The sequence below is a fragment of the Shewanella sp. 10N.261.52.F9 genome (assembly GCF_041471165.1).
In the GTDB taxonomy this organism is placed as follows: Bacteria; Pseudomonadota; Gammaproteobacteria; order Enterobacterales; family Shewanellaceae; genus Shewanella; species Shewanella marinintestina.
The window spans coordinates 57,136-287,821 of the sequence record NZ_JBFRNX010000012.1; the positions used below are offsets into that span (position 1 = coordinate 57,136).

Sequence of the window (230,686 nt, forward strand, 5' to 3'; positions counted from 1 at the left end):
CCTGTTGGTTATTAGGTTGATTAGGTGAAAATGCATCACTTCCACGCGCTACTACTGGTTTTTTAAGGTATTGCTCTAGCCAAGCTTCTTGTTCCCATAACATGTGCATAATCGACTCTTTGGCTTTATAGCTATGGCTCTCGTAAGGGAAAGTCACTAAACGTGCTTGACCACCTAAGCCACGTATCGCCTTAAATAGTCTTGCAGACTGCATCGGGTAAGTGCCAGAGTTTGCATCCATTTCGCCATGCATTAATAGTAGTGGTTCATCTATTTTGTCGGCATGGGTAAAAGGTGATATTTGTTGATAAAGACTCGGTGCTTCCCAAAAGTTACGTTTTTCGTGCTGGAAACCAAAGGGAGTTAAAGTACGATTATATGCACCGCTGCGGGCAATACCTGCTGCAAATAGATCAGAGTGCGCCAGTAGATTTGCTACCATAAAGGCACCATAAGAGTGACCGCCAATGGCGACGCGCTCTCTATCTGCAACGCCCATATCGACGAGTGTATCTATGGCCGCGCTTGCATTAGCGATCAACTGATGCCTAAAGCTATCATTGGGTTTTTCATTACCTTCACCGACAATGGGCATGGCGACTTTATCGAAAACGGCAAAACCATTGGCAACAAAAGGAACCGGTCCCTTACTACTTATTTGACTATATTGATTGGTTGAATAATTAACCTGACTAGCAACTTCCGCATTTTTGTATTCTCTTGGGTAAGCCCACATGAGCACAGGTAAAGGGCCGTCTTCTTTTGAGTAACCTGCTGGTAAGTAAAGAACGCCAGATAGAGGTAAACCATCATCTCGAGTGTAGTTGACTAATTGTCTTGTCATGCCTTGGTAGGCTTTTAGTGAGTGTTGGTTTTGATAGAGCACTCGTTCTTTACCTGTACCAACATCAATTTTCACTAGATGAGCAGGGGTATCTGCCGACTGCCGGCTAATAATCAGAGTGAGTGGCTCAAGGTTGGTGATGTACTTTACATTTTCAAGCTGTGTGGTCGATGATTGCCATAAAATGTTACTGCTAGTGCTACTTATTTCGGTTAAGCCTGCTTCTAGTGGCTGCGACTTTACAAATGGGCGATAACCATCTGCAGACGCACCTAAACCATAGTGTAATAGGCTGTTGTTATGTATTTGAAAAACATTACCAAGTGCTTTTCCATTAAGTGTTGCAGCAGTGCGGTGCACTTTTCCTGGATCTTTATAGGTATCGCGTATCGCTTTTTGATACCAAGTCGATAATGTTTTGGAGCTGGTTGCTGAGGCGTCGAGCAAACTCACTCGCATCTGTTTTTTCCCGGAATGACGCTCAGTTATTAACGCTGTGCTTTGTTCGCCCCATTGCACGCTTTTTATGCGCCATGGAGTTTGGGTTAGTGGGGTTGCTGATTGACTGAATGGTGCTGATAGCGTGAGTAATTCATCGCGGAATTCCGCTTTAATACGGCTATCGCCGTTGTCTAGCGCTTTTACAAATGCCAGTGTATTAGGTTTGTCGCTGCGCCAATGGATCATGCGTGGCCCTTTTCTTACTGAATCGCTGCCTGGTGCTCGATATTCACTACTTTCAAGGTGGGCTAAGGTTTTTATTTTGCGACCTGTTTGACTAAAAAGCTCCACTTGTTGGGCAAAGTCGTAGTACTTGACCATGTAGGAAAATGGCGCAGAAATACGCTTTACTAACAAGTATTGGTCATCCGGTGACAGGCTATAGCTAATGTTGATAGCAGGTTTACCAATTGGAGTAATGCCACCATCTAAGGCGATAAAACTTAATTGACTGGTGGTTAGGGCGGAGAACTCAGCTTCGTCTTGTGGATTTTTTAATAGGTCTTGATAGGTGCGACGTGGTGCTTTTTGACCATAAGCTTCACTGATATTGGGCCCGATGTTGATTTTAAGAGATTGGCCTAAGTCTGCTGCTATAGCCAAGTTGGTGTAAACGCCTTGACTGTCGTTTTGCCAAATATATTTAAGGCCTAATGTTGCGTTAAGTGCTTTAGGGTTGAGCTTATAACTTTGTTTTTTGCTGATATCGTAAAGGTAAAGATTGGCGCTACCTTCACTTAGTCCAAAATAGCTTAAAAATTGGCTATTGGGAGAAAAACTGATTTTGGCTGCTAGCATGCCCTCTGGTAAGTCGATGCTGATGGCTTTTGAGTTGTCGTTAGTTAAACTTATTAACTCAAGTTTTTGATAAGTGTATTTAATACGACTTGGCGTTAATCGCTCGGGAGAGACTCGTAGGCCTGCGAGTTTGCGTTCGCTTTGCGCCAAGGTTGCAATAGATAAGTGTTTTCGTGGAGTTAATACGGCTAGCCACTGTTTATTATGAGATAAGCGAGTACTTACATTTTTACTCTGTTGTACAACGTCTTGTACTGCTGGACTTGGAATTTGATAGCTGCTACCAATTGCGTTTGAGCTAAATATTAGCTGACTACAAAAAGTTATCAGGGCATACATTAAGAGCGAATTTCGAGACATTCTTATCTCCTGATATAGAAGTGATTACTTGGAAAATAAGCGCCCATTAGATGGGCGCTTCAGAGCTCGTTATTAAGGGAGATTTATACGAGTTTAAAACTTCTGTGAATAGCCAACGAAGAAGCTACGACCAGTATTTGAATAGCTACTGTTGTCATCTTCGTAGAAAGGCCAGTCATTGTGCTTGTCATTACGAACGTCATACAAAGGTGGCATTTCATCAGTTAGGTTTTTTACGCCAGCGGTGAACTTACCATCCCAAGGTGCATAATAGGACAAGGTAATGTTGACTACTTGGTATGCATCTAGCGTATCGGTTTCCATAGATTCAATATCGTCACCGTTTTCGTCTTGATATTCGAATAAATCGATACCCTTAGCTTCGCCTGTATAGTAATAGGCAACGGTTGCTCTGAAATCTTCATAGCTCCAGCTTAGGCTGGCATTACCTTTCCATTTCGGGAAGTAATCTGTTTCAGTTTGCTCTTCAATTTCGCTATCAACACGTTCTTGGTATTCTTTCTTGATTAAGTATGAGGCAGCAACTTTAAACTTAAAATCACCTACAGCAGTTTCTGGGAACTGATAATTAAAGCTAGTATCAATACCTTCAGAGGCTTCATAAGCACTGTTAATAGGACCTTTACGCATACACGCAATGTTCTCAATACCATCATCATCGTACTCCGTTAGGTAGCCGACTACATCCATTTCTTCACAGCTGTTGTAGTTACCAGTTTGGTAGTAAGAAGGATCATCTAACATTTCGTCGGTAGAGATCGTTTTTACAGCGCCTTCAAGTTCAATGTTCCACCAGTCAACGGTGATATCGGCATTGTCAGTAATATTAGCGACAAATCCGACATTCCAGAACTCACCTTCTTCTTCCTCAAGGTTTAAGTTTCCTTGCGTTATAGAGCGATAATCATCTTCGTAGATTTCATCTGGAATAGTTGGATGCGGGTAATCTGTGCCACCAAAACCAATAGTACGACCTGCATAGAGGCGGTGCATATCTGGTGCTCTAAAGCTCTTACCCCAGTTAGCACGTAACATGACTTCTTCAATTGGACGATATGAAATACCAACTTGCGGTGTAGTAGCGCCGCCAACGTCTGAATCATCTAAGTATTGGTCATAACGTAGCGCTGCAGAAAGATCTAATGATTTAACGCCGGTCATATTGGCTAGAATAGGTACTTGGATCTCACCAGCAACCGCAACACGGTCACGATCGCCTTTACCACCGGTACCACCCATACCAATTAAACCACCGTTAGATGTCACTTCATCTAGGGTATCTTCATAGCTTTCACGTGCCCATTCTGCTGTTGTTGCAAAGCCTACGGTGCCAGCAGGTAGTTCCATTAAATCACCGGTGAACACTGCTTGGAATTGGTGCATGCTTGAATCTGAGTTCTTGGTTGAATCAGCGATAAGCATATTAGCTTGTTCAGTCGTTAATTGACGATTCGGATACCACTTAGAAGGATCTGCATCGTTTGGATCAAAAGTCACAATATCAAGTAGTGCGTCAGCTCTGACCATGTGATGGTTTTGCTTTTCGTACTTGTTGTAGCTGCTTGACCAAGATAGATCTAATTCATAATCACCTATGGTGCCATCTGCACCAAATGAGATAGCCGCTTTAGTATTTTGAGTATCGTAAGTACGTGGCCCTGGATACTCTTCCATTCTGCGAGCTAGGTAGAAGCGGTTGTTATCTTCAAATTCATATTTATCGTAACTTAAGGCGCCAGTAGCTTCATCCTGGTATATGCTAGTGCCAAAGCCTTTTTCATCTTTATATTTAGTCGATTCTTTATATGAAGCATTGATCATGCCGTAGATCTGCCAGTCATCATTTAAATCATAAGTGGAGTTAAGTACTAAGTTAACACGATCGTAAGCAGACTTTAGGCCACGGTCAGCATACTTGTCATAATAACAATCATATTTCCCAACAGGCGTGTAAATTCCTTTGTCACCGAATAGTTCATTACATTGCTGCTCATTAAGGTTAACGTATTTATCTTCGTGATAAACCTTACTGTAATCGGTGATTCTAGATGACCAACTAGAAGCTGATGCATCGCCATAAGGGCCTGCGCCCCAGCGTAGATCGCCATCTTCATCTTCATAGTAAGCTGGGCTGTATAGATCGTCACGCTGATAAGTTTGAATCGATTCAACTTTTTTGTATTCGAGCATTAATAAAGTTTGGCTTCTATCGGTATTAAAGCCTTGTAGGTAGGACAGATCTAGCTGCTCTCCGCCACCTTGAGTTGGCTCGGTATACTTAGCGGCAACTTTAGCGCCTTCAAATTTTTGCTTTAAGATAATGTTAACTACACCACCTACAGCATCTGAACCGTAAATAGCAGATGCGCCGCCAGTAAGAATTTCAATACGATCTACAGCCGCTGTTGGAATATCTGATACGTCAACGAAGTTTGAAGTACCGCCTGCAGCACTAGGGAAGGAAGCTTGGCGGCGACCATTAATCAAGACTAAGGTACGGTTAGCGCCCATACCACGTAGGTTAACTGAGCTAGCGCTGTCAGTGTAACCGTCGCTTTCACCGTTTAGAGAGCCGCCAGTGTTGGCAACTGATGATTGTAGTACTTCTGAGATAGAGTTGAGGCCGCTATTAGCAATGTCATCAGCGGTAATCACTGTCACTGGTGCAACGCCTTCAAAGTCAGCACGCTTAATGCGCGAGCCAGTGACTTCGATTTTTTCCATTTCTTCTTTAGCTTCAGACTTACCTGCTGCTTCGGCTGCAAACAAGGTATTTGGTGTTAGCGCTGCCATAGTAATGGCCAAGCTAATAGCGGATAGGTTCATCTTTGGTTTCATTGATTGCAGTCCTTATTTTTATAATTTTCCAACGCTTTAATCGTGTTAGCCCACAACGTCACTTGATAAAAGCGGGTCATTCCTAGGTTAATACTGTCGAGTTTCCAATTTGAACACGCTTGGTTGTCAACTGAGGTTAGTTGTAAATATTTTGTTTATTGCCAGCAATCAATCTTGAGTCGTTTCTTTGTTGTTTATATGTCTATTTAATGTCTATTGTTTTATTTTTCATTGCTTTGCTGTATCTTTCTTTAAGGGGAGGAATGATTTATCTATGTTGAATAGATGTAAATTGTGGCTGCGGGGTTGAGGTTGGTAGTCGTTAAATCTTGGATGAGTGGTGAATGAATTGGTAGAGATAAGAAAAGAAGCTGTTTTTAGATTAAATCACTGCGAAGTTAACCCTAATGATAATAGCCTAAGTTTTTTAAACGCTGACAATGATGAAGCCAAAGCTGAATCTGTTTCTGTTCAACCTAAGTTTATTGAGGTGCTTAGCTATCTTGCACGGCATTACCCGAAAGTTGTTACTCGCGAAGAACTCATAGAAAATATTTGGGACGGTAATAGCTATGTAGGTAGTAAAGCATTAACCAATGCAATTTGGCATTTACGTAAACATCTCAATCAAAGCCAGAGTGATGAGCTTGCTATTGAAACTGTGCGTAAGATGGGCTACCGCCTCCTGATAGAGCCTTGTTTTAATGAAGCCGATTTAGTTGATGATCTTGACTTGTTTCAACAGGCGCAATTAAAGATAACGCAGTTAACTCGACTAAATTTAAGATTGATGCTCGCAGGAGGAGTGGCGTTACTCATTATGGTTACAGGGTGGGGCTATCATTTATATCAAGATAGTATTCGTTACGTACCTACATTAAAGAAAAACCTAACTACGGCAGCCGGTTCAGAGTTGTATCCTGCTGTTTCTCCCGATGGTCGCTGGCTAGTTTACGGCAGCCGTAGCAATAACAAATACTCTAGCCTTTATCTGAAAGATTTACATAATCCAACAAAAACACCTAAACGACTAACTTCAACGAAAACTGCCGAAATAAGGGCGGTTTGGAGCCCAGACGGAGCGGCACTCTATTACGGTTCTGAGCATCGCGGTGAAGATAGGTGTTATTTAACTAAGCTAAATCTCGATAGTAATGAAGCCAGTAAACTCGGTGCATGCTATAGCTATAGCTCTGCCATCGATATTGCGCCGGATAGCAGCCGCCTTGTCTATATTTGGGATGCGGGCGAAGGTTATGGCTCCGGTTTATATGAGCTGCCCTTAACCGATGAGCTGGCAAGGCCTAAACGGTTATCCTGTACCGAAAATTGTAGCTATCGAGACCGAGATCTTGCCTTTAGCCCTGATGGTAGTTGGCTCGCTGTAGCCAGACGCTTTGGTAATATTTCTGAAGATATTTTTATTATCAATACCAAAACGGCACAAGAGCAGCGCTTAAGTTTTGGCTTAGAAGATATTCGAGGTTTAAGTTGGCACCAAGATAGCCAACGGCTTATTTTTAGCACTGAGAACTCAGGGGTTAGAAATGGCTTTATTGTGGGGATCGATGATAAGAATATTCTGCCATTAGATGTTGAAGGTTTAAGTTATCCCCGTTCAATTCCTAACAGTGATGAGTTAGTGTACTCCAATTATATGCGGGACTATCAAGTGGCCTCGTTTGCGTTAGAGCAATCCATTCCAACAGCGACTTTCCCACTACTGCAAGTTGAGTATAGTTATCGTAACCCTGATTATTCAGCCGTTACTCAGCGTATTGTTTATGTGTCTAATGAAACAGGTTTTAATGAGATTTGGACTAGTGATATGGATGGTAAACAAAGGCGTCAGCATACTGATCTCAAGCGTAGAGTTGCTTACCCTAGTTGGTCTCATGACGGATCTAAGGTAGCTTTCTTAGCCCCTGATGATAAAAACGAAGGCAATAAAATTCATGTATTGGATTTGAAAACGGCTAATATAAGCATCTTGGCAACGCCATACTTAGATCATAATCGGCCAAGTTGGGGCTGGAATGATGATATGGTGCTAGCACGCAGCAAAGACGGTATAACAGAGTTTTACCTTGATAACCGGCTACCTAAGGTTATTAACTCATTTGATATGCGCCTGGGTAAGGTCATTAGCGAAGATAAGTTAGTGTTTACTCGGCTTGAAGAGCCAGGACTGTGGATGTTGTCGTTATCAGATCCATTAGAGCCAACTGAAATCATTAATGGTAAAGATTTTGGTGAAGGTTATAACTGGGTTGCGACTGATAAAGGAATTTACTTTAGACAAATTCATCGAGGCTATCAGCTGATAAACTTTTGGCGTTTCAATACTGGACTTATTACGCCAATTTTAAAGCTGCCTTCAGGCAGTATTCCTCGCTCAGGGGCGATGACCTATATTCATAATAACAACAGCTTGCTGATGACTCTATCGCAAAACTATAAGCGAGATGTGATAAAGCTACAGCACAAGCTGTTGTATTAAGCATAAGTTGATTAGAGTTTAGTCCGCTGGATAGAAGGAGCCGAGAACCGCTTCTCTTGACGCGCCAGTTACCGCGGGAAGGTTGCCCGGTAAACCAAGGTGGTGGCGCATTGCAAGCCAAGCAAAGGCGATGCCTTCTACCCATTGAGGATCCATGCCTAACTCGGCGGTGGTGACCACTTTATAGTTTGGTAACAGTTTATGCAGGCGGTGCATTAGCTCACAGTTATAGGCGCCGCCGCCGCACACATAAAGCTCACCATTTTCTGACAATTTAAGCGCATCATTAGCGATACTGTAGCAGGTTAAATCCAGCAGTGTTGACTGAATGTCAGCTTCGCTTAAGTAGCTAAATTCAGATAATTGCTGCTCAGCCCATGCTTGATTAAATAACTCTCTGCCGGTGCTTTTAGGTGCCTCAAGTGCAAAGTAAGGGTGTGACAATAGATGTTGTAGCATTTTTTGATCTGTGGTGCCTGATTTCGCCCACTCGCCATCTTTATCAAAAGGTAGGCCGAGTTGATGTTGGATCCACGCATCACTTAAGCCGTTTCCTGGCCCAGTATCAAAGCCGGTTACATCTTGTGTATTGCCTGGTAAATAAGTGACGTTGGCGATACCACCAATATTAAGAATAATGCGCTGGTGGTTTGGGCTGGTAAAGACATGCTGATGAAACGCGGGTACCAAAGGTGCGCCTTGACCACCAAGGGCAACGTCTTTACGCCTAAAGTCTGCGATGACATCAATACCCGTTTCAACGGCAATGGTATTGGGATCACCAATTTGTAAGGTAAAGCCCATATCAAGATTTGGCATATGGCGCACTGTTTGGCCATGGCTGCCAATAGCAATGACTTGTGATTTATCCACTTGGGCTTTTTCTAGCAAAGCATTGGTTGCCTTGGCAAACAATTTTCCCATGCTACGGTCGAGGTGACCTAAACGGTTTACCTCATCATTTCCCGGTAAACAAAGCTTTTGCAGACTAGAGAGTAATGCTGTTGGCAGTGCTTCGGTATGCGTAGCAATAAGCCTTGGTTGTTGCTGGTTAAAATCCACCAAAACAGCATCGATGCCGTCCATACTGGTACCTGACATCAAGCCTATATAATACTTTTTATCCATGATTTAAGCCTATAAACCTACTGGGTGGGTCAGTGAGTTAACTGTACTGGTGCGATAAAGGTGCTACAGCGCTAATGCGCTGCAATTTGTATCTGTTTATTGTGCTCAAGCTCTGCCATCATCGTTTGGCTAAGTTTAGCGAATTGGGCCTTTTCTTTTTTGGCTATCGGCTCTGATTTTGGCAGCTTAATGGTACGTGGGTTACGGTGTACACCGTTAACGATAAATTCATAGTGTAAGTGCGCTCCAGTTACTCGCCCAGTAGAACCTAAGGTACCAATGATTTGCCCTTGCTTGACTGACTGGCCTGTTTTGACCTTACGTTTAGTTAGGTGAAGGTATTTGGTTGTATAGGTGTCGTTATGCTTAATAAATACGTAGTTACCATTGTATTGGTTGTAGCTTGACTTAATGACCCGGCCATTACCTGCAGCTTTAATTGGGGTACCGACGGCTGCCACATAGTCAACACCACGATGAGCTCGTACTTGCCCCGTTACCGGGTGAAGTCTGCGTGGGTTAAAGCTTGAGCTAACATATTTAAAGTCGACTGGTGAGCGTAAGAAGGCTTTACGCATACTACGGCCTTCTTCTGAATAATAATTACCGTCTTTATAACGAACTGCCGTGTATCGGTCACCTTGGTTAGTAAACTCAGCGGCTAAAATATTACCGTTTTTCAAAAATTCACCATCGGCAAACTCTTCTTCAAATATCATCGCAAATTCATCGCCTTTACGCAGATCTAAAGCGAAATCGATATCCCAGCCAAAAATAGTGGCTAACTGCATAATCTGATTTGGTGTCAAACCGGCATTTACGCCAGCATTCCAGAAGTTATTTTCAATGGTTGCACTAGCAAACTTCGAACGAGCTTCAACTGTTTTAGTGACAATATGCTCTTGGTAACCGTCTACGCTGTTATCAACAATAAGGGTGGTGATTTTGTCGAGATGGTATCTGAGCTGAACAAGTTTACCGTCTTCACCTTTCGCAATAACTAAGTTATCGCCAGGCATGATTTTTAGTAGGTTTTTCTTAGCTTTGGGCAGTTGAGTTACATCGTAAACATCTTTAGCTGTTAATCCAGCACGCTCAAATAGAGCGGCAAGTGTGTCACCACTTTTAACTTGGAAGCGTTTTTCGTTGAGTTTAGGAGTTTTGTTTTTTTGTGCTAAAACTTCTGCTTTAGCGTTGTCTGGAACTTGTTGCTCGACAGTTTTAGTGGATGCAGGTGCAAGTTGAGTTGGGCGGCTGCGTTGTTTTGGTTCGGTTTCACTTAATGACGCTGCGGGAGGCGTAGGATTTCCGAAAGCCAATGGCACGCTATAGCGTTTATTGACATCGTATTCGCCATCCACAGAAGAAGTTTGCTTAGATGCTTGCACATCGTCAGATGGCATAAAGATAATAATTACCGTGACAAAAACTAAACCGCATAAGAGCATTTGATGTAATTTTGGCAGTAATTTAAATAAAGTTATAACCTTTCCCATTGACCTTGATACCAAATTAACCCTTTCTTAGTGATCCCTTTAGTGTACACACTTTCATTTGTGCTTGCTAACAAGTAACATGAGTGCCCATATTTTTTTGATTAGGCTCCCAGGAGTAAGCGCCAATATGGCTGATTTAGAGCAAGCATTAGCAGAAATAAAACGTGGCACCGACGAGATTTTACTCGAAGCGGATCTGCTGGAGAAGTTGAAAGAAGGTCGCCCGTTAAAAATTAAACTCGGCGCTGACCCAACCGCTCCTGATATTCACCTTGGTCATACCGTTATTTTGAACAAGATGCGTACCTTCCAAGAGCTAGGTCATGAAGTGATCTTCTTGATTGGTGACTTCACCGGTATGGTCGGCGACCCAAGCGGTAAAAACAGTACCCGTCCGCCATTGACTCGTGAGCAAGTTCTAGCTAACGCTGAGACTTATAAGCAACAGGTTTATAAAATCTTGGACCCTGCGAAAACCCGTATTGAGTTTAACTCGACTTGGTTAGAGCCATTAGGCGCTGCAGGTATGATCCGTCTAGCTTCACAGCAAACGGTTGCGCGTATGATGGAACGTGACGACTTTAAGAAGCGTTATGGTTCAGGTCAATCAATTGCTATTCATGAGTTCATGTATCCATTGCTACAAGGCTATGATTCAGTTGCATTAGAGGCTGACGTTGAGCTGGGTGGTACTGACCAGAAGTTTAACCTATTGATGGGGCGTGAATTACAAAAGTCTGCAGGCCAAAAGCCACAGACAGTGATCATGATGCCACTGCTTGAAGGCCTAGATGGCGTTAAAAAAATGTCTAAGTCTGCGCACAACTATATCGGTGTGAGTGAGCCTGCTGGTGAAATGTTCGGTAAGATCATGTCAATTTCTGACGTTTTGATGTGGCGCTACTTTGAGCTGCTATCTTTCCGTCCATTGAGCGAGATTGAACAGTTTAAAGCTGACGTTGAAGCGGGTGCTAACCCACGCGATATCAAAATTGCGCTAGCAAAAGAAATCATCGCACGTTTCCACGATGAAGCTGCTGCAGAAGCTGCGCATCAAGAGTTTATTAGCCGTTTCCAGAAAGGCAATATCCCAGACGATATTGAAGAGTTAGAGATTGCTGCTGGCGAGGGTATTGCGATTGCTAACCTGCTTAAAGAAGCGGGTCTGGTAAACTCTACATCTGATGCTATGCGTATGATCAAGCAAGGCGCAGCTAAGATTGACGGCGATAAAATTGAAGACACGCGTCTGCAACTGAATGCTGGCACTACAGGCGTATTTCAAGTTGGTAAGCGTAAGTTTGCTAAAATTACACTGGTTTAAGAACTATAATAAGTTGGCTTGTACGACTTTACTAAGCCAACCTAAGAATCGTTATTAACAAGTTGTGCTAATGACTGTTTGAGCAACGGTCTGTACCAAAGTGCAGGCCGTTTTCACATCTCCAAGTTAATCTTGCTGCATCAAGCTGCCAATTACTTCGCTGTTTCTCCATCGATAAAATCAAGAGCATTTTAGGATGTTCAGCACTTTCTGTACTGACGTTATAAGTGACAATCTTATCTTGATACTGTTTGACTCTCGCTACTCGAAAACGTTTACCTGCATAGTGGGCTGAAATTGTTTCAGGTTGCTTGCTCCAGCTACGCTTTTGCTGCTGAGCTTGTTTGAGTTGCTGATTAAACTGGTTAATGGGTTGATCGGCAAATGACACCACTATTGGCTGCTCTAACGCAAAAGCAGAGCTACAAAAAATAGGGGTTAACACAAGGATGACGCGAATAGCATTAATAAAACTCATAACAACCTACAGCATGCAAAGTTCTTAATACTTTGACAGAGCTTAAGTGAAAAGTTTCCCTAGCTATGGTTGTTTTGTGATCTAAGTAGGTTTGTTATTTCGGATAAAATAGCAGTATTAAGCAATGGTTATTGCACTGACAGCTGATCCGCCATAGTTTGGTAGTCCATTAGATCTTGGTGCTCTTTTACGCGTTCATGGGTCATATCTAAACTGAGAGTGGTGACACCTGGGATGGCAATATCAATAATACGTCCAGGTTTACCAAACAACTCGCCAGGGCCTTTATAGCGATAATTCCCAATTAGTACTACTAGTGAGCCAGAATTGAACATGTGTTCGATATTAAAGTTATATTCCAGTACGCCGCGATGAGCGCGTTTGAGAAACTGAAGAATATGGCGCTTACCTGTGTATTTACGTCCGGCAGTTCGATCGTTAAAGATGCTTTCTCGATTATAAAACCCGCTTAAGTTTGCATAGTCTTGATGGGTTAAAGCTTGGATGTATTTAATCGCAAGTTGCTGCTCCTTGGGCATATCACCAATGTTCGCCAAACTTGGCAAACTAAAAAATATAAGCAGTAAACCTAAAAATTTTAATCTCATTATTGCGGTGTCTTTAAATCAAAAGCTGGTAAGGATAAGTGCCAACGAATAGCGGCTAATCTAATCACAAGGGCGGTACTCATTGCAAATAACAATGCGAACATATCGGCGGCTCCCCAATGTAAGCTTACGGTATAACAGATCCCGCCGACAATGGATGCAGTGGCATAGATTTCTGTGCGTAGCACCATAGGGACTTGCTGACAGAGTAAATCACGAATAATACCACCACCAACGCCGGTGATTAAGCCCATCACTACTGCAATCATGCCACTGAGTTCTACACTGAGAGCTTTCTCTACACCAATTACTGTAAACAATGCTAAACCCAATGCATCGGCCACCGGCAAAATATAACGTGGAACACGTTTAGGTTTGCGGACAAAGATAAATGTGACTAATACAGTGGCTAAAATCACCGTAATATAATTAGGGTCTTGGATCCAAAATACAGGGGTAGTGCCAAGCAAAGCGTCACGAATACTACCACCGCCAATAGCTGTAACGGAGGCGAGTACCAAGACACCAAATGGATCCATTTTATGACGACCTGCAGCTAGCGCACCAGAAAGTGCAAAAACGGCGGTACCACAGAGATCGAAGAAATAGATCCAATCAATCATTTATCCATCTCTTCCAGATGAATATTTAATGCGTCAACAGAAATGCGAATTTCAATTACTGACAAAAGTAGTGAATACAGCAACAAAAATAAACTACAGCCAAAAATAAATGAGCCGGTTTTGTTAAAGCCGATATAAATAAAAATCATACAGAGCACGCATAGGGCAAAGCTTAAAACGCCTGATTCTTGCATACGTCTAATGATACTAATGCGTTGACGTAGGTTTTTTAGCTGGTCGGTGTGTATAGGTTTACCATCAGCACTAAGATTACGAATAAGCGCCGCTAGGGAAAAGAAACGATTTGTGTAGGCTAATAGCAACAATGAAATTGCAGGGAAAAGTAACGCAGGCGTTGTTAGTGAAACATGAATATTATCGAACAAAGGAATCAGCCTTAAAACGAGATAACATAGTGTGTAAGGGATGATACCAATGCCAACAATTTATACAAGATGATTACAATGGCTGAAACGCCTAATTAGCGACATTTTAACCAAATATAGACATGCTTTCAGCTGTGCAACAATATGCTTGCTTTCAGTTGTTGCGGTTTGTGAATAAATGGTTGGAAATTAGGGCTTGCAGTAGCTGTTAACCTTGTATTACTCGCAGTAATGCCCAGATACTCGGTAACACTATAATTGCTATTGCCCATAAGCTAAAAGCAATAGAGTTAAGTTTGAGTGCACTGCGGATACTGTTTTCATTAGGATGATTACCGTAGCAAAGTTTAGGCATATTAACTTTTACGTCATTAAACTTAACCGGTCCCCCCAGTTCAATAGTTAAAGCGCAAGCAACAACTTCATTGGTTTGGTACTCATTCATTGGCGTAGCAGTCGTTTTGGGGTTGACCAGTGCCACTATACTTTTAGGACCGCCTTGTATAGCGATACTCAGAGTCCATAACTTGGCCGGAATAAAATGCAGCAGAGTGCTTAGAGCATAAATGGGGAGGCCAAAGTATTTAAATTGTGGATTGTATATCGGCCAGCTAAATTCTAATTGTTTCACCATCCGGGCGATAATCAATAGCGGTACGCCACCGATAGCATAAAACAAAATAGCTGACACAGTGCCATAAATTGAAGTGGTCGAAAGACGCTCGATGGTTGCTTTGCATAAGCCAACACTCGATAAAGAGTGAGTACTTCTATTAAGCCAAGGTTCTAATAAGCTTCGGGCACGAATAGTATTGTCGCGTTTAATTGAGATCGCGACTTCATTAGCAATATAGCGAAAATGGTCATCTTGCAAACATAGGTAAATGAAGACCGCTTCAAAGAACCAAGGAAACTCTGCAAGCTCTATAAGAAAGCTCAAAATCGCCCAAAAAGGGACAATCAGTAATATACTGGCTAACACACCTGCAATGATTTGCTGAGACGGTGCGCGGTTGGTGTGATTAACTTTAAAACTTAGGTTTTTAGCCACTTGAGATAGCCATTCAAGTGGCTGTAGGCTGCGCGGTAATGGGGCTATTCTTGCCAATAAAATTGACACTAATAACACTAAGGCTCCAGTGTAAAGATGACTATCTTGAGAAAAGATCTTCGTAAACTCTGGAACCATATTGTTGCGCTACCCTTGTATTACTTTAGGTGATGCTTAAAGCTGCTTAAGTAAAGCAATAACCATTAATGCTGAGTGGTGACCCGCTTTAACAATGTACTCGTCAAAATCAACAGGAGAATCATTGTTAGCATTGTCAGACAGAGAACGAATAACTACGAATGGTACGTTAAACTGATGACAAACTTGAGCGATTGCGGCGCCTTCCATTTCGCAGGCAGCCATAGTTGGGAAGTTTTCAAGCATAGTCTTAGTACGCACTGGATCGCAAATAAAGCTATCGCCAGTGCAAATTAGACCTTCAATTGTTTTTACTTCACCAAGGCTAGCAACCGCTTTTTGCGCAGCACTCACAAGCTTTGCATCAGGTATAAATGCAGCTGGTTGTTGTGCCATTTGGCCAATCTCGTAACCAAATGCCGTCACGTCTACATCGTGATGGCGAACTTCAGATGAAATAACGATATCGCCAATAGCTAAGTCATCAACAAAACCGCCAGCAGAGCCAGTATTAATAATGGCATCTGGTGCGTATTTTTCGATAAGTAGCGTCGTCGCAATGCTCGCTGTCACTTTACCAATACCTGAGCGTGTCACAATAACGTCTTTGCCAGCTAATTGACCGGCAACAAATTCGATACCCGCGATGGTTGCAGAGCTTGGGTTTTCCATTGACTCAATTAAGTGTGCAACTTCTGGCTCCATAGCGCCAATAATACCGATTTTCATGAAATGACCTTTTTAACTACCTAAATGAATATGGGCGCTAATATACCACGGCATTTGGTGTTAGTGAAAAAGCCTTGTGGATAAGATGAGAGATAAGCCGAGCATAGATACTTGTTATCTAGTAAAACCTGTAACACACTTGCTGGCGGTGGAGATTCAGTTGTTTTACTTAGAACTGTTTAACTTAGGCAGAAGAATAATATGCAAGAACAGATAAAGCAGAATATTGGTGCTATCGCGTTGGTTGTGGAAGATTATGATGAGGCGATTGCGTTTTATACTCAAAAATTGCGTTTCGAATTGGTTGAAGATACCGATTTAGGCGATGGTAAGCGCTGGGTGCTAATTACACCCCCTAACTCAAATGGAACAAATTTGTTGTTGGCGCAAGCAAGTACCTATGAGCAAAAACTCTCAGTAGGGAATCAGACCGGCGGTAGAGTTTTTATGTTTTTGCATACCAATGACTTTTGGCGAGATTATGAAATTATGCAGTCTCAAGGTGTAATTTTCAAAGAAGAACCAAGAGTCGAAGAATATGGCACTGTAGTTGTTTTTGAAGATCTTTACGGTACGAAGTGGGATCTGCTGCAGCTAAATTAAGCCTATTATTTGCAGTTCAGAGGCGAAGACTTATTAACTTAATGGAATGCTAATGCAAATAAAAGCTGGGCAATTAGACAACGTACAAGTGCTTGAACTTTTGAAATCGCACCATGAGGATATGGCGTCCCATTCGCCGCCAGAAAGTGTGCATGCATTGGATGTATCAGGGCTAGAAGGTGAGGCCGTAACATTTTGGAGTCTGTGGACTTCGCAGCAACAAAGCGAGCGATTAGCAGGCTGCGGCGCACTGAAACAGCTAGACCTTAAGCATGGTGAAATTAAGTCTATGCGCACATCCGCTGACTTTTTACGTCAAGGTGTGGCACAGCAGCTATTAACCCATATTATTGTTGAAGCGAAGGCGCGTGGTTATCAAAGATTGAGCCTTGAAACAGGCACTATGGCGGCTTTTTTACCTGCAAAGAAACTTTATCAGCAGTTTGGTTTTAAAGAGTGTCTACCTTTTGCTGATTATCAGCTCGATCCCTATAGCTGTTTTATGACCCTCTATTTGGCTAGCGATTGATACTGGATTAAATCCAGGATCAATTTACGGTATGCTGGATTCAACCTGTTTTTGCTTCACCTAAATCTGCACTTCTGCAACTAAACCTAAACCTCTGCATCAGAGCCTACTCTATCTGCTTACTTAAGGTCTAAATCGGTTCATCTGTATTGTCTTTACATAAGTAAATTTTGTCTTTGCTATTTGAGCCCATTTTCTGCCTATGATACTTTAAATGAGAATTATTCGTATTTAATACTTTTTGAATGTACTACTTCATTACGTATTTTAATAACGCATTAAAGCCTACGAGCATTTAGCGGCTAATACGCTGGAACAATGCTTGGAGATTAACCTTGTATAACTACAGTGGTGGTGAAATGAAAGATTGGCAACAACTCATGAGCTCTGGCAATCAACACTTTAGAGATGCATCTTGGATAGATGCGCAATGTTGCTATCAGCAAGCGGTTTCTATGATTGAAAGTCAGTGGTCACATAAGGTGGATGATAGAGAGTTACTGTTTGCCTGGGTCGCGGGTATGCATAATTTAGCGCATTTATATGAGTGCCAAAATCAAAGCGACATAGCGCTGCATTATTTAAAGAATGCTCACCAAGAAGTGCAAAGCTTATCGACCAATGAAACGGTTTGCGAAGAGGTACGCAGTTCGGCTTTTCAAAGCTTAAGTATCACTATCCCGCCATTATTGGATTTTGCTAAGCGGCATCCTATGTGTGAAGACTGCGTGTCAGCGCTAGAGCAAACGGCAGATGTTATTGGTATGCGCAGCAGTGCCATACATTAACGCTATTTTTGCTAAATCAATGTAGTAACTCAATTGCAGCGGTAGAAGTTTAAACAAGCTTGATAGGTATCAGTGTTAAAACCGTTATCGCTAAATATTCGCCATCATTATTAGTGATTATATAAAGGACTATTCATGAACAAATTATACCTAAGCAGCGCGATTGGCGCTGCACTCACGATTTTTTCAACGTCGGTACTAGCCCATCCTGGGCATGACCATAGCGCTGAGTCAGCTAATCTAATCCACCTTTTATGGGCGGCGCCAATATTGGTCGCGGCAGTATTAAGCTACAAATTAGTCAAGCATACGTTAGCGAAGAAATCATCAGCGAAAGATCATGCATAGCAAACCGTTAATTAAAGATTGTGAGTAGGAGTGAGTATGTTAGCTAAATTACTGAATAAAATAGACAGTAAACGACCTTTTGTTGAGGTGTCAGCACATTGCGATATCCCATGTAAGATCTACGATCCGATAACGGCTCAGCTTGCGGTACTGACCATGATAAGAATGATTGATTTGCTTGCAGAGTTACCAGAGCCTGCGGTAATGACAGCTAATCAATTAGCGCAGTTCAATCGTTTGGTGAGTGAAAAAGAGCTCCATGGCCGTAAAGTTAAAGATGAAGTGCAGGTTATTTGGGGTGACTACATTAAGCAGCCGCAGCTGGATGCGTACCCTGAATTACATCAACTTAGTCATAGCATTATGTTGGCCGCTTCTAAGGCTAAACAACATATCGATCGGGCTGCCACCTTAGATTTGCTTACTAAAGTTAATCGCTTCGCTGAGATTTTTTGGTTGTCTAAGGGCATTGAAGTATATTGTGCTCCATGCCCTTATCCGCCTGCCGAAGTGGTGACATATCCAAAGTTGGCGCAGTAAGACTGCAACATGTTTGGTTTGAGTTTTAATAAGGTCGCAGGGAACAGCATGTTCCCCCGACTAAAAAGCGGCAATTTTGTCTTATTATCAGAGCACTTTGATAGAAGAGGCTTAAAAGCGGGTGATATTATTAAGCTATTGCATCCACGCTATGGCTACATAGTCAAAACGTTAGTGGGAGTTGATCATGCTGGTCGATTTTGGTTTAAAGGCGAAAACAAGCAGAGCGTAGGCATTGACGATATTGGCCCAATAGAAGCTTCGCAAATTAAGAGCAAGGTGATTTTTGTGTTGGGCTAATGCTGCGCTAGTTTTGTTCATCTGCTTGAATTTGTCCGACTAAAAGTACCGGTGCAGCATCTAGCTCATTGGCGTCCATCATGGCTGCAATACGTTCAACTGACGATAACAGCTGGCTTTGTTCCCACTGCTCAAGATTTTGATAACGGGTAATAAAGTGTTCTTGCAGTGGCTTAGGCGAATCGCTTAACAGTGCTAGACCTGTGTCACTGAGTGATAAATGGACTTTGCGTTTATCGGTTTCGCTACGAGTTCTAATCACTAAGTTACGACTTTCTAGTCTATCGATAATGGTGGTGACTGTTGCTGGGCTCAAGGCAACTTCCTTAGCGATATCCTTAGCGAGCGGAGAGTCTAGCTGAGCAATATTTTGCATTACCATTAACTGGGGGCCTGTTAAGCCTGATTGCTTGTTGAGTTGTCGAGAATGAATATCAATCGCTCGGATCACTCGGCGCAGTGAAATTAATAATTGTTCGTACTTTTCCATGTCTGCTCCGTGATTAACAGCTTATTGCCCTTAAAAGAAGGTGCTTTTAGTGACAGCGGTTAAACGTGATAAAAAATAGTGCGGCATAACGTTTGAGCGTTATACCGCACTATTTATATCAGGTGCAAGTCTCTATGACTGATAGCGTCGTTTAGAAATTAAAGGTTCTTGCAACTGAAAATACCGCACGAGTATCAGCTGTGTCGATATCCATGCTGGTGTCTTCAACCGCTAAATTAAAGTCAAAACCTTTCCAGCTAGTCATATATTCGGCGCGGTAATGGTTATAGGCTTTGTCGCCATCCCAAGACGCCTTGTCTATATCGGTGGATGTTGAACGGTCAAAGCTAATGCGGATGTCATGGCCTTCGGCAATCGTAAATGTATGCGCTGCCATCATAATGTAATGGCCTGCACCGCCGCCGAAGTAGTCCCATGTGTACCAAAAATTCAGCTCTGTTTGACCAACTGAAGAGCCATAACCAAATTTAGTGTAAACCTCTGGGTATTGGTATTCGTCAGAGAATGAATCGCCATGGTAGGTGTAATAGGCGATCCCCGCGTCAAGTGACACACTTTCACTAAGCTGATAGAACATACCGCCATAAAAATCGAGTTCTAACCAAGTGTCATCTGCTGAGCCGTAATCCACGTTCGATGCCCAGGTTCCTACATACCAGCCTGCGTCAGCAGCGTAATCTAGGCTCGCTTGAAGTGCTGGGCCGTTGTCTGTTTGGCTAACACCATTAAAGGTGTAATCTGAGGTTGCTTTTACTGTTGAGCTTACGCCAGCCATAGAGGTCATTGGTAATGAGATAAGGCCTAGTAATGCAAGGTTTTTAATTGTTGTTTTCATCATTTCTCTTTTCTTATTAGTTAGCTAATTCAATTTTACTAAAATCAATTTTGTTCTCTGTTGGTGAGCGCTCTATCGCGGCAACTTTGCTATATTTAGTCGCGAAGATGTAGCCAAAACAGCCTAAAATTAGGCCGATAGCAAGGGCGCCAACCCATTGGATCTCGAGGAAGTTTAATTGGAACAATAAAGTGAGGCTGCTCATCAATACGATGTTACCAACGATATACTTAACCTTACCAAAGCGTTCTACAGTGAGGTTTAGGTTGTCGGTATAAAGACGAATTAACGAGTCGAGCGAGTTAACTACGAAGGTAATACCAACCATGACCATGGCTAAGTTATAAAAGCCTGTGGTGGCGATTTCGTTAGCACTGTAGTAATACAGAACCGTAAACCACACCGCGATTGGCAAAGATGGGAATACCATCATGGCAATCAAGACTTGATAAGTCTTCATTCCACCAACAAAGCGTGCAGTAAACTGACCAATCATGATGCTCCAAGCAAACCACCAGAATAGGTAGAATTCATGGTAATCGTTGATAGGTAGTACAAAGTGATGGATATTGCCAAAGTAGTCGCCGAGTAGTGCAAAGGTGTTAACGAATTCTCCCATACCAGATTCTTCTGACATAAATGCACCGGCCCACATGAGTACGATAAGTCCCAAGAATAACCAAGTGCTGGCTAAGCTTAATAAGCGTACGTAACGTATACTGGTGCTTGAATACACCGCCGCTGCAATAATTACGAATACGATAAGATAGAAACTACTTACAATCGTTTCGCCATCGCCCATCTCTGGCAAGTACCAAGGTAGATTGGTTAATAACAAATAAGCAGTAAAGGCACAGGTGCCGATAATGACTAAGTTATTAATGAACTTGATAAGCGGAATTTCAAAGAATTTAACTCTTGGTTCTATTACGCAAAAATAGAAACAGGTTAAAAAGTAAAATGCCCAAATTAAAAATGCCCAGAACCCAAACTCAATTGCTAATGGGTTAGTGAACCCATACTCAGGACTGGCTCCTAAATCCGCATAGCCTGCAAACTCTGTAAGCGGGAACATGATTAAGCCTACGTCTAAGCCTGAGGTAAATAAAATCGCAATAAAAGTAAAAGTGCGTACAGGTGTAACGCCAATACATTCGACATTACCCCAGCGGTAAATAACAAAGGCAATAGCAGCAAACGTAAATAAAATCCCTATTGTTAGCCAAGTGGTCATGAGTGAGCTCCTAGCTGTTTATTAGTGTTTTTCTTTTCTAAATAAAACATGAAATGGGTCCTTTTCGGTCCTTTTTTTATTGTTGTTTTGCCTGCTTGTTGCCAAATTTTGGCCGCAAAAATCCCTCAAGCCTTAATTGCCGCTTTAACGAGAGTTAAGGTTTGATAAATTAAACATGGCGATTAAAACCATTTAGCCTTAAGGCCTAGGCTGGTAGGGCCTATACCCTGATCGTTTTTGGGTATATGTCCAAACAGTTTGAAAAAGCGACAGTTAGATTGCCGTACATCTTCATCTCGTTTGTGGAGGGCTCGGCTTACCTTAGAGAAGGTAAGCCGGACAACTATCTAACTGCAGGTCTTTGTCGCTGCTGTTTTTGCCAGTTATCACTGACAATGGCTACAGCTTGACTCGGTGCTAATGGCGTATTGCCCATAATTAAATCGGCGGCACGCTCTGCGACCATAATTGTTGGCGAATTTAGATTCCCGTTAGGAATGGTGGGGAAAATCGAAGAGTCCACCACTCTGAGGTTTTGTATACCATGCACTCGAGTTTGCGAGTCTACTACTGACAGGGCATCTTCGCCCATTTTGCAAGTGCAAGAGGGGTGATAGGCACTTTCTACCGCACTTCTTACAAAGCTATCTATTTGTTCATCTGTTTGGATATCGGTGCCAGGCTGGATCTCTTCACCGCGATACTCATCTAATCCAGGTTGATTAATAATTTCGCGAGTTAAGCGTACACAAGCGCGGAAACCTTCGATATCTTCTTGATGAGATAAATAATTGAATTGAATGCTTGGTGCTTGTTTTGGATCATTGGAAACGGCTTTAACACTGCCACGGCTCTTTGGTTTATTGTGACCAATATGCACTTGAAAACCGTGACCAGAGAAAGCTTCTTTACCGTCGTAGCGAATAGCGGCTGGTAAAAAATGATACTGTAAATCAGGCCATTCAAGCCCTGCTTTTGAGCGGATAAAACCACAAGACTCGAAGTGATTAGTCGCACCAAGACCTGATTTATTTAGGATCCAACGACTTCCAATAAAGAGTTTATTTAACGGGTCTAACTTGCCATTAAGCGTAATGGGCTTGAGGCACTTAAATTGGAAGTAAAACTCTAGATGATCTTGTAGGTTCTCACCCACGCCTGGTAAGTCATGGGTTTGCTGTATACCTGCTTTTGCCAAAGTGTCTGCAGCGCCAATCCCTGAAAGCTGCAAAATGTGTGGTGAGCCAATTGACCCTGCTGAAAGGATGACTTCTTTGTTTGCGTTTAAATCAACCATTTTGCCTTTGCGCTCAAAGCGAACACCTACCACTTTCTTGCTCTCGCCTTGTTTCGTTGAAAATAGTACTTTGTGGACTTGAGCATGGGTAATAACAGTTAAGTTTGTACGTTTTATTACTGGTCTGAGGTAAGCATTAGCGGTTGACCAGCGCACGCCATTTTTAATCGTCATGTGCATTGGTCCAAAACCTTCTTGCTGTGCACCATTGTAGTCATCAGTGGCTAGGTAACCGGCATCAATACCTGCAGCAACAAAGGCTTTGTAGAGCGGGTTCTTCATATTATTGCCGTTGTTAACCCCCAATGGGCCATCGGCGCCGCGATAGTCATCTCCACCAAAAGCCCAAGTCTCGGCTTTCTTGAAATATGGCAAGCAATGAGCATAATCCCAATCTTTAGCACCTTGTTGTTGCCATTCATCAAAGTCGCGAGCATGGCCTCGTACGTAAACCATACCGTTAATTGATGATGAACCACCAAGCACTTTGCCTCGAGGGCAGTGCATTCGGCGATTATCTAAAAAAGGTTCAGCTTCTGTTTCAAATTGCCATGCATATTTAGCTGTATTCATTGGAATCGATAACGCAGTTGGCATTTGGATAAAAATGCTCTTATCGCTACCACCAGTTTCTAACAGTAGTACGCGGTTATTGGCATCAGCTGACAAGCGATTAGCTAGAACGCAGCCTGCACTACCTGCACCGACAATGATGTAGTCGTATTGTGGATTTGTTACAGTCATATCAGCTCCTTAAAATGGACTTTCAAGAGGCTGCATACCAACGTATACGGCTTTGATTTGAGTGTAAGCTTTTAGGGTCTCACTACCGTTTTCACGGCCAATCCCTGACATTTTGTAACCACCAACAGGCATTTCTGCTGGTGAGGCGCCATAGGCGTTGATCCAGCAAATACCGGCTTGCATCTGATGAATAACTCGGTGAGCGCGGGTAATGTCTTGAGTAAATACACCAGCAGCAAGCCCTAAACGCGTGTCGTTAGCGCGGTGAATAACTTCTTCTTCATCGCTAAATGGCAGTACACACATTACCGGACCAAAGATCTCTTCTTTACTTATGGTCATTTCATCGGTGCACTGACCAAAAATGGTAGGTGCAACAAAAAAGCCATTAGGACTATTTTCTGGAATTAAAGCATGGCCGCCAGCTAATAACTCAGCGCCTTGTTGTTTACCTATGTCGATGTAGTTGAGTACTTTTTGTTGGTGGTCTTGGGATATTAGCGCGCCAAAATTTGTTTCAGGATCCATAGGATCGCCACAGACGATATTGTTTTGAGTACGGCTTACCAACTTTTCGATAAATTGTGGATAGATATCTTTCTGCACAAATACGCGTGTGCCATTAGTGCAGATCTCACCTTGGGTATAGAAGTTACCTAACATAGCGGCAGATACAGCATTGTCGATATCGGCATCATTAAAAATGATAAGTGGCGACTTTCCGCCTAGCTCCATAGTGACTTCTTTAAGTGAGCTTGAAGCTGCTGCCATCACTTTCTTGCCGGTGCCGACTTCGCCCGTGAAGGATACTTTGGCGATCTCGTCATTGTTGGTTAACCAAGCGCCGACTTGGCCATCACCTTGAATGACATTAAACACGCCATTAGGTAGGCCTGCTTCGGTAAAAATCTCAGCAAGTTTTAGTGCTCCAAGCGGGGTTTCTTCTGATGGCTTAAACAACATCACATTACCACAAGCTAATGCCGGTGCTGATTTCCAACAGGCGATTTGTAATGGGTAGTTCCAAGCACCTATGCCTGCACAAATACCTAATGGCTCACGGCGAGTATAGTAAAAATCATCACCAATAGTTTGCTGGTTGCCTTCAATACTGGGAGCAAGACCTGCAAAAAATTCAATTGAGTCAGCTCCAGTTACGACATCAACTACTGACGCTTCCTGCCAGGGTTTTCCTGTATCTTGTACTTCAATAGTAGCCAGCTCGTCGTTGCGTTCACGCAACAGCGCAACGGCCTTAAGCAGGATACGGCTTCTTTCCATTGCGGTCATCTTTGACCAAGTAGCAAAGCCCTCTTTAGCGCTGTCGATAGCTGCTTTTTGGATTTTTTCATCGGCAACCTCAACTAAATAGCTGACTTCTCCATTTGCTGGATTGATGACTTCAAAGGTTTCGCCGCTGCTATTTTGCAAAGCTTGGCCATGGATATAATTTTTGTAGACAACTAGTGACATCGGTTTTCTCCGTACTGCATGATCACTGCCTCGATAAAGGCCTTACATAAAATTTGTGCCTGTTCGAACTCTTTCTCCGGTACACCGCTTAGAGCGCTTCGTAGCCAGAAACCATCAATCATTGCAGCAGCTTGTTTAGCTGCTGTTATTGCTGCGGCTTTAGGTAGTATCTTTTTGAATGAAAACAGAAGGTTGCTATAAAGGCGTTGGCTATTTATGTGCTGTAGTCTGGCAAGTCCGGGTTCGTGCATTGCTTGCGACCAGAAACTTAACCAAGTTTTTGTGGCCGGTCTTGAACGTTGAACCTCAGTAAAGTTAGCTTCTACGATGGCATGTAATCGTTCTAACGGGATCATGCTTTTGTTTTGAGTGCGACTAAGTAATGCTTGTTTTAACTGGTCGAGTAAATATTTTTGGGTTGCTTCAATCAACCCCTGTTTGCCACCGAAATAATGACTAATTAAACCGGAAGATAACCCTGCTAAACCACTAATGGTATTGATGGTGGTGTTGTGTAAACCGTGACGTTCAACAGAGATAAGAGTGGCGTCGATGAGCTGTTGTTGTCGGACCGTTTTCATTGGTGGGCGTGGCATTAAAAGCAACCTCCAGAGTCTTATAATTCTTGTTGTCTTGCTTGTTAAGTGGAACGTTAAATTTGTTGTTATTTTTATAAAATTAATAGTTAATTGAACGCTCAATTAATAACAACTCTAATGGTTAGTGATGTAACTATCAAGCTTTGTTGAATAGTGTGACGCGCCTCACGGAAAAATCTTGTGAAATTAAATTGAATAAGAGGTGGCGGTAAGCTGTTGTTTATTATAAGCAAAAGCGAGTGGTTTAAAATTGTGCAGCTCAGCCATATTAGGCTTAAATAAATTTAGAATTAAAATTAGTTTTAACCGTAACCTTTAATTTACTGCAAGCAAACAGAGATAAAAGCGCTAGAGGGAAGAAGCGAGAAATAGCTGTTGTAGCAGGCGAGTTATTACGATCTGCAAGCCTAATTATAGGATTCGCTTAGGAAGTAATATAAGTACTAATATTTGGAGCTATATTAAGTGCTATTGATAGCGGCATTTTCAATAGAGTAAAAAAATGCGCCCCTTTCGGAGCGCAAGTCACAAGTAACTGATATAAGGAACCACTCAGTTATTAGTTATTACATTAGTCTTCTAAGTAATTTAATATTCCCATCGCAGCATCACGGCCTTCAGCTATTGCAGTAACCACTAGGTCAGAACCACGCACCATGTCTCCGCCTGCGAACACTTTAGGGTTGCTGGTTTGGAATGGGTTATCGGCAACTTTTGGCGCTTTAACTAAGCCCCAGTCATTCAGTTCAATATTGTAATCAGCTAACCAATTAGCGGGACTAGGTTGAAAACCAAAGGCGATGATAACTGCATCGGCCTCCAATACCTGCTCACTACCTGCGATAGGTTCTGGACGGCGACGACCACTCTCATCTGCTTCACCTAATTGGGTTTCGATACACTCAATCCCGACCACTTTATTATCGACGGTTTTAATCTCACTGGGTTGGCGGTTAAATAGAAACTCGACACCTTCTTCGCGAGCATTTTGTACTTCACGTCGAGAGCCCGGCATATTCTGTTCATCACGTCGGTATGCACAAGTGACCTGAGTTGCGCCTTGACGAACAGCGGTACGTACACAGTCCATTGCCGTGTCACCTCCACCTAGGACAACAACGCGTTTGCCTGCAAGACTTAGATAAGGATTCTCAAGACACTCAGTACCCATTACATTGTGTGTATTGCCAATAAGGTAAGGCAGTGCTTGGTGCACACCGTCGGCGTCTTCACCCTGCAAATTAGCCTTCATGGCGGTATAGGTGCCCATACCAAGGAAGACGGCATCGTATTGTACTATTAGGTCTTTAAAGTCGATATCTTTGCCGACAGTGACACCTAGCTTAAATTCGATGCCCATACCTTCAAGTACGTTACGGCGAATTTGCATCACTTCTTTATCAAGCTTAAATGACGGGATCCCGTAGGTGAGGAGGCCACCTATCTGCACATTTTTATCAAACACCACGGCATTAACGCCATTACGGGCCAATATGTCGGCGCAGCCAAGACCGGCAGGGCCAGCCCCGACTATCGCAACTCGCTCTTTACGTTGCGTCACTTTTGACATATCAGGGCGCCAGCCCTGAGAAATAGCCGTATCGGTGATGTACTTCTCGACATTACCAATAGTCACAGCTCCAAACTCTTCATTCAGGGTGCAGGCACCTTCACAAAGTCGATCTTGTGGACAAACGCGGCCACAGATCTCTGGCAGAGTATTGGTCTCATGAACCAGATCTGCTGCTTCCATAATCCGCCCTTGCTTGGCTAATTGAAGCCAATTTGGGATGTAATTATGCAGTGGACATTTCCACTCGCAATAAGGGTTACCGCAATCAAGACAGCGATCAGCTTGTTCTTTTACCTGTGGTTGGGCAAAAGGTTGATAAATCTCAATAAACTGTGTTGCACGTTGTTTAGCTGCATGTTTAGTCGGATCTTTGCGCCCCACTTCAATAAACTGGAAATCATTGCTCATTTTGTCTTACCCCGCTCTGACTGCAAGTGCAGGTTCTGATTGTTCTAATTTTAATAAATCGCTTAGCTCTACATTCTTAGGCTTAACTAGAATGAAGCAATCTAACCAGTTCTCGAAATCACTTAAGATCATTTTGCCATGGTCACTGTTAGTTTCTTTGACATGTTGTTCAATCAAATCACGTAAGTGTTGCTGCTGAATAGGCGACTGCACCTTGTGAGTATCAACCATCTCGGTATTCACTCTTGGGGTAAAGTGACCATATTGGTCAAATACGTAGGCAAAGCCGCCAGTCATGCCAGCGCCAAAGTTAACTCCGGTTTTACCTAGTACCACAACAATGCCGCCAGTCATATATTCACAGCCGTTATCGCCTAAGCCTTCAACAACGGCTATTGCGCCTGAGTTACGGACTGCAAAGCGCTCTCCAGCCTGACCTGACGCAAATAACTTGCCGCCTGACGCACCATACAAACAGGTGTTACCTAAAATAGTAGAGCGTTCTGCTTTAAACGGGCTCCCCAGTTGTGGATAAACACAGATCTTGCCGCCTGACATGCCTTTACCTACATAGTCATTGGCATCACCACAGAGCATCAGTTCAAGGCCTGGCGCGTTCCATACGCCAAAGCTCTGGCCTGCACTGCCATTAAACTTTAAGGTGATTGGTGCCTTAGCACCATCTCGCCCTACATGGGTAGCAATATATCCAGATAGACTCGCGCCAACAGAACGGTCAGTGTTATTAATGCTAAACATTTCACAGATAGGTACGCCAGCTAATACAGCTTCTTTGCAATCTTCAACTAAGCGTTGGTTCAATTGGCCAGGATCTGACGGTGGATTGATTTCACGCCAAGTGATTGCCGAGGTTTCTGGTACAGTAGGACGGTATAGAATAGGTGCTAAGTCTAGCGCTTGTTGTTTAGCGGTTTCACCTTCGATAGCTGCTAACCAATCACTGCGACCCACGAGCTGTTCAAATTCGGTGACACCCAAAGTGGCCATATATTCACGGATCTCGCGTGCAACAAACTCAAAATAAGTCATTACACGTTCTGGTAAACCGTGATAGTGCTCGTTACGTAGCTTTTGGTTTTGGGTGGCAACACCTGTTGCACAGTTATTAAGGTGGCAAATACGTAAGTATTTACAACCAAGAGCGATCATAGGCACGGTACCAAAGCCAAAGCTCTCTGCACCGAGCAGGGCTGCTTTAATAACATCCTTACCAGTTTTTAATCCGCCGTCGACTTGTAAACGAATTTTATGGCGTAGGCCATTTTCAACCAGTGATTGATGCACTTCTGCAAGGCCTAGCTCCCACGGACTACCAGCATACTTAACTGAAGTAATTGGACTTGCGCCGGTACCACCGTCGTAACCAGATATGGTGATCATATCAGCGTAGGCTTTAGCTACACCGGTAGCGATAGTACCAACCCCCGGCTCTGAAACGAGCTTGACTGATACCAGTGCCTTAGGATTAATCTGCTTTAAATCAAAAATAAGCTGAGCTAAATCTTCAATTGAATAGATATCATGGTGTGGCGGTGGTGAAATCAGAGTGACCCCAGGACGTGCGTTACGCAATGCAGCAATTTCGACACTGACTTTATCACCGGGTAGCTGACCACCTTCACCAGGTTTTGCACCTTGAGCGACTTTAATCTGCAATACTTCAGCGTTAACTAAGTAATGGGCAGTAACACCAAAGCGACCCGATGCAATTTGTTTAATTGCTGAGTTGCCTTCAGTGTCAAAGCGACGCGGATCTTCTCCACCTTCACCAGAGTTTGAACGGCCACCTAAACGATTCATTGCGACCGCTAGTGCTTCATGTGCCTCAGGGCTTAATGCGCCGATGCTCATCGCTGCACTGTCAAAGCGCGGATATAAGGCTTTAGCTGCTTCAACTTTGTCGATTGTTACTGCAGGAAGCTCGCCCTTTACCTCAATTAAATCGCGCAAAGTTGCGACAGGTCGGTCATCAACAAGTTCAGTAAAACGCTTGTAACTTGGGTAATCTTGGTCGCGCAAACTTGACTGTAGTGTATTAACTACATCTGGGTTAAAGCAGTGATATTCTCCGCCCTCTACATATTTAAGAAGGCCACCTTGTGATAACGGCTGATGTGCTCTAAAGGCATGCTTGTGCAGCAATTGTTGATCTTGTTCAATTAGCTCAAAGGTTGCACCTTGAATACGACTTATAACGCCATTAAAGCACAGCTCTACCACTTCATCTGCAAGGCCAACAGCTTCAAATTGCTGACTACAACGATAAGAGGCAACCGTACTAATACCCATTTTTGACATGATCTTTCGCAGGCCTTTATCGATACCCTGACGGAAGTTGAGCATTAGATCTCGGGTATTGGTAACACCATTACGCTGAGCGAGATCTGAGATGCATTCATAGACAAGGTAAGGGTAAATCGCCGTTGCGCCAAAACCAAGCAATACAGCAAAGTGATGCGGATCGCGCGCAGATGCAGTTTCGACAATGATGTTGGTATCACAGCGTAAGCTGTTATTTACCAGCACTTGCTGCACTGCACCTACTGCCATAGCAGCAGGGATCACTTGCTTGGATTTTGCTGTTGCACGATCTGATAGGACTAAAAGTGTTGTACCAGAGCGAGCTAAACGTTCAGCTTCATCACAAATGCGTTTAACCGCAGACTCTAGGCCTTCGCTGAGGTCGTAGTTTAAATCAACGGTATTCGCGCGGTAATAAGTGCTATCAAGCGCCATTAACTGATTAAAGTCACTAAACAGTAGTACTGGTGAATTAAACATTACGCGGTAAGCGTGGCCCGTGGTTTCATTAAATAGGTTTTGCTCTCGACCAGCGCAGGTCGTTAACGACATTACGTGTTTTTCACGTAATGGATCTATTGGTGGGTTGGTCACCTGGGCAAACTTTTGGCGGAAATAGTCGTAAATAGTACGCGATTTTTTCGACAGTACAGCCATAGGTGTGTCATCGCCCATAGAGCCCGTTGCTTCTTCGCCTTTTTGCGCGAGAACCCAAATGACTTGCTCTAGTTCTTCACGCGAGTAACCAAAGTGTTTTTGGTACTGTAGCAGTTGGGTACTATCAAACTCACGCTTACCTTGCTCGTTGGCGCCAAACTCTTCAGCTGGCTTGAGTATCTTGCTGTTTTTTGCCATCCATTGCTTGTAAGGGTGGCGACGTTTCAAGTCGTTATCGATCTCAAATGACGAATACAATTGACCGTTTAACGTATCGAGTACTAGTAGTTCACCTGGTCCCACGCGGCCTTTTTCGATGACTTCATCTGGAGCGTAATCCCAAATACCTACTTCAGAAGCAAGAGTTAAGATACGGTCTTTGGTAATCACATAACGTGACGGACGCAGACCATTACGGTCAACGGCACAGGCGGCATGTCGGCCATTGGTCATCACGATACCAGCAGGTCCATCCCATGGCTCCATATGCATCGAGTTAAAGTCATAAAAGGCTTTTAACTCGGGATCCATTTCTGGGTTACTTTGCCATGCTGGTGGAATAAGTAACCGCATCGCTCGGTAAAGGTCCATACCGCCAGCCAATAGCATTTCTAGCATATTGTCTAACGATGATGAGTCTGAGCCGGTCTCATTCACAAAGGGAGCTGCTTGCTGTAAATCAGGTAAAAGCGGCGCATGGAACTTGTAGGCACGTGCTCGAGCCCACTGACGGTTACCAGTAATCGTATTAATTTCACCGTTGTGAGCGAGATATCTAAACGGCTGCGCTAGAGGCCATTTAGGTGAAGTATTAGTTGAAAAGCGCTGGTGGAATAAACAAATAGCACTTTGTAGACGGATATCAGCTAAGTCGCTATAAAACGCCGGCAGATCGGCTGGCATCATTAGCCCTTTATATACTATGACTTGGCCTGATAGGCTTGCCACGTAAAAATCTTTATCGTGGGTTAGTTGTTGCTCGACTCTGCGCCTCGCCATATACAAGCGGCGTTCTAAATCTTTTTCACGCCACCCAATAGGAGCATTAATCAAAACTTGTACAATTTGCGGTTGACTGGCTTTACCTATAGGACCCAGTACATCGGTATTGACTGGCACATCGCGCCAGCCTGCAACACTAAGGGTTTCTTTCTGTAGTTCTTGCTCAAGCAGTTGCTTAGTTTGTGCAGCTAAGATGGCATCTTGGCTAAGGAATAGCATGCCTACGGCAAAACGACGACTCAAGTGCCAGTCGTTTTCTTCGGCAATAGCTTTAAAGAATTCAATAGGTAACTGCATTAATAGACCACAGCCGTCACCGGTGCGACCATCTGCTGCGATTCCACCACGATGTTTCATTCGGTCTAGGCCGTGAATCGCGGTACGTACAATACGGTGACTCGCTTCACCGTCCATTTGGGCGATTAACCCAAATCCACAATTGTCCCGCTCAAAACTTGGATGATATAAGCTCATTACTACACTCCCTAACCTCAACTGATACAACTCGGGAGATAAAGCAAAAAATCTCTATAGATATGCACCCGAATCAATCAAATTAACCTCATGCTAGTCAAAGGTCAAACCAAATTGTTGCATAAAAAATAACTAAAAGTCGCTGTTTTATACACTTGCAAACCAAAGTTTACCTTAACGTAAGCTGCTAAATGCTTCGTATAACCTTATGAATAAAAAGAATTTTAAAAATTAGTGAGAATGAAGAAATGATAAATGTAACGAGAATGTTGATTGTATCTGTTTTGCGTAAAGTGATTTTTATTGCATATACAGTGAAATGATAATCACTTTTGGTTGTGAGTATTTATGCATAAGCACATCGTAATGTAGTTACACTAGAATCTTATGGCAGTGAAAAGTCTTGGCCGCACACAGGGTCTTTACGGTTATTTGAGCTAGCGCTAATTAATGATTTTCAGAACTGGTTAAAATAGCGCAAATTTTTTAGTTGGGTAGATAGAGCAGTTGGGACTGGACAGTTACGTTAATACCTTTGGTGGTGTGTGCAAACAAAAGTACGGAGAGCGGATCCGTAAATTGACAATTGATGCAAAATTCACTTGTCCTAATCGCGACGGTACCTTAGGTAAAGGCGGGTGTACTTATTGTAATGTGGCGTCTTTTAGTCACGAACATAAAACCGAGCTTTCTATTCAAGAGCAATTAGCACAAGGCCGCGAGCGGTTATCGTCTAAATCTTCTAAATATATTGCTTATTTTCAAGCTTACACTAGTACTTATGATGAGTATTTAGTGTTGAAGCAAAAGTATGATGAAGCTATTCAAGATAACGACATTGTCGGGCTTTGCGTAGGAACGCGCCCTGATTGTGTTCCAGACGAAGTACTTGAGTTGTTAGTTGGCTACCAAAATGATGGTGTCGATGTTTGGCTTGAGTTAGGCTTGCAGTCAGCCAATGATAAGACCCTCAAGAAAATCAATCGCGGTCATACGTTTGCAGCTTATGAAGATACAGTCACACGTGCTCGCAGTTTAGGTATTAAAGTTTGTACTCATTTGATTTTAGGTCTGCCTGGAGAAAGCCATTCAGATTACCTTGAGACATTAGATAAGGTACTTGCTGTTGGCATCGATGGTTTAAAGATACACCCACTACATATAGTAGAAGGTAGTACTATGGCAAAAGCATGGCGGGCTAATAAAATGAACCTGCTTGAGCTGGAAAGTTATGCTTATAGTGTAGGTGAGCTAATACGCTATACTCCTGAAGATGTTATATTTCATCGTGTTACTGCGTATGCTAAAAAGCCTATGTTGTTAGGTCCTGATTGGTGCGCCTATCGCTGGAATGGATTAGTCGCCATCGTTGATGATCTTAAAGCGAAAGGTGGTCAGGGCGCCTATTTGAAAAATGCTTGTTAATTTGCTAGGTAGCGTGATTAAAAAGCAACTAAAGTGGCTATAAGTAAGTCATTAATGAGTAACTTTGTTTAACGGTAGGTTGCTAAATGGTTAAAAAGTTAGGATTTTTAACCCTATGTGACACTAGTTGTTGCGCCCACGATTTTAGCGGGTATTATGTGGTAAAATCGTCTTTTGTATATACGGCAATATTTGAGAGGTGCCTAGATGGCAACAGCTGAATTAGAATCAATCTTGGATCTTAATACACTGGAGCAGTACTGCAGTGCAATTGGTGCAGGTACGCTACTTAAAAGCGTCGTTTTATTTGAACAATTAATGCCTGAATATGTAGGCAATCTAGTCAGTGCATACGAAGCAAATGATAAAGATACTCTTTGCTCTGAAGCGCATAAGTTCAAAGGTGCCGCAGGTTCAGTTGGTTTAAAGCGTATTCAGCAATATGCTCAACTACTGCAACACGGCGAAGAAGCTGCTTGGAATGCTGGCCATAAAGAATGGTTAGATCAAATTGCAGAGTTTGCAGCTAAAGATTTGCAGCAGTTAAAAGAATACCTAGAGTCTAAAGCTTAATTAGTTTTACTCTGGAAAATAGCGCAGTTTGGATAATTCCACTGCGCTATTTTTTTGCCTGTTTATCAATGAAAATACGATTATCGTGTACATTTTTGATTCACTTCACATTCTAACCTTTGCTAACCGCGGTTATTTTAGCAATCTATGATAGAGTGATTAGATAAATTCTGTCATTGGTAATCTGTTTTATGAAACACCTACCTAGCCTAAAAAATCTGTTCTATCTGGTGAATTTACATCAAGAACAGAACTTCAACAGAGCAGCTAAAATCTGTCATGTAAGTCAGTCGACTCTTTCAAGCGGCATTCAAAACCTTGAAGAACAATTAGGTCACCAACTTATTGAACGAGACCACAAGTCATTTATCTTTACCGCTATTGGAGAAGAAGTGGTAATGCGTTCGCGTAAGTTGCTAACCGATGTCGATGATTTAGTCGAACTGGTTAAGCATCAAGGTGAGCCAATGACTGGTGAGATCCGTTTAGGTTGTATCCCTACTATTGCGCCATTTTTGTTAAGCAATGTAGTGCAGCACTGTAAACACACTTATCCTGATTTAACACTGTTCTTGAAAGAAGATACGACTGACCGTCTAATTGATGCGTTAGGGAAGGGCGAACTTGATCTGTTATTACTTGCGCTGCCAGTGGATACAAGTGGATTTCATAGTATGAAGGTAGGTATTGATCCGTTTAAAATGGTGGTTCATAGAGACCTAACTGATGAGATCCATGAGCCGATTGATTACCAAGACTTGCCAGATGAGAGTATTTTTTTACTTCAAGCTGAGCACTGTATTACCGGCCATGCGATTACTGCCTGCCAGTTAGGTGAAAGTGAAAAGATTAATCCCTTTGCAGCAACGAGTTTGCATACGCTAGTGCAGATGGTTAATTGTAAATTAGGAACCACTTTTTTACCACAAATGGCTATCGATGCAGGTATTTTGAATAATACTGATTTGACGACAATGGCACCGCCTGGCGAGACACCTTATCGAGATATTGGCTTAGTATGGAGACAAACGTCGAGTCGAATTTTGACCTTTAGAACATTAGGTCTTGAGATCCAAAAGTTATTGGAACAATCACTAGAACAGAATTAGTTGCTTATTGATTAATCTTGCATGAGGCACAAAGCCGATAATGCTATCGGCTTTGTTACTTATTCTACAGAAGTGGCTTTAGGCGAAACACCAAACACTTCAATTGAGTGCTGCTTCCCCTTTAGTTTGATAGGGCCTAGGCTGTTTAGATTGTACTGAGAGTCGCTATATTCTAGGCGTGACTGCAAAGAGCCTGAGATCAACATACGTTGACCTAATGGGTTACACTGATCTTGCAGTCTAGCTAAGGTGTTTAGCACATCACTAAAGAAGCTAATCTCTTGCTTTTGTACACCAACAACGGCAGCGACAACTTGTCCACAGTGAGCGGCTGCCTTAAATTTAGGTACAAAGCCATACTGTTCTTCAAAATATTGTCTTTGCCAGCTAAGTTGCTGACTGAACTCATGATAAATATTGAAGCATCGATCTTCTTTAATACCATCTTTCAGCGGCCAATGAATTAACACTGCGTCGCCCATATATCGATAAATCTCAGCTTCATTATTGGTTACTGTATCGGCCAATAAGCTGAAGCTGTCTTGAATTAAACGGCTAAAACGGTAGTCACCTAAAGACTCTGCATGTGTAGTAGATGCGACCATATCAAGATAAAGGAATAAGCGCTGTTCATATCTTGGCTTATGATATTTACCTAAACCGATATTAAATAACACTCTAGGGCCAACAAGAAGCGCCATTTGCTCTATAAAGGCAAGGCCCACTCGGACTACAACTAGGTACACAATAAGTGCTTGGAATGACGGGCTATATAAAATGTGCGCGGTTAGCATTTGGCGCAAGGTCGTCATATGGTTCTCAATTGCCCACATATTTAGGTATTGAGTGATATAAGCTAATGTTGTGGCACCCAGTAGCAGGAATAATCCTTTAAAGACGACTGAAAAAACATAAGGTAAGCGATTAATTGCGCTAAAGTCAGCAATTAGGTTCGACATCCAATGCAGGCTGCCAAAAATAATCCCCATGTAAATTGAAAGCGTCGCTAAATCAGCGGAGCCAATAGCCCACTGTGGAAGTTCCGGAGTTTGCGCGTATCGAAAGAATACGAAAGCCGCCATGGCCGAAGTCCAAGCGAATATAGCAAAGGTCAATTTCTTTGCTTGTATACGTGCTTTCACTATTAAAGGGGTATCCAAATACTACTTGTTTTTAGGAGGCGCTAGTTTATAGAAAATCCCCCTACTTTTACCAGTAGTATTTGTGATCTAAGTCAAATGAGTGTCTGTTTTGGTACAAAAATACCTCAAAGTAGCCTAGAAAGTATTTTTTGAGTAAATTGCGTCTTCAAATAGAAGCCTCTAGGGTTGGTTTGAGTCAGTTCTCCATCACGACCAATACTGTCTGTTAGTACCTGACTATTTGCAGCTTTTGGTCGTAGTTGCAAAACTTCCCCGTGACGAGCAGTGACTTTATCTACCTGTCCTATTGCAATAAATTCCATTATCTCTTCCCAGTCTTGCTTCAGTAACTGGCTTTCCTCAAATGATGGTTGCCACAAAATAGGCGAACCTATTTGTCTTTGTACAAGTGGGATATCGCGATCTCCTTGTACTGGTATCCACAGAACTTGTTGTAATTTATGGTAAACGACACTAGTTTCCCATGTTAGGCCTTGAATATCAGTTAGTGGTGCCACTGTTACATAGGTGGTTTCTAACGCTTTACCGCTGCGACTAATCGGTATAGTTTTAAGTTCAACACCTAAATGGACAAAATCTTGTTCAGGTTTTGAGCCTGCGAGCGCACCTAGCTCTAGTTCAATCAATTGACCTACCCAGCCTTTATGTCTCTTTAGATCCTTAGGCATTTCAATTTCATGATAATGAGCTAACTGACCTAAGGTTAGGCCTGCCATTGATTCTGCGCGTTGCATCAATTCGTCGATGCTATTTGGGGAGGTTAATGCTTTCTTCATAATGTGATTTTACCTCAGCAGCGGTACAAATTAAATGCGGGTAAAAAATGTACTACAAAAAAACAGCTGAGTGATAACCGTCTTCTACATCTCTAAGTTTATGAATTAAGTAATGATCTTTAACCATGACGGCATTAGCTTTTGTTGTTTTATTAAGTTACACCAGTTCTTTCCCTATTTTTCCAACATAGTTATCCACAGAATTATTGGATAACTATGGTTATATCTGCAGCTACTGCAATAAATGTGATCTGTCAATGCTATAAGACTGGGATTATTTGCTTTTTTTAAAGCAAAAATAGTTGCACTTGTGAATAACCCTATTTGGCTACGGGCCAACTTATCAGTTTTAAATGGGGCGGTTAAATAGTGAGCGTTTTTGTGAGGGGTAGTATATTGGTTATCTTTAATGTTTAATTATTCATTGTTTTATAAGGTTTTTAATTGTTTTTCTTGGCTAAGGTAAAATTAATAAACCAATGGGAAATACCTAAGTTATTAGACTTTAATTGAGTTTCCAACAGAGATATCCACAGTTTTTGTGGATATCATTGCTTATGCATTGTTGTTGCTGTTGATAAGGTTGGTGAAAAAGCTGACTTTATCCCATGATTTGTGGGTAACTGATATTTGCCGCCGGACACGCTTTGTGAAACAATCAAAAGATTAATAGTTAATAGTTCGGAGTCCATGTGATTGATAGTGACGGCTTTCGCGCAAATGTGGGCATCATTATCTGTAATCGCTTTGGGCAGGTTATGTGGGCAAGAAGATTTGGCCAACATTCCTGGCAATTTCCTCAAGGTGGCGTTGACGATGGAGAGTCAGCAGAAGAAGCCATGTATCGTGAGTTATACGAAGAAGTAGGATTAAAGCCAGAACATGTGCAAATTCTAACATCGACGCGATCATGGTTACGCTATAGGCTACCTAAGCGGTTAATCAGACAAGATAGTAAACCCGTGTGTATCGGGCAAAAACAGAAGTGGTTTTTGCTACAATTGAAAAGTGCCGAAAATGCCATTGACCTTAACGCTAGTGGTCATCCTGAATTTGATGATTGGCGATGGGTGAGTTATTGGTATCCAGTAAGACAAGTCGTTTCTTTTAAAAGGGACGTTTACCGAAAAGTCATGAAAGAGTTTGCATCGACCACTTTACCTTTACAGGTTAAAGAGTCGAATACTAAAAGACGAGGTATGCGTAGAAACTAATTAGAGAGGTTTGCGTTAGTGCTTAAAACACTGAGAGATATTACCCAAGCTGTCGCTCAAGCACATGATCTTGAATACGCGTTAGCGCAGCTGGTAACGCAAACCAAAAAAGCGATGAATACCGAGTGTTGCTCTATCTATATAATAGAGGAGCAACAACTTGTATTGTCTGCAACTGATGGCCTTGCGCTTGCGGCTGTTAATGCTGCTAGACTTCCCATAACACAAGGCTTAGTTGGCCTTGTTGCTCAGCGTGAAGAAGCGATTAATCTCGCAGATGCGCCTTCTCATCCAAGATTTAAACTCCTTCCTGAAGTTGCCGAAGAAGCCTACAGTGCTTTTTTAGCCGTTCCTATTGTTTATCAAAAGACTGTAATTGGTGTGTTAGTTGTTCAACAAGTTAAGGCCCGCCAATTTAGTGAAGGCGAAGAAGCCTTCTTGATGACGTTGGCAGCGCAGCTTGCGGTCGCAATTAAAGGTTTAACCCATAGAGCGCAGTTAAGTGCAGGATTACAGCAGCGCTATTACACTGGAAGCCAAGCCTCAAAAGGTATTGCGATTGCCCAAGCTCTAGTGTTGGGAGGGCAAATATCATTTGAGCGTGATGAAATTATAGCGGCTTCAGTTACAGTAGAAGAAAAGCGTCTGAATGATGCCATGGGTCGTTGTAAGGACTTACTCATCAGTTTGTCTCAACGCTTTGATCGTGAGAAAGATGAAGAAGCTGCCTCCATTTTTAAAGCTTTATTATTGCTGCTTGAAAAATCCAGTTTAGGCGGTGAGTACATAAAAGAAGTTCGCTCCGGTTGGAACGCTGAAACTGCTGTCTGTTTAGTGTCTAAGCGTTATATTGAACACTTTGACGCTATGACTGACTTGTATTTAAAAGAGCGTGCCAGTGATATTCGAGATCTTGGTCAGCGCGTTTTAAGGCAGTTGATAGAGCCGGATAAAATATTCTTAGAGCCTGAAACACCGGTTATTTTAATTGCTAAAGAGGCAAGTACTACTTTACTCGCAGAATTTCCCAGACAAAAGCTAGCGGGGATTGTTACCGAATTTGGCGGGGCTAACTCCCATGCTGCTATTTTGGCTAGAGCTATGGGTGTTCCTGCGATTATAGGCGTTGAAGGTATTCTTAACGCCAATATTGAAAAGTCTAAGCTGATTATTAATGCTAATCGTGGCCAAGTGATTGTCGAGCCATCTGCGCTGGTGTTAGCTGAGTATCAAAGTTTGATTGCTGCGCAAGAAGAGCAGCAAAGGCAATATGCTCAAGAGTCATCACTAAAGACTGTGACGCTTGATGGTAAACGGATCTACCTTTACATCAATAGTGGTTTATTGAGTAGCGTTGATTCTGAAACTGGCGCAGATTCTGATGGTATAGGCCTGTATAGAACAGAAATTTTGTTCATGCTTAAGCAGTGTTTTCCAGGGGAAATTGAGCAGCTTGAAATATACCGCAAAGTGTTAAAAGCTGCTGGGAGCAAGCCAGTGGTGATGCGAACATTAGACGTTGGCGGTGATAAACCCTTAGATTACTTCCCTATTATTGAAGATAACCCATTTCTTGGCTGGCGTGGGATCCGCCTTTCACTTGATCATCCAGAGCTATTTTTAATTCAATTACGTGCCATGCTTCAAGCGGCTATTGATACAGAGCAGTTACATATTCTGCTACCTATGGTAAGTAATCTAGAAGAGATAGATTTATCACTTATATACTTAGAGCAAGCTTGTCACGAGCTAACAGCTGAACTCGGTAAAATTATCACTATGCCTAAAGTAGGCATTATGCTTGAAGTACCAGTGCTGTTATATCAATTAGATGAAGTGGCGCAACGAGTTGACTTTGTTTCTGTTGGCTCTAATGATTTGACTCAATATTTGCTAGCAGTGGATCGTAATAATCCAAGCGTTAGCCCCTTATTTGATAGTTTTCATCCCGGTGTACTAAGGGCACTTAAATTTGCTGTTGAAAGTTGCAATCAGCACCAACTACCCATTAGTGTGTGCGGCGAGCTAGCTGGTGAACCTATTGGCGCAATTTTGCTTATTGCTATGGGCTATGAGCAGTTAAGTATGAACCAAGCAAGTTTAGCGCGAATTAACTACTTATTAAGACGTGTATCAAAGCAAGAACTAAGCCTATTACTAGCTCAAGCGCTGTGCCTTAATAGTGGCGATGAAGTAAGAGACTTAGTCACTCATTACTGCGAGCAACGCGGTTTATTAGCTGTCATCAGTTAAAACTGTCCATAGGCTTGTTATCGTATCGACAAATAATTTAAGCTTTAATCATAATAACAATCAAAGGTCGTACTTGTGGAAAGCTGGCTCTATATATTGTGTATTTGCCTCGTATTAGGGGCTGGCATCGGCTTTATGGCTGGTCTATTGGGGATTGGTGGTGGCTTGATTGCGGTTCCTGCGTTATTACATATTTTGCCTCAGGTCGGGATAGCAGCTGAAAAACTTCCTCATGTCGCCATAGCAACTTCATTGGCCGCCATTATTTTAACCTCACTTTCATCTGCACGAGCTCATCATAAAAGAGCTAATATTCCTTGGCCATTATTTAAGTCTATGCTGCCAGGGTTTGTTTTAGGTGCATTATGTTCTGGTTTTATTTCTGAAATGATTGCAGCTAAATCGCTACAGCAGATCTTTGCTGTGTTTGTTATTTTGATGGCATTGCAGATGGCGTTTCCGTTTAAGGCTGAGTCCAACAGGGCTATGCCAGCACCAATGAACTTATTCTTTGCCGCAACAGCAATTGCGATTATTGCAGCGCTGATGGGAATTGGCGGTGGCGTGTTATTAGTCCCTTTTTTAACTTGGTGCGGATTACAGATGCGCTTTGCGGTTGGATTCTCGGCCGCGACAGGACTTTTAATTGCCTTGTTTGGTAGCATTGGTTATACCTTAGCGGGCTGGGACGCTGCGGGCTTGCCTGAATGGACCTTAGGCTATATTTATTTACCAGCCTTGATTGGTATTGTTTCAACATCGATGTTGATGGCACCTGTTGGTGCCAAAGCCGCTACAAGTTTACCAACCGCAAAACTTAAAAAGATATTTGCTGTTTTCCTTACCCTTGTAGGTCTTAAACTTGTTTTTGCATAATGCTCTAGCGAATTAATTTCGGTAGTATGTCTTCGTTTTAGGCTGAGTTATTACTCAGTCGTTTTTTATATAGGTAAATAATCATGAAGCAGTATTTAGATCTTTGTCAGCGAATTATTGACGAAGGCACTTGGGTTGAAAATAGCCGCACAGGTAAACGTTGTCTTACCGTGATTAATGCTGACTTAGTTTACCATGTCGATAATAATGAATTCCCGCTAATTACCACGCGTAAGAGCTTTTATAAAGCTGCTATTGCTGAAATGTTAGGTTATATCCGTGGGTACGATAATGCTGCTGATTTTCGTGCTATAGGCTGTAATACATGGAACGCCAACGCTAATGACAACCAAGCCTGGCTTGATAATCCGCATCGTAAAGGTGCTGATGATATGGGACGGGTTTATGGTGTGCAGGGACGTGCATGGAGTAAGCCTGATGGGGGGAGTATCGATCAGTTACGTAAAATTGTTGATGATTTATCACAAGGGATTGACGATAGAGGCGAGATTTTAAGTTTTTACAACCCTGGCGAATTTCATATGGGCTGTTTAAGACCTTGTATGCATACTCACAACTTCTCGTTAGTTGGCGACACTTTACACCTTACAAGCTTCCAACGCTCTTGTGATGTACCGCTAGGACTTAACTTTAATCAAGTGCAGGTATTTACACTGTTGGCGTTAATGGCGCAAATTACGGGTTATAAAGCAGGTAAAGCTTATCATAAGATTGTAAACGCCCATATTTATGAAGACCAAGTAGAGTTGATGCAAACTGTGCAGCTAAAGCGTCAACCTTTTGCATCGCCAACCTTGGTAATAAATCCAGCAATTAAGTCTCTTGAAGATCTTGAAACTTGGGTTACTGTCGACGACTTTGAAGTGACCGGCTATGAACACCATGAAGCGATAAGTTATCCGTTCTCGGTGTGATTTTTGCCTATTCTTGCAATTAGAAAGCTCGCCTAACGGCGAGTTTTTGATTTAACATTTCACTAACCCCTATTTTTTGAACCCCACCCTAAAAATCAAGCCCAAGTTAATTTTACCTGCTATAAAATCACTGTTACGTTAGTGGTTTAAGCTTGTTTTAATACTATTTTCAGCGTTTGCTAATTGATAATTTGAGTAAATGCTCGTTATTTTCGAGTCGTAAAAAGTTTGTTTTTTTAATTGTTACTTTGTGTAAATAATAGGCTTGTAATATAGATCACCGTTTTAGTTCCCAAAAAAGTGTGATCCTTAGCACTTTATTGTTAATGTGGATTTTTAAAGCGTGATTATTCTATTGAGGTTTGATATTTATTCATATTAGGATTAAATTCAATACTTCGGATATTCCGAGGTTTATGGCTGACGCAAACGATTATTCAGGTTAATCGTATTCAGCTACACTCGAAGTATTGAGATTTTATGGAGCGTATTAATGGAACGGGCAATTAGGAATTTTCTAAGCCAAGAATCGGCAGGTGGCATCTTATTGATGGCTTCTGTCGTGATAGCGATGATTTTTGCAAACTCACCTTTATCGGGTATGTACCACGGCTTTCTAGAAACAGAAATGCAAGTTAGGCTTGGTAGCCTTGATATCGACAAGACTTTGATTCACTGGATCAATGACGGGTTAATGGCTATCTTCTTCATGCTTATTGGCTTAGAAGTAAAAAGAGAATTGCTTGAAGGGGCTTTATCAAGCCGTGCACAGGCTTCGTTGCCTACGTTTGCGGCAATTGGTGGCATGGTTTTCCCTGCAGCCGTTTATCTAATATTTAACTATTCAGACCCTATTACCCAAGTGGGTTGGGCTATTCCAGCTGCAACCGATATTGCGTTTGCACTTGGTATTATGGCGTTACTAGGTAGCCGTGTACCTGTAGCACTAAAAGTGTTCTTGTTAGCGCTAGCAATTATTGATGATCTTGGCGTCGTTGTCATTATTGCACTCTTTTACAGTACTGATTTATCAACAATTAGCTTGATTGTTGCTGCTGTAGCAATTATGGGGTTGATCGGATTAAACCTCAAAGGTGTTACCGCACTTGGACCATATGGTGTTGTAGGTTTGATTTTGTGGATAGCCGTACTTAAGTCAGGCGTTCATGCGACATTAGCCGGTGTTATTATTGCGTTCTGTATTCCGCTGAGAGCAAAAGATGGCTCGTCTCCTTCAGAGAGTTTAGAGCACAGCCTACATCCTTGGAGCACGTTTATTATTTTACCGATATTTGCTTTTGCCAACGCTGGCGTTGACCTAAGTGGTATGAGTTTGAGTTCACTATTGTCTCCGGTACCTATCGGTATTGCTCTTGGATTACTGCTAGGTAAGCCACTTGGTATTATGTTGTTTAGCTTTATTGCAGTGAAACTAAAACTTGCTGTATTGCCAGAAGGTATGGGCTGGAGACATATTACCCCTGTAGCGGTGATGTGTGGTATTGGTTTCACAATGTCTATGTTCATTTCTTCTTTAGCCTTTACAGGCGACAGTCAAATGTACGGTGACTACGCAAGATTAGGGATTTTATTGGGATCACTAGCATCGGCACTAATTGGTTATTTCTGGTTGTCTAAGGTGCTACCTGAAAAAGGAGAGAAAGCATGAGAATCACGTTATTAGCATTAGTCGTTGGACTGGGTTTTAGCTCTGTAGCATCGGCAAATCAAATTGAAGTTTGTAATCAAGAGATTGATAGTGTCGTTTGTCAGAACTATCTTGAGGGCGTGGTTGACGGTGCTTTAATGTATAAAGCAGCAGCTGTTGGCCAGAGGTTAGAAAGTGACGGTTATGAGTCACGTGCACTGAAATATCGTGGTGGTAAGCGTTTTCAAGAGGCAAACCGTACTTTTTGCCAAGACAACCTGCCAGATAGGGATGCGTTGGTCGCAGGTTTAGCTGAGGCTTTTTCTGCTAAAGAAATTAAAACCACCGATGATTTAACGACAGCAATGACCGGATTATTAGACTGTCAACGTCTTAAGTAATCCTAAATGAAATAACGAGGCAACTATATTGGTTGCCTCTTTTTTTATCCAAACGGCCGTGTTTACCATGTCAAATTTAAACTACAACCATCTCTATTACTTCTGGATGATCCAAAAGAAAGGCACTGTTGCCAAAGCGGCTGAAGCGCTCTGTTTAACTCCACAAACAGTGACAGGGCAGATACGAGTGCTTGAAGCGAGTTTAAAAGGCAGCTTATTTAAGCGTGTGGGTCGCTCTCTTGAGCCAACAGAGCTTGGAGAGTTGGTATTTCGCTATGCTGATAAAATGTTTAGCTTAAGCTATGAAATGCTAGACTTACTGAATTATCAAAAAGATGAAAATATCCTATTTGAAGTGGGTATTGCAGCTGCTTTATCAAAAGCCTTGACTAGCAGGGTACTGCTATCTGTAGTACCTACTGACGGCTCTATGCATTTAGCCTGTTATGAGTCTACTCACGAAGATTTAATGACACGTTTACGCGAGCATAAATTAGATATGATTTTGTCTGATTGTGCTGGTGAAAGCTTGAAATACCCTGAAATTCTATCCAAACAGTTAGGTGAGTCGGGTGTTGCCTTTTTTTCAGCGGAGAAATACTCAAAACCATTTCCGCAATGTTTAGAGCAAGGTAAGCTGCTTATTCCTGGAAGGCGCAGCTCTCTGGGGCAACAGTTAGTGCGTTGGTTTGATGAAAAGGCATTGAATGTAAGCATTTTGGGCGAGTTTGATGACGCTGCAATGATGAAAACATTTGGATTCTTTAAGCAAGGCATCTTTGTAGCGCCTTCAATTTATAAGCAAGATATTCTAGCTCATGGTATGACGCTTCTAGGTGAGACCTCTGAAATAAAAGAGGTTTACCATGTTATGTTTGCCGAGCGAATGATCCAGCACCCTGCGGTAAAGCGCTTATTGGAAACCGATTTCAGTGAGTTGTTTGCAGGTAAAGATTTAACTGTTCAACAGTTTTAATACTTGATAAGCAAAGCCCCCCTAGCTTTAATTGATTAGCTGTCTTGACTCAGCGGCGGTGCGGAGTCAATATCGACACAAATACTTGCCAGCTGGTACACTAAAGCGAGTATAAAACCCTATAAAATTGGAGCGTTCACTTTGTCTGAATCAAGCCAAGAGCCGATGAAGTTACCTAGAGTTAAGTGGGCATGCCGCAGAGGTATGCTTGAACTAGATGTATTGTTTCAACCTTTTGTTGAAGAGCAATATGAAGGGATGTCTATAGAAGATAAAGCAACGTTTGTTAGCCTGCTAGAATGTGAAGACCCTGAGTTATTTGCATGGTTTATGGGGCATGAAGTTTGCTCAAATCCTGCATTCGCTGAAATGATCATCAGAGTTCGTGGACGCCCAGCAGCATAGTTTTGATGTGAGCTCTTCTCTCGGTCAATGCCTTTCATTGGCCGTTATTTCCCTTGTCTGTTTAAGTTCGTTTGTTTTCTGGCCCTATTCAGAAAGCCTAATTTATCTGTGTTTTAAATATTTACTCCTCACAGTTTGCATGAGCTTTTTTACTTGGCAATTATGGCACTTACGAACATGGCGTTGCCGATTTGTGTTGAAAAGCGATGGACAGGGGAAGTTAGAGGGACAAACTGAGTTTATGGTTGTAGCAAGACCCGTTATCACGCCGTTTGCGGTGATGTTTGATATTAAGCTTGCAACGGAAACTCGGAGAATAGTGATTTGGGCGGATATGTTAGACGACATAAATTACCGACATTTATGTCGTCTATTACAGTTGGCTACTCAATAACAAGAATTGTAGCTAATTAGTCCGGTTGTAGAATGGTTGGCTTTGGTGACGCATCTTTATTGGGATGATCAATATTGTAGTGTAAGCCTCGGCTTTCTTTACGTTCCATTGCACAACGAATAATTAGCTCGGCAACTTGAACCAAATTACGCAGTTCAAGTAAGTTATTACTTACTCTAAAGTTGCTGTAATACTCTTGGATCTCTTGTTGTAGCATAGCGCAGCGGCGAAGGGCACGTTCAAGACGTTTATCTGAACGCACAATCCCTACGTAATCCCACATAAATAAGCGTAGCTCATGCCAGTTATGGGCAATAACCACTTCTTCGTCTGAGTTAGATACTTGGCTTTCATCCCAAGCTGGCAAAATGCCAGGCATAGGAATTTTGTTTAGCTGGCTTTCAATATCTTCTGCAGCAGCTCTGGCAAACACCAAACACTCAAGCAGCGAATTACTGGCTAAACGGTTAGCGCCATGAAGACCTGTATAAGCAACTTCACCAATAGCATATAAGCCATTGAGGTCAGTTTGACCATGTAAGTCTGTCATCACACCGCCGCAGGTATAATGAGCAGCAGGTACCACAGGGATTGGGTCAGTAGTGATATCAATACCTAACTCTAAACAACGTTTATGGATAGTTGGGAAATGCTTGATAATAAAGTCAGCTGGCTTATGCGTAATATCAAGATAGACACAGTCAGAGCCTAAACGCTTCATTTCATAATCTATTGCGCGGGCAACAATATCGCGCGGCGCAAGTTCCGCTCGCTCATCAAAGTCTGGCATAAAACGAGTACCATCAGGGCGACGCAAAAATGCGCCTTCACCTCTAAGTGCTTCGGTGAGCAAGAAGTTGCGTGCATCTGCATGGTATAGACAAGTCGGGTGAAATTGATTGAATTCCATATTTGCTACGCGGCAACCTGAACGCCATGCCATCGCAATGCCGTCTCCAGATGCGATATCCGGGTTAGAGGTATACTGATAAACCTTGGAGCTACCGCCAGTCGCTAAAGCGACAAAGCGCGCCTTAACTGTTTCAACATGTTCAGCGTCTCTGTTCCATATATAAGCACCTTGAACTCGGTTACCCGGGCGATTTAATTTACGTGTAGTAATCAAATCGATGGCGTTGTATCTTTCAAGTACTTGAATATTAGGGTGGTTGCGAGCGCGGTCTTGCAAGGTGACTTGCACTTCTTTACCCGTTGCATCTGCGGCGTGCAAAATACGGCGATGACTATGTCCACCTTCACGGGTTAAGTGATAAGGCGCTTCAGCGGTACTACCTGCCGGTACTTCTTCTTTATCGAAGGCGACTCCGCAAGTGATTAACCATTGCATTGCTGCCTTGGCATTTTCAGCGGTAAATTTGACCACAGGCTCATCGCAAAGCCCTGCTCCAGCAACTAGAGTGTCGGCTACATGGGACTCAATGGTGTCCTCTTCATCAAAGACTGAGGCTATTCCGCCCTGGGCGTAATAGGTTGAGCCCTCGCTGAGAGGCCCTTTTGAAAGCAAAATAACTTTTGATTTTTCAGCAAGATGCAAAGCTAATGTGAGACCGGCGGCACCGCTGCCGATAACCAAAACATCAGATTGGTGTTCAACTACTTGTTTCATCAGGTATCATAGCGTTATCAGGAAGTCCGACTATGGTAAACCATGACGCTGAATATGGATACTTTCATTGGTCGCATATAAATAAATCAACGCCTGCAGAAAATAATTTAAGATCTTTGCGAAATTAATTAGAACTTTTTTGAAACGCGCTAGTCTACATAAGTGAATATGATTCGAGCGGCTGAGAAATCAGTATTAGATTTAGGAGTAGTCGGCTCGGATGAGTGGACAAATAAGTGATCAACAGTTAGTTGAGCGCGTACAGCGTGGAGACAAAAACGCTTTTAACCTTTTGGTACAAAAGTACCAAAATAAGGTTGCCAACCTGATATCTCGTTATGTACGAAATCAGGCTGATGTTGCTGATGTTTCGCAAGAAGCTTTTATTAAAGCTTATCGAGCATTACCCAACTTTCGCGGCGAGAGTGCGTTTTATACTTGGTTGTACCGTATCGCAGTCAACACTGCGAAGAACCATCTGGTTGCACAGGGCCGACGTGCCCCTGCGAATGATGTCGATGCTGAAGAAGCGGAATACTATGATGGCAGTGATGCGTTAAAAGAGTTTGCCTCACCTGAGCGACTCGTACTGTCAGAAGAGATTCAACAGGTGGTTTTTGACACCTTAGACACATTGCCAGAAGAATTAAAGATGGCTATCTCACTGCGAGAACTCGATGGTATGAGTTACGAAGAGATTGCCAATGTCATGGATTGCCCAGTGGGAACCGTAAGGTCACGGATCTTTAGAGCCCGAGAAGCAATCGATAAAAAGCTTAAGCCGTTGCTAGAACGTTAGCATCTTAAATAAAGATAGGTGAATAATGGATAAGTTAGGTCAGGAATGGGTATCTGCTGCCGTTGATGGTGAAATTGACGAGCACACGTTAGCTGAATTAGCGGCTGACGCAGATTCACATGAGCAGTGGCGTGATTATCATATGATTGGTGATGCGATGCGCGGTGAGCTTCCAAAGACTATGTCTTTAGATCTTAGTGCAAGCATTATGGCGGCTATTGAAGATGAGCCTGCGATTGTAGCGCCTCAACCAGTAGTAACTAAAGAGCCAAAAGTCGCTGAGACAAAGGTTGCATCTGCGGGCAAGATTATTCCGTTATTTAAGCAATTTGGTCAATATGCTATTGCTGCATCCGTCGCTTTGGTTGCTGTCGTTGGTGTGCAAAATTATAATCAAGAAACTTTGGTTGAAAGCTCTCCACTGCCGGTGCTGAATACACGCCCATTAATTGGTAGCGCGTCTCCTGTAAGTTTACAAACAGGTGCAGTACAACAGAACCAAAGTTACACTAATGATCAGGTTGCTGACCAGCGTCGCCGTATTAATGCCTATATTCAAGATCATATGTTGCAACAAAGATTGAATAATGGAGTGAATATCGACGACAATAGCGAGGTCGATACTACACCCGTTGCTCAATAATGAGGAGTTAGCTTGCGTCTAATCCTATTGGCTATCATAGCCATGAGTTTTCCCGCTATGGCGCGGGAAGACATGCCCGCCAAAGCTTGGCTAGAAAATATGAGCCAAGCCCTGCGAGAACAAGAATTTAAAATTTCCCTTATTCAACTTCAAGCCGATCATATCCGCCCTTTGGTTTATATCCATGGTAAAGTGAATGATGAGGAAGTTGCCTTTTTAGAACACCTCAATGGACCGCCAAAGAATGCTGTAAGAGTTGGAAATACTGTAACTTTTATCGAGCATGACCAGCCGGCTTACAGTGTGCATGCAAATCGAATCCAAGGCGTTATTCCTGGAGCATTTGCTGATGACGTATCTAAATTAGAAGACGGTTATCAATTTGTATTGGGCGGTCGCAGCCGTATTGCAGGTCGTCCGGGGCAGTTAGTTCGTATTATTCCAATTGACAATAATCGTTATGGTTATCAAGTTTGGTTGGACATGGATACCTACTTGCCACTGCGTTTTGATATGGTAAGCGGTGATAAACAGCTTTTGGAGCAACTTTTAGTTGTAGAATTGCTTGTGCTTGATGAAGTACCAGCAATCTTAAAAGAGGCTTATAAGCAAGAATGGCCAGCAGTAATGTCACAATCTGATCGTGATGGTGGTGAAAATTGGCAGTTTAGTTGGTTACCCGCAGGTTTTAAGGTGTTGATTAAAGATCAGCATCGTTTGATTGGCAGTAAAGAAGCTGTTGAGTACATTGCCATCAGCGACGGTCTTGCCAGTATTTCTGTTTATGTCGCTAAAGCGGGTGATAAACCATTACCTGACGAATTAGTGACCCGTAATGGCTTGTCACTTGCGACTGAGCGAGTTGGCAATGCTGAGGTGGTCGCTGTAGGAAAGGTGCCTGCAGAGACGCTGAGTCGTATTGCCAAGAGCATCATGCTGCAGTGATGAAGGTTTTCTCATGATGGAAGAAATTGCTAGAGTTGTCGCGAATGGCAACTCTGGTTGGGTGGTCGTTGAAGTTGAACTCAAAAGTGCTTGCAATCACTGCGACAGTGGGGATTCGTGTGGCACTTCTGCTGTATCTAAAGCTTTCTCACCCAAGGTACAACGCTTTTCACTTCAAACTGAACAAGTATTTGTAAAAGGTGAGCGTTTAAAATTGGGGTTGCCCGAAAGTGTTATCTTAAAAGCAGCTGCATTAGTGTATATAATGCCTCTTAGTGGTCTTTTTATCGGGGCTTTTATTGGTAATCAATTAGCAGTATTGGTAGGAACGCATCAAGATTTATTCTCAATTATTGCAGCTCTCATTGGTGCTCTGGGCTTTTGGAACATAGGAAAGAGAGCTGCTAAGAAGTTAGAATCAGATGCACAACCTGTGATAATCAAGTCTTTAGGTAAACCGATTGAGATAGCCTCATAGTGGCAGCATTCGTGCTGCCGTTATCTTTTCCGCAGTAATTGCACTATATAAATTGGTATTAAAGCTGCAATCGGGTACAATTCTGCACTTTAAAATTTTTATCAACTTCGAGTTAAGTCATCCCAGCATAATGAAGCATATTAGAAACTTTTCAATTATTGCCCATATTGACCACGGCAAATCAACACTATCAGATCGCCTTATTCAAGAATGCGGTGGCTTAACCGATCGTGAAATGGCTGCGCAAGTTCTTGACTCAATGGATATTGAGCGTGAACGCGGTATTACGATTAAAGCGCAAAGCGTGACCTTAGACTACAAGGCTAATGATGGTGAAACTTACCAGTTAAACTTCATTGATACGCCCGGTCACGTTGACTTCTCTTATGAAGTATCGCGCTCATTAGCGGCGTGTGAAGGTGCTTTATTAGTCGTTGATGCGGGTCAAGGCGTTGAAGCGCAAACTCTAGCAAACTGTTATACCGCATTAGAAATGGATATGGACGTTGTCCCTGTTCTAAATAAAATCGATTTACCACAGGCCGATCCAGATCGTGTGGCTGAAGAGATTGAAGATATCGTTGGTATTGAAGCAACTGATGCTGTGCGTTGCTCTGCTAAGACCGGTATCGGTATTAAAGATGTACTCGAAGTTATCGTTGCTGATATTCCGCCACCAGAAGGTGATAAAGAAGGGCCTCTGCAGGCACTGATTATCGACTCTTGGTTCGATAGCTACTTAGGCGTTGTTTCTTTGGTACGTATTAAAAATGGTGTACTGAAAAAAGGCGATAAGTTTAAGGTGATGTCTACTGGACAAAACTATAACGCTGATCGCGTAGGTATTTTTACACCAAAGCAAACCGATACTACCGAGCTTAAAACCGGTGAAGTAGGTTTTGTTATTGCGGGTATCAAAGAGATCCATGGTGCACCTGTTGGTGATACCTTAACGCACTCTAAGCACGGTGCTGAAAAACCACTAGGTGGTTTTAAAAAGGTGAAGCCGCAGGTTTATGCGGGTCTATTCCCAATTTCTACCGACGATTACGAGAACTTCCGTGAAGCATTAAACAAGCTAAGCTTGAACGATGCGTCATTGTTCTTTGAGCCAGAAACGTCTTCTGCACTGGGTTTTGGTTTCCGTATTGGCTTCTTGGGCCTACTCCACATGGAAATCATCCAAGAGCGTCTAGAGCGTGAATACAACCTAGAGCTAATTACTACAGCGCCGACCGTAGTCTATGAAATCGTTCAGACTAATGGTGAGATTATCTACGTTGATAACCCATCAGATCTGCCAGCAGTTAATAACATTGCTGAAATGCGTGAGCCAATCGTAGAAACCAATATTTTGGTTCCAAAAGAATACTTAGGTAACGTTATTACTCTATGTATTGAAAAACGTGGCGTACAAACAAACTTGGTCTACCACGGTAACCAAGTTGCATTGACTTACGAGTTGCCAATGGCTGAAGTGGTTATGGACTTCTTCGACCGTCTAAAATCAACCAGTCGTGGTTATGCATCGCTTGAGTATAACTTCATCCGCTTTGAGCCTGCAGACATGGTACGTCTAGACATCTTGATTAATGGCGATAGAGTTGATGCATTAGCTATGATTATTCATAAAGGTTTGATCCGTACTAAGGGTCTAGCACTTGTGAATAAGATGAAGGAGCTTATTCCTCGTCAAATGTTCGATATTGCTGTTCAAGCTGCAGTGGGTAGCCAGATTATTGCCCGCTCATCGATTAAAGCAATGCGTAAAGACGTAACTGCTAAATGTTATGGCGGCGACGTATCGCGTAAGAAGAAGCTACTGAACAAGCAGAAAGAAGGTAAAAAGCGTATGAAGCAAGTCGGTAACGTTGAAGTGCCACAAGAGGCATTCTTAGCGGTACTGAAGCTTAACGATTAAGCAAACTCGTTAAGAATTGTTAATATATCGCTAGACTGAGCGCCGCAATTTGCGGCGCTTTCATTACTGGCGTATAACCTTAAAGACAATGGCATTTTCGCTATGCCCCGACTATGTTTGGCAGGAGTTAATTAATAATGGCAGCCCATTTTTCTCTAATATTAGTATTGGTGACCTTAGGTAGTGGCTTAATTTGGATGGCTGATGCACTATTTTTTGCACCTAAGCGCCGTGAGAAGCTGGCAATAGCACAAGCTGCGCAGGCAGATTTGAGTGAAGAAAGTGTAGATAACATCATGCGCGAATCTGCAGTTGTTGAAACATCAAAGTCTATCTTTCCTGTTATCGCATTCGTGTTGATTTTACGTTCTTTTATTTATGAGCCATTCCAAATTCCATCAGGCTCAATGATGCCAACACTATTGGTTGGTGACTTCATCTTGGTTGAAAAGTTTAGCTACGGAATAAAAGATCCTGTTTGGCGTTCAACCTTGGTTGAAACTGGCAAGCCTGAGCGTGGTGATGTGGCGGTATTTAAATATCCCATGAATCCGCAGATTGACTATATTAAACGTATTATTGGTTTACCGGGCGACCGCATTGTTTACCGCAATAAAGACCTATATATCCAACCAGCTTGCGCAGAAGGACAAAGTCCTTGTCCGGAGCTTAAGCAGGTTGATAGAGCAGAAGTTAATCGCGGTGAATTCTCTCAAAGTGGTATGCCTCTAGTTCGTTATAAAGAGCAGTTAGGTGATATTAGCCACGATATTTTGGTGAACCCTGCAATTCCTGACAGAATTAACCATTTCTTCCGCCAAGAAAACGTACCATTGACGGAGTTCATCGTGCCAGAAGGGCAGTACTTTGCCATGGGCGACAATCGTGACAATAGTACTGACAGCCGTTTTTGGGGCTTTGTTCCCGAAGAGAATTTAGTGGGAAAGGCCGTAGCAATTTGGATTAGCTTTGAATTTGATAGAACGCCTTCAGACTTTTTACCGACTTGGATCCCAACAGGTGTTCGTTTTAACCGTGTAGGCGGAATAGTTTAATATGGAACCAATTAAGAACATTCCACGTTTGTGCCGAACGTTAGGGTATGAATTTAGTGAACAAGGCTATTTAGACCAAGCGTTAACTCATCGTAGCGCGTCTAATAAGCATAATGAAAGATTAGAGTTTCTTGGAGACTCTATTTTATCTATCGTGATTTCTGATGCGCTATACCATCAGTTTCCTGCGGCGACAGAGGGTGACCTTAGCCGTATGAGAGCCACCCTAGTTTGTGGAAAAATGCTCGCTGAAATAGCTATTGAGTTTAAGTTAGGTGATTACCTAAAGCTTGGTCCAGGCGAGCTGAAAAGCGGTGGCTTTAGACGAGAGTCTATTTTAGCCGATGCTGTAGAAGCGATTATTGGCGCTATCTATCTCGATTCTAATATCGAAAAGTGCCGTGGACTTGTGCTTAGTTGGTATGAATCACGTTTAAAAGTGATTGAACCAATTAACCAAAAGGATCCGAAAACTTTACTGCAAGAACATTTGCAGAAGTTTAGAAAACCGCTGCCTATTTATAAAGTGGTTCATACTGAAGGTGATGCTCACGAGCAGACTTTCACCGTTGAATGTATTGTTGAAGACTTGAGCCAAGCCGTTGTTGGAGTAGCCAGTTCCCGTAGAAAAGCGGAACAAAGTGCTGCAGCTCAAGTGTTGGAGTTAATTAAGAAATGAGTGACAACAAAGATTTACCTGAAAGCCACGAGCCAAGTTTAGACGAACTATTGGCAAACATGAACAACCCGTCATCAGCGGTTAAATACGCTGTGACCTATTGTGGCATGGTTGCTATTGTTGGTCGTCCAAACGTCGGTAAATCAACATTATTGAATAAGCTCTTAGGGCAAAAGATCAGTATTACCTCTAAGAAGCCGCAAACAACGCGTCACCGTATTATGGGGATCCATACTGACGGTCCACGTCAGGTGGTGTTTATTGACACCCCTGGTTTGCATATCGAAGAAAAACGCGCCATTAACCGTTTAATGAACCGTGCTGCAGCGAGCTCGCTAGCTGAAGTGGCGCTAGTGGTATTTGTTGTTGACGGTATGAACTGGACGCCAGATGACGAAATGGTATTGCGTAAATTGCAAAGCCGTGACGATGGTCGTAAGACAATTCTAGCGATTAACAAAGTCGATAATATCAAAGATAAAGAAGCGTTATTCCCGCATCTTGAAGAGTTATCGAAGAAGTTTCCGTTCGATGAGATTTTACCTATCTCTGCAACCCAAGGCACTAACGTACAGCGTATTTTAGATATGTCAGTTGCTTCAGTGCCAGAGTCACCACATTACTTCCCTGAAGATTATGTGACTGACCGTTCACAAAAGTTTATGGCATCTGAAATCGTACGTGAAAAGCTAATGCGCTTTTTAGGTGACGAATTACCATACGATTGTACGGTAGAGATCGAACAGTTTAAGATGATGGAAAATGGTGTTTACCAGATCAACGCTTTAGTGCTGGTTGAGCGTGAAACGCAAAAGCGTATGGTGATTGGTAATAAAGGCGAACGCATCAAAAAGATCAGTTCTGCCGCGCGTGTAGATATGGAAACGTTGTTTGATAACAAGGTTTTCTTGGAAATGTGGGTTAAGGTTAAATCTGGTTGGGCTGATGACGAACGTGCACTGCGCAGCTTAGGTTATGGCGACGAATAGCCCTTATTGACTTAATCGCGAATGATGCCTCTTTTTAGTAATAAGAAGGGGCATTTTTATTGGTTATAATTGAATTTTGTATTACGTTTTTATTGTCTTATATTGCTCATAGCAAAATGGGCTTATTGAATTGGAATAATCAGTATGGAACGTGGCTACGTTCTTCATAGCAGGCATTTTCGTGATGGTAGCGTTATCGTTAATTTACTGGTCGATGGTAAGGGACGAGTTGATGCTGTTGCACGCTTAGGCGGCGCTAAAAACTCTATTCGTAGCATTATCCAACCTTTCCAGCCGATTATCTTTATGTTGCAGGGGAAAACCGATCTTAAGAATCTCAAACAAGTTGAAGCGGCAAGTCCTGCTGTTCCGTTAACGGGTGACTGTTTGTATTCTGGGTTGTACCTTAATGAACTGTTAATTCGTTGTTTAAGCGTGCAGCATAGCGCTGAAAACTTATTTTTTGACTACCATCGCACCTTGATTGCCATGGCGACAGAGTTCAACCAAAGCCAACTTAGATACTTTGAACACGCACTTTTAAAAGAGCTAGGTACTATGCCATCACTCGATTTTGACCCAAGTGATGCACCGATCACTGCAAGTGGTTTTTATCGTTTAGAGCCTGATCATGGTTTTACGCCAGTTATAGCTACCGCTTACAACCAGCATCGATTTTTTACTGGCGAAATGTTGGTTGCCTTGAATCAGCGGACATTGACTGCAGAGCACTATCTAGAAGCCAAGAAATTAATGCGACAATTATTAGCGCCAGTACTTGGCGATAAGCCACTGCATTCAAGAAACTTATTTGCCAAGAAACCGAAGATTTAGCTTATTCCTGTCAAGACTCAGCAACAACAAATTAAATACTGTTTAGCTCTCGATACTGGCTAAACCGCAACCCTATCAGTACAATATCGTCTTTTATTACTGCTTATTTTTTAAGGAACAAACATGGGCCGGATCTTATTGGGCGTTAACATCGATCATATTGCGACTTTACGTCAGGCACGCGGTACAAATTATCCCGATCCAGTTCATGCTGCAGCCGTTGCGGAGCACGCTGGCGCAGAAGGCATTACTATTCATTTGCGTGAAGATCGCCGTCATATTATTGATCGCGATGTGTACACTCTGGCAAAAACCTTAAAGACGCGTATGAACTTTGAGATGGCTGTTACCGAAGAGATGCTTAATATTGCCTGTGAAATTAAGCCTGCTTACGTTTGTTTAGTACCAGAAAAGCGCGAAGAGCTAACCACCGAAGGTGGCCTTGACGTAGCCGGGCAGCAAGACAAGATCGCTGCGGCTGTGGCTCGCTTAAGCAAAGAAGGCATTAAGGTGTCGTTATTTATTGATGCAGATAGCACGCAAATTGACGCGGCTGTGGCAGTCGGCGCGCCGGTTATTGAAATTCACACCGGTTGCTATGCGGATGCTGAAACTGATAGCGAGCAAGCTGCAGAACTTAAGCGCATTACCGAAATGGCGAGCTATGCTCACAATAAAGGTCTAGTGGTTAATGCGGGTCATGGTTTGCATTATCATAACGTTAAAGCTATTGCTGCTATCCCTGAGCTATATGAGCTTAACATCGGCCATGCCATTATTGCTCGTGCGGCAATCGATGGTTTGGATAAAGCTGTGCGTGACATGAAACAGTTAATGTTAGAAGGCCGTCGCGGCGACTAAAGCCAGTATCTAATTGTTATTAATAGCCGAGGCCTTTGCTCTCGGCTTTTGTTTATTCTAGCTGGTTGTTTGCAAACAACCGCCACATAGCTTGTTATAAAGGCTCAAAATGATTGTAGGTTTAGGCACTGATATTGTTGAAATAGCGCGGATTGAAGAGCGGATCCCTGCTGTAGGAGATGAGGCATTGCTAAGTTGCCGTTTAGCCAAGCGAGTATTAACAGCTGCTGAGTTTAGCATATTTGTCAGCAGTGCTCAGCCTGGACGCTATCTTGCTAAGCGTTTTGCAGCGAAAGAAGCTGCAGCTAAGGCGTTAGGCACAGGCATTGGCCGCGGAGTATCATTCCAGCATATTGAGATCAGTAACAACGCGAATGGCGCACCGCTAATAGCGTTTACTGACGGTGCAGCGAAAAGGCTAGTAGAGATTGGCGCTAAGCATGCGCATATTTCTATTGCAGATGAGCAGCGTTATGCCACTGCAACGGTGATTTTAGAATCTTAGATTGTTATCGCGCGGCAGTTAATGCAGCTGAATAGCTGCATTAAAAGAGGCTTTTAAAGCTAACTGTTTGTGTTAAATACATCGAATTGACAGCTCATCACCTGTTCTCCCTTACAAACGAGTTCGCCAGTAAACTCAAAACCAAGCTGCTGATAAAGGGCAATAGCATTAACGTTGTTGGGATATACACTTAGGTGTATTTGCTTGCACTTAAAGCGGTCAAAAAGAGCTGTGAGTAATAGTTTAGCGAAGCCTTTGCCTAACCCTTTTCCTTGAAATCGCTTATCAATCAAAAATCGGTCAAACCACACTCTGCTTGACGGATTTTTATTGGCTTGTGTTGTTTGCTCATCAACCGTTAATTGTTCGCATTCTTCAAATTGACCGAACATGGCAAATCCAGCGATATCTTCGCCATAATAAAGGGCTACCGGGGTGAAGCGTGGATCTTCTTTGGCTTCAAGTAAACAGTCGGAGATGGATTCAATAAAGTCGTTTTGGTCTTTATTAAGTTCTAGTGCTAGAACGGTTTGTCGATTGGTTATGTCAATAGTTTGGATACTGAGGGCTGGGAAGTTCATGTTGAGATTGCTGGCAATTATTTATCCCGAGTGTAATCGAACTAAGACTTAAGTTAAATAACTCGCTTAAGCCTTAGTTCGTTAAGTCGCAGGTAGCGTATTGTTACGCTTTGTTAAAAGTGTTCAGTTAAAGGCAATTTAGATGAATAAGTGCTCTATTCATCGTCAAACTGGTCTAAAAAAGCTTTTGAGGGCATAAAGAACAAGCAGCCAGTCTTAGCTTCAACAAAGTCTAATAGGCGGTCATAGTGACCATTATCATCGGCATTAATCATCTGAGTCAGTGAAGTGTTAATAATCGACGGTGTGGCAGCAAAACCTACAAACATAGTGCCATGTTCCATTGCATTACCGTAGGGACGGTTTTGCCTGAGCATTTTTATCTCTTCGCCATCAATTTCAACTTTGCTCTTAGCGTTGTGCGCCCATGCAGGCTTTTTTTCATCACTTAGCTCAATGTTGTCCATCTTAGTGCGCCCAACGACTTGCTCTTGATATTCAGTTGTCTGCTTGTCCCATAAACCTTGGCGATCGATATAGCGTTGCACATGTAAATAGCTGCCACCGCGATGGATTTCAATATCATCGGCAACCAATACCGCTTCAATTCTTTCATCACCATCAGGGTTTTCTGTGCCATCGACAAAATCAATCATGTCACGATTATCTAAGTATTTATAACCTTGTATGTCTTCTGTTAAGCAGGCTATCTCGCTAAAGCTATTGCGAATGTACTTAGCGGCTTGGAAGTTGAGATCGATCCTTTCAGACTTGATCATCACGAAGATATCGCCAGGTGTTGACGGGAAGTGGCGCTCGCCATTACGCATTTCTGGAAATACCTGCAATTCAGCAGGCATTGGAGAGTCTGGGAACAACTGTGGCCATGCATTGGATGAAAAACCGATTGAGATATTTAGATCTGCGGTTAGATCTTTATGATTGATTGATTTCTCTATCCCAGCAATAGCACTAATGCCATCGGTTATGACAGTGGCTAATTCTGCTGTCGGGATCAATGAAAACGTCAAGTATTCAACGTGAGAACTAGGATTAGATAATACGCCAGGTTGGGCAAGTGAGCATAACTGTGTCATTTACGGTGTCTCCATACAATAAATTAGGAGTAATTAAGTTCTTCATTAAAGTGTAGTGGAACTCATCAATAGCTTTAAAAAACTATACGCCTTTAATTAAGAATGTGAAATTAACTCCAGTTAATATTTATGATTGGCTTTCATAAGTTTGCTGGCTGTTTATTTTGCGTAAAAGCGTTTTTTAATTGATTTAAGTGAGCTTGCTTATGAATTTACGGATTATCGACGCTGTGGGTTTGTTAATCATTGTTGCTCTGTGTATTCTGCAGCTGTTTGATTGCCTGCATGTCCTCAAGCGAGGCTCTAAGTGCTGATATTGGCGAAAATTACTTAGGTTGGCCGATGGGGTCTTTATCCAAATATAAGAGTCGTTGTTATGTTGTTTTATGTAAATAAAAACCGATACCCACTGATTGTACTATTGAGTTTTTGGCTGTTGTCAGCGTGTAGCGGCAATGTGCAGCTTCCAGTTAATGAGGATGACCTAGATCAACCTCGCTGCAGTAAGCAGTATCAAAGCGATTGTCCTGAGTATTATCGAGGTGAGTTATTTACCGGCATTGCGACTAATTATGCTTATGGTAAGGCGTTTTATAGAGTGACTCAGTATCAAGATGGACTCGAACACGGCTATAGCTTCTCGACGCTAAACAATCAACTCAATGAAACGGCTTGGTATAAGGCGGGTAAGTTAGATGGAAAGCAGATTAGTTATCACTTTTCCACCACTGGAAAGCCGCAGTGGGTGCGACTTTATCAAGCTGGCGTAAAAATGGATCATTGGCTTTATGATGAGCAGGGCGTAATCCTCAGCTATAAGCGATTCGAAGGCGACAAAGAAGTCGAGAGCATTAGTTATGAAAAAGGCCGAGAATGGCGTCTGTACTATTTTGTTGATGGTGAAAAGCGCCAACGTCACAAGGACTATTATGCAGATGGCCTGCTTGAGAGCGAGAGTGAATTTATTTATGCCGATTATAAAAAGCTCAATGAGAAAACTTACTATCGTAATGGTCGCTTAAGAAGCAAATTTACCTACAACAGGGTAACCAATACCGGCATATTAGAAACATACCGCTCCGATGGCAAACGACGCTCAGAGCAACATTATGGCTATAACCCACTCAATACCCTTCATGGGGTGCAGTTAACCTTTTGTGGTGAAAATGGTCGAGTTGATTCTCGCGAACATTACAATATGGGCGTGGAAGATGGCGAGTTTACTAAATATCACTGCAATGGCCAGTTAATATCCAAGCGTACTTATGTAAACGGCGTGGTGACAGATAAACAGATTAAAATCTATGATGAGAATGGCCTGGCAGTGGTGATAAAAAAGCTTGATGGCAAAGGTAAGATCATCCAAGAAAGCTACTTTGATGATGACTTATCTAAATGGGTGACTTATTCAACAACAGACTAGTCACTAGTGGACAATCCTTTTGCGAAGAGGGCGGCGGTGACTTAGCATAAGCTGTTTTATTGCAGAGTAATGCAGCTTAAAGGGCTAATTTGAATTTTTACTCTATTAAAATGCGACAAGATCCATTAGGTTAATATTTAGTTAAATTTGGCTAGTGTTAATGGGGCATTGAAAATACGCCTATCGAGAGATTAGTGCGATTTATGCCCCGCTGAGCCAAATACAGTCGCCATGTTAGAAACGTTTGCGAATACAAACCCTAGCAATGTTTCTATACTGGCAAGCCTATATGGAGAAGAGCAGATGAAATCCGCCGAAGAGCAGTTATCAACCTACAAGAGTGTGCATTTAAATCCTAAAAATATTCGGACTCACTTTGTGGGCGTACCTTTGATTATTTGGTCACTATTTTTATTACTGAATTTAATACCTGTTAATTTTGCCGTGTCTAATGAGCCCGTCATCACGTTTAATGTTGCCACGATTTTTACAGTCGGCGTGCTTCTCTATTATTTCCTATTACATGCAAGACTTGCCATTGGTTTAACGATTTTTATTATTCCCGTGCTTTATACATCAAGCCTTGTGGCGCAAATACCCCATGCATTTTGGATTGCGGTCGTGGTATTTTTTGTTGGTTGGGTGATCCAATTTATTGGCCATCATTACGAGAAAGCCAAGCCAGCTTTTGTCGATGATTTAAATCAATTGTTAATAGGACCGTTCTTTTTGATGGCAGAGGTTTACTTTATGTTCGGGCTAGAAAAGCAGTTACTCGCAGATATTACGCCTCTAGCTCGAGATAAACGTAGGGCGTTAGAGGCCGCAAGAAAAGCAGGTTAAGTGGTATTAGCGATAAACATAGATAATTAAAAAGGCGCGATAGCGCCTTTTATTGTGAGTAGAGCATTGCTCGACTAATCTGCAGTCTTAGGCGCAAGGTAATGCTGTGGCATGACTCTAACCGTTTTTATCATATTGTCTGCGACATCTATCACTTCCAGCGGGTAGCCATATAAACGCATGGAGGTGTTAGGCTCTGGAATATCTTCTAAGTACTCAAGTACTAAACCATTGATGGTCTTAGGACCATCAATCGGGAAATGCCACTCCATCTCTTTATTGAGGTCGCGTATGTTTATTGTTGCTTCAATCAGGAAACTTCCATCTTGCTGAGGGGTAATATCTTCACTCGGAGTGGTGACCATAGAAGTGGTAAAGTCGCCGACTATTTCTTCTAAAATGTCTTCAAGGGTTACTAAACCTTGAATGTCGCCGTATTCATCTACAACTAGCCCTATGCGTTCTTTATTTTGCTGAAAGTTAGATAGCTGCACATTAAGCGGCGTGGCTTCGGGAATAAAGTACAGCTCTTTTACCGCACGCAGTAAGGAAGACTTACTAAATTGGCCTTTCGATTGTAAGCGCAATGCATCTCTTAAATGTACAAAACCAACCGCATCATCTACGGTATCTCTGTATAGCAACACCCTTGTGTGCGGGCTTTGAATAACCTGCTTATTAATACTTTTAAAATCATCGTTTATATTGATGGCGTAAAGCTCGTTACGCGGGATCATGATGTCGTCAACAGTAACTTTCTCAAGATCCATAATCGATAACAACATCTCTTGGTGGCGCTGTGGTATTAAGGCGCCAGCCTCGTTTACTACTGTCCGCAACTCTTCTTGACTTAAGGCATCATCGGCTTTTACTGAGTGGATGCCAAGCAAGCGTAAAAAAGTAGAGGTAATAAAATTGACAACCTTTACGAAAGGAGAAAGTACTGTGAGTAATACTCGTAGGACAACACTGGAGGGAAAGGCGATACGTTCTGGGTGAAGCGCGGCAACAGTTTTAGGAGTGACTTCAGCAAAGACTAAGACGACGAGCGTTAATACACCGGTCGAGATGGCGACCCCCACGTCACCAAATAAACGTATGCCGATAATGGTCGCTATCGCTGACGCTAAAATATTAACGAGGTTATTGCCAATAAGAATGAGCCCAATCAATCTATCTGGTCGTTCCAACATTTTTATCGCGCGCTTAGCCCCTTTATGACCACTATTAGCTAAGTGGCGCAAACGATAACGGTTTAGTGACATCATGGCTGTTTCTGAGCCAGAGAAGTAAGCAGACAGTAGGATTAAGACGAACAGAATAGATAAAAGTACGCCAGTGGATATATCGTCCAAGAGTTGGAGCTCCGCTGTTGTTTAAAGAAAGGGCGAAAATTCAAGCTAGATAAAGCGCTATAAAAATAACTAATTACAGAACTTTCTAAAGAGTGTCAAGTTTGACCCATCAAGCTGTGATGGGTCAATTGACGAAAACGAAGCTTAGCGGAGGATTAACTCTTTAACAATGCGCGCACCAAAGTAGGCAAGTGATAGCAGTACGCCGCCTGTTAAAGTATAAGCAACGGCGGTACGAATACGACAACCAACCCAGTATTGCTGAGCTAACATGGCGATATAAACACACCAAGCCATAATCGATAATACCGCTTTATGTCCTTTACCTTCTTCAAACATATCATCTAAGAAGATAAAGCCTGTGGCGAGTGACAAACTCAATAAAATTACGCCTACAATCACTAAGTGGTATAGCTGTTTTTCGACGGTCATCAGCGGTGGCATAGCCGATGTCATCACAATTTTCTTGTTCTTAAGACGGTTCTGGATAATTGCTAATTGAATCGCATAAAGCGCCGCAATCATTAATGCACTGTACGCCATTAGTGACAAGACAACGTGAACGAGTACATCAGGATGGATCTCAAAGTGAATGATGTATTCTGGTGGTACTAACCATAATAGCGCAACAGAAATGATTGAGCAGACGTAGACTACTGGCAATACTACGATGACTTTGAGTCTGAATAACAAAATGGTAAAGCTAAAGGTAATAATCCAGTTAACCATCGAAATTACGTTGGTTAAGCTAAAGTTTTGCCCGTCACTTGTCATTATGGTTTGAGATAGGGCTGCAGCATGCAGCACCACGCCTACAGCTGCAAACCCAGCGACGAGTTTTCTGTTTGGTCCGTCTACATGAAACAGGCGACTTGCGACGAGAACCAAAGCAATACTATAAAATAACATGGCTGAAGCGGAAAAAATGACCATTGAGTATTAACCTATTGTTTATGAGTCTGATGCGTTACGCATACTTAATAACGTTTAACTAAAGCTGACCAAACGAATTGCATACTAGCCTGATTCAAACAGGAGTTAAATCGCAGAATGAGCGAAATTATCGCTTTAGGTCTCTTTGCTTACGTTATTAGGTTTTATATCTCAGAATTCACCGATAACGTTGTCAACTAGAATAACATGAGCAAAGGTCTTTTGGGCAGTGACCTTGATTGCAAAAATTGGCTGATTCTTTGTCCTAACAGCGATTTTTGTTAAATATTTATCGATTGTAAGGCCTAGTTATAAAAGTTACTTGCGTCATTCTGTAGCATAATATCTGGGCATCGCTATAATACAGCCCCATCAATGTAAATTTTAAACGGTAAAGAACTGGATAATGTTTGAGAACTTAACTGACAGATTGTCACGGACTCTGAAAAATATCAGTGGCCGTGGTCGCTTAACGGAAGAAAACGTTAAGGAAACCTTACGCGAAGTCCGCATGGCACTTCTTGAGGCCGATGTTGCCTTGCCTGTGGTTCGTGAATTCGTAAATAGCGTTAAAGAACGCGCTGTTGGACAAGAGGTTTCTAAGAGTCTAAGTCCAGGCCAAGCCTTTATTAAGATCGTTCAAAGCGAACTTGAAAATGCGATGGGCGAAGCGAATGAAGCTTTAGACCTATCGGCACAGCCTCCAGCTGTAATCATGATGGCGGGTTTGCAAGGTGCGGGTAAAACCACCAGTGTTGCAAAACTGTCTAAATTCTTACGTGAGCGTGAGAAGAAATCTGTACTTGTGGTTTCTGCCGACGTATACCGTCCTGCTGCAATCAAGCAGCTAGAAACCTTAGCTGCTGAAGTAGACGTTCAATTCTTCCCATCAGATGTTAGCCAAAAGCCAGTCGATATTGCTAATGCTGCCATTGCGCACGCGAAGCTAAAGTTTATTGATGTGGTTATTGTCGATACTGCAGGTCGTTTGCACGTCGATGAAGCCATGATGGACGAAATTAAAGACCTTCATGCGGCGGTTAAGCCAGTTGAGACGCTGTTTGTGGTTGATGCCATGACAGGTCAAGATGCGGCAAATACAGCTAAAGCTTTTAATGAAGCCTTGCCACTTACCGGTGTGGTTTTAACTAAAGTTGATGGTGATGCACGCGGCGGTGCGGCATTATCGATTCGCCATATCACAGGTAAGCCAATTAAATTCTTAGGTGTTGGTGAAAAAACCGACGCACTAGAAGCGTTCCACCCTGATCGTGTGGCTTCACGTATTCTTGGTATGGGCGATGTGCTTTCTCTTATTGAAGAGGTAGAGCGCGGCGTCGATCAAGAAAAAGCCATGAAGCTTGCTGCTAAAGTAAAGCAAGGCGGAAATTTTGATTTAGAAGATTTCCGTGAGCAGTTGCAGCAGATGAAGAATATGGGTGGCATGATGAACATGATTGAGAAGCTACCGGGTGTGGGTCAGTTACCACCTGAAGCGCTTGCTCAAGTTCAAGACGGCAAGATGACTGGGCAGATGGAAGCGATTATCAATTCTATGACACCGGGTGAGCGTCAACGCCCTGATATCATCAAAGGTTCGCGTAAGCGCAGAATCGCGATGGGCAGCGGCACACAAATTCAAGACGTGAACCGTTTATTGAAACAGTTTACGCAAATGCAGAAGATGATGAAGAAAATGTCGTCAAAAGGTGGCATGAAAAAGATGATGCGTGGTATGAGCGGTATGCTCCCACCAGGCATGAAAATGCCCGGCCGCTAGGCATTATTAATATTCTGCAAAGCTAAATTTACAGACTAGAGTAAAACTTGCTCTGGTCTGTTTATCGTTTTAGGTGTAAAAAACGCCGATTACGGTTGCATTCGTCGGTCAGTCAGGTAAAATCTGCCGGCTTTCTATCTGGGGCTCTCCGCGAACACGGAGTTTCAGTTTTTATTTTTGCTTGATAAAAAGCAAATCATTAGAGGATACCAAACGCATGGTTACCATTCGTTTAGCTCGTGGCGGCGCAAAAAAGCGTCCATTTTATAACATCGTTGTAGCTGACAGCCGTAACGCCCGTGACGGTCGTTTCATCGAGCGCGTTGGCTTTTTTAACCCTGTAGCTCGTGGCCAAGAAGAAGCTCTACGCTTAGATCTTGACCGTGTTGAGCATTGGGTTGCTAACGGTGCTGCTACTACTGATCGTGTAGCAAAACTGATCAAAGACGCTCGTAAAGCTGCTGCTTAATAGCGTTAAGGTATAGATTGATGAGTAGTAAACAAGAACCCGTCATCCTTGGCAAAATCGGTTCAAGTTATGGCATTAAAGGTTGGTTGAAGATCACTACCTATACCGACTCTGTTGAAGGTATCTTTGACTATTCACCTTGGCTTATTAAAGAACAAGGCGAATGGCGCGAGGTTAAGGTCGCCCAGTGGCGTTTCCAAGGTAAAGCCGTCGTTGCTTGTCTTGAAGGCGTATCAACACGGGATGAGGCGCAAGCGCTTACTAATTGTGAGATTGCTGTGCCAGCGGATCAGATGCAAGATTTACCAGAAGATGAATTCTACTGGCGAGATCTTATCGGCTGTGAAGTTACCAATACCAAAGGCTACAACATGGGTACAGTGCAAGAGATCGTGGAAACAGGATCAAATGACGTACTTTTAGTTAAAGCAAACGCGAAAGATGGCTTTGGCAAAGCGGAACGTATGATTCCCTTTGTTACTGACCAGTTCATCCAAAAGGTGGATTTGGCAGCAAAACAGATTTTAGTGGATTGGGATCCGGACTTTTAAGTCGAGGTAGAACATATGTGGTTAGGGGTAGTAACCCTGTTTCCCGAGATGTTTCGTGCCGTAACAGACTTTGGTGTAACGGGTCGTGCAGTTAGTAAAGGGTTACTAGAGTTGCAAACGTGGAATCCCCGTGATTTCACCCATGATAAACATAAAACTGTGGATGACCGCCCTTATGGTGGTGGCCCTGGAATGTTGATGATGGTGCAGCCTCTACGTGATGCCATCCATGCAGCTAAGGCTGCAGCTGGAAAAGATGCGAAGGTGATTTACCTTTCTCCTCAGGGCCGTAAGCTGACACAGCAAGGCGTTGAAGAGTTAGCTCAATCATCCAGTTTGGTTTTAGTGTGTGGTCGATACGAAGGTGTTGATGAGCGCATTATTCAAACTGAAGTGGACGAAGAGTGGTCAATAGGAGATTACGTGCTTTCGGGCGGTGAGCTTCCGGCGATGACTCTGATTGATTCAGTTTCAAGATTGGTTCCTGGCGTGCTAGGAAAGCAAGCTTCTGCAGAGCAAGATTCTTTCTCTGACGGATTACTGGATTGTCCCCACTATACGCGTCCTGAAAGTTTGGATGGACTGGATGTTCCAGCCGTATTACTAAGTGGCAACCACGAACATATTAGACGCTGGCGTTTACAGCAAAGCCTAGGTAGGACTTTGTTGAGACGACCAGAATTACTTGAAAATCTAGCTCTGACTGGCGAACAAGAGAAGCTTTTAGCCGAATTTGTTGACAGCATCAAACAAGATGATTAGTCGAAGCGCAGTTATTACTAGTATGGAGTTTATTTAATGAATAACATCATCAAAATGCTCAACGAAGAGCAAATGAAAACCGACGTACCACAATTTGGTGCCGGTGATACAGTAGTTGTTAAAGTACGTGTTGTAGAAGGCGGTAAAGAGCGTCTACAGGCGTTTGAAGGCGTTGTAATCGCTAAGCGTAACCGCGGCGTTCACTCTGCATTCACAGTACGTAAAATCTCTAATGGTGAAGGTGTTGAGCGTGCGTTCCAGACTCACAGCCCAATCATCTCTAGCATCGAAGTTAAGCGTCGCGGCCGTGTTCGTCGTGCTAAGCTTTACTACCTACGTGATCGTTCAGGCAAGTCTGCACGTATCCGTGAGAAGCTTGCTACTAAGTAATTTAGTACTCGCTAAAAAAAAGATGCAGTGTTCGCACGAGAAACCGCCTATATGGCGGTTTTTTGTTGCCTAAATTTTAGTAAGCCTTCTTCTGTCCTCTACTGCGTTTTGTCTACCGTTAAATTTTTCATTATTTAAAATCAGTGCTTGATCTCAACAGCACGAATAGGCATAGTGTTCTCAAGGTGTAATGGTGTACCGTTACAATATTACTTGGGGTTGGGTTTATAACAATCACAAGCAAACAAATCGAGACGTTTTTCAGTGAAATAGCAACTGGCAGCGAAATACAGTAAGCATAAATACAGGTGATAATCATGCAACAAGACACAATCAACAATGTCCATATTAGTTCAGAGCAAGTGCTGGTCACGCCAGAAGAGCTAAAGCGCGATCTGCCTTTGTCTACGCATGCTTATCAATATGTACTTAATGCACGCAAAACCGTTGCAGATATAGTGCATAAGCGCGATAACCGCGTACTAGTGATTTCAGGCCCTTGCTCCATCCATGATATTGATGCAGCTAAAGAGTACGCGCTTAAGCTTAAAAAACTGCATGACGAATTAGGTGATGAGTTCTTTGTATTAATGCGGGTTTACTTTGAAAAGCCGCGCACTACTGTTGGCTGGAAGGGCATGATTAATGATCCTGATATGGATGAATCCTTTGATGTCGATAAAGGCTTAAGAAAAGCCCGTGAGTTGATGATTTGGCTAGCAGAGCTTGAGCTGCCTGTTGCAACAGAAGCATTAGATCCTATTAGCCCACAGTACATGTCTGAGCTTATCACTTGGTCAGCGATTGGCGCGCGCACCACTGAGTCGCAAACGCACCGTGAAATGGCATCGGGTCTATCTATGCCAGTTGGTTTTAAAAATGGCACCGACGGTAAGTTAGGTGTCGCCATTAATGCACTTGAGTCTGCAGCAAGTAGCCATCGTTTTATGGGGATCAACCAAAAAGGGCAGGTTGCGCTATTACAAACGGCAGGTAATCCTGATGGCCATGTGATTTTACGTGGCGGTAAAGCGCCAAATTACGATGCTGCGAGTGTGGCAGAGTGTGAACAGCAGCTGCATGCGGCAAAGTTAAGTGCACGTTTAATTGTTGATTGCAGCCATGGCAATTCGTCAAAAGATCACAACAAACAAAAGCCTGTCTGTGAAGACGTATTTAACCAAATCGCTTTGGGTAATAAATCAATTATTGGTGTTATGCTTGAAAGTCACTTAAATGCGGGTAAGCAAAGCAGTGACATACCGATGAATGAACTGTCTTACGGTGTATCGGTGACAGATGCGTGTATCGACTGGCAAACCACGGAAACCTTGTTGCGCGATGGTGCTAGCTTATTAGCCCCAATATTACCGACTCGATTTGATATGCTCAAAGTAGCAAATGGCTGATGGAAGATAGATTGATGAATGAGAAGACGACAGCAGAGCTTGAAAACCTAAGAGGCTTAATTGATGGTGTTGATCAGCAGCTTCTGCACTTACTTAGAAAGCGTCTCGATTTAGTCGCCCAAGTTGGCGCCGTAAAACATGGTGCAGGTTTACCAATTTATGCGCCGCAGCGTGAAGCCAACATGCTCGCTAAACGCCGCGCTGAAGCTAAATCCATGAATGTTGAGCCGCAGCTGATTGAAGATATTCTGCGTCGTTTGATGCGTGAGTCTTACCTCAATGAGAAAGATGTTGGCTTTAAGCAAATAAAACAAGATTTAGGCCATGTAGTGATTGTAGGCGGTGAAGGCAAGCTTGGCGGCTTGTTCTCGCAAATGCTGACTTTGTCTGGTTACCAAGTAAAAAGCTTAGATAAAGATGACTGGGTCAATAGCGAAAGCATTTTTGATGGTGCGGGCCTAGTGATAGTCACCGTGCCAATCAATATTACTTGTGAATTGATTGCTGACAAGCTAACCAATTTACCTAAAGACTGTATTTTAGCTGACTTAACATCGATTAAAGGCGCACCCGTTGACGCAATGCTTGCCGCGCATTCAGGCCCCGTTCTTGGCTTACATCCTATGTTTGGTCCGGATGTTGGCAGTTTAGCTAAGCAAGTTGTAGTGGTTTGTCATGGCCGCGATAGTGATGCTTACCAATGGCTGATTGAGCAAATCGAAATCTGGGGCGCGCGTATTGTTGAGGCTGAACCGAGTAAGCATGATAAAGCCATGCAGTTAGTGCAGGCGATGCGACACTTCTCCTCATTTGTATACGGCTTAAACCTATACAAAGAAGAAGCCGATATTGAGTCATTACTGCAATTTAGCTCGCCAATTTACCGCTTAGAGCTGGCGATGGTAGGGCGTCTGTTTGCTCAAAGCCCAGAGTTATATGCCGACATTATTTTTGCTCAAGAAGAAAGTTTAGTAGCGATTGGTGACTATTTAGATAACTACTCCCAAGCATTATCTATTCTAAAGTCCGGTAATCGTGATGCATTTGTTGAGCAGTTTGCTGAAGTTTCGCGTTGGTTTGGTGACTTTGCGCCACAGTTCCAACGAGAGAGCCGGGCGATGTTGCAGTCAGTTAACGATATGAAAACCGGCTAACAGTTTAAGGCTGATGATTAGCATCCGCTTTTAGCAAAAATGAATATATTTTATAGAAGGCGCTTAAGCGCCTTTTTTATGTTTTGCTATTGAATTCTGGCTGCAGTTGATAATGCTTATCAGTACTCCTTAAATCCCTCTCTGACGGATTTTTTTCAGTCCCTCCTCTTTTTAGCCCCTTATATGAATAACCTTAACTATTGAAAATAAACGTTTTAACTTATGTTCACGTTGGGGCTTTCAGTCTTTATTAGTGAAAACTAAAAGTGATCTCTTTCATAGTTTCAGCCTTTAATCATAGAAAGTCCTTTTGCAAATTTTCAAGAAGCGTAGACTAACCTCAAAACATGCAAATAAAATGCATGATTAAATTATAGGAGTTAGTGTCGTGTTTTGTATTCAATGTGAGCAAACAATTAGAACACCTGCGGGTAATGGCTGTAGCTACACGCAAGGTATGTGCGGTAAGTCTTCAGATACTTCAGACTTACAAGATCTTCTTATTTATATCTTACAAGGCGTATCTTCATACGCAGCCCTTGCTCGTGAAGTAGGTATTGTTGATCATGAGATTGATACCTTCGTTCCTAAAGCATTCTTTGCGACACTAACCAATGTGAATTTTGATGATGAGCGTATTATCGCTTATACAACTCAAGCTGAAACCTTCCGTAATCGCTTAAAAGCGGCTTATGAAGCCAAGTGCAGCGAACTAAGCATTGATGCCAAACCAATGAATGCGCCAATGCAGTTGGTACTTGGTACTAGCAAACCTGAAATGCTAACTCAAGCGCTTCAAGCTGTGCCTAACCGCGGTAAAGATGAAGTTCATGAAGATATCATGGGTTTACGTTTACTTTGCTTATACGGTCTTAAAGGCGCTGCAGCTTATATGGAGCACGCTCGTGTGTTAGAACAAACTAGCGATGAAGTGGCTGGTGAGTTCCACCAGATCATGGCATTTCTTGGTGAAGACTCTGTTGATGCTGATAAGCTATTTAATACTGCAATGCAGATTGGTCAGCTTAACTACCGCGTAATGGCAATGCTAGATGAAGGTGAAACTCACGCCTTTGGCCACCCAGAGCCAACTCAAGTCAATACTAAGTCTGTTAAAGGTAAGGCGATTTTAGTGTCGGGCCACGACATGAAAGATCTTGAACTTATCCTTGAGCAAACCCAAGGTAAAGGCATCAACGTCTTCACTCACGGTGAGATGCTGCCTGCACTGGCTTATCCTGAACTTAAAAAGTATTCACACTTAGTGGGTAACTATGGCAGTGCATGGCAGAATCAGCAAAAAGAGTTTGCTACATTCCCTGGCGCAGTTGTTATGACGTCTAACTGTATCATCGACCCAAATGTTGGTGATTACTCTGACCGTATCTTCACTCGTAGTATCGTTGGTTGGCCTGGTGTGACTCACATCATTGGTGACGATTTCAGCGAGGTTATTGCTAAAGCTGAGTCTTTAGAAGGCTTCATCTATGATGAGATCCCCCATCTAATCACCATAGGTTTTGCTCGTAACGCGCTAATGGCTGCGGCTCCTACCGTAATTGAAAATGTGAAGAGTGGTGCAATCAAGCATTTCTTCTTGGTAGGCGGTTGTGACGGTGATAAGCAAGAGCGTGGTTATTTCACTGATATCGCGACTCAAGCGCCGGCTGACTCAGTTATTCTGACACTAGGTTGTGGTAAGTATAAGTTCAACAAGCTTGAGTTTGGTGACATTAATGGTATTCCACGTCTATTGGATATTGGTCAGTGTAACGATGCTTACTCGGCTATTCAGCTTGCGATTGCGCTTTCTGAAGCGTTCGAGTGTGACATCAATGAACTACCGCTTACTTTAGTCCTTTCTTGGTTTGAGCAAAAAGCGATTGTGGTACTGCTAACCCTATTGTCTCTGGGTGTGAAAAACATCATGACAGGCCCAACTGCGCCAGCATTCTTAACGCCTAATCTAGCTAAAGTGCTAGAAGAGAAGTTTGGCCTTCGTAACACCACCACAGTTGAAGCTGATTTAAACCGCGTGCTTAACGTCGCGTAGCATTAACTGATTGGGTGAAAGTTAAGTCAAGAATGGTCACCAGCGTGTGGCCATTTTTTAGTTTTAAAGTTTGTTCGCTTTAATGTGTAATAGGTAGGTGTCGTATGAATGTAGCAATCAGTAGTCAGGTTTCTATGCCAGATCCATTTTTTGCCCAGCAGTGGCAATCGGGTGAGCATCAGTTAGTTTGTGTTGAAAAGTGGAATGAAACTCACGACGTCATGAGTTTTCGCTTTCAAGGCACAGAACCGGTTAAGTTCCACTTCAAACCGGGGCAGTTTTTGACGTTATTACTTGAAATTAACGGCGAGAAAATTGGCCGCAGTTATACTATTAGCTCATCACCTTCTCGTCCCTATTCGATTGTATTAACGGTGAAGCGAATTGCTGGCGGCAAGGTATCTAACTACCTGGCTGATCACCTTGAAGTCGGGCATGTTGTGCGCGCTTTAGGACCTGATGGCGTGTTTAACTTGGTGGATATTACTGCGCAGAAATACCTATTTTTGAGCGCGGGCTGCGGTATTACGCCAATGTTTTCCATGTCTCGTTGGTTAACTGATACTGAAATCGGTCCGGATATCAGCTTTTTACACAGTGCTAAAACTAATAACGACTTAATCTTTGAGGCTGCTATAGCGCAAATGGCTGAGCGAAGTGGTAACTTTAAGCTTAACTATATTTTAGAAGAGCTTGGCATATTCGCTAATGTTGGAATTAGCGCTAAGTTTACCGACAAACAAGCAGGGCGCTTAAATGCTGAAAATCTCGCTCGCCTAGTGCCTGACTTTAAAGCGCGTACAGTATTTGTCTGCGGTCCAGAGCCTTATATGAATGCAGTTAAAGCATTACTTGAATCGCTAGATTTTGATATGAGCAAGTTTCACCAAGAAAGCTTTGGCAGTTTTAAAGGTGATAGTGCAGAACTCGATGCGGCGAAAGAGCAAGCGGCAAATCACACCACTGATACGAGTGACTTTATGCTGAGTATTGGTGACAGAAATCGCACTTTATCTGCTGAGCAAACGCTGCTGGACGGCATTGAAGCAGAAGGCTTACCGATTATTGCCGCTTGTCGTTCGGGCGTGTGCGGCGCCTGTAAGTGCAAAGTGGTGGCAGGCGAAGTCGAATCTTCAAGCCAAATGGCACTGACAGCGGATGAAATTGCAGCGGGTTACGTACTGGCATGTTCGAGTAAATTAAAGTCGGATGTAACCTTAGAACTTTGAGGGCTAAAAGTCGGTTGTTGGGCTTGCTAATCGATGTAAATCTGAAATAAATCAGCGGTGAAAGTTGCGTAACTCAGTTTGAGAAAGTAAGGTTAATGACAGGCCTTGATGGAATAGCGCCTGTCTCTTACCGTCTTAGATAATATATCTCTATGGAGTGGCGTATGGCATCAACTTTACATTCTCAACCGCTAGCACTAGAAGACAAGAGTCTTGCGCACCTCTTATATGGCTTAATGGCCTGTTTTCCGCTTTTTCTTGTTCCAGCAGCACTCAGCCTGCTCATTAATATCTACCAGCCGCAACAATATTCAAATAGTACTATGGCAGTGCACTTACGTTGGCAGCGTTGGTCTATCATAGGCCTGTTTACCGTTTTTATTGTTGGTTATCTCGCTACCCCACAGTGGCTCAGTACAACACTTTATGTCGCAGGCGCTTTGTGGTTTGCGGGGCGTGTGTTTAAAGGTTGGTTAAGTCTTATTGAAGGCCGAAATATCTAATCTTATATAGCCAAATCCTAACATTTAGAACCTGACTGAGACCCGCCTGTGACTAGTTACGAAATTCTTTGCCTTTTATCTGCACTTTCCTTAGTTATTTCGCTCATTTCTTCCCGATTACACCGTTGGCAACAGACTATAACGATCACCGCATTAGCACTGGGATTAAGTCTCGCCATCTTGGCGGCGGGTAAGATTTTCGGCGTGTCAGTTTATTCAACTTTAGTAACCGACTTAGAACAGCTGGATTTTAAAGCTTTGCTGCTGAACGGCATGTTAGGCTTTTTATTGTTTGCCGGTGCGTTGCAGATAAAACTCAATGTATTGAAGCAGCAACGTTGGGAAATTTTTGTGCTGGCATTTGTCGGGACACTTATCTCTACCTTAGTTATTGGCGGTTTGTTATACCTGTTGTCTGGCTTTTTGGGCTTACAGCTTAACTTCAGTTATTGCCTGCTGTTTGGCGCGTTGATCTCACCAACCGATCCGATTGCTGTGTTGGCCATAATTAAGCAGTTAGGTGCGCCAGAAGATATCGCTATTCAAGTCGAAGGCGAGTCACTGTTTAATGACGGTATTGGATTAGTTATTTTTGTTGCTATATCTCAGGTGGCCTTCTCCACAGAGCCGCTAACAGTAGCAGGTGTCAGTGGCTTATTTATTCGCGAAGCATTAGGTGGGCTGCTTTATGGCGGCATTTTAGCGGCGATGCTACATGGTATGCTGCATTTCTCTGAAGAGCGAACTCAGTACTTATTGATGACGCTACTTGTACCTAGTGCAGGCTACGTTGGAGCAGATATGCTTGGCGTGTCAGGGCCTTTAGCTATGGTGGCATCGGGGATAATTATTGGCAATGTCAGTGTGCCTAGATTACTTAAAGAAAGTGAGTGGGAGCATCTAGATAGTTTTTGGCTGCTGATCGAGTCTTTCTTTAATTCATTACTGTTCTTACTACTTGGATTATTGTTGTTACTGATCCACTTTGACGCTGAGCTATGGTGGTTTATGTTACTGGCAGTGCCGATAGTGCTTATTGGCCGAATTATCAGCATTTATCTGCCTTATTTCGGGTTTAGACGCTTTAGACGTTATAACTCTTATGCGGAGAAGATATTAGTTTGGGGCGGGCTACGTGGCGGCTTAGCACTTGCTATGGCGATGAGTTTACCTACGGGCGTATCGATTTTAGCTGGCAGTAACATTGATTTACGTGAACTTCTAATGGTGATGACCTATGCCGTAGTGGTGTTCTCTATACTGGTTCAAGGCACTACAATCCCGAGTCTAATTGATAAAAGTAACGCTGAGCACGAAGCTCAGCGTAAACCTTAATCTTTACTTGAGTTAGTGGTACAAGTTGCCTAATACCACTTTTATTAGCTCATCAGGATGAGCGGGAGCCGTTGTGTCTATCGCGCTTAGATTCATCATTACACCGTCACCTTTTAGCTGCTTAATGGCTTTAGCAAATGTAGCTAGTTGATCAGCATCAATAGCATAACTTGGATTAACCACAACCGGTAAATGACTCATCGCCTTCAGCTCTACTAAAGCGGCTAGATCTAGCGATGGTTTACCTGAGTTATTAAGTGTGGTTACACCAGACTCACATAGGATTAGCTGTTGATTGCCTTGGCTGAGCACTTCTTCTGCCGCATTAAGTAAGTCATCCACGCTTGCCATTGCATTTCGCTCTAAAATCACTGGCACCAGTAAACTGCCGAGCTGGCTGAGTATGGCTTGGTTATACATTAAGTTGCCAGCAAGCATTACCACATCGGCAAATTGGATTGCCATGCTTAAATCAGTTTCATGTTCAATCGCTAAAATACACACTAGGTTAAATTGACTTAGGGCATGCTTAAATTTATCGATGGAACTAATGAGATCGCTTTGTTGACTCAAGCCTTGAATAACAACCGCTTGGAACCCAGATTCTTTTAGCTCTTTGGCCATTTGCTCAAACTGTTGTAAATCAAGGGGGAGTTGCACCTGAGCTATAGCACCTAGATTACCGTTACCAAGGTTAAGTTGTCCGCAAATTACTTGAGTTGGTTCATTTTTATACTGCTTACTAAAACGCTGCTGTTTATGGTTAGTTGGCGTTGTAACCGCGGTCGTTTTCGAGGTGTTAGGCTCAATCATTAGCTGACTATTGCTTAACTGAGTCGGTTTAACGGTTTCACATGGGTAACAGCCTAGTACTTTGATAAAGCGGGTAGTTCTTTCTAATTCTTTCAGAGCAGCCTGCATTGGCTCACTAGAGAGGTTAGCGTCGATATCAAGGTAGAACATTTCTTCCCAAGGCGTGCCTGGAATTGGGCGCGACTCAAGTTTGCTCATGTTTAGGTTGCGAGCTTTAAGGACTAATAAGGCTTCAACCAATGCGCCAGGCTTTTGGCCTGTAGCCATAATCAGGGTGCACTTTGCCGGTAATTGTGACGGTACTTCAACTGCTTTTCTCGCCACCACAATAAAACGGCTCTGATTGACTTTTTGGTTGGCAAGACCCGTTTCAACCGCTTCCAATTGATACAATGCACCACCTTCTGCACTGCCGATTGCGGCGACACTATTATCATTGGCATTGCAGACCATTTCCATTGCCTCAGCGCTGCTTGAGCAATACTCCAATTTAAATTCGCTGTGTTGGCTCAGGTAGCGACTGCATTGACTTATTGGTTGCGGGTGGGCGTAAACGGTTTTGATATCGTTAATGGAGCTGCCACTATTTGCTAATAAGCAATGGCCTACTTCAATAGTTGTTTCACCGACAATAGCAAGACTGGTGTGCTGCAGAACATCGTAAACTTCATTGATTGAGCCTGATGAGGTATTTTCAATTGGTAAGAATCCATAATCCGCATGTCCAGACTCTACAGCTTCCACAATTTCATCAAAACTTTGGCAGCCTAAGTCTTGCATTTCCACTTGGCGTCTATCGCAGTAGCGGCTTGCTGCTAGATATGAATAAGAACCACGGGCTCCGAGATAAGCAATGCAATATTGTTGCTGTTGGGTTTCAGGGTTGGCACGACCATGCAAATAGGCTTGCTGATTGAGCACAGAGTCTTCAATAATGCTTTGATACAGTGAAATCACGTAGTGGGCATCTAGCCCTTGTTCCCGCCCTTGCTTGACGAGTCTTGAAAGCAGTTCTTTTTCACGGATAGTATCGCGGATAGGTCTAACATCAACCTCTTTGCTGCGTGCTACATCTAGGCTAAGCTCTCTTCGTCTTGCGAGTAGTGCTAATAAGTCATTGTCGAGACTAGTGATCTGTTCACGAGTGTGATCTAAAGGTTGTGGTTTGTTCATCTTGGCCTCTGTATCTTTTAATGCGCACTGAGTTTTTGAAGTTAAAAATTAGAACTTGCCTTTGCTGACATAAAAAAGCCTCCCATGTGGGAGGCTTTGGAATTTTCACTTTCGTTTTTACACCGAAATTCCGCCTCCAGAAGTGGGGGGTATAAAAAAGAAAGTAAAAAATGCAGTGTGGATTTTGTTCATGCAATTAAAACTAAAGGTGGGGCGCTTGAGTGTCAATCAAAACTTGTTGTTATTGAGTTTTTTGCATTAAAAAGCGCACCCGAGGGTGCGCTTTGCGTGTAAATTTAACAATGATATCAAGCTGCGTATTCCTCCTCTAAGTTGTCATCAAAGTCGTCATCAATGGCATCATCTTCTACTTTAAGCGCTGCGTGACGTTGACTTTCTGGTTTATGAGTCAGGCGATTTAGCTGTTTCTCCAGCTTTTGTCCCATTGCATTAATTGCTGCGTAAAGGTCGTCGTGTTTCGCCTGGGCAAATAACTTGGCACTTGGGATGCCGACAGAAGCTTCAATTTTAAACCCTTGCTTCTCCTGTTCAATAATAACGTGCGGATTAATTAGCTGCACATCGTGTCTTGCTAACTTACCTAGTCTGGTTTCAATACGTTCGCGGATAGATTCAGTAACTTCAAAGTGCTTGCTAGTAATCTTTATCATATTTCGAACCTTTTGTTGTTTCCTTGAATTCAGACTACCAATCTCAGAATCAAAAGTCGTGATCTAAATCACGTTTTGTTGGCTCTTTTAAACTGTTCGCTTTTTATTTGATCACTTAGACAAATATAGACAATAACTGGGCAAATTTCCTTGTAAACCCTGAAAAATTGGCTCATATTGGATTAGATAAGTTGACTCTACTTTAGCCTTTTTCGCAAAAATCCCAGTGTAAATAACTCGATAGCCCTCAGGTAATTCCCGCTCTATAATGTCGCCACCAGATGAATTATTTTTCAAGAGTGCCGTAACATGGAACAAAATCTAGTCAAAGTTAAAGTGTGGGATATTCCAACTCGCGTTTTCCATTGGGGTATGTTGTGCTTGCTCGCAGGATTATGGTGGACCGCCGATGCGGGCGAAATGGAATGGCATCAGATTTTAGCCTACGGCTTGATGGTGTTAATTGGCGTTAGACTTATTTGGGGAATAATAGGTAGTGAGACTGCTCGCTTTAGTCACTTTGTTCGCTCCCCCAAAACAGTTATAAACTATCTTGCTCAAACTAAGCGTGATGGGATCTCAGCTTCTGTAGGACACAATCCTGTTGGTGGCTACATGGTAGTTACGTTAATTACCTTAGTTTGCGTACAGTTAGTGACAGGTTTATTTGCCACAGACGAAATCTTTACTGAAGGTCCACTTTATTCTTTAGTGAGCTCCGATACCGCAAGTTGGTTGACTTGGTTACATAAGAAGAATTTTGATTTGATTTTAATCTTAGCTGCGGTGCATGTACTCGCTGTTGGGGTTCATATGATTAAAGGTGACAAAATCCTTGGTGCCATGTTTAGTGGTTATAAGAAGTTACCCGAGTCTAAGGTTGCGGCTATTAACGCTGATGAACTTGCCTTTGCCTCTGTTATTAAAGCTGTTGTTATTGCGGCTGTGATTGGCGCTCTTGTTGTGAATTACTTAATGTTACCTGTGATTGATATGCTTTAAGTAAGGTATCGAATTTACAATTAAAAAGCCTGTTTAATTAAACAGGCTTTTATGTGTGGCAGAAAGACTAATTAGTCTTTCTTATATACGTCGTGACAACCTTTACAGCCTTTACCTGTGTTACCAAAAGCTTTTTTAAGTTCTCTTTTATCACCTTTAGCTGCAACTTGAGCAAGAACTGCTGCATTTTCTTGAAAGGTCTTCATCTTAGCGTCAAAGTCTGCTTTATCGCTCCAAATTTTTGCAAGGGCTTCGGTGTCGCCTTTGTCAGAACCCGCGATGAAGCCTTCTAATGGTAGCTTAGATAGCGCTGCAACATTTTCTGCACGCATAGCAAAAACTTCGGCGTTGAACTCTTTCTTGCCTTTTAACATGGCACCCATATCACCAAAGTTATAGGCAATCATACTAAAAGCAGATTGGCGGTAATGAACTGCGTCTTCCGCTTCTTTAAAGTTATTTGCGTAAACACTTGTTGCGAACGTTGTTGTTGCAGCTAGTGCGATAAGGCTCATCTTTGCAATCTTATTCATGGTTATTTCTCACGTTTTTATTGTGTTATGTGATCCGTCCTGCCGCCATTGTATATAGTTTTATCCTATCAGCACCAATCGTTTTTCATAATAGTTACTCTTAGTTACAAATGAGTGATATCTATACCAACTAATATAAAGGTTTATTCGCTCAGAGAGAGTTTAGCGTCACCGAGGCAAGATCATTAAATGCTTCTCGGTAACTGCTCCTGCACTACTCTACCTTCTATATCCGTATAGTCTTGCTTTAATGAGATTCACCAGCTCTATGTGGTTTATAACGCGTGAGGATCATAGAGAAACGAGGGATGAACTCCCACTTTTTTCTTGGGCGTCGCAGTATCAGGGCCACAAAAAAACTCGGCATTCTAGAGCGTTTTGGCTACCTACTTCTTGGTTGAGCAACTTTACAAGCGAGTTACCATTCTTTCAGTTATTCGCCTTGCGTTAGCTTACCCAAAAGCGCTCTGAACCACGCTAATTCTTATACTGATTGGTATTAGCAAAAGTGTATTGGCTCGATAATCTTGCTACAATCAGTGCGTAATGACGCACTAGTACGTGATTAGTTGTAAATAGGAGTTATGATGCGCGCAGAGTGGGATTCGGTATTAGAGAAGGTATTAATGCAACCAGATCAGCAAAGCTTAATTGTATTATTTGAGCTATTGCTAACAGAAGAAGAGCGCAGTGCTGTTGCTGGTAGGTTGAAAGTATTTCAAATGTTACTGCAAGGCGAAATGAGCCAGCGCCAAATAGCGCAGGAGTTTGAGATTAGTATTGCGACGATTACACGCTGTTCTAATTATCTTAAGCATATGCCTGTAGAGCAAAGAGACTCAATTAAACTGCTCATTATGGATGGAGCTTAATTTCACTTTCAGATATCAAGTTCAATTATGAATGAACCATTAAGACAGCCAATACACATCTGTTGTTTTGTGCTTACGATATTGGGAGCGTCTTAAGGCAAGGTACAACGCACTGCTCATCAATAAAAGGCTAATGATTGGTATAGTAGTCGAATCGACTTTTAGAAGTAATAGGCTCAATAGTAGAAAAAGGCGTGGTATATGCTCATAAATAAAGGCAGGGAGCCAACCTTTTTTACGACGCCTTTTAGGATCGGTACGGCGATTACTTGAGCGCAATAGGTAAATATGGCTACCAAATAAAAAGATTACAATACCCAGTGTTTGCGCATAAATAGAAGGGAGTAACATAAAGCTAAGGCTCCCGAGCGATAAATAACAAAATGGGAGCGCTTCGTAGATTGGTTTAGATAACATTTGCAGATCCTTTGCTTTTCATTTTTTAGCTCAAACAACCCTTTTGTTTGAATCCATCCATTTGAACTTGGCTTTTGATACCTTTTACCACTCAGGCTTTGCTACAAAGCAATGCTTTAATCATCCTTAAGTATGATTAAAGCATTCTGTTACTTAAGTTGGCTAGCATTAAGACTGTCAACACTGGCGCTAAACTAAGTAAATATAAATAGTCGATTTGATTGTAGTCATAAAAAAAGCCTGTTTCATTGTGAATAATGAAACAGGCTTAGATTCATGCTAAAGAACTAGCGCTAAAGCGTTAGCCCTAAAGAACTGCAATTAGTGTCTGCAGCCACAGCCGCCGTTACCATCACAGCCTTCTTTTGCTTCTTTAGTTTCGTCTTCGCTGCAGCAACCACCTTCATGGCCGTGATCGTGCCCGCCGCCACAGCATCCACCTTCGTGAGAATGCTCGTGACCACCACATCCGCCGCCGTGTGCATGGATATGACCGTGGGCAATTTCTTCTTCAGTCGCAGCGCGTACTTCAAGTACTTCTACGTTAAATACTAAAGATTGGCCTGCAAGAGGGTGGTTACCATCAACAATGACTACGTCATCTTTAACTTCAGTAACTTGTACTGGGCGTTGACCCATTTCAGTCTCTGCAATAAAGCGCATACCAGGAACGATGTCTTCAATATCGCCAAATGCAGATAGTGGTACTTCTTGACGAAGACCGTCATGGTAAGCGCCATAGCCTTGCTCCGCATCTACAGTTACATCAAGGGTGTCACCTTGCACTTTACCCTCAAGAGCCGCTTCTAAACCTGGGATCATGTTTTCTGCGCCATGCAGATAGATCATTGGCTCGCCTTCAAAAGAACTTTCTACAAGCTGGCCTTTTGCATCTGATAATCGGTAATGGATGCTAACAGCACATTTTTCGGTGATTTTCATATTCGCTCCAATCGGAAATTTGCGCGCATTCTAGCCTGCTTTAACGCTATAAGCGATAGACGCAGTGCACTTCTGCTACCTAAACCACATCTTTTATTTGTCAAAAGTGCAAAATTGTTGCTTAAGTTTTATTCGGTATAGAACTTATCTATATACTTTGTACTATTTTATTTAGATAAAGGCTTCCTTACAGCTTGTTAAATAATTTTAGAGTAAATTGTTGAGAATATGCTGTTGAATGGTTTTATCTGTCAATATTATCCTTTCCATATTTATACTGGATTGTTCAGTGTTTAATTTATTTTAAGTTTTTGTATTTGTTGGTTATTAATTTGGATTCCGTTTTAGTTTACGTCAACGTAAATCAATGTTCCTTTATATAATGAGTCAGTAAATGCTTATAAATGAGAGTTTATGACACTTCTGCTACCTTTTAATCTTAAAGGTTCAATAATAACAATTTAGTTAAATTTAGGGGTTGACAGCGCCCCAGTAAAAAGCAATTCTGTTAGTACACAAATTAATCCAATTGGATAATACCTAATTTTATGTTTAGCCACGTTTTAATGACCACAACCATTATTACAACCACCACGATTACCAACGTGGGGGCGGGCTAAGCACAACCTGATATAAGCTAAATATCAAGCCCGCTCCCCCAAAAGGAGCGGGCTTTTTTGTTTCTTGGGCGAGCGGTAAAAGGAGTTTACGATGAAAGTTATGAAGTTTGGCGGTACATCGCTTGCTAATTGGCAGCGATTTAAAGATGCGGCTGAAATAGTTAATCAATCTGCAGGCATAGAGCGCACTGCTGTCGTCCTATCTGCGCCAGCGACAGTTACAAACGGCCTAATCGAAATGGTTGAAGTGGCGGTGAGTGGTGGTGATTACGCCCAAGTTTTAGCTAAAGTAGAGCTAGTTTTTAATAATCTATACGGCGCAGCAGCTGACAGCTTGAGTTCAGAGCAAAATTGCTTGCTTAATGACAAACTGCAACAGCAGTTAAGTCTTTGGAGTAGCAAGCTAAATGGTATGAGCTTGCTGGGTGAATGTCCTGCAAGTGTTGAAGCGCAAATATTAGTCGGTGGAGAGAAATTGTCGGCAGCGCTAATGATTGAAGTGATGAAATCATTTAACCATAGTGCAGATCTTTTGCTGCCTGAGTCATTGCTGGTGGGATACGGTCCTCAGTTAGAGTCAGCAGTTGATATCGAGGCGAGTAAGTTACGTTTCAACGCAATTAACTTAGATTCTGCCCAAGTATGGGTGATGCCAGGTTTTACTGCAGGTGATAACCAAGGCAACATAGTCACGCTTGGGCGCAATGGCTCTGACTATTCAGCTGCGGTATTGTCAGCTTGTTTAGGTGCTAGCTGCTGCGAGATCTGGACCGATGTTGACGGTGTTTACAATACAGACCCGCGTGTTGTGTCGGATGCGAAATTGTTGTCGCAGCTTAGCTATCAAGAAGCGATGGAAGTCTCTTATTTTGGCGCTAAAGTACTGCATCCTAAAACCGTTGCCCCAATCGCGCAGTATCATATTCCTTGTTATATCCGTAATACCTTTAACCCAGAAGCAGTTGGTACCTTGGTTTCTGATCAACCCGATGAAACTGGTCTAAATGTTAAGGCGATTTCTAATCTCGATGATCAAACTATGTTTGATGTGTCAGGGCCTGGCATGAAAGGTATGGTAGGGATGGCGAGTCGCACATTGGGGGCTATTTCTCGCTCGGGCGTATCAGTGTCTCTCATTACACAAAGTTCTTCTGAATACAGTATTAGCTTTTGTGTTGCTACAGAAGATGCGGCGAAAGCGAAATCGGCTTTAGAGTTAGAATTTGAGTTAGAGCTTAAGAGCGACATTTTGGAGCCTATCGAAATGCGTCATCATTTGGCGATTGTATCGCTTATCGGTGACGGCATGCGAACTCACAAAGGGGTTGCTGCTAAATTCTTCCAAGCTTTAGCTCAAGCGACTGTCAATATCGTTGCAATTGCACAGGGGTCGTCTGAGCGTTCAATTTCAGCGGTAGTTGAACAGCGTAAAACTAAGCATGCAATTTCAGCTTGTCATCAATCATTTTTCGATGTGCAGCATTATCTTGATGTGTTCTTAGTGGGCTGCGGTAACGTCGGAGCAGGACTACTTGAGCAGATTAAACAGCAGCGCAATATGTTAAAAGAGCAGCATATTGCTATTCGAGTTTGTGGCATCGCCAACTCTCGTCAAATGCTACTCGATGCTCAAGGCGTGAATTTGGACAATTGGCAGGGGTTGTTAGCCGACTCTGAACAAGATGCCGATCTAGATGGCATGTTGGTTTGGGCCAAAGAGCAGCAGTTGCTTAATCCAGTGTTGGTGGACTGTACTTCAAGCGATTTTGTGTCGAACAAATATCTTGATGTAATGAATGCTGGCTTGCACGTGGTAACACCAAATAAGAAAGCCAATACTCGAGATATGGCTTATTACCAAGAACTCCGTAAAACAGCGCTTAAACAACGTCGCCAGTTCTTGTATGAAACTACGGTTGGTGCTGGTTTACCCGTTATTGATAACTTGAAAAAGCTACTTTTTGCTGGTGATAAACTACTTCGTTTTAACGGGATCTTATCAGGCAGTTTATCTTATATTTTCGGTATGCTAGATGAAGGAATGACGTTATCTGAAGCGACTTCTATCGCGAGAGATAAATGTTTCACAGAACCAGACCCTCGCGATGACCTAAGTGGTATGGACGTTGCTCGTAAAGTTCTTATTCTTGCCCGAGAAGTAGGTATGGAATTGGAACTTAGTGATATCAAGGTTGAGTCAGTGCTGCCTGAATCATTTGATGCCTCCGGTGATGTAGAAGCTTTTATGGCAAAGTTGGTAGAAGTTGATGCACAAATTGCTCAGCGTATTGAAGCCGCAAAAGCGATGGGTAAAGTTCTGCGTTACGTAGGTCAAATTGATGATGAAGGTTGCAAAGTGAAAATTGCAGAAGTCGATGTAACAGACCCATTGTATAGCGTTAAAGGTGGAGAGAACGCATTAGCATTCTATAGCCGTTATTATCAACCTATTCCTTTTGTACTTCGCGGCTACGGAGCGGGTACTGATGTGACTGCTGCGGGTGCGTTTGCAGATATTTTAAGAACACTTAACTGGACTCGTGAGGTGGGAGTATGAGCGTAACTATTTATGCCCCAGCCTCTATGGGCAATGTGGGAGTCGGCTTTGACTTGCTGGGCGCAGCACTTGCGCCAATCGATGGCTGTCTACTTGGCGATAAAGTGACGGTTGCTGCGGCTGATAGCGGTATTTCACTCACGTTAACAGGTTACTGGGCAAATAAATTGCCACAAAACCCACAAGAAAATATTGTCTATCAATGTGCTGAGTTCTTTTTAACTCATTTAAATAAAACAGCTGGTTTGCAGCTAACACTTGAGAAAAACTTGCCGGTGGGAAGTGGACTAGGCTCAAGTGCAAGCTCGGTTGTCGCAGCATTGATGGCGCTAAATGAGTATTTCGACAAGCCTTTTAACGAGCAAGAATTACTGCGTTTAATGGGGGAGTTTGAAGGCAAGATCAGCGGCTCAGTTCATTACGATAATGTTGCTCCTTGCTACTTGGGCGGCATGCAATTAATGCTAGATACGCCAAAGTCTGTTTGTGAAGCGATTCCTGATTTCAAGCAGTGGTATTGGGTGGTGGCCTATCCAGGAATATCGCTTTCTACTGCTAAAATGCGCCAACTAATGCCGCTGCAATATGATAAACAGACAACTATTGATTTTGGTCGTAATCTAAGTGCATTTGTACATGCGTCTTATAAGCAGGATGCTGAACTTGCTATTGCGGTATTGAAAGATGTACTTGCTGAGCCTTATCGCGCAAGTGAAATCCCTAAATACTCACAGGCTAAAGCAGCTCTTGCTGAACTTGGGATGCTGACGACAGGGATTTCAGGCAGCGGCCCAACATTATTTAGCATTACTGACGACTTAGAAGTGGCTAACCGCGCCCAGCAATGGTTAAACGAGCATTATATTGAGGCTGATAAAGGCTTTACACATATTTGCCATATCGATAATCAGGGCTCACGCATCGTCGATTAACAGCGCTTAAATAAGAATTAATAACAGAATTAAAGGAAGTTATCATGGAACTGTATAATCTAAAGCACCCGTCACAGGTGGTTAGTTTTACACAAGCAGTCAAGTTAGGCCTGGGGAAAGATAGAGGGCTGTTCTTTCCCAAGCAGATCCCACAATTGCAAGATGTTGATGGACTATTAGCATTACCCTTTGTCGAAAGAAGCAAAAAAGTTATTGGTGCATGGCTAGCATCAGAGCTAGGCCAAGAAACTGTTGATAGGTTGGTTGAGCGTGCGTTTAATTTTGAGTTGCCGCTAGTTAAAGCCGACGATAACCTTTATAGCTTAGAGCTATTTCATGGTCCGACATTAGCATTTAAAGATTTTGGTGCTCGTTTTATGGCGCAGTGCTTAAACGAGTTAGCACAGTCTGAAAAGATTAACATTCTGACTGCAACGTCAGGTGACACAGGGGCGGCAGTTGCAGATGCATTTTTTGGGCTAGACAATATCAATGTCGTGGTTCTTTATCCAAAAGGTAAAATTAGTGTTTTGCAGGAGAAAATGTTCACAACCTTAGGCGACAATATTCATACTGTTGCGGTTGAGTCTGATTTTGATGCCTGCCAAACACTGGTCAAGCAGTCTTTTGAAGATTTAGATATTCGCGATGGTCTGCACTTAAATTCTGCAAACTCGATAAACATCAGTCGATTGTTGGCGCAAATTTGTTATTACTTTGAGGCAGTTGCACAGTTTAAACAGCAACATAAAACAGATCCTGTTATCGCAGTACCTAGCGGTAACTTTGGTAACCTTACTGCGGGTCTATTTGCTAAAGCAATGGGCTTGCCGGTTAAACGCTTTGTTGCTGCAACTAATAGTAATGACACAGTTCCTCGTTATTTAAACAGCGGTGAATGGCAGCCAGCTAAAACAGTTGCAACGATGTCAAATGCAATGGATGTTGCAGAGCCGAGTAACTGGCCGCGTGTCGAAGCTATAGCTGCCGTTATGGGGTGGTCACTTGATGATATCGTTGGTGTCGGGACCTCAGAAGCTGCAACTTCTGAGTCAGTAAAAGCATTAAATAAAGCCGGTTACCTTTCTGAGCCTCATGCCGCTATTGCAGCGCTTGCGCTTAAGCAAACGTTAGTAGGAGATGAGCAAGGGATATTCTTAGCTACAGCACACCCAGCTAAATTTAACGAAGTGGTGGAGGGGATTTTACAAATTGAACTCGACTTGCCTGAGGCGCTTTCTCGAGTGGTACCTAAGTCTATTTTATCTGCTGAGATAAAGGCTGATTTTGACCAGCTAAAACAGCATCTTTTTAAAGTTCTGACCGCATAAAAATTCAATGTTTTATAAAAAGGAAGCTGTTAATGCTTCCTTTTTTTTGTTGTGAAAATGTAGCGGTTCATTTAATTAGACACTTGCCTGTTATGTGATGTTTTATGTTTGTGGCATGCGCGCACATTTATTAACAGCTGCAACGACTTGTGGCATCGAAACCTGACATAGTGTGATCTTCCTCTCAAATGTAGGCTGCAAACTTCTATATCGTGCGCCGCAGATTTTAAATTGGAGTCAGTCTAGTGTTGCGTTTTGTTATAGGTGTTTTGTGTGCAAGTTTATTAAGCGGCTGTGCAACTGAAGACTTTGAGCTATATCACCGGATTAACGAAGCCTATGACTTTGAAGTTACGCACTGTGATAGCTTTGCAATGGTGACTGGCTTTGGTCGTGGAGATAATGCGTTAGCGGATGCAAAGTTAAGCGCCATTAAGCAAGGTGAAGAGCTTAAGGGCACTCATATTGTTTGGCTGCAATCGGATTTAGGTGAACCAACAAAAGTTGTTGCCGTGATTTATAAATGCTTAATGTAATCTTTATTGAAGGCTTATGCAGACATTTAGAGGTTAGGGTACGTTTAATCGATTAAACGGGTTTGTTAGCGTTATTGCTTTGCGAGAAAGCGTAACCAGTTTATCTCTTGTTGCCAAATCTCCGGCTGCACAGTTTCTAAAATCAGTGGGATCCCTTTCATCACGTCTAATTTCATTAGGCTTGCAAAAGCTTCTTGGCCTATTTCACCTTGGCCTAAAGATTGATGACGGTCGACACGGCTGTTGAGCGGTGTTTTGCTGTCATTTAAGTGCATTGCTTTTAAGTATTGATTCCCTACTATCTTGTCGAATAAATCAAAAGTTTGCTCACAAGCTTTTTGCGTACGGATATCATAACCCGCGGCAAACAGGTGACAGGTATCGATACAAATTCCTACTCTAGATTTATCTTCAACACCTTCAATTATTTGAGCCAGTTGCTCGAAACTATGACCCAGATTAGAACCTTGCCCGGCAGTATTTTCTATTACAGCAGTAACTCCTGAGCTGCAATCTAACGCTAAGTTTATTGATTCACTAATTTTAGTTAAACAGTCGTCGATTGGAATTTTGCGTAAGTGGCTACCAGGGTGGAAGTTAAGTAAGCTCAAGCCTATTTGTTCACAACGTTTTATTTCATCGAAAAATGCTAGCCGAGATTTAGTGAGTTGTTCTTCATCTGGGTGGCCTAAGTTAATTAGGTAGCTATCGTGTGGCAAAATTGCTTCCATTCTAATATTGGCATCATCACAGTGGCGCTGAAACAGATCTATTTGCTTGGTTTCCAGTTCTTTAGCCTGCCAGCGTCTTTGGTTCTTAGTGAATAGAGCAAATGCATTGGCGCCAATAGCTGCGGCATTTAGTGGTGCATTAGCGATGCCTCCTGAGGCACTTACATGGGCACCAATAAAGTGAGTTTGTTGCATTGAATCTGTTCCTGCCATTGGGGGTAATAATAAGCATTATGCATGAGAACAGAGTGGTCTTGGCATCTTTGTAGGCATTAAATTTTTATCTAGTTAATTTAATGCCTAAGCGATTGTTCATTAGTTTAAAACTGCTTGATCTGCATCATTCATTTAGTTTTTAGTGGCCTGTTATATTGGGTGTTATTTGTACGCTTTACTAATATAAGAGGTAGTGGGTGAGGATGAAGGTGGAGACAATTATGCTAGCAAGGCTCATGCACGATCATAAACACATTACTATTTTGCTAAATGTGTTAACCGACAAACACACTAAGTTAGCGGCAGGAGAGGCCATTAATTACAATGTCGTCCGCGATATCGTAGAGTATATGCAAAGCTATGCAGAACATAGCCATCACCCTTTAGAAGAGGTCATTTCTGAGTTTTATTGGAGCAAGTTAGGAAGAGAGCATATTAATCAACAGTTGACAACAGAGCATGAACGTTTAGGTGAAGCATCGTCATCATTAATGGCAACATTGAATTTAATCCTCAGTGATATTGTTGTTTCGAAAGAACAGTTGATCAGTGATTTAACTAGTTATGTTTGTATGCAAAAGACTCATATGCAATTTGAAGAAACGATTGTATTTCCGAAGTGGCGGGAGGTTATTACTGACAGTGATTGGCTGCAAGTGCGTGATATGTGTAAAGTACGCTTAGTTGACGATCCATTGTTTAATGAGAGTGATTCTGCGCTTTTTGAAGAGCTAAGAGAATATTTAGATTGTGCTGAGTAGTACGAGCCTAAGATCAAAAAAGAGCGCTACTAGCGCTCTTTTTAATGGTATTAACTTATTACATCATTAGGCTGTCTAACTCGCCATCAAAGCCATTATCCATTTCTTGAAGCTCTTTGAGCAGACGATGCTTCTCTTTCAGCACTTCAATTTCTCGCCATTTGCGCTTTTTATTGGAGCTTCTTGAGCGGCTTGGCTTTTCAACAATACTATCTAGCGCACTACCATAATCGAGACGATTCATGGCAACCTCCTTTTGTTTATTTTCTTTTCTAATTTAATAGCATGATTTTTGTTCATGGTGCAACTAAAATGTTTCAAAAATGTTAAATCAAGATGAAGCTTTAATGTTTTGATTTGGCTTTAAGGGAGCTAGAAATGAGATTTTTATAGGGAAATTTGGAATGCTTAGCTTTAAAAAACAAAAAAGCCAGTCGAAACTGGCTTTTTAAACTTTAGCGTTAGTGCTAGATGTTTCCCTGTCTAAACAGGTTGATTAGACCATTACTCGATGTATCGAGCTCATCGGCACTTTTGTCAGCAGTTAGGCGCTCAAGTACGTCATTACCTAGTTGCTTACCGAGTTCAACGCCCCATTGATCAAATGAATTGATTTGCCAAATAGCACCTTGAACAAAAGTTCTATGTTCATAAAGTGCAATAAGCGCGCCTAATGTTGTTGGCGTAAGCTTATCCATTAGAATGGTATTGCTTGGCTTATTACCTGGCATCACTTTGTGCTTGGCAATAAGCTGTTTTTGCTCATCATCAAGATTGCTAGTGCTTAATTCTGCAAGTGCTTCTTCATAAGTGCGACCCTGCATTAATGCTTGGGTTTGACCAAAACAGTTCGAAGCAAGTTGAACATGGTGCTCACCAACAGGGTTATGGCTGTTTAGTGGCATAATGAAGTCTGCAGGAATAAGTGCTGTCCCTTGGTGCAATAACTGATGGTAAGCATGCTGACCGTTAGTACCTTCACCACCCCAAATAACAGGACCTGTGCTGTAATCGACATCAGTACCGTTAAGAGTCACTGACTTACCATTACTTTCCATGTCTAATTGCTGGAAGTAAGCAGGAAGACCTCTTAAGTAGTGATCATAAGTTAAGACTACATGCGACTGAGCATTAAAGAAGTTACCGTACCATAGAGAGAATAAGCCCATAATTACAGGCATATTGTTTTCTAAAGGCGTATTGGCAAAATGCTTGTCCATTTCATGGGCACCAGCTAATAATTCGCGAAAGTTATCCATGCCGATTAACAGTGCAATAGGTAATCCAATCGCAGACCAAAGTGAGTAACGACCGCCAACCCAATCCCACATTGGGAAGATGTTGTTAGCATCAATACCAAACTCTGTCGCTTTAGCAACATTTGAACTTACTGCGACAAAGTGCCTAGCGACATCAGATTGTGATGCGCCTTGGTTTAAAAACCACTCTTTGGCAGTTAGCGTGTTGGTTAATGTTTCTTGGGTGCCAAAAGATTTAGAAGACATAACAAACAAAGTTGTTTGCGGATCTAAGCTTTTTAGCTTTTCTGTAATAGAAGTCCCATCTACGTTAGCGACAAAATGACAGTTTAAGTGCCCAGTCCAGTATGGACGTAGCGCTTGTGACACAATTTTTGGGCCGAGGAAAGAACCACCTATACCGATACTGACAACGTCAGTAATCGTTTTACCTGTGTAGCCTTTCCAGTTACCTGAAGTTAATGAGTCAACGAACTCACCCATTTTTGCCAGAGTTTGTTGCACTTCGGCAACAATATCATTGCCATCAACATTAATAATTTGGTCAGCAGGTGCACGTAGAGCAGTATGAAGTACTGCCCTTTGTTCAGTATTATTAATGATTTCACCTGCAAACATCGCCTTAATTTTTGCTTCAAGCTGGGTCTCTTTAGCTAGCTTGAATAAAAGAGACATAGTCTCTTTTGAGGCGCGGTTTTTAGAGTAATCGAGTAATAATCCACAAGCCTGAGTCGACATGTCATTAAAACGCTGAGGATCAGTGCTAAATAGCTCGCGCATATGAGGCAGCGAATGACTATGCTGCTCTAATGCTTGCCAAGTGGCTTGTTGAGTGAGTTCAGTCATTTTGAGTCCTATTCCATTAAGACGAAAGTTTGTCTTTTAGCATCACTTCAAGTTTACCTTGGTCGATGGCAAAATTACGGATCCCTTCAGCAAGTTTTTCAACCGCCATAGGGTCTTCGTTAAACTCCCAACGGAATTGTGCTTCTGTCATTGCTGCTTCAGGTGCAACAACTTCAGTTGCAGGTAATAGCTTTTGAACAATAGGCGTATTGCTATTTTGTAGCTCTTCAAGAAGTGCAGGGCCAATCGTTAGACGGTCACAACCTGCAAGTTCAATGATCTCACCAGTGTTACGGAAGCTTGCGCCCATAACGACAGTGTTAAAGCCATGACGTTTGTAGTAGTTGTAAATGCCAGTAACAGAAACAACACCTGGATCTTCAGTCGCTGAATACTCAAGGCCAGTATCTTTCTTATACCAATCTAGAATACGTCCTACGAAAGGAGAGATCAGGTATACACCTGCTTCAGCACATGCACGTGCTTGAGCAAAGCTAAATAGCAAGGTTAGGTTACAGTTGATGCCTTCTTGTTCTAACTGCTTAGCTGCGCAAATACCTTCCCAAGTAGATGCGAGCTTGATTAGGATACGAGACTTATCGATACCAGCTTCTTGGTAAAGCTTGATAAGCTTGTGCGCTTTAGCAATAGAGCCTGCTTGGTCAAATGAAAGGCGTGCATCAACTTCTGTAGAAATACGGCCCGGAACAATTTTTAAGATCTCTAAACCGATATTTACTGCAAGCTTGTCCCCAGCATCTTCAATTTGCTGTGCAAGAACATCACTTTGACTTTTAGCCCAAGTGATAGCATTTTCGATTAGTGCACTGTATTCCGGAATTTCGGATGCTTTTAAAATGAGAGACGGGTTAGTCGTTGCGTCTTCTGGCTGGTAACGTTTTATGGCTTCAATATCACCAGTATCGGCAACAATGGTAGTGAAAGGTTTAAGTTGTTCTAATGTGTTGGCCATGCGTATTACATCCTTACTCTATGAACAGCATCGTTTGGACAATTAATTTACCAGCTATTAAAAGCCATTTTAATGAACATTCCAACTATATATGAAAAAAAATTACACAAAAGTTGCTAAAAATCATTTAAACGGTCTTTTTTGGTAATCTAAGTACGAGATTTTGCTAAGAATTGGTGTTGATTATCAGTTTAACCAAGAAGTATAGCTTTTTTATGCTGATTCAAAATTAAAAAAGCTCACGGTTGTGATAACCGTGAGCTTTGCTTGTATATCGTACAGCTTATTTAAGAACTGGTGTTTTCTCTGTTCCAGTTACATGCGCTTCGATGCGGCGGTTAACGCGGTTTGCTTCTGCTGAGCTGCCTTCAATTAACGGCTGAGTGATACCAAAGCCTTTAGAAGTCACTTTTGCAGGGGCAACACCATACTGATTAATTAAAATATCAGCAACTGAAGCAGCACGGCGCTCTGAAAGCTTCATGTTGTAAGCTGGGCTACCAGTATTAGAAGCGTGACCTGAAATCAACACTTCTGCATTAGGGTGTTGATTGATAAAGTCTGCTAACGTTTCAATGTCGCCAAGAGATGAAGGTTCAACTTTTGCCGAGTTATTTTTAAAGTTAGCTTCTAAGTCAAAGGTGTACTCAGTTTCTTCATAAATCGTACAGCCATAGTTATCAACTTGATGAGTTGATGGCGTATTTGGACATTGGTCCATATCGTCATTAACACCATCGTTGTCGGAGTCGGCAACTATGATTGGTGCAACAACAGGAGCAGGTTTTGCTTTGCTGCCGAAGCGGTAGCTAAGTTCTAGACCCCAGTAGTTACTTTCCATTTCAAGTGTTTTCCACTTGTCCTCGTCGAGGTTTTCATAGCGACGATATTTAGCTTGGATCTTTAGGTTATCGGTAATATTGTAACCAATACCTGCACCAAAGTATGGCGCTACACCATTGTCACTGTAGTATTCTGAACCCCATTGCTTGTTGTTAGAGATAACGTAGTTAAAAGCACCAGCCTCTGCTGACAAGCTCCAGTTGCCAGCAAAAGGCCAAAATGCCACAAGGCCAAGGTTCATACCTTTAGCACCTACATCATTTAGTTTGTTTGAATAGTCGACCCATTCTGCACGGCCTAGGTCACGATAACCAACCTCTGCACCGAAATAGTCGTTAAATAAGTAACCTGCAAATACGTCCCATGCATATGGATCATCTTCACCACAAGTCTTCATGGTTTTCTGATCGCAATTAGGCTCGTAATTATTGATGCCGACACCGCCACCTACATACCAGGGGCTCATGCCGTCAGCTGCGGTTGCAGCAAAAGGTAACATTGAAGTAAGCAGAACTGCTTTTAGTGTATTGTTCATCATTCGAAATCCTTATGTTTTATTTATAAAACGCCTCCGTCTGTTAGAAATTATTCTAAACAGGGCCAGCACTTATTACGGAGCTCCTTTATATTTTAGCTAGCTGACACTATTATCTGTTGCAAATGTAATATTTTCCACTTTAATTGTGATTTATTGTGTAAGTTAAAGGTTGTAAAAAGGGCGCTTTATAATAAAAGCGCCCTTTTTTTAGCTTAAATTACGCCAAAATGGCGTTTTGATTAGCGTGTCCAAACCCAGTTTTCGATGCTCTCAGGATCTACACCGTTAGCTTTAATGTAGTTTCTGTGATCGACTAAGCGTTGCAACATATCTGTTGTAATGGCGACATGTTGAGTCTCATCAATAACACTTTGTTGGAACAGCTTATAGGCCATATCGATAACGAGGTGGTAGCGAGAGGTACCGTTACGTACACCCATATCAAATGGAGTCGTAGTTGACCCTTCTTCTTCATAACCCTTAATTCTGAAACGCTTACTGCCTTTATAATCAAACACAAGTTTCTTAATGGTGTTTGGATAGCCGTGATAGTTAAAGACCACGCCTTTATCGGCGGTAAAGATTTCATCCATTAGCCAAGGCTTGTTCTGGAATTCTAAACTACCTAAACCGCTGCTGGTTAATTCAGTTACGCTGACAAAACGAATGCGTACGCGTGGTAATAATTCACGAATAAGCACAAGCGCAGCCATTGCCTCTTGGGTAACGTAGTCACCACAGCCCACTAGAACGACATCTGGATTTTCGTCTGATGCAAAATCCCAAACCATGACACCATCTTTTGCCTGCTGACGAGCTTCATCAAGCGTTAACCATTGAGGTAGGTCTTTTTTACCTGCAACCAGAATGTTTAGCTTGTCGCGATCAGCATAAGCACGCTCGGTATAAACAAGTGTACTGTTACCATCTGCTGGTAAATAAGCAGAGATAATCTTTGGATGTTTCTCAAGCATAGCGCCTAAGAAAGATGGATTCTGATGTGAGTAACCGTTGTGATCCTGGCGCTCAAGTAGTGATGATAATACAACGTTACATGCTGGCACTGGTTTGCGGAAATGCACACCTTGGCTGGCATAAACATATTTACAGTATTGGTCAGCCATTGATGATACAACTTGAGAAAACGCCTCATATGTCGGGAACATTGCGTGACGACCTGTTACTGTGTAGCCGTGGAGCATACCGAACAACAAGTTCTCTGATAGCAGCTCTATTACACGGCCGTCGCGACTCATGTCCTCATCCCAGCTTTCAATTGGCCATTGCCATGCACGGCTGGTTTCTTCAAACACAGCTTGTAGTTGGTTTGAGTAGGTTTCGTCAGGACAGAAGATACGTAAATTACGTTGGTCGCGATTGAGTTTAAATGCATCCCGCATCCACTCGCCCATCTTAAACATAGATAAGCCGCGCTGGCCACGTGGGGTTTCTGCTCCGTAGGCTAGCTTTTCTAAATCAGGGTTTGTTAAGGCACGAACGACTTCGCCACCGTAGCTTAAGTGCTGACGACCACAAGTGAGCTCTTTAGGTGGAAGTAGGCTTTGAATATCTTCATCAAAGATTAGTTCGCCTTTATCATTAATTTGATAAAGCTCATGGAACTTGTAACTCGCAAGCCAAGTATTAAGGGCGTCTAAGTGCGCTTTATCTTTAGCACACTTATTAACAATAACTTGGTGTGATTCGCAGTTACCTTCAAGTTTCTTACCGTCAAATTCGGCAGTACCAGTCCAACCTTTTGCTGTACGCATTAAAATCACAGGCCAACGTGGTTTTACGATATCTTCACCTGCACGAGCGCGAGTTTGAATATCGTTAATCATTGCATAAGAGGTGTCCATGGCGGCAGCCATCTGCACGTATACGTCCTCTTCTAACTGATCATCGACAATGATTGGGTGATAACCTAAACCTCTAAACTCTAAATCGAGCTCTTCATGACTCATACGGCCCATACGAGTCGGACCTGAAATTTTATAGCCATTGATATGAACGATTGGTAGCACGGCGCCATTGTTTTTAGGAGACACTAGACGGTTAGCGTACCAAGAAGCAGCAAGTGGGCCCGTTTCTGACTCACCATCACCGATTAGGCAGGCAGCAATTAAATCTGGATTATCTAATACTGCTCCCCAAGCAACGGATAATGAGTAACCAAGTTCGCCGCCTTCAAGAATCTGCCCTGGAGCTTCAGGGTTAGCATGCGATGGATAGCCATAGGCTGCAGAGAACTTTTGACAAATATCGGTAATACCGACTTCATTATATGGAATGGTTTCGGGGTAAAAGTGGCTCAATGAGCCTTCCATAAATAAGTTAGCTTGTACTGCTGGGAATCCGTGGCCAGGGCCAACGAGATAAACAAATGAACGATTGTGTTTAGTGATAAGTCTGTTGACGTTTGCATAAACAAAGTTGATACCAGGGCAGGTTCCCCAGTGTCCAAGCAGCCTTGGTTTGATATCGCTGTGTTCAAGTGCGCGTTTATGCAACACGTTTTGCTTTAAATAAATTTGTGAAGTCGCCAGAAAGTTAGTTGCTCTCACAAATTTCTTCAGTGCGACAATTTCTTGTTGATGTGCCATAAATAACCCCATTTACGTAATCATAAAGTTAAACAAATTTCATATTAGTCACTATATTTGTAATTTTATTACAAAAACGTGGGCTATCTCTGATTTTTTGAAAGCTTTTTGTACAATTAAATGTTGGTCGTTTGCGTGTGGTTGTTATGTTAATTTGGTTAAGTTTTTTAACTGCCTATAAAGATCGATGTGATGCGGTTGTCAGGTAAATGAGAAACTGTGATCTATATCGCTCGGGGTTGAAGCAATGCTATGCTATTTTGCTGCGCGGATTACAGCAGGCGTGATGTAGCTTTTCCACGTTTAAGATAATTTGAAAATAAAATCTGCTGTTATTTAAATACTTTATGAAGGACAAACACAGGGTGAACCTAATCCAGCGAAACATTCGCTAGATTATGTTTGTCATGGGGATTGAAATTATATGATAGAAACAACCGTTAACTTTCTCAATGCACTGCTTTGGGGAAAATTATTAGTATACGGACTGGTTGGTGCCGGGCTGTACTTTACCATTCGATTGGCATTTATCCAGCTTACTCACTTTAAGCATTCTGGCGAAATTATGCTTAAAAGTCGCCAAGGTGAAAGCAAAGGTGGCTTATCATCTTTCCAAGTATTTTGTACCAGTATGGCGGCTCGTGTCGGTGCGGGTAACATGGCGGGTGTTGCTGTAGCGATTGGCGCTGCAGGTCCTGGTGCTGTATTTTGGATGTGGCTGATTGCGGTACTAGGTATGGCAACGGCTATGGTTGAGTCGACACTAGCTCAGGTTTACAAAGTACGTGACGAAGATGGTCAGTACCGCGGCGGCCCATCTTACTACATGGAAAAAGGTCTTGGTCAGCGTTGGATGGGGATTTTGTTCTCAATTTTCCTGATTATTGCCTTTGGTCTAGTGTTCAACGCAGTGCAGGCAAACACCATTACTGGCGCAATGACCCAAGTGTTTGGCTTTGACCCAATGTATGTGGGGATTGCCATCGTTATTCTTAGTGCATTTGTGATTATGGGTGGCTTACGCAAAGTAGCTAAAGTCTCTGAGATTGTTGTACCTGTGATGGCTATCGCTTACATCTTAATTGCATTTGTTGTGGTTGCGATGAACATTGAGAAGCTTCCTGACGTATTTATGTTAGTGATTAAGAGTGCGTTTGGTTTACAAGAAGCGGTTGCTGGTGGCGTGGCTTATACCATTGCTCAGGCTATGCAAGCTGGTATTGCACGTGGTCTATTCTCTAACGAAGCGGGTATGGGTAGTGCAGCCAACGTAGCAGCGAGTGCTTCACCAAACCCGAATCACCCTGCATCGCAGGGCTTTGTACAAATGATGGGGGTATTTGTTGATACTATCGTTATCTGTACAGCTACAGCCGCGATTATTTTGTTAGCAGGCGATATGGGCTCAAGTGGTGACGGGATCAAACTGACTATTGATGCACTAAGCCAGCACGTGGGTACTTGGGGCGGTGGTTTTATCGCTTTAGCTATCTTACTGTTTTGCTTTACCTCGATTATTGCTAACTACTCTTACGCAGAAACTAACGTCATTTTCTTATCTGGTAACAGCAAGAAAGCGCTACCTATCTTCAGAGTATGTGTTCTGGGTATGGTGATGTTTGGTGCTGTAGCTAAGATTAGTCTAGTTTGGAATTTAGCTGATGTGTCTATGGGCCTAATGGCCACGGTTAACATCATTGCTTTGTTATTACTATCTGGCTTGGCTATTCGAGTGATTAACGATTATCGCCAGCAGCTTAAAAGTGGTAAAACGCCAACGTTTGATGCGAGTAAATTCCCTGAGCTTTCAAACTTAGAAGGTGATATCTGGACAAGCAAAACAGTTGCTGAAGAAATTAAAGCGCAAGAAGTTGCTCATGACGCCCGTACTTAATCTATAAGCGTTATTAGCTCAATCTAAAAAACCACGCTGTTAAAGCGTGGTTTTTTTGTTTTTGATCAGTATGATTGTCTTAATTAAATAATATTTTTGAAAGGACTTGGCTATGCTGATTCTTGTTTCTCCTGCAAAAACGTTAGATTTTGAAAATCCACCCGGCACCGAGCTGTATTCAATGCCTACATTGCTGGATCAAAGTGAACAGCTTATAGAAGTTTGCCGCAAACTGACGCCAACAGATATTGCTACTTTGATGAAGGTCAGCGATAAAATTGCGGGTTTAAACGTGGCTAGATTTAGCTCGTGGCAAAAAGACTTTACGCCAGAAAATGCCAAACAGGCCGTATTTGCTTTTCGTGGTGATGTATATACAGGGCTTGATGCTGATACGTTATCAGAGGTGAGCCTGCAGAAGGCGCAAAAACAGTTAAGAATTCTCTCAGGGCTTTATGGTTTACTAAAGCCATTAGATTTAATGCAGGCCTATCGGTTAGAGATGGGGACGCGTTTAGCTAATGAACGTGGTACTAATCTCTATCAGTTCTGGGGCGATGTCATTACTGATGAGCTAAACCAAACGACTGCTGAGCAGGGTTGTGAGTTTATTGTCAACTTAGCTTCTAATGAATACTTTAAAGCGGTTAAACCTAAAAAACTCAACGCAAGCTTGATTACGCCAGTGTTTAAAGATTGCAAGAATGGCCAATACAAAGTGATTAGCTTCTTTGCTAAAAAAGCCCGTGGCATGATGGTGCGTTATATTCTCGATAATAACGTTGAGTCTCTTGAGAGACTTACTGAGTTCAATACTGCAGGCTATTACTATAGCGAGAAAGACTCTACAGCTAATGAGCCAGTGTTTTTACGTGAAGAACAATAAGTATTAGCTAATGCACACAGTTAAAAGCAGCCTAATGGCTGCTTTTTTGTTTTAACGATTGGTTATTATTTAGCAACGATTGGGCGCAATTCAATATTTGACTGCGCCATCAAATAAGCAAATTGCGCATAAGCGGCAACATTTTGCTGCAACGCAGCAGGTTCAATTTTGTCTAAGGTGTCATTCGGTGTGTGGTGGTAATCAAAATAATCGCTGCCATCTTGCCTTAAAGATGCGACTGGAACGCCCATTGAAGGAAGCATTGATACGTCAGGGCCGCCTGAGGCCTTGTTATTCCCCATAACGACTCCGTTTGTAATCATAGGCTGGCTTAACTTTGTAAGCTCTTCATAGCCTTGCTGACTGGCTCTAAAGTCAATTTGATATATACGCCCGGCACCAAAATCAGATTCTGCTGCAATATAATGTTGAGAAAGTTCAGCTTGGTGAGCTTTAGCATAGGTTTTGCCGCCGATCAGACCAACTTCTTCAGCAGCATACAATACAACTCTAACTGTCCTTGCCGGTTTTACTGGCAAGTCCTGAATGAGTTTGCCTGCCGCGGTAACAATTGCGACACCTGCGCCATCATCAATTGCCCCAGTACCTTCGTCCCAAGAGTCTAAATGCGCGCTAATCAACACAATTTCATCAGGCTTTGTCGAACCTGTAACTTCAGCTATAACATTGTATGAGGTAGCAAAGCCTTGGTTTTCAGCTGACAGTTGCAGTTTTATTTTGATATTTTTGCTGCGCTTAAGCATGGCATTGATTAAATCTGCATCTGGGTTAGACATAGCTGCAGCCGGAATTTTGTTTACGCCTTCTTGATAACGCATCATACCCGTGTGTGCCATACGGTCATGATCTGTGCCAATCGAACGGATCATTATCGCTACGGCGCCTTTTTGTGCCGCTGCAATGGCTCCTTTAGAGCGACCACCAACACTTTTACCATAACCTTTACCCGTTTTATGTCGTTCAGTTACATGGTCGATAAATACAATTTTACCGTGAACATCGGCTGACGAAGCCTGTTGTAACTCTGTTAAGCTATTAAATCGGATTATATTGGCTTCAATACCCTCTTTAGGGGTTGAAATACTACCACCTAGTGCAGTGATAACTAATGGTTGGGCATAAGGCGAGGTAATTGACGCCTTTGCTTCACCACGATGCCAAACAGGGACTTGTACCGCTTCTTTATAAACCTTATCGAAACCCAAATTGTTGAGTTTATTTTCAGCCCATTCTACAGCGATTAAATCTTGTTCGCTTCCAGCAAGTCTAGGGCCTACCTCAACAGTTAATGATTCAACCAGCTCATATGCCAGAGTCGAATTTAGTGCTTTTTGTTGTAATTTTGCACTTATAGCCCTGTCTGGGTTGTTAATATCAGTATGCAGGCAACCAGTTAAGCCAAGGAAAATGACGCCATAAAGCATATTGAGATAGTTGTTTTTCATAAGTTTCCTTTGTTTTTATTACGTATATCCCATTTTTAAAAACAATCTAGCAAAAAGTGTGCTTTATGTCCCGACTATATCTGTAAGGCAACGCTATATTAGAGCGTCGGTTTGTTTTAGGAGAAATGGCTCGTAATGAATATAGAACTAATGCAACAACGAGCAGATCATGCCGTTGTGTTGTTAAAAGCGTTGGCCAACGAACGTCGTCTGTTTATTTTGTGTTACCTTCTTAATGAAGGTGAGATGTGTGTTGGTGAAATGAATAAGAAGTTGGGGTTAAGTCAGTCTGCTCTGTCTCAGCACTTAGCTTGGTTGCGTAAAGATAATTTAGTTGAAACCCGCAAAGAAGCTCAAACGGTTTATTATTCGTTAAAGAGTGAAGAAGTTGCTGAAATCATTAAGTTACTCAATAACATTTATTGCGATAGCTTAAAAACGGTTGCTTAGTGAACGCTAAGTAAAATAAAGCCAGTTGTTAGTTTTTACTACGGCTGGTTTTTATTGATTGTATAAGCGCTACAAAATAGATGATTAATGGAGAGGCATGTCCTCTCTATTTTTTTGCCTAAAATTTACTAATATAGAATATGTAGAGCAATGAAGGGGGGCGGGCGTGGTAAATTGTAGATATAAAAAAACCGGCCGAGGCCGGTTTTTATCTTTACTTTAAAACTAAAAATTAAGCAGCGATTGCTTTGATTTTAGCGTTTAAGCGTGACTTATAACGAGCAGCCTTATTCTTGTGAATAAGACCTTTAGTCGCCATACGGTCAACAATTGGTTGTGCTACTGCGAAAGCAGCTGTAGCTGACGCGTGGTCACCTGCATTGATTGCAGCGATTACTTTTTTAACGTAAGTACGTAGCATTGAGCTACGGCTAGCGTTGTGCTGGCGACGCTTTTCAGATTGAAGCGCGCGCTTCTTTGCAGACTTGCTATTAGCCAAGGTGCAACTCCTAAAACTGGGATTGGTATTTTTAAGGTCGAGGAATATGCCCTATTTATGTCACTTTGTCAATGACAATGATTGAATCAATTTGATTAACTCAAAATAATCCAACCAGCTTGGCTATCTTCAACCTAACTCGTGTAATATGTGGCGCAATTCTAGCAGGTATTACCAAGAGACAATAGGGCTAATACCGATTTTTACGTGATATTGCCAAAGTAATTTAGCTCCGAAACAGGAGCAGGGGGCGTTTTGAGCAAGAAGTTAGTAAAGTCAGGCATCATTGTGAGTGCCATGACGTTGATTTCCCGTGTTTTAGGTTTAGTGCGAGATGTCGTGATCGCGAACCTTATGGGAGCGGGGAGCAGTGCGGACGTATTTTTCTTTGCCAATAAAATTCCCAACTTTTTAAGACGACTATTTGCTGAAGGCGCTTTTGCCCAAGCATTTGTGCCTGTTTTAACGGAGTATCAAGAGAAAAACACTCGTGCAGAGGTTAATGAGTTAATTGGTAAGGTTGCTGGCACCTTAGGTATTTTGGTGAGTATTGTAACTTTGATCGGTGTAATCGCATCACCGGTATTAACGGCATTATTTGGTGGCGGCTGGTTTCTTGCTTGGCTTAATGATGAGCCTAATGGTGAGAAGTTTGAGCTTGCCTCGTTAATGTTAAAAATTACCTTCCCGTATTTGTGGTTTATTACGTTTACTGCGTTAGCTGGTTCGATTCTTAATACTCGTGGCCGCTTTGCAGTATCTGCGTTTACACCGGTATTTTTGAACATTGCCATTATTAGTGCGGCTATTTTTCTTGCTCCTAATATGCAGCAGCCAGAAATTGGTTTAGCTTGCGGCGTATTTTTAGGTGGCTTGATCCAGTTTTTGTTTCAAATCCCTTTCCTTATGCAAGAAAAGGCACTGGTTAAACCTAGCTGGGGTTGGAATCATCCTGGAGTAACGAAAATTCGAACCCTCATGATCCCCGCGTTGTTTGGCGTATCTGTATCACAAATTAACTTGTTACTTGATACTTTTATAGCCAGCTTTTTAATGACGGGCTCGATTAGTTGGCTGTATTACTCTGACCGTTTACTTGAATTTCCGTTGGGCTTATTTGGAATTGCAATTGCCACCGTGATTTTGCCTGCTTTATCTAAAAGGCATGTAAATGCTGAAAGTGGCGAGTTTGCAAAAACCATGGACTGGGGGGTAAAAGCGATTGTGTTGCTTGGATTACCGGCAATGTGTGGCTTGATCATTTTAGCCAAACCTATGTTAATGGTACTTTTTATGCGCGGTGCATTTAGCTATCAAGATGTTGAAATGGCATCTTACAGTTTAATGGCATACGGTAGTGGCTTACTCAGCTTTATGATGATTAAAATCTTGGCACCGGGTTATTACTCAAGACAAGACACCAAAACACCTGTGCGCTACGGTATCATCGCCATGGTCAGCAACATGGTATTCAACCTGATATTTGCGATTCCATTTGGTTATGTTGGACTTGCTATTGCGACGTCAATGTCAGCGTTGTTAAACGCATTTTTACTGTATCGTGGTTTGCATAAAGCTAATGTATATAAGTTTAATAAAGCGACGCTTATGTTTTTTGTAAAAGCGGCTTTAGCCGCAAGTATAATGGTGTTGGTGTTATTCAAATTTGACCCCACCACAGCTCAATGGCTTGATCTATCCTTTATAGAGCGAAGCTATACGTTAGTTAAATTGATTGTATTTGCAGCAGTCGCGTATTTTATTTGCTTAGTTTTACTAGGAATTCGCCCTTGGAAGATGAAAGCTGCAGTTTGAGTGCTGATTATGAAGGCTAGCTGGTATATAATCCGCCCATTTACTCTCATGTGTCGTGTAAGATAATGGAATTAATCCGCGGTATACATAATATTTTGCCGAAACATCATGGTTGCGTATTAACAATAGGCAACTTTGATGGTGTTCACCGTGGTCATGCGGAAGTGATTAGTCGCTTAGTAGCAAAGGCTGAACATTTAGGTTTGCCTGCGGCAGTGATGACATTTGAACCGCAGCCACAAGAGTTGTTTCAAGGCGAAGATGCGCCAGCAAGATTGAGCTTGCTGCGTGATAAAATCGTTTTACTTGATGAGTTAAAAATAGACCGTTTGTTGTGTGTTAACTTTAATAAGAAGTTTGCCAACTACAGTGCCGAAGAGTTTATCGAGCAATTGCTGGTTAAAGCGTTAGGCGTAAAGTATTTAGTTGTCGGTGATGACTTTTGTTTTGGTAAGCAACGTCAAGGTAACTTCGACATGCTGCGTAAAGCCGGTGAAAAGCATGGTTTTGCAGTAGTCAGCACACAAAGTTTTATTTTGGGCGATAAGCGCGTTAGTTCAACAGAAATTAGGCAGTTGCTAGCAAAAGGTAATTTAGAACAAGCTAGACGTTTGCTTGGTCACCCATTTACCTTAAGTGGCAAGGTTGCTCATGGCGAAAAAATTGGCAGAACAATAGGTTTTCCTACTGCAAATATTGCCTTAAAGCGTAAAGTAACACCTGTTAGAGGTGTGTTTGCGGTGAAGTTGTATTGGGACAATAGTGATATCTATGAAGGTGTTGCTAATGTTGGCTTTAGACCCACTGTTAATGGGCAAGTATGTCAGTTAGAAGTCCATTTGTTTGATTTTGATGGCGACCTATACGGTAAGGCTGTTGAAGTTGAGTTAGTGGCAAAGATTAGAGACGAGCAGCCATTCGGATCGTTAGATGCGCTGAAAAAACAAATTAAAGATGATGCCAATAGAGCGAAAGCACTACTTGGTAGCGATGCAGGCTGAACAGCTTAGCGAACAAAACGGTAAAGGATCAATGAGCGACTATAAATCTACTTTGAATTTGCCGGAAACAGAGTTTCCGATGCGTGGTAATTTGGCTAATCGTGAGCCAGAGATGTTAAAATCTTGGACCGAAAACGGACTGTATCAACAGATCCGTGAAAGCCGTAAAGATGCTAAACCGTTTATTTTGCATGATGGTCCTCCATATGCGAACGGTGACATTCATATTGGCCACTCAGTAAACAAAATTCTTAAAGATATTATTATTAAGTCAAAGACCATGTCTGGTTTTGACGCGCCATACATTCCTGGGTGGGACTGTCATGGTCTGCCTATTGAGCTTAAAGTTGAGCAAAAAGTAGGTAAGCCGGGTCATAAAGTAACGGCTGCTGAGTTCCGTCAAAAGTGTCGTGAGTACGCGGCTAAGCAAGTTGATGGCCAGCGTGATGACTTTATCCGTTTAGGCGTATTTGCTGATTGGCAAAATCCATACCTAACCATGGATTACAGCACTGAAGCTAATATTGTGCGTTCACTGTCTAAAGTGATTGATAGCGGCCATCTGCACAAAGGTGTTAAGCCTGTGCATTGGTGTACAGATTGTGGTTCTGCTCTGGCTGAAGCTGAAGTTGAATATGAAGACAAGATGTCTCCAGCAATCGATGTTGCTTTCTCTGTTGTCGATAAACCTGCTTTGCTAGCAAAGTTTGGTTTAAGCGATTACGCACATAACATTTCAATGGTTATTTGGACTACAACACCTTGGACTCTACCTGCTAACCGTGCGTTGGCTGTAGGTGCTAATGTTGAGTACACCTTAGTTGAAATGGTTAAAGAGGGCCAGGCGCAAGCACTAGTGCTAGCAACTGACCTATATGAGTCATGTGTTGAGCGTTTTGGTGCAGAGTCACACACTGTACTTGGCACTGCCGCAGGTAGCGATTTAGAACTACTGCGTTTTAACCACCCATTCTATGATTTTGATGTACCAGTTATTTTAGGCGATCACGTGACTGTCGATTCTGGTACTGGTGTGGTTCATACCGCTCCTGGTCACGGTCAAGATGATTTCGTGGTTGGTCAAAAGTATGGCCTAGAAGTGGCTAACCCAGTAGGGGACAACGGTGTTTATAAAGCAGATACAGAAATCTTTGCAGGTTTGCATGTATTTAAAGCTAATAAGAATGTTGTTGAGCTATTAGAAGAGAAAGGCGCACTACTTAATCACGTACAGATTAAGCACAGCTACCCACATTGCTGGCGCCACAAGACACCAATTATCTTCCGTGCAACGCCGCAGTGGTTCATCTCTATGGATCAAAAAGGTTTACGTCAGCAAGCACTAGGTGAAATTGAGCAAACTCAATGGATCCCAGATTGGGGTCAAAGCCGCATTGAGAAGATGGTAGAAAACCGTCCTGACTGGTGTATTTCACGTCAACGTACTTGGGGCGTACCTATCACCTTATTTGTACATCGTGAAACAGAAGAGTTACACCCAGACAGCGTGTCTTTGATGGAGCGCGTAGCTGCTCGTATCGAACAACAAGGCATTCAAGCTTGGTGGGATCTAGATGCATCTGAGCTATTAGGTGATGAAGCTGACCAGTACCGTAAAGTGACTGACACATTAGACGTTTGGTATGACTCAGGTTCTACTTTCTCGTCAGTGGTTGCTGCACGTCCAGAATTTAATGGTCACCCAATTGATTTGTACCTAGAAGGCAGCGATCAACACCGTGGTTGGTTTATGTCATCGCTGATGATTTCGACTGCGATGAACGGTAAAGCACCTTACAAGCAAGTATTGACTCACGGTTTCACCGTTGATGGTCAAGGCCGTAAGATGTCTAAATCTGTGGGTAACGTTATTGCTCCGCAACATGTGACTAATAAGTTAGGTGCTGACATTTTACGTCTATGGGTTGCTGCAACAGACTACAGCGGTGAGATGACAGTTTCTGATCAGATCTTAAATCGCAGTGCAGACGCATACCGCCGTATTCGTAATACAGCTCGTTTTTTACTTGCTAACATCAATGGCTTTAACCCAGAAACTGATATGGTTGCAGTTGAAGACATGGTTGCATTGGATCGTTGGGTTGTTCGCCGCGCTGCAGCATTGCAACAAGAGCTATTAGAAGCGTATGACCAGTACAACTTCCACTTAGTGACACAGAAGCTAATGCAGTTCTGCTCTGTAGAACTTGGTAGCTTCTACTTAGATATCATCAAAGATAGACAGTACACAGCAAAAGAAGATAGCAATGCGCGTCGTAGCTGTCAGTCGGCACTGTATCTTATCTCTGAAGCTATGGTGCGTTGGATTGCACCAATCCTAAGCTTTACAGCAGATGAAATCTGGAAGCTTCTTCCTGGTGAGCGCGGTGAATATGTATTTACCGAAACTTGGTATGAAGGACTTAAGTCGGTGACATTAGAGTCAGACCTAAGTGATGAGTACTGGGATCAATTACTTTCCGTTCGTGCAGAAGTGAACAAAGTGATTGAAAACGCACGCCGTGAAAAGCAAGTCGGTGGCTCACTAGAAGCTGAAGTGACACTGTATGCTGACGAAGCTTTGCAAGCAGCACTTGAGAATTTAGGTGATGAATTACGCTTTGTGTTGCTAACGTCTAAGACTGAAGTTGTTGCGCTAGCATCTGCACCATCTGATGCAATCGAGACTGAACTTGCTTCATTGAAGTTAAGTTTGAAGAAGTCTGAAGCTGAGAAGTGTGAGCGTTGCTGGCACCATAGAGAAGATGTTGGCGCAGTTGTCGAGCATCCAACACTATGTACTCGCTGCGTAACAAACATTGAAGGCGATGGCGAAACTCGCCAGTTTGCTTAATCATGCAATAGCAACGGCTCTTTTATAGGGCCGTTGTTTTTTTGTCTGTTAATTCTGTATTGTTTATCAACACCGTTAAATTATGCGAGTAGATGCTATCTATGGAAAAGGAACATTTAATGCCAACTAACTGGAAAGACAGTGGTCTGCGTTGGTATTGGGTCGTTGTGTTGGTATTTCTTGCCGACCAGATATCTAAGCAATGGGTATTATCAAACTTTGAGTTATACGAATCGATTCAGTTATTACCGGTTTTCAACTTTACCTATGTGCGCAACTACGGCGCTGCATTTAGCTTTTTAAGTGATGCAGGTGGCTGGCAACGCTGGTTGTTTACCTTTGTTGCCGTAGGGTTTAGTGTGCTACTTTCGGTTTGGCTACGTCAGCAACCCAGTAAGATGTGGCGATTGAACTTAGCCTACACTTTAGTTATCGGTGGTGCATTAGGTAATCTTATCGACCGTTTACAGCATGGATATGTTGTCGACTTTTTACATTTCTATTGGAATACCAGCCATTTCCCTGCATTTAATATTGCCGACTCTGCTATTTGCGTGGGTGCCGCGCTTATCATTTTAGACTCATTTTTTGCGGGGAAAGATGATAAAAAAGCAAAGGCTGTAAAGGAGTAACTTACGTGTCAGAAATGCATTCAATTTTATGTCATATGAATATCGTGCTAGAAGATGGTTCAACTGCAGAAAGCACACGTTCTAGCGGTAAACCTGCAAGGTTTAATGTGGGCGATGAAAGCTTAAGCCCAGCATTTGAAGCTGAAATTATTAACCTTAAAGAAGGTGATAAACATAGCTTTACATTACAAGCTGCTGATACTTTTGGCGAGTCAAATCCAGATGCTGTACATCATATGGATAAGAGCCGCTTTCCAGCAGATATGACGCTTGAACCTGGTGTTATTGTGAGTTTTGCAGGCCCCGGTGGCAGTGAAATCCCCGGCATGGTAAGAGATGTTGTTGGTGATTCTGTGACAATTGACTTGAATCATCCTTTGGCAGGGCAAGTGCTTACTTTTGAACTTGAAGTGGTACAGGTACTTTAATTATGAATATCCTTCTGGCAAATCCACGTGGTTTTTGTGCTGGCGTTGACCGGGCCATTAGCATTGTGGAACGCGCTTTAGAGCTGTTCTCTCCACCCATTTATGTTCGCCACGAAGTGGTACATAACCGTTACGTGGTGCAAAACTTAAAAGATCGTGGTGCGGTGTTTGTTGAAGAACTTGATCAAGTGCCTGATAACAGTATTGTTATCTTTAGTGCTCACGGTGTATCACAAGCGGTGCGTAAAGAGGCTAAAACCCGTGGGCTTAAAGTATTTGATGCGACATGTCCATTAGTCACTAAAGTTCATCTGCAGGTGACTCGTGCTAGCCGTAAAGGTATTGAATGTATCTTGATAGGTCACGCTGGACATCCAGAAGTTGAAGGCACTATGGGTCAGTACGATAACCCTGAAGCAGGGGTTCACTTGGTTGAATCGCCGGAAGATGTGGCAAACCTTGTGGTTAAAGATCCTGATAACTTGTGTTTTGTTACCCAAACGACTTTGTCTATGGACGATACTGCAGACGTAATCGCCTCTTTACAAAAGAAGTACCCTTCAATTGAAGGCCCTCGTAAAGATGATATCTGCTACGCGACGCAGAACCGTCAAGATGCGGTGCGTAACGTTGCCGAAGATGTCGACTTGTTTATTGTCGTGGGTTCGCAAAATAGCTCTAACTCTAATCGTTTGCGCGAATTGGCGCAGAAGAAAGGCACAAAGTCTTTCTTGGTTGATAATGCCGATGATGTGGATTCAGCTTGGTTTGATGGTGTTCAGCGTGTTGCGGTTACTGCTGGGGCTTCAGCTCCTGAGGTACTGGTTAAACAAGTCGTTGATGCGATAGCTAAGATGGCACCAAGTGTCGTGACTGAAGTTGAAGGACAACTTGAGGATACTGTTTTTGCAGTACCCGCTGAACTTCGATAAAACTACAAATAATTTACGATAAAAAAAGAGGCTTTTGCCTCTTTTTTTTTGCTTAAAATTCAGTTGCTTTCACCAGAAACCACCAAACATCTGCATTACATTTTTCTATCATTAGACTGCTAACGCATTAACATGTATGCTAGGCGTTGCTAGATAAGTACCAGATTTAAAAAGATAAAAGACTATCTATCGCGTCAATAAAGTGACTAAAGTGGAGAGGTTGACAGTATGGGAACTAGGGAAAACGGGTTTTCCTTAATAGAAGTATTAGTCGCACTAGTGATCTTAGTGGTTGGATTAGTTGGAGTATTTAATCTTCACCTTGTATCCAAACGCGGCAGTTTTGAGTCTTTTCAGCAGACTCAAGCTTCTTATTTCGCCCAAGATATTATTAATCGAATGAAGCTTAATCGAACTCAGTTGACAGCATATAGTGGTACTTACAGCGGGTCTTTATTGCAACCGGGAACTTCTTGTGATGTTGCAGCAGGAGTTAATGTTGTTTGCACTGTTAATCAAACGCGTCAGTGGGATCTTTTTCAGTGGGAACAGCATATGGCTGGTAGTGCTGAAGTCAATAGTCACTCCCAGAATGTGGGAGGGATTGATGCCCCTACAGCCTGTATTCGAGCTCAAGCTAGCGGCGAAGTTACAGTGGTTATTACATGGCGTGGGATCCGTAAAATGTCTGATGCTGCAGCAAGCAATACTGATACTTTTGTCAGTGGTTGCGGCACGGCTAGTGATAGGCGTCGTGCATACAGTGTTAATACTGTCATTATCTAAGGTCGTGTAATGAAACAATTACAACTTACCCAAACAGGCTTGTCCTTAGTTGAGTTAATGGTAGCTATGGTTGTAGGGCTATTTTTGACTGCAGGTATTTTTTCTATGTTTGTAATGTCCGCAACAAATGTCACGACGACAAGTCAATTTAATCAGCTACAAGAAAATGGTCGAATTGCGCTGTGGTTGATAGAACGTGATGTCAGCCAATTAGGTTTTATGGGCGATCTAACTGGCACTGATTTTGAAGTTGGTACAAATATCGATATTAATGCTACAGCAATCGCAACTGCGAGTGACTGTATTGGCTCTGGTGTTAATAATGCTTCTTTCCCCTCTGCCGTTCCGGCCCACTTTCGTAGGCTTTGGGGTTATGAAAGTGGTGTTTCTAGCACATCGCTCACTTGCCTAACGGGGGTTAAGTCTGCTACCGATGTCTTACAGATTAAACGCTTAGCAGGGCCTGAGGTTGCCGTCCCAAATGATGCTAATCGTTATTATATTGCGGCTAATTCTCAGCGCGGAGTCTTGTTTAGCGGTGATCAGACTGCCCCTGTCATTACCAATGCCCGGTATTGGGAATATTTACATCACGTTTACTACATTGAAGATGATTCAGGAACGCCTGTTCTTAGGCGCAGAGTGTTACGTAATGGTGGAATGAAAACTTCTGGCAGTTACGAGCAGCTTGTCGAGGGCGTTGAGAATATGCGCGTGCTTTATGGTTTTGATAGTAATGGTGACAATAGCGCTGATAGTTATATGCCTGTACAAAATGTAACGGATTTGATGTGGGATAACAGTTTAGCTCAACGTATTGTATCGCTGAGAATATTTATGCTTATCCGTTCAGTAGAAGCCGATAATAGCTATACCAATAATAACACTTATGAGTTAGGTGACAAAACGATAACAGCGCCAGGTGATCATTTCAGGCGTAAAGTGGTATCAACTACATTAGTGCTTGAAAATCCAATCATAGGGGCTAGTTGAGGACGATATATGCATAAAGAACATGGAATGGTGCTATTTCTGTCATTAATCGTTTTGCTTATTATGACCGTTATTGGCGTTGCACTGGCGGTTAATTCTAATCAATCAATGAAGATGGCTGGAGCAGGGGCAGAGCGTGTAGAAGCTATGACGGCAGCCCAAGGTGCTCAAGATAGAGTTATCTCTGTTAATGGTGGCGCTACACTGATAAACCTGGCTAGTACTATGGTGACAAACGATACACAGTTAGGGGTTACTAACACCTTAGAGCCTATAGCCAGTGGCTGTAAGCGTAGAGAAAAAGCCCATGGTGCTTCGATAGGCTGTAATCGTATTAGTGTATCAAGTACTGCAGTTTTTGGTCGAAATGATCTTGGTCAGCTGACAGTTGTTACCGGGATAGAACAAGAATTTACAACGGGGAAATAATGATGCTGCGGATCAAAAAATTACTGTGTGCTACAGCAGCATGTATCGCTATGTTATCTAGCGTCAGTTTCGCTGATGATACGGAGCTATATGTTTTTGAATCAACAGCTCGATCAGGCTCACGGCCTCAGGTTCTGATTATTTTTGATAATTCAGGCAGTATGGGAACCGACGAGTACACTGATACTTTTTACCCTAGAGGCGATGAAAACCTTGGTGGCTCAACAAAATTGTTTTATAGCAAAGGCGCCGGAGTTCCTGATTTATCAAGCCCTAATTATATAAAAAACAAGTTTAATGGTTGTAAGCGTTCAAAAACCTATCTTAAGGATTATGGCTTTTTTACTGGTTTTATACGTGAATATAGTTTTGTCGGTGAGAATGGTACTTGGTCAGAGTTCCCCGACTCGCTCGCTACTACAGTAACACATACTGACTGTTTTGAAGATTTTGAAGATTCAAGCAGTATTAATTATAAAAATGCTAAAGATATTCCAGAGGGGCTTCCGGTTGATAGTCTCGGATCTTCAGCCTCGCCAGAACCCTATACTCTCGCTTCTTCAAGCTCTAGCACGGTAGATAAAGAGGCTGCTTTAAATAAGGCTTTGTTAACTAATTTTGGTATAGGTAAGTCAGTCACATTTTATACTGAAAAGTACGTAACTTGGTATCACAGCAACAAGTCTAAACAGGATATTTCTAGGCTGGAAATTGCTCAAAGAGTTATGGAAGACACTGTCGTCACTACCCCGAGTGTGGATTTTGGTCTAGCGGTGTTTAACTATAACAATGGTAGTAGTGATGATGGTGGGCGGATAATATCAGGCGTTAAACGTCTTAACACGATAGAAAAAAAATCACTAATTAAAACAATTGGTAATTTAAATGCTGAAACATGGACGCCATTGTGTGAAACCTTGTATGAAGCGTACCGATACTTTGGGGGTGCGGCTCCCCACTTTGCTCTAGAAGCGGGCAGTGCTTCACCTGCACGAGATCAAAGCATAGAGAAAAATGGTAAGTATATTTCGCCATTCGTGGGTAGCCAATGTACCGACAGAGCATATGTAGTTTATATCACCGATGGTGCTCCTAGTCGTGATAGTGCGGCCGATACGGCAGTCAGTAAATTGGCTGGCTATGACAAAGATAATAAAGTCAATGGCAGTTCTTTGCCTGCATTAGCAAGTATTATGAATAATAAGGATGTCAATACTTCTGTTGATGGAGATCAGTTTGTAACGACCTTTACTATTGGGTTTAGTGATGGCGCCGCGAGTGCAGAGCCTATTTTAAAGAAAGCGGCTGAATTGGGTGGTGGTAAGTATTTTGCCGCGAGTAATGCTTCTGCGCTGCAAACTGCACTTTCACAAGTTTTTTCTCAAATATTAGAAACTAACGCTAGCTTTACCTCTCCTTCAATTGCGAGCAATAACTTTGATAGAACGCAGACTTTTGATTCAGCCTATTATGCAATGTTTTTGCCCAACAAAGGCGCACGTTGGATGGGGAATATTAAAAAGTTTAAGGTGACTGGAAGTGGCGATATTGTCGATAAGAATGGTGTTTTAGCTATTGATGATGATGGAAATCTTAAATCGTCTGCTTGCTCCTATTGGACTCCTAATGCTGTTTGTGCGGCCACTTCAGGGGGGGGGGATGGCAATGATGTGCGGACAGGTGGTGCGTCGCTTGCTATTAGAGGAACAGATTCAAGAGTGCTGTATGGTAACTTTGGCTCTGGAGGCGCATTAAAGAGCTTTACTAAAGCTAATGCACAGAGTGCTGCTGGCAGTGAGGCATTGCTTGCAGATTTTATGGGAGTCGATAAAACGCAGTTAGCCAGTATGTTTAGTTGGGCAACTGGTGAAGACTCGGATAATGATGACAATGACTCAAGCACCACAGATAAACGCGACGATATATTTGGCGATCCGCTGCATTCCAAGCCTCTAGCAATTAACTTTGGTAGCCAAGGTTCGCCAGACATTCGTGTGTTAGTCGGTACTAACCACGGCTTTTTACATATGCTAAAAGACAAGGGAGATGATGTAGAAGAGTCGTGGGCATTTATGCCCTATGAATTGCTGTCTAATGTTGCAGAGCTAAGAGCTAACGTTCCTACAGGTGTTCACTCTGTGTACGGCTTAGATTCTTCGCCAGTGGCTTATACCGAAGAGAATGCATCGGGTGGCATAACCAAAGCTTGGCTATTTGTCGGAATGCGTCGTGGAGGTAAGTCATATTATGCACTTGATATTACCGATCCTGACTCACCAAGTTTTATGTGGAAAATTGATCCTGACTCAACAGGTATGTCTGAGCTGGGGCAAACTTGGGCTGAACCTGTTGTGACCAAGGTTCCAGGTTGGCCAGTGGGAAACACTGATTTAGCAAGTGCTAAACCTGTTATTATTTTTGGTGCAGGTTATTCTCCGTCAACAAAAGATTCTGCAGCCGTAGGATTAAACGATGCTCAAGGCAGAGGTGTTTTTGTTGTTGATGCTGAAACCGGAACCTTAGTGCATGCATTTGGGCCTAGCAGTGGGGGGAACTCTACCCAACTACCAGGTATTGTTGACAGTGTGCCTAATGCCGTTGCTGTACTTGATTCTGATGGTGATGGGCTAACTGATAGGATCTACGCATCTGATACTGGCGGAAATGTATGGCGAATGGATTTACCATCAGGCTCACCTTCTGACTCTACTAACCCTTGGACCGCATATAAGTTTGCTGATCTTGGTGGTAATACGTTAGCAAGTGATAGGCGCTTCTTTGCCGAACCTGTGATTGCGCAAACGGTATTTACAAATATTGCTGAGGTTAGCGTTACCGTGGGGGGAAATACGAGTACTACAACGACCTACCAAAACGTGCCATATGATGCGGTAACCTTAGGTACCGGTCATCGCCCACACCCAAGTGACTTGGGTCGGGCAGATATGTTTTATGTATTACAAGATCGTAATGTGATTAGCCGTTCATTTGGGGGGATCGGTAACCCCAAACCAGCTCCCTTGCTGATAAGCGACTTGTATGATGTAACAACTGCTGCGCCCGATTCGAAGAGCGAAAATATTAGCTTTGGTGGTAAGCTAGGTTGGTATTATAACTTTGGCGCAGCTGGTGAAAAAAGTTTATCGGCATCATCGATAATTGAAGGTCGGGTATTTTTCACTTCTTATGTACCAGGAGATAACTCATCAGCCAATCAATGTTTAATATCGGGTATGGGACGCCTATATGGCTTCGACTTACACAAAGGCACTCGTTCTTACCAACAAGAATATTTAGAGATTGGTGAGCGAGTACCTGATACGCCACAGTTAGTTATTCCGCCTAACGGCTCTGATGATTCTTATATGTACCTCATTGGGATCGGCAAAGCGGGATCTGACATGTTGAAAGTTCCGGATCCTGACAATACTGCAGATACCTGTGAGCCAGGCGACGAAAAATGTGTCGGCGGTGGGCCAAGTGTCAATCGTATTTATTATCATATTAATGAGTAGACTATGAAGAATAATAAAGGGTTTAGCTTGATTGAACTGATGATTGCCGTTGCGATTATTGGTATTTTGGCCAGCGTAGCATACCCATCATATGTGCAATATGTCGCTAAAGGCGCTCGTGCCGATGGCCTTGCTGCATTATTGGAAGTTGCTAACTTGCAGGAGCAGTATTATTTAGATAATCGAGTTTACGCAACCGATATGACGCAGCTAGGCTTAGCTAGTGATCCGTATGTTGTTGAAAACGGTTTCTATAGTGTTGATTCAACCGGTACAGGTAGTTTTGTTGCTATCGCTACGGCGCTGGGAGCTCAGGCATCGCGTGATACAAGCTGTACCTCTATTCAAATCACAGATACAGGGGTTCGGACCCCTCAGGAGTGTTGGGAATGATCCGTTTTTTAATAGGGGGCTTGGTACTATTATCATCGACTAGTGAGGCTGCTGATACAGAGCTCAAGGAGTATAAGTGTTATGTTGCGACCAGCTTTAGTGAACAAATAACACTCTATCGTTGGCCTGCAGATAAAATGCATTATAACATGAAGCGACTGCCATTAAAGAAAATACCTAAGTCTGGCCCTGGAGCTAGACCATTAATTAAAGAGGTATTTGAGTGTGTAGAAAGCAGTTCTTCTTTTAAGTCGGCAGTGGCAAATAAGCTGGATGCAAACTTAGCTCGTTAATTGAATCATGAATGTGTAGTGATTAATGACTACACATCCATTGATAAATTATTTTATAACGTAAGAATATAGCTTCTTGTTATGCCTACTAGCATTCAGAAACGAGTATTTTGAGATTATTTTAAGAGCCTGTTAGTTACAATTAATTGTACCTGTAGCAAACTTAACCTTTCCTGATACGCTCAACTGTAAGCCTTTTGAATCAGAACTTGTTTTACTGCCAGGGCAATAGCTTAAGATCCCAGAACTAAAGCTACCACTAACAAAGCCATCGTTGCCGATAGTAATACTATTTTGATCGTAGTCGATAAAGTCACTCGTATTAAAACCGCCTATATTGAGCAGCACTTGATCTGTACCATCTATAGTATGTTGAGTTCCATTATCAACAAATACGCTAAAGCCGTTAATCCAATTACTGTTGCAAGTATTATTATTGAGTGGGCACACAGTTATACGTGTCCCATAACTAAGCGCATGACTGCGGCCAAATTGAATGGCTTGCTGTATGGTACGAATATTACTTTCTGCGCGGTAGCCTTCGTACATAGAGGTGAGTGAAGGTACACCAATCGTCAGTAATATAGCTGCAACGGCAATAGTCACCATCAACTCAACGAGCGTTACCCCTAGTTGTTTAATCTGCATCTGACTATTCCCTGTTTGACTGTCATTCTCTGACTTTTTAAATTTATGTTCTTAGCAGTCAATACTAGCAAAATCAGGGTATTGATTAAACTCTAAGCGAAGAATACTTGGCTGCTATATTTGCAAGAAAATTCGCTTGTGAGTAAATAAGCGTTATTGACAGTCAACGCTCTTGTTAGAGAATCTTACTCGGCCTGATTGATTAACGATAACAGCTCGCGAATACTCGCTATCAAGTAAATCAGGGCAGTAACGTAAAGTGCCATTTGTACCAGAAGCAAGCCCCTCTGGTTGAAATCGAATAGCTGCACGATTGTAGCTGATAGTGTCTCTATCACTGAAAGGTCCTATGCTATAAATGACTTGGTCATTTCCGTCTAGAATATTAGAGTCTCCGGAGTCAGTGAAAACTGTAATATTTTTTTGCCAGTTATCGGTGCACTTTTTCGCTTCTAGTGGGCAAACAGTGACCCTTAATCCGTATGCGACAGCATGGTTTCTCGCTAATTGAACAGATTGTTGTATTTTTCGAATGTTTGAGTCTGATCGTGCGTGAGAATAAAAAGCTTTTAATGAAGGTATGGAGGAAGATATTAAAATTGTGGCAACGGCCATAGTGACCATTAGCTCTATAACAGTAAAGCCAAATAGCTTGGTCTTCATATCCATTTCTTCCTTGAATTACTGAAGTATTTACATCCTGTAAATACTGGGAATATCTCAATACTGGCTAAGTATAGCTTCGAGTTTATAATTTTTTTGTAATTGTTCTATTTTATGAAGAGAGCATTTAGTTTCTTGGTGCTGCATAAATCACTTTGTACTTCAGAGTTTTGTTACTGCATGGTAAGCTACTGCGCAATCAAATTGCGTCTTTCAGCAAGTTCTTAGGGAGTTTTACAATGAAAAAAGTCGAAGCCATTATTAAACCATTTAAGTTAGATGATGTGCGCGAATCACTTGCTGATATCGGTATTACTGGCATGACTGTTTCTGAGGTGAAAGGCTTCGGTCGTCAAAAAGGGCATACAGAGCTGTATCGTGGCGCGGAATATATGGTCGACTTTCTACCTAAAGTGAAAATTGAACTAGTGATCCAGGATGAGCTACTTGAGCAAGCTTTAGAAGTTATCGTTGATACTGCCCGTACAGGTAAAATTGGCGACGGTAAAATTTTCGTGACTGATATTGAGCGTGTAATTCGTATCCGTACCGGTGAAGAAAACGAAGAGGCGGTTTAATTAGTTGCCCACTTTTTCGCATTATCTACGTATTGGATAGGTAATGCGAAAAAGCAGAACTGAAAGGTAATTTAGAGTGTTTAAGTATGTTTTACTCTTTTGGTTGTGCGGTTGAGTCCCTGATCACCGGTTCAGGTACAAAAACCTTTGAAAGTTGTGATGTTTCTTCTCTACGTTTAGCGATTAATAGCTCGGTTGCAATGTGGGCTATCTCTTCATTAGGCTGGTGGACAGTAGTTAGTTTCGGCCATGTTTGGCGTGAGAATGGACTATCCTCAAAACCAACAATTGATATTTCAGCTGGAATATCCACACCTTCTAATCTTGCCGCAAATAATGCTCCAGCTGCAATTTCATCGTTACAAGCAACAATAGCACTGGGTTTTATGCTTTGTTGTAATAGTGACTTAGCCCCTTGAACTCCTGACTCAAAAGAGTATTTACCGTCAATAATAAAGTTGTTATTCACGCTAATTTGATTGCTGGCTAATGCCTGTTTATATCCTGCTAAACGCTCTTTTGTTGATGCGTGCTCATGATCACCACTTAAGAACGCAATATTTTTATGACCAAGATCAATCAGGTGCTGGGTAATAGATATAGCACCAGATCTATCATCGACTAAAACTGCTAGTCCACTAGCAGACTCAAGTTTTTCACCGGCGACGATACGTACATAGCTGGCGTCTATTTTATCGAGAGCAGCCAAAATCACCGGGTCTTCAGAAAGAGGCGGTGTGAGTACGAGGCCTGATAAACGGTTGTGCTTAACCAAAGTCGTTAATTCTTCGCAGATATTATCAGCCCTTGAATTACAAGGGTGAATAAGTAGCTCATAGCCTAAATCTTTACAGGCTGAAAGAATGCCATTTTGCATATCAATGATGTAATAAGCGTTAGGGTTGTCATAAATAAAACCGATTACATAAGACTTTGTTCCAGCGAGGTTTCTTGCAGCCAAGTTCGGCTGATAATTAAGTTCTTTTATCGCATTATTGACTTTATCAATGGTGACCTGCTTTACAGAAGGTTCGTTGTTGGTAACCCGTGACACTGTTTTTATCGATACGCCAGCGTATTTAGCGACATCATTTATGGTGACTTTCATTAAGCGTATTCTCGTTAGTTACTCACTCACTTTTTACGACAAGCGGGGTAACACAAAGTTAACAAATGGCGTTTTTCGAAGGCGTTCTGCCCGAAGAATTAACGGTATAGTGCGAAGTTTTACGTCATTTAGCAATGAGAAGTGGTTAACTTTTTAAGTTTCAACACCAAGTAGAAAAAAAGTCTACTTGTTCGTTACAATTCACCTCTATATTTAACTCACTGTATTTTAATGATAATTAATATTGAAAAAATACACGCCTGTTATTCTTGGTGGGCAAAATTAACCTGTTGGTTATTTTGTTGTGGCGCAGCTGTTAATAATTGTGTAATGTTTGCACTAGACATGACAGCGTTGTCATTCCGATTCTGGAATGGTTATGGATATAAAAAAAGATAATAAGTTATGGAAGGGAAAACGAGATGCGACCATCTACCTTTAAGAAAAGTGTTCTAGCAACAAATATCGCGCTACTAATGAGTGGAGCAGTTTCTGTTTCAGCCATGGCGGCAGACGCTGATACGAAAGTAACAGCAGATGAAAACATTGAAAAAATTGAAGTTCGCGGTATGCGAGCGTCAATGAAAGCTTCAGTTAATGCAAAGAGATTCTCTGACTCAGTTGTTGATGCTGTAACAGCTGAAGATATTGGTAAGTTTCCTGATGGCGACGTGGGTGAGTCACTAGGTCGTATTCCAGGTGTTGCTGTAAACCGCCAGTTTGGTCAAGGCCAGCAGGTTTCGATTCGTGGTGCTTCAAGCCAGCTGACTCGTACTTTACTTAATGGACATGCTGTTGCATCTACAGGTTGGTTTGATCAGCAAGCCATTGACCGTAGTTTTAACTACTCGTTACTTCCGCCTCAGTTAGTAAGTGGCATCGAAGTTTATAAGTCATCACAAGCTGATATCACTGAAGGTGGTATTGGCGGTACGGTTATCGTTAAAACACGTAAGCCGCTAGATCTTGATGCTAATACAGCTTTCGTTAGCGCTAAAGGCGATTACGGTACAATTTCTGAAGAGATAGATCCTGAGCTATCTGGCCTTTATAGCTGGAAAAACGAAGATGAAAACTTCGGTATTTTAGTTTCTGGTGCAGGTTCACAAACTGAATATCAGCGTAATGGTATTGAAACCTTACTCGGTTGGGGAGAAATTGTTCCATCTACTTTCCAACAAGACCGTGAACGTACAGCATTTAACGTTGCTGCTCAGTACCGTCCAACTGACGCGCTAGAGTTTGGTTTAACGTATACAGCACTAGATCTTAAAGCAAACAACGCTAACACTTCTATTTTCTTATTCCCTACACAGCAGGGTGTTAATACTTGTAATCAGACAAATGCAGCTGGTGTTTGTACTGACATTACTCATACTGGCGAAGGCGGATTTGCTTGGGCTCAAACATGGGCTCGTGAAGCAGAAATGACTTCGGATACTATCGATTTTGATTTCAACTTCGAAGCTGAAAACTTTACAGTAGAAGGCCGTGTTGGTAACACTAAATCTGATGGTGGTACTAGCTTAACTTCTAACTATGGTAACTCAATCGGTCAACCTGGTGATTTTGCTGGTCACTATGATGCGACTGGTAAGATTATTGATATCGATATAGCTAAGCAAAACTTTGGTGCTGAAGATTTTAACGGCCAGCTTTCTACTGCAGCTTGGGCACTAAAGAAACAGCCTAATACTGATGAAGAAACATATGCTCAACTAGACTTTACTATTCCGGTCGATTTAGGTGCAATTAGCTCATTTAAAACCGGTATTCGTTATGCTGACCACGATGTAACTCAGCAAACTGATATTGCAACTGTAGGTGATATTGCAGTACGTGATGCTTCACATTACTACAATGGAACTATGTCATCAGGTGCTGGCTTTACCTTACCTAAGCCAGATTTTGATGCAATGATTGCAGACGCAAATGCCGCTATTACAGGTTTCGAGCGCGATAAGTCTGGTTACGGTACATTGAATGAAAAGAACCTTGCACTATATGCAATGGCTAGCTTTGAGTCTGAAGGTATTCGCGGTAACTTTGGTCTGCGTTATATCTCAACCGACGTTGAGTCTGATTACTATGAGCTGAGTGATACAGGTCAGTTCGCTGACAACTTAAGCACAGCTAAGTCAAGCTATAGCGATGTACTTCCTAGTGTGAACGTTGCATTTGACTTAACTTCAGACCTTATTCTACGTACTTCTGCGGCGCAGGTTATTTCTCGTCCTAACTACTCAGAGTTATTCGCGACTTCAACACTTCCAGGTTTGAATGACGGTACTCCAGGTAACGAAAAGCTAAACCGCGGCTCTGTATCACTTGCTCCATTCAAAGCTACTCAAGCTGATGTGAGCTTAGAATGGTACTTTGGTGGTGAAGGTCTTGCAGCAGTAACTTACTTTATTAAAGACGTAAACTCTTTCATCTCTACTCGTCAAAAGCTTAACCAACAGATTGGTATTGATGATAATGACCTTATCGCTCAAGGCGGCAGTGCATGTGGTGTAGGCGTATACGATTGCTGGACTGTAAGTGAAAAGTATAACGCTACTGGCGGTCGTATTGAAGGTGTGGAATTACAGCTTCAAGATTCATTTGAAAATGGTTTAGGTTACTCTGCTAACTATACGTACGCAGATGCTGGCTCACCAGCTGAAAACTACCCAGACCAAGTTGGCGTGTTCTCTGATTCTTCAAAGCACACAGTTAACTTAGTGGGTTACTACGAAATGGAATCATTCTCTGCGCGTCTAGCTTATAACTGGCGCAGTGAGTACATGATGCGTGAACTACCAGGCTTCTACGGTAACCGCCAGCACGAAGATTATGGAACACTTGATCTTAGCGCTACATACAGTGTTACAGAGTGGATGGACCTAACTTTCGAAGCTGTTAACCTAACAGAGGAAGATAGTGTGCAAACTGGTGTTGCCCCGCTTGATGCTGAAGTTATCCCAGAGTTCAAAGCTGACTACCCTGTATGGAGCTTTGAAGGTGAAGCACGTTACAAAGTTGGCGTAGCATTCCGCTTCTAATATAAATAATATAGTTGTAACTAAAGCCCAGCATTTGCTGGGCTTTTTATTAAACATTTAACATCATATTTTTTTCAAACTCGGTCTCTTCGGAGATAACTTATTAGATTAAGACTCTTTTTCAGCATAAATATAAGAGGGCGGCTATGGATATTCAAAGGGTAGCTATTGTTGGCGGAGGCACAGCGGGCTGGTTAGCTGCAAATCATTTAGGCCTAACAGCAATGGCACATAAATCGTTATCTGTCACTTTAATTGAGTCTGCAGATATTCCAACTATAGGAGTGGGGGAGGGTACAGTTCCTGCAATCCGTAAGTCATTAAAACGTTTTGGGATCAGCGAAACAGAGTTTATTAAGCGTTGCGATGCAACCTTTAAACAGTCGATAAAATTTGTGAATTGGTTAGATAAAAGCGCTCATGGCGAGAATAACTTCTATCACCACCTTTTTGATATGCCATCTGCAATGGGAGAGGCGCTGACACAAAAGTGGTTAGCTAAAAAACACGTTGCCTATGCTGGAACTGTGTCACCTCAACATGCTGTCTGTGAGGCTTATAAAGCGCCCAAAAGTATCAGTGATCCTGAGTATGCAGGTGCTTTGGGCTATGCCTATCACCTTAATGCTGCAAAGTTTGCTGAGCTATTAGCTGAAAACGCAAAAGAACGTTTTAGAGTTGAGCATATAACCGCAAATGTGGAAGAGGTGATATTGGCAGAAAGTGGTGAGATTGAGTCGCTTATCACAGATACCAAAGGCAGATTAGATTTTGACTTTTATATTGATTGCAGTGGTTTTGCTTCCTTAATGATAGATAAAGCACTTAAGGTGCCTTTTATTGATAAGGCGGATCAATTATTTGTCGATAAAGCGGTTGTAGTGCAAGTACCTACTTCACCTAATGACGTTATCCCTCCTTTTACGATTTCAACCGCACATCAGGCAGGCTGGATCTGGGATATAGCTCTAAGCAATCGCCGAGGCATTGGCTTTGTCTATAGCTCTAAATACATGGATGATGAAACTGCTGTTAGTAAATTAGATACATATTTAAATGGTAAGTTAGCTGAACATCAGTTCAGAACTATTCCGATGACGGTCGGTTACCGAGAGCGTTCGTGGGAGAAAAACTGCGTTGCGTTGGGACTCGCCCAAGGTTTTTTGGAGCCTTTAGAGGCAACATCGATTTTGTTGACAGATTTTGCTGCAAGTTATTTAGCGAGCCGGTTTCCTAAGTCAGTAGAGGATCTACCGAGTATGAGTCAACGCTACAATCATGTAATGAGTTACGCATGGGAGCGGGTCGTTGATTTTATTAAAATGCATTACTGTCTATCGGACCGCTCTGACTCAAAGTTTTGGATAGACAATCGTGATACTGGCACAATGTCAGATGAACTTTTGCAGCGCTTAGCACTTTGGCAAAACTTTGTACCTAATAAAGAGGACTTCTTTAGTAAGTTTGAAGTTTTTGATTTAGAAAACTACCTCTATGTGCTTTATGGAATGCATTTTCCAACTAAAGCTGAATTTGTATCAAACACTGAGATGCAAATGCCCAATGATTATCAGCATAGACTTGATAATATCTCGGCTCAGTTGGTGGCTAATCTACCACCGCAAAGAGAGTTATTAGAGAAAATAAAACAATATGGGCTCCAAACGATTTAATCGTTCAGCTAGGCTTTTCCCATTTCTGCCCATAAAGGGCTTGTAACTGTTGTTTATGGAGCGGAAAGTGTTGAGTGACAGTATTGAAGTAATGCTTAATGCTCTCGATACTAACGGCCTTTTCATTTGCTAAAGGTTTCATCGCTACTTGATTAAAGCGTCCTTTTCCGGCGAGTAAGCAGTACCAACTTGGAGTCAGGTATGCTGCAAGGCTATTGGTATTGGTTAGTACTTGCTCAAGATCTCCAGTAGGGTGATCCCATACGTCGATAATTTGCTTAAGCTTACTTGAGCAATTGTCGATATTGCGGGCATCAGACCAATACTGGCTATCGGTACGAGTATTTAAAAAGTAGTGTGCTTGAATATAATCTTTAATGGCATCGAGTATGCTATTCACTTTATTGTTGAAGAGGTTTTGCTGACTCTGGTAGTTGCGAGAGTAGCTGTTAATAAATTCCTCTAAAGTAAATTGCACTGACATTAGCGCTGTTGCTTCAAGTGGTTCAATAAAGCCTTGAGAAAGACCCACAGCTAACACATTTTCGTTCCAATGCTTTTCTACTCGGCCTAAACGCATTGATAAATGTTTTGCAGGCATTCCCTCACAACTTACACCGACATGAGCTCTAAGTTCTGCTTCGGCATCTTCAGGACTAATATGTTTAGATGAATAAACATAACCATTCCCGTAGCGACTGCTTAGGGGGATCTTCCAAGCCCAGCCAGCTGTCAACGCGGCAGACTCTGTAAATGGTGGGATTGGTTTAGAACAATCAATAGATGATGGAATTGCGATAGCCGAGTCGTTTAGTAAGCCGTCAGCATAGCTTTTATAAGCTGTGTTTAACGTTTTTCCTATCAATAATGCACTAAAACCTGTGCAGTCGATAAATAACTCAGATTCAAGCTTCCGTCCTGATGCTGTTAATAGCTGTTTTATCTGGTTACAGCTACTCATATTTACTTGGGTCACAGTATCGGATAGATGCCCCACACCCAAATTTTTAGCTCTGTTTTTCAGGTATTCTCCTAATAAAGCTGAGTCAAAATGATAGCCGTATTCCATAACACCATTTAGTTGAATATTCGTTTTCGGAGAGCGATTCTCCTTAGCAAGAAAACTCTGTAGCCAATAATTATCTGGATGTTCATCAACTAAGAAGCCTTGGCGTCTTAAATCTGTATTATGGATAAATGCTTTACCTGTTTTAAGATCAATGTTGGAGTAAAAAGGGTGGAAATAACTATTTTTTGATGAGTTTGATGCCCAATTTGGAAAGCTAATACCGCATTTATATGTGGCATTGCACTTTGGCATCCATTCTGACTCATCAATAGCAAGAGTTTCAAAAAAACGTTTTAATGCCGGAGTTGAGCCTTCACCTACGCCAATTTTAGGGATCTCCACTGAATCCAGTACAGTAATTTTGCAGCCTAAATGACCCCATGCATGCTGAAGTAAACTTGCGCTCATCCAGCCAGCAGTGCCACCACCAACAATGATGATTTCTTTAGGAGGAGTGGTGATCATAGTTAAATCTGCCTTTAGTAGAGAAAAGTAAGCTGCCGTTGATGTTAACTCACACTTATCTTCGGCAGACTTAGATACATAATTAGTGGCTTAAATCATATTGATTTTGCAGCTCTATTAGGCGTGATATTTGCTGCAGTGATACTAGATGGGCGTAGATTAAAGGCAGCAATCCGTTAGCTTTTAATGACAGAAACTCTTCATCGCTTAACTGGTTTAGAGCCTGCTCGTCGATAACATAAACGCCATCGATTTTGATTGGTTGCTCACTCTGGGTAAGCTTGACCGTTAGCTGTTTACTAGTAAATAGGTTTTTAGATGCTAATAACTGACAAACATTATTGGTTTGCTCGTTAAACTCAGCCATTTCAAGTAAAGCTTGAGTTCGTTTTTTAAGATAATCTGTTTGTTCTTTTTGACTATCGAATAAAGGGTGTGAGCCTTCAGTTGTCGTTGTGACTAACGGGCTCGAAGTATCAATACAAACAAGCACGTTATCATTATCTTGGCTGGTTTTGACTAGCGACAATGGGGCATTATTAAAGCCGCGTGGATTGACACTCGCTGGCCAATTTGTATCTTGGCTGTAGAGGTTTAAGCCTTGTTTAACCCCCATCATAGCCACGGGAATAAATTGTCCGGTTTCTGTATTCTTTACAAAAACTAGAGGGAATTCGGAGGCTAGGTGGTGAAACTCATGAAACACTACCGGAATAAGTTGCTCATTGGCAAAACGGCGGTAGTCCTTCGATTCTGTGATACATATATTTTGATGGGAATCTGAGTTAAGTGGAACGATATTAGTCATACTGATTTTTAACCTTTAGTTATTATTTATTAAGTGCTTATCGGTTTACTATTTGTCGGTTACAGATTAAGGCATTTGGCCATTCTTATTACATAACTAACATTGCTGTACCAGAAACAATTATCCAAGCTGCAAAGAATAGCTTGAGTTTATCTATCGGCAGAAACAGCGCGAGTTTCTTAGCTATTAATGCGCCGATGATGGCTCCTGGCCCTGCAAATGTGACAATATTAAAGTTGGTATCGCTATCAGCTGATAAGTGTATTCCTGCCGTTGTCCACACTGTTATAGCTGTGACAATGACCCCCGTTGCTACGGCTAAAGTAGGCTCTACTTTTCTTAACAACAGGTAAATCACTATTAGTTCGCCAACACCGACAGAAAGCCAAGCAGTGATCATCCCACCTAAATAACTGATGCAACCAAGTGCAATAAAATCAGTTAGCTCTACTTGATGACGTATTGGCGTTAATGACTTATTTAACTTGGAATGGCTATAAATTAGCGTAATACCGAGCAGAATTGAAAATAAGCTAAATGAATATTCTAGATTAGCTAACGGCGGGATCATTAATGATTCTATCGTCCATAGGCCCGCAACAGATAAAGGTGTTAACAGCAATAACAATAACGGCAGTTGTGTCCAACTGTGCTTTTTATTTTGTAGGTAGTAACTAAACCAGGCGACAGCACCAGTTGTCATGCCAAAGCACTGTATAGCAAAGGATGTAGAGATACTTTGCTCGTTTGTTAAGTTGAGACTATTGAAAACAGGGATGAAAATAACCCCGCCGCCAGCTCCCGTTGAGTTGGCAAATATAGCGCCAGTTATTCCTAGAAAAATATAGTGAAGATAATCTTGAATAAGTGCAAATGAGTTGGGTGATTGCAATACTAATTTTGACCAAAGGGCCACTAAACCCAAAAAAATAGGGATAGACCATAAGTTGCGAACGATTCTATTTTTTGTCAGCTCATTCATTAGATATCCAGTTTATTCTTTTTATCGCTGCCTATTAATCACGCTAAAAGCTAATGCGATGTTATCAATATTTGACAGCGTTGTCATATTTTTGGTTTCAACTCTTTTATTAAGGAATGACTGATTAACTTAAAAATGCCCTTGGCATAAAAATAACCACATTTAAATGTCAAAAAAATGTAGATATATTGTTCTGGTTTGTGTATGTTCACAAATGACAGCGTTGTCATCTGCTTGTGTGACATGTTGTTTGTAAGGTCTGCATGAAGAGGATGAGGTCTCCTGCTTTATGCCTTTGAGCAAACGAATATGTTTGTTACTCCTATATAGTCTCTCCCCAGAAACTATTGTGGGCCGAGTGTTTGATTACACTCGGCCATTTTTTTAAAGACGAAAAAATTTTAAATTAGGCGCGGTTGTTACCTGATGCAGTAAGTTATTTGATTCAATCTTTAGTCAGGTTTTGAATGGAGTACTTAAAGTGATTAAAACACGTTTTTATCTAGCACTAATGCTTACTTCTACTATCGTGGTAAGCCAATACGTTGTTGCGAAAACGGTCACCACAACTATTCCAGAAAGTTGGCAACTACAGCTAATGAATACCGCGTTAATTCGTGTCAATAGTCAATATCAGTTGCGCCAGCTTTCGACAGATATGAATCAAAAGCGTAAAGTTGAAGAGTCGCTAGCAGGTAATGTCGATGTATTTTGGAGCATGACCTCTTTGCCACTTGAAGAGCAACTCCTACCGATCAGGATCCCTATATTTAAAGGCTTACTAGGCAATCGCTTGCTTATTATCCGCCAGCAATCCCAGCAGCAATTTAATCAGGTAGATTCAAAATCAGATTTTTCGCAGTTTACCGCAGGTCAAAACCACTACTGGCCCGATGTCGATATCATTAAGGCCGCTAACCTTCCTATAGTGACTAGCTATAAGTATAAAAATCTATATCCAATGCTAGAAGGTGGTCGTTTTGATTACCTAGCCTTAGGTGCCCAAGAAATTTGGGAAGAGTTAGATAAACACCCTGATCCCGCATTAAAAATCGATGAGCGTGTGTTATTGCAATATCGTTCGCCTGCTTATTATTTTGTATCACCCGAACAACCACAATTAGCTCAAGACTTACAGCAAGGATTAGAGTCTATGGTGGCAGATGGTAGCTTCGACTCTATGTACAATCAGTATTTTAAAATTGATGAATTATACGCCAAGGCTAAGTTTGACCAACGGGTCATTATTAGACTCGATACTCCGGGGTTACATCACCTAACACCTGTTAATCGACCTGAATTATGGTTGGATTTATTTGATATTGAGGGAGTCAATTAAATGAAGTCTTTATCATTAAAGGTCCAGATCTGTTTAGCTTGCGCGCTGTTTGTAGTGGTCAGTATTTTATTCAGCGGAGCGTATTGGTTAGAGAAAAGTCGCCTACAACAGCAGTTTGTTGATTATCAGACTAATTCTCTAGCAAACCTGGAAGTCACCTTGGCCCAACCTATATTCAATTATGATTTCGAGCAAATAGATGCGGTACTATCGACTTTGCTTAAATCGCCACAAATTTATTCTATTGGGCTGCAAGATCATCGTGGGCAAGATATAGGTTCTGCTGGCCAGAGCGAAAAGATTGCTGAATCAGATCTCACTAAGCATCAATTGAGCTTTAGTCATAATGGGCAAGCAACTGGACAAATGAATATTGCTTATTCGCAGCAACCTATCCAATCAGCGTTAACTGACTTATTGATTACGTATTTGCTTATGGCTGCAATGATTTTGTTACTTAGTATTGGTGCAATTTACGTGATCTTAAAAGTACTTGTGACAACACCATTAACGCATATTGTTCACGCTATGGATGAGATTGCCTGTGGCGATGGAGACTTAAGTCATAAATTGCCGGTTGAAAGCCAAGATGAAGTTGGCCGACTGGCGGCTTCTTTTAATCAATTTGTCAGTCAAATTCATCTAAGCATTAGCAAAGTGAGTGAAACATCTCAGCAAATACTTATTGATGCAGAAGCGTTAGGGACATTATCCAGTGTTAACAATCAACGTGTGCAGTCACAATTAATCGATGCTGAAGCAGCAGTAACAGCAATGACTCAGCTTAACAGTCGCGCTAATGATGTTGCTGCATATGCTGGAGCAACGGCTGATGCCGCGACGGATGCGGATAGAAAGGTTGAACATAGTTATAGTGAATTTGACTCCGGACTTGCCTTGAGTGAAAGTCTTGCTCAAGAGTTAACCCTATCAGCAAAATCAGTTGAACAATTACAACAAGAAACCCAGAAAATTGATGAAGTTGTGGTGGTGATCAATGCTATTGCTGAGCAAACTAATCTGTTAGCGCTTAATGCGGCCATTGAGGCTGCTCGCGCTGGTGAGCAAGGGCGAGGCTTTGCTGTTGTTGCCGATGAAGTGAGAACGTTAGCTAGCCGAACCCAGCAGGCAACTGGCGAGATCCAAAAGATGATTCAAATGGTGCAGCGCAGTGTAAAAGAGACTGTAAATGCTATGCATTCTAGCAAAAGTTTATCAGACGATGCAGTAACGCATTCAACCGAAATCAAGTGCTTATTAACTAAAGTTTCTGAAATTGTGTCAAACATAAGTAATATGAACCTAGACGTTTCAGCTGCTGCTAAAGAGCAAACAGAAGTGACTTCAAGCATATCGATGACTCTTAATCAGTTAGTTACTTCATCAGGTTCAGCATCTACAGATAGTGAAAGACTAGCTCAATCGAGTGATCGTTTATTTCTACAGGGGGAGAAGTTACGAGATCTTGTTAAATCGTTCCGCTTATAAATAAGAATATAGAATAAGGAAAGTCATGAAGATTAAATTGATAGTAGCAGCGGTAGCGGTTGCAATGGCAACCACAGCTTGTTCAAAACAGGCTGCAGATGAACAAATATCCCCTGTAACTGTGAGCTCTCAAGCTGCCAGCGCAACCACTCAACTCACGCAGTCAGTTCTCGATAAAATAGGTCATACATTAGAGATCCGCTATCGCGTGGTGACAAATGTGCCTGATGAGAACTGTGATAAAGAAGTGGGCAATGGCCGCTGCTTCTTAGCTGAAATAGATTTAACTTCTGCAATTGATATCAATAATAAAGACTGGTCGATTTATTATTCGCAAATGCGTCCAATACAGAGCATCGTCGGTGACGAGTTTGATATAACTCGTGTGCAAGGTGACTTGCATAAAATCACTCCTGCTGCAGGCTTTAAAGGGCTTAAAAAAGGCGAGAAAACGACTATTCAGTTCCGCGGTGAGCTTTGGCAATTATCTGAAATCGACGGAATGCCAAATTATTATATTGCGGCTGAAGGTCTAGAGCCTGTCATTATTAGTAGCACGCAACTAGCGGTTGATGCTGAAACGGGTATGGAAGTGCGTCCTTATGTGGATGCGTATACCAATAGTGAAACGCAGTATAAACGCCGTGAGACAGATAAGCTTGAGTGGGCTACAAGCTCGGTGCTTTATAACAATAATCTAAATACACCTGTTGATGCAGTCCTTGCTGAAAATAGCATTTTACCGACACCGGCTAAGGTTAAGCTGAAAGCCGGAGAGCTGCCTGTATCACTAGATGCAGGTTTAAATGTTGAGCTTAATGATGTGGGGGCTACCGCTGTCAGCGCGGCATTGCAAAGACTCGCTCGCATTGGTGTTAAGCAAAGTGCTAAAGGAGTGAAAACCGAGTTATTACCATTAACGACTAGCACCTCAGCTGGTCAGTATCATCTTGATATTTCAGCAGAGGGGATCCAAATTTTTGCAGCTGATGATGCCGGCTTCTCTTATGGTCTTGCGTCTATTGCTTCGTTAGTAAATACAGAAACATTAGCGGTTAATCCTATTTTTATCGATGATGAGCCACGTTATGATTTTCGCGGCATGCATGTGGACGTATCACGTAACTTTCATAGCAAACAGTTAATTTTAGACCTGTTAGATCAGATGGCAGCATATAAGCTGAATAAATTGCATCTGCATATGGCTGACGACGAAGGCTGGCGCTTAGAAATTAATGGCTTACCTGAATTAACAGACATTGGCAGTAAGCGTTGTCATGACTTAAGCGAAGATACCTGTTTATTACCTCAGTTAGGTAGTGGTCCATTTAGCGATGCTAAGGTCAATGGCTACTATAGCAAAGCAGATTATATTGAAATTCTGCAATATGCTAACGCCAGACAAATACAAGTTATTCCATCAATGGATATGCCTGGGCATTCAAGAGCGGCAATTAAATCAATGGAAGCGAGATACCGCACCTTAATGGCGGCAGATAAAACTGAAGAAGCAAAGCAATATCTATTATCTGATAGTGATGATAAAACGGTTTACTCATCGATTCAGTACTATAACGACAATACATTGAACGTATGTATGGAGTCGACTTTTACCTTTATCGATAAGGTGATTGATGAAATCGCAGCACTACACAAACAAGCTGGAGTGCCATTAGATCTTTACCATATTGGCGCCGATGAAACTGCCGGTGCATGGATTGAATCTCCTGTCTGTAAAGCCTTTATTGCCAATAATGACAAAGACGTAAAGAGCATGGATGAGCTCGGTGCTTACTTTATCGAAAGAACCTCCCAGCTATTGGCAAACAAAGGTATTGAAGCTGCTGGGTGGAGTGATGGCATGAGTCATACTCGTCCAGAAAACATGCCAAAGAAAGTGCAGTCAAACATTTGGGATGTTGTAGCACATGGCGGCCATAAACGCGCTCACCAGCAAGCAAACCTAGGCTGGGAGGCCGTACTTGGTCAGCCTGAAGTCTTGTACTTTGACTTCCCTTATGAGGCCGACCCGAAAGAGCATGGCTATTACTGGGCTAGTCGAAACACTAACTCGCAAAAAATCCACAGTTTTATGCCAGGTAACTTGCCGGCTAATGCAGAGCAGTGGACCGATATTGAAAACTTACCTTTTGAAGCTGACGATACAGTAATAAAAGATGAAGCTGGTAACGTGGTCAGCGGCCCGCTAAAAGCAACAGAGAAGTTTGCCGGTATTCAAGGTCAGCTCTGGAGTGAAACGGTGCGTAGCGATGATGTTGCTGAATACATGATGTTTCCTAGAGTGATGATGCTTGCTGAGCGCGCTTGGCATAAGCCTAATTGGGAAGTGCCCTATCAATACCAAGGTGCGGTTTATAATCAGCAAAGTGGTTTCTTTACTGAAGAGATGCGTGCCGCGCAGGCCAACGACTGGTATCGTATAGCCAATACTCTTGGCGCTAAAGAACTATTAAAGCTTGATAAGGCTAATATTGCTTACCGAGTACCAACACCAGGCGCTGTTATAAAAGACGGTAAACTGTTTGCTAATGTGATCTTCCCTGGGCTTGATATTGAATATCGGTCAGCTGGTGGGCAATGGCAAGCGTATGCTGAGGGCGTAACTGTTACAGCGCCTGTTGAAGTTCGAGTGATAGCTGCAGACGGTAATCGTAAAGGCCGCACATTAGTTGTTAAGTAACAATTGGCTAACAGTTGTTATCTACAAAATATGTAAGTAATAACTAAGCTTGAATGTAGCAGTACCAAAGGTGTTGCTACGTTTTTTTATGTTTTATAAAGCTAGTTTAAAAAACGAATGACAACGCTGTCATTATTGTTGTAACATGAAGTTAACTTGGTGGGCTTTTACACATAAAGTCTAGATCCATTCTGTATATAAAAGAATGAGAACGATAAAGAGGTCTGTCATGGGCATGAGCCAGACGAAAGAAGAGTCGCTATACATAGGAATTGACGGTGGTGGTAGTAAGTGCCGTGCAACAATTTACACTAGTGACTATCGTATTTTAGGCACAGGGGTAGCGGGACGTGCTAACCCACTTCATGGCCTAGCTCAAACGTTTCAATCAATTGAAGAGTCAACGCAGCTAGCATTAGCTGACGCAGGATTGGCGCCGAGCGACGCCAAGCGTTTAGTTGCTGGGTTAGGTTTAGCAGGGGTTAATGTCCCAAGACTTTACCAAGATATTGCGACTTGGCAGCATCCATTTGCCAGTATGTACTTGACGACTGATCTGCATACCGCGTGTATTGGCGCACATCAAGGCCAAGAAGGCGCCGTTATTATTACAGGCACAGGCTCTTGTGGTTATGCACAAGTTGCAGATACAGAACTATTTCTCGGTGGCCATGGCTTTGCTCTGGGCGATAAAGGCAGTGGAGCTTGGCTTGGTTTAAAAGCTGGCGAGTGTGCACTATTAGACTTAGATGGCTTTGGTGACAAAACGGTATTGAGCCAGCGACTATTTGATTATTTTGGTGTCGATAGTGCATTAGGGATCGTTGAAAACCTTGCAGGTCAATCATCTAGTACCTACGCAAAGCTTGCTAGAATCGTGTTTGAAAGTGCTGCAAAGAAAGATAGCGTTGCGCTCGATATTGTCCGTGAAGGCGCGGGGTATATCAGTGAACTCGCACGTAAGTTATTTGAAGTTAATCCCCCGCGATTTTCAATGATAGGTGGACTTGCTGAGCCACTCGCACCTTGGCTTGATGAGGATGTAGTAGCAAAAATGTCTCCTACCTTACAGCCACCAGAGTGGGGCGCAGCATTTTTCGCTCAGCAACAACATGCTAAGGCTTAATTGGCCTAAGACTCTAAAGCAAATATGTCGATACGATAGCGGTACATTTAAGTAAGTGAGAACAAAATGAAGCAAACGATAATTGCAGATCGCGTGTTTGATGGAGATGAACTCCATACTGGCTTGCCTATCACGTTTGAAGATGGGCACATCTTGGCATTTGATACCATGCAAGGTGCCAAAGAGTCACGTTTAAGTAGTTTAGTCACTCCTGGCTTTATTGACGTACAAGTTAATGGCGGAGGAGGCGTACTATTTAACTCATCTCCTAATGTCAAAGGGATTGCAGCCATTGGTAAAGCCCATGCTAAATATGGCACCACGGCATTTCTACCGACATTAATTACAGATGATCTGAATGTCATGCATCAGGCTGCTGATGCGGTTGCAGCAGCATTAGAACAAAAAGTTGCGGGTGTAGTCGGTGTACATTTTGAAGGACCACACTTAAGCGTACCTAAAAAAGGCGTGCATCCTCAGCCATTTATTCGTCGTATTTCAGATGCAGAGCTGGAGATTTTTAGCCGCCAAGACCTTGGTATTAAAGTTGTTACTCTTGCACCTGAGAATGTGTCGACAGAAGTTATCGAAGCGCTGGTAAAATCAGGTGTTAAGGTGTGTTTAGGTCACTCTAATGCTGATTACGATACAGTGAAAGCTGCACTCGATGCTGGCGCAAACGGTTTTACTCATCTTTATAACGCCATGTCAGCGCTGGACTCTAGAAAACCAGGTATGGTTGGCGCAGCGCTTGAAAGCACTGAAGCTTGGTGTGGCTTAATTGTTGACGGTCATCACGTGCACCCTGCATCTGCTCGAGTCGCAATTAATGCTAAGCCTAAAGGCAAGGTGATGTTAGTGACTGATGCGATGCCACCTGTCGGCTTAGATGAAGAAGTTAGTTTTGAATTGTTTGGGACTCAGGTATTAAGAGTTGGCGACAGGCTAAATGCAGTGACGGGCGAGCTTGCTGGTTGCGTACTCGATATGGCTGGCGCCGTTGCTAACACTGTTAATATGCTAGGGCTTGCACCTGAGGAGGCTATTCGTATGGCATCTCTTTACCCTGCTGAATATTTAGGGTTAAGTCATCAAATGGGTAGGCTGCAAGTGGGTGGACGTGCCGATATGGTGGCTCTTGATGATAACTACCAAGTGGGGCGGACCTATATTGGAGGAGAGCTAGCGTTTACTCGCTAGTTGTTGACAGTTGATGAGCTGCACAGGGTTTATCCCTTAAACTTGAACTATTAAATGGAGCCTCAGTAGTGAATACTACGGAGGCTTTGTTTTAATCAAACCCTTTATAAAGCCAATAAAACTAAAATAAAAGGCTCTTTAGATGACGACAATAACTAATACTACTGCTGAAAAAGCTAACTCAGCGGAAAATCCCTCGGGGCAACAAACCATTAAACCAGTAAAGAAATTAAGGCTTAAATCTCTTGATGCTTTACGTGGTTTTGATATGTTTTGGATTTTAGGTGGTGAAGCGTTATTTGCTGCTTTACTCGTATTAACTGGTTGGGCAGGGTTTAAATGGTTTGATGCACAAATGCATCACAGTGCTTGGCATGGTTTTACGTTTTACGACCTGATTTTTCCGCTGTTTATTTTTCTATCTGGTGTCGCATTAGGCTTATCGCCAAAACGCTTAGATAAACTGCCTTTACCGCAACGAACACCTCTATATAAACATGCTATAAAGCGATTACTGTTACTACTATTGTTCGGTGTTATTTATAACCATGGTTGGGGCACTGGTGCACCGGTTGCCATAGGCGAGGTGCGCTATGCCAGTGTATTAGGTCGTATTGCTTTCGCTTGGTTTTTCTGTGCGTTATTAGTGTGGCATACGAGCTTACGTACGCAAATCATTACCGCTGTTAGCGTATTAGTTGGTTATGCATTATTGCAAACATTTCCTTTTATTACCCTTAATGGTAGCGGCGCATTCAGTGCTACTGGTTCGATAAATGCAGCGGTAGATACTTTGTTACTACCGGGGGGCACTTATCAAAATGCAGCGGTAGATCCAGAAGGGATATTATCTACTATACCGGCTGTGGTTAATGCATTATTTGGTGTGTTTGTCGGTCACTTTATCGTTAAGCCTCATATAAAAGGTGAGTGGTTTAAAGTGGGGGTATTAACGGCTTCGGGGATCACGCTAATTGTGTTGGGCTGGCTTATCTCACCACTGATACCTGTTAATAAAACTCTATGGACCAGCAGTTTTACTTTGGTTACAGCGGGGTGGAGCATTCTGTTGCTGGCTTTGTTTTACGCCATCATTGATGTAGTTAAAGTGCAGAGGTGGGCGTTTTTCTTTACCGTCATAGGCTGTAATTCGATTGTGATTTATATCGCTAGCAGTATCGTTAATTGGAAATACACTGCACAAAGTTTATTTGGTGGTGTGATAGCGAGCTTGCCTAATAATGTACAGGCTTTAGCCGGTGTTATTGCTTTACTCTTGGTGCAATGGTTAGTGCTTTATTGGATGTACAAGCGCGGAATTTTCGTTAAAGTTTAACCTTTGATGTGGCAACGCTAGGCTGAAGACCGCTGTCGGATCTTATCTTTTTATTCGCTAAGCGTTTCGGCTTAGCATGCGCCGTCAATAGTTTTGTCATTATTGGTTCTAAATGCGGCGTAGACCGCATGCTCATTGGAGATAGGATCCATATGATATATCCGAAAACACAAATAAAATAAAAATGACAGCGTTGTCTTTTTGGCTGCAATGTTTTAACATCAGTGAAACAATAGGCGGGCTAAGACATCAATAACAACGTTAATGATGGCCAGATAGAACTGTTAGTTTCGTTGAATTTAGGCTCTTGTGAACTGCACTTGCCAAATAATAAGCAGCTAGAAGTCTGCAACAACAAAGTAGCGACAATGAAGGATGGGATAACAGATTAATCTGGTATCATAAAATCAATTACTATAAGAAACAGGTTTAATATGACAGCAACGACTCAGGCTCAAGCTAGCCCAAAGAGCAGTTTACTGCCTATGACTATTATAGGTGTGCTCTTTTTTATCTTCGGATTCGTGACTTGGCTTAATGGCTCACTGATCCCATTCCTTAAAATCATCTGTGAGTTAAATGAGTTTCAAGCGTTGTTCGTAACGTTTGCTTTCTACATTGCTTATACCGTGATGGCGTTACCTATGTCATCCATACTTAAAAAAACAGGCTATAAAAATGGTATGGCAATAGGCTTGGCGATTATGGTCGTCGGCTCATTACTGTTTATACCTGCAGCACAAAGTGCCAATTATATGCTGTTTCTTGGTGCTCTATTTGTGCTGGGTACAGGCTTAACTATTTTACAGACTGCATCAAACCCTTATGTTGTACATATTGGCCCTAAAGAAAGCGCTGCAATGCGTATTAGTATCATGGGGCTAATTAACAAAGGTGCTGGCGTTATTGTACCTATTTTGTTTACAGCGCTAGTGTTATCTGGATTTGAAAACTTTACCGCAGAGCACTTAGCTGCGTTAACTGAAACTGAGCGCCAAGCACAGATCAATGAGCTATCTTCTAGACTTGTTATGCCATATATCTACATGGCTATCGCACTGACATTTTTGATTGGTCTTGTTAAGTTTTCTTCGTTACCAGAGCTTGAGTTTGAAGGCGCTGATGATCACCAAGAAAAGGGCAGTATTACTCATTTCCCACAAGTTGTATTAGGTGCCTTAGCTCTATTTGCTTATGTTGGTGTTGAAGTGATTGCCGGTGATACCATCGGTCTTTATGGTGAAAGCTTAGGTGTGAATAATTTCGCCTCACTCACTTCGTATACCATGGTGTTTATGGTATTTGGTTACATCATTGGTGTGACTTGTATCCCTAAGTTTATTAGTCAAGAAAAGGCATTGTTAGGTTCAGCTATTGCGGGGATCTTATGTGTTATCGGTGCGTCTTTAGGTTCTCGTGAAAGTACTATGATTGCGGATATTTTATGGGGCTGGAGCGGTATTCCAGTTATTCCAGATACAGTGACTTTTGTGGCACTCATGGGGCTTGCTCATGCGCTTGTTTGGCCTTCAATTTGGCCGCTAGCATTAGAAGGTTTGGGTAAGTATACCGCTCAAGGTTCTGCACTATTGATTATGGGGATTTCTGGCGGCGCTATTTTACCGCTAGTATTTGGTAAGGTTGCACACTTTGCTGATAATACTCAGGTAGCCTATTGGGTTGCATTACCATGCTATTTATTCATCTTATTCTACGCCTTAAAAGGTCACAAGATGCGCAGCTGGTAATCAAGTCTACTGTGTTATAAAGGAGCCTTTTAGGCTCCTTTTTTATTTTCAGTTTGGCATAATTTCGTAGTGCTAGTTAGGTGCCGTATCAATTATGCTTTGGTTGAAAGTAAGCGGAGGTATTTCTGGTGATGCTACACAACAGTTAGCTATAGCAGTAACCTTACTATACGAGGTACACAAGCTATTTTAAGCTTGATATATGATAGGACCACTTAGAATCATAGTAATGAGTACAAGAGCTTTATGACTGGCTCTATGAGTGTCTTAATTATTAATGAGGGCATCTGCTGGTTATGTTACAAAAGAGATTGGTTATGACTTAAAGCCTTATCCCCGACATAGGTTTTATGAATTTTGGCTAGAGTGGAGGGGGAGCGAGCTATTAACGGAAGTGCTAAATGGTGAATTTAATACTATCAAGGTTATTGAACTTGAAGCTATAAATAGCAGATACAAAAAAGCCACTCATTGAGTGGCTTTTTTGTTTTTATGGTGCCGGCACCAAGAGTCGAACTCGGGACCTACTGATTACAAGTCAGTTGCTCTACCAACTGAGCTATGCCGGCTTATTTGCTTAACAAGTTACTAAGTAAATAGTGAAACTCATTAATNNTTCGGGCAACTAAGTATTACGTTAAGTAAAATCTTAGATTTGCTACTGCAAACTAACTGACTTCAAAGCCTGTGCCGTTTGGAGTGCGCGTATAATATAGCGATGTTTTATAGCGTGCAAGTGCTTTTTAGAATGTTTTGCTAAGTTTTCTTAAATTGACCGCTCAATCGACGCATGATTGAGCATTGCGAATGAAATCTATACGAGAATGGTTGTTGTAGCTGTCATTGTTAAGGGCCTTTTATGAAAGCTAATAATTGCCAATCAGTGAGATGTGTAAAATACAATCAGCCAAACGAGAGTATATTTATTTTTTAGTAGGCCATTACTCAGTTGCTACTGATTGATTTTTATTCATTGCTGACTAAAGTGATTTTGCGATAATTTGGTCTCTAGGCAAAATTACATTTGTTTTAGGTTTTGCTTTGGCTATATCTCTGGTGTGTATGTTTAAGTTGTTTATCTGCAAATTAGAACCCGCCGTGAATAGTTTGAATTTGGATTCATAAGATCCAGAACAGGCAAATCGCCAAACATAAACCAAATCTCAGTTTTGGGTTGAGTTAATACCAATTAGTATAAAGATTTGGTCGCTCAGCGAGAATTTAGCGGCACAGAGACAAGGTCATTAAGTGCTCCTGCTTTAATGACATTCACCACATCCATGTGGTTTGCAACGAGTGAAGAGCATAGTGATTCTACGTTCAAGCTTGTTAACGCAGTATCAGAGCCGCTAAAACTCGCCATTCTGGAGCGCTTTTGGCTGCCTACTTCTGCGTTGAATAACTTCACAAGGGAATAACCATTCTTTCAGTTATTCGCCTTGAATTAGTTTGCCAAAATAGCTCTGAGAAGATCAACTTCTTATACTCATTGGTATAAAACTCCAATTAGAGTGAGGATCGTTCGCTAACTTTTAAGTTAATGTGTAATGAAATCATTTGGTACATAGCAATAACTAGTGAATAGGTGAAAAGCGGAATAGTTAGCGATATCTAATTGGTTCATTTAATCGAAATTTAGACACAAAAAAGCCACTCGATTGAGTGGCTTTTTTGTTTTTATGGTGCCGGCACCAAGAGTCGAACTCGGGACCTACTGATTACAAGTCAGTTGCTCTACCAACTGAGCTATGCCGGCTTATTTGCTTAACAAGTTACTAAGTAAATAGTGAAACTCATTAATAAATGTTGGTGCCCGAACCCGGAATCGAACCAGGGACACGAGGATTTTCAATCCTCTGCTCTACCGACTGAGCTATTCGGGCAACTAAGTATTACTTAAGTAAACCTTAGATTTGCTACTACAAACTAGCTGACTTAAAAGCCTGTCTCGTTTGGAGTGCGCGTATAATATAGCGATGTTTTTTGTGGTGCAAGTGCTTAGTGGTTTGATTGCGCAACAAATAGACTTTATTGCTAATTTAGCCATGTTTTAGTTATTTTTTGCGCTTTATCGGGCTTGAAATGACTTGGCTTGAGCGAATAGCAGTATATGTTGTGGTTGTTTTTTAGCTAACAGTTGGCCATTTTATCGATGAGTAAGATAAAAGTAATATGCGTTGGGTAGCATAAAAGCCATTTTGAAGTAATAAGCCGCTCACTATTCGTACAGCGATTTTCTGATGAAGTAAATTTTAGAGTTAGCGGCCAGGTTTGCGCGGTGGATCTTTGAGCGCTTAGGTTGTTGATACCAGGAAAGCTGGGAGAATTTGAACGGTTAGGGGAGGTTAAGTTCTTCTCTAAATCAGCCACCTTATAAAGCTTGAATAATGGTCATTAAGCCCTAGTCATTTGCAGTGCCGGAACTGACGAGGTTAAAAATAGAAAGCACTATATACAACCCACTAAATACAGCCCAAGATAAGTGTTTATTTGGATAAACGGATCTTAAAGGTTACCCACTCTAGTTTAGAAACTGGAATTAAGAAATCTATTTAAACCGGTTCAAAAATAGGATACAAAAAAGCCACTTCATTGAGTGGCTTTTTTGTTTTTATGGTGCCGGCACCAAGAGTCGAACTCGGGACCTACTGATTACAAGTCAGTTGCTCTACCAACTGAGCTATGCCGGCTTATTTGCTTAACAAGTTACTAAGTAAATAGTGAAACTCATTAATAGATGTTGGTGCCCGAACCCGGAATCGAACCAGGGACACGAGGATTTTCAATCCTCTGCTCTACCGACTGAGCTATTCGGGCAACTAAGTATTACGTTAAGTAAATCTTAGATTTGCTACTGCAAACTTCTTGGCTTTAAAGCCTGTCACGTTTGGAGTGCGCGTATCTTATAGCGACTCAAAAAATCCTGCAAGTGCTTTTTTACTTCATTTTGATTGTTCGGCTAGTTTGTGTTCAGCACGCTTTCAAATAACAATCAATTTCCCCTCGTGTATCTACACTCTATTTGAAAAAGCTTCATTTACAGCAGATCCATACCCCCTAATCGTTTTGTTACTACTGCTAAACCCAAAATAATCATGGTTTGACGAGGCTTAGTTGTAAGCCTTTCTAAAAAGTCGAATAAATGTGTCTATATTTGCTGATTTTATATCCAAAAAGTTGTTTGTATGATGAATGCATTAAATAGATGCAAGGAAAGATATGTTACGCAATACAGAAAGGTCTTATGGGCTGCTAGCTATTTTTATGCATTGGGGCTCAGCTGCCGCCGTTATTGGTTTGTTTGCGGTAGGTTTTTGGATGGTCGATTTAACCTATTACAGCAGTTGGTATAGAACAGCGCCTCATCTTCATAAAAGTATCGGCCTAATTCTCTTATTGCTAACCGTATTCAGGTTTGCTTGGCGTTTTTATTCAACAAAACCTTTTGAATTAGCAACCCATAAAAGCTGGGAAAAACGAGCAGGACGCTTAGCTCACAATATGCTGTATTTGCTTATGTTGCTGATTATGTCGAGTGGTTACTTTATTTCAACGGCTGATGGCAGAGGCATTTGGGTATTTGATTGGTTTGAGATCCCGGGTTTTGGCGAGTTAATTAGCAATCAAGCGGATATCGCTGGTGCAATTCATCAATATTTTGCATACGGGCTTATTGCTTTGGTTGTTATTCACGCCCTTGGCGCATTAAAGCATCACTTTATCGATAAAGATCAAACCTTGAGCAGAATGCTCAAGGTTAGGCGCTAATTTGATTTAACTACTCATTATCAGCAATTTATTCAAACACTTATTAAAAATAATTATTTAAGCACTCATTTGAAAATTAAAATGAAATCATCAACAAAGGATAGAACATGAACACAAAATTTATGGCTGTTGCATTCGCTGCTTCACTTACCACTTCTCTGAGTATGACTAATATAGTGCAAGCTGCGGACTATAAAATAGATACAGAAGGTGCACATGCATCAATTGAATTTAAAGTCAGCCATTTAGGTTATAGCTTTGTTGTCGGACGCTTTAATCAATTTCAAGGCGACTTTAGTTTTGATGCAAATAATATTGCAGACTCAAAAGTGAATGTGACGATTGATACCGCGAGCGTAGATTCTAATCATGCCGAACGTGATAAGCATTTACGCAGCAGTGACTTTTTAAATACTGGACAATTCCCTAAGGCAAGCTTTGTTTCTACTTCGGCAGTAGATAAAGGTGACGGAAATTTTGTTATTAATGGTGAGTTTACCTTTAATGGGGTGACCAAACCGCTAGCCATTGATGCACAAATGATAGGAGAGGGACAAGATCCTTGGGGCGGTTACCGTTCTGGTTTTGCCGGAAGCACTGAGTTTGCGTTAAAGGATTATGATGTGAAAGTCGATTTAGGACCTGCATCTGCAAATGTAATGTTAGATCTGGTCATAGAAGGGATCCGACAATAGTCCAAGCGAAATACTATTTATAGTAATAAGGCGCCGCTTAAAAGTTTAAGCGGCGCCTTATGTATTGTGCAGTGAATAGAGCCTTTAGGTGTTACTCATCATCTTTTTGCGGTACGTAGCCTTCGATTTCTACGTCTTTACCTTCAAACAAAAAGTTGATCATTTGCTCTTCAAGAAACTTGCGATCATCAACATTCATCATGTTCAATTTCTTTTCATTGATCAGCATGGTCTGCTTAGATTGCCAAAGGGCCCAAGCTTCTTTACTCACATTGTCAAAAATACGCTTCCCCAAGTCCCCTGGGTACAGCTGAAAACCTAGGCCTTCAGCCTCTTTATTCAAATACACGCAATTTACTGTGCGAGCCATGATTACTCCTTATTTAATACTGAACCTAAGTCGGCTAAAATTCGCTCGGTAGCTGAGGCTAAACCAACTTTAGGTGGATGAGTTAAGTTATACCAGACAGTGGAAGCTTGTTCCATGATCTGGTTATCGCAATATCCACTTACTCGTATCAGTATTGGCTGGATATCGAGGTGAAAGTGACTAAATGTATGTCTAAAACCTAAAAGCTCTTGCTGTGAAGTCAGTTTTAACTGCTTATCTGAAATATAAGAGTCTAATTCTACTCGGCTGCTAAATTGTGGAAAACACCAGAGCCCTCCCCAAATACCAGCTGAAGGACGTTTCTCTAATTGAACTTGCAGTTCATTTTCTATGACCAGTAACCAAGCAGACTTCTCTGGAATCGTTTTCTTTGGTTTTTTGCCAGGAAATTCACTTTGGCGCCCACTTAATTGGGCTTTGCAGTCAATAGCAACGGGGCAGAGTGGGCAGTTGGGTTTGGAACGGGTACAAACTGTTGCACCAATATCCATCATAGCCTGATTATACTTTTGAATATCTTTTGCCGGAGTAAAAGCTTCGGTTAGATGCCAAAGTTGCTGTTCAACAGGCTTTTTACCTGGCCAACCTTCAATAGCACCATGACGGGCTAAGACTCGCTTTACATTGCCATCTAAAATTGGAAAGTTAAGCCCAAGCGATAAAGACAACACCGCACCAGCGGTTGAGCGCCCAATCCCTGGTAGAGCTAATACATGGTCAAAGTCAGTTGGGAATTTACCGTCAAACTCTGACTGCATGATTTGCGCTGCTTTATGTAAGTTACGTGCACGGGCATAGTAACCTAGTCCTGTCCAATAATGCAGGACTTCATCTTGATCTGCTTTGGCCAAGGTTTCGATATCAGGAAAGCGGGCAATAAACTTTTCAAAATAGGGGATAACAGTCGCTACTTGCGTTTGTTGTAGCATGATCTCTGAAATCCATACTTTATATGGGGTTTTGTTTTGTTGCCAAGGGAGTTGTTTACGACCAAAGTTGTCGTACCATTCGATAATTCGAGTTGAAAAAGCTGCGGTAGTTTTCATCGGCGCAGTGTAACTTTAGGCAAAGCTTTAAACAAGGCACTGACCTAGGTTTATCCGTGACAAAGTCAATTAAAGATAGGCACAATTCTATTGATTTAATGGCAAACTAAAGCCACTGTTCGCACAAACTGAGATTCTTGGTATAATTTTGCCACAATAAGGCTTGCACTGAAGGTTTAACTTTGGATAATGCCTTTCTTTTTTAAATAATAGCTGTCTAATGCTAGCGCAGCCTTAAGTGAGGGCGAAAATGAGCGACGTAACAACCGCTGAATTCAATGAAGAAGGTAAATACCTTCGCAAAGTCAGAAGCTTTGTGTTGAGAGAGGGCCGCCTAACTAAAGGTCAAGCTCAAGCAATGGAGCAGCAGTGGCCGCTAATTGGTCTTGACTACACTCCAGAAGCTATCGACCTAGTTGAAGTATTTGGCCGTGAAGCTGATACCGTTTTAGAAATTGGTTTTGGTATGGGCGCGTCATTAGTTGAAATGGCAAAAGCCTCTCCAGAGCTTAACTTCATTGGTATTGAAGTGCATAAACCTGGTGTTGGTGCGTGTTTAGCTGAAGCTGCAGAAGCTGGTGTAACGAACTTACGTGTTTATCACCATGATGCAATTGAAGTGCTAGAGAACAGCATTGCCGAAGGTAGCTTGTCTCGTGTGCAACTTTTCTTCCCAGATCCTTGGCATAAAAAGCGTCATCATAAGCGTCGCATCGTTCAAGCGCCTTTTGCTGAACTGATCCGCAGTAAACTTAAGGTTGGCGGTGTATTCCATTTGGCAACTGATTGGGAAAACTACAGTGAACATATGCTGGAAGTGATGACTGCAGCACCTGGTTATAAAAACCAGTCTGCTACAGGTGACGTTGTTGAGCGTCCAGATCATCGTCCACTAACTAAATTCGAAGCGCGTGGCCACCGTTTAGGTCATGGTGTTTGGGATCTTATGTTTGAGCGCGTTTAATCGCCCCAAAAAACATATACTTTAAAAATAAGTTATCTAGGAGAACAACCATGGCAGCAAACCGTAGCCGTCGCTTACGTAAAAAATTACGCGTAGATGAGTTCCAAGAGTTTGGATTTGACGTTAACTGGACATTTAATGAATCAGTAACAGAAGAGCAAATTGATGCAATCGTTGATCAGTTTATCGACGAAGTGATTGAACCTGCAGACCTTGGTTACCACGGCGGTGGTCATAAAGAGTGGGAAGGTATTATTGCTACTCAAGGTATTGGTAAGTGTACTGAAGAAAACCGCGCTGCCGTTAAAGCATTCTTTGACGCACAACCAGTATCGGATCTCGAGATTGGCGAGCTTTATGATATTTGGTGGGGTTAATGCCTGAATTGGCATTACTCGAAGAGGTCGTCGAAAAAGTTCGACCTCTTTTAGGCCAAGGTAAAGTGGCGGATTATATTCCTGCACTTGCCGAGGTTGATGCTAATAAACTGGGTATTGCAGTGACAACCGCTGATGGTGTCACTATAGGGGCTGGAGATTATCTCGAGCCCTTTTCTATTCAGAGTATCTCTAAGGTTTTTAGCCTTACTTTAGCGCTAATGTTGTATGAAGAAGATGAAATTTGGTCACGTGTGGGTAAAGAACCCTCGGGTCACTCATTTAATTCTCTGGTGCAGGTTGAGCTAGAAAAAGGTTTACCGCGAAATCCATTTATTAATGCGGGTGCTTTAGTCATTGCAGATTTACTGCAAAGTCGGCTTGGCGCGCCTAAACACCGTATGCTCGAAATTGTGCGGGGTTTAAGTGAAAATCATCGGGTCGGTTACGACAAAGTTGTAGCGGCATCTGAATATCAACACAGTGCACGTAACGCGGCTATTGCTTATTTGATGAAGTCATTTGGCAACTTTAATAATGATGTCGATACTGTACTGCATAGCTATTTTCACTACTGCTCATTACGTATGAGTTGCGCAGATCTATCTCGTGCCATGTTTTACCTTGCTAATTCAGGTAAGAGCCTTGCTGGAAAACAGTTGGTTAGTCCGGTGCAAAATAGGCAATTAAATGCTTTATTGGCTACCTCGGGTCTATACGATGGCGCTGGTGAGTTTGCTTATCGTGTTGGTATGCCAGGTAAAAGTGGTGTTGGTGGCGGCATAATTGCTGTAATCCCCGGTGATATGTCGGTTTGCGTATGGTCTCCAGAGTTAGATGCAAACGGTAACTCCTTAGCTGGTACTGCAATGCTCGAAGCATTGAGCCAGACTTTAGGTCGGTCAATATTTTAAATCGAGTGTCAGCTCGATATAGAAAAACCGCAATATCAGTAAGTTTTGATATTTAGCCAATTGTTAGTTTAATTGGCTAAATATATCATCCATTCGATTATTCAAAATCAACAACCTCAAGTTGCAATATCTATCAATGCATTTAAAAACATAGCTTTAGCTATTTTGGCATGCTCTGTGCTTTATCCTAGTCAAGATTGAATAAATCATTTAGATACTAAGCGATAAGGGATTAATGCAATGAAAAAACTACTTACCTCAGTCGGGATCACTGCCGTATTGTTATCAGCGTCTAGCTTACAGACTGTGGCAGCTCACAGTGAGCATGACGTCAATAATGAATGCGAAGTCATGCTTAATTACGATATAACTGTTGAGCCTAAAAAGCTGGTTGTTAGCGAAACTGGTGATGAAAAATATCGTATCGAAATGGACAAACTATTTGTTAATGGCAAGCAGGTTGCACTTAGTAGCCAGCAACAAGCTTTAGTCGAACAATATTCGCATGAGGTTTCTTCGCAAGTACCAGAAGTTATTACGTTAGTGAATGATGCGGTGTCAATAGCTTCAACAGCGGTAAGTCTAGCGCTTACTCCGCTTCTTGGTGATAGTGCTGGGGCGCAAATTGATGAGATGATGGCTGGTCTTGAGGAGCGCATTGAAGAGGTTGCTTATCAGCAAGGAGATACTTTTTATCTAGGTGCGACAGAGTCTTCTTTAGAAGATGCTTTTGGGGAAGAGTTTGAACAAGAGATGGAACAGCTAGTTCAAAACTCTTTGGGAAGCATGATGATGTCTCTAGGCGCGCAAATGATGTCTGGCGACGGCGACTCATTTGAGCAAAAAATGCAGTCTTTCTCAGTAAAAATGGATTCTATTGGCGAAGAAATAGAGCTGCAGATCGAGCAGCAAGCTGATGATATTGAAGCGCGTAGTGAAAAGCTATGTCAAAACTTTAAGTCTTTAGTGGTATTGGAAAAGCAGCTTCGTACAGCTATCCCTGAATTGGCAAGCTATCCCTTGGTGGAGCAAACGAACGGGACTTTACTAGAGTAAACCGTACTTAAGTAAATCTTACTGGACTAACCTGTTGCCTTTGACAGCCTTGCAACACCCCCTGCATCCTTCCTTTGTGCAGGGGCTTTTCTATTTTAAAACCTTTTGAATTTCAACACTGAAACATCGTCTTGTAATAACCCCAAAATGACATATTTGATGAGTTATGGGGAATTTTTGGTATACTTCTAAAAATAAAAGCAAAAACCAATAATTGGTTTCATAATAAAAATCCTACTCTAGCGTACATATATTCACTTAAGATATTGTTTTTATAAATGAAACTTCATGTCTTAGCGATGGAAGTACTATTACTGTCGTAAACACCTTAAGGCGATTTACATGTTAGAACTTTTAGAACCAATCGCAATTTTCACCCATGTGGCACGAGCAGGCAGTTTTAGCTCTGCAGCGAGAAAGTTAGGCATATCTAAGTCTAAAGTTAGTACTCAAGTTGCCGACTTGGAACACAAACTGGGTGTTCAGTTAATACAGCGTACCACCAGAAGTCTAAGTTTGACCGAAGCCGGTCAGCTGTTATATGCCCAAGGTGAAGAGCTATTAAGAGATGCTGACCAAGCTGTTGCTAGTGTTCATAATCTTAATGATGCAACTCGTGGTGTATTGAAAGTGGGTATTTCTCAATCTTTCGGTACCATGCATATAATACCTGCCTTGCCTGAATTTATGGCAAAACACCCTGAACTTGAATTACAAGTTAGCCTTCTTGACCATAAAGTTGATGTCGTCAGCGAAGGTTTAGACTTGCTATTGACTATGTCTGAGCAGCTACCGCTTGGTATGGTGGCACGGCCATTAATGAAGTGCCAATTCCTACTGGCAGCATCACCTTCTTATGTTGAAAAACATGGTGTACCCAATCGTCCTGAACAGTTAGTTGATCATAATTGTTTGGTATATCAAGGCGAATGGCATGAGCACAGTATTTGGCAGTTTAAACAAGGTGATGATTACTGTGAAATTGGTGTAACAGGTAATTTTAGAGTCGATAATGCACCAGCATTAAAGTCTGCAGCGGTAAGTGGTTTAGGTGTGGTTTATCTTGCTAGTTACTTACTTGAAGATGAGCTTGAAAAAGGTACCTTAGTCCCTATTCTAGAAGACTGGCAGTTAACGCATCACTTACCGTTACAAGCTGTTTATCCAAGACGTAAACATTTAGCGCCAAAGGTAAGCGCTTTTATTGATTTTATTAAGGATCATATCGGCACGCCTCCATATTGGGACACACCGCTTAAAGAATTGTATGCAAAACGTAAGTAAATTGGGGAAACATTGTTCTAATTAATGAACAGTGTGAACCACCTCTAATGTAGAGGTTGCTTATTATCTTTTATTTCAGTGTTTTATGCGTGTTGTGTGGCTTGTTTAGTTAAGCTGAATTTAGGCTTGGCTAAACAAGTTGAAATCATTTTGGTTGAAGTTTGTTCTCATTTTAATACAATTGCAGTCAGTTGATTCAAAAGCTCTGAGCCCTATACTGCAGTTGAGAATGACCCCTCTTTGTTGTGATATACAGAGCAGCTAAAAGCAGTTTTGTTTCAATGTTGACAGAAGTTTACGAACTAAAACAATGTCAGCCTTAAAACCATCATCCTAATTTTGGTTTACCCCGGCTTTAACCGGGGTATTTTTCTTTCTAGGCTTTATTAAAACTCTAGCTTTCCTTTCTATTTCTGTTACTTCAAATAGTTTCATAATTTCTTATCGTAAAAGAAAGATAGCGAGTGACGAGCTACTTGCATCATAAAGCACTTGAAAGTGTTGGCTTTATAGCTTTAAGCTGCTTACTTATCTTCAGCAATAGTGACATGTATGGCGTAAAGTCATTTATTTTATGAGACGAGTATTACATTGAATAAATTTATTAAGACATTTTTCCCTCGTATTTTAGGCTCTGTAACTAAAAGCTCTGATGTTGAAACTGAACTTTTAGATATTGAGCTTATAGAAAATAAAGATACTGCTTCTACAGAGACGCTTAGCACTTGTTTAGCCTCTAACGAATATTCGTTTCAGCACCACGGTTTGTTTTATGATGGGCTTATACAGTTACAAGTAATTAAGCGTACCGGTTTTAATACTGACGTTATTAGTCAGTTTGAACTGCTTGAAACTCAAAACTGTGAGCTATTGATTGCCGAGTGGCTTGATAACCAGCAGTTTATCGCTGTTGACTCAACAGGGCGGATTTTTAGCTCGAGATTTAATGCTGCGGAACCGAGTAAACAGAGTCTCTCTGCCATCGCATCACTCGGTCTATATCCAACCAAGGATGCCTGTATCAGCAATGGTAAATTATGGATAGCGGGGGCGCCTAAAGGTGGACGACGCAGTGCAAGCTCTTTGTATTGTGTTGATATAACAGCTAATGCACTGAGTAATGGTAGCCACCTTCAGTTGAATGAAACGAATATATGCAGCTATGACATACCATTTAAGTTTACTGCTGGCAGTATGGTGTGCGTCCAAGGTACAGAGTTTGTGTTCTATCAGCGTGAAAAGCGTAGAACGCATCAACTCGTCAGTTTTAATCCAATCATAGCTGAGACTCAGATATATCACCTTCAAGGTAAGCCTGCACCGGAAGATATCTCTGTGCGTAATACCTTTTTTATGGATAAAAAGCGCGGTGTTGCATTACTTGCTAACACCGAAACACTCAGTGTCTTAGAGTCTAGTGATGAGAACTTCCGCTTTAACTTTGAACTGCAGTTTATCGATTTTAAGCAAAAAAAAGTACTGTGGAGCCATAAAGTCAGAGCGCTTGAGGCTGCACAGATTTGTGCAGAATATCAGGCTGAAGACCATATTGAATCATTGAGGGCGATTGTGGCTGGCGATACTAGCTCAGAACATCATGACGAGCTGCAAACCTTTATTGAATGCCTTACATCAGCGACGATTTCTGCTGATGGCAATAGCATTTGGTTAGGTTGGCAAGATGGAGTGGTACAACAGCTGTCGTTAGCTGGCGACTCAATATCGCCATTATACAAGTTGATGAAAGACAACGGCGATGGCAAACAGCGCTCAGTACAAGTATTTACCCATGATCCTGTTGTCATTAAAGACCAAATTGATAATCAATTGATCGTGGCTGTTGGTGAAGATGAAGATGCGGTCATTTGGCAAGTGGAGCTAGCTGATAAACAAGCAGAGAGTAAAGATAGTGCACTTAGTGAATGCCTGAAAAAAGCTGGAAGTGAGAATGAAAGTCCAACCAACAGCGTTGTGCCAATAGTATGCCTGCCTCTAGAGTTAAGCTTGACTATGCCGGCTAGGTTGGCACAAGCGCCGTCAGCTAATGGGCAGGTCGATATAAGTCTGCAAAATGTCAATGATACTGCTGCTAAGATAGCGTCGCTTACAGAGCTTAACGCGCTTATGCCAAAACTCGAATCCCATTATCTTAAGAGTGGCCAGACATCGCTATTTTTTGGGTTTGTGGCGCAACAAGTCGACAGTTGTGCCGTGCTAAGTGAGTACGATTTGTTTGCTACAGCAGCTTACGATGAAAAGGGCGCAGAGTTATTGGCAAGCATTATTAGGCAGTTTGCGAGTTGGCGCTGTGCCGCGGATTTATCGGGGTTGAAAGGTGCGCCAGTAATGGCTGATGCGGTGCTAGGCTTAGCCGATAAAAGGCAGTATTTAGCGACGCTAGCCGAATATTTTATTGCCATTGGTGGGCAAGAGCCAATTCATCAATTTCATGTAAACAGAACCATGATTGTGATCCGTGAACAACATGCTGATACGCCTGAACTGGCGGCGTTTATGGCAAAAGTGCCATGGCCTTGGAATGATGCAAGCTTTAGCGTGCCGAATGTCGGTGATTATGACTAATAGCAATTAGTATAAAGATTTGATCGCTTAGCGAGAATTTAGCGACACTGAGACAATGCAACGAGTGAAGAGCATAGTTGTTCTACGTTCAAGCTTGTTAAAGCAGTATCAGAGCCGCTAAAACTCGCCATTCTGGAGTGTTTTTGGCTGCCTACTTCTGCGTTGAATAACTTCACAAGAGAGCTACCATTCTTTCAGTTATTCGCCTTGAATTAGTTTGCCAAAAACGCTCTAAGTAGATCAACTTCTTATACTAAGTGGTATAATACTTAACAGCTCTAGATAAAAAAGCCTCGTCAGCAATAATTTGCTGACGAGGCTTTTTCGTTTAATGCTATTAACTAGCTGCTTTGTTCAATCCATAAGTTGATTTCACTTTCTAGTACGTCCAATGGTACAGGGCCATTTTTGAGTACAATGGTGTGGAAATCACGGATATCAAATTTATCACCAAGAGCTTGTTGCGCTTTGTCTCTAAGGGCTAATAGTTTAAGCATACCGACTTTATAAGCGGTTGCTTGTGACGGCATGACTACATGACGTTCAACCATTTTCACTGCATCAGACTTGGCGTTTGGTGTATTAGATACGTAGTACTCAATAGACTCTTCTCGAGTCCACTTTTTAGCGTGAATACCGGTATCAACAACCAAACGGCAGGCGCGCCATAGTTCCATTGCGAGACGACCGAAATCTGAGTATGGGTCAGAATACATGCCCATCTCTTTCGGGAAGTACTCGCTATAAAGACCCCAACCTTCTATGTAGGCTGTATAACCACCGAACTTACGGAACTTAGGCACTCCTTCAAGCTCTTGTGCAATCGCTATCTGCATATGGTGACCCGGCGTGCCTTCATGATATGCCAGTGCTTCCATTTGATATTTTGGCATTGCCTTCATGTCATAAAGGTTTGCGTAGTAAGTACCTGGGCGGCTACCATCTGGTGATGGATTGTTATAAAACGCTTTGCCGGCTGACTTTTCTCTAAAGGCTTCAACTTGCTTCACAATCATCGGTGCTTTAGGTTTGACCTTAAACACTTCATCAAGACGGCTGCTCATGGTATCAATTAATGCCGTCGCTTCCGTTAGGTAAGCTTGGCGACCTTTGTCATCATTGCTGTAATAAAACTGCTCATCTTCACGCATAAACTTAAAGAATTCAGTCAATGAACCTTCAAAGTTAACCTTCTTCATAATGGCGCGCATTTCACTATGAATACGTGCCACTTCCGCTAAACCTAGTTCATGGATCTCGTTAGCGGTCATATCCGTTGTTGTCGTACGTGCAAGGGCATTGTTGTAGTAGGTTTCACCTTCTGGAAACTTCCAAGCACCATCGCGGGTATCGGCTTTGGCTTCAAGCTTAGTCATATAGGCAATAAGCTTGTCGTAGGCAGGTTTTACATCTTCAACAAGAGCAAGTTTTGCCTGACGTAATAGGTTTTCTTTGTCGCTATCACTTATTTCAAGCTTTGATACTTTACGTTTAAAGTCGCTCCATAGTGCGCTGTCTTCTTTGTTTGAACTAGGGTTGAATGGCGCACCGTTAATAATATTCTTACTGTCATTTATCACGTATGGGAATACAAACTTCGGCGCAATAATGCCTTTGCCTTCACGGACCTCTAGTGCAGTTTGTAGCTGTGATAAACGCTTAGGTACACCTTGTAAGCGGCTAATATAAGCCTTGGCATCTTCGACACTGCCAATTTGATGTTGGTTAATTAGGAAAGAAGCTATTTGCGAGTGGCCGCCATACATCTGGTTAACCGGGTAGTTATGGTAGCGCCATTTATCATCTTTAATACTTTGCTCAAGTTTCTGTGTCAGCAGTTGGTAACTCAGTAATGTTTGTCGGTCGAGTTTTCTGGTGTTGATTTGCTTTAGCTGAGCCAAGTGTTTTTTGTCGCGAGCAAGAGCGGCATCATCAGCAGCGTCACCCATTTCATCCCATTTATCATAATCGGTTTTGATACCTAGGTGAGTTTGTGAAATTGGACTAGCCATAACATTTTCCATGAAAATGCTTTCGAATAAAGCGTTGGCTTTTTCTGATTCACTATGTGCCTTATGAGCAACACTCTCACTTGGACTTAATTGTGCTATCGAGGTAGGGGCTGCAATCGCAGTGGCACTAAATGCCAAAGAGAGCGAAAGGGCAATAAAGCTAATATTTGTTTTTATAGGCATTTTTTGGGCTTCCTTAGAATTATGATTATTATCCTAAAGAAGCCGCTGGTTAATTTTTTGATCTAAGTGTTAGCAAATGTGTCTGTATTCGCTGAGTGGTGATTATTAACCATTTAATTCAATGGCTTATTTTATTTTTTGCGTATTAGTATGAATTAATGCACATTACAAAAATTGTGACAGCAGCTCATTGACGAATAAGTGACCTTTGCTAGTGAGCTGCCAATGTTCTTCTGAGTCAGTCATTAAGCCTTTTGCGCAGGCTTGCTTAATCCCTTCGCTAATCGTCGCTCTTGCAAGACCTGTTCGCTGTTCGAACTCAATCTTTGGAATTGGACTCATTAAACGAAGGCGGTTCATTAGGTACTCCAAAGGCCTATCTTCTTGCTCGACTTCAGTTGTTTCGTAGCAGTAGTCATTTGCGGTCAAGTAGCCTTTCGGGTGCTTAATTTTCACAGTGCGCACAATCTTGCTGTCATTAACATTAGTGTTGTTAATCTGGGTGATTTTGCCGTGAGCACCACAGCCGATCCCTAAGTAATCACCAAATTGCCAGTAGTTGAGGTTATGTCTGCATTGGTAGCCTTCTTTGGCATAGGCAGAGATTTCATACTGCTGGTAGCCAAGCGCCGCTAACCGTTTTTGACCTTGTTCATAGATCTGCCATAGATTCTCATCATCTGGTAGTTGCGGGGGCTTAGAGTGAAACAGGGTATTTGGCTCAATCGTTAACTGATACCAAGACAGATGTGGCGGTGCTAAACCTGCCGCGGTTTCAATATCGGCTAATGCTTCGTCAAAACTCTGATCAGGCAAGCCGTGCATCAAGTCTAAGTTGAAGCTTTGGTAACCAGAAACTTTTGCTTTTTGTGCGGCAACCTGTGCTTCATTTTTATCATGAATACGGCCGAGTAAATTGAGCTTATCGCTTGAGAAACTTTGTACCCCTATAGAAAGACGAGTGACACCGGCTTTATTGTAAGCTGCAAAATCATCATGCTCTAACGTACCTGGGTTGGCCTCCATGGTGATCTCAATATTGTCGCTAAAGGGGATAAGTGCATCAACCTCTGTCAGTAAGCGGCCAATATGTCCTGCGTCAAATAAGGATGGAGTTCCGCCACCGATAAAAATGGTGTGAAGCTGTCTGCCTTGCACATAATGTAGGTCTTGTTTGAGATCATTAATCAGTGCATCAACATATTCTGTTTGTGGTAACTCGCCATGTTGACCATGTGAGTTAAAGTCGCAATAAGGGCATTTTTGTACGCACCAAGGAATATGAATATATAGGCTTAACGGTGGCAGGGTTAGCATTAGTTAAAAATACCTTGTTGCTTCATGGCTTCAATTAACAACACAAGTGCTTTACCACGATGGCTAAGCTTATTTTTTTCTTCACTACTTAGATCTGCTGCTGCGCAATCGTGCTCCGCAGGGATAAAAATGGGGTCGTAGCCGTGGCCATTTTCGCCTTGTGGAGCAAAACCTATTGTACCTTCCCAAGAAGCTTGGCAGATAATTGGAGTTGGATCTTTAGCGTGACGCATGTAAACCAATACACACTGAAAGCGTGCATTACGTTGTGTTTGACCATCAAGTGCATTAAGCAATTTTGTATAGTTTTGCTCATCGTTAGCGCCTTCTCCCGCATAGCGCGCAGAGTAAATGCCTGGTGCGCCTTGTAAGAAATCGACCTCTAGACCAGAGTCATCGGCAATCGCTGCATGGCCGGTCACCTCAGCTGCGTTTCTTGCTTTGATAATGGCATTTTCAACAAAGGTGGTACCGGTTTCTGGTACTTCAGCTACGTTTAACTCGCTTTGAGCCAAGATTTCAACGCCGTAATCTGCCATTAATTCTGAAAATTCTTTTAGTTTACCTTTATTGCCACTAGCAAGGACGATTTGATTCATTGGGAGCCCGTAGATGAGTCATAAAATAATGGCGGCAATAATAGCGGAGATACGGTTTTTTCGATAGTAGAAAGGCAATAAAAAACAGGGGCGCTTGGCCCCTGTTTTTAGTGATTTGGCAATTATTCTACGTAAAATTTTTGCTTGAAGGTTAGCGTAGTGTTGAGCTTTTTATCGTACTTAACCGCAATTTTAAAGTTAATTTCTTGGTCGTCACGGTAAGGGACTTCAGCAATATAATAAATGGAATCACCTTCACGAATTTCTCTAAATTTCAGATCAATCCGAGCATCGAGTAAGTTATTGGCAACCCCCGAAATTTCTACCGGAACCGCAGGATTGCCTTCTACACTGGTATCGAGCACTGCGATATTAATAATACCTGTGTAACTACTGCGTTTTATCCCGTATGACTTAGCAATACTGGGAGTTAAAAAGGTACTGCTGAGAGCGACATAGTGGATATCGAAATTACCCACTTTTTCTTTTTGTTCGGCGAATGCGGTACTGCTTAGACAAAAGCAGAGCACTAGCATAGTGGTTAATAAGCGGATCATATTAGCTTTCCTTAAATGATATCTTGATAACAGTATAGAACTTAACCGGCCTCAATGCCCCATAGTAATGGTAAGTACAAGGTTACAATAGGTTTTGTACTTCCTCAGGGATAAGTTTCGGGTCGATAATCCTAACTTGCTTGTGGCGACCCATTTGACCTTTAACGATTTCAATATCCCCTTTAGGTACTTTAAAGGCTTTAGAGAGGTACTTAGTGAGGTGAGCGTTAGCTTTTCCATCAACGGGGGGAGCGGTAATGGCTATTTTGATTTCTTCGCCATGAAGACCAACAATCTGATCGCGACTCGCTTTAGGCTGGATATAAAGTTGTAGCAGCAGGTTTCCCTGCTGCATCTGTGCTGGAGTCACTATACGCTAGCCCAAAATGGAACGTATTGTGCGAGCAAAATGTTTAAAAAGTTTAGGATAATCATCATCACTAACAGTGATAAATCTAAACCACCCATGGGTGGTAATATGCGGCGAATTGGTGCAAGTAATGGCTCTGTTAATTGACCCATGACCATTTCAATTGGATTACCCCCTTGGCTTACCCAGCTCAAGATCGCACGTAGAATTAACATCCAGAAAAGTAATACACCAGCTTCTTTAATCACTGACACAAGTGAGATGAGCAGTAACGTTGGCACGTTAATCGCTGCGCCAGCCATCAAGCTTAAGATCACAAACTTGAGTACGACTACCGTAATCGCAAGTACAAACGATGCTGTATCAAAGCTACCAAATGAGGGCAATACGCGGCGCATCGGGCCGACAATTGGGTGTGTCGCTTTAACAATAAATTGGCTAAATGGATTATAGAAATCGGCTCTAGCGAGTTGTAGCCAAATACGCAGTACCACGACCATCAGGTATAAGTCGAATACTGTGCTGATTAGAAAACTAAATGCATTCATCTATTTACTCTACTTGTTTAAATTAAATTAGTACTGCTTTGCCATTTCTTCAGCGCGGGCAATGCAATTGCTCATTGCGCTGTCGACTAGGCCTCGTAAATCACCTTTTTCAAAGGTCTCGACTGCTTGTGCTGTAGTGCCGCCTTTAGACGTAACGTTAGCTCTAAGTTGCGCCAAGCTTACATCTGGGTTTTGTTTAACCATTAACGCCGCACCCAGTGCTGCTTGTTGTGCCATTTCTCTAGCGGCTACTTCTGACATACCACCTTTGACCGCACTTTCCACCATAGATTCTAAAAATAGGAAGAAATAAGCAGGAGAGCTACCAGCAAGGGCGATAACTTGGTTTAAGTCTGCTTCTTTTTCAACCCAAACTACTTCACCACCGGTTGCCATCAAGGTTTCGCAAATTACTTTTTGCTCGGCAGATATATCGTCGCCAGCATAAAGTCCTGTTAAGCCTACACCTATTTGCGTCGGGGTATTAGGCATAGTGCGTATTAGTTTGATCTCTTGCTTAAAAAAATCACTGTAACGTTTAGCGGTTACGCCTGCGGCGATGGTGATAATCAGTTTGTTAGATAGATCTAAGCCGCTAAGTTCTTCACCGACAACTTCCATAAAGTGTGGTTTTACGCCTAGCACAATCACATCTGCATTTTGAGCAGCAGAAACGTTGTCATTAGACACATTAATACCAAAGTCACTGACCATGGCATCTAGCTTAGGTTGGCTTGGGTTTGTGGCTTCGATAAGGGCTGGGTTGTAACCACTTTTCACAAGACCGCTAACGATACTGCGGGTCATATTACCTGCGCCAATAAAGCATACTTTTTGTTGTGTCATGAAGATCTCTTTTTGTTTTAGTTGGTATATAGCTACTTTAGTTATTAATGTTTGGGCTGAATCGTTAAATACAAGCAGCAGCGTTAAAAATAGCTAACGCCGCGGTTTATGTTAATACGACTTTAATCCATTTTATATTGCTGTTTTTACTCCGTGTATAAATTACACGGTATAATTTCGTTCGCCAAAAATGGCACTACCAATACGCACCATAGTTGAGCCATGGTCTACAGCAAGTTCTAAGTCATTGCTCATACCGACAGATAGCGTGTCGACAGTGTCAAAGCGCTGTGCAAGTTGCAAATATAAGTTGTGCAGTGCCGCTAATTCCTGGCTGGCTGTTTGCTCATCAACATCGGCTGATGGAATTGCCATTAAGCCGCGTAATACCAAATTAGGTAGCACTGCTAAGCTATTAGCCATTGCTAACACTTCAGTTGCTGCAACGCCTGACTTACTCGGTTCATTACTAATATTGACTTGAATACAGATATTCAGCGGCGGCATATTGTCAGGGCGTTGTTCACTTAAGCGCTTAGCCACTTTTTCACGGTCAACTGTATGCATCCAATCAAAGAGGCTAGCGACCACTTTGGTCTTATTTGATTGTAAAGGACCGATAAAATGCCATTCAATATCTGGGTACTCTTGGCTAAGTGAATTAATCTTCATTTCGCCTTCTTGTACATAGTTTTCACCGAAGCGGCGTTGACCCGCTTGATAGGCTTCAATGATGTATTCATTAGGCTTGGTTTTGCTAACCGCTAAAAGTTGTATATCTTCTGCCCGACGAGAGGCATTTTGCGCTGCTAGGCTGATTCGATGCTGGGCGATTGCGAGTCTGTCTGTTATTGTTGTCATCTTGTAAGTTTTTGGTTGAATGGATATCCCAAACTATGGAAATCACAGAGTTACTTGCCTTTAGTGTAAAACACAATGCGTCAGATCTACACCTTTCTGCAGGTGTTTCTCCCATGATCCGTGTTGATGGTGAAGTGAGAAAGATAAATCTACCAGCTTTAGATCATCAAGGTGTACATAGTCTCGTCTATGACATCATGAATGATAAGCAACGTAAGGACTATGAAGAACATTTAGAAATAGATTTTTCTTTTGAAGTACCGGGTTTAGCGCGTTTTCGTGTTAATGCTTTTAATCAGTCTCGCGGTGCTGCAGCTGTATTTCGTACCATCCCGAGCGATATTTTAAGTTTGGAGCAATTAGGCGCGCCTGAAATCTTCAAAAAGATCTCTAGTTTCCCGCGCGGTTTAGTATTAGTTACTGGCCCAACCGGTTCAGGTAAAAGTACCACTTTGGCGGCGATGATTGATTACGTGAACGAAAACCGCCATGACCACATTCTTACGATTGAAGATCCGATAGAATTTGTACATCAAAACAAGCAATGCTTGATTAACCAGCGTGAAGTACATCGCCATACTCATAGTTTTAATGCAGCACTTCGTAGTGCACTTCGTGAAGATCCGGATGTCATCTTAGTTGGTGAGATGCGAGATCTTGAAACCATTCGCTTAGCAATGACGGCGGCTGAAACTGGTCACTTAGTGTTTGGTACTTTGCACACCACCTCAGCAGCTAAAACTATTGACCGTGTGGTCGATGTTTTCCCTGAAGGTGAAAAAGGCATGGTGCGTACTATGTTGTCAGAATCTTTACAGGCAGTCATTTCACAAACACTGATCAAAAAAGTCGGTGGTGGTCGAGTTGCCGCCCATGAAATTATGATGGGTACACCAGCTATTCGTAACCTTATTCGTGAAGATAAAGTGGCGCAGATGTACTCTGCGATTCAAACGGGTATGGCTCACGGTATGCAGACGCTCGATCAATGTTTACAAAACTTGGTTAATCGAGGCCAAATTACTCGTGAAGATGCCTTAGCAAAAAGCTCTAATAAACAAGCTAACTTTTAATAGGGATAGTTAATCTATGGATGTTCGTCCTTTTCTAAAAGTGATGATTGAGCGTAAAGCTTCAGATTTGTTCATTACTGCGGGATTTCCACCGAGCGCTAAAATCGATGGTGAATTACGTCAATTGGGTGAAAGCCCGTTTACACCGGCGCAGTCTCTAGACTTTGTAGAGTCATTAATGACTGATGTGCAAAAGCAGGAGTTTCACGAGTCGCGAGAATGTAACTTTGCCTTCTCTGCGAAAGATTTTGGTCGTTTTCGTGTCAGTGCATTTTGGCAGCGTGAATCACCCGGCTGTGTAATGCGCCGAATTGAAACCCAAATCCCCGATGTTGATGACTTAATGTTGCCACCAATTTTGAAAGATTTGGTAATGAGCAAACGTGGTTTGGTGATCATGGTAGGTGGCACAGGTACAGGTAAGTCAACGTCACTCGCTGCACTAGTGGGTTACCGTAATAACCATGCCCGCGGACACATTTTGACTATTGAAGATCCTGTGGAATTTGTGCATGACCATAGGCAGAGCATTATCACCCAGCGCGAAGTTGGCATTGATACTGAGTCATTCGATGCAGCGCTTAAGAGCTCTTTGCGTCAAGCGCCAGATGTGATTTTGATTGGTGAAATTCGTAGCCAAGAGACCATGGAGTTTGCACTGTCTTTTGCTGAGACGGGTCACCTCTGTATGGCAACATTACATGCCAATAATGCCAACCAAGCGCTCGACCGTATTATGCACTTAGTGCCAGAAAGTAAGCATCATCAGTTGTTGTTTGATTTATCGTTAAACTTGCGCGGTATTGTGGCTCAGCAACTGGTGCCTAAAAGTGATGGTACTGGCAGACGCGCGGCAATTGAGGTACTAATTAACACTCCACGCGTGGCGAGCTTGATAGCTAAGAATGAGCTGCACTCATTGAAAGAGACGATGTCTAAATCTAATGAACAAGGCATGCAGACTTTTGACCAAGCATTATTAAAGCTTTATACCGATGGAGAAATTAGTTACGCCGATGCGCTGCACCATGCTGACTCGCCAAACGATTTACGTTTGATGATCAAGTTGCAGAGCTCAGATCCAACAAGTAGCAGCTCGATGGATGGTGTAACACTTAATTTAGATTAATACGCTTGAGTGATTGGTTTGATTATTCAGAGTTAAATTAAGCACAAACTGGCAATATTTTATTGCCAGTTTTTTGTTGCTGTTGATCTTTAAGTTATTTTCAACGTATCAGCACATAACATTTTTAAGTTTAGGGAGTTACCTTGGCTAAGTATTCTGGGTTGACCAAAGAGGTCGGACATAAAAAGCGTGGCAAAACCGGTGTGCTACTGATGAATTTAGGCACGCCAGATGAACCTACAGCGTCATCGGTTAGGCGGTATTTAGCGGAGTTTTTGGCCGATCCCCGTGTGGTTGAGATCCCGAAGCTAGTGTGGATGTGTATTTTGCACGGGATTATTTTGCGTGTGCGCCCAGCAAAGTCTGCGGCGCTCTATAAGCAAGTGTGGACCGAGCAAGGCTCGCCACTTATGGATATTACCCGTCGGCAGACACAAAAGTTAGCAAGCTATTTTGAGCAAGTTGGTGAAGACGTATCAGTAGAGTTTTGTATGCGCTACGGTGAGCCATCTGTGGCATCAACGCTTAAAAGAATGCATCAGCAAGGCGTTGATAAAATGGTGGTACTCCCGTTATATCCACAATATGCTGCGCCGACAACGGCATCGGCATTTGATGCGATAGCAAAAGAGTTGACTAGTTGGCGCTATCTGCCAGCGCTGCACTTTATTAATACCTATCATGATCACCCTGACTTTATCGATGCATTAGCCGCTTCGATTGCTAAAGACTTTGAGACCAATGGCAAGCCGCAAAAACTGGTATTGTCCTACCACGGTATGCCTGAGCGTAATTTGCATTTGGGCGATCCTTATTATTGTTTCTGTATGAAAACTACAAAGTTGGTGGTTGCAAAGCTGGGATTGGCTGACGATGACTACATCACAACTTTCCAGTCGCGTTTTGGTAAAGCCAAATGGTTAACGCCATACACAGATGCAACGATGGAGTCATTACCTGGGCAAGGGGTTAAAGATATTGCGGTTGTCTGCCCGGCATTTAGTGCAGATTGCCTAGAAACGCTGGAAGAGATTGCCGGTGAAAACCGTGAGATTTTTGAACAGGCGGGCGGTGAAAACTATCGTTATATTGCCGCACTGAACGATGATGATGCACACATTAAGATGATGGCCAATATTGTTAAGCCGCACATTTAAGTTTTTTATCTCCATAGATAAAAGTAAAAGGGAGGCTAAGCCTCCCTTTTTTATATTGAGCCAATCTTTTTACTGCTAGCTTTTACTCGCCGTATTGATTCTCAAAATAACTTTCAACAATTAATACTGCTGACATAGCATCAACTTGGCCTTTGGTTAGCGCTTTATAACCGCCCATTTCAAACAGTCGTGCTTTGGCATCTGCAGTGGTTAGACGTTCATCTTGGGTAGCAACCTTTACGCCAAAGCGACCACTTAAGCGGTTGGCAAACTTGCGCGCTCTTTGGGTCATCTCTTGCTCAGTGCCATCCATATTGAGTGGTAAGCCTACAACAACGAGATCTGGTTTCCACTCTTCAATCAATGCGCCAATCTCTTCCCATTTAGGGATCCCATCTACAGCTTTAATTGATAATAGTGGTCTTGCGCTAGCAGTGAGCTCTTGTCCAATCGCAATACCAATACTTTTAGTACCGTAATCAAATCCTAAGACGCTTTTATCGCCCATTTAAGTTTGTTCCTATCTAATAATCTATCTTGAATTGGCGTTATTACGCATGCCCTGCAAGGTTGGAGAGCTGCCAGATATCAAAGCCTAATGATTCAGTGGCTTGTTGCCAGCGTTGCTCATGTTCTACATCGAACAATAACTCTGGAGTGGCGGGGATTGATAGCCAAGTATTTTCAATAATTTCTTGCTCAAGCTGACCACGTGTCCAACCTGCGTACCCTAAGGCAATAAGAAACTTTTCAGGGGCTTTATTCGAGCCTAAACAGGTCAATACATCTTGCGATGTCGTCAGCATGATCCCATTGGTAATCTCGTCGCTATTATTCCAACCGTCTTGGCTTGTATGTAGCACAAAACCTCGCTCAGGATTTACTGGGCCACCAAGGAGTACTTCACCTTCGATGCCAGTTACTGGCGTTGGCTCTTCATTTAGCTCCATTTGATCGAGAAGTTCATCGACGATGATACCGCTCGGCTTATTGACGACAATTCCCATGGCACCTTTTTCGTCATGCTCACAGATGTAGATCAGTGAACGTTCAAAATAGGTGTCCTGCAAAGAGGGCATCGCAATTAAAAAGTGGTTCTGTAAACTGTCCATAGACTTTTCCATATCAGCTTGCTGTTAACCACCGGCTAATTTAACGGTGTAATTGAGCTTTTCTAGCAAAGTCTTGATTTGCTCTCTATTGTCAGTTTGTACTTCAATGTTGAACTCTTTAACTGTACCGCCACAACCACATTGTTTCTTTAGTTTCTGGGCTAATGCTTTTAACTCTTTTTCAGGAAGCGCCAAGCCTTTAATGACAGAAACACCCTTGCCTTTGCGACCCTTACTGTCTTTATGAATTCTTACAATACCGTCGCCTTCAGGTGCCGATTGGGTTTGTTTTTCAGGCGCAATTCTGCCGCCATCGGTGCTATAGACTAAAGATACGTTTGGATCGGATTTCATATATATGGTCGTTGATGAACTGATAGCGCCAGTTTAGCAAAGTTACTTGGCTTTCGGGAGAGGTTTAGGCTTGGAGGAACTGATTCTGATGATATTAACGCTGCTAGGATGTCGAGCCACCTAACAGCGTTTGAGTTTTAAAGGTATAGCGCAAGTTCAATCAGTAACGATGCAAAAGTCAGTGTTGCCAACAAAGCGATGTATTTGTGGGTACTTGGTAAGGCGATGGCACATGAGGTTAAAACAAAACCAATTGCGGTGCCGGCAAAATGAGTCACTGGTGCACTGGCAATAGCGATAACCAGCCAGCTAAGCACAAGTATTGGTAAGATAACTAAAGAGTGTTTTGTAAGTTTATCGACTGAAGAAGGCTGGGTGTCAGAATGGCTAGACACTTTTTCCGGCGTGATAATAAAGACGACACTGGCGATAGCAAACGCTGCGATAAACCAAAACATAATGATATACTCAACAAGGTAATTGATAATCATTATCATTAAGTGGCGTTCTTAAGTCAAGCTTAACAAGTGGGTGAATTACTAAAATTGAGTTGTAGATTAAGACATTGCTCTGTAAGCTAATTATTAAGCGGTTAATATCTGTAAGATTATTGTTGGAGAAAACATGAAAAAGTTATTGGTCATTATTACTGCGCTAGCCCTAAGTGCATGTAGTTCACTTAAAACAAGCTCAGATTATGATCCAGGGGTAAACTTTAAAGAAGTGAAAACCTACGCTTGGGTCGAAAAGAAAACTGCAGATGCAACGTATCATCTAGATGGATTAATGGATCAACGCGTGCGCAAAGCCGTTGATGATCAGCTACAGCTTAAAGGCTTAACGCCAAGCGACGCCGAAACTGCTGATGTATTAGTTAACTACTTAACTAAAGTCGACAAGAAAATTAATGTTGATACCTTCAACACAAATTACGGTTATAACCCTTATTACGGTCCAGGTTGGGGCTGGGGTGGCGGTGTAGGTCATACACAAACCACTGTACGTGAATATGAAGTGGGTACCTTAATTCTTGACTTAGTTAATGCTGAAACCGGTAAGTTAATCTGGAGAGGTTCTGTTGCAGACACTATGCGTGACAAGGATACACCAGAAGAGCGCGTTGAAGTGGTTAACGAAGCGATTGGCGCGTTACTGTTAAATTATCCGCCAAAACCTGAAGCTAAGTAGCTTTTAAGTGTTTGAATAAAAACGGCCAAAAGGCCGTTTTTTTTGTCTCGAATGTTGGTCTCGAATCTCCGACTACTAGGCTAAATGAGCCAGTGACTCTGGTACGCTGGTTAATTGTAAATTCCTAAGACCTAGAGACTGTAACGCGGTTAAGTTTTCTATTTCATTAGGCAGCTCAGTTAGCAAGGAATAGCTTAAATCTAGCTTTACTAGGTTAGTGAGTTTGCCGATCTCTTTAGGTAATATCTCAATCTCACTGCAATATAGATTAAGCTCTTTTAGTTGCGCTAAATTGCCAATTTCTGCGGGTAAATTGTTTAGGCAGACATTATCAGATAAATCTAACTTTTCTAGTGATGTGAGCTTGCCTATCTCTTTAGGTAGCGCCACTAAACAACAACCATTTAGGATTAATTCTTTTAAATGGATTAAATTACCTATCTCTGCAGATAACTCTTCGATATCGTCACATACGCTAGAGAGATCTAACTTTTCAAGTGATGTAATCCCCCAAATCTGCTCTGGTAAAGCATCCTTTTCGCAACAGATAAAATCTAATTCTTTTAAATTAGGCAAATCAGTAATTTGACTTGGTAGTGTCGTCATTGCTGGATATGCGATTTTAAGCGCTTCTAAAGAGACTAGGTTGCCGATCTCTGCTGGTAGTCGCTCAGTCCCTGACATGTCTAATTCCAGTTCTTTTAGCTTTGTTAACTGGCCTAGCTCTTTAGGTAACTCAATGACCTCTGTGCCGGATAAATGCAATATTTCCAGTGAGGTTAGCTGAGCGATTTCTGGGGGCAAGAGCTTAATTTCTCGGCCTGTTAATTTAAGCTCGATTAGCGTTTTACATTGCTGCTCATTGGTGAGCAGTGCCGCTAAGGCTTCGGCTGTATTTATTTCCATTGGCTTCCTTTATGGTGCTTTATTAAATAAACAACATGGTGCAGCAAGGTTTTGCTAGTTAAGTAAGCCACGCATTAAAGCTCTAACTTGTTTATTAAACTCATTTTCTGATCGGCTTTTATGTTGAATAACATCGACGTTAGCTTGCCAACCTAACTGTTCAAAATCAATCTTAAGTTTGCAAAGTTGTTGAGCCGCTATGGCTTCTTCACAAAGGTGTTGTGGTAATAAGGCCCAGCCAAAGCCTGCTTTGGTTAGCTCCAGCAACATATAGTAGTTGTCGGCATGCCACACATCTGGTGAGTGCGGGGTGCTAAACCAGCCTTTGCGGTCCTCTTTAGCGCCGATTAAGAGCTGACGATGCAACTTAAGCACATCAATATGCGATGAGTTTTCTTGAGCAAGAGGATGGCTTGGGCTAACTAATAGCTCAAACTGGACGGCGCCTAAAGATTCAAAGTCTATTGCTTCTGGGTAGGTTAACTCACTAAATACAATGCCAAGGTTAGCGCGCTTACTATCCACTAAGTGAATAATATCTAGGCTAGATGCGCAAAGGAGTTCGAGCTCACATAGAGGGTAGAGCTTTGAAAGGTTTTTAAGTAAAGCGGTAAATTTATCATAGGGGATCCCCTCATCGACGGCCAGTGTCAGTTTCAAATCGTCTTGTTTATCTAGCGCCTGAACTTGCAAGTTAAGCCGTTGGTGTTGGGCGATGACGGCTTTTGCTTGCGGTAGCAATTGCTTTCCAGCTTTAGTGAGAGTGGGGTAACGGCTGCTTCTATCAAACAAAGTTTGATTAGTATCGACCTCTAGATTGATTATGTTCTGGCTTATGGCCGATTGCACTTTTCCGAGTTTTCTCGCTGCTGCAGAAAACGAGCCTGTTTCAACGGTAGTGACGAATGAATAAAGTTGTTCAATAGATAACATATCAGTAAAGGTGATGGTATGTAATTTTTACCTATCGTAATTAAAGATGATAATGACTGCAACTTAACTGTAGAGCACCTTGTTATGACATTTAAAGATAGAGTTATTCACGCCGTTCTTTTTGAAGCGATAGCATTAGCGATCATCGTTCCAGCAGCGGCATTGTTTTCTGGTAAGGACGCTAGCTCGATGCTAGCTGTAGGGGTAGGCCTTAGCCTTTACACCGTGGTGTGGAATTACTTTTATAACATCTGGTTTGATAAGCAGTTTGGTGCTGATCGAGTAAGCCGTAGTTTAATGACTCGAATTGGTCATACCTTAGGTTTTGAGGGCGGGATTATCTTTATTACAGTGCCAGTCGTGGCATGGTTTTTAGGGATTACTCTGTTGCAGTCTTTAGCGTTAGAAGCTGCGTTTTTAATATTCTTCTTTTTTTATGCCGTGGCATTTAATTGGTGCTACGACAACGTGCGCATCAAGTTGAAGCTAAAACAAGCTGAAAAAACAGCGCCTCTATGATTTATAGCAATAGATACTATTTCATCTGCTAACCCTTTACCGTCAACTTTTTAAGTTGGCGGTTTTTTTGTGTGACTCTTCTGGTTGTTAATCATTCAACGACTAAACCTTCATGGAAATTCAAATTACGTTTCAGTCCACATCTCATTGCAGGATTTACTGACTCAGTGCCAAGGCTCTTTTAGGCTGTGGATTAAATATCGAAAAATACCAGATATTAACTATGCTTGTAATGCATAAGTTAATTATTTGACTGTGTTTTTGTGTTTATTGGGGGTAAAATGTTATCGGCTGACATTTGGCTGCTGAATTGGATTTTAGCTGCTTAGGTCGTCTTGAGTGTTGAGCATAGCGCCTTGGTTAAATAAATCCTGGTATTGACGGCTTAATAGGTGAGGGCGATGAAAGCAATATTGTTTATTTGGATTGCAGCATTTTTGTTTACCAGCAACTTATCGGCAAGGCAGTGGCAAGATGAAGATCTTGATGGAGTGCCAGATCTTAAAGATGCCTGTGCCAGCACTGTCGCTTTGCAACGTGTCGATGCCAGAGGTTGCAGTGTTTTACAAGCGAATACGCAGCAAATACAACAGCTAAATATAATGCCTACATTGTGCTTTATCACCGATGTAGGGCAATTATATCCAAGCTCATGTAATCAGGCGTCATCTATTGCAGTTAGGTTTGAATTTGCTAAGTCACAAGTTTCGATGTCGCAACAAGGTGCTTTTCAAAACTTAAGCCGCTGGTTGAGCGCAACCCGAGTGCCGTTAGCTTTGGTTGGTCATACCGACTCGGTGGGCAAAGATAGTGTTAACCAGCCGTTATCGCTGGCAAGAGCAGAGCAAGTCAAAAATATATTAGTGGAGCAATTTGGCTTCGCAGAAAACCGATTTCAGATTAAAGGCATGGGAAGTCATCACCCAATTGCCAGTAATCAAACCGACTATGGGCGTAAATTAAATCGCCGAGTTGAGTTTATTGTTATTGTTCAATAGCTATATTTTTATAATTTAAGGGAGTATATACATGGATAACTTGCAAGGTTTAATGGACCAAGCGCCAGAGTTGATTGTTACTTATGGCATGAAGATCCTATTTGCCATTGTTATTTTTATCATCGGTAAATTCTTATCGAATGTCGCTAAAAACCTCACTACTAAGTTGCTGAAAAAGCGTAAAGTCGACAACACTGTTGTATCGTTTGTTGCCAATATGGCTTGGGCATTGGTGTTTGTGTTCACGATTGTCGCCACTCTAGGGCAAATCGGTGTACAGACAGCGTCGTTAGTTGCTGTGATTGGTGCCGCCGGTTTAGCGGTAGGCCTAGCGCTTCAAGGGTCGCTATCAAACTTTGCTGCGGGTGTATTAATGGTGCTATTTAGACCATGCCGTGTTGGTGATTACGTTGAAGCGGCAGGCATTGCCGGTACAGTAGATGAAATCACTATCTTCTCTACTAAGCTGCTTACTCCTGATAATAAAGTGATTATTGCACCAAACTCAGCAATGATGGATGGCACGATTATTAATTACTCTGCGATGGAAACACGTCGTTTAGATCTTGTTATTGGTGTGTCTTATGATGCGAACTTGGCTGAAACCAAAAAGGTGTTAACTAGCATTCTTGAAAACAGCCAGTATGTATTGAAAGATCCTGCATATACCGTTGCTGTTGCTGAGCTTGCTGATTCATCAGTTAACTTTGTGGTTCGTCCTTGGGTAAAAGGCTCTGACTACTGGCCAGCACATTTTGAAATTCTAGAGCAGATTAAAGTTGCATTAGATGAAGCGGGTATTGGCATTCCATATCCACAAATGGATCTGTATGTAAAAGAAACGCCAGCGGCTTAATTGATTAAAGTGATGGCTACAAAAAAGGTCGGCGTAAGCCGACCTTTTTATTGTGTGTAGATATTCTCTATCTTAATGCGCGTTGTCTGATTGATACTGATAATCAAACTTTGGCATTGACCATTTATAATGGATAGCCAGCATTCTGAAGCTAAAGCCAAATACCAGAGATATTGATAAGTTAATCCACTCAGGTACCCCATATAGCTTCATTGCGACATAGGCGCCAGCAGTTAATAGCGCCACTAATGCGTAAAGCTCTTTTTTGAAAATTAGCGGTACTTGGTTACACAGAATATCTCTGATCACCCCACCAAAAACCCCGGTAACGACTCCCATTACAATAGCTATTTCAGGGCTAAAGCCGAGCAATAAGGTTTTCTGCGCGCCGATAATTGAAAAAACAGCTAATCCGACAGCATCGATGGCTAAAAACAATTTCGATAAATGACGCATCAAAGGTGCAATCATTACCGTGAGTAATGAGGCAGCAGCGATAGCAATCAGATAGTGGACGTTTTCGATCCAGATTAATGGGTAATTGCCGAGTAAAATGTCGCGCAAGGTGCCGCCGCCAATAGCAGTAACACAACCAATGATGACGACACCGAAAAGGTCCATCTGTTTTTTACCTGCAGCCAGTGCGCCAGTCATTGCTTCAGCAAGAATACCGACGAGCCATAAAAAGCTGATAACTTTAACTTCTAACATTTTTTGCACTAGCTAAATAAAAGGGAGACGATTTTGCCTCTTTTTACGGCTTAAATACAATGATAAAAGCTGTATTCTTGCATTATATTTTCTAATGCTTTTATTGTTGAGTGTGACTTGGGTCTACATATTTAAAGGGCTTTGTTAATAATTTGATTAGATTTATGATTTCTTTATATCTAACTTATAGTAATTTGCTTTGAATTTGAAAGATATACTGCAAACTAGGCATTTGTTGCGGTTTGTAAACTTTGGTTTTTTGCTGGCGATTGCCTGCACCTAGCAGTAGTATTAGGCTGTTTATTTACATTCTAGATCAAGATACTTTGAGGTTAACAATGATTGATTTTCGCAGTGATACGGTCACTAAGCCTACGGCTGCTATGCGCACCGCAATTGGTCAGGCTGAAGTTGGGGATGATGTTTATGGCGATGATCCAAGTGTTAACTACCTTGAAGATATGGCCGCAGAGATGTTTGGCTATGATAATGCGCTATTCACCTCATCAGGTACGCAGGCAAACTTACTGGCATTAATGGGCCATTGTGAACGTGGCGATGAGTACATATGTGGTCAGCAATCTCATAACTATAAGTTTGAAGGCGGCGGAGCGGCTGTATTAGGCAGCATTCAACCACAGCCTTTAACTAACCAAGCTGACGGTAGTATTTTACTTAGTGATATTGAAGCCGCGATAAAGCCTGACGATATTCATTTTGCGCGTACTCGTTTATTAAGCTTAGAGAACACTATCGGCGGTAAAATTGTGCCGCAAGAATATTTAGCCCAAGCACAAGCTTTAGCGTTTGAGCGCGGATTGAAAATTCATCTAGATGGTGCCCGCGTTGCAAACGCAGCCGTTGCACAAAACATTGCGATGACTGAGATTACTCAGTATTTTGATTCAGTGTCGATTTGCCTTTCAAAAGGTTTATGTGCACCAGTAGGTTCTATTTTATTGGGCGACGAACGCTTAATTACTAAGGCGCGTCGTTGGCGTAAAGTGCTTGGTGGCGGTATGCGTCAAGCGGGCATTCTAGCCTCTGCTGCAACATTAGCATTAACTGAGCAAGTAGAGCGCCTAGCAGAAGATCATGACAACGCAGCTTATTTAGCTCGTGAACTTGCAACGATTGACGGTTTTACGGTTGATATGTCACAAGTGCAAACCAATATGGTATTTGCAGAGGTCAATGACGAAATTAATGTTAAAGCGCTAGCCGTTGATCTAAAAGTCAAAGGTATTCTAATTAGTCCTGGCAAGAAGATCCGCTTGGTTACCCACGCAGATATTTCACGAGCTGACGTCGAACGCTTTATTGTTGAATTAAAAGGGTTGTTGCATCGCGCTTAATTTGCCTGCAGCTATCGCGTAACAATAAAACCTAGGCATTGCCTAGGTTTTTTGTTTTTAGCACTAAAATTAGCACTTACATTTTGAACCGGTCCTCAGTGCTGGTGGCCTTGGCTGCTGCTCGATAATTGATTACCTTGGCTATCGTAAAAACCTGAGCTGCCATGCTGAATAAAGCCTTGATGGATCATCTCGGCAATAAAAGGGTCGGACTCATTGTCACCCACATCGGCGAAGTCTAAGTCGCGGTAATTCGCCGTGAGTGCAGAAAATGCTTTATCTGAAAGTGTTTTTATCGCCACTAATTGGTACTGTTGCTGCATGCCATCTTGATGGATATGCATGTTTGCTGGCAGTGCTAAATGTTCTACCCAATTAACCTCGAACTGACTATGACCTAACTGACCTTGGTAGCGTTCGTTAGCTGGGCAAACATCATTTATCGCGTTATTCGCGGTTGGCTTAACTTGAGTTAGCGATTGCAGTGCACTTGGCGGGATCAGATGGTTCAACTGCTCATAATCAAAATGCATATTTAACGAGAGTAAGTCACCTTTGCGGTAAGAGATAGAACGTTGCTGAGCAGGAAAGTAACGCACATATTCGCCATTACTATCCCAAAGCTCAAAGCTTTCTGGGCTGCGCTGATAAATTAATTGGTCATTATTTCTTAGTAAGGTGATGGTTTTTTGCTGACCTGCGTTATTGGTGACAGTGTAAGTTGCACTGACATGTGCAGGATCGATTTGCTCACATGACGCTAATGCAATTTTGCTGGCGATTGCTGTGCTAGGGATAACTACCAACATGGCTGCGAACAAGCCGCAGTAGATAACGCTACTAAAAACGGCAGCTTTGTTGAACAACACCTGTGGCTTACCGGCGTTAGCTTTAAAGCATGTTGATAACGAAAAGTATGGAAGTAGCATGTTGTCTCCTAAGAGGATTAAGGTTTTAATTTAACGCTAAGATAAAGCCACCGAGTTAGCTCGGTGGCAATAATAGGCTTACTTAGTCAGTGTCAATACAGTGAGTTTTGCTTTCGCGATTGTTATAGCGATAGCAATTTTAAAGCTTGCCATGACTATTGAGCGGCCTCAGCTTTACTGACCAGATTGCCGGCATGGTTCATCACATGGAATAAATGATTTTGCTCAACCGTACCTTGGATTAAATGCGCGCCAGGACCACTTGCAAAAATCCCCACATCTTCACCTGCATGGGTTTCGCTGCTTAGTGGCACCAAAGCTTCTTGATGAAAGCCAGCGCTCTGAGTATCGACATAGTTGAGGTCGAAACGCCCTGGAGCTTCGGCGTAGCCATAGCGCTCATCGCCACCGGTTTCAAGATTGGCGTAGCCGCGACCATTGGTGTAACCCACTGTTGTGTATGGCAGGCCATTGGCATCGGTTGCATTAGTCACCGCAGGTTGACCGTCTGAGCCATTACCTTTAACTAGACCAAGAATTGGGTTACCACGTGTTGGGTAACCCGCAATGGTAAACACATGGCTATGGTCGGCAGTGACCATGAGTAAGGTATCCTTTGACGAGGTTTTTTCCATCGCAACACGCACAGCTTCAGACAGGGCAATGGTATCGTGTAAGGCGCGTGCTGCGTTACCAGCGTGGTGCGCATGGTCGATACGTCCAGCTTCAACAATCAGTACAAAGCCTTTATCGTTTTTCTGTAAGATATCGATGGATTTAGCGGTCATTTCAGCCAGCGATGGCTCGCCGGTTACGCCAGCTGTGGTGCGGTCGAGTTCATATTCCATATGCGACGAATTAAACAAGCCTAATGCGTGATCAGTGGTTGCAGGATCAAGCGCTAAAAACGCGTCACGGTCAGCAACATAAGCAGCGTTGGTATATTTACTGAGCCACTCAGTGGTTAAGTCGCGGTTATCTTCACGACGACCAGACTTACCCTCGGGGTCGGTAACTGTGGTTGGGATGAACGAGCGACGACCGCCACCCATCACTACGTTTAGACCGCTACCGTAATCAAAATCAAGCAACTGTGCAGCAATGTCGCTACAGCCATTGGCAACGGCTTCATCAGGTAGGTCAGCATCATTTTCCCAGTTACGCTCAGGGGCATGGGCGTAGGTTGCTGCTGGTGTAGCATGCGTAATACGTGCAGTTGATACCACACCCGTTGATAGTCCAGCCATCGCGGCAAGCTCTAATGAGGTCACTAAGTCTTGGCCTTCGGTTGAGGCGCAGTTACCGCGAATTACGCCCTCGGCCTGGCCAATAACACCGACATCAGTTTTAACGCCTGTGACCATAGCTGTCATGGTGCCGGCAGAATCTGGCGTTTGTCCATCTACGTTATAGGTCTTAGCGAGTCCAACATAAGGTAAGGTTTCAAATGATAGCGAGTTTTCCTCACCGGTTTGACCTTGTAATTGGCCTTCTAGAATACGCGCCGCAGTAACAGTTGAGATCCCCATGCCATCACCCACAAAAAGAATGATGTTCTTCGCTGCGCCAGCTTCATTATTCACTGTTAACTCTTGAGCTTGGGTGACACGAGATTGCCCATCAACATACCATTGGTTAACGGTTGTCCAATCTTGGCCATTATTGCCATTCTCACCTTGGTCACCTTTGTCACCATCATCGCTACAAGCTGCCAGACCTAAGATTGCAGACATGCTTAATACCAGTAATTTTTTATTCATTTTAAACTCCATAAATGGGCACTTTTTCTGGCTTTGAGCCAGTTAAAATCAGTAGTGGTTCGATATTGCTAAAGATTTAGTACTCATCTTTTTAGTATTTGGTTCCACCAAGCTCTTGGGCTTGATTGATGATGTGGTAGATAACATTTTGCTCCATAACGCCTTGAACAAGGTCGGAGCCAGGACCCATTGCATGCAGGGTAATATCTTCACCTGCGTGGGTTTCACTGCTGGTTGGCACTAATGCTTGTTGCTTGAACTCTTTATCTTGGGTATCGACAGAGCTCAAGTCATCACGGTTCCCTACAACTGCACCTGGGCCGTTGGTGTAGCCAACAGTAGTGTATGGTTTGCCGTCTTTAGCGATGGTGACGTTGCCATCAACACCATGCACTAAACCTAGAATTGGGTTACCGCGTTTTGGGTAACCTGCAATGGTAAATACATGGCTGTGGTCGGCAGTGACCATGATTAAGGTTTCTTCTGGATTGGTGTTTTCAACAGCCGCGCGAACGGCGTTTGATAGCTCGACGGTATCCATCATGGCGCGATAAGCATTACCGGCATGGTGAGCATGATCGATACGACCTGACTCAACCACTAGCAGGTAGCCATCTTCATTCTTGTTGAGTAATTCAATGGATTTAGTAGTCATCTCTGTTAGCGATGGTTCACCAGCAACGTCGTCTAAACGGTCTGCTTCATACTGCATATGCGATGAGTTAAATAGACCTAACAGGTGATCGGTTGCGCTAACATCAATGTCATCAAAACCGGCTTTATCCCAAACATAAGCTGAGTTGCTTAAGTTGTCGGTCCAAGCCTGAGTCAGGTCAATACCATCGGCGCGGCGGCCTGTTTTACCTTCGCCATCGGTTGTATCCTGTGGAATAAAGTTACGGCGTCCGCCGCCAAGTGCAACCGTTAGCGCATCGGCTTCATCTCGCATAACCAGTTGATAAGCGATGTCTTTACACTCGTTGGTTATCGCTTCATCGGGTAAGTTTGAGTCAGCTTCCCAGTTACGCTCTGGTGAATTGGCATAAGTTGCAGCAGGGGTTGCGTGAGTAATGCGCGCAGTACTTACTACACCGGTAGATAAGCCCTTAGCGTTTGCTAAGTCGACTAAGGTGATTAGCTCATTGCCTTTTGAAGACAGGCAATTGGCTCGCAGGCTGGTATCAGATACTGACAGCACGCCGGCTTTTGACTTTACGCCCGTCGCCATTGCCGTCATGGTGCCTGCTGAATCTGGGGTTTGTTGGTTGGTGTTATAGGTTTTCACTAACGCTGTTTTAGGGAATTGCTCAAAGCTTAAGAAGTTTTCTTCGCCGCCTTGGTTACCAGCTTGTTGTTGGCCCTCAAAAATGCGCGCTGCAGTTAAGGTTGATACCCCCATACCGTCACCCACAAATAAGATCACGTTTTTAGCTTTAGTTGGTGTGCTCTGTTGGGTTTTGTCACTAACAAGCTTGGCGCTGTCTTTATACCATTGGCTGTTAGTTTGGTTATCGGGTAATACAGCAGCGTTAGCTGCGATAGGTGCGAGACTACAAGAGATAATCACAGCTATTTTTTTGATATTATTCACTATTGTCACCGTAAATTAGTAAGGTTTATATAAGATTTCCTTGTGGCGCTGTGATTGTCAGTGACAAGCATGACGTTATTGAGTCGAATTTATGTCGTTTTTGTTGCTAAGCTAAAATTGACTCAAACAAACTGAAGATAGAGGTTTAATAAACCGAGCCGTAATGAAACGCTGTAATAAAAAGCACGCAACGACTAAGCAGTCTTTATCAATATCACGGTTGGTATATTGCTTAGGCATAAGCCCTACTTTGGCGCAATAAAGCGCTAAAACAGGGCAGTATATTTAACTGAGGTGAATCTAGGGTTATATAAGCTGCTGATTTATAAGGCTTAGAAAACTTGGCTGTATATTTGCTACTCCTTATTGGGTATTTAACAGGAGTAAGGAATTTAATATGAAATACTATAGCCGCCGTTTTATAAAGCCGGAACATCTTAATCCAGCAAACTTTCTCTTTGGTGGCCAACTGTTAAGTTGGATTGACGAAGAGGCTGCAATTTATGCTGGCTGCCAAATGAAAAGTCAGCGTCACGTTACCAAGATTATGAATGAAATTAATTTTATTGCGCCCGCAAGGCAAGGGGATGTGATTGAATTTGGTCTGGAGCTGATCAGTGCCGGCGCGACCTCGATAACCATTAGCTGTAAGGTGCGTAATAAGCTGACTCATTTACCTATTGCCAGTATCGACAAAATTGTCTTTGTGCATGTTAATGAGCAAGGTTTACCCACGCCCCACGGTATGCGCGCCAATGCCGCCTAGTGTGTAACTGATAAGTTAACAAGTGAATAAAAACAAAGGCTCAATAATGAGCCTTTGTTTTTATATTTTGTCTTATATTTTGTGTTAGTAAAGTCTGCTCAACAGCTAGTCTTCGCTAAGATCTTGTTTTACCGATTTAACCGCATCTCTAGAAGCGTGGCCGATTGCGCGAGTGGTATCTCGAGTCGCATGGCCAATATCTGTGGTGACTTCTTTAGTGGTACTGCCAATTTGACGACCGGCTTCTTTTAAATCGGCGCAACCGCTAATGGCTAAGCTGCACAATAGTGCACTAATTAAAGCTAACTGTTTCACTGAATGATATTCCATTTCTTATTAGATACGGGCATATTGCCAGCAATTTATAAGCTGCGCTAGGGCAGTGTGTCACGTTATTAGACTAGCCTTGGAATGAAGGCTGATTACATTTTTGTTTGTGTTCGATGTTATATGGAAGTGAGCGTTGCGTTTTAGCTTCATGGTTATTAATCGCCTGCAACGGGGGGGAGTAGCCTTGGAATGAAGGCTGGTTACATTTTATTTTTACTCGTTGCTACATGGAAGCGTGTTTTGCGTTTTAGCTTTATGGTTATCAATCGCTTGCAGCGGGCGCATGTGCAGATACTGCTGAAGCTCGCCGCAAGTACGTCCGTGTAGGCTCAACGAAAACATCCATGTTTTCGACGGCTTCAGCCGTATCTGCACTAGGTTAGACAAGCATAATTCTGGTGATTCGGAGTTATGGCTATAAGGCTAGTTTATTATCTGTCGCTAATTCGCTCCGCTCCCTTTGTGTTCTAAGGTTGGTGATTGAATGTCTAGCACGGCAGTGCTCCAAAATATGTTAGTTGTTAAGCAACTTAGTGGCTAGACGATGACTACTTGATATTTATTAATAAGTTACCACCTTTCTGTGGTATAGAATGCGTATTAAATATAAGATACTCGGTTAATGTGGCTAGATGTTGAGATATAAAATGGAAATTTTTGCTACCCCACTTTTTGTAGCTATCGCTTGGCTCTGTACCGTCGTCGGTTGCATATATGCTTTTGTTCAAAAAAGCAATGTGACTAAAATCACGAAAAAATTCGATAAGTTGAGCATTACTAATAACAAACTAAAGATTGAAAACAATACGCTTCAACAAAAATTTGAATCTTTAGAAATTTCATACGACTCATTGCAAGTTCAAAACACTTCTTTAGAGCAAAAGATCGTAGAAATCGAAAAGAACGATATCCACGATAACTATCAAGAAGTGCATCAAAACGGCCAGACCAACTTTAACCAAGGTGTAATCAAAGGCGACTTTGTTTACAACAAATAAGAGTCCTAGGCTTGTCTATGTGTGAAACAAGATTTGACATTGAAAACATCGAAGGAGATTTCTACAACATAGAGTCTCCAGAAAGTAACGTTGATTCCATTATCAACTTGATCATTGGTGATATCGCATCAGCTAAAGTGAAAATTGACCGTTCTGATCGGTCTTTTCCCGCAGATGTTAAAACAAAGATTGACCACAACAAGCTCAAGACTAAGCGTCGTATAGTCTTGCAGTACAAATCATATTCTTCCCATATCGAGAAAGCCTATAACCGCGCAGAACAGAACATAATCAATGGAAAACAAACAGCACTGGAATTGCTTAATGAAATGTATTGCAATTCATTAGATAAGTACGATATTGATTCTTTTGAACCCGACATAGAGCAAGTACAACAGCACGCTGACGACATCATAATTGATGTAATCAAACAACTCAGAAAGTTTGTGTATAGCTCAGCCAATGTGACTAAATACAAAGAACAAGTAGAAATTGGTCTAAACGTTGTTGTAGCACATGGGTTTGTTGAATGCTGTGTACTGGAGAATCCTAACAATGCTGCCAACTAAAGGCTCTCACCCAGAGATGAATGTGCTCTATATTGGTGGCTTTATCTTGAAAAGGCTTCATGAACGCAAAAGAAAACGTATGACGATCACTCAGCTAATGAAGGTAGGCACTAAAGAACTTTCTGTATCTGTAGACCATATAATTCTAGCGCTGGATTGGCTGTATATTATTTCTGCTATTGGTTACGATAGCAAAGAGGTTTTTATCAATGAAGCTACTTAGATTTCTCTTAGAGATCGACGGTGTAGAAACACGAGAGATACCGTTTTTAGACAACTTAAACATCATTACAAGTAAAAAGAAGTCTGACGCATCTGGTAACAGTGTTGGTAAGTCAACTTTAGGACGAATCCTTGACTACTTGTTTGATGGCTCAATGAGTCCAATCTACATCGATGATGAGTTTCAAACACCAAAGCAAGAGATTGAGCAGCTTTTCACAAACAGTGAAGTATATGCGACTCTCGAATATCTTGGCCTAAACAATCAGTACAGTATTATTAAGCGCAGGCTATCTACAGATACTGACCTACAAAGCTACTTTTTGGATGGACGAGAAGTAACCAGTAAAGAATATGTTGCTCACATTATGGGAAGTGTTTTCAACGTCCACTCTGTTAAACCAACGATTAGAAAACTTGCACCAAAGTTCTTTAGAACCACACAACACCGCATGACTAAGACTGTTAACTTTGACAGCGGTAGGAACGTTTCTAAGTCCGATATCAACACAGTTTTTCTGTATCTGTTCAACTTTGATGATACTGAGATACTCAGCAAAGTTCATAAGTTAAAGACCGCTATCAGAGGTTACGATAGAAATTCAAGAGCGTTCAATAGTGTCATTTCTAAAGATAAGATTGTTGGCTCAGTCTCTAAAATAAAGAAAGAAATAACCAAGTTAGAAAAGTCTTTATTATCGTCTGAAAAAGGTATCGATAAACTAGAAATTGTATCTAAAATCAACACAATTGATGACGAACAAAACTCATTATCTGACCAGATTCTTTCACTAGATCTAAAAATAAAAAATGTCATCAAAACCAACGAAATACTAAAGACTAATGAGCAATATCATCTACTTGATGAGCTGCGGACAATCTATGAATATGCGTCTGTAAAGATAGAATCTACTCTTGAAGATTATCAGCAAGCACTCACCTTCCATGAACATTTGTTGAGCACCAAACGAGAGTTTGTGTCGCATGGACTAGATAAACTACAAGAGCAGCATCAAAAGGCTACTATTAAGTTTGGCGAGCTCAAAATCCAGAAGCATAGCCTTTTCGATGAACTTAAGTCGAAAAAGAAAATGGAAGAGATATCTGACACGATGAAGGAAATTGGTCGACTTGATAAAGAGTTAGCCAAACTAACAGCCATAATCGACAAAAAGGATGATATCGACTCAAAGCTAATACTTGAGCAACAAAGCTTAACTGAATTAGCTGGTGAACTTGAAACTGAGCTGAACAGCGTAACCTCTTTTGAAGAAAAATATATCGAAAACTTCAAAAACTACACTCGCGATTTCTACGGAGTTGAGTACAACTTCAGTCTTCATTTAGACCAAGAAAAAGGTGAATGCTCTCCGCACGTGGACGATGTAGAGTCTAACAATGAAGGCGGATTAAAAAGGCTTGAAGTTATAACTTTTGATCTAGCATACATCAAAACTGTTTGTGATAGACAAGCATTAAGACCTAACTTTGTTCTGCATGACTCTATCGACGAAATTGACATCCAACACATTCGTAAAATGTTTGATGAATCTATCAACCTTTCAGGCCAACAGATTGTCTCAATGCTGGCCGATAAACTTGTTGAACAAGACTACAGAAAGTACAAAGAGTACATTATTCTAGAACTCGCTCAAGACAACAAATTCTTCAAGATATGATCAAAGGTGGGTATGTGGCGTCAGAGTAAACTTTAAGTGACCCTCATACATTTCCTAATCCTACGACTGATTTTTGAAATGCACAGGTGGTGCAGTTATAACTTAGTGTAGATACGGCCGTGACCGTCCATAGTAGCAAAGGGGTCGGAGCGAATTAACTGGAGAGATGATGATTCAGATGTCGCTGCAGCTGTGGGCTTAGGTTTCAGGGTGAGGTATTTCAAAGAGATACTCTTCGAACGAGAGGCATGGATGCCGAACTGTCTGTTTAACAGGGATGTTATTGGAAACCACAGAGCGACCATGGGTGGCTTTATAGCGTCCCACAGAAGTAGTGGCATGTGAGTGACTAAAAACTCAAGTTTATTTTCTTGGTAATAATGAACTTAGGTAAACTCAGCAAGCCAAGTCAGCTTTGCAAAAAATGTTGCTGGTGCTAAACCAGCAACATTCATAAAGCTAATTAGTGCAACTTCAAGTGTGGGTGTACGATGCGGCTAATGCCTTTAGCAAACATCAATAATGTGCCTTTAATTGGGCCGTGTAGCTCAATTAAGTGTCTGCGGTATAGTGAGGTGTAAACAAAACGCGCAATCTTGCCTTCAACCATGACGCCACCACCAATGAACGACATTAAGTTACCTACAGTGTGGAACTTGGATAGATTAACCAAGGCGCCTAAGTCTTTATAAACATAGTTATTTGACGCCGGTTTACCTGCTAACAATAACTTAATGTTATCAGCAGTCATCAGTGCCATTTGGCGTGCAGACTGACCACGTGGTGGCACCCAACTGCCATCTTCTTGCGGGCAAGCCGCGCAGTCACCAATCGAAAAAATTGCCGGATCGCGGGTGGTCTGCATATTTTGATTAACCATGACTTGGTTAATGTGATTGCTCTCTAGGCCGCCAATCTCTTTAAGAAAATCTGGCGCTTTAACACCGGTTGACCAAATCACCATATCAGATGGGATAAATTCGCCTTCAGAGGTATGCAAGCCTTCTTCTGTCACTTGATTGATGCGGGTGCTAGTCATCACCTTTACACCAATTGCGGTAAGCTCTTTGGCGACAGAAGCTGAGATCTCTTCTTTTTCTACCTTAGGTAGAATGCGCTCATCGGCTTCAATAAGGGTGATTTCAAGCAGGCTGCTATCGATTTTGTAGCCAAAGCCGCGCAGCTGATCAACCGCGTGATGCATCTCTGCTGACATTTCGACACCTGTAGCACCAGCGCCAACAACGGCAATTTTGATTTTATCATCAAGTTGGTGGTGGCTTGCATAACGCATGAATTTGTTAAGCAGCATGGTACGAATTTCCATGGCTTGCTCAGTGCTGTCTAAGAATACACAGTGGTCACGTACACCAGTAATATTAAAATCATTGGCGATACTGCCAATAGCAATCACTAGGTAGTCATAATCAATGCGGCGTGCAGGTAAAAGCTCGTTGCCTTTTTCATCATTAATCGGCGCAAGGATCACTTGCTTGGCTTCACGGTCAAGGTCGGTCATTGCACCTTGTTGAAAGTGATAACCATGATGGGCAGCGTGGCCACGATAGCTAATTGCATCAATACCGATATCTAAGGCGCCTGTAGCGACCTCATGCAGAAGGGGCTTCCAAACATGGCTTTCTGCGCAATCAATCAATGTAACTCTGGCTTTGCCTTTTCGGCCAAGTTGGTGACCAAGTTTTGTTGCGATTTCCATACCACCAGCGCCGCCACCAACGATGACAATATTAGCCATTTCATGCATGAGTTTTAAAATCCTTAATTAGATAAAACCGTAAATTAAATATGGGTTTAACTTGCCTATTCACGAGTTGACTATGCAGTTTTGAGGCAGTTTTTAGTTGCTCAATGCTTGTACTGCAAGTGAAAAGTAGACAGGTAAGTTTGCTTAAAAAAGTGTAGCAGTAGATGTGAAAAACGGCAATTAAGCCCTTGAATTGGCTCAAGGTGGTTTTTTAATTAACTATTTAACTTTAATTAATTGAATTTTAACGGTTTAAAATTTTACCACGTTAACTTTTTACATGTTTTTTGTGGCTAGGTGGTCATAAAGGAAGGAGATAAACTTTGACTAGAATGTTAGAAGTGTGATCTGACTCGGTGTAACAACAAGAGCTAAAATGCGGCATGCTTTAAGGAGATAAAACATGCCGGCAATTATTAGAGTTTGCTTAAGCGAGACTTATAGTCTTCGATAACATGTTCCATGATTTCTTGTACTGAAGTGTCTTTGGTCTTGTTATCCATAAACACCTTGAATGTCACCAAAGCATGTTTGTCATCTTTGAGGCGGTCATTCTGCATGGCGAAGTAGGCTTGTTCCTGTTCGCACTCTCTGACGACAAAGCCTTCATGTTCAAATAGTCGGTTGCCAGAATGGCCGTGCCACTTAGTAATTCTGTCTAGTGCGATTTCACAAGAGCGATTGAGCTCAACATGGTTACGCCAGCTTGTTGGGTGTGCGGGATCCTTAACGTGCGGGCATCGGACTGTGTAGTTGTATACATGAGAGATTGCTGTCATAAATTACCTACCTGTTCGCTGTGACTAATGCCATCTTAGGCATCGTTTTTTATCTTGGTCAACCACTTGCGTAGTTTGAGCGTACTTTCTGTGTAGTTCGAGCAAGTTGAGCTAACTGAATATCGATTATTTCTACCGCGCACAAACATAACGCTTAGTTAACACTCTAGTTGCTGTACCTATTGTTTACCATGACATTTAACTGAATAACCTTGTTCCAGCTCTCACTTTTACTTATGAAGGTAAATAAGTAGCGGCTTTGACTAATAAAGCATCAGTTTAAGTGCGTTTGGGGTTCTGAGTCGATAATTTACGTCAATATAAAAACAGAGCTTAGTTTAGATGTCTAATGTTAATAAGTTTGCGATTTCATTACAAAAAGGTTTCTTTTGCTTGATGAGGCAGCCTATAATTTCAGGACAAAAATAAAGCACATATCCTACCCCTCTGGAGGCTAAAATGGCCGGTTCATCAGTTTCAAACCTTAAATTATGGATGTTAGCAGCAACGACTGTCGCTTTGTCGGCTTGTGGTGATGCACCAGCACCGCAACAAGCTATGCTACCCAGCGTGATTGTTAATACTGCTCATACTGAAATGATCACGCCTAAATCTGAAATTGTTGGACGTACGCGCGCTTCAGAGGACGTAGTGATTAAATCGCAAATTCAGGGACAATTACTGCAGCGTGCCTTTGTTGAGGGGGATGACGTTACTGCAGGCGATTTATTATTTGAAATCGATCCCGCGACCTATAAAGCTGAGCTGGCGCAGCAACATGCGGTGTTAAAGCAAGCGGTAGCTTCACGAGATGTTGCGGTGATGAACTGGGAGCGTGGTCGTCGATTATTGCCTGATGGCATGATTAGCGCGCAGGATATGGATGAGTTAACCAGTCGTAAACTCACCACTGCAGCAGGTGTTGTGCAGGCAGAAGCTGCGGTACAAGCAGCCGAGCTGCAGTTGAGCTATACCAAGGTCTATGCGCCGATTTCAGGGCGTATTAGCCACTCTAAAGTCAGTACCGGTGACATTATTACCCCTCAGTCAGAGATGGCTAATTTGGTGCAACTTCAACCTATGTGGGTTAATTTCCAAGTGCCAGAAAAGGGGCTTATTACAGCGCAGCAAAATTTTTCTAAGGCAGAACAACGCGAAGTTAAAATCACCGATATTGTCATGCGTTTGCGTCTTCCTAACGGCACCATGTTTGATGAGATTGGTCATATCGACTTTGTCGGTAACCGTGTTGACGCCGCAACAGGTACTTTGCCTGTACGCGCCACCTTTAAAAATGACGACAAACTCATGTTACCCGGCTTGTTTGTTACCTTAGTGATTGAATCACCTATTACAGAGAGCGCTTTACTTATCCCGCAAGCTGCTGTGCAGGAAGATCAGCAAGGGCGCTTTGTGATGGTGCTTAATGAGCAAGATGAAGTGCAAAAGCGTATCGTCAAACTGGGTGACCGCTTTGGTGTTGAATGGCGAGTGTTAGGTGGTTTAGAAGACGGTGAACGTATTGTGGTAGAAGGATTGCAAAAAATCCGTCCCGGGATAAAAGTCAAACCTGTTGAGCAAGAAGTTATCCCTTTTAAAGAAGACGAAACTAAATAGGAGTTGTCTTGATGAACATATCTTGTTTTGTCTACTTAAGCGGCGCAGATGCCTATCGCTTTGAGTGCGTTTTAACGCCGACAGGGGAATTCCATGATTAGTGATTTTTTTATTAACAGGCCCAAATTTGCCTTTGTTATCTCAACTGTACTGACCTTAGTCGGTTTAATCGCAATTCCTGTGTTATCGGTTTCAGAGTTTCCTGAAATCGCGCCGCCACAGGTGAGCGTTTCAACCAGTTATTCTGGTGCGAGTGCCGATATTGTAAAAGATACTATTGCCCAGCCGTTAGAGGCCGAAGTTAACGGCGTTGAAGGCATGCTCTATATGGAGTCTAAAAGTGCTAACGACGGCAGCTATTCGCTAAATGTAACGTTTGAAGTGGGCACTGATGCCGACATGGCACAGGTAAAAGTGCAAAACCGTGTACAGCAGGCAATGCCGCGATTGCCGGAAGAGGTGAAACGTCAGGGGGTAAAAGTTGAAAAACAAAGCCCTAATATGCTGATGGTGGTTAACCTTGTCTCACCTGACGAGACCTTTGACTCGCTGTTTATTACTAACTATGCCGGCTTAAATGTTAAGGATGCGCTAGCGCGTCAATACGGCGTGTCTAAAGTACAAGTGATTGGTGCGTTAGATTATGCCATGCGTATTTGGCTCGACCCTGACAAAATGGCAAGTTTTGGCGTAACCGCAACTGATGTGATTGGTGCGCTGCAAGAGCAAAACATTCAAGTTGCAGCGGGGCGTATTGGCGCCGCACCGGTGGATCCTGAGCAGCAGTTTCAGTACACGTTACAGACTAAAGGACGACTTAAAGATCCAAAGGAGTTTTACGATGTGATGATCAGAGCCAATAATGATGGCTCTAAAGTGGTGGTTGGCGATGTGGCTCGTGTAGAACTTGGCTCACAAACCTATGATGCTCAAGGTAAGTTAAACAATAAGCCGTCGGCGATTATTGCTATTTATCAATCTCCGGATGCGAATGCACTTGAAGTCGGTAAGGCGATTAAAGCGGAAATGGCAAAGCTGTCAGAGCGTTTTCCTAATGATCTTGAATATGAAGTCTTATATGACACCACTGAGTTTGTTGAAACCTCGATTAAGGAAGTGGTACAAACCCTGTTTATTTCTATAGCGCTGGTGGTTTTTGTGGTGTTTATCTTCTTGCAAGATGTACGCTCAACGCTGGTGCCTGCAATCGCAATTCCTGTCTCTTTAATTGGTACCTTTGCCTTTTTACTTGCCTTTGGCATGAGTATTAACACGGTGTCGCTATTCGCGCTTATTTTAGCGATTGGTATCGTGGTCGATGATGCCATTGTGGTGGTCGAAAACGTCACTCGTCTAATGCAAGATGAGGGACTATCACCGAAAGAAGCCACCTCAAAAGCTATGAAAGAGGTAACAGGGCCGATTATTGCAACCACTTTAGTATTACTCGCGGTGTTTGCTCCGACAGCGGTTATGCCGGGGATCACCGGTCAAATGTATGCACAGTTTTCGGTGACTATCTGTATTTCGGTGCTTATCTCTTCAGTCAATGCACTGACCTTAAGCCCGGCGCTGTGCGCCTCATTATTGCGTCCGCCTAAGACACATACTAAAGGGTTCCATGCGGCGTTTAATAAGCATTTTGAGCGCTTTACCGGTAAGTACATGAAGCTAGTATCATCACTTACTCGCAAGTTGGCATTAGTGGGCATAGTGTATGTTGGCTTGATTCTGCTAACCGGTGGTATCGCGAAAATCTTACCGTCAGGCTTTGTGCCAATGGAAGATAAAAAAGCCTTTATGGTAGATATCCAGCTACCCGATGGCGCTTCGCTTAACCGTACTGAAGAGGTGATGCGTGATTTAGTTGAGCTAACGCGCGATGAACCGGGTGTTGAAAACGTGATTCATGCCAGTGGCTTTAGTATTTTGACCGGCTCTGTGTCTTCAAACGGTGGTTTGATGATTGTCACCCTGTCGACTTGGAGCGAGCGTGAATCAGCCGATATGGCAGAGTCTGCCATTGTTGCCAAACTTCAAGCTAAATACGCGGCCAACCCTGCAGTAAAGGCCATGGCATTCTCACTGCCGCCAATTCCAGGTGTGGGTAGTGTCGGTGGCTTTGAGTTTGTGCTGCAAGACACGCAAGGACGTACGCCTCAAGAGCTCGCTTCTGTGATGCGAGCCTTGATTATGAAAGCCAATGAGCAACCTGAAATAGCGATGGCCTTTAGTAACTTCCGCGCCGATGTGCCGCAGATGTTTGTCGATGTTGATAGGGATAAAGCCAAGGCGTTAGGTATTTCACTTAATGAGATCTTCTCAACCATGCAAACCATGCTCGGCTCTATGTACGTTAATGACTTTAACCGCTATGGCAAAGTCTTTAGAGTTATCTTGCAGGCTGAGACTGAGTATCGTGATTCAGACAAAGACATCTCGCGCTTTTATGTGCGCTCTAATACTGGCGAAATGGTGCCGTTAAGTACCTTAGTGACTGTGACGCCGATTTTAGGCCCTGACGTGATGAACAACTACAACATGTTCAGCTCGACGACCATTAACGGTTTCCCGGCGCCGGGCTTTAGCTCGGGTGATGCGATTACTGCCATGGAGCGCGCCGCTAATGAATCGCTGCCAACCGGCTATACGTTTGAGTGGACAGGGCAAACTTACCAAGAGATTAAGGCGGGTAATTTAGCGCCATTGATTTTCTCGTTAGCGTTAGTGTTTACTTACTTATTCCTGGTGGCGCAATACGAGAGCTGGACCATTCCGTTTGCGGTTATTTTAGCAGTGCCTATTGCGGTGTTAGGTGCATTCTTAAATATCCTCTTGGTGGGTTCAGACTTAAACCTTTATGCGCAGATTGGTCTGGTACTGCTGATTGGCCTCGCCTGTAAGAACGCGATTTTGATTGTCGAGTTTGCTAAGCAGTTACGAGAAGAAGGCAAAAGCATATTAGAAGCGGGTGAAACCGCGGCAAGATTGCGTTTTCGTGCGGTATTGATGACGGCATTCTCCTTCCTGTTAGGGGTATTGCCTTTAGTTATCGCCTCTGGTGCTGGTGCCGGTAGTCGCCGCGCATTAGGCTACTCTGTGTTTGGTGGTATGTTAGCGGCCACTATCGTTGGTACCTTATTAGTGCCCGTATTTTACGTGATGATGCAAAAGATGCGCGAAAAGGCTAAAGGCTTACCTAGTGATGTTGAGCCGGCTGCAACTAAAGAGCCAAGCTAAGAGCGTAAACTAACTGAGGTTATGAATTAAGTACTTAAAATTAATGCATAAATCTAGTTCATAAACATAGAGCTGCTAATGAGTAAAACAAAAGGTCTGTTGTAATAGCAGGCCTTTTTAATGCTTGAAAAAGCAACCAATACCTAGGGCGTTATCTTTGATAGCGATACCGATAAAATGTATGGCTTTGTTTAGATATAGATAACAGTTTAAGGAGTAATACCAAGATGTTTATCATAACGCAGAAAGGGAAAAGCCCACTCCGTAGAGTGGGCTTTAAAGCTTGCTTTAACTTTTGCAGGGAAAAAGCGAACTAGTCGATTATATCAACTATGTAACCTTTTGTATCGCTTAAACCCAATTAAATTGGACTGTAGGTATTAATAGGGTGGTTTAGAGGCAAAAAAGTTCACAAAGATGCTGATTAGAATAATAATCGCTTAGTAAGCTTTTTGACTGGTGACTAGGATATTTTTGATTAGTGACTAAGTTACTTTTGTTTATGAAACAGTATGCCTATTTGGTGAAGCCGGTTTGGTAAAATCTGTTTGCTAAAGCGTGTTGTAATGAAATGACGCTGATAGCTAAGAATAAAAAACGATTGACCGATATACCAGTCAATCGTTTTAGGCTAATCAATTTGAATAAGTTACTTTAGATAAGTCGCTTACCCATTACAGCTAATGCCTACGCACTTGCAGAATTTAAAGTGCGTTAGTGAAGATCTGGCAGATCTCTTCATGAGTTGCTTGTTTAGGATTAGTGAAACCACAAGCATCTTTAAGTGCATTATCTGCAAGCGTTGGAATATCTTCAGCTTTAACACCTAGCTTAGTGAGATTCTCTGGAATATTCACTGCAACAGATAGTTGCTTAATGGCTGTTAACGCGGCTTCTGCGCCTTGCTCATCAGTCATTGCTGCTACATCAACGCCCATAGCTTTAGCGACATCTTTTAGGCGTCCAGGCACAACTTGGGCGTTGTAAGCTTGAACATGCGGTAGTAACAGTGCGTTACATACACCATGCGGTAGGTCATAGAAGCCACCCAACTGGTGAGCCATTGCATGAACATAACCAAGGCTTGCGTTGTTAAATGCCATACCGGCAAGGAACTGGGCATAGGCCATTTGGTCGCGTGCTTCGATGCTTTGGCCATTCTCAACCGCTTCAACTAAGTTGCCTTGAATAAGCTCAATGGCTTTAATTGCACAGGCATCAGTGATTGGGTTAGCCGCAATTGATACATATGCCTCAATGGCGTGAGTGAGCGCGTCCATACCGGTTGCAGCGGTTAGCCCTGCTGGCTTAAGTAGCATAAGTTCTGGGTCGTTCACTGATAAAATTGGCGTGGTGTTCTTATCTACAATCGCCATTTTTATGTGACGCTGTTCGTCGGTAATAATACAAAAACGTGTCATCTCACTTGCAGTACCGGCTGTGGTGTTTATGGCTACAAGTGGTAGTTGTGGCTTAGTTGATACATCTAAGCCTTCGTAATCTTTGATGCTGCCGCCATTTGTTGCAACCAGTGCAATACCTTTAGCGCAATCATGTGGAGAGCCACCACCTAAAGAAATGACAAAGTCACATTTGTTGGCAGTTAATATTTCAAGTCCGGCTTCAACGTTGCCTACAGTCGGGTTTGGTTGCACGCCATCGAAGACGACTGAACGGATATCATTGCTGGCAAGCTTATCGGTAACTTGGCCAACAAGACCAATATCAACCAGCGGCTTATCTGTAACAATTAATGCATTTTTAAAGCCTAGAGACTTAATGTCGCCAATTGCTTCGGTAACAGCATCTTGCCCTAAGATATTGACAGATGGGATAAAAAATTTAGCAGCCATAAGAATCACCTATTACGCTTAATGTTAAAAGTTGTTATCTTTTCTGGTAATTAAAGTACCAATACTACCGCAATAAAGGTGTGATCAATCTCTAATAAAACACCGGATTAAACAAAATCAGCCCGAAAATCGGATCTGCCTTACTAATTTTGTAATTTTATGACACAAACAAAGGTTTTAATGACTTTAAGCTCACTAAAACTCGGTAAATAGTGAAATAAACTCCTAAATTAACTTATAACTAGCGTAAAATAATACTTTCGACGTAGCCGTTTTAAGACCATAGCCGAGCTTATAAGCTGATTTGTACTAATACCAATCAGTATAAGAAGTTGATCTACTCAGAGCGGTTTTTGGCAAGCTAATTCAAGGCGAATCGCGGAAGTAATGGCTATTCCCTTGCGAGGCTATTCAACGCAGAAGTAGGCAGCCAAAAACGCTCCAGAATGGCGAGTTTTAGCGATTCTGAAGCTGTGACTCTTAATAAATAAAAAGGGAGCTTGAACCTCGTTCAGCTATGCTCTTCACTCGCTGCAAACCACATGGATGTGGTGAATGTCATTAATGCAGGAGCATTTAATGACCTTGCCTCAGAAGCGCTAAATTCTCGCTGAGCGACCAAATCTTTATACTGATTGGAATTAAGCTACCGCTCGAAGGTAGAAGTGATGAGGGTTGGCTGATTTGGCTAAATAGTGGCTATTTAAAATAGTCTTAGCAAGGCGTCTATGCTGCAGATAGGCGCCTTAATTGTTGCAAACCTATATTCATGTGTAAGCTTAAAGCAAAAGGCTATTATCTATTTCGTGGAACTGGCTGACGGAATCAATCAGTGATTTGGCTGTTAGCGTTGGTACGCCGTAGACTTGTGTTTCAACGCCATATTTTTGTTGGATTCTGTGCATGAGTAAGTCAAAGTCACCATCGCCAGAAAGTAAAATAATACAGTCGACTTCACTAGCGGCTTCCATAATGTCGATGGTGATCCCCACATCCCAATCACCTTTAGCTGAGCCATCACTGCGCTGAATAAAGGGCTTTAACTTCACGTCAAAACCAATGTGTTTTAAGGCGTCTTGGAATTTGAGTTGGCCGTCATCCCCGCGGTGTATTGCGTAAGCGGTTGCTTGCACAATATCTCCCTCATAGCCTAAGTGTTGCCACAATTTTCGATAATTAAATTGCTTGCCATAAGCTTGGCGGCAGGTGTAATAAATATTTTGGACATCAACGAATAGGGCTATTTTTTTCACTTATGGCTCATTTGGCATGTAGCTAGAGAAAATATCGTTATCTTGGCTTAATCTAGCTAACTGAATAACAAACGTTACTATCTCACAGTTCTATGGTTTACGCACTCATGTCTTATATTTGTGACTGTGTCTGCCGGGTATTTAAGGCAAGCATTTTAGTCTGCATTGTGGAATATGATCTTGGTGAATAGTGAACGGTTCGAGTTTAGATATTGGGCTAGCGGCTAGGTTAAAGCTTTAACCCAGTATCTAAAACTAAATGGTTAAACAAAGGGCATTAGCTAGATATAGATATCGACTTCAGCAAAGTGGGAGTATGTTGATTGGCGACGGTCATAAGCGCGCAGTTTTGCATTGCTTCGGCTGTCACCGTTTTGACGGCGCTCCACTATAAATTGGCCATTTACATTAATGGTTTCATAAACATCTGTGGTTGTGCGTTGTTCTGTTAAATCTTGTTCTTCTTTTGAGCAAAAGTCAGTTTCATCCATAAGCGTGACCTCTAATTAGCAAATTGACTAGCAGTTAACAACGCTAGTGGCTTAACTATGAGTATAGAAAAGACTCAAGCAATTGCCGTTTTATATTAGTTACACGCTTATATACAGCAAACCTAGACCTACAAAAAAGGAGCGGCTTATATTAATAAGGCCGCTCCTTTTTGTGCTCAGTTCGAATATTACCGCTATTCAACAGTCTAATTGAGGCACTAGCTTTGCTTGTTCGCCGGTTGTTGATGCTCAACAATTGCAAGCTCTAGCTGCGACTCTACATAGCCTGGGGACTTCGTTGCTACCGAAATCAAGCGATACATGGCTGGGATAACCAGTAAGGTTACAAAAGTAGCAAAGGCCATACCAAAGAACACCACTGTACCGACGGAAATGCGGCTTTCTGCGCCTGCTCCTGTAGATAGGATTAGCGGTATTGCGCCAATAAGGGTGGTGAACGCAGTCATCAAGATAGGGCGTAAACGTCGAGTCGATGCGTCGATAATCGCTTGCTCAATCTCAAGACCTTTATCCCGCAGTTGGTTAGCAAATTCTACAATCAAAATGCCGTTCTTAGTCACCATACCAATCAGCATGATCATACCAATTTGGCTGTAGATATTCAGTCCTTGGCCAGTTAGATATAAACCTAAGAAACCACCAAACACGCCCATAGGTACGGTAAACATCACTACTAATGGGTTAATAAAGCTCTCAAACTGCGCTGCTAACACTAAGTAAGCCACCAGTAGCGCTAAGCCAAATACAATAAAGATACTGCTTTGGTTTTCTTTAAAGTCTTTAGACTCGCCAGTGTAAGCAACACTAATGTCACTAGGCAGCATCTCAATCGCTTTTTGATCTAAGAAGTCGAGTGCTTCGCCTAAGGTGTAACCTTCGCCTAAGTTCGCTTTTAAGGTGATCGATTTTTGCTTGTTGTTGTGACTCAGTTTTAGCGCCGAGGCCACCTCTTCAATATGGGTAATGGTATCTAAGGTGATTAGATCACCTTTGCTCGAACGCATATAGATTTGACTAAGATCGGCCACGTTACTAAAACTACTTTCATCACCGCGCAGGTAAACATCGTACTCTTCACCACGCTCAACAAAGGTGGTTTCGCTGCGACCGCCGAGCATGATCTCTAAGGTTTCAGACACTTCGGCAACACTTATTCCAAGCTCGGCTGCACGCTCTTTATCAACGGTGACTACCAGCTCAGGTGAAGTCTCTTTATAGTCGATTTCAGGGCTTTCAAATATCGGGCTATATAGCGCTTCTTCCTCAAGCATTGTTGCCCATTTAAATAGCTCTTGGTAATCAGAGCCGCCTAAAACGAATTGCACAGGCTCACTTGAGCCACCTCTAAAGCCAGGTAGTAGCGGCCTTACCATAACATCAGGAATGCCTTTTAATGCATTTGAAATCACGCCTAGGGCTTGCTGGGCGTTAATGGTTCTTTCGTTCCAGTCTTCTAGCTGAATAATCACAAAACCGGTTTGATCGCCAGCGCGGCCACCAAAAGCAGGCGCTTGAATACTAAAAGATTTGACTACGCCTTGCCCTAAAAGCGGCATGAGTTTGTCTTCGGCTATTTCCATATTGGCAGCCATACGGTTATAGCTGGTACCTTCAGCGCCTTTAATAAAGGCAAAAATCACCCCGCGATCTTCTTGTGGCGCAAGCTGAGCTGGTACCTGTTGCATTAGCCAGCCACTGCCCAAGATACAGGCAATAATCACTAATGGCGCTGCTAAGCGCAGTGATACAGCTTTGGTTACCATTTTACGATAACCGTCTTCTAGACGTCTAAAAGCGCTATCAACGATCAAGTTAAAGCGATTCGGTTTAACGTTTGCTTTAAGAATCTTGCTGCCAAGTACTGGGGTCAAGGTTAGTGCTATTAGCGACGAGAACAGCACTGAAACTGCTAGCATAACCGAGAATTCAGTAAACAGTAGGCCAACCATGCCTTCCATAAATGAAATCGGCAAGAAGACCATCACCAGTACCGCGGTGGTTGCCATTACGGCAAAGCCAACTTCACGGGTACCATTGTAGGCAGCTAAAATAGGCGGCTCGCCTTTCTCGATATGGTGGAAGATGTTTTCTACCACCACGATGGCATCATCAACCACGAGGCCAATTGATAAAATCAATGCCATTAGGGTTAAAAGGTTAATCGAGTAGCCAAACATGTTAGCGGCGATAAAGGCGGAAATTAGTGATACGGGTACCGTTACCGCAGGGATCAGCGTCGCCCTTGCTTGGCCGATAAAGATGTACAGCACTAAAATAACCAATAGGGCGGTAACGGCTAGTGTGCTGAAGACTTCATCAATCGAGCGGTCGATAAATACCGTGGAGTCATAGTCAACAATCAGCTTAGTACCGTCCGGCAAAAACTTTTGGATGAGATCAACTTCTTTATGCACATCTTGCGCAACTTCCAGCGGATTAGCGTCAGATTGCGCAACAATACCTAGTGAGATGTTAACAACGCCATCACTTTTAAAGGTTGAGTTCTCGTTTTCTGCACCAATAAATACCTTAGCGACATCTTTTAGATAGATAGGCGAACCATCACCTGCTGTGCGGATAACCAGATATTCAAAGTCTTCAGGGCTTTGGTATAAACGCGCGGTACGAACAGCCATAACGGTGGTGTCGTTACGTACTTCACCGCCGGGTGTTTCAACGTTTTCTTTATTGAGTACTTTCACGATATCGGCGGCAGTAACATTACGACCAGCCATTAACTCTGGACTAAGCTGTACGTACATGACCTTGTACAAGCCACCAGAGATATCCACACTACTCACGCCTGATATTAGGCTGAACCTGTCTTCAAGTACCCGCTGCGCGTAGTCCGTTAGCTGTGTTCTGTCCATTACAGACGAGCTTAAATTGACATATACCGATGGCTCACCAGTACCGTTGTCTTTAGACACAATAGGATCGTTTGCTTCATCGGGCAGACGGCGCTGTGCGCGGGCAACTGCGTCGCGTACATCACTGACACCTTCAGTTAGGTTCCAACCTAATAGAAAAGTGACCGTAATTCGTGACATGCCGTTACGGGTAACAGACTGAATCTGGTCAACACCACTAATACCGGTTAGCTCACTTTCCAATGCGGTGGTGATTTGGCTTTCCATGATGGTGGCAGAGGCACCTTCATAGGTGGTCATTACGGTAACCACAGGGCTCTCAACGTCCGGCATTTCACGAACAGCAAGTTTAGTGAAAGAGACTGCGCCAAAAACGCAGAGTAATAAACTAAGTACTATGGCAACAACCGGGCGTTTTACTGAAACATCAGACAACCACATTTAGATGCTTCCTCTTGCTTGTTGTTCTTCTTTCGCTTCATTGGCTGGTTTTTTAACGAGGGCTGATTCGGCTAAATCATCCACACGCAGACCATCACGCATATTCACTAAACCTTGAACCACCACTTTATCGCCAATGCTAAGTCCTTCTGTTATCAGTACTTCATTATCAATACGTGCGCCCAAAGTAACTTTAGTGCGCTTAGCAATACCATCAGTGCCAATAACATAAACAAAGCGGTTAGTCCCTGAGTATTCTAGCGCTTGTACTGGGATCACAGGTTCAGAAACGCTCGGGAATAACATGGTTGCAGACATCATCATGCCTGGCTTTAATTGATGTAGAGGGTTATCAAACTGCACTCTGACTTTGAGGTTTAGGGTGTCTTGGTTGACGCGAGAATCGATGGCGATGACTTTACCGATAAAGGCTTGATCTGGCCAAGCACGACTCTTAGCACTAACGGCCATGCCAACACTTAACTGTGACAGGTAGTTTTCAGGCACTTGTAAATCAAGTCGCATGCTTGACAGATCATCAAGTGATAATAGCTCTGTACCCGCAGTGACCATTTTGCCTTGGCTAAAATCTATAAGGCCTGCAGTACCTGAAAATGGTGCGCTTAAGTAATGGTAATCAAGGTCGGCTTGCGCCGCTGCAAGGCGAGCGAGTGCCATATCCACACTGGCGGTTTGGGCATCGATTTCAGTTTTAGTGATGGCGTTTTTATCAATGAGTTTAAGGAATTCTTTAAGTTTACGCTTTTCATCGGCGAGGTAAGCATTGGCTTCTGCAAGGGCTGCTTGTGCTTTGGCGTCATCAAGTTGTACTAAAATCTGGCCTTGACTGATTTCTTGGTCAGTATTGATTTGAATAGACTTAATCTTGCCTGCAATTTGCGGTGCAATATATACCGATTGCTCAGCATCGAGCTTACCAATCAAGGACAGTGACTGAGATAAGTCATGCTGTTCGACCAATCCAGTTACAACCGGGACGGTGCGCACAGGACGATCTTTAGTGTCGGTGCGTTTAGCTTCTGAGTAGCTGCTATACGAAACAGCACCCGCGACAATCAAGATTAAAGGAATTAAAAAATAAGATGGTTTCATGAATGATTACTTACCCTGCCAAAGTTGGGATTATTTTAGATAAAAAACGGCCTTTGTAGAGTAAAGCAATGTAAAGTAAGGAAAAGTATAAGTTAATGTTTTACATGGTTTTATCTTAAATGGATCAAAGTTAACCTTTCGTTATCAATATTATCATCTTGGTTTCATCGGCAAAGGAGGGAACTGAATCATTTAGCGTAATGAGCCTAGGAGGAGGTTGTTCGTGTGTGCTTGCCGATACAAGTTGTTTTGATGAGGCAAAGCTTATTAAATCGCAACTGTTAAGCCTGTAATAGAAATGGGGTTAGTTGTTAATGCCTCAGAGGGTAAGCTCAGATACGACTATAAGAGCCAACCTTGTTGGTCGGCTCTATTTTTAGTGCTTAGTGTTTAACTAGCTGTACTGGGGCAAATTAAGACTGTTACAGCGCTTGTCGCGAACCATCGAATAACCCACGACTAAATTGGTTATTTTCAATCAGTAATAACTCGCCCTGTTTGCCTAGTTTTATGCTGCTGTCAATGGCTATCACCTTATTATTAAACAGGCCTAGCACCTGTTTTTGTGAGGTGTGGCCGACGGTAATATGGTTAACCTTGAAATAAGCGAGAATTTTATCAAGCTCGGTTTCAGTAAAATTATCTTTAAAGTAGCCACGATACCAAGTGGGTCCGTTGCCATAAAACAGGAAGTTTAATAACTCATCCTGTTTAAGCTCGCTTTTGGGTCTACCAATATTGTCTCTAAATAGTCTATTGGCTTGCGCGATTGTCAGCCCGCGATCTAACCATTCACTGCTAATTCCACCATGCATGTAAAGTACATCATTGATTTTCACTAAGGTGTGTTTGCTTCTAAGCCACTGACCGATTTCGGTGTCGGCGCCATAAAGCTCATCGTTACTTTTTGCCATTAATTCACTGGCCAGATCATAGCGCTCATGCACGTATCTTAAGTCGCCGCCAAGTACCATCTGTTCATGGTTGCCCATGAGTAGATGTAGCATGCCACCTGCTGCTTTTGCCTGTTTATCCAGTTGATAAACAAACCACAAGACTTCGTTTATCTTGTCGCCGCGGTCAAACATATCGCCGGTAATAACCATATGACCATCACCGAAAGCCCAGTTATTATCAGCATCGATGATTTTTTGGTTTTTAAGCAGGCTGATTAAAACATCGTATTGACCATGAACATCGCTGAGGGCAACGATATTATTAACACCGCTGTAGCTATCAGGCATCACTTGTTTAATGGCATTGCTGAGCAGCGGCTCAGGTAATTGACCACAGTTATCAGGGCGCTTAAGGCTATTATTGCTGATTACAGTGGACTGTAGCTTAGCATTACAAATCCAATAAGCGGTTTGTGATTGATTGCCATTAGTGACTGTCTGCGATTCTGCCAAATTATCGATTACATAAGGGCCGTCAAATTGATAAGCAACAGGCTCTGATGCCTGCAGTTGCCAAGTGGTAGTCAGTAAACTGACCGCTAATAATAAAGATTTAGTCATTGTTGTACTTCTTATTTTTGTGTCTTTAAATCAAGTTTTTCAAGGTAATAAGTTATTTACCAGCCAATTAAATAACGGCTGCGCTTACTCAGTAACTTCTTGATGATGATTGCAATAACGTAGGAAATCGCAATCACGCCCAAGGTAACTAATAAGGTGGTAAACACATTTCCTTTACCGGCAAGGCCAAATAGATCTGGACTGTCATAGAGCATCCACCATGGAGTGGTGATCCAAGGGTGAATAAAGTAAATGGCAAAGCTGACCTCAGCTAACTTTTGCAGTGGTGCAATCGAGATATGCTCAAACTTGTTTAAAATCGCCAATATTACTAGCGTGAGCAAGATTTTTTGCGGCAACATTAAGTCAGGCACTGTCATTTCAAATGGCGCTTTATTTAGTGTTCCGGCACCAAAGTACTGCGCTTGTATAAGGGCTAGGGCAATACCTGTAAGTAGCATTGGCAGCCAATACTTATCGATAAATGGGAATAGTTTTTCGCGATGGGCTGAACCCCAAACCCCAAGTAGGTAGACGGGTAAAAAGTAGACTAAAGATTGAATCGCATTTAGGTTTGAAACCGGTCTATGTACCAGTATCGCAATGATTAACAGCGGAATAGCGTAGTAGAGTACTTGCTGCTTTTTAATGAGATACATGACCCAAGGCGATAGGGCGAATAACATCATTCCCATAGGAATATACCAATATGCAGTCAAAGTTCGACCAGTTATGACATACCAGCTTGCAGCCGCGGCTGGGCCTGTAATATCTGCCATCTCTTTATGCATCATTGGGTCGGTACCTACTGTAAGGTGCCAAACAATCCAAGGTAAAGATAAAAGTAAATAAGGCAGGAAAACAAATTTAGTTTTGCTCTTCATATACTTTTTGTAGTCCCAGCGGTGATAGAACACATGGTGGAACAAAAAGCCTGAGATAAACACAAAAAAGACCGTGCCGTTCATCATCAAGTTAAACCAAGCTTTGTCGGCAAAGGTTTCCACTTCCCAGCCCGCAGGGCGATAACAATGAGCCATTACAATAAAGATAATGGCAATACCGCGGAAATGATTAATGCTATTTAAAAAGCCGGTTGATTTTTTGGCTGGAATAGCAGGCTCCTGAGTGCTTATTGAGGGGGCACTAGTGGCACTGCTGTTAGCCTGAGATAAGCGAGTTTTATCGTCCATTGCATTCTTGTCCATTAATTGCAGCCTTACTGATGTAAATGCATTTTTATTATTTTAGAGACAGGGAAACTGCTGCCGTTTTAATTGGTTAATTTATACCAATTGGCATTTTGGCATATTTAATAAGGATTTTGTTGCCGAAATGCAAAATATTTGTGCTTCTCGAGTGGAGGATCTTTGGCTTAATAAAAGAGCGCTTGTTATATTTGTACTGGAAATTGGGGCTGCAGGCGGATTGATTGTTTTAGAACAATAAAAAAGGAGGCTTAAGCCTCCTTTGAATATGTACGATGAGTGTTACTTAACCATACGCTTGTACTTTAAGCGATGCGGCTCAACAACGTCTGTACCCATGGTTTCTTTCAACCATGTTGAGTACTCAGTGTAGTTACCTTCATAGAAGTTAACTTTACCTTCGTCGCGGTAGTCTAGGATGTGAGTTGCGATTCTATCTAAGAACCAACGGTCGTGTGAAATCACCATGGCACAACCTGGGAACTCAAGTAGTGCTTCTTCAAGTGCACGCAATGTTTCAACGTCTAAGTCGTTGGTTGGCTCATCCAGTAACAGTACGTTACCGCCAGCTTGTAGAAGCTTAGCTAAATGCACTCGGTTACGTTCACCACCTGACAATGTACCGATGATCTTTTGCTGATCGCCACCACGGAAGTTAAAGCGGCCTACATAAGCGCGGCTTGGAATTTCAGTGTTGTTGATACGCATAATGTCTTGGCCGTCAGAGATCTCTTGCCAAACCGTGTTCTTATCGTTCATTGAATCACGGAACTGTTCAACCGATGCGATTTGAACAGACTCACCGAGCTCTACGGTGCCGCTATCTGGCTGCTCAGCGCCGGAAATCATCTTAAATAATGTTGATTTACCCGCACCGTTAGCACCGATAATACCGACGATTGCGCCTTTTGGTACTGAGAAGCTCAAGTTATCAATCAGTACGCGGTCGCCATAAGATTTTGTCAGGTTATTGATTTCGATAACCTTGTCACCTAAGCGCGGTCCTGGCGGAATAAAGAGTTCGTTGGTTTCGTTACGCTTTTGGTAGTCGTTAGTATTAAGCTCTTCGAAGCGAGCCATACGTGCTTTACCTTTAGACTGACGGCCTTTAGCACCTTGACGTACCCATTCAAGCTCTTTGGCGATAGTCTTTTGACGTGCGCTTTCAGTGGCAGATTCTTGCGTTAGACGGGCATCTTTCTGCTCAAGCCAAGAAGAGTAGTTTCCTTCCCATGGAATACCTTCACCACGGTCAAGTTCTAAGATCCAGCCTGCTGCGTTATCAAGGAAGTATCTATCGTGGGTAATTGCCACAACAGTACCCGTGTACTCTTGTAAGAAACGTTCTAACCATGCAACCGATTCCGCATCCAAGTGGTTGGTTGGTTCGTCAAGTAACAGCATGTCAGGCTTTTCTAGTAGCAGACGACAAATCGCTACACGGCGACGTTCACCACCTGATAGCACTTCAATCTTCTCATCCCAATCAGGAAGACGCAGTGCGTTAGCTGCACGGTCTAAAACCACATCTAGATTGTGCGCATCTTGAGATTGGATTATTGACTCTAATTCACCTTGCTCTTTTGCAAGTGCGTCAAAATCTGCATCAGGCTCAGCATAAAGTGCATAGACTTCATCTAAACGTACTAGGGCGTTTTTGGCGTCTGCAACGGCTTCTTCAACGGCTTCACGAACTGTTTGGTTTGGATCTAGCTTTGGTTCCTGCGGTAGGTAACCAATTTTAAGATCTTGCATTGGGCGAGCTTCACCCTCAATTTCAGTATCAAGACCCGCCATGATGCGAAGTAGGGTAGACTTACCAGAGCCGTTAAGACCCAAAACACCGATTTTAGCGCCAGGGAAAAAGCTTAATGAGATGTCTTTTAAGATCTGTTTTTTAGGTGGGACAATCTTGCCCACTCTAAGCATGCTATATACAAATTGAGCCATGTTTAATTCTCTTTGATTGTATTTTTTCTATGTTGATTGCTGGCAATTCTACTCGATTCAATGCAGAACTTAAATCTGAATTCGCGCAGTTTCAGTGTGTGTCAGCTTGATATCGGTCATAACAATATTTACTTGTTGTTAGCTGCTATTAGTGCTTTTTACAAAACTCACTCATCTAGAATTGCAAGTAATTTCATGTTGTAAATACTGGGATTGTGATCGAATGCGCTGTATCATACCGCGCAACCCTACTAGAACAATTTTACAGCTGGAGTGAGTAATGCTGAAAAAAGATATGAATATCGCGGATTACGATCCACAACTATTTGCAGCAATTGAAGATGAAACGCGCCGCCAAGAAGAGCACATCGAACTCATTGCTTCAGAAAACTACACTAGTCCTCGTGTTATCGAAGCGCAAGGTACACAGCTAACTAACAAATATGCTGAAGGTTACCCTGGTAAGCGTTACTACGGTGGTTGTGAGCATGTAGATATTGTTGAAGAGCTTGCTATTTCTCGTGCAAAAGAGCTATTCGGCGCGACTTACGCAAACGTGCAGCCACACTCTGGTTCACAAGCTAACGCGGCCGTATTTATGGCACTGCTTCAAGGCGGCGATACCGTTCTTGGTATGAGCCTAGCGCACGGTGGTCACTTGACTCACGGTTCTCATGTAAGCTTCTCTGGTAAGCTATACAATGCAGTTCAGTACGGTATTGACGAAACAACAGGTAAGATTGATTACGCTGAAGTGGAACGTCTTGCTGTTGAGCATCAACCAAAGATGATTATTGCGGGCTTCAGCGCTTACTCTGGCATCATTGATTGGGGCAAGTTCCGCGAAATCGCTGACAAAGTTGGCGCATATTTATTTGTTGATATGGCTCACGTTGCCGGTCTAGTTGCAGCAGGTATCTACCCAAGCCCAATGCCACACGCACACGTTGTCACTACAACAACCCATAAGACGCTTGCAGGTCCTCGTGGTGGTTTGATTCTTTCTGCTATCAACGATGAAGATATCTACAAGAAGCTAAACTCTGCGGTATTCCCTGGTGGCCAAGGTGGTCCTTTAATGCACGTTATCGCTGCTAAAGCGGTTGCATTTAAAGAAGCACTAGACCCAGAGTTCACCACTTACCAAGAGCAAGTTGTTGTTAACGCTAAAGCAATGGCACGTACTTTCATCGAGCGTGGCTACGATGTGGTATCTGGCGGTACTGACAACCATCTGTTCTTGCTTGATTTAATCAGCAAAGATATCACTGGTAAAGATGCTGACGCTGCCCTAGGTAACGCTAACATCACAGTAAACAAAAACTCAGTGCCAAACGATCCTCGTTCACCATTTGTGACATCTGGTCTACGTATTGGTTCTCCAGCAATCACTCGTCGTGGTTTTGGTGAAGAAGAGTCAGTGTTACTGACTAACTGGATGTGTGACATCTTAGACGACATTTCAGATCTAGCCGTTAGCGAGCGCGTTAAGGCTCAGGTTCTAGAATTGTGCGCTAAGTTCCCTGTTTACGGTTAACCTTAAGGGTTAAATCAGGTAGACTCCAATGGCCGCATTTATGCGGCCATTTTTGTTTGTATTCAAGCATACTTTTGATTCGAGTCTACTTTCTGAGGTTTAGCTAAATCCAGTGAGTGAAACGACCTAATTTCTAACCGGAGGCTAAATGCATTGTCCATTTTGTAGCGCAACTGACACAAAAGTGATTGATTCGCGATTAGTCGCTGACGGCCACCAGGTGCGTCGACGTAGAGAGTGTGTTCAGTGTCACGAACGTTTTACTACTTTTGAAGGCGCGGAGTTAGTGATGCCGCGTGTGGTAAAGCAAGACGGTAGTCGCCAGCCTTTTGATGAAGAAAAGCTGCGTGGTGGCATGTTAAGAGCCGTAGAGAAAAGACCTGTATCAATGGATCAAATTGAGCAGGCATTGACTAAGATTAAATCGACTTTGCGCGCCACAGGTGAACGTGAAGTGAAATCTGAAATGATCGGTAACTTGATGATGGAACAGTTGGTTAACTTAGATAAAGTTGCCTATATTCGTTTTGCTTCAGTTTATCGCGCTTTTGAAGATGTTTCAGAGTTTGGCGACGCTATCGCTAAGCTGCAAAAATAACCTAGAAAGTAATCTAAGTGACAAGGGCGCAGTTCACGACTGGGCTCTCCATCAAATCAACAATCGGAATTGCCGCCATTATGTGGTCTAGCGAAGATAGTCAAATGATGAGCCTTGCCATTCAGTTGGCACAAAAAGGCATGTACACCACCCGTCCAAATCCTAGTGTAGGTAGCGTTATCGTTAAAGATGGCGTAATCGTCGGTGAAGGTTATCATATCCGTGCTGGTGGTCCTCATGCTGAAGTCTATGCGTTAAACATGGCTGGGGATGATGCTAAAGACGCTACTGCTTATGTCACGCTTGAGCCATGCAGCCATTATGGGCGCACTCCGCCTTGTGCTAAAGCATTAATAGAGCATGGTGTTAGTCGGGTGGTTATTGCTGTAACCGACCCTAATCCTGAGGTCTCTGGCCGCGGTATTGCTATGCTACGCGATGCAGGAATTCAAGTGGATGTTGGCTTGCTGACTGAAGAGGCAAAGCAGGTTAACTTGGGCTTTTTAAAACGCATGCAAATGGGGTTGCCTTGGGTAACAGTAAAGCTTGCAGCAAGTCTTGATGGCAAGACTGCATTATCAAATGGTGTGTCTAAGTGGATAACAGGCCCTGAAGCACGCAGCGATGTACAGCGACTTCGTGCGCGGCATTGTGCATTGGTTACTGGCGTTGAAACTATTCTCGCTGATGACCCAAGTCTTAATGTGCGTCATAGCGAGTTAGGCTGGTTGGCAAATCAACTCGCACCTGCTGAAATCCATCAACCGTTGCGTGTTGTCGTCGATACGCAAGCGCGTCTTGGTGCTGAGCTAAACTTATTTAAGCAAGCTTCGCCAGTGTTATTGGTGAGTAGCAAACCTTACCCTTCAAATGTTCAAGCAGCTTGGCCTGCACATATGTCGCAACAAGTATTACCAACCGTTAATGACCGCATAGACTTGCAGGCTTTGTTAACTCTACTGGGTAAAACGTGTAATTCTGTATTGATAGAAGCGGGAGCAACCTTGGCTGGCGCAGTGTTGAACCAAGGCTTGGCTGATGAATTAGTATTGTATCAAGCGATGAAGATTTTAGGCGGGCATGGGCGTAATTTACTTACGCTAGATGACTTCCAAACGATGTCAGACATCCCGCGAATCAACCTAATCGATGAACGTAAAGTGGGCAAAGATACCCGCTTAACGTTAAGAGTGAGTAATTAATCTATGTTTACTGGGATTATTGAGTCAGTTGGTCATTTAAGAAAAGTAGAACGTCGCGGTGACGACATTCGCTTAACCGTTGCCAGCGGCAAATTAGATTTATCAGACGTTAAACTGGGTGACAGTATTGCCACTAACGGCGTATGTCTAACCGTAGTCGAACTCATGAGCGATGGTTATGTAGCAGATATCTCTGCCGAAACCGTAAGTTTGACGGGTTTCTCTCATTATCAAGTAGGAAAAGCCGTTAACCTTGAAAAAGCGGTGACACCAACGACTCGTTTAGGCGGGCATATGGTAAGTGGCCACGTGGACGGTATTGCTCATGTGGACGATAGGCAATTTCGCGGTCAAGCTATTGAGTTTTGGTTATCTCCACCACCAGAGCTGGGGCGTTATATCGCCCATAAAGGCTCAATAACTATTGATGGTGTCAGCTTAACGGTTAACGAGGTGCAAGGGCATAAGTTTAGACTGACTATTGTGCCGCATACAGCTGGTGAAACTACGTTAGTGGATCTTAAAGCTGGTGAAAGCGTTAACATTGAAGTGGACTTAATTGCGAGACATTTAGAGCGTTTGATGAGCTATGGCAGTCAAGCGCAAGACAGTAAACCTAAGTCTGAAGTGACTATGGAACTGTTAGCTCGCTCAGGATTTTTAAGATAAATACTGGCTTAAGGCTGTTTTGGCGATTAAATTTGTCTTAATCAGCTTATATTAAGCGGAAGATACAAGAATAATCATTAATAACTCACTACAAGAGAGCATTGACCTCGATGCAAGTTGTTCATTGTAGTGGCAAAAAATAAAGGTCTGAACATGGCGTTACATAGTATAGAAGAGATCATCGAAGATATTCGTCTAGGTAAGATGGTCATCTTGATGGATGACGAAGACAGAGAAAATGAAGGCGACCTAATTATGGCTGCTGACATGGTGACGCCAGAAGCGGTGAACTTTATGGCTACTTTTGGTCGCGGCCTTATCTGCCAAACACTAACTAAAGCACGTTGTCAGCAATTGAACTTGCCGTTAATGGTAACTAACAATAACGCCCAGTTCTCGACGAACTTTACTGTTTCTATTGAAGCGGCTGAAGGGGTCACTACAGGTATCTCAGCGCAAGATCGTGCAGTAACTGTGCTTGCCGCTGTTGGTAAAGATGCTAAGCCTGCTGATATCGTGCAGCCAGGCCATATCTTCCCGTTGATGGCGCAAGAAGGCGGGGTACTTATCCGTGCAGGCCATACAGAAGCAGGTTGTGATTTAGCGCGTCTTGCTGGTTTTGAGCCATCATCAGTGATTGTTGAAATTTTAAATGACGACGGCACTATGGCGCGTCGTCCAGATCTAGAGATCTTCGCTGAGAAGCACGGTTTGAAGATGGGCACTATTGCTGACCTAATCGAATACCGCAACACAAAAGAGACCAGTGTTGTTCGTGAAGCAAAATGTAAGCTACCTACTCGCTTTGGTGAGTTTGAGATGCTGACTTATCGCGACACTATCGATAACCAATTGCATTATGTATTGGTTAAAGGTGAAGTGACCGAAAACACATTAGTGCGCGTTCACCTGCAAAACACCTTTAATGATCTATTGCACTCAGAGCGTGATCAGCAACGTAGCTGGCCGTTAGAAAAAGCAATGGAACGCATTAGTAATGAAGGCGGTGTACTTGTGTTATTGGGCAACCATGAACACAGCAGCGACATTCTTGCGAAAGTAAAAGCTTTTGAAGCGGAAGATAACGGTAGTACACCAGCTGCAGCACCTTGGAAAGGAACGTCTCGCCAAGTGGGTGTCGGCTCACAAATTTTGGCTGATGTTGGTGTGACGACTATGCGACTATTGAGCTCGCCAAAGCGTTACCACTCTCTTTCAGGCTTTGGCTTAGAAGTAACTGATTATATAGCAGAATAAATACTTGCCTCAGGTTGACTGTCAACTTGGGGCTTAAATTCACACTTTTCTTATTAATTGCATAGAGATCAGCGCGGAGTGCTGTGGTATCATACCGCCTCTTCCGTCCCTATGCAGGGTAATTAAGCTAATTTAGGTAAGATAAATGAACGTAGTTCAAGGTAATATCGAATCGAAAAACGCCAAAGTTGCGATCGTAGTTTCACGTTTTAACAGCTTTGTTGTTGATAGTTTGCTCGATGGCGCGGTTGACACTCTTAAGCGTTTTGGCCAAGTTGCAGATGAAAATATCACTGTAGTTAAAGTGCCTGGCGCTGTTGAACTGCCTCTTGCTGCGCGTCGTGTTGCGGCTAGCGGAAAATTTGACGGAATCATCGCACTAGGTGCGGTAATCCGTGGTGGTACACCTCATTTCGATTTTGTTGCAGGCGAATGTAATAAAGGTTTAGCTCAAGTTGCACTTGAGTTTGATATTCCTGTTTCATTCGGCGTTTTAACCACTGATACCATTGAACAAGCTATTGAGCGTTCGGGTACTAAAGCAGGTAACAAAGGCGGCGAAGCTGCACTTGGTCTGCTAGAAATGGTTAACGTTCTGCAAGCACTTGAAGAACAGCTGTAATTTAGGACAATTTAATGAAGCCTTCAGAGCGCCGTAAGGCCCGCCGTTTAGCCGTTCAGGCCATTTACTCATGGCAGCTAAGTGGTAACAATATTGCTGATGTTGAGCATGAGTTTCTAACTGAACAAGATGTTGCTGGCGTTGATATCGCTTACTTTCGTGAGCTTTTAGGCGGCGTTGCAACAAAGAAGAGTCAATTGGATGAGCTAATTACTCCATTCGTGACTCGTCCACTTGATGAAGTGGATCCAGTTGAAAAAGCGATTGTACGTATCGCAACTTATGAACTGACATTCCGCAAGGATGTGCCTTATAAGGTAGCGATTAACGAAGCTATCGAGCTTGCAAAAGCATTCGGCGCAGAAGATGGACATAAGTTTGTTAACGGCATTCTAGATAAGCTGGTAGCACGCAATAAATAATTGAAACGGCATCTTCGGATGCCGTTTTTGTTATATCTGGCTGGGAACTTATAATCGTCCGCGCATTAGCGCTTTGAGCAAAGCATGTGGTTTTCTTTATCTTTGCTAAAGCAACGGTCTGGTTTCTTACCGCAACCTCCTTGAACTCTCTCTTATATTTGTGATTGGTATTGTGAAAGAATTTCAATTAATCGAAAGTTTCTTTACTGGGCGCGCTCAGTCGCGCAAAGATGTTGTAATTGGTATTGGTGATGACTGCGCTATTGTGCAGCCAAACGCTAGTAAGTCTATAGCTATCTCTTGCGACACCTTAGTCGAGAATGTGCACTTTTTCCCCAATATGCCCGCCAAGGATCTTGGTTATAAATCATTAGCAGTAAACTTGTCAGATCTTGCATCAATGGGGGCTGAACCTGCGTGGATGACATTAGCGTTAACGCTACCAGATGTCGATGAGGGCTGGTTAGCTGAATTTAGTGAAGGCCTATTTGAAATCGCTGAATATTATGGTGTGGCGCTTATTGGCGGCGATACAACTCGTGGTCCGCGCGCAATTACCATTACTATCAATGGCCAATTACCAAAAGATGTTGGCTTAACCCGCCAAGGTGCTAAGAATGGTGATTGGATTTATGTTACAGGCAGTTTAGGTGACTCGGCGCTTGGCTTAGATATCTTGCGTAATAAAGCCACTGTAGATAGTGAAGACAGTGCTTACCTCGTTAATCGTCATTATAGGCCGACTCCACGAGTGCTTGCTGGCCAGTCGCTACGCACTATTGCATCAAGTGCGATTGATATCTCTGATGGCATAATGTCTGATATTCAGCATGTTATTAAAAGCTCACAAGTGGGGGCTGTAATTAATGTTGACCGTTTACCGCTTTCAGAGCAACTTAAACGCAATACTACTGCTGAAATGGCACTAAGCTACGCCCTAACCGGTGGCGAAGATTATGAGCTACTCTTTACCGTACCTGAGGCGCAAAAGGGCGCATTAGAGATAGCGTTGGCAGAAACAGGTGTACGCTTTACCCAAATAGGTCAGATCTGTACAGGTGGTCAGTTAACCTTATTAAACGACAACAAACCTTTTGAGCCAGTAAATTTAGGCTTTGAGCACTTTAATTAATGAACTTACTCTCTAAAGATGCAGCCTTAGCTAAGCTGTCATTAAAGAATCCTATTCACTTTTTAGCATTGGGATTTGGCACGGGGCTTGCCGCTAAAGCACCGGGTACTTTTGGAACTTTAGCTGCTATTCCGCTTTATCTATTAATGGCACCACTAAGTCTATCTTGGTATGTTACGTTGACTATGATTAGCGTGCTTGCAGGTTTTTATATTTGCGACAAAGCGTCTAAAGATATGGGTGTCCACGATCATGGCGCAATTGTTTGGGATGAAGTAGCTGGGCTATTGATAACCATGGTTGCCGCGCCTGTAGGTTGGCAATGGTTAGTCATTGGTTTTGCACTGTTTCGTTTTTTCGATATCTTAAAGCCGTGGCCGATTCGCTGGCTTGACGCTAAAGTTCATGGCGGTTTTGGTATTATGATTGATGACGTGCTTGCTGGTGTTTTCTCACTGTTATGCTTACAAGGTTTAGCTTACTACTTTGCTTAATCGAGTTAACTATCAGCATACAAAATGCAGAGCTAAGGCTCTGCATTTTTGTTTGAAGTTTATAAAATCATATTGTTGAATTTACTCATAGCACTCGCTTGCAGAATTAACTCAGAAGTAACTCTTTAGCGTTAGCTAAGGTATTGCTAGTAATAGTGTCGCCCCCGAGTAAGCGGGCTAACTCTTCAATACGTTGGGTCTTATCAAGCGCGATCATTGAAGTCTCGGTTTTACCGGCTTTACTGCTTTTATTGACAAACATATGCTGGTGACCATTACCGGCAACTTGTGGCAAATGGGTCACACAAAATACCTGCGTTGACTCGCCAAGGCTGCGCAGCATACGACCTACAACCGCAGCCGTTGGCCCTGAGATCCCCACATCCACTTCATCAAAAATTAGCGTCGGCGTAGAGACCTTTTTAGCAGTGATCACTTGAATACCTAAACCGATACGTGACAGCTCACCACCTGATGCAACCTTAGCAATAGGTTGTAATGGCTGCCCAGGGTTAGTTGAGACCATAAATTCAATGTTGTCACAGCCTGTTGGCGTAACGACAGCTTCGTTAAAGTTAACTGCAATGTTGAACTTACCTTTTGGCATGTTCAGCTCATGAATAGAATGAGTCACTTGTTTATCAAGTTCTTTAGCGTAGCGGCTACGGCTTTGGCTAAGCTTTTTTGCATGTTGTAAGTATGCATCTCGGCTAGCTTGTAACTCTTGCTTAATATCATCTAGCTTATCGTCGTCAGAGCCTAAATCGGCTAGTTCTTCTAATAAGGTTTGATGGTAACTATATAGCTCAATGCCGCTGACTTGATGCTTACGGGCTAACTGCATAGCTTTAGAGATCCGTTGCTCTAAGTGAGCAAAATATTCAGGATCGAGCTCTAAACCATCTAGATAGCGTTCGATTTCGCTACTGCTTTCTTGCACTTGAATTAGGGCATCGTTCAGCATTGACACCACATTGCCTAACTCTGGATCGTAATTTTCTAGATCTTGGCCTTGGCTAATACTGGTATTAAGCAGTGACTCAACGCTGCCTTCATCGCTTTCTTGCAGTATGTGTAGCTGGCTGCGACAAAGCTCAATTAACGCGGTGCTATTAGCAAGCTTTTTGTGTTCAGCCTCAATCGACTCAAATTCACCTTCAGTAATCGCAAATTCATTTAGTTCTTCAACTTGGTATTGCAAAAGTTGTTTACGAGCTAGGCGTTCTTGCTGTGACATCTGTAATTGGTGCAAGTGCTTCTCAATCGTCTTACATCTGTGATAGCTGGCAGTTACGCTATCGATAAGCATCTTATGGTTTGCATAGCTATCTAGCAGAGTCAGTTGATGCTCACTTTTAAGCATGGCATGGTGTGCATGCTGGCCGTGAATACCAATAAGTAGCTGTCCAAGTGCCTTGATTTGCGCAAGTGGTACTGGATTACCATTGATATAGGCTCGTGAACGTCCGTCGCTGCTTATTGTGCGACGTAAAATACATTCATCATCAAGTTCAAGATCGTTATCTTCAAGCCAGCGTTTAGCTGCTGGAGTATCATTTAATAAAAAACGGGCACTTACTTCGGCCTTAGTCGCATCAGGTCTAATAGCATTGGCGTCAGCACGATTACCTAAGCATAACCCGAGGGCATCGATAGCAATCGATTTACCCGCGCCTGTTTCACCAGTAATACTGGTCATGCCGGCTTTAAAATCTAGCTCTAGAAAACGCACAATAGCAAAGTTGTTGATACTGAGTTGGCAAAGCATAGTGATGTCCTTTTCAAAACACTGTATAACTACACAGTATATACTGTTTATCTATACAGTAAATACCTGGTTGATAAATCCATTGAGGTTTATCACGTTTTCATTTTTACATTGCTTGGGCTTTTAGGTGAATTTCGTTATGGCTATGTATTGCTATATTGTCGATTCAACCAAATTTTTATTGGCTATTTAAAGCTGTTTTATATCACGCTTTATGAGTGTAGGGATAAAAGGTTGGATTTTCAAAAATTGAAAACTTGTGCTTAATTTTAATTAGAGAGGGATTGCCAAATAGCACTGCTGTGGTTAGTTTTTGAATGAAAGCACCAAGTATTTTTTGTTTGGTGCTACAAAATGACGTGCTCTAAGCGGTAGTTTCACAGTTACCAATCGCCAACCGCGGGTCTCAAGGCATGTGTCTACGGTGGGCAACGGGAACCACTTTTTTGGATATGACTTGTCGTTAAGAATAACGATGTTCTAAAGAAAAAAGTTCTTACCTATAAGCGCTTAATCAACTCGCCCTTTGCATTTATCTAATGCTGATTGATAATACTCTTGGTAGTTAATTGTTAAGAGCTCATCTTCCACGTAAAGCTGCCTCACCACATTGTCGCAACGCTGAATGATTTCTTTTACCTGAACAACGCCATAGCGCCTTGGCCAAACGTAAGTCAACGACTTGATAATGTTTAAGCATACCGTTTTTAGCAGTGGTGCAGTTTCGTTAATGACCAAATAGGTTTCTAATAAAGTGACCTTATCAAGGTCGCCATTTTTAACCATAAGATACTGCTCTTTTAACCAGCTTTTTTTATCTTCATTATGGCTTTTTAAGCCTTCTAACATGGACACTTTGCTGGCAAAAATAATTTGGTTACTTTCATAGCCTAGGTTTTGACTGCACCAGCTTATAGCTTGGTTAAACTCATTTTCAACACTCATGATATTAAGCAACCAAGCGTAGTGATAGGTGGCGTAAAAGTGCTGAAAGCACTCTTTGTTGTGCAGGTTCTTAAGTAGGCTGATTGCTGAACGGTAAAAACCTAACTCCATTGAAATATGCGCTTTAATCAGCTCAATTTCGTGGGTAATAGCTTCATTTTCGGTGCCAATAACTGAGCGAAGGTGGTGTTTAGCTTCCTCTAATAGCGCCGCTTTATTCGTAGCAAAGCGTGCTTGATACAAGATCACACGGATTAAGCTGAGCTTACTGTAGTCATTATTGCGGTATGTATCTTTATTGATCTCAAGGTACAAACGATAACGTGCGAGTGCTTGTGCATAGTCTTCAACTGACAAGCATAAATTGACGATAATTAACTCTCGTTCTGAGTTGCCGGGTACAATTTGACTTGCGAGCTCTAAATGTGAAATGGCAGCAGGTATATCACTGTCTTTAAGCTTGATATAGGCAGCTTCAGTCTTTACCTGTGTATCGTTTGGAGAAGCGATTAACAGCTGGTTTATTATCTTTTCGGCTTCAGTAATTTGGCCTAAGTTCGCCAATGAGTTGGCTAAACCTACTTTGGCCCAATCTAAATCTTTTTTAGCTAGAGTTGACTGATAAACGGATTTTGCCTGTTCGTGGCGCTGTAAAATTGTTAAGAAAACACCACGAAATCGTTCAATCACAAAGTAGTATTCAGGATGAAATGGTGCCATTTCATCGCAAAGTTGTAAGCCTTGCTCTGCATCAAGTAATCGCTCTGCTGCATAAAGGCCTGCTAGTTTATGTCTGCGACGTATCGCCATCGATAAACGTTGCTTTAGCGTAATAGCATTAAACGGTTTTAAAAGGTATTCATCGGGTTTTAGCTCGATGATAGGCCGTACTGTGGCGGCTGAATTATCTCCGGTGACCAAAACAAATACTGATTCATCAGTAAGCAATTTCAAGTGCTTAAACTCTTCAAATAGCTGCTTACCATTCATCCCCGTACCAAAGTTAAAGTCACAAATGATCACATCAAATTGTTTGTTTGATGCAAGATCGAGTGCCAATTTGGCAGACTTAGCTGTGAGGACGTTAACTTCTAAGAATCCTAGTTTGACCAACATGCTCTTAATGGTGAATAAAAAAGTTGGTGCGTCATCGATAACTAGGAGTTTAAGAGTTTGAAAAGATTGCATCGCTATTTTGATCCAAACGAATAATGAGTTTGTTCGCTTAGCTATAGCTAAGCGAGAAAAGTGGATTGTTATTGGCAGAGATCTACGCCGCCAGCCATGGGTTTAGTCATAATCAGTTTTATTGTCATTTTCATGACTAAGCTGATAATTTTGATTAGCACAATATGTTCAATTGAGTTGTGTACTAAGCCAGCTATTGATGGCATTAACGACGTTATCTATTTCTTTATTAAGTGCTGAAATAGCTGTAGGTGTATTAATTTCGGTGACGGTTTCACAATGCTCTGCCGCTGCTGCAAGTTGGCTTAACCCAAGTGCATTTGCTGCGCCCTTAATGCGATGCCCTAATGCTTGCAGTGGTATTTCGGCTGTTGCAATTTGTTGCTTGTCAGCGAGTAACGAGTCTCTAACTATTGCTGACAGCTCTAACTGCTCTTCGTCGCTATATTCGCTTAACCATTCCAACTTGTCTTGATTTGCATCTGGGAAAACCTCAATGCAGTATCGACTAACCGTCTCTTTTAAAAGAGTGAAGGGATAGGGCTTATACATGACTTCGGTCATGCCAGCATCATTGGCTTTTTCAGCCACTAAGCGTGAGTCTTCAGCTGTGCAGCCTATTATAGGTAAGTCAGCAAAATCAGGCCTTGCACGTAATTTTCGTACGAGTTCATAGCCATTTAAATTAGGCATATGACAATCTGTTATAAGCATACTAACGCTGTTACGATTAGCTGATAAATACAGCAATGCTTCTATACCGTCATTAACAGTTACAACATCTACTCCCAGTTTTTTCAGCTGTTGTTGGAATAAAAATCGATTAATTGGATCGTCGTCAGCCACAACGACCGTGCCACTGTACTGGTTGCTGGCGGCGGAAGATTGTAAGGCTTGATTATTGTTTTTTAATAGCACTTGTCTTAACAGCAGATCGGGATAAATGTTGGTTGTAGACGAGGTTGATGAGATCTGATTATGACTCGTCTGTAGTTTGATCCCCCAAGCTTTTAACCAATTATTAATCATTTCATCATGACTCTGTGCATCAGCAATTAATACTTCATTTAGCGTAGAGAACATTGTTGGCAGCTGCACATTAACTTGAGTGCCTTGGTTAAGCTTACTGTTTACTGTAATTTGGCCGTTCATAAGCTCCACTAAATGCTGCACAATTGACATGCCTAACCCTGTTCCGCCATATTTTCGGTTAATACTGGCATCGGCTTGAATAAATGGTTGAAACAATGTTTTTTGTTGCTCTGTGCTCATGCCACAGCCGCTGTCTTCAACGGTCAGCAGTAGCGCTTCTGGTGTATTGCTAACGATGACTTTAATAAAGCCTTGCTGGGTAAACTTAATCGAGTTACTCACTAAATTATTAATAACCTGACTTAAACGCATCCAGTCTAGTGTTGCGTAACATTGAGAGGTTGGTTGCCAATCAAGAATAAAATTGATTCTTTTGCTTTGAGCACTGGCTTCAAGCAACCTCAATGTAGTACCAATCTCGTTAAATATATTACCGGAATATAAATCGAGCTGTAGCTGATCTGCTTCCATTTTCGAGAAGTCTAAAATGTCGTTAACAAGCCCCTTTAATCTATCTGCAGAAGACAGCGCGTTACTCATTAACTCTTTGTTCTTTGCCGATTTTAATTCAGGATTCAATAGTTCCATTAAGCCAATCATAGCAGCGAGTGGTGTTCTTAGCTCGTGGCTAATAATCGCTAAAAATGACTCGCGTGCTTTTAATGCGTCGACGGCTTGTCGTTGTGATCGCTTAAGCTGCTCTTTACGTTGTTTTAGCTCTGTAAAGTCTGCAAATACAGTGATGTGATACTGGTGCCCGTCGTTGTAGTGAACGATTTCACGCGAAACACGATAGTATTTACCATCAATTGTGCAGTCATTTTTACCTATGTGTAGGATCTCGTTTTTGATGTCAGGGCCAGTAGAATTAATGACATCTAGAAACGAGCATGCAGTCCCGTTGGCAATACAGTTATTGTTCACACAACTCTTGAAACAATCGTTGTAAGCCTTGTTAGATAGTAGGGCTTTACCGTTTGAATCGGAGATCAGCACCATTCCCGGAAAACTATTTAATACGCTAGTTAGCCACTGCATTTGGTCGTGATTTTTTTTACTACTTGCGCGAGCTTCTGTTAAGTAGCCTTTTAGTTTTTTGTTCCATAACAGACCTGCCGATATCACAATTAAAATAAGTACGAGTAGGGATAAAACTGTGCTTTTAGTCTGCTTTTTATCATAGCCATATTGAGTATTAATCTTTTTATGATTCTGTACAGCAAGATCAATTTCATTTTTTGTGGTTACGTCGATAGCCACGTTAAGCATATTTCTTAGAGCATGAGACTCTGAGTTAAGTTTAATGCCTAGCTGACTTATTGGTGTGCTGTCATTATTAATCAGTTCAAAGTCTGTTTCATCACCGTAATATAAATAATGTTCAGCTATGCTGTCTGGAATATATGCATGGGTGATAACACCTTGCTCAATATCTTTTTTTAATACTGAAAAATCAGAATAAACTGCTAAATCAATACCTTTAAATTTGTCTGTTTCTAGAACGGATAAATGAGTCGTGCGGTCTAAAATAGCGATTTTAGGTTGTTTGTATTGTTGGGTCGTACGAATGTAGGACCATTTTATACTATGGAATGCATCGGTAGTTGTAAGCTTATTATAGGTATCATTCGCTGCGATAAAGCGTCCTGGAATAAGATCGACTTCAGCTTCTTCTAGCATCAAATCGACATCACGACCATTAGGATAGACATACTCGAGATTTAGCCCTGTTTTTAGAGCAAATATTTTCATGACATCATGTATGTAACCACTAATTTCACTGCTGCCTTCTTGTCTATAAGATAAAGGGTAGAGATCTTCTTCTATCGTATAGCGAATCGACTTTCTGCCGTATTGTTGATAAATACTTTCAATGGTCAACTCATTATGCAACATACTCAAGTTGCTAAAGTTAAATGGATTGATGACTTTAGCTTGCTGATACTGCAGTTGATATTGATTGAGGATCCCCATCAAAATCGCATTGTCTTTAGCTGTAATAAATGAGGACAAAATCGGTTTAGTATTTTCATTAAACACTATATCGCCTAGCCAATCGCCAACTGCAACGGTTTGATAGTAATGATGTACAGCGCCAAAGTGGATCATTGCACTGTCGGCTTTGCCTGTAGACAGGTGATGGATAAGGTTATCCAATGAATCGACTTTAGTTAGTTTTTTATAGCCGTTTTCAGCTGTCGCGGCACAGGAAAATGATCCATCAACACAAACCCAGTGCATGTCTTGCGCAGAGGTATTGCGATAGCTTGAATTGCGTAACCACTGTAGTTTGTAATTTTCAAAAACAGGCGTAGAAAAGAGCAAGTTTTTTTTACGCTGAGCTGTAGGTGTAAAACCTAAAGAAAGATCTGCTTCACCTGAAGATACAGCTTGATGCAGTGAACTTAAGCTATCGTAACCTTTGAATTCTATTGCAATATTTAAAACACGGCCGAGTTCTTGTAAGTATTGAGCATAGACGCCTTCTGTATCTGGCTCATCGATATTCCAGTGTGTGCGTAACCCGGTGTTAGGCATTGCGACAATGAGTGTTTTTTTCTGTTCGAGAAACGTCTTCTCTTGTGAATTAAGAGTAAAAGATTGCGCCATTGGTGAGATAAATAAAACGATGGTAAACAGCAGAAAAGAAACAAACTTTGTCATTTTTTGAGCAGTGAATAAAAAAAGGTGGCGAATAATAATCTACAAATTACTTTTTGACCAATTTATTTTTGTCATTCTTTGGGGTTGGTAAAATCTGATATATCGCCCTGATTATATTAGCGTAATAGAGGCTACATAAAGGTTGGGTTAGTTGTTTTTTAGGCGGATATTTGTTGCATAATTGCTGCTTAAAACAACACCTTTATAAAGCGATTCCTAATGTAGTAAAAATCGTTCTAATAATGGCAATGTGATAAAGGTGATAATCGTGCCTAATAAGATCCCTTGCGCACTTGTTATCACTTGAGTTTGATAACGTTGAGCGAGTAAGTAAACACTTGCTGCTGTTGGTAACGCAGCCAAAATAACCCCCATAGCTATCAATTGCGCTTCAACATTTAAAGATAGCATCAATATGTAGGTAAAGGCTGGTTGAGCCACCAACTTAATAAGGTTAATACTACTGATATCGAATGCTTGTTTAGCGCTTATAAACTGTGGTGATGTTTGATACTGGCCCGACTTAGCTAACACCATACCAATAGCAAATAACGCACAGGGGCTGGATGTCATTCCTAATTGGCGGATCATTAACGCAAAGCTATCGGGTAAGGTGATGCCTATTGCTGAGATTGCGATCCCCAAAAGGCTACCGACAACAATCGGGTTTTTTACTAAAGCTAAGCTAATAATTTTGGCTGCGCTGCTTTGTTGAGTCTTATTGATCATTTCTAGTGATACTAAGGCAACGGCAAAGATTAACACCGAAAGCAAACTGGCGATGGCGGCAGCGGCAAGTGCAATTTGTTCGCCAGGAAATATCATCGCCATTAGAGGAATACCGATAAATGCGGTATTTCCAAATGTGGCGTTAAGGGCACGCATTGTTGCAATTGCAGTTTGCTGAGGGTTAAAGAGTAATGACACGATAAAGGTGACTACGTAGCTCATTAACATCGCTACACTGAACCCCGCTATATAACCCCAATGCAAAATATCATTGATAGGAGTTTGAGCTAAGGTGATCAACATGATGGCTGGAAAGGCAATATAATACACATATTGATTGAGTACTTGATCGGTTTCAGTTGGCAACAGTTTGGCTTTTTGCACTAGAGTGCCTAAAAGCATGATACCGAATACGGCAAGTAGTGGCGTTAGTATCGCTGGCATACGTCTATAAAATATCGATTTTTTTAGTAAAGGGATGCTAATAACATTGAGCTAGCACACTATCATAATTATGCTTTGGTATACTATAGAGGCTCTATTATTACTGGGTTTTATTGTTTTAACGCTAAGGTCAATTATTGATGAGTACCAACTTTGGTTTGGAATTACAGCTGATTTACCAATTTGTGCATCTAGTTAATGCGGGCAGCTTTTCTCAAGCAGCTAAAGAGCTTGATATGCCTATTGCGACAGTTAGTCGAAAATTGACCAAGTTAGAAACGGTATTAGATAAGCAACTGCTGATGAGGAATACTCGTAAATTGAGACTGACTGAAGAGGGGATTGCGTTGTTTCAGCAGTACCAGTCTATTGTTGCTCAATTTGACAGTATCAGTGGAGCAACGGTAGATAAGCCTGAAGGTACGCTACGTATTGCAGCGCCAGTATCTATTGTCTCAATGATTTTTATAAAAACATTAAATGAGTTTTGCGAAACTTACCCAGATATTCAATTGCATATTGCTCAGAACAATAACGTAATAGATTTAATTGATGAAGGCGTTGATGTCGCGATTGTTGGCGGAACTCAGCCAGATTCTTCTTGGATCTCAAGCTCTTTAGGTGTACTCAATTACGGCCTCTTTGCATCGCCGCAATATATTGCTAGGGCTGCTAAGTTAACGCATCCGAGTGAACTTGAGCTGCATGATTTAATAAAAGTGTGGCCTTTGTATAACTGGTCGTTAAAGCATCCTAATGGAGAGTCCTTCTATTACGATGGTAACGCTAAACTGACCTTAAGTGATTTACACGGTGCTGTAGAGGCAACTGTAGATAACGGCGGCATTCTTTACGGTCCGGAGTTATTTGTCAAAAAGCAGTTAGCGACTGGACAGCTGCAAATGTTGTTACCAGAGTGGATTGGTGAAAAAAGACGAATTTCAATTTTGTACCATCAGCGCAGTCATCAACCATTAAAAGTAAAACTGTTTATTGAGTTTATGCAGTCTAAGGCAGAAAGCTTGTTTTCAATGTATAGCTGAGTTATAGCAATCAGTATAAGAAGTTGATCTACTCAGAGCGTTTTTGGCAACTAATTCAAGGCGAATAGCGGAAGTAATGGCGATTCCCTTACGAGGCTATTTAACGCAGAAGTAGGCAGCCAAAAACGCTCCAGAATGGCGAGTTTTAGCGATTCTGATGCTGCGACTTTTTACAAACAAAGAGTGCGCTTAACCGTAGAATAACTATGCTCTTCACTCGCTGCGAGCGGCATGGATGCAGCGAATGTCATTAAAGCAGGAGCACTTAATGACCTTGCCTCAGAAGCGCTAAATTCTCGCTGAGCGACCAAATCTTTATACTGATTGGTATTATTACTTGTTTTGATTTTTACAGACATTAAAAAAGCGCATTGGATTAACCGCAATGCGCTTTAGTTTAAAATTAACTGTAGCTAACTGGCTTGAACTTATTTACTGGCTTCAATACCGATATTTGATACACCAATCTCTACGATTTCACGGCGTAACTCTTTAATAAAGTCAGCCTTCATATGGAGATTGTCTTCAATGATATCTAAAAGAGAGCTTTGCATCTCTTTTTCTTCTTGCATCACTTCATGAGCAAAGATGTAATCATCGAGTGCGTCTTCATTATCAAACTCTTGCTCACAGGTTGCTTCAATATAGTTTGCAACTGTGGCTGAAGAGAGTTTACTGATATTGACGATATCTTCTTCAACTTTACTTTGTAGCGCACTGATAAGTGAAGTGAGTGCGACAACGGCGTCCATCGCAGGGTAGACACCATATACATCAAAGTCAGCCGGTTCTGGTGTGTTAGCCTCAAGTCGTTCAAGGTAAATATCAATATTCAGTTTTAGCTTGTTGTCGTACATCGACTGCCAAAGTAGATTTAGCAAAGTGTCGAGTACTTTAGGATCGCCAAATTCGCATACTTCAGAGAAAAGCTGATAATTAGGCAGCATGCGTTGGCATAGGGCAACCGCAAAAAGCTTCTTCTGAGGCAACTCTAGTGCTTTTAGGCGTTTAAAAAATCCCTGTTTGTTTGTCATCTTATATATCCACTGATAGCTGGGAGATCACTTGATTAGCGGCAGATTCTACCTTAGTTAACTCATCAAGTAACTCTAGTATTTCCGGTTCTACATCTTCGACTGTATCGCCACGCTTAAGTCCTGACTCGATTTGCTGGCAAAGCATTTGCGTTGTTGGTACGCCGCAGTAACAGCAGGCACCGTGCAGTTTATGAATGCAGGCTAGCATTTTGTCGTTATCTGTTGTGTTGAGCGCGTGTTCTATGTGCTCTACGGTTTCAGGTAATGACTTTAATAACATCTTAAGCATATCCAGAGCTAAGTCTGGTTTGTTATTCGCCTGGGTCAAGCATAAATCCCAATTCAATGTGCGTTGGTCAAAATGGGTGAATTTAGGTCTTGTTTTCCAACGGGTGATTACGCCTTTTAGTGCTGCTTCATCTATTGGTTTTGGTAAGTAGCCATCCATGCCACTTGAAGATATACGCTCTCGCTCTTCTGCTATCGCATGTGCGGTAACGGCAATGATCGGTGTATTACGGTTCGCTGAGTTGCTACGGATCTGTTTGGTGGCGTTAATACCATCAGTTCCCGGCATTTGAATATCCATAAATATCAGGTCGTAACTGCGCTCTTTAGCCAGTTTTACGGCTAGATCACCATTGTTTGCTACTTGGACCTGTGTGACTAATTCTTTTAGTAGTGTGTCGATCAACTTGAGGTTGGCAGGATTATCGTCAACAGCAAGTACACTTAAGTTTTCTAAAGTTGCAGGTGCCGTTATTGGTGCTAAAGGCATAAGGTTGTCATGCATTGAAGCTGAATGTGGGTCGAGTAATGAACTCGATAGTAGCTTTTCACCAACCGGCATAGATATTTGTTTATCTACATGCGGCCTAAGTTGTGAGAAGACCTCTTCATGCTCGATACAATCAGAGATCAATAGCAAGTAATTCACCTTAGGTTTAACGAGCTTTAATAATCTTGCTGGTTCATCTGTTTTAGTAATGGCTTGGCAACTCATTAGCGCAAAGTCAAAAATGAAATTTGATTGAGTGCTGATAAATTCAAGTTGCTTAGTATTTTGAATCAAGGTGACTTTTAGGCCCCAACGCTGCAACATACGTTCGATAGCGTTTTGGGTAAGGTTATTTGCACCCATTAAGATAATACTCTTACCTTCTAGTGTTGCTAAAGGTAGAGCGTCATTAATTGGATATTGGCTAATATTCAGCGGCAAGGTAAACCAGAAGGTCGAGCCTTGGTTCGGTTCGGAGTAGCATCCAATTTGGCCACTCATACGATTAACCAATCTTTTAGTAATGACCAAGCCAAGTCCGGTTCCACCAAAACGACGCGATATTGAGGAGTCAGCTTGTCCAAAAGCTTGGAATAATGATGACTGTTGTTGTTCATCAATACCAATACCGCTATCTATGACTTCAAAGCGAAGATGAACTTTACCTTCTTTAATTTCTTCAAATTGTAGCTTGAGCTGCACGCTGCCTTTATCGGTAAATTTAATTGCATTACCGACTAAGTTAGTAATAATTTGGCTAAAGCGCATCGCATCGCCAGTGACGTCCTCTGGAATACGTGAATCAACATCTATAACGAGTTCCAGCTCTTTTTCTCGGGCGCTGCTTGATAATAAGGTTACGGTTTCTTCAATAGTTTCGCGCAGTGAGAATGGAATGTTTTCCAGTACCATTTTACCGGCTTCAAGTTTGGAGAAGTCGAGAATATCGTTAATGATACTCAGTAGGTTGGTGGCACTGCGCTCGATGGTACGAATATAATCTTGTTGACTAGAATGTAGCGGCGTCTTTAATAACTGCTTGGCAAAGCCTATCACCCCATTAAGCGGCGTTCTAAGTTCGTGGGACATATTCGCTAAGAACTCAGATTTGATCCGACTGGCTTCTTGAGCACGCTTTTTAGCCATATCCAGTTCAACGTTTTGGATTTCAATTTGCTCTAGCGTCTCCCGTAAGTCGGAGGTAGCCTGATCGATGTTTTGTTGCATCTCATCATGGTATTCTGACAACGACCCCGCCATGGCATTAATACCACGCTTCAGCAGGTCGAGCTCACCGATTAAGTTGCCTGTAAGGCGAGTATCCAGTTTACCTTCACGAATTTTAGCTACGACCCTGACCATTTCAGTAATTGGCTGGGTGACGTTTTTAACTAAGCGGAAGGTGAAAAACAGATTTAGTTGTACGCCAATGAGTACAATAATAAATGCAGCAACAGCAGCTCGATGCTGCTGGAGTAAAGCATTTTCTTTATTAATAAGAATGGCAATGTAGCCAATTTTTATTACATCGGTACCAGCTTGTTGGCTGCCACCAAAACCTTGCACCGGCGCATTACTACTTTTGAAAATAGGGCTGCGCAAAATCATACTATCACCGACTTGCTCAAGCTGTGTCCGCAGCATTGAATCTAAGGGTTTATCAAAACGCATGACTTCGTGATTTTTATAGTGATGTGAGGTCACCACAACGCGGTTATCTTCATCAAAGATGGCAATAAACTGTACTAAAGAGGCTTTATTTAATTGTGCAGAGGTAATTAGACGTTTGGTGGTTTCAAAATCTTTGCTTTCAAGACCCACTTCAGCAGCGATGGCAAGGGGCTCAATGATATTACTTGCTTGTTCTATGAGCGTATCTTCGAGTTCATAGAATCTATTTATGGTAAAATAGCCACCCAATAAAATCCCCACTAAAATAGTTGGGGCTAACGCCAATACCAGAACCCATGATCTTAGGCTGTATTTGGTCATATTGTTGGCATCATTCATTCTGTGTATGGGTTACCATTAAATATAGTGTGAGTATTCGATAGACTGCCAGATGTTAACCTATTTTGGCCAGTTTTTTATCTACCTAGAGAGCAAAATGGCACAATTTTTTAAAGCAAAACCAAATAGATCTAAGCAATTATCGTCAAAGTTGTCTCTAAAGGTGACTCAACTTGATCATCTTGGGGCGGGGATTGCCCATCACGATGGCAAAATTGTTTTTATCAATGGTGCCTTACCTGGCGAAACCGTGTCGGTACAATTGACCGAGCAGAAAAAAAAGTTCTCTCGTGGCAAGTTACTAAAAATTGAGCAAGTATCAAGCGAACGAGTGCAACCTGATTGTCCACATTTTGCTAAGTGTGGTGGTTGTGACTTACAACATCTTGCCATTGATGCCCAACGGACTCATAAAGCGGCGACCTTAGTCGACTTAGTGAGCAAGTTTGCTCAAGCTGAAGCGAGTGAAATATGTGAAACCATTAGCGATAAAAATTGGCATTACCGCCGCCGAGCGCGCTTGGCTACTTGGTTTGATAAAAATACCAAACATATCAGTTTAGGTTTTAGAGCTAGTAGTAGCAGTGATGTGGTTGAGATCCAATCTTGTGCGGTATTAGCTGAGCAGTTATCGGCGTTGATCCCTGATCTAGCATTTGTACTTAATCAACTAAGCGGTAAAAAGGCGTTAGGTCATGTTGAGCTGACCCAAGCAGATAACGGCAATTTTGTCGTGTTGCGGGTAACTAAAATATTGTCGGATAAAGATAGGACTCGTCTAGCTGAATTTGCCGTTAAACATGATGTCATTGTGTTATTACAAGATGATAATGGCGAATCTGAGCATCTGAATGGTACGGGTGAGCAACCTTTTTACGGTTTTGAAAATAGCCAAACGAAGCTTAATTTCTCGCCAGGTAATTTTATTCAAGTTAATGGCGCGGTTAATCAGGCGATGGTTAGCCAAGCGGTTGACTGGCTGTCGCCACAATCTGGTGAGCGTGTATTAGACTTATTTTGTGGGATCGGTAATTTCAGTTTGCCATTGGCTAAAAACGGCGCAGAGGTGATTGGCGTAGAAGGGGTGCCAGCTATGGTTGCCCAAGCACGTGAAAACGCTAAAAACAGCGGCTTAGAAAACGTGTCTTTTTATCATGCGGATTTAAGTGCCGATCTGTCGAAAGAGCCTTGGCTAGGTAAAGTCGACAAAATGTTGATTGATCCTGCTCGTGCTGGTGCCTATGAAAGCATGCTGTCACTTAAGAAACTTAAGCCCAAAGCGTTAGTGTATGTTTCTTGCAATCCGGCAAGCCTTGCGCGCGATAGCGAAGTGATTTTAAAACAGGGATATCAGCTTAAAAAAATCGGTTTAATTGATATGTTTCCACAAACTCATCACTTAGAGTCGATGGCTTTATTTGAGTTAGCAAAATAGACAAAAAGACACAAAAAGATACATTTAGTGAAACCTTTTGCTTAAATATAACTCATACACATCAAAGTCTGCTGTTAACAGCGTTTTTAGGTGCATTTGTCAGCTTTTGTTGATTGACAATAACCGCTGAATGCTGAAGATAGAGCGTATGAATTAAAACGGTGAGGTTAAGTGACTGTTAACCTCTAACTGTAGTATGTAAAGGAATTAAATAAAATGGTATCTGTTCGTGAAGCACATTTTAGCGATCCTGACTTTCAACTTGAAGAGTGGGTACAACGTTATCTAAGTGATGCTTCGGAAGCTCAAATTCTTTTGACCCTAATCGAGCAGGTCGAATTGCTCGTGGGACAGAAGAAAGAGGCGAGCGTTGCTGTCTTACAGCGTGCGCGTGAGATGATTGAAATTCTCGCGCCGCTGAATATGGATATTGAAACCTTACAAGCCGCTATCTTATTTGTGGTCTTTGACGCTGATTTGATTACTCAAGAAGATATTGAGGAGAAATTTGGCAAAAAGCTTTCAGTTTTAGTGTCTAGCGTTGAAACCATGAATGCTATTGGCGCGTTAAAAATAGATAATCAAACCCGTAATGGCGAACCTCAAATCGACAACATTCGTAAGATGTTACTGGCGATGGTTGAAGATGTGCGAGCGGTAGTGATTAAGCTTGCCGAGCGTATTTGCCTACTGCGTGAAATCAAGAATGCAGATGAAGAAGTTAAGGTGCTAATTGCGCGAGAGATTGCTGACATCTACGCACCATTGGCTAACCGCTTAGGTATTGGTCAATTAAAGTGGGAACTTGAAGATATCTCGTTTCGTTACTTGCACCCGCAAACTTATAAAGATATTGCAAAGCAGCTTGATGGTAAGCGCCTTGATAGAGAAACCTTTATTGACGACTTCGTCAGTCAATTACAAGCGCGTTTAGATAAAGACCATATTCGGGCCAAGGTATATGGTAGACCTAAGCATATCTACAGCATATGGAAGAAGATGAAAGGTAAACAGCTTAAGTTTGACGAGCTGTTTGATGTGCGTGCGGTACGTATTGTCACCGATCGTCTTCAAGACTGTTATGGTGCATTAGGCGTAGTGCATACCCTTTGGCAACATATTCCACGTGAATTTGATGATTACGTTGCCAATCCTAAGCCTAATGGTTATCAGTCTATTCATACTGTTGTCGTCGGGCCAGAAGATAAGACGGTTGAAATTCAAATCCGTACCGAGCAGATGCATGAAGATGCTGAGCTTGGCGTGGCTGCGCACTGGAAGTATAAAGAAGGCAGTGCTAGCGGTAAGCAAAGCGGTTATGAAGAGAAGATTAATTGGCTACGTAAAATCTTGCAGTGGCAAGAAGATGTTGCTGAAAGCGGCAATTTAGTCGATGAAGTTCGTAGCCAAGTATTTGAAGACAGGGTCTATGTATTTACCCCTAGCGGTGAAGTGGTCGACTTACCTTTAGGTTCTACAGTGCTTGATTTTGCCTACTATATTCATTCCCACGTGGGGCATAAATGTATTGGTGCAAAAGTCGACGGCCGCATTGTGCAGTTTACTTATCAAGTAGAAACAGGGCAGCGTATTGAGATTATTACCTCTAAGCACCCGAACCCTAAACGCGATTGGTTAAATCCAAATTTAGGCTATATCCGAACATCACGAGCACGTTCAAAAATTCTGCATTGGTTTAAGCAGCAAGATAGAGATAAGAATATCGTTGCTGGTAAAGAGATGCTTGAGGCTGAACTTGCTAAGAGCCAACTTATACTTAAAGACGCGCAATCGGCGGTTGAACGTTTTAATCTTGTGAGTATGGACGATCTGCTAGCAGGGATCGGCGGTGGTGACGTACGCCTTAACCAAGTTGTTAATCACGTCCAAAGTCGGTTACGCACTAAAGACTTAAGCGACGAAGCCGCGGTTGAAGACTTAGTTAAGAAGAGCCAAAGTAAATCGATTAAAAAAGGTAAAGGTCAAGTTGAAGTTAACGGCGTCGGTAACTTGATGAGCCATATCGCTAAATGTTGCCAGCCTGTGCCTGGTGATGAAATATTTGGCTTTATCACTAAAGGCCGCGGTATTTCGGTTCACAGAGCCGATTGCGATCAAGTTAAAGAACTTGTGCGCGCCTCACCTGAACGCTCTGTTGAAGTGGTATGGGGTGAGAATTACTCAGGCGGTTATAAAATTCGTTTAAGTATCTTAGCTAATGACCGTTCTGGTTTATTGCGAGATTTAACTTCGGTACTTGCTGCAGAAAAGACCCATGTGATGGCATTGAGCTCAACTTCAGATGTCAAAACTCAAACCGCTACAATTGAACTTGAGCTAGAGCTTTATAATCTTGAAGGAGTATCGAAAGTCCTGTCCAAGATTAATCAAGTTGACGGTGTTATGCAGGCCCGCAGAGTATAATGGGGCGCAGCTTGATAAAACGGCAACTTAAGGTTGCCGTTTTTGTTTGTTGTACCATCAGTCATATTTACATTGATAATATGCCGCGTAACAGTAACTTTAATAGATAAATTAGGATCCTTTAAATGATGAAGCATATAGGTGATACCCAACCTTTGTTAGCAATTATGCAAAAGTTGCGTGACCCTGAAACCGGTTGCCCTTGGGATTTGGCACAGAGCTTTAAGACAATAGTGCCTTTTACTATAGAGGAGGCTTACGAAGTGGCGGACGCTATTGAACGTATGGCGATGGAAGAGCTGCCCGATGAGCTAGGTGATTTGTTATTTCAAGTGGTTTTTTATTGCCAGTTAGGAAAAGAGCAAGGCTTATTTGATTTTGATACTGTGGTTGAGCGGATCTGTAATAAGCTGACAAGACGCCATCCGCATGTATTTGATGGCTTAAAGACAAGTAGTACTGCTGTGATAAAGCAAAATTGGGAGCAATTGAAAGAGACTGAACGTAGTGAGCGTGAGCTTAATTCGGTTTTAGATGATATTCCTCAAAGTTTACCAGCCTTGTCTCGTTCAATTAAAATTCAAAAGCGAGTCGCTAGAGTGGGTTTTGACTGGGCAGAGCTTGAACCTGTCGTTGCAAAAATCCATGAAGAGATTGATGAAGTGCTTTACGAAGTAAAGCAAGAATCTGTGGATGAAAATAAAGTACAAGACGAGATGGGGGATTTATTGTTCGCTGTCGTGAACCTTGCAAGGCATTTAGGCGTTGAGCCTGAACAGGCATTAAGGCAAGCAAATCATAAGTTTGAAAGGCGTTTTCGTGGTGTTGAAGCTTACGCTCAAGCCGATGGTCGTTTGATGACAGAACACACATTAACAGAGCTTGATGGCTACTGGGATAAGGTTAAACTGGATGAAGCAAATAAATAACTTAGCTTTTAGGTTAATTGTAGTTTGTCGAATCAAGCTTGCTTTGGTATAATATTGCCCCGTCCTAGTGCTTTCTTACAAGCACATATTTCCAACTCATTTTCTCAGGTTCAGCATGACTACAAGGTATATCTTCGTTACTGGTGGCGTGGTTTCATCACTAGGTAAAGGCATTGCAGCAGCTTCTTTGGCTGCAATATTAGAGGCTCGCGGCCTAAATGTAACCATTATGAAGCTGGATCCATACATTAACGTAGATCCAGGTACCATGAGTCCGACACAGCACGGTGAAGTGTTTGTGACAGAAGACGGCGCTGAAACCGATCTAGACTTAGGTCACTATGAGCGTTTCATCCGCACTAAGATGAACCGTCGTAATAACTTTACTACGGGTCGTATTTATGAAGAAGTACTTCGTAAAGAACGTCGTGGTGACTATTTAGGCGCAACCATTCAGGTTATCCCACATATCACTAACGCTATTAAAGAGAAAGTGCTTGCAGGTGGTGAAGGTCATGATGTGGCTATCGTTGAAATTGGTGGTACGGTAGGTGATATTGAATCACTACCATTCCTAGAATCTATCCGTCAGTTAGGCGTTGAGCTTGGCCGTGATAGAACCCTATTTATGCATTTAACGCTTGTTCCTTTCCTCGGTGCAGCAGGCGAAGTGAAAACTAAACCAACGCAGCACTCTGTTAAAGAGCTACGTTCAATTGGTATCGCTCCTGATGTATTGGTTTGTCGTGGTGATCGTGCGATCCCTGCAAACGAAAAAGCGAAGATCTCTCTATTCTGTAACGTAGAAGAACGTGCAGTTATCTCACTAAAAGACGTAGACAGTATCTATAAGATCCCTGCGTTACTAAAAGCACAAGGTTTAGACCAACTTGTGACTAAGCGTTTTGGCATCGATTGTAAAGAAGCTGATTTGGCTGAGTGGGAAAAAGTGATTTACCAAGAAGCTAACCCAACGGGTGAAGTGACTATTGGTATGGTAGGTAAGTACATTGAACTACCAGACGCTTATAAGTCAGTTAACGAAGCACTAAAGCACGCAGGTTTATTTAACCGCGTATCTGTGAATATAAAGTACATTGATTCACAAAATGTTGAAGCTAAGGGCGATGAAGTGCTTCAAGGTTTAGACGGTATCTTAGTTCCTGGTGGTTTCGGTGAACGTGGTGTTGAAGGTAAGATCATGGCGGCTAAGTTTGCCCGTGAAAACAACCTTCCATACTTTGGTATCTGTCTAGGTATGCAGGTTGCACTGATTGAGTTCGCTCGTCATGTTGCTGGTCTTGAAGGTGCACATTCAACTGAATTTATGCCTGAGACTCCACATCCAGTCGTTGGTTTGATCACTGAGTGGATCAACGAAGATGGTCAAGTTGAAGAGCGCCATGAAGAATCAGATCTAGGTGGCACTATGCGTCTAGGTGCTCAACTTTGTCACCTTGAAGAAGGCACTAAAGCGGCTGCAGCTTATAAAGGTAGCACTTGTGTAGAACGTCACCGTCACCGTTACGAAGTGAACAACAACTACAAAGAGCGCCTAGAGAAGGCAGGCCTTATCTTCAGCGGTCTATCATCAGACCGTTCATTGGTTGAAATGATTGAGCTACCAAACCACCCATGGTTCGTAGCGGGTCAATTCCACCCTGAATTTACATCGACTCCTCGTGATGGTCAGCCGTTATTTGAAGGGTTTGTTGCCGCGGCAGCAGCCTACCAAAAACGTGATTTAGAAGACTAATTACGCCAAAACCGCTTCCATGCTATGGGGGCGGTTTTTTTGTTTCTAGCGATGTAATAACTGCACAGAATTTCGTTTTACTTTTATCTTTAAATTTATCTTTAAAACTTAAATCGAGGGCATTATGGCTAAGATTATTAACATTATCGGTCGCGAAATCATGGATTCTCGCGGTAACCCAACTGTTGAAGCTGAAGTTCATTTAGAAGGCGGATTCATGGGAATGGCTGCTGCACCATCTGGCGCATCAACAGGTAGCCGTGAAGCACTAGAACTACGTGACGGCGACAAAGCACGTTACTTAGGTAAAGGTGTATTAAAAGCGGTTGAAAACATCAACGGACTTATCCGTGATGCGTTAATGGGTAAAGATGCAACAGCTCAAGCTGAGCTTGATCAAATCATGATCGACGTTGACGGCACTGAAAACAAAGATAAGCTAGGCGCTAATGCGATCCTAGCCGTATCTTTGGCTGCAGCTAAAGCGGCAGCAGCATTTAAAGGTATTCCTTTATACGCACATATCGCTGATTTAAATGGCACGCCAGGCCAGTACTCTATGCCAGTTCCAATGATGAACATCTTGAACGGCGGCGAGCATGCTGATAACAACGTTGATATCCAAGAATTTATGGTTCAACCTGTTGGTGCTAAGAGCTTCCGTGAAGCGCTACGCATGGGCGCTGAAATCTTCCACAGCCTAAAGAGTGTACTTAAGTCTAAAGGCCTAAGCACTTCAGTAGGTGATGAAGGCGGTTTTGCACCAGATTTGGCATCAAATGCTGACGCACTAGCGATCATCAAGGTTGCTGTTGAGAAAGCCGGTTACGTACTAGGTACTGACGTAACGTTAGCACTTGATTGCGCCGCATCTGAGTTTTACAAGGATGGTCAATACGATCTATCTGGTGAAGGCAAAGTATTCTCTGCAAACGGTTTCTCTGACTTCCTTAAGTCACTAACTGAGCAGTACCCAATTGCTTCTATTGAAGATGGTTTAGACGAGTCAGATTGGGATGGTTGGGCCTACCAAACTCAAATCATGGGTGACAAGATCCAACTTGTTGGTGACGATTTATTCGTAACTAACACTAAGATCCTAAAACGCGGTATTGATAACAATATTGCTAACTCAATATTGATTAAGTTTAACCAAATCGGTTCTTTAACTGAGACGCTTGCTGCAATTCGCATGGCGAAAGAAGCGGGCTACACTGTTGTGATTTCACACCGCAGTGGTGAAACTGAAGATGCAACGATTGCAGATCTAGCTGTTGCAACTTCAGCTGGCCAAATCAAGACGGGTTCACTATGTCGTAGTGACCGTGTTGCTAAGTACAACCAACTACTTCGTATTGAAGAACAGTTAGGTGAAAAAGCACCTTATAACGGTCTTAAAGAGATCAAAGGTCAAGCATAAAACGCTATAAACTTTAAAAAGGCCACCACTCGGTGGCCTTTTTTGTTGTACTATCTGTTTACTATTCTCAATTTCTTTCTATTTTGAATCATGAAACGCCTTCTTTTTGTATTAATTGCTTTACTTGCCATGCTTCAGTATCGCCTTTGGTTAGGAGAGAAAAGCTTAGCTGAGTCTTTTCATCTGCAAGAACAAATCAAGTTGCAGCAGCAAAGTAATGCGCAATTAGTCGCTCGTAACCAAGTGTTAAGAGAAGAAATTAATGATCTTCGAAGTGGTACAGAAGCACTAGAAGAGCGAGCTAGGAATGAACTCGGCATGGTTAAAGATGGCGAGACATTTTTCCGAGTCGTTGGAGGAGAGCGTAGCAGCCTCCCTGAAAACTAGTTTTGTTATTTCTTCTCCGCTTTATTTTCTTTATTGGTCATAGCTAAATGCCAGCATTTTATGGAGCTCGAATATGAGCCAAACTCCTCAGCAAATTATTGCTATTGTTCCCGCTGCCGGCATAGGTAGCCGTATGGGAGCTGAGCTTCCAAAGCAGTATTTGGCGCTTAATGAGCAAACCATTCTAGGCCATACCCTAGATTGCTTACTGTCTCATCCTAAAATCACTAAGGTGATTGTCGCCCTTAATCCACATGATGAGTATTTCGTTAAGCTACCACAAGCGACGGACCCTAAACTTCAGGCTGTCGTTGGTGGTAAAGAGCGAGCTGACTCAGTTTTAGCTGGTCTCGAAGTTGCTAAAAAAGATGCTTGGGTATTAGTTCACGATGCTGCACGCCCTTGTTTAACCCATTTTGATATTGATAAGCTTATTGAATCTGCAGCTGTATTCCCCCAAGGGGCCATTTTAGCTGCGCCGGTGCGAGATACGATGAAGCGTACCAATGCACAAGGTATAATTACAGAAACAGTCTGCCGTGAGCAGTTATGGCATGCACTGACACCACAATTTTTCCCAGTGGTTAGTTTGAAGAAAAACTTAACCGATGCTTTAGCGGCTGGGGCATCAATTACTGACGAAGCTTCTGCAATGGAATGGGCTGGAATTATGCCTGCTGTTGTTACTGGACGAGCCGATAATATAAAAGTCACTCACCCTGATGACTTACAGTTAGCGTCGCTGTTTCTAAAAAGCAATGAACAGTGAGTTTTGGTTGAAAACTAATAGAGACATCAACGGGTTTCGCATTAACAGGATAAGCAATGAAAATTAGAATCGGTCATGGGTTTGATGTGCATAAGTTTGGTGGTGAGCCACCATTAATTTTAGGTGGTATTGAAGTACCTTATGATGTGGGTTTAGTTGCACACTCTGACGGTGACGTAGTACTGCATGCTATATCTGATGCGATTTTGGGGGCTATGGCCCTTGGCGATATTGGTAAGCACTTCCCTGATACAGATCCTGATTTTAAAGGCGCCGATAGCCGTGTGCTATTGAGACATTGTTATAAGTTAGCTACGGATCTGGGCTTTATTATATCTAACCTAGATGTGACTGTAATTGCTCAGGCACCTAAAATGGCGCCACATATTGAATCGATAAGAGCAGTGCTTGCGAGTGACTTAGCCACTGATATTGGCGATATTAACGTCAAAGCGACTACCACTGAAAAACTAGGCTTTACCGGCA

General features: G+C 42.3%; 200 protein-coding genes, 5 tRNA genes and 1 other annotated feature (2 of these 206 running past the window's edge). Of the genes, 117 read left to right on the forward strand and 88 right to left on the reverse strand.

Annotated elements, in window-relative coordinates:
* Nucleotides 1–2,503: the 5' portion of an alpha/beta hydrolase family protein gene (locus AB4298_RS07980; RefSeq protein ID WP_371986288.1), read on the reverse strand. It extends 14 nt beyond the left edge of the window; the window shows 2,503 of its 2,517 coding nt (coding positions 1–2,503); it begins with the start codon at nt 2,501–2,503; its stop codon lies off the left edge, out of view.
* 93 nt (nt 2,504–2,596) lie between these two features.
* Nucleotides 2,597–5,362, reverse strand: a complete 2,766-nt coding sequence (locus AB4298_RS07985) for a TonB-dependent receptor plug domain-containing protein (protein ID WP_371986289.1) — start codon at nt 5,360–5,362, stop codon at nt 2,597–2,599.
* Between the two features lie 340 nt (nt 5,363–5,702).
* Between AB4298_RS07985 and AB4298_RS07990 the strand changes: the two genes are divergently transcribed.
* On the forward strand, nt 5,703–7,862 hold the full coding sequence (locus tag AB4298_RS07990) for a winged helix-turn-helix domain-containing protein (RefSeq protein ID WP_248997610.1): 2,160 nt from the start codon (nt 5,703–5,705) through the stop codon (nt 7,860–7,862).
* An 18-nt stretch (nt 7,863–7,880) separates the two neighbouring features.
* Here the strand turns inward: AB4298_RS07990 and AB4298_RS07995 are convergent, their stop codons facing one another.
* Nucleotides 7,881–8,990 carry an anhydro-N-acetylmuramic acid kinase gene (locus AB4298_RS07995; RefSeq protein ID WP_371986290.1) on the reverse strand — a complete coding sequence of 370 codons (1,110 nt, stop codon included), beginning with the start codon at nt 8,988–8,990 and terminating at the stop codon, nt 7,881–7,883.
* Nucleotides 8,991–9,061: 71 nt separating this feature from the next.
* Nucleotides 9,062–10,486, reverse strand: a complete 1,425-nt coding sequence (locus tag AB4298_RS08000; protein WP_248997608.1) for a peptidoglycan DD-metalloendopeptidase family protein — start codon at nt 10,484–10,486, stop codon at nt 9,062–9,064.
* A 127-nt stretch (nt 10,487–10,613) separates the two neighbouring features.
* Here AB4298_RS08000 and tyrS point away from each other — a divergent pair, with 127 nt between their 5' ends.
* Nucleotides 10,614–11,810: a tyrosine--tRNA ligase gene (gene tyrS, locus AB4298_RS08005; protein ID WP_248997607.1), complete on the forward strand. Its 1,197-nt coding sequence runs from the start codon at nt 10,614–10,616 to the stop codon at nt 11,808–11,810.
* Nucleotides 11,811–11,877: 67 nt separating this feature from the next.
* Here the strand turns inward: tyrS and AB4298_RS08010 are convergent, their stop codons facing one another.
* From AB4298_RS08010 to mtnN, 6 genes are all read right to left on the reverse strand, one after another.
* On the reverse strand, nt 11,878–12,288 hold the full coding sequence (locus tag AB4298_RS08010; protein WP_371986293.1) for a hypothetical protein: 411 nt from the start codon (nt 12,286–12,288) through the stop codon (nt 11,878–11,880).
* Between the two features lie 128 nt (nt 12,289–12,416).
* A complete protein-coding gene (locus AB4298_RS08015; RefSeq protein WP_248997605.1) occupies nt 12,417–12,896 on the reverse strand; it encodes a nuclear transport factor 2 family protein in 480 nt (159 codons plus the stop codon).
* Nucleotides 12,896–13,519 carry a trimeric intracellular cation channel family protein gene (locus tag AB4298_RS08020; RefSeq protein WP_248997604.1) on the reverse strand — a complete coding sequence of 208 codons (624 nt, stop codon included), beginning with the start codon at nt 13,517–13,519 and terminating at the stop codon, nt 12,896–12,898. Before AB4298_RS08020 ends, AB4298_RS08015 begins: the two co-directional genes overlap by 1 nt.
* Nucleotides 13,516–13,893 carry a DUF2721 domain-containing protein gene (locus AB4298_RS08025; protein WP_248997787.1) on the reverse strand — a complete coding sequence of 126 codons (378 nt, stop codon included), beginning with the start codon at nt 13,891–13,893 and terminating at the stop codon, nt 13,516–13,518. Before AB4298_RS08025 ends, AB4298_RS08020 begins: the two co-directional genes overlap by 4 nt.
* 220 nt (nt 13,894–14,113) lie before the next feature.
* Nucleotides 14,114–15,094, reverse strand: a complete 981-nt coding sequence (locus AB4298_RS08030; RefSeq protein ID WP_248997603.1) for a cobalamin biosynthesis protein CobD/CbiB — start codon at nt 15,092–15,094, stop codon at nt 14,114–14,116.
* A gap of 36 nt (nt 15,095–15,130) precedes the next feature.
* Nucleotides 15,131–15,823: a 5'-methylthioadenosine/S-adenosylhomocysteine nucleosidase gene (gene mtnN, locus AB4298_RS08035; protein ID WP_248997602.1), complete on the reverse strand. Its 693-nt coding sequence runs from the start codon at nt 15,821–15,823 to the stop codon at nt 15,131–15,133.
* A 201-nt stretch (nt 15,824–16,024) separates the two neighbouring features.
* Between mtnN and AB4298_RS08040 the strand changes: the two genes are divergently transcribed.
* From AB4298_RS08040 to AB4298_RS08065, 6 genes are all read left to right on the forward strand, one after another.
* On the forward strand, nt 16,025–16,426 hold the full coding sequence (locus AB4298_RS08040; RefSeq protein ID WP_371986295.1) for a VOC family protein: 402 nt from the start codon (nt 16,025–16,027) through the stop codon (nt 16,424–16,426).
* Between the two features lie 52 nt (nt 16,427–16,478).
* Nucleotides 16,479–16,955, forward strand: a complete 477-nt coding sequence (locus tag AB4298_RS08045; RefSeq protein ID WP_248997600.1) for a GNAT family N-acetyltransferase — start codon at nt 16,479–16,481, stop codon at nt 16,953–16,955.
* Between the two features lie 335 nt (nt 16,956–17,290).
* Complete coding sequence (locus AB4298_RS08050; protein WP_248997599.1) at nt 17,291–17,743, forward strand: DUF2753 family protein; 453 nt, start codon at nt 17,291–17,293, stop codon at nt 17,741–17,743.
* Nucleotides 17,744–17,878: 135 nt separating this feature from the next.
* Nucleotides 17,879–18,091, forward strand: a complete 213-nt coding sequence (locus tag AB4298_RS08055) for a hypothetical protein (RefSeq protein WP_371986297.1) — start codon at nt 17,879–17,881, stop codon at nt 18,089–18,091.
* 36 nt (nt 18,092–18,127) lie between these two features.
* A complete protein-coding gene (sodN, locus tag AB4298_RS08060; protein ID WP_371986298.1) occupies nt 18,128–18,631 on the forward strand; it encodes a superoxide dismutase, Ni in 504 nt (167 codons plus the stop codon).
* A gap of 48 nt (nt 18,632–18,679) precedes the next feature.
* Nucleotides 18,680–18,931, forward strand: a complete 252-nt coding sequence (locus AB4298_RS08065) for a S24/S26 family peptidase (protein ID WP_248997596.1) — start codon at nt 18,680–18,682, stop codon at nt 18,929–18,931.
* A gap of 7 nt (nt 18,932–18,938) precedes the next feature.
* Here AB4298_RS08065 and AB4298_RS08070 read toward each other — a convergent pair whose 3' ends face one another.
* The 8 genes from AB4298_RS08070 to gltB form a co-directional block, all read right to left on the reverse strand.
* Nucleotides 18,939–19,421: a MarR family winged helix-turn-helix transcriptional regulator gene (locus tag AB4298_RS08070; RefSeq protein ID WP_371986299.1), complete on the reverse strand. Its 483-nt coding sequence runs from the start codon at nt 19,419–19,421 to the stop codon at nt 18,939–18,941.
* A gap of 151 nt (nt 19,422–19,572) precedes the next feature.
* The gene (locus tag AB4298_RS08075; protein WP_248997594.1) at nt 19,573–20,277 is read right to left on the reverse strand and encodes a TorF family putative porin; all 705 of its coding nucleotides are present in this window, start codon (nt 20,275–20,277) and stop codon (nt 19,573–19,575) included.
* A 16-nt stretch (nt 20,278–20,293) separates the two neighbouring features.
* Complete coding sequence (locus AB4298_RS08080; RefSeq protein ID WP_371986300.1) at nt 20,294–21,511, reverse strand: BCCT family transporter; 1,218 nt, start codon at nt 21,509–21,511, stop codon at nt 20,294–20,296.
* A gap of 343 nt (nt 21,512–21,854) precedes the next feature.
* Nucleotides 21,855–23,552 carry a choline dehydrogenase gene (betA, locus tag AB4298_RS08085; protein WP_248997592.1) on the reverse strand — a complete coding sequence of 566 codons (1,698 nt, stop codon included), beginning with the start codon at nt 23,550–23,552 and terminating at the stop codon, nt 21,855–21,857.
* Nucleotides 23,553–23,561: 9 nt separating this feature from the next.
* On the reverse strand, nt 23,562–25,025 hold the full coding sequence (gene betB / locus AB4298_RS08090) for a betaine-aldehyde dehydrogenase (protein WP_371986302.1): 1,464 nt from the start codon (nt 25,023–25,025) through the stop codon (nt 23,562–23,564).
* On the reverse strand, nt 25,016–25,621 hold the full coding sequence (gene betI, locus AB4298_RS08095; RefSeq protein WP_371986303.1) for a transcriptional regulator BetI: 606 nt from the start codon (nt 25,619–25,621) through the stop codon (nt 25,016–25,018). The genes betB and betI overlap by 10 nt, the downstream gene beginning before the upstream one ends.
* Before the next feature lie 574 nt (nt 25,622–26,195).
* On the reverse strand, nt 26,196–27,605 hold the full coding sequence (locus tag AB4298_RS08100; RefSeq protein ID WP_371986304.1) for a glutamate synthase small subunit GltD family protein: 1,410 nt from the start codon (nt 27,603–27,605) through the stop codon (nt 26,196–26,198).
* 6 nt (nt 27,606–27,611) lie between these two features.
* Nucleotides 27,612–32,060 carry a glutamate synthase large subunit gene (gene gltB, locus AB4298_RS08105; protein ID WP_371986305.1) on the reverse strand — a complete coding sequence of 1,483 codons (4,449 nt, stop codon included), beginning with the start codon at nt 32,058–32,060 and terminating at the stop codon, nt 27,612–27,614.
* A gap of 507 nt (nt 32,061–32,567) precedes the next feature.
* Between gltB and mnmL the strand changes: the two genes are divergently transcribed.
* The 3 genes from mnmL to oxyR all read left to right on the forward strand — a co-directional run bounded on the left by mnmL (nt 32,568) and on the right by oxyR (nt 35,167).
* Nucleotides 32,568–33,485, forward strand: a complete 918-nt coding sequence (gene mnmL / locus AB4298_RS08110) for a tRNA modification radical SAM protein MnmL/YtqA (RefSeq protein WP_248997587.1) — start codon at nt 32,568–32,570, stop codon at nt 33,483–33,485.
* Between the two features lie 207 nt (nt 33,486–33,692).
* Complete coding sequence (locus AB4298_RS08115) at nt 33,693–34,058, forward strand: Hpt domain-containing protein (protein ID WP_248997586.1); 366 nt, start codon at nt 33,693–33,695, stop codon at nt 34,056–34,058.
* Nucleotides 34,059–34,249: 191 nt separating this feature from the next.
* The gene (gene oxyR, locus AB4298_RS08120; RefSeq protein ID WP_248997585.1) at nt 34,250–35,167 is read left to right on the forward strand and encodes a hydrogen peroxide-inducible genes transcriptional activator OxyR; all 918 of its coding nucleotides are present in this window, start codon (nt 34,250–34,252) and stop codon (nt 35,165–35,167) included.
* Between the two features lie 59 nt (nt 35,168–35,226).
* On the opposite strand, the gene AB4298_RS08125 is transcribed toward oxyR, so the two are convergent.
* Nucleotides 35,227–36,309, reverse strand: coding sequence for an adenylate/guanylate cyclase domain-containing protein (locus AB4298_RS08125; protein ID WP_248997584.1), 1,083 nt, complete (start codon nt 36,307–36,309; stop codon nt 35,227–35,229).
* A gap of 125 nt (nt 36,310–36,434) precedes the next feature.
* Complete coding sequence (gene mutH, locus AB4298_RS08130) at nt 36,435–37,106, reverse strand: DNA mismatch repair endonuclease MutH (RefSeq protein WP_371986306.1); 672 nt, start codon at nt 37,104–37,106, stop codon at nt 36,435–36,437.
* Between the two features lie 692 nt (nt 37,107–37,798).
* Between mutH and rppH the strand changes: the two genes are divergently transcribed.
* The 9 genes from rppH to AB4298_RS08175 all read left to right on the forward strand — a co-directional run bounded on the left by rppH (nt 37,799) and on the right by AB4298_RS08175 (nt 46,208).
* The gene (gene rppH / locus AB4298_RS08135) at nt 37,799–38,320 is read left to right on the forward strand and encodes an RNA pyrophosphohydrolase (protein ID WP_248997582.1); all 522 of its coding nucleotides are present in this window, start codon (nt 37,799–37,801) and stop codon (nt 38,318–38,320) included.
* Between the two features lie 18 nt (nt 38,321–38,338).
* On the forward strand, nt 38,339–40,573 hold the full coding sequence (ptsP, locus tag AB4298_RS08140; protein WP_371986308.1) for a phosphoenolpyruvate--protein phosphotransferase: 2,235 nt from the start codon (nt 38,339–38,341) through the stop codon (nt 40,571–40,573).
* Between the two features lie 75 nt (nt 40,574–40,648).
* Nucleotides 40,649–41,449 carry a sulfite exporter TauE/SafE family protein gene (locus tag AB4298_RS08145; protein WP_248997580.1) on the forward strand — a complete coding sequence of 267 codons (801 nt, stop codon included), beginning with the start codon at nt 40,649–40,651 and terminating at the stop codon, nt 41,447–41,449.
* 83 nt (nt 41,450–41,532) lie between these two features.
* Nucleotides 41,533–42,384: a thymidylate synthase gene (locus AB4298_RS08150; protein ID WP_248997579.1), complete on the forward strand. Its 852-nt coding sequence runs from the start codon at nt 41,533–41,535 to the stop codon at nt 42,382–42,384.
* Nucleotides 42,385–42,877: 493 nt separating this feature from the next.
* The gene (gene nhaA, locus AB4298_RS08155) at nt 42,878–44,053 is read left to right on the forward strand and encodes a Na+/H+ antiporter NhaA (protein WP_248997578.1); all 1,176 of its coding nucleotides are present in this window, start codon (nt 42,878–42,880) and stop codon (nt 44,051–44,053) included.
* Nucleotides 44,050–44,433: a hypothetical protein gene (locus tag AB4298_RS08160; protein WP_248997577.1), complete on the forward strand. Its 384-nt coding sequence runs from the start codon at nt 44,050–44,052 to the stop codon at nt 44,431–44,433. Before nhaA ends, AB4298_RS08160 begins: the two co-directional genes overlap by 4 nt.
* Before the next feature lie 67 nt (nt 44,434–44,500).
* Nucleotides 44,501–45,409: a transcriptional activator NhaR gene (gene nhaR / locus AB4298_RS08165; protein ID WP_248997576.1), complete on the forward strand. Its 909-nt coding sequence runs from the start codon at nt 44,501–44,503 to the stop codon at nt 45,407–45,409.
* Between the two features lie 165 nt (nt 45,410–45,574).
* Complete coding sequence (locus AB4298_RS08170; protein WP_248997786.1) at nt 45,575–45,814, forward strand: FAD assembly factor SdhE; 240 nt, start codon at nt 45,575–45,577, stop codon at nt 45,812–45,814.
* 7 nt (nt 45,815–45,821) lie between these two features.
* On the forward strand, nt 45,822–46,208 hold the full coding sequence (locus tag AB4298_RS08175; protein WP_371986407.1) for a protein YgfX: 387 nt from the start codon (nt 45,822–45,824) through the stop codon (nt 46,206–46,208).
* 16 nt (nt 46,209–46,224) lie between these two features.
* Here the strand turns inward: AB4298_RS08175 and nadB are convergent, their stop codons facing one another.
* Nucleotides 46,225–47,835 carry an L-aspartate oxidase gene (nadB, locus tag AB4298_RS08180; RefSeq protein ID WP_248997574.1) on the reverse strand — a complete coding sequence of 537 codons (1,611 nt, stop codon included), beginning with the start codon at nt 47,833–47,835 and terminating at the stop codon, nt 46,225–46,227.
* Between the two features lie 220 nt (nt 47,836–48,055).
* Between nadB and rpoE the strand changes: the two genes are divergently transcribed.
* The 11 genes from rpoE (at nt 48,056) to acpS (ending at nt 57,544) form a co-directional block, all read left to right on the forward strand.
* Nucleotides 48,056–48,634, forward strand: a complete 579-nt coding sequence (gene rpoE, locus AB4298_RS08185) for an RNA polymerase sigma factor RpoE (RefSeq protein ID WP_248997573.1) — start codon at nt 48,056–48,058, stop codon at nt 48,632–48,634.
* 25 nt (nt 48,635–48,659) lie between these two features.
* Nucleotides 48,660–49,277 (forward strand): sigma-E factor negative regulatory protein, encoded by a 618-nt coding sequence (locus tag AB4298_RS08190; protein WP_248997572.1) that lies wholly within the window; start codon nt 48,660–48,662, stop codon nt 49,275–49,277.
* Nucleotides 49,278–49,289: 12 nt separating this feature from the next.
* Nucleotides 49,290–50,222, forward strand: a complete 933-nt coding sequence (locus tag AB4298_RS08195; RefSeq protein WP_248997571.1) for a MucB/RseB family sigma factor regulatory protein — start codon at nt 49,290–49,292, stop codon at nt 50,220–50,222.
* A gap of 13 nt (nt 50,223–50,235) precedes the next feature.
* Nucleotides 50,236–50,700 carry a SoxR reducing system RseC family protein gene (locus AB4298_RS08200; protein ID WP_371986310.1) on the forward strand — a complete coding sequence of 155 codons (465 nt, stop codon included), beginning with the start codon at nt 50,236–50,238 and terminating at the stop codon, nt 50,698–50,700.
* A gap of 130 nt (nt 50,701–50,830) precedes the next feature.
* A complete protein-coding gene (lepA, locus tag AB4298_RS08205; RefSeq protein WP_248997569.1) occupies nt 50,831–52,621 on the forward strand; it encodes a translation elongation factor 4 in 1,791 nt (596 codons plus the stop codon).
* Between the two features lie 137 nt (nt 52,622–52,758).
* Nucleotides 52,759–53,676 (forward strand): signal peptidase I, encoded by a 918-nt coding sequence (gene lepB, locus AB4298_RS08210; protein WP_371986311.1) that lies wholly within the window; start codon nt 52,759–52,761, stop codon nt 53,674–53,676.
* A gap of 1 nt (nt 53,677) precedes the next feature.
* On the forward strand, nt 53,678–54,355 hold the full coding sequence (gene rnc / locus AB4298_RS08215) for a ribonuclease III (RefSeq protein WP_248997567.1): 678 nt from the start codon (nt 53,678–53,680) through the stop codon (nt 54,353–54,355).
* Entirely contained in the window at nt 54,352–55,344 is a 993-nt protein-coding gene (gene era / locus AB4298_RS08220; protein WP_248997566.1) for a GTPase Era, read from the forward strand. Before rnc ends, era begins: the two co-directional genes overlap by 4 nt.
* A gap of 144 nt (nt 55,345–55,488) precedes the next feature.
* Nucleotides 55,489–56,178 carry a DNA repair protein RecO gene (recO, locus tag AB4298_RS08225; protein ID WP_371986313.1) on the forward strand — a complete coding sequence of 230 codons (690 nt, stop codon included), beginning with the start codon at nt 55,489–55,491 and terminating at the stop codon, nt 56,176–56,178.
* A gap of 123 nt (nt 56,179–56,301) precedes the next feature.
* Complete coding sequence (gene pdxJ / locus AB4298_RS08230; RefSeq protein ID WP_220779601.1) at nt 56,302–57,039, forward strand: pyridoxine 5'-phosphate synthase; 738 nt, start codon at nt 56,302–56,304, stop codon at nt 57,037–57,039.
* A 109-nt stretch (nt 57,040–57,148) separates the two neighbouring features.
* Nucleotides 57,149–57,544, forward strand: a complete 396-nt coding sequence (gene acpS, locus AB4298_RS08235; RefSeq protein WP_248997563.1) for a holo-ACP synthase — start codon at nt 57,149–57,151, stop codon at nt 57,542–57,544.
* Between the two features lie 59 nt (nt 57,545–57,603).
* Here acpS and AB4298_RS08240 read toward each other — a convergent pair whose 3' ends face one another.
* A complete protein-coding gene (locus AB4298_RS08240; protein WP_248997562.1) occupies nt 57,604–58,125 on the reverse strand; it encodes a GNAT family N-acetyltransferase in 522 nt (173 codons plus the stop codon).
* A gap of 155 nt (nt 58,126–58,280) precedes the next feature.
* A complete protein-coding gene (locus AB4298_RS08245) occupies nt 58,281–59,222 on the reverse strand; it encodes a Dyp-type peroxidase (RefSeq protein WP_371986314.1) in 942 nt (313 codons plus the stop codon).
* Nucleotides 59,223–59,598: 376 nt separating this feature from the next.
* On the opposite strand from AB4298_RS08245, the gene AB4298_RS08250 reads away from it, so the two are divergent.
* Together AB4298_RS08250 and AB4298_RS08255 are read left to right on the forward strand one after the other, a co-directional pair.
* Complete coding sequence (locus AB4298_RS08250) at nt 59,599–60,645, forward strand: toxin-antitoxin system YwqK family antitoxin (protein ID WP_371986315.1); 1,047 nt, start codon at nt 59,599–59,601, stop codon at nt 60,643–60,645.
* Nucleotides 60,646–60,948: 303 nt separating this feature from the next.
* On the forward strand, nt 60,949–61,488 hold the full coding sequence (locus AB4298_RS08255; RefSeq protein ID WP_371986408.1) for an Mpo1 family 2-hydroxy fatty acid dioxygenase: 540 nt from the start codon (nt 60,949–60,951) through the stop codon (nt 61,486–61,488).
* Nucleotides 61,489–61,562: 74 nt separating this feature from the next.
* Here AB4298_RS08255 and AB4298_RS08260 read toward each other — a convergent pair whose 3' ends face one another.
* Nucleotides 61,563–62,843, reverse strand: a complete 1,281-nt coding sequence (locus tag AB4298_RS08260) for an HlyC/CorC family transporter (RefSeq protein WP_248997558.1) — start codon at nt 62,841–62,843, stop codon at nt 61,563–61,565.
* Between the two features lie 144 nt (nt 62,844–62,987).
* Nucleotides 62,988–63,776, reverse strand: coding sequence for a cytochrome C assembly family protein (locus AB4298_RS08265; RefSeq protein WP_248997557.1), 789 nt, complete (start codon nt 63,774–63,776; stop codon nt 62,988–62,990).
* A 406-nt stretch (nt 63,777–64,182) separates the two neighbouring features.
* Here AB4298_RS08265 and ffh point away from each other — a divergent pair, with 406 nt between their 5' ends.
* The 11 genes from ffh (at nt 64,183) to AB4298_RS08320 (ending at nt 75,411) form a co-directional block, all read left to right on the forward strand.
* Complete coding sequence (gene ffh, locus AB4298_RS08270) at nt 64,183–65,556, forward strand: signal recognition particle protein (protein WP_220779625.1); 1,374 nt, start codon at nt 64,183–64,185, stop codon at nt 65,554–65,556.
* 217 nt (nt 65,557–65,773) lie between these two features.
* A complete protein-coding gene (gene rpsP / locus AB4298_RS08275) occupies nt 65,774–66,025 on the forward strand; it encodes a 30S ribosomal protein S16 (protein ID WP_012154307.1) in 252 nt (83 codons plus the stop codon).
* A gap of 20 nt (nt 66,026–66,045) precedes the next feature.
* Nucleotides 66,046–66,576, forward strand: a complete 531-nt coding sequence (gene rimM, locus AB4298_RS08280; RefSeq protein WP_220764433.1) for a ribosome maturation factor RimM — start codon at nt 66,046–66,048, stop codon at nt 66,574–66,576.
* Between the two features lie 15 nt (nt 66,577–66,591).
* Nucleotides 66,592–67,338: a tRNA (guanosine(37)-N1)-methyltransferase TrmD gene (trmD, locus tag AB4298_RS08285; protein WP_220779627.1), complete on the forward strand. Its 747-nt coding sequence runs from the start codon at nt 66,592–66,594 to the stop codon at nt 67,336–67,338.
* Between the two features lie 36 nt (nt 67,339–67,374).
* Nucleotides 67,375–67,728, forward strand: coding sequence for a 50S ribosomal protein L19 (rplS, locus tag AB4298_RS08290; RefSeq protein ID WP_012276214.1), 354 nt, complete (start codon nt 67,375–67,377; stop codon nt 67,726–67,728).
* Nucleotides 67,729–68,045: 317 nt separating this feature from the next.
* On the forward strand, nt 68,046–69,137 hold the full coding sequence (locus tag AB4298_RS08295) for a 3-deoxy-7-phosphoheptulonate synthase (RefSeq protein ID WP_371986317.1): 1,092 nt from the start codon (nt 68,046–68,048) through the stop codon (nt 69,135–69,137).
* Between the two features lie 14 nt (nt 69,138–69,151).
* Nucleotides 69,152–70,291: a bifunctional chorismate mutase/prephenate dehydrogenase gene (tyrA, locus tag AB4298_RS08300; protein WP_371986318.1), complete on the forward strand. Its 1,140-nt coding sequence runs from the start codon at nt 69,152–69,154 to the stop codon at nt 70,289–70,291.
* A 388-nt stretch (nt 70,292–70,679) separates the two neighbouring features.
* Nucleotides 70,680–72,344 carry a hydroxylamine reductase gene (gene hcp / locus AB4298_RS08305; protein ID WP_371986319.1) on the forward strand — a complete coding sequence of 555 codons (1,665 nt, stop codon included), beginning with the start codon at nt 70,680–70,682 and terminating at the stop codon, nt 72,342–72,344.
* Between the two features lie 104 nt (nt 72,345–72,448).
* Complete coding sequence (locus AB4298_RS08310; protein WP_371986320.1) at nt 72,449–73,573, forward strand: FAD-binding oxidoreductase; 1,125 nt, start codon at nt 72,449–72,451, stop codon at nt 73,571–73,573.
* Between the two features lie 164 nt (nt 73,574–73,737).
* Complete coding sequence (locus AB4298_RS08315) at nt 73,738–74,076, forward strand: hypothetical protein (protein ID WP_248997552.1); 339 nt, start codon at nt 73,738–73,740, stop codon at nt 74,074–74,076.
* A gap of 48 nt (nt 74,077–74,124) precedes the next feature.
* Nucleotides 74,125–75,411, forward strand: coding sequence for a cation:proton antiporter (locus AB4298_RS08320; protein ID WP_371986321.1), 1,287 nt, complete (start codon nt 74,125–74,127; stop codon nt 75,409–75,411).
* A 12-nt stretch (nt 75,412–75,423) separates the two neighbouring features.
* On the opposite strand, the gene pheA is transcribed toward AB4298_RS08320, so the two are convergent.
* The gene (pheA, locus tag AB4298_RS08325) at nt 75,424–77,397 is read right to left on the reverse strand and encodes a prephenate dehydratase (RefSeq protein ID WP_371986322.1); all 1,974 of its coding nucleotides are present in this window, start codon (nt 77,395–77,397) and stop codon (nt 75,424–75,426) included.
* A 68-nt stretch (nt 77,398–77,465) separates the two neighbouring features.
* Nucleotides 77,466–77,584 (reverse strand) — a sequence feature (Phe leader region).
* 121 nt (nt 77,585–77,705) lie between these two features.
* A complete protein-coding gene (gene hpf, locus AB4298_RS08330) occupies nt 77,706–78,068 on the reverse strand; it encodes a ribosome hibernation-promoting factor, HPF/YfiA family (RefSeq protein WP_220779648.1) in 363 nt (120 codons plus the stop codon).
* Nucleotides 78,069–78,377: 309 nt separating this feature from the next.
* Between hpf and AB4298_RS08335 the strand changes: the two genes are divergently transcribed.
* Nucleotides 78,378–79,070 carry a cytochrome b/b6 domain-containing protein gene (locus tag AB4298_RS08335; RefSeq protein WP_371986323.1) on the forward strand — a complete coding sequence of 231 codons (693 nt, stop codon included), beginning with the start codon at nt 78,378–78,380 and terminating at the stop codon, nt 79,068–79,070.
* Between the two features lie 71 nt (nt 79,071–79,141).
* Here the strand turns inward: AB4298_RS08335 and AB4298_RS08340 are convergent, their stop codons facing one another.
* Nucleotides 79,142–79,603, reverse strand: coding sequence for a c-type cytochrome (locus AB4298_RS08340; protein ID WP_371986324.1), 462 nt, complete (start codon nt 79,601–79,603; stop codon nt 79,142–79,144).
* Between the two features lie 587 nt (nt 79,604–80,190).
* Between AB4298_RS08340 and trpR the strand changes: the two genes are divergently transcribed.
* A complete protein-coding gene (gene trpR / locus AB4298_RS08345; RefSeq protein ID WP_248997547.1) occupies nt 80,191–80,475 on the forward strand; it encodes a trp operon repressor in 285 nt (94 codons plus the stop codon).
* Between the two features lie 39 nt (nt 80,476–80,514).
* Here the strand turns inward: trpR and AB4298_RS08350 are convergent, their stop codons facing one another.
* Both AB4298_RS08350 and slyD read right to left on the reverse strand, forming a co-directional pair.
* Nucleotides 80,515–80,892, reverse strand: a complete 378-nt coding sequence (locus AB4298_RS08350) for a hypothetical protein (protein WP_371986325.1) — start codon at nt 80,890–80,892, stop codon at nt 80,515–80,517.
* Nucleotides 80,893–81,213: 321 nt separating this feature from the next.
* Nucleotides 81,214–81,834 carry a peptidylprolyl isomerase gene (gene slyD, locus AB4298_RS08355; RefSeq protein WP_248997545.1) on the reverse strand — a complete coding sequence of 207 codons (621 nt, stop codon included), beginning with the start codon at nt 81,832–81,834 and terminating at the stop codon, nt 81,214–81,216.
* Between the two features lie 711 nt (nt 81,835–82,545).
* Here slyD and thrA point away from each other — a divergent pair.
* The 4 genes from thrA (at nt 82,546) to AB4298_RS08375 (ending at nt 87,810) form a co-directional block, all read left to right on the forward strand.
* The gene (thrA, locus tag AB4298_RS08360) at nt 82,546–85,011 is read left to right on the forward strand and encodes a bifunctional aspartate kinase/homoserine dehydrogenase I (RefSeq protein ID WP_371986326.1); all 2,466 of its coding nucleotides are present in this window, start codon (nt 82,546–82,548) and stop codon (nt 85,009–85,011) included.
* Nucleotides 85,008–85,943, forward strand: a complete 936-nt coding sequence (gene thrB / locus AB4298_RS08365; protein ID WP_371986327.1) for a homoserine kinase — start codon at nt 85,008–85,010, stop codon at nt 85,941–85,943. The genes thrA and thrB overlap by 4 nt, the downstream gene beginning before the upstream one ends.
* 44 nt (nt 85,944–85,987) lie before the next feature.
* Complete coding sequence (gene thrC, locus AB4298_RS08370) at nt 85,988–87,274, forward strand: threonine synthase (RefSeq protein WP_371986328.1); 1,287 nt, start codon at nt 85,988–85,990, stop codon at nt 87,272–87,274.
* 245 nt (nt 87,275–87,519) lie between these two features.
* Nucleotides 87,520–87,810 (forward strand): hypothetical protein, encoded by a 291-nt coding sequence (locus AB4298_RS08375; RefSeq protein ID WP_248997541.1) that lies wholly within the window; start codon nt 87,520–87,522, stop codon nt 87,808–87,810.
* 71 nt (nt 87,811–87,881) lie between these two features.
* Here the strand turns inward: AB4298_RS08375 and nfo are convergent, their stop codons facing one another.
* Nucleotides 87,882–88,736, reverse strand: coding sequence for a deoxyribonuclease IV (gene nfo, locus AB4298_RS08380; RefSeq protein WP_371986329.1), 855 nt, complete (start codon nt 88,734–88,736; stop codon nt 87,882–87,884).
* 242 nt (nt 88,737–88,978) lie between these two features.
* Between nfo and AB4298_RS08385 the strand changes: the two genes are divergently transcribed.
* Nucleotides 88,979–89,518 carry a hemerythrin domain-containing protein gene (locus tag AB4298_RS08385; RefSeq protein ID WP_248997539.1) on the forward strand — a complete coding sequence of 180 codons (540 nt, stop codon included), beginning with the start codon at nt 88,979–88,981 and terminating at the stop codon, nt 89,516–89,518.
* Nucleotides 89,519–89,576: 58 nt separating this feature from the next.
* Here AB4298_RS08385 and AB4298_RS08390 read toward each other — a convergent pair whose 3' ends face one another.
* The 5 genes from AB4298_RS08390 to AB4298_RS08410 form a co-directional block, all read right to left on the reverse strand.
* Nucleotides 89,577–89,762, reverse strand: a complete 186-nt coding sequence (locus tag AB4298_RS08390; protein WP_248997538.1) for a DUF3545 family protein — start codon at nt 89,760–89,762, stop codon at nt 89,577–89,579.
* A gap of 223 nt (nt 89,763–89,985) precedes the next feature.
* Entirely contained in the window at nt 89,986–91,623 is a 1,638-nt protein-coding gene (pgi, locus tag AB4298_RS08395) for a glucose-6-phosphate isomerase (protein WP_371986330.1), read from the reverse strand.
* 16 nt (nt 91,624–91,639) lie between these two features.
* Nucleotides 91,640–92,596, reverse strand: a complete 957-nt coding sequence (gene tal, locus AB4298_RS08400; protein ID WP_248997536.1) for a transaldolase — start codon at nt 92,594–92,596, stop codon at nt 91,640–91,642.
* Nucleotides 92,597–92,879: 283 nt separating this feature from the next.
* Complete coding sequence (locus AB4298_RS08405) at nt 92,880–93,977, reverse strand: OmpA family protein (RefSeq protein ID WP_248997535.1); 1,098 nt, start codon at nt 93,975–93,977, stop codon at nt 92,880–92,882.
* A 239-nt stretch (nt 93,978–94,216) separates the two neighbouring features.
* Entirely contained in the window at nt 94,217–96,583 is a 2,367-nt protein-coding gene (locus tag AB4298_RS08410; protein ID WP_248997534.1) for a phosphoketolase family protein, read from the reverse strand.
* A 424-nt stretch (nt 96,584–97,007) separates the two neighbouring features.
* On the opposite strand from AB4298_RS08410, the gene AB4298_RS08415 reads away from it, so the two are divergent.
* Nucleotides 97,008–98,477 carry an alanine/glycine:cation symporter family protein gene (locus tag AB4298_RS08415; protein ID WP_248997533.1) on the forward strand — a complete coding sequence of 490 codons (1,470 nt, stop codon included), beginning with the start codon at nt 97,008–97,010 and terminating at the stop codon, nt 98,475–98,477.
* 112 nt (nt 98,478–98,589) lie between these two features.
* Complete coding sequence (yaaA, locus tag AB4298_RS08420; RefSeq protein ID WP_248997532.1) at nt 98,590–99,363, forward strand: peroxide stress protein YaaA; 774 nt, start codon at nt 98,590–98,592, stop codon at nt 99,361–99,363.
* Nucleotides 99,364–99,428: 65 nt separating this feature from the next.
* Here the strand turns inward: yaaA and AB4298_RS08425 are convergent, their stop codons facing one another.
* Entirely contained in the window at nt 99,429–100,829 is a 1,401-nt protein-coding gene (locus AB4298_RS08425) for a M28 family metallopeptidase (protein WP_248997531.1), read from the reverse strand.
* 135 nt (nt 100,830–100,964) lie between these two features.
* Here AB4298_RS08425 and AB4298_RS08430 point away from each other — a divergent pair, with 135 nt between their 5' ends.
* The gene (locus AB4298_RS08430; protein ID WP_028767516.1) at nt 100,965–101,279 is read left to right on the forward strand and encodes an ArsR/SmtB family transcription factor; all 315 of its coding nucleotides are present in this window, start codon (nt 100,965–100,967) and stop codon (nt 101,277–101,279) included.
* Between the two features lie 232 nt (nt 101,280–101,511).
* Here the strand turns inward: AB4298_RS08430 and rpsT are convergent, their stop codons facing one another.
* Complete coding sequence (gene rpsT, locus AB4298_RS08435; RefSeq protein WP_248950055.1) at nt 101,512–101,778, reverse strand: 30S ribosomal protein S20; 267 nt, start codon at nt 101,776–101,778, stop codon at nt 101,512–101,514.
* Between the two features lie 255 nt (nt 101,779–102,033).
* Between rpsT and murJ the strand changes: the two genes are divergently transcribed.
* From murJ to AB4298_RS08495, 12 genes are all read left to right on the forward strand, one after another.
* A complete protein-coding gene (gene murJ / locus AB4298_RS08440) occupies nt 102,034–103,593 on the forward strand; it encodes a murein biosynthesis integral membrane protein MurJ (protein WP_371986331.1) in 1,560 nt (519 codons plus the stop codon).
* A gap of 65 nt (nt 103,594–103,658) precedes the next feature.
* The gene (gene ribF / locus AB4298_RS08445; protein WP_248997529.1) at nt 103,659–104,594 is read left to right on the forward strand and encodes a bifunctional riboflavin kinase/FAD synthetase; all 936 of its coding nucleotides are present in this window, start codon (nt 103,659–103,661) and stop codon (nt 104,592–104,594) included.
* A 31-nt stretch (nt 104,595–104,625) separates the two neighbouring features.
* Entirely contained in the window at nt 104,626–107,448 is a 2,823-nt protein-coding gene (ileS, locus tag AB4298_RS08450) for an isoleucine--tRNA ligase (RefSeq protein WP_248997528.1), read from the forward strand.
* A 119-nt stretch (nt 107,449–107,567) separates the two neighbouring features.
* Complete coding sequence (gene lspA / locus AB4298_RS08455) at nt 107,568–108,080, forward strand: signal peptidase II (protein ID WP_248997527.1); 513 nt, start codon at nt 107,568–107,570, stop codon at nt 108,078–108,080.
* Nucleotides 108,081–108,094: 14 nt separating this feature from the next.
* Entirely contained in the window at nt 108,095–108,508 is a 414-nt protein-coding gene (fkpB, locus tag AB4298_RS08460; RefSeq protein ID WP_371986410.1) for an FKBP-type peptidyl-prolyl cis-trans isomerase, read from the forward strand.
* 2 nt (nt 108,509–108,510) lie between these two features.
* Nucleotides 108,511–109,440 carry a 4-hydroxy-3-methylbut-2-enyl diphosphate reductase gene (gene ispH, locus AB4298_RS08465; RefSeq protein WP_248997525.1) on the forward strand — a complete coding sequence of 310 codons (930 nt, stop codon included), beginning with the start codon at nt 108,511–108,513 and terminating at the stop codon, nt 109,438–109,440.
* A 228-nt stretch (nt 109,441–109,668) separates the two neighbouring features.
* Complete coding sequence (gene pilV, locus AB4298_RS08470; RefSeq protein WP_248997524.1) at nt 109,669–110,226, forward strand: type IV pilus modification protein PilV; 558 nt, start codon at nt 109,669–109,671, stop codon at nt 110,224–110,226.
* A gap of 9 nt (nt 110,227–110,235) precedes the next feature.
* Nucleotides 110,236–111,219, forward strand: a complete 984-nt coding sequence (locus AB4298_RS08475; RefSeq protein WP_371986332.1) for a PilW family protein — start codon at nt 110,236–110,238, stop codon at nt 111,217–111,219.
* 9 nt (nt 111,220–111,228) lie between these two features.
* Nucleotides 111,229–111,648, forward strand: coding sequence for a pilus assembly PilX family protein (locus AB4298_RS08480; RefSeq protein WP_248997522.1), 420 nt, complete (start codon nt 111,229–111,231; stop codon nt 111,646–111,648).
* Nucleotides 111,648–115,163: a pilus assembly protein gene (locus AB4298_RS08485; RefSeq protein WP_371986333.1), complete on the forward strand. Its 3,516-nt coding sequence runs from the start codon at nt 111,648–111,650 to the stop codon at nt 115,161–115,163. The genes AB4298_RS08480 and AB4298_RS08485 overlap by 1 nt, the downstream gene beginning before the upstream one ends.
* A gap of 3 nt (nt 115,164–115,166) precedes the next feature.
* Nucleotides 115,167–115,556 (forward strand): type IV pilin protein, encoded by a 390-nt coding sequence (locus tag AB4298_RS08490; RefSeq protein ID WP_371986334.1) that lies wholly within the window; start codon nt 115,167–115,169, stop codon nt 115,554–115,556.
* The gene (locus tag AB4298_RS08495; RefSeq protein ID WP_248997519.1) at nt 115,553–115,849 is read left to right on the forward strand and encodes a TapY2 family type IVa secretion system protein; all 297 of its coding nucleotides are present in this window, start codon (nt 115,553–115,555) and stop codon (nt 115,847–115,849) included. The genes AB4298_RS08490 and AB4298_RS08495 overlap by 4 nt, the downstream gene beginning before the upstream one ends.
* Before the next feature lie 132 nt (nt 115,850–115,981).
* On the opposite strand, the gene AB4298_RS08500 is transcribed toward AB4298_RS08495, so the two are convergent.
* The gene (locus tag AB4298_RS08500; protein ID WP_371986335.1) at nt 115,982–116,497 is read right to left on the reverse strand and encodes a GspH/FimT family pseudopilin; all 516 of its coding nucleotides are present in this window, start codon (nt 116,495–116,497) and stop codon (nt 115,982–115,984) included.
* Between the two features lie 153 nt (nt 116,498–116,650).
* Nucleotides 116,651–117,160 carry a GspH/FimT family pseudopilin gene (locus AB4298_RS08505; protein ID WP_371986336.1) on the reverse strand — a complete coding sequence of 170 codons (510 nt, stop codon included), beginning with the start codon at nt 117,158–117,160 and terminating at the stop codon, nt 116,651–116,653.
* Nucleotides 117,161–117,399: 239 nt separating this feature from the next.
* Here AB4298_RS08505 and AB4298_RS08510 point away from each other — a divergent pair, with 239 nt between their 5' ends.
* Nucleotides 117,400–117,738 carry a P-II family nitrogen regulator gene (locus AB4298_RS08510; protein ID WP_012154353.1) on the forward strand — a complete coding sequence of 113 codons (339 nt, stop codon included), beginning with the start codon at nt 117,400–117,402 and terminating at the stop codon, nt 117,736–117,738.
* Nucleotides 117,739–117,829: 91 nt separating this feature from the next.
* Here AB4298_RS08510 and AB4298_RS08515 read toward each other — a convergent pair whose 3' ends face one another.
* Nucleotides 117,830–118,846 (reverse strand): LacI family DNA-binding transcriptional regulator, encoded by a 1,017-nt coding sequence (locus AB4298_RS08515; RefSeq protein ID WP_248997516.1) that lies wholly within the window; start codon nt 118,844–118,846, stop codon nt 117,830–117,832.
* Between the two features lie 422 nt (nt 118,847–119,268).
* Here AB4298_RS08515 and AB4298_RS08520 point away from each other — a divergent pair, with 422 nt between their 5' ends.
* On the forward strand, nt 119,269–121,890 hold the full coding sequence (locus AB4298_RS08520) for a TonB-dependent receptor (RefSeq protein ID WP_371986337.1): 2,622 nt from the start codon (nt 119,269–119,271) through the stop codon (nt 121,888–121,890).
* Between the two features lie 146 nt (nt 121,891–122,036).
* Nucleotides 122,037–123,563 (forward strand): tryptophan halogenase family protein, encoded by a 1,527-nt coding sequence (locus AB4298_RS08525; RefSeq protein ID WP_371986338.1) that lies wholly within the window; start codon nt 122,037–122,039, stop codon nt 123,561–123,563.
* A 4-nt stretch (nt 123,564–123,567) separates the two neighbouring features.
* On the opposite strand, the gene AB4298_RS08530 is transcribed toward AB4298_RS08525, so the two are convergent.
* The 3 genes from AB4298_RS08530 to AB4298_RS08540 form a co-directional block, all read right to left on the reverse strand.
* Nucleotides 123,568–125,097, reverse strand: a complete 1,530-nt coding sequence (locus AB4298_RS08530) for a tryptophan halogenase family protein (RefSeq protein WP_371986340.1) — start codon at nt 125,095–125,097, stop codon at nt 123,568–123,570.
* An 82-nt stretch (nt 125,098–125,179) separates the two neighbouring features.
* Nucleotides 125,180–125,905, reverse strand: a complete 726-nt coding sequence (locus AB4298_RS08535) for a SapC family protein (RefSeq protein ID WP_371986341.1) — start codon at nt 125,903–125,905, stop codon at nt 125,180–125,182.
* An 88-nt stretch (nt 125,906–125,993) separates the two neighbouring features.
* Nucleotides 125,994–126,887: a sulfite exporter TauE/SafE family protein gene (locus tag AB4298_RS08540; protein ID WP_248997511.1), complete on the reverse strand. Its 894-nt coding sequence runs from the start codon at nt 126,885–126,887 to the stop codon at nt 125,994–125,996.
* 511 nt (nt 126,888–127,398) lie between these two features.
* Here AB4298_RS08540 and AB4298_RS08545 point away from each other — a divergent pair.
* From AB4298_RS08545 to AB4298_RS08575, 7 genes are all read left to right on the forward strand, one after another.
* Entirely contained in the window at nt 127,399–128,226 is an 828-nt protein-coding gene (locus tag AB4298_RS08545) for a transporter substrate-binding domain-containing protein (RefSeq protein WP_371986411.1), read from the forward strand.
* The gene (locus AB4298_RS08550) at nt 128,227–129,714 is read left to right on the forward strand and encodes a methyl-accepting chemotaxis protein (RefSeq protein ID WP_371986342.1); all 1,488 of its coding nucleotides are present in this window, start codon (nt 128,227–128,229) and stop codon (nt 129,712–129,714) included. It abuts the gene before it with no gap.
* 25 nt (nt 129,715–129,739) lie between these two features.
* Nucleotides 129,740–132,415 carry a beta-N-acetylhexosaminidase gene (locus tag AB4298_RS08555; protein WP_371986343.1) on the forward strand — a complete coding sequence of 892 codons (2,676 nt, stop codon included), beginning with the start codon at nt 129,740–129,742 and terminating at the stop codon, nt 132,413–132,415.
* A gap of 229 nt (nt 132,416–132,644) precedes the next feature.
* Nucleotides 132,645–133,541 (forward strand): N-acetylglucosamine kinase, encoded by an 897-nt coding sequence (gene nagK, locus AB4298_RS08560; protein WP_371986344.1) that lies wholly within the window; start codon nt 132,645–132,647, stop codon nt 133,539–133,541.
* A gap of 66 nt (nt 133,542–133,607) precedes the next feature.
* Nucleotides 133,608–134,741, forward strand: coding sequence for an N-acetylglucosamine-6-phosphate deacetylase (gene nagA / locus AB4298_RS08565; RefSeq protein ID WP_371986345.1), 1,134 nt, complete (start codon nt 133,608–133,610; stop codon nt 134,739–134,741).
* 142 nt (nt 134,742–134,883) lie between these two features.
* Nucleotides 134,884–136,077 (forward strand): transmembrane glucosamine N-acetyltransferase NagX, encoded by a 1,194-nt coding sequence (nagX, locus tag AB4298_RS08570; RefSeq protein ID WP_371986347.1) that lies wholly within the window; start codon nt 134,884–134,886, stop codon nt 136,075–136,077.
* A gap of 434 nt (nt 136,078–136,511) precedes the next feature.
* Nucleotides 136,512–137,825 carry a sugar MFS transporter gene (locus AB4298_RS08575; protein WP_248997505.1) on the forward strand — a complete coding sequence of 438 codons (1,314 nt, stop codon included), beginning with the start codon at nt 136,512–136,514 and terminating at the stop codon, nt 137,823–137,825.
* A 493-nt stretch (nt 137,826–138,318) separates the two neighbouring features.
* On the opposite strand, the gene AB4298_RS08580 is transcribed toward AB4298_RS08575, so the two are convergent.
* The 6 genes from AB4298_RS08580 to AB4298_RS08605 all read right to left on the reverse strand — a co-directional run bounded on the left by AB4298_RS08580 (nt 138,319) and on the right by AB4298_RS08605 (nt 140,642).
* Nucleotides 138,319–138,394: transfer RNA gene (locus AB4298_RS08580), tRNA-Thr, on the reverse strand.
* A 641-nt stretch (nt 138,395–139,035) separates the two neighbouring features.
* The gene (locus AB4298_RS08585; protein ID WP_371986348.1) at nt 139,036–139,233 is read right to left on the reverse strand and encodes a hypothetical protein; all 198 of its coding nucleotides are present in this window, start codon (nt 139,231–139,233) and stop codon (nt 139,036–139,038) included.
* Between the two features lie 272 nt (nt 139,234–139,505).
* Nucleotides 139,506–139,581, reverse strand: a tRNA-Thr gene (locus tag AB4298_RS08590).
* A gap of 51 nt (nt 139,582–139,632) precedes the next feature.
* Nucleotides 139,633–139,708 (reverse strand) — tRNA-Phe (locus AB4298_RS08595).
* 731 nt (nt 139,709–140,439) lie between these two features.
* Nucleotides 140,440–140,515: transfer RNA gene (locus tag AB4298_RS08600), tRNA-Thr, on the reverse strand.
* A 51-nt stretch (nt 140,516–140,566) separates the two neighbouring features.
* Nucleotides 140,567–140,642, reverse strand: a tRNA-Phe gene (locus AB4298_RS08605).
* Nucleotides 140,643–141,044: 402 nt separating this feature from the next.
* Here AB4298_RS08605 and AB4298_RS08610 point away from each other — a divergent pair.
* Together AB4298_RS08610 and AB4298_RS08615 are read left to right on the forward strand one after the other, a co-directional pair.
* Nucleotides 141,045–141,593 (forward strand): cytochrome b, encoded by a 549-nt coding sequence (locus AB4298_RS08610; protein ID WP_371986349.1) that lies wholly within the window; start codon nt 141,045–141,047, stop codon nt 141,591–141,593.
* A gap of 122 nt (nt 141,594–141,715) precedes the next feature.
* Nucleotides 141,716–142,288: a YceI family protein gene (locus AB4298_RS08615; protein ID WP_371986412.1), complete on the forward strand. Its 573-nt coding sequence runs from the start codon at nt 141,716–141,718 to the stop codon at nt 142,286–142,288.
* 91 nt (nt 142,289–142,379) lie between these two features.
* On the opposite strand, the gene AB4298_RS08620 is transcribed toward AB4298_RS08615, so the two are convergent.
* Nucleotides 142,380–142,658, reverse strand: a complete 279-nt coding sequence (locus AB4298_RS08620; RefSeq protein ID WP_249000394.1) for an oxidative damage protection protein — start codon at nt 142,656–142,658, stop codon at nt 142,380–142,382.
* A 2-nt stretch (nt 142,659–142,660) separates the two neighbouring features.
* Nucleotides 142,661–143,725: an A/G-specific adenine glycosylase gene (gene mutY / locus AB4298_RS08625; protein ID WP_371986351.1), complete on the reverse strand. Its 1,065-nt coding sequence runs from the start codon at nt 143,723–143,725 to the stop codon at nt 142,661–142,663.
* 250 nt (nt 143,726–143,975) lie between these two features.
* Here mutY and trmB point away from each other — a divergent pair, with 250 nt between their 5' ends.
* From trmB to AB4298_RS08655, 6 genes are all read left to right on the forward strand, one after another.
* Nucleotides 143,976–144,689: a tRNA (guanosine(46)-N7)-methyltransferase TrmB gene (trmB, locus tag AB4298_RS08630; RefSeq protein ID WP_249000392.1), complete on the forward strand. Its 714-nt coding sequence runs from the start codon at nt 143,976–143,978 to the stop codon at nt 144,687–144,689.
* Between the two features lie 50 nt (nt 144,690–144,739).
* Complete coding sequence (locus AB4298_RS08635) at nt 144,740–145,066, forward strand: YggL family protein (RefSeq protein ID WP_249000391.1); 327 nt, start codon at nt 144,740–144,742, stop codon at nt 145,064–145,066.
* On the forward strand, nt 145,066–145,980 hold the full coding sequence (gene glsB / locus AB4298_RS08640; protein WP_249000390.1) for a glutaminase B: 915 nt from the start codon (nt 145,066–145,068) through the stop codon (nt 145,978–145,980). The genes AB4298_RS08635 and glsB overlap by 1 nt, the downstream gene beginning before the upstream one ends.
* A 240-nt stretch (nt 145,981–146,220) precedes the next feature.
* Nucleotides 146,221–147,036: a YggN family protein gene (locus AB4298_RS08645; RefSeq protein ID WP_249000389.1), complete on the forward strand. Its 816-nt coding sequence runs from the start codon at nt 146,221–146,223 to the stop codon at nt 147,034–147,036.
* Between the two features lie 342 nt (nt 147,037–147,378).
* Complete coding sequence (locus AB4298_RS08650; RefSeq protein WP_220781900.1) at nt 147,379–148,320, forward strand: LysR family transcriptional regulator; 942 nt, start codon at nt 147,379–147,381, stop codon at nt 148,318–148,320.
* Between the two features lie 591 nt (nt 148,321–148,911).
* The gene (locus tag AB4298_RS08655) at nt 148,912–150,903 is read left to right on the forward strand and encodes a hypothetical protein (RefSeq protein WP_371986353.1); all 1,992 of its coding nucleotides are present in this window, start codon (nt 148,912–148,914) and stop codon (nt 150,901–150,903) included.
* 341 nt (nt 150,904–151,244) lie between these two features.
* Here the strand turns inward: AB4298_RS08655 and AB4298_RS08660 are convergent, their stop codons facing one another.
* The 8 genes from AB4298_RS08660 to AB4298_RS08695 all read right to left on the reverse strand — a co-directional run bounded on the left by AB4298_RS08660 (nt 151,245) and on the right by AB4298_RS08695 (nt 158,196).
* Nucleotides 151,245–153,098, reverse strand: a complete 1,854-nt coding sequence (locus tag AB4298_RS08660; RefSeq protein WP_371986354.1) for a DUF885 domain-containing protein — start codon at nt 153,096–153,098, stop codon at nt 151,245–151,247.
* Nucleotides 153,099–153,263: 165 nt separating this feature from the next.
* On the reverse strand, nt 153,264–154,415 hold the full coding sequence (hemW, locus tag AB4298_RS08665; RefSeq protein ID WP_371986355.1) for a radical SAM family heme chaperone HemW: 1,152 nt from the start codon (nt 154,413–154,415) through the stop codon (nt 153,264–153,266).
* Complete coding sequence (rdgB, locus tag AB4298_RS08670) at nt 154,415–155,014, reverse strand: RdgB/HAM1 family non-canonical purine NTP pyrophosphatase (protein ID WP_371986357.1); 600 nt, start codon at nt 155,012–155,014, stop codon at nt 154,415–154,417. Before rdgB ends, hemW begins: the two co-directional genes overlap by 1 nt.
* 122 nt (nt 155,015–155,136) lie before the next feature.
* On the reverse strand, nt 155,137–155,571 hold the full coding sequence (locus tag AB4298_RS08675) for a DUF4426 domain-containing protein (protein WP_249000384.1): 435 nt from the start codon (nt 155,569–155,571) through the stop codon (nt 155,137–155,139).
* An 82-nt stretch (nt 155,572–155,653) separates the two neighbouring features.
* On the reverse strand, nt 155,654–155,926 hold the full coding sequence (yggU, locus tag AB4298_RS08680; protein ID WP_283107343.1) for a DUF167 family protein YggU: 273 nt from the start codon (nt 155,924–155,926) through the stop codon (nt 155,654–155,656).
* Nucleotides 155,927–155,940: 14 nt separating this feature from the next.
* On the reverse strand, nt 155,941–156,489 hold the full coding sequence (locus AB4298_RS08685) for a YggT family protein (RefSeq protein WP_249000382.1): 549 nt from the start codon (nt 156,487–156,489) through the stop codon (nt 155,941–155,943).
* Nucleotides 156,490–156,516: 27 nt separating this feature from the next.
* On the reverse strand, nt 156,517–157,335 hold the full coding sequence (gene proC / locus AB4298_RS08690; protein ID WP_371986358.1) for a pyrroline-5-carboxylate reductase: 819 nt from the start codon (nt 157,333–157,335) through the stop codon (nt 156,517–156,519).
* Between the two features lie 162 nt (nt 157,336–157,497).
* Nucleotides 157,498–158,196: a YggS family pyridoxal phosphate-dependent enzyme gene (locus AB4298_RS08695; protein WP_371986359.1), complete on the reverse strand. Its 699-nt coding sequence runs from the start codon at nt 158,194–158,196 to the stop codon at nt 157,498–157,500.
* A 35-nt stretch (nt 158,197–158,231) separates the two neighbouring features.
* On the opposite strand from AB4298_RS08695, the gene AB4298_RS08700 reads away from it, so the two are divergent.
* From AB4298_RS08700 to hemH, 3 genes are all read left to right on the forward strand, one after another.
* On the forward strand, nt 158,232–159,269 hold the full coding sequence (locus AB4298_RS08700; RefSeq protein WP_249000379.1) for a type IV pilus twitching motility protein PilT: 1,038 nt from the start codon (nt 158,232–158,234) through the stop codon (nt 159,267–159,269).
* A gap of 16 nt (nt 159,270–159,285) precedes the next feature.
* Nucleotides 159,286–160,398 carry a PilT/PilU family type 4a pilus ATPase gene (locus AB4298_RS08705; protein WP_371986360.1) on the forward strand — a complete coding sequence of 371 codons (1,113 nt, stop codon included), beginning with the start codon at nt 159,286–159,288 and terminating at the stop codon, nt 160,396–160,398.
* Nucleotides 160,399–160,541: 143 nt separating this feature from the next.
* A complete protein-coding gene (gene hemH / locus AB4298_RS08710; RefSeq protein WP_371986361.1) occupies nt 160,542–161,555 on the forward strand; it encodes a ferrochelatase in 1,014 nt (337 codons plus the stop codon).
* An 82-nt stretch (nt 161,556–161,637) separates the two neighbouring features.
* Here the strand turns inward: hemH and ruvX are convergent, their stop codons facing one another.
* The 4 genes from ruvX to AB4298_RS08730 form a co-directional block, all read right to left on the reverse strand.
* Entirely contained in the window at nt 161,638–162,063 is a 426-nt protein-coding gene (ruvX, locus tag AB4298_RS08715; protein WP_220781888.1) for a Holliday junction resolvase RuvX, read from the reverse strand.
* A 43-nt stretch (nt 162,064–162,106) separates the two neighbouring features.
* On the reverse strand, nt 162,107–162,667 hold the full coding sequence (locus AB4298_RS08720; RefSeq protein ID WP_249000376.1) for a YqgE/AlgH family protein: 561 nt from the start codon (nt 162,665–162,667) through the stop codon (nt 162,107–162,109).
* 24 nt (nt 162,668–162,691) lie between these two features.
* Nucleotides 162,692–163,021, reverse strand: coding sequence for a stress response translation initiation inhibitor YciH (yciH, locus tag AB4298_RS08725; protein ID WP_249000375.1), 330 nt, complete (start codon nt 163,019–163,021; stop codon nt 162,692–162,694).
* A gap of 137 nt (nt 163,022–163,158) precedes the next feature.
* Complete coding sequence (locus tag AB4298_RS08730; RefSeq protein ID WP_371986363.1) at nt 163,159–163,518, reverse strand: hypothetical protein; 360 nt, start codon at nt 163,516–163,518, stop codon at nt 163,159–163,161.
* 127 nt (nt 163,519–163,645) lie between these two features.
* Between AB4298_RS08730 and AB4298_RS08735 the strand changes: the two genes are divergently transcribed.
* Entirely contained in the window at nt 163,646–164,209 is a 564-nt protein-coding gene (locus AB4298_RS08735) for a DUF4136 domain-containing protein (RefSeq protein ID WP_249000373.1), read from the forward strand.
* A 75-nt stretch (nt 164,210–164,284) separates the two neighbouring features.
* Here the strand turns inward: AB4298_RS08735 and AB4298_RS08740 are convergent, their stop codons facing one another.
* Together AB4298_RS08740 and AB4298_RS08745 are read right to left on the reverse strand one after the other, a co-directional pair.
* Nucleotides 164,285–165,115, reverse strand: coding sequence for a leucine-rich repeat domain-containing protein (locus tag AB4298_RS08740; RefSeq protein ID WP_371986364.1), 831 nt, complete (start codon nt 165,113–165,115; stop codon nt 164,285–164,287).
* 54 nt (nt 165,116–165,169) lie between these two features.
* A complete protein-coding gene (locus AB4298_RS08745; RefSeq protein WP_371986365.1) occupies nt 165,170–166,048 on the reverse strand; it encodes a LysR family transcriptional regulator in 879 nt (292 codons plus the stop codon).
* A gap of 84 nt (nt 166,049–166,132) precedes the next feature.
* On the opposite strand from AB4298_RS08745, the gene AB4298_RS08750 reads away from it, so the two are divergent.
* The 3 genes from AB4298_RS08750 (at nt 166,133) to AB4298_RS08760 (ending at nt 168,421) form a co-directional block, all read left to right on the forward strand.
* Complete coding sequence (locus AB4298_RS08750; protein ID WP_249000370.1) at nt 166,133–166,567, forward strand: PACE efflux transporter; 435 nt, start codon at nt 166,133–166,135, stop codon at nt 166,565–166,567.
* A gap of 401 nt (nt 166,568–166,968) precedes the next feature.
* On the forward strand, nt 166,969–167,565 hold the full coding sequence (locus AB4298_RS08755) for an OmpA family protein (RefSeq protein WP_371986366.1): 597 nt from the start codon (nt 166,969–166,971) through the stop codon (nt 167,563–167,565).
* Nucleotides 167,566–167,596: 31 nt separating this feature from the next.
* Nucleotides 167,597–168,421 carry a mechanosensitive ion channel family protein gene (locus AB4298_RS08760; protein WP_371986367.1) on the forward strand — a complete coding sequence of 275 codons (825 nt, stop codon included), beginning with the start codon at nt 167,597–167,599 and terminating at the stop codon, nt 168,419–168,421.
* A 72-nt stretch (nt 168,422–168,493) separates the two neighbouring features.
* On the opposite strand, the gene AB4298_RS08765 is transcribed toward AB4298_RS08760, so the two are convergent.
* Complete coding sequence (locus AB4298_RS08765) at nt 168,494–169,132, reverse strand: trimeric intracellular cation channel family protein (protein WP_249000367.1); 639 nt, start codon at nt 169,130–169,132, stop codon at nt 168,494–168,496.
* A 338-nt stretch (nt 169,133–169,470) separates the two neighbouring features.
* On the opposite strand from AB4298_RS08765, the gene ltaE reads away from it, so the two are divergent.
* Nucleotides 169,471–170,487, forward strand: coding sequence for a low-specificity L-threonine aldolase (ltaE, locus tag AB4298_RS08770; protein ID WP_371986368.1), 1,017 nt, complete (start codon nt 169,471–169,473; stop codon nt 170,485–170,487).
* Nucleotides 170,488–170,582: 95 nt separating this feature from the next.
* Here the strand turns inward: ltaE and AB4298_RS08775 are convergent, their stop codons facing one another.
* The 3 genes from AB4298_RS08775 to AB4298_RS08785 all read right to left on the reverse strand — a co-directional run bounded on the left by AB4298_RS08775 (nt 170,583) and on the right by AB4298_RS08785 (nt 174,767).
* Nucleotides 170,583–171,416 carry a hypothetical protein gene (locus tag AB4298_RS08775; protein ID WP_371986369.1) on the reverse strand — a complete coding sequence of 278 codons (834 nt, stop codon included), beginning with the start codon at nt 171,414–171,416 and terminating at the stop codon, nt 170,583–170,585.
* A gap of 155 nt (nt 171,417–171,571) precedes the next feature.
* The gene (locus AB4298_RS08780) at nt 171,572–173,176 is read right to left on the reverse strand and encodes an alkaline phosphatase family protein (RefSeq protein WP_371986370.1); all 1,605 of its coding nucleotides are present in this window, start codon (nt 173,174–173,176) and stop codon (nt 171,572–171,574) included.
* 91 nt (nt 173,177–173,267) lie between these two features.
* Complete coding sequence (locus tag AB4298_RS08785; protein WP_371986371.1) at nt 173,268–174,767, reverse strand: alkaline phosphatase; 1,500 nt, start codon at nt 174,765–174,767, stop codon at nt 173,268–173,270.
* 397 nt (nt 174,768–175,164) lie between these two features.
* On the opposite strand from AB4298_RS08785, the gene AB4298_RS08790 reads away from it, so the two are divergent.
* The gene (locus AB4298_RS08790; RefSeq protein ID WP_220781874.1) at nt 175,165–175,533 is read left to right on the forward strand and encodes an acyl-CoA thioesterase; all 369 of its coding nucleotides are present in this window, start codon (nt 175,165–175,167) and stop codon (nt 175,531–175,533) included.
* 105 nt (nt 175,534–175,638) lie between these two features.
* On the opposite strand, the gene AB4298_RS08795 is transcribed toward AB4298_RS08790, so the two are convergent.
* A complete protein-coding gene (locus tag AB4298_RS08795) occupies nt 175,639–175,848 on the reverse strand; it encodes a hypothetical protein (protein ID WP_248950132.1) in 210 nt (69 codons plus the stop codon).
* A gap of 662 nt (nt 175,849–176,510) precedes the next feature.
* On the opposite strand from AB4298_RS08795, the gene AB4298_RS08800 reads away from it, so the two are divergent.
* Genes AB4298_RS08800 through AB4298_RS08815 form a run of 4 tightly spaced genes read left to right on the forward strand, consistent with a single transcriptional unit; the run spans nt 176,511 to nt 179,331 of the window.
* Nucleotides 176,511–176,861: a hypothetical protein gene (locus tag AB4298_RS08800; protein WP_371986372.1), complete on the forward strand. Its 351-nt coding sequence runs from the start codon at nt 176,511–176,513 to the stop codon at nt 176,859–176,861.
* A 17-nt stretch (nt 176,862–176,878) separates the two neighbouring features.
* Nucleotides 176,879–177,430 carry an ABC-three component system protein gene (locus tag AB4298_RS08805; RefSeq protein ID WP_371986374.1) on the forward strand — a complete coding sequence of 184 codons (552 nt, stop codon included), beginning with the start codon at nt 176,879–176,881 and terminating at the stop codon, nt 177,428–177,430.
* Entirely contained in the window at nt 177,417–177,653 is a 237-nt protein-coding gene (locus AB4298_RS08810; RefSeq protein ID WP_371986375.1) for an ABC-three component system middle component 6, read from the forward strand. The genes AB4298_RS08805 and AB4298_RS08810 overlap by 14 nt, the downstream gene beginning before the upstream one ends.
* Nucleotides 177,640–179,331: a DUF2326 domain-containing protein gene (locus AB4298_RS08815; RefSeq protein ID WP_371986376.1), complete on the forward strand. Its 1,692-nt coding sequence runs from the start codon at nt 177,640–177,642 to the stop codon at nt 179,329–179,331. Before AB4298_RS08810 ends, AB4298_RS08815 begins: the two co-directional genes overlap by 14 nt.
* Nucleotides 179,332–179,794: 463 nt before the next feature.
* On the opposite strand, the gene AB4298_RS08820 is transcribed toward AB4298_RS08815, so the two are convergent.
* On the reverse strand, nt 179,795–181,096 hold the full coding sequence (locus tag AB4298_RS08820; protein WP_249000358.1) for an NAD(P)/FAD-dependent oxidoreductase: 1,302 nt from the start codon (nt 181,094–181,096) through the stop codon (nt 179,795–179,797).
* 416 nt (nt 181,097–181,512) lie between these two features.
* The gene (locus AB4298_RS08825; RefSeq protein WP_220782357.1) at nt 181,513–181,875 is read right to left on the reverse strand and encodes a cytoplasmic protein; all 363 of its coding nucleotides are present in this window, start codon (nt 181,873–181,875) and stop codon (nt 181,513–181,515) included.
* A 459-nt stretch (nt 181,876–182,334) separates the two neighbouring features.
* Here AB4298_RS08825 and AB4298_RS08830 point away from each other — a divergent pair, with 459 nt between their 5' ends.
* Both AB4298_RS08830 and AB4298_RS08835 read left to right on the forward strand, forming a co-directional pair.
* On the forward strand, nt 182,335–183,492 hold the full coding sequence (locus AB4298_RS08830; protein ID WP_249000357.1) for an efflux RND transporter periplasmic adaptor subunit: 1,158 nt from the start codon (nt 182,335–182,337) through the stop codon (nt 183,490–183,492).
* Between the two features lie 93 nt (nt 183,493–183,585).
* On the forward strand, nt 183,586–186,732 hold the full coding sequence (locus tag AB4298_RS08835; protein ID WP_371986378.1) for an efflux RND transporter permease subunit: 3,147 nt from the start codon (nt 183,586–183,588) through the stop codon (nt 186,730–186,732).
* Between the two features lie 704 nt (nt 186,733–187,436).
* Here the strand turns inward: AB4298_RS08835 and yiaY are convergent.
* From yiaY to ettA, 8 genes are all read right to left on the reverse strand, one after another.
* Nucleotides 187,437–188,585: an L-threonine dehydrogenase gene (yiaY, locus tag AB4298_RS08840; RefSeq protein ID WP_249000355.1), complete on the reverse strand. Its 1,149-nt coding sequence runs from the start codon at nt 188,583–188,585 to the stop codon at nt 187,437–187,439.
* Between the two features lie 779 nt (nt 188,586–189,364).
* Nucleotides 189,365–189,838 (reverse strand): LabA-like NYN domain-containing protein, encoded by a 474-nt coding sequence (locus AB4298_RS08845; protein WP_249000354.1) that lies wholly within the window; start codon nt 189,836–189,838, stop codon nt 189,365–189,367.
* 281 nt (nt 189,839–190,119) lie between these two features.
* Nucleotides 190,120–190,329, reverse strand: a complete 210-nt coding sequence (locus tag AB4298_RS08850) for a hypothetical protein (protein ID WP_249000353.1) — start codon at nt 190,327–190,329, stop codon at nt 190,120–190,122.
* 218 nt (nt 190,330–190,547) lie between these two features.
* On the reverse strand, nt 190,548–193,661 hold the full coding sequence (locus AB4298_RS08855) for a multidrug efflux RND transporter permease subunit (protein ID WP_371986379.1): 3,114 nt from the start codon (nt 193,659–193,661) through the stop codon (nt 190,548–190,550).
* Complete coding sequence (locus AB4298_RS08860) at nt 193,662–194,774, reverse strand: efflux RND transporter periplasmic adaptor subunit (protein ID WP_371986380.1); 1,113 nt, start codon at nt 194,772–194,774, stop codon at nt 193,662–193,664.
* A gap of 422 nt (nt 194,775–195,196) precedes the next feature.
* Entirely contained in the window at nt 195,197–196,291 is a 1,095-nt protein-coding gene (locus tag AB4298_RS08865; protein WP_371986381.1) for a metallophosphoesterase, read from the reverse strand.
* A 56-nt stretch (nt 196,292–196,347) separates the two neighbouring features.
* Entirely contained in the window at nt 196,348–197,499 is a 1,152-nt protein-coding gene (locus tag AB4298_RS08870) for an acyltransferase family protein (RefSeq protein ID WP_371986382.1), read from the reverse strand.
* 282 nt (nt 197,500–197,781) lie between these two features.
* Nucleotides 197,782–199,449: an energy-dependent translational throttle protein EttA gene (gene ettA / locus AB4298_RS08875; RefSeq protein ID WP_220781092.1), complete on the reverse strand. Its 1,668-nt coding sequence runs from the start codon at nt 199,447–199,449 to the stop codon at nt 197,782–197,784.
* A gap of 280 nt (nt 199,450–199,729) precedes the next feature.
* On the opposite strand from ettA, the gene glyA reads away from it, so the two are divergent.
* The 9 genes from glyA to AB4298_RS08920 all read left to right on the forward strand — a co-directional run bounded on the left by glyA (nt 199,730) and on the right by AB4298_RS08920 (nt 207,382).
* On the forward strand, nt 199,730–200,986 hold the full coding sequence (gene glyA / locus AB4298_RS08880; RefSeq protein WP_220781093.1) for a serine hydroxymethyltransferase: 1,257 nt from the start codon (nt 199,730–199,732) through the stop codon (nt 200,984–200,986).
* 148 nt (nt 200,987–201,134) lie between these two features.
* Nucleotides 201,135–201,584, forward strand: coding sequence for a transcriptional regulator NrdR (nrdR, locus tag AB4298_RS08885; RefSeq protein WP_249000347.1), 450 nt, complete (start codon nt 201,135–201,137; stop codon nt 201,582–201,584).
* An 80-nt stretch (nt 201,585–201,664) separates the two neighbouring features.
* Nucleotides 201,665–202,786, forward strand: a complete 1,122-nt coding sequence (gene ribD, locus AB4298_RS08890; protein WP_371986383.1) for a bifunctional diaminohydroxyphosphoribosylaminopyrimidine deaminase/5-amino-6-(5-phosphoribosylamino)uracil reductase RibD — start codon at nt 201,665–201,667, stop codon at nt 202,784–202,786.
* Between the two features lie 3 nt (nt 202,787–202,789).
* The gene (locus AB4298_RS08895; protein WP_371986384.1) at nt 202,790–203,455 is read left to right on the forward strand and encodes a riboflavin synthase; all 666 of its coding nucleotides are present in this window, start codon (nt 202,790–202,792) and stop codon (nt 203,453–203,455) included.
* A 153-nt stretch (nt 203,456–203,608) separates the two neighbouring features.
* Nucleotides 203,609–204,712, forward strand: a complete 1,104-nt coding sequence (gene ribBA, locus AB4298_RS08900; RefSeq protein WP_249000344.1) for a bifunctional 3,4-dihydroxy-2-butanone-4-phosphate synthase/GTP cyclohydrolase II — start codon at nt 203,609–203,611, stop codon at nt 204,710–204,712.
* 145 nt (nt 204,713–204,857) lie between these two features.
* Nucleotides 204,858–205,334: a 6,7-dimethyl-8-ribityllumazine synthase gene (ribH, locus tag AB4298_RS08905; protein ID WP_012154420.1), complete on the forward strand. Its 477-nt coding sequence runs from the start codon at nt 204,858–204,860 to the stop codon at nt 205,332–205,334.
* A gap of 14 nt (nt 205,335–205,348) precedes the next feature.
* Nucleotides 205,349–205,756: a transcription antitermination factor NusB gene (nusB, locus tag AB4298_RS08910; protein WP_012154421.1), complete on the forward strand. Its 408-nt coding sequence runs from the start codon at nt 205,349–205,351 to the stop codon at nt 205,754–205,756.
* A gap of 172 nt (nt 205,757–205,928) precedes the next feature.
* Complete coding sequence (thiL, locus tag AB4298_RS08915) at nt 205,929–206,888, forward strand: thiamine-phosphate kinase (protein ID WP_371986386.1); 960 nt, start codon at nt 205,929–205,931, stop codon at nt 206,886–206,888.
* Nucleotides 206,888–207,382 (forward strand): phosphatidylglycerophosphatase A family protein, encoded by a 495-nt coding sequence (locus tag AB4298_RS08920; RefSeq protein ID WP_371986387.1) that lies wholly within the window; start codon nt 206,888–206,890, stop codon nt 207,380–207,382. Before thiL ends, AB4298_RS08920 begins: the two co-directional genes overlap by 1 nt.
* 106 nt (nt 207,383–207,488) lie before the next feature.
* Here the strand turns inward: AB4298_RS08920 and recN are convergent, their stop codons facing one another.
* The 4 genes from recN to AB4298_RS08940 form a co-directional block, all read right to left on the reverse strand.
* Nucleotides 207,489–209,150: a DNA repair protein RecN gene (gene recN, locus AB4298_RS08925; RefSeq protein WP_249000341.1), complete on the reverse strand. Its 1,662-nt coding sequence runs from the start codon at nt 209,148–209,150 to the stop codon at nt 207,489–207,491.
* Between the two features lie 510 nt (nt 209,151–209,660).
* Nucleotides 209,661–211,283 (reverse strand): response regulator, encoded by a 1,623-nt coding sequence (locus AB4298_RS08930; protein WP_371986389.1) that lies wholly within the window; start codon nt 211,281–211,283, stop codon nt 209,661–209,663.
* Nucleotides 211,284–211,451: 168 nt separating this feature from the next.
* Complete coding sequence (locus AB4298_RS08935) at nt 211,452–215,039, reverse strand: ATP-binding protein (protein WP_371986390.1); 3,588 nt, start codon at nt 215,037–215,039, stop codon at nt 211,452–211,454.
* 216 nt (nt 215,040–215,255) lie between these two features.
* Nucleotides 215,256–216,212 carry an AEC family transporter gene (locus AB4298_RS08940; protein ID WP_249000338.1) on the reverse strand — a complete coding sequence of 319 codons (957 nt, stop codon included), beginning with the start codon at nt 216,210–216,212 and terminating at the stop codon, nt 215,256–215,258.
* A gap of 140 nt (nt 216,213–216,352) precedes the next feature.
* Between AB4298_RS08940 and AB4298_RS08945 the strand changes: the two genes are divergently transcribed.
* Entirely contained in the window at nt 216,353–217,255 is a 903-nt protein-coding gene (locus tag AB4298_RS08945) for a LysR family transcriptional regulator (protein ID WP_249000337.1), read from the forward strand.
* 170 nt (nt 217,256–217,425) lie between these two features.
* Here the strand turns inward: AB4298_RS08945 and AB4298_RS08950 are convergent, their stop codons facing one another.
* The 3 genes from AB4298_RS08950 to barA all read right to left on the reverse strand — a co-directional run bounded on the left by AB4298_RS08950 (nt 217,426) and on the right by barA (nt 221,062).
* Nucleotides 217,426–217,614, reverse strand: coding sequence for a hypothetical protein (locus AB4298_RS08950; RefSeq protein ID WP_249000336.1), 189 nt, complete (start codon nt 217,612–217,614; stop codon nt 217,426–217,428).
* 69 nt (nt 217,615–217,683) lie between these two features.
* Nucleotides 217,684–218,289: a YjaG family protein gene (locus AB4298_RS08955; RefSeq protein WP_249000335.1), complete on the reverse strand. Its 606-nt coding sequence runs from the start codon at nt 218,287–218,289 to the stop codon at nt 217,684–217,686.
* A gap of 1 nt (nt 218,290) precedes the next feature.
* A complete protein-coding gene (gene barA / locus AB4298_RS08960) occupies nt 218,291–221,062 on the reverse strand; it encodes a two-component sensor histidine kinase BarA (protein WP_428848536.1) in 2,772 nt (923 codons plus the stop codon).
* A gap of 115 nt (nt 221,063–221,177) precedes the next feature.
* Between barA and rlmD the strand changes: the two genes are divergently transcribed.
* The 8 genes from rlmD to ispF form a co-directional block, all read left to right on the forward strand.
* Nucleotides 221,178–222,515, forward strand: coding sequence for a 23S rRNA (uracil(1939)-C(5))-methyltransferase RlmD (rlmD, locus tag AB4298_RS08965; protein ID WP_249000333.1), 1,338 nt, complete (start codon nt 221,178–221,180; stop codon nt 222,513–222,515).
* A 216-nt stretch (nt 222,516–222,731) separates the two neighbouring features.
* Nucleotides 222,732–224,939 (forward strand): GTP diphosphokinase, encoded by a 2,208-nt coding sequence (gene relA, locus AB4298_RS08970; protein WP_249000332.1) that lies wholly within the window; start codon nt 222,732–222,734, stop codon nt 224,937–224,939.
* Between the two features lie 125 nt (nt 224,940–225,064).
* Complete coding sequence (gene mazG, locus AB4298_RS08975; protein WP_371986392.1) at nt 225,065–225,868, forward strand: nucleoside triphosphate pyrophosphohydrolase; 804 nt, start codon at nt 225,065–225,067, stop codon at nt 225,866–225,868.
* Between the two features lie 115 nt (nt 225,869–225,983).
* Nucleotides 225,984–227,624 (forward strand): CTP synthase, encoded by a 1,641-nt coding sequence (gene pyrG, locus AB4298_RS08980; protein WP_249000330.1) that lies wholly within the window; start codon nt 225,984–225,986, stop codon nt 227,622–227,624.
* A 124-nt stretch (nt 227,625–227,748) separates the two neighbouring features.
* A complete protein-coding gene (gene eno / locus AB4298_RS08985) occupies nt 227,749–229,044 on the forward strand; it encodes a phosphopyruvate hydratase (RefSeq protein ID WP_371986394.1) in 1,296 nt (431 codons plus the stop codon).
* A gap of 90 nt (nt 229,045–229,134) precedes the next feature.
* Nucleotides 229,135–229,431, forward strand: a complete 297-nt coding sequence (gene ftsB / locus AB4298_RS08990; protein WP_249000328.1) for a cell division protein FtsB — start codon at nt 229,135–229,137, stop codon at nt 229,429–229,431.
* 73 nt (nt 229,432–229,504) lie between these two features.
* Nucleotides 229,505–230,200 (forward strand): 2-C-methyl-D-erythritol 4-phosphate cytidylyltransferase, encoded by a 696-nt coding sequence (gene ispD / locus AB4298_RS08995; RefSeq protein ID WP_371986395.1) that lies wholly within the window; start codon nt 229,505–229,507, stop codon nt 230,198–230,200.
* Between the two features lie 56 nt (nt 230,201–230,256).
* Nucleotides 230,257–230,686, forward strand: the 5' portion of a protein-coding gene (gene ispF / locus AB4298_RS09000; RefSeq protein WP_371986397.1) for a 2-C-methyl-D-erythritol 2,4-cyclodiphosphate synthase. It continues 50 nt past the right edge of the window; only the first 430 of its 480 coding nucleotides appear in the window; the start codon lies at nt 230,257–230,259; the stop codon falls past the right edge of the window.

Excerpts from the sequence above, each read along its gene's own strand:
- AB4298_RS07985 (WP_371986289.1), bottom strand. The coding sequence starts at position 5,362 with ATGAAACCAAAGATGAACCTATCCGCTATTAGCTTGGCCATTACTATG.
- AB4298_RS07995 (WP_371986290.1), bottom strand. The coding sequence starts at position 8,990 with ATGGATAAAAAGTATTATATAGGCTTGATGTCAGGTACCAGTATGGAC.
- AB4298_RS08000 (WP_248997608.1), bottom strand. The coding sequence starts at position 10,486 with ATGGGAAAGGTTATAACTTTATTTAAATTACTGCCAAAATTACATCAA.
- tyrS (WP_248997607.1), top strand. The coding sequence starts at position 10,614 with ATGGCTGATTTAGAGCAAGCATTAGCAGAAATAAAACGTGGCACCGAC.
- AB4298_RS08010 (WP_371986293.1), bottom strand. The coding sequence starts at position 12,288 with ATGAGTTTTATTAATGCTATTCGCGTCATCCTTGTGTTAACCCCTATT.
- AB4298_RS08015 (WP_248997605.1), bottom strand. The coding sequence starts at position 12,896 with ATGAGATTAAAATTTTTAGGTTTACTGCTTATATTTTTTAGTTTGCCA.
- AB4298_RS08020 (WP_248997604.1), bottom strand. The coding sequence starts at position 13,519 with ATGATTGATTGGATCTATTTCTTCGATCTCTGTGGTACCGCCGTTTTT.
- AB4298_RS08030 (WP_248997603.1), bottom strand. The coding sequence starts at position 15,094 with ATGGTTCCAGAGTTTACGAAGATCTTTTCTCAAGATAGTCATCTTTAC.
- mtnN (WP_248997602.1), bottom strand. The coding sequence starts at position 15,823 with ATGAAAATCGGTATTATTGGCGCTATGGAGCCAGAAGTTGCACACTTA.
- AB4298_RS08040 (WP_371986295.1), top strand. The coding sequence starts at position 16,025 with ATGCAAGAACAGATAAAGCAGAATATTGGTGCTATCGCGTTGGTTGTG.
- AB4298_RS08045 (WP_248997600.1), top strand. The coding sequence starts at position 16,479 with ATGCAAATAAAAGCTGGGCAATTAGACAACGTACAAGTGCTTGAACTT.
- AB4298_RS08055 (WP_371986297.1), top strand. The coding sequence starts at position 17,879 with ATGAACAAATTATACCTAAGCAGCGCGATTGGCGCTGCACTCACGATT.
- sodN (WP_371986298.1), top strand. The coding sequence starts at position 18,128 with ATGTTAGCTAAATTACTGAATAAAATAGACAGTAAACGACCTTTTGTT.
- AB4298_RS08065 (WP_248997596.1), top strand. The coding sequence starts at position 18,680 with ATGTTCCCCCGACTAAAAAGCGGCAATTTTGTCTTATTATCAGAGCAC.
- AB4298_RS08070 (WP_371986299.1), bottom strand. The coding sequence starts at position 19,421 with ATGGAAAAGTACGAACAATTATTAATTTCACTGCGCCGAGTGATCCGA.
- AB4298_RS08075 (WP_248997594.1), bottom strand. The coding sequence starts at position 20,277 with ATGAAAACAACAATTAAAAACCTTGCATTACTAGGCCTTATCTCATTA.
- AB4298_RS08080 (WP_371986300.1), bottom strand. The coding sequence starts at position 21,511 with ATGACCACTTGGCTAACAATAGGGATTTTATTTACGTTTGCTGCTATT.
- betA (WP_248997592.1), bottom strand. The coding sequence starts at position 23,552 with ATGACTGTAACAAATCCACAATACGACTACATCATTGTCGGTGCAGGT.
- betB (WP_371986302.1), bottom strand. The coding sequence starts at position 25,025 with ATGTCACTAGTTGTCTACAAAAATTATATCCATGGCCAAGCTTTGCAA.
- betI (WP_371986303.1), bottom strand. The coding sequence starts at position 25,621 with ATGCCACGCCCACCAATGAAAACGGTCCGACAACAACAGCTCATCGAC.
- AB4298_RS08100 (WP_371986304.1), bottom strand. The coding sequence starts at position 27,605 with ATGAGCAATGATTTCCAGTTTATTGAAGTGGGGCGCAAAGATCCGACT.
- gltB (WP_371986305.1), bottom strand. The coding sequence starts at position 32,060 with ATGAGCTTATATCATCCAAGTTTTGAGCGGGACAATTGTGGATTTGGG.
- AB4298_RS08115 (WP_248997586.1), top strand. The coding sequence starts at position 33,693 with ATGGCAACAGCTGAATTAGAATCAATCTTGGATCTTAATACACTGGAG.
- oxyR (WP_248997585.1), top strand. The coding sequence starts at position 34,250 with ATGAAACACCTACCTAGCCTAAAAAATCTGTTCTATCTGGTGAATTTA.
- mutH (WP_371986306.1), bottom strand. The coding sequence starts at position 37,106 with ATGAAGAAAGCATTAACCTCCCCAAATAGCATCGACGAATTGATGCAA.
- AB4298_RS08150 (WP_248997579.1), top strand. The coding sequence starts at position 41,533 with ATGAAGCAGTATTTAGATCTTTGTCAGCGAATTATTGACGAAGGCACT.
- nhaA (WP_248997578.1), top strand. The coding sequence starts at position 42,878 with ATGGAACGGGCAATTAGGAATTTTCTAAGCCAAGAATCGGCAGGTGGC.
- AB4298_RS08160 (WP_248997577.1), top strand. The coding sequence starts at position 44,050 with ATGAGAATCACGTTATTAGCATTAGTCGTTGGACTGGGTTTTAGCTCT.
- nhaR (WP_248997576.1), top strand. The coding sequence starts at position 44,501 with ATGTCAAATTTAAACTACAACCATCTCTATTACTTCTGGATGATCCAA.
- AB4298_RS08170 (WP_248997786.1), top strand. The coding sequence starts at position 45,575 with ATGAAGTTACCTAGAGTTAAGTGGGCATGCCGCAGAGGTATGCTTGAA.
- nadB (WP_248997574.1), bottom strand. The coding sequence starts at position 47,835 with ATGAAACAAGTAGTTGAACACCAATCTGATGTTTTGGTTATCGGCAGC.
- rpoE (WP_248997573.1), top strand. The coding sequence starts at position 48,056 with ATGAGTGGACAAATAAGTGATCAACAGTTAGTTGAGCGCGTACAGCGT.
- AB4298_RS08190 (WP_248997572.1), top strand. The coding sequence starts at position 48,660 with ATGGATAAGTTAGGTCAGGAATGGGTATCTGCTGCCGTTGATGGTGAA.
- AB4298_RS08200 (WP_371986310.1), top strand. The coding sequence starts at position 50,236 with ATGATGGAAGAAATTGCTAGAGTTGTCGCGAATGGCAACTCTGGTTGG.
- lepA (WP_248997569.1), top strand. The coding sequence starts at position 50,831 with ATGAAGCATATTAGAAACTTTTCAATTATTGCCCATATTGACCACGGC.
- lepB (WP_371986311.1), top strand. The coding sequence starts at position 52,759 with ATGGCAGCCCATTTTTCTCTAATATTAGTATTGGTGACCTTAGGTAGT.
- rnc (WP_248997567.1), top strand. The coding sequence starts at position 53,678 with ATGGAACCAATTAAGAACATTCCACGTTTGTGCCGAACGTTAGGGTAT.
- era (WP_248997566.1), top strand. The coding sequence starts at position 54,352 with ATGAGTGACAACAAAGATTTACCTGAAAGCCACGAGCCAAGTTTAGAC.
- recO (WP_371986313.1), top strand. The coding sequence starts at position 55,489 with ATGGAACGTGGCTACGTTCTTCATAGCAGGCATTTTCGTGATGGTAGC.
- pdxJ (WP_220779601.1), top strand. The coding sequence starts at position 56,302 with ATGGGCCGGATCTTATTGGGCGTTAACATCGATCATATTGCGACTTTA.
- acpS (WP_248997563.1), top strand. The coding sequence starts at position 57,149 with ATGATTGTAGGTTTAGGCACTGATATTGTTGAAATAGCGCGGATTGAA.
- AB4298_RS08240 (WP_248997562.1), bottom strand. The coding sequence starts at position 58,125 with ATGAACTTCCCAGCCCTCAGTATCCAAACTATTGACATAACCAATCGA.
- AB4298_RS08245 (WP_371986314.1), bottom strand. The coding sequence starts at position 59,222 with ATGACACAGTTATGCTCACTTGCCCAACCTGGCGTATTATCTAATCCT.
- AB4298_RS08250 (WP_371986315.1), top strand. The coding sequence starts at position 59,599 with ATGTTGTTTTATGTAAATAAAAACCGATACCCACTGATTGTACTATTG.
- AB4298_RS08255 (WP_371986408.1), top strand. The coding sequence starts at position 60,949 with ATGAAATCCGCCGAAGAGCAGTTATCAACCTACAAGAGTGTGCATTTA.
- AB4298_RS08265 (WP_248997557.1), bottom strand. The coding sequence starts at position 63,776 with ATGGTCATTTTTTCCGCTTCAGCCATGTTATTTTATAGTATTGCTTTG.
- ffh (WP_220779625.1), top strand. The coding sequence starts at position 64,183 with ATGTTTGAGAACTTAACTGACAGATTGTCACGGACTCTGAAAAATATC.
- rpsP (WP_012154307.1), top strand. The coding sequence starts at position 65,774 with ATGGTTACCATTCGTTTAGCTCGTGGCGGCGCAAAAAAGCGTCCATTT.
- rimM (WP_220764433.1), top strand. The coding sequence starts at position 66,046 with ATGAGTAGTAAACAAGAACCCGTCATCCTTGGCAAAATCGGTTCAAGT.
- trmD (WP_220779627.1), top strand. The coding sequence starts at position 66,592 with ATGTGGTTAGGGGTAGTAACCCTGTTTCCCGAGATGTTTCGTGCCGTA.
- rplS (WP_012276214.1), top strand. The coding sequence starts at position 67,375 with ATGAATAACATCATCAAAATGCTCAACGAAGAGCAAATGAAAACCGAC.
- AB4298_RS08295 (WP_371986317.1), top strand. The coding sequence starts at position 68,046 with ATGCAACAAGACACAATCAACAATGTCCATATTAGTTCAGAGCAAGTG.
- tyrA (WP_371986318.1), top strand. The coding sequence starts at position 69,152 with ATGAATGAGAAGACGACAGCAGAGCTTGAAAACCTAAGAGGCTTAATT.
- AB4298_RS08310 (WP_371986320.1), top strand. The coding sequence starts at position 72,449 with ATGAATGTAGCAATCAGTAGTCAGGTTTCTATGCCAGATCCATTTTTT.
- AB4298_RS08315 (WP_248997552.1), top strand. The coding sequence starts at position 73,738 with ATGGCATCAACTTTACATTCTCAACCGCTAGCACTAGAAGACAAGAGT.
- pheA (WP_371986322.1), bottom strand. The coding sequence starts at position 77,397 with ATGAACAAACCACAACCTTTAGATCACACTCGTGAACAGATCACTAGT.
- hpf (WP_220779648.1), bottom strand. The coding sequence starts at position 78,068 with ATGATAAAGATTACTAGCAAGCACTTTGAAGTTACTGAATCTATCCGC.
- AB4298_RS08335 (WP_371986323.1), top strand. The coding sequence starts at position 78,378 with ATGGAACAAAATCTAGTCAAAGTTAAAGTGTGGGATATTCCAACTCGC.
- AB4298_RS08340 (WP_371986324.1), bottom strand. The coding sequence starts at position 79,603 with ATGAATAAGATTGCAAAGATGAGCCTTATCGCACTAGCTGCAACAACA.
- trpR (WP_248997547.1), top strand. The coding sequence starts at position 80,191 with ATGCGCGCAGAGTGGGATTCGGTATTAGAGAAGGTATTAATGCAACCA.
- AB4298_RS08350 (WP_371986325.1), bottom strand. The coding sequence starts at position 80,892 with ATGTTATCTAAACCAATCTACGAAGCGCTCCCATTTTGTTATTTATCG.
- slyD (WP_248997545.1), bottom strand. The coding sequence starts at position 81,834 with ATGAAAATCACCGAAAAATGTGCTGTTAGCATCCATTACCGATTATCA.
- thrA (WP_371986326.1), top strand. The coding sequence starts at position 82,546 with ATGAAAGTTATGAAGTTTGGCGGTACATCGCTTGCTAATTGGCAGCGA.
- thrB (WP_371986327.1), top strand. The coding sequence starts at position 85,008 with ATGAGCGTAACTATTTATGCCCCAGCCTCTATGGGCAATGTGGGAGTC.
- thrC (WP_371986328.1), top strand. The coding sequence starts at position 85,988 with ATGGAACTGTATAATCTAAAGCACCCGTCACAGGTGGTTAGTTTTACA.
- nfo (WP_371986329.1), bottom strand. The coding sequence starts at position 88,736 with ATGCAACAAACTCACTTTATTGGTGCCCATGTAAGTGCCTCAGGAGGC.
- AB4298_RS08385 (WP_248997539.1), top strand. The coding sequence starts at position 88,979 with ATGCTAGCAAGGCTCATGCACGATCATAAACACATTACTATTTTGCTA.
- AB4298_RS08390 (WP_248997538.1), bottom strand. The coding sequence starts at position 89,762 with ATGAATCGTCTCGATTATGGTAGTGCGCTAGATAGTATTGTTGAAAAG.
- pgi (WP_371986330.1), bottom strand. The coding sequence starts at position 91,623 with ATGACTGAACTCACTCAACAAGCCACTTGGCAAGCATTAGAGCAGCAT.
- tal (WP_248997536.1), bottom strand. The coding sequence starts at position 92,596 with ATGGCCAACACATTAGAACAACTTAAACCTTTCACTACCATTGTTGCC.
- AB4298_RS08405 (WP_248997535.1), bottom strand. The coding sequence starts at position 93,977 with ATGATGAACAATACACTAAAAGCAGTTCTGCTTACTTCAATGTTACCT.
- AB4298_RS08410 (WP_248997534.1), bottom strand. The coding sequence starts at position 96,583 with ATGGCACATCAACAAGAAATTGTCGCACTGAAGAAATTTGTGAGAGCA.
- AB4298_RS08415 (WP_248997533.1), top strand. The coding sequence starts at position 97,008 with ATGATAGAAACAACCGTTAACTTTCTCAATGCACTGCTTTGGGGAAAA.
- yaaA (WP_248997532.1), top strand. The coding sequence starts at position 98,590 with ATGCTGATTCTTGTTTCTCCTGCAAAAACGTTAGATTTTGAAAATCCA.
- AB4298_RS08425 (WP_248997531.1), bottom strand. The coding sequence starts at position 100,829 with ATGAAAAACAACTATCTCAATATGCTTTATGGCGTCATTTTCCTTGGC.
- AB4298_RS08430 (WP_028767516.1), top strand. The coding sequence starts at position 100,965 with ATGAATATAGAACTAATGCAACAACGAGCAGATCATGCCGTTGTGTTG.
- ribF (WP_248997529.1), top strand. The coding sequence starts at position 103,659 with ATGGAATTAATCCGCGGTATACATAATATTTTGCCGAAACATCATGGT.
- ileS (WP_248997528.1), top strand. The coding sequence starts at position 104,626 with ATGAGCGACTATAAATCTACTTTGAATTTGCCGGAAACAGAGTTTCCG.
- lspA (WP_248997527.1), top strand. The coding sequence starts at position 107,568 with ATGCCAACTAACTGGAAAGACAGTGGTCTGCGTTGGTATTGGGTCGTT.
- fkpB (WP_371986410.1), top strand. The coding sequence starts at position 108,095 with ATGCATTCAATTTTATGTCATATGAATATCGTGCTAGAAGATGGTTCA.
- ispH (WP_248997525.1), top strand. The coding sequence starts at position 108,511 with ATGAATATCCTTCTGGCAAATCCACGTGGTTTTTGTGCTGGCGTTGAC.
- pilV (WP_248997524.1), top strand. The coding sequence starts at position 109,669 with ATGGGAACTAGGGAAAACGGGTTTTCCTTAATAGAAGTATTAGTCGCA.
- AB4298_RS08475 (WP_371986332.1), top strand. The coding sequence starts at position 110,236 with ATGAAACAATTACAACTTACCCAAACAGGCTTGTCCTTAGTTGAGTTA.
- AB4298_RS08480 (WP_248997522.1), top strand. The coding sequence starts at position 111,229 with ATGCATAAAGAACATGGAATGGTGCTATTTCTGTCATTAATCGTTTTG.
- AB4298_RS08485 (WP_371986333.1), top strand. The coding sequence starts at position 111,648 with ATGATGCTGCGGATCAAAAAATTACTGTGTGCTACAGCAGCATGTATC.
- AB4298_RS08490 (WP_371986334.1), top strand. The coding sequence starts at position 115,167 with ATGAAGAATAATAAAGGGTTTAGCTTGATTGAACTGATGATTGCCGTT.
- AB4298_RS08495 (WP_248997519.1), top strand. The coding sequence starts at position 115,553 with ATGATCCGTTTTTTAATAGGGGGCTTGGTACTATTATCATCGACTAGT.
- AB4298_RS08500 (WP_371986335.1), bottom strand. The coding sequence starts at position 116,497 with ATGCAGATTAAACAACTAGGGGTAACGCTCGTTGAGTTGATGGTGACT.
- AB4298_RS08505 (WP_371986336.1), bottom strand. The coding sequence starts at position 117,160 with ATGAAGACCAAGCTATTTGGCTTTACTGTTATAGAGCTAATGGTCACT.
- AB4298_RS08510 (WP_012154353.1), top strand. The coding sequence starts at position 117,400 with ATGAAAAAAGTCGAAGCCATTATTAAACCATTTAAGTTAGATGATGTG.
- AB4298_RS08515 (WP_248997516.1), bottom strand. The coding sequence starts at position 118,846 with ATGAAAGTCACCATAAATGATGTCGCTAAATACGCTGGCGTATCGATA.
- AB4298_RS08520 (WP_371986337.1), top strand. The coding sequence starts at position 119,269 with ATGCGACCATCTACCTTTAAGAAAAGTGTTCTAGCAACAAATATCGCG.
- AB4298_RS08525 (WP_371986338.1), top strand. The coding sequence starts at position 122,037 with ATGGATATTCAAAGGGTAGCTATTGTTGGCGGAGGCACAGCGGGCTGG.
- AB4298_RS08530 (WP_371986340.1), bottom strand. The coding sequence starts at position 125,097 with ATGATCACCACTCCTCCTAAAGAAATCATCATTGTTGGTGGTGGCACT.
- AB4298_RS08535 (WP_371986341.1), bottom strand. The coding sequence starts at position 125,905 with ATGACTAATATCGTTCCACTTAACTCAGATTCCCATCAAAATATATGT.
- AB4298_RS08540 (WP_248997511.1), bottom strand. The coding sequence starts at position 126,887 with ATGAATGAGCTGACAAAAAATAGAATCGTTCGCAACTTATGGTCTATC.
- AB4298_RS08545 (WP_371986411.1), top strand. The coding sequence starts at position 127,399 with ATGCTTACTTCTACTATCGTGGTAAGCCAATACGTTGTTGCGAAAACG.
- AB4298_RS08550 (WP_371986342.1), top strand. The coding sequence starts at position 128,227 with ATGAAGTCTTTATCATTAAAGGTCCAGATCTGTTTAGCTTGCGCGCTG.
- AB4298_RS08555 (WP_371986343.1), top strand. The coding sequence starts at position 129,740 with ATGAAGATTAAATTGATAGTAGCAGCGGTAGCGGTTGCAATGGCAACC.
- nagK (WP_371986344.1), top strand. The coding sequence starts at position 132,645 with ATGGGCATGAGCCAGACGAAAGAAGAGTCGCTATACATAGGAATTGAC.
- nagA (WP_371986345.1), top strand. The coding sequence starts at position 133,608 with ATGAAGCAAACGATAATTGCAGATCGCGTGTTTGATGGAGATGAACTC.
- nagX (WP_371986347.1), top strand. The coding sequence starts at position 134,884 with ATGACGACAATAACTAATACTACTGCTGAAAAAGCTAACTCAGCGGAA.
- AB4298_RS08575 (WP_248997505.1), top strand. The coding sequence starts at position 136,512 with ATGACAGCAACGACTCAGGCTCAAGCTAGCCCAAAGAGCAGTTTACTG.
- AB4298_RS08610 (WP_371986349.1), top strand. The coding sequence starts at position 141,045 with ATGTTACGCAATACAGAAAGGTCTTATGGGCTGCTAGCTATTTTTATG.
- AB4298_RS08615 (WP_371986412.1), top strand. The coding sequence starts at position 141,716 with ATGGCTGTTGCATTCGCTGCTTCACTTACCACTTCTCTGAGTATGACT.
- AB4298_RS08620 (WP_249000394.1), bottom strand. The coding sequence starts at position 142,658 with ATGGCTCGCACAGTAAATTGCGTGTATTTGAATAAAGAGGCTGAAGGC.
- mutY (WP_371986351.1), bottom strand. The coding sequence starts at position 143,725 with ATGAAAACTACCGCAGCTTTTTCAACTCGAATTATCGAATGGTACGAC.
- trmB (WP_249000392.1), top strand. The coding sequence starts at position 143,976 with ATGAGCGACGTAACAACCGCTGAATTCAATGAAGAAGGTAAATACCTT.
- AB4298_RS08635 (WP_249000391.1), top strand. The coding sequence starts at position 144,740 with ATGGCAGCAAACCGTAGCCGTCGCTTACGTAAAAAATTACGCGTAGAT.
- glsB (WP_249000390.1), top strand. The coding sequence starts at position 145,066 with ATGCCTGAATTGGCATTACTCGAAGAGGTCGTCGAAAAAGTTCGACCT.
- AB4298_RS08645 (WP_249000389.1), top strand. The coding sequence starts at position 146,221 with ATGAAAAAACTACTTACCTCAGTCGGGATCACTGCCGTATTGTTATCA.
- AB4298_RS08650 (WP_220781900.1), top strand. The coding sequence starts at position 147,379 with ATGTTAGAACTTTTAGAACCAATCGCAATTTTCACCCATGTGGCACGA.
- AB4298_RS08660 (WP_371986354.1), bottom strand. The coding sequence starts at position 153,098 with ATGCCTATAAAAACAAATATTAGCTTTATTGCCCTTTCGCTCTCTTTG.
- hemW (WP_371986355.1), bottom strand. The coding sequence starts at position 154,415 with ATGCTAACCCTGCCACCGTTAAGCCTATATATTCATATTCCTTGGTGC.
- rdgB (WP_371986357.1), bottom strand. The coding sequence starts at position 155,014 with ATGAATCAAATCGTCCTTGCTAGTGGCAATAAAGGTAAACTAAAAGAA.
- AB4298_RS08675 (WP_249000384.1), bottom strand. The coding sequence starts at position 155,571 with ATGATCCGCTTATTAACCACTATGCTAGTGCTCTGCTTTTGTCTAAGC.
- yggU (WP_283107343.1), bottom strand. The coding sequence starts at position 155,926 with ATGCAGCAGGGAAACCTGCTGCTACAACTTTATATCCAGCCTAAAGCG.
- AB4298_RS08685 (WP_249000382.1), bottom strand. The coding sequence starts at position 156,489 with ATGAATGCATTTAGTTTTCTAATCAGCACAGTATTCGACTTATACCTG.
- proC (WP_371986358.1), bottom strand. The coding sequence starts at position 157,335 with ATGACACAACAAAAAGTATGCTTTATTGGCGCAGGTAATATGACCCGC.
- AB4298_RS08695 (WP_371986359.1), bottom strand. The coding sequence starts at position 158,196 with ATGACAACAATAACAGACAGACTCGCAATCGCCCAGCATCGAATCAGC.
- AB4298_RS08700 (WP_249000379.1), top strand. The coding sequence starts at position 158,232 with ATGGAAATCACAGAGTTACTTGCCTTTAGTGTAAAACACAATGCGTCA.
- AB4298_RS08705 (WP_371986360.1), top strand. The coding sequence starts at position 159,286 with ATGGATGTTCGTCCTTTTCTAAAAGTGATGATTGAGCGTAAAGCTTCA.
- ruvX (WP_220781888.1), bottom strand. The coding sequence starts at position 162,063 with ATGGGCGATAAAAGCGTCTTAGGATTTGATTACGGTACTAAAAGTATT.
- AB4298_RS08720 (WP_249000376.1), bottom strand. The coding sequence starts at position 162,667 with ATGGACAGTTTACAGAACCACTTTTTAATTGCGATGCCCTCTTTGCAG.
- yciH (WP_249000375.1), bottom strand. The coding sequence starts at position 163,021 with ATGAAATCCGATCCAAACGTATCTTTAGTCTATAGCACCGATGGCGGC.
- AB4298_RS08730 (WP_371986363.1), bottom strand. The coding sequence starts at position 163,518 with ATGATAATGATTATCAATTACCTTGTTGAGTATATCATTATGTTTTGG.
- AB4298_RS08735 (WP_249000373.1), top strand. The coding sequence starts at position 163,646 with ATGAAAAAGTTATTGGTCATTATTACTGCGCTAGCCCTAAGTGCATGT.
- AB4298_RS08740 (WP_371986364.1), bottom strand. The coding sequence starts at position 165,115 with ATGGAAATAAATACAGCCGAAGCCTTAGCGGCACTGCTCACCAATGAG.
- AB4298_RS08745 (WP_371986365.1), bottom strand. The coding sequence starts at position 166,048 with ATGTTATCTATTGAACAACTTTATTCATTCGTCACTACCGTTGAAACA.
- AB4298_RS08750 (WP_249000370.1), top strand. The coding sequence starts at position 166,133 with ATGACATTTAAAGATAGAGTTATTCACGCCGTTCTTTTTGAAGCGATA.
- AB4298_RS08755 (WP_371986366.1), top strand. The coding sequence starts at position 166,969 with ATGAAAGCAATATTGTTTATTTGGATTGCAGCATTTTTGTTTACCAGC.
- AB4298_RS08760 (WP_371986367.1), top strand. The coding sequence starts at position 167,597 with ATGGATAACTTGCAAGGTTTAATGGACCAAGCGCCAGAGTTGATTGTT.
- AB4298_RS08765 (WP_249000367.1), bottom strand. The coding sequence starts at position 169,132 with ATGTTAGAAGTTAAAGTTATCAGCTTTTTATGGCTCGTCGGTATTCTT.
- ltaE (WP_371986368.1), top strand. The coding sequence starts at position 169,471 with ATGATTGATTTTCGCAGTGATACGGTCACTAAGCCTACGGCTGCTATG.
- AB4298_RS08775 (WP_371986369.1), bottom strand. The coding sequence starts at position 171,416 with ATGCTACTTCCATACTTTTCGTTATCAACATGCTTTAAAGCTAACGCC.
- AB4298_RS08780 (WP_371986370.1), bottom strand. The coding sequence starts at position 173,176 with ATGAATAAAAAATTACTGGTATTAAGCATGTCTGCAATCTTAGGTCTG.
- AB4298_RS08790 (WP_220781874.1), top strand. The coding sequence starts at position 175,165 with ATGAAATACTATAGCCGCCGTTTTATAAAGCCGGAACATCTTAATCCA.
- AB4298_RS08800 (WP_371986372.1), top strand. The coding sequence starts at position 176,511 with ATGGAAATTTTTGCTACCCCACTTTTTGTAGCTATCGCTTGGCTCTGT.
- AB4298_RS08805 (WP_371986374.1), top strand. The coding sequence starts at position 176,879 with ATGTGTGAAACAAGATTTGACATTGAAAACATCGAAGGAGATTTCTAC.
- AB4298_RS08810 (WP_371986375.1), top strand. The coding sequence starts at position 177,417 with ATGCTGCCAACTAAAGGCTCTCACCCAGAGATGAATGTGCTCTATATT.
- AB4298_RS08815 (WP_371986376.1), top strand. The coding sequence starts at position 177,640 with ATGAAGCTACTTAGATTTCTCTTAGAGATCGACGGTGTAGAAACACGA.
- AB4298_RS08820 (WP_249000358.1), bottom strand. The coding sequence starts at position 181,096 with ATGCATGAAATGGCTAATATTGTCATCGTTGGTGGCGGCGCTGGTGGT.
- AB4298_RS08825 (WP_220782357.1), bottom strand. The coding sequence starts at position 181,875 with ATGACAGCAATCTCTCATGTATACAACTACACAGTCCGATGCCCGCAC.
- AB4298_RS08830 (WP_249000357.1), top strand. The coding sequence starts at position 182,335 with ATGGCCGGTTCATCAGTTTCAAACCTTAAATTATGGATGTTAGCAGCA.
- AB4298_RS08835 (WP_371986378.1), top strand. The coding sequence starts at position 183,586 with ATGATTAGTGATTTTTTTATTAACAGGCCCAAATTTGCCTTTGTTATC.
- yiaY (WP_249000355.1), bottom strand. The coding sequence starts at position 188,585 with ATGGCTGCTAAATTTTTTATCCCATCTGTCAATATCTTAGGGCAAGAT.
- AB4298_RS08850 (WP_249000353.1), bottom strand. The coding sequence starts at position 190,329 with ATGGATGAAACTGACTTTTGCTCAAAAGAAGAACAAGATTTAACAGAA.
- AB4298_RS08855 (WP_371986379.1), bottom strand. The coding sequence starts at position 193,661 with ATGTGGTTGTCTGATGTTTCAGTAAAACGCCCGGTTGTTGCCATAGTA.
- AB4298_RS08860 (WP_371986380.1), bottom strand. The coding sequence starts at position 194,774 with ATGAAACCATCTTATTTTTTAATTCCTTTAATCTTGATTGTCGCGGGT.
- AB4298_RS08865 (WP_371986381.1), bottom strand. The coding sequence starts at position 196,291 with ATGACTAAATCTTTATTATTAGCGGTCAGTTTACTGACTACCACTTGG.
- AB4298_RS08870 (WP_371986382.1), bottom strand. The coding sequence starts at position 197,499 with ATGGACAAGAATGCAATGGACGATAAAACTCGCTTATCTCAGGCTAAC.
- ettA (WP_220781092.1), bottom strand. The coding sequence starts at position 199,449 with ATGGCTCAATTTGTATATAGCATGCTTAGAGTGGGCAAGATTGTCCCA.
- glyA (WP_220781093.1), top strand. The coding sequence starts at position 199,730 with ATGCTGAAAAAAGATATGAATATCGCGGATTACGATCCACAACTATTT.
- nrdR (WP_249000347.1), top strand. The coding sequence starts at position 201,135 with ATGCATTGTCCATTTTGTAGCGCAACTGACACAAAAGTGATTGATTCG.
- ribD (WP_371986383.1), top strand. The coding sequence starts at position 201,665 with ATGTGGTCTAGCGAAGATAGTCAAATGATGAGCCTTGCCATTCAGTTG.
- AB4298_RS08895 (WP_371986384.1), top strand. The coding sequence starts at position 202,790 with ATGTTTACTGGGATTATTGAGTCAGTTGGTCATTTAAGAAAAGTAGAA.
- ribBA (WP_249000344.1), top strand. The coding sequence starts at position 203,609 with ATGGCGTTACATAGTATAGAAGAGATCATCGAAGATATTCGTCTAGGT.
- ribH (WP_012154420.1), top strand. The coding sequence starts at position 204,858 with ATGAACGTAGTTCAAGGTAATATCGAATCGAAAAACGCCAAAGTTGCG.
- nusB (WP_012154421.1), top strand. The coding sequence starts at position 205,349 with ATGAAGCCTTCAGAGCGCCGTAAGGCCCGCCGTTTAGCCGTTCAGGCC.
- AB4298_RS08920 (WP_371986387.1), top strand. The coding sequence starts at position 206,888 with ATGAACTTACTCTCTAAAGATGCAGCCTTAGCTAAGCTGTCATTAAAG.
- recN (WP_249000341.1), bottom strand. The coding sequence starts at position 209,150 with ATGCTTTGCCAACTCAGTATCAACAACTTTGCTATTGTGCGTTTTCTA.
- AB4298_RS08930 (WP_371986389.1), bottom strand. The coding sequence starts at position 211,283 with ATGCAATCTTTTCAAACTCTTAAACTCCTAGTTATCGATGACGCACCA.
- AB4298_RS08935 (WP_371986390.1), bottom strand. The coding sequence starts at position 215,039 with ATGACAAAGTTTGTTTCTTTTCTGCTGTTTACCATCGTTTTATTTATC.
- AB4298_RS08940 (WP_249000338.1), bottom strand. The coding sequence starts at position 216,212 with ATGCCAGCGATACTAACGCCACTACTTGCCGTATTCGGTATCATGCTT.
- AB4298_RS08945 (WP_249000337.1), top strand. The coding sequence starts at position 216,353 with ATGAGTACCAACTTTGGTTTGGAATTACAGCTGATTTACCAATTTGTG.
- AB4298_RS08950 (WP_249000336.1), bottom strand. The coding sequence starts at position 217,614 with ATGTCTGTAAAAATCAAAACAAGTAATAATACCAATCAGTATAAAGAT.
- AB4298_RS08955 (WP_249000335.1), bottom strand. The coding sequence starts at position 218,289 with ATGACAAACAAACAGGGATTTTTTAAACGCCTAAAAGCACTAGAGTTG.
- barA (WP_428848536.1), bottom strand. The coding sequence starts at position 221,062 with ATGACCAAATACAGCCTAAGATCATGGGTTCTGGTATTGGCGTTAGCC.
- rlmD (WP_249000333.1), top strand. The coding sequence starts at position 221,178 with ATGGCACAATTTTTTAAAGCAAAACCAAATAGATCTAAGCAATTATCG.
- relA (WP_249000332.1), top strand. The coding sequence starts at position 222,732 with ATGGTATCTGTTCGTGAAGCACATTTTAGCGATCCTGACTTTCAACTT.
- mazG (WP_371986392.1), top strand. The coding sequence starts at position 225,065 with ATGATGAAGCATATAGGTGATACCCAACCTTTGTTAGCAATTATGCAA.
- pyrG (WP_249000330.1), top strand. The coding sequence starts at position 225,984 with ATGACTACAAGGTATATCTTCGTTACTGGTGGCGTGGTTTCATCACTA.
- eno (WP_371986394.1), top strand. The coding sequence starts at position 227,749 with ATGGCTAAGATTATTAACATTATCGGTCGCGAAATCATGGATTCTCGC.
- ftsB (WP_249000328.1), top strand. The coding sequence starts at position 229,135 with ATGAAACGCCTTCTTTTTGTATTAATTGCTTTACTTGCCATGCTTCAG.
- ispD (WP_371986395.1), top strand. The coding sequence starts at position 229,505 with ATGAGCCAAACTCCTCAGCAAATTATTGCTATTGTTCCCGCTGCCGGC.